The organism is Altererythrobacter chaiwopuensis (assembly GCF_054957755.1).
Window position 1 is genome coordinate 1,037,501 of record NZ_JBTXJG010000001.1, and the last position, 227,781, is coordinate 1,265,281.

A 227,781-nucleotide genomic window follows, 5' to 3' on the forward strand; every position below is an offset into this window, starting at 1 on the left:
AGCAACGCGGCAAAATCCGGCACCCGGTCAAGCATCGGCGCGGTCTCGGCCAGCCCGTCGCCTTGGGCAGCGGCAAGCAGCGCGCGCGTGCTTGACCAGGGCCAATCCTGAGTCCGCTCGACAAGCCTGGCGCGAAATCGATTGAGTGCGACATAGCGCAGCGCCGCAAGCAAGTGCAGCTCGTCCATCGCTTCCTTCGTAGGAGTTGGTGGCGGTGGAGGAGCCTTGGTAGTTCGTCACTGCGACGATCGAGCCGCGCGGATCGGCGTGCGCTCAAGCAGCGAAGCGATAGCGCAGACAAGAACGCGGATAGCGTGGCGTAATTGGGGCTACACCCCGTCCAGCTTATCCCTCGCGAACCTTCGCCAGGAATTCGTGCACCTGCGCGCGCAAGGTAGAGGCCTGTTGCTCGAGGTCGGTCGCGGAAGAAAGCACCTGCGTTGCGGCGGCACCAGTCGACAGCGAGAGCTCGCGCACCTCATCGACATGGCTTGAGACGGCATCCGTGGCGCGGGCGGCCATATCGATGCTGCGTGCAAGATCCTGCCCAGCAACCGATTGCTGGTCCACTGCCGATGCGATCGAAACAGCGGTCGCCTCGAGCTGTTCGACCTGGCTGGCGATTGAGCGCAAGGCAGTTACGCTGGCCCCGGTTGTATCCTGCATCGCCCGGATTTGTTCGGCAACCTGCTCGGTCGCGCGGCTGGTTTGCATCGCCAACTCCTTGACCTCCGACGCGACGACGGCAAAGCCGCGCCCCGCCTCGCCGCCGCGCGCCGCCTCGATCGAGGCGTTGAGCGCCAGCAGGTTGGTGCGCTGGGCAATGGTTTGGATCAGTTCGACGATCTGGCCCACCTGATCAGCCGATAGCGACAGGGCAGAGATAGTGGCATCGGCTTCGCTGGCCGAGGCGCTGGCCTCACGGGCGAGCTCTGCCGAAGATGCCGCCTGGCGGCTGATCTCGCCGATGGACATGGCAAATTCATCGCTTGCGGCCGCCGCGGCCGTTGCGCCGGAATTGGCTTCGTCCATCGATTTGGAGACAAGTGTGGTCTGGCGGCTGGCTTCCTCGGCTGATTTGGCCATAACGGATGCGGTGCTTTGGAGCTGGCTGGAAGCTGCGGCAACACCGCCGACCACGTCACCAACAGTACGTTCGAACTGATTAGCGAATTCGCTCAGCACCTGCGTTTTTTCGTTTCTGATCCGCTCCTGCTCTTCAAGCTCGGCTTTGGCGCGCTCTCCACGTTCCTTGGCCCACTGTTCCAGCTTGACATTGGCACGTTTGAATAGTGCCAGCGCGCGCAGCATTTCGCCGATCTCGTCCTTGCGCTCGATCCCTTCGATCTCGAAGTGACGGTCACCCTTGGCCAGTTTGGTCATGCCGCCGGTCACTTCAGCCACCTTCATGGCGAAATCCTGTGTGAGATAACGCAAGCCGGCCAACATTACGGCGGCTGCGAGCGCGATGACCACGGCGATTACAATAATCAGGTTGAAGAAATAATCGATCACTGACTGTTCGATGCGATCCGCGACAAGCTGAAGATCGGAACCGAAGTTATCCGCTTGTGCGAAAAGCGCATCACCCTGGGCTGAAAGTTCATAGGCAAGCGCAACCGATTTGGTGCTGCGGCCTTCGCGGGCCAGGTTGGCGCGCATTTCGTCGAATTTGGCGTCATAGGCGGCCAGGCTGGTGCCTAGTTCTTCAAGCTGATCGCCGAGTTCCGGCACCCGCTGATCAACCACTGCTCCAATTTGTTCGAGCTGCTTGCCTGCATCAGCGTAGCTCTGCTGCTGGCGTTCAAGCGCGGATTCTTCTCCACCGAAGATATAACGCACCGCGTTGTAGCGAAATTCACCAGTGGTGCCGTGCAGCTCTGCAGAAACCTGGACCGCTCCCTGCACCTCCGCCTGAATCGAATCCCGTTCGTAAAGCTGGCTGAGGCCAACCCCCAGCACCAATGATATGACAATGGCCACGCCCAGAAAAGTGCCGAATAACATACGGATCTTGCTCGCCAGCGGAAGATCATGAAACCACACTTTGAGGCGAAAGCGCGAAACCGGACGGGCAAAGCCGCCTTCCACGATATCCGAAGCCACTTCGGCGCGGAGCTGTTTGGCAACGTCTTCAATAGCACTCATGCGACACCTTTGGAGATTTGTAGACCGGGCCCGTTTGCAGCCGCGGCAGAAGGGATGTGATCGTCAATCAAGTTGGCGGGCATGGCCTTGTAGTAAAGCCAGCCCTGGATCTGGTCGCAGCCGGCCAAGCGAACCATATCGGCCTGTTCCTGCGTTTCGACGCCTTCGGCTGTTACGCCCATCTTGAGCGCGCGGGCCACGGTAATGCTGGACAGCATCATAGCCCGCGAGCCTTCATCCTTGCCGGCGTTAACCACCAGCGAGCGATCAAGCTTGAGCTTTTCGAAGCGGAACTGGCGCAGGAAGCCGATCGACGCATAGCCGGTGCCGAAATCGTCAAGCGAGATGTTCACCCCGAAGCCGCGGATAACATCAAGATTGCGTTCGGCCACAACAGGGTCGAGAACGAGGCAGGTTTCAGTGATTTCGAGCTCAAGCCGTTCCGCCGGAAAGCCGGTTTCCTCGAGGATATGACCGAGCTGAATCGGGAATTCCGAGTTGCGCAATTGTGCTGCAGAGATATTGACCGACAGCATAATGCCATCCCAGCGCAGCGCATCGGTGCAGGCTTTGCGTAACACCCACAGCCCGATTTCGTTGATGAAGCCCGATTCTTCGGCCACCGGAATGAAGATATGCGGCCCCACCTGTTGGCCATCCGGACGGTTCCAGCGAATCAGCGCTTCGATCGCCACGATCGCGCGCGTTTCAGCATCGACCAGCGGCTGATAGTGCAGCACGAATTCCTCGTTGGCGAGGGCGCGGCGCAGGTCCTCGTCGAGCTCGCGTTGGGCTTCGCGATTGCGGTCGAGGGCTGTCGTGAACCATGTGCAGCGCATCTTTCCGGCGCGCTTCGAGGCATACATGGAGACATCCGCACGGCGCAGCAGTTCCGATGAGCCGAGCCCGTCCTTGCCAGTCGAACGTGCCAGCCCGATGCTTGCCCCGACTGTGATTGAACGATCCTCGATAGCAAGCGGCTTGGCCAGCCGGGTCAGGATCTTGCGGCAGATCCCCTCCAGAATATTGCCAGCGACAGGGCCGAACATGGTAATCGCGAATTCATCACCCCCGAGGCGATAGCAACGCGCTTCAGTGGCGCAGGTTTCGCGGATGATCTCGGCGCATTTGCGGATCAACTGGTCGCCGACAAAGTGGCCGTAATGGTCATTGACCTGCTTGAAGCCGTCAAGATCAATCAGTGCCATGGCGATTTCTTCACCAGCGACACGATGTTCGTCGATATCGCGGTGCAGCGCACGCCGATTGGGCAGACGGCTGAGCGTATCAGTCTCGCTGTGCTCGTGTGGCAGGCGGGCCTGCGCACGCGAAACGTGGGCGAGGTACAGGACCGACGCCGCATAAAGTGCAGCGCCGCCAGCCGCGATCAACGCGAGCGGAGCAAGCGCGAGCGAACCACTGGCTTGGAGCGCAACCAATGCTGTGCCCAGCAAGACAGAGAGCGGCACAAGTGGCGCTGCCATCAGGGGCACTTTCGCGCTCAGCATTTGGTTCACTTTCAGCTTCAACACGTCCCCCATGTCGCAATTTTCGCGCCGTAGAATTCCGGATTAGCCGCCATTCGCTAAGGAAGCGTAAACCATGAATTTACCTTGATAAGCGCACCATTCCGCTGCTTTCGCGATCATCCGGCAAGCGCGATGGAGGGCGCAGCATTTGCCACATGTGGCGTATAGATGCTGGCAACTCCGCGAGCAGGAACAAACGCATCGGTTTGCCCGACAACCGTTTCGCCCGCGCCCAGCATCAGAAAGCCATCGTCGGCCACTGATTGTCGCAGGCGTGCAAATGCCTGGCGGCGGGTATCGGGATCGAAATAGAGCAGCACATTGCGGCACAGTACAAGGTCGAATGGCTGGCGGCTGGGCGACGGATCGAGCACATTGTGACGCTCGAACCGAACGATTGCTCGCGTATCTGCGTGCATTTGCCAGCCTGACGCGGTCTCGTCGAAATGGGCCAGCATCTGCTGCACGCTGAGCCCGCGCTGCACTTCAAACTGGCTGTAGTGCCCACAGCGTGCGGCCCGGATAGCCGTACCGGAAATATCAGTGCCCAGTATATCGATTGACCAGCCATCCCAGGAACGCGCCTGTTCCGCGAACTGAATTGCCAGCGAATGCACTTCCTGGCCGGTGGAACAGCCGGCGCACCAGATCTGCAAGCGCCGCCGGTGGGCGCGCCGTTCAGCCAGCTGAGGCAGGATCTCTGTTGGCAGCTGGTCGAATGTCGGTTTGTCGCGAAAGAAATAGGTCTCATTGTTGAGCAGAGCCTCGACCACTTCATTGACAAGGCCCGGATCGGCAGGCCCAGCCAACAGGCAAGCCAGTTGGTCAACATTGGAAATGCCGCGTTCGCGGAACACGCGCGAAAGTGCGGTTGCCACGCGCCAACGGCGGTGTTCGGTAAGCTGTTGCCCGGTATGCTCGGATAAGAGATCGGCAATTAGCTCGAGCGATGGACTGCTCACTTCCATGCCACCGCCCCCGCGAACTCTAGGATTTCCCTGGCGAGCGCTTCGGGCGGGTGGCATGCATGCACCGCGCCCTGTTTCACGGCGGCGCCAGGCATGCCCCAGACGGCGGAGCTTTCCTGGTCCTGTGCCAAAACGGTGCCGCCTGCTGCGGCGAGCCTGGCCGCGCCTTCGGCACCGTCGCGGCCCATCCCGGACAGGATCACAGCAAGGGCATGGCCGTCAAAGGTTTCGGCCACGCTGGTGAGCATCGGATCGACCGAGGGCAGGCAGCCGCTTCGTGATGGCACGTTGGATACCCGGGCGACGAGGCGGCTACGCGCACGTTCCACCATCATGTGCCCATGGCCGGTTGCAATCGCGATTTCGCCGCGCGCAATCTCCACTCCGTCTTCGGCGATCACTGTGCGCCGCGCCGCGACCACTTCCACTTGCCTGGCAAACACGGAAATGAAACTGGCGGGCAAATGCTGAGTGACCAGAATCGGCAGGTCAAAGCTGAGCGGCAGGCTGCGCAGGATTGTGTTGAGGCCCTGGATCGCGCCGGTCGATCCGCCGATCGCCAGCACCTCGGGCTGTTTCGCATTGCTCCTGGAGATTGCAGTTGCAGCGCCGTGATCGATTGTGCCTTCGCGCGGTTGGCCGGGCACATCGTCCGCTTCGACCCCGCCCAAGGCATGGATCTTGGCCAGTAAAGCGCGGCGATAGGATTCGTCAAATTGGCCGGGCCGCGGCTTGGGCATGGTATCGGCAGCGCCCATCGACAGCGCCGTCAGAGTGTGTTCGGCCCCATCTTCGGTGAGCGACGACACTACCAGCACTTGCGCGCCCGATGCGATTTCCAGAATTCGCGGCAGCGCCTCGAGCCCGCCCATTCCGGGCATTTCGAGATCGAGCAGGATCACATCGACCGGCCGGTCACGCAGGATCGCGATTGCGCGTTCGGCGTTGCTGGCAGTGGTGGTAAGCTCCAGCTTCGGGTCGTTACCGATCATGCGCGAAAAGACCGTGCGCACCGTAAGCGAATCGTCGACGATCATTACCCGCACCCGCCCTTGAGCGGCACCCGGCGACGAGTTAATCTGGAAAGCGCGAGGCCCCATCGAACCGGTCCTCAGTTAAAGCCGACCAACTGCAGTTTGATCTGGAGCGTTTCGTGGTCGAACGGTTTCATCACATATTCGTCGGCGCCGGCGCTGATCGCTTCGCGGATGTGGGCGACGTCGTTTTCGGTGGTGCAGAACACCACTTTGGGACGCTCGCCCCCAGGGCGCTGGCGCAGCTTGGTGATGAACTCAATCCCGCTCATTACTGGCATGTTCCAGTCGAGCAAGACCGCGTCAGGCATGAATTCCTCGCAGCGCTCAAGACCTTGCTGGCCGTCTTCAGCCTCACTCACAGTAAACCCCAAGGTCTCCAGGATATGCCTGGAAACCTTGCGGATAACCCGCGAATCATCAACGATTAGACACGTTTTCATGCGATCCTCTGTTTTCTGTTTTTTTCCTGATAGAACGAACGCGTAACCATTAGCTTAAACCGCTAGGCCCGGTTTCTCGCGGCCCTTCGATCAGCGATGCGACGTCGATCAGCAGCACAGCGCCGCGATCGGTTTCAACCATGCCGCAGGCAACGTGGTTCCATTTTTTACCGAAGCCGCCGGCGATCTCGCCCGCTGCGCTGCGAGCTGTGGCGACATCGTCAATCATGTCGAGCTTGAGGGCGTAGGAATGACCTTCAACCCGAACAACTGCGCCGCGCTGGTCAGTAGGGAATGCGTCGGCATCCTCGCCGATCGCAGTGCGGCAATCGATCACTGTCAAGGCCTGGCTGCGCATTGCAGCGAGGCCGAGCACGAATTCGGGCGCGCGCGGAACGGGTGTGATCTCAGAGATGTCGATAACCGATTGCACATCATTCGCGCGAAACGCGCAGCGCCGACCGGCTATCTCTGCCAAGACGAGCAGCTCGCTCATGCCGCTCCTCCCCTGCCTGCAGCGCGCAGCGCCCTGAGCACGGCTTCACGATCATAGCGATAGATCGAATTCTTCATCTCATCCGGCGAAGCCTGGCTGTCGGGCAAACTGCGCAGGCGGATGGTTTCCCTTGCGCCATCGGGCGTATCGTCCCGGTCAAGCAGAATCGCGACGTCGGCGCTGGCGGGGTCATCCGCCTGTTGATAGCCGGCAGCCCTGATCAGCGGAGCGAGAATGGTCTGCGCCCAGGCACTGTCGGGAAGGGAGCAGGTCAGGCCAGCCACACTTTGCGGCACCGCGCCATGGCGCGCGAACAGCGCATGTCCATCCAGCAACACGACCGGCTCGCCATCCACCAGCGTTACAGCCTCGACCAGCGGATCATCTTCGACCGGCGCAAGTTTGTCCTTGAGCGTTACCGCATCTTCGATTGCCGCCACCGCATAAAGCAGCTCACTGCTGCCGTCGGACAGCCGCAGCAAGCGGATGTGCGTGTCAGTTTGCTGGCCTGCTTCGAGCCCGATCAGAGGCAGGATTTCGCCATCGACAACGGCACGCGGGGTGGCAGTCGATTGGTCTAGCGCAGCGACGGTAATTGTTTCAATGCGCTGCACCAGTTCCAGCCGCACCGCCCGGCGCGCACCACCAAAAGTGCGAAACAGCATGGCCTGATCGGCCCGTTGAATGGCATTGTCTGCCTGATCCTGCTCAGGGAATCTTGCCGCTCGCTCGCTCGCGTCCGCAATCAGATTGTGTTCATCGGCGATGTTGGGAATGTCCAGCAGCAGGATCGGGCGACCATTATCGAGCAGTGTCGATCCGGCAAATGTCCGGCTGCGCATCACCGACGGGGCCAGCGGTTTCACAACCAGGTCGCCATGGTTGAGGATCGCGTCGACTTCCAGCGCGAACAGATTGCCGCGGGCCAGTTTGAGAATCACGATCACGCCGCCGCCGAGATCGTCATTCCGGCCAAGTTCGAGCACGTCGGCGAGGGTAAGGCATGGGATGCGATCACCGCGGAATGTGATCATCGCCGCCTTGCCCAGCTGCGCCCGGTCGAGCTCTGCTGAATCGCCGTGCAGGATTTCCTCGACAAAGCCTTGCGGGAGGGCGAATTGTTGCCCGGCGGCTTCCACGGTGAGCCCGGCTATGATGCTGAGCGTAAGCGGGATGCGGAGAGTGAAAGTGGCGCCTGCGCCCGGCGAGCTTGACACTTCGATCAATCCACCGACCTTTTCGAGATTGGCGCGCACGACATCAAGCCCGACCCCACGCCCGGAGACGGCACTAACCTGTTCAGCGGTCGAAAGTCCCGGTGCGAATACCAGCTGCAGGATTTCGCTATGCGACATCGCTTTCAGCTCATCATCAGTGATCAGGCCGGTTGCCACTGCCTTGGCGCCGATACGATCCTGGTTCAGCCCCTTGCCGTCATCCGAAACAATGATTGAAATGGTATTGCCGGATTGGCGCGCGGAGATCGACAGCAAGCCGATCTCGCGCTTGCCCGCCTTGATCCGCTGCGCCGGAGTTTCGAACCCATGGTCGATCGCATTGCGGATGATGTGCGTCATCGGATCGCGGATCATCTCGATCATTTCACGATCGAGTTCGACATCGCCCCCATCAATGTCGATCATCACCTGCTTGCCCAGCTCTTTCGACAGATCTCGCACCATCCGCGGGAAGGCGCCGAACAGATGGTCGATCCGCTGCATGCGCATCCGGGTCACGGCGTCGCGCACGTCGGCCAGGATCGAGGTGAGGCGTTCGAAGGGCCCGTCAATGGTTGGCTGCGTGCCCGCTTCGCGCAGGCGATGGGCCAAATCATTGCGTGCCAGCACCATGTCGGAAACGCCGCTCATCACCCGGTCGAGCAAGTCTACCGGAAGGCGAATTGATCGCGGAGTGGATGAAGCGGCTGTCCCGCCAGCCGGTGCGGCGGGATCGGCTGCTTCGACGATTGCGGCGATTTCGTTCGAGGTGGTGATATCATCGCCCATCTGATCGTCTAGCGCAGCGATCAGATCTTCGTCGCCACCGGCGGGAAAATCCTCGCCGGTGTCAAGCGCGTCGATCATTTGCGAAATACGATCTATGATGGCAAGCACCGCGGTAACAAGCGCGGCGTCGGGTTCGCGGCGGCCATTGCGCACATCGGCCAGCGCGTCTTCGGCGGCATGGCTTAGTTGTTCCAGCCGCGGCAGGTCGAAGAAGCCGCAATTGCCCTTGACTGTGTGAACGAAACGAAAAATCGTGTCGAGCCGCGCGCGATCACGAGGATCGGCTTCCCAGGCGATGACTTCGCCTTCGCTCGCTTCAAGCAATTCGCGGGTTTCCTCAATGAAATCCGCTAGCAGGTCGTCCATTATTCCAGCCCCCGGTTCCGGCGCGTCAGCCGAACTCTATGGGCGAAGATGGTTAACGAAGTGTCACCTGGCCGATTTCAGCGGCGCATTGCGCGCCAGACCACCAGGACAGCTACGGTACCGCCCACCAGATTGGCGGCCAGTTCGGCTGCATAAATCGCGCTTGAACCGTAAAATTCGCGTGCGAGCCAGCCCAGCGGCAACATCACCAGGAACACGCGGACCGAAGACTGCATCAATGCGGAATTGGCCTTGTCGAGCGCGTTGAGCGCACCATTGGCCACGATCAGCAAACCGAACCCGGCGTAACCCCAGGCCGCGATCCGCAGGTAGCTCGCGAATTCATCAATGATTGCCGGGTCTTCGGTAAAGAAATCGGCGAACCAGCGCCCGCCCCATGAAAGCATGGCCGCGGTGATCAAACCGTATCCTACGCAGAACAGGCCCGCGAGCCACATCGCTTCGCGCGCCCGGGCATATTGTCTTGCCCCCCAGTTCTGGCCGATGATTGCGCCGATCGCGCCCGACAGGCCCAGCAAAGGCACCACGGCGAAGCTTTGCACGCGCCCCGCCGCCCCGAAACCTGCCACCGCCGCAGCGCTTTCCGATGCAATCAGTGCGGTCAGGACCGACAGGCCGATAGGATTGATCGCGTTGGAAAATGCCGCTGGTCCGGCCACGCCAAGGATCGCGGTGGTGGACTCCCCGATGCGGCACTGGCCAAGCAATTTGAAGCTGATGGGAATGGCAGCCTGCCTGATCAGCCATATGCCCATCGCTATGCCGAACCCCCAGCCTATCAGCGTGGCATAGGCAGCACCGACCATGCCCAGGCCTTCATAGCCGAAGGCGCCGGTTATCAGGATCGGATCGAGTACCCAATTGGCGGCGGCATAGGTGATCGAAACATAGGAGGTCTTGCGCGCTTCGCCCTGGCCGCGCAGCACGCCGTTGATTCCCATGATCGCCATCATCAGCGGAAAGCCGAGCGCGAAGGGCTGCATGTAACTGCGTATCAACGGCAATTGTTCGCTTGATGCCGCCATCAGGCTGAACAGCGGGTCGAGCAACAAATAAAGCAAACTGCCGATCAGCACGCCGAAGGCGACCGACAGCACAATGCCAAAATTGGCGCGGCGTGCGGCACGGTCGCTGTCACCTTCGCCCAGCGCGCGCGAGATCACCGAATTGATCCCCACCATCATGCCCACGCCCAGGCTGGCGACGGCAACGCTGATCGGGAAAATGAAGGAAATGGCGGCAAGTGCCTCGCTGCCCAGCTGGCCAATGAAATAGGCATCGACGAGGCCGATCGACATCACTGCCGCGACGCCGACGATCATGGGCAGGGTCTGCGTCACGAGATGCCCGCGGATCGATCCGCGCGTCAATTTGGCATTCCCGCTCATCAACAGCGTGCGTAGCGGGGGGCGGCGGGCTGGCAAAGTGAAATGTGGCGATTGATCGGCCACGGCTTGTGCGGCTTGCGGGGCCATGCGATAGGCGCGGGCCAGCCTATCGCGCCAAGGGAGACTTCGCGCAGATGTCGCGCATGACCGTCAATGACCGTCCGCTCGAGTTTGAAATGGATCCGCAAACCCCGCTGCTGTGGGCGCTGCGCGATGCGGCCAATCTTACCGGTACCAAATATGGCTGCGGCAATGGCGATTGCGGGGCCTGCATGGTGCTGATCGACGGGGCAGCGCTCAGATCCTGCCTGGTCACAATTGGTGAGGCCGAAGGGCGCTTCATCACCACGATCGAAGGGCTTTCGCGAGATCGCTCGCATCCGGTGCAACAGGCACTGGTGGCAGAGCAGGCGATCCAGTGCGGTTTCTGTACACCGGGCATTGCGATCGCGGCGGCAGCTTTGCTGCGCAGCAACCCCAATCCCAGCGAGGCAGAAATCAAGGCAGCGATTCCGAACCTGTGCCGCTGCGGGGTCTATCCGCGGCTGGTCCGCGCGATACAGCGCGCAGGCCGGGTCGCAAGGCGGCTGGAGACGATCAGCGCTGCACCTGCGCCCGGCATCCGTGCCGAGGATGCCGCGCGCGAGGTGCCCGCTATTCGGTCGCTCGCCCCGCGCGAGGCGGAATGAGCATCGCTTTAAATTAAAGCTTCAGCCGTACTCCCAGCCTTGCGCTGAACGCATCGCCCGGCTGGATATTGTTGTCGCCGTGGGCGCTGGCGAAATAGTGCTCGTCGAAGAGGTTGTCGATATTGAACTGGAAGGCGAGCCGTTCACTCACCGTGTAATAGGCCGCAGCGTCGACACGCACATAGTTGGGCAGTGTCACGGCGTTGCTAAAGCTGGCGAACTGCTCGTCCTGGTAGATCACGCCGAGGCCCAAACCCAACTGCTTGGAAATGTCATAGCGTGTCCAGGCGCTGATCTGGTGTTCGGGCAACTGTTGCAGGCGGCGGCCAGCCGGGCCTTCATTGCTTGTGCTGGTGATTTTGCCGCCGAGATAAGTATAGCCAATATTGGCTTGCCAGCCGGGCATGATCTCGCCGACCAGATTGAGCTCAACCCCTTGGGTCCGGCTTTCTCCGACAAGGGTAGTGATCGAAGGGTCAAGCGGATCGGGACCTTTGACGTTGGTCCGTTCGAGCTGGAACAGAGCTGCGGTAAGGAACAGCTTGTCACTCGGCGCCCATTTTAGGCCCAATTCGTAATTGGTGAATTTCTCGGGCTCGAATGCGGTATCGCCAGGCGTCAGCAAGAAGAACTGATCGCCCGCTTGCGGCAGGAAGCTCGTGGCATAGCTCGCATAAAGCGACAATTGCTCAATCGGCTTAACGATCAGGCCCAGACGCGGGCTGACCTTTTCGTCCACGCGATCGCCGCGCACTCCGGTGAGCTGCTCGACCGTCTTGAGGTCGAACCGGTCCCAGCGCAGCCCCGCAATCAGCTGGATATGCTCGCCGATGTCGATCTGGTCCTGGAGATAGGCCGAGAGCACTTCGAGCTGACTGTCGCGATCACGCACGGGGGCGCCGAGCGTGATGTCCGGAAAGGTGAAGATATCGGACAGCGGGGCGGTGAAGCGGTTGGTCGTGCCACCTGCGCCATCAGCAAAGAACGCGTTGGCGCGGCCATTGTTTGAATCCTGCCAACTGGCCTCGACCCCGGTCAGGACCTTGTGGTCGATACCGCTGGTGGTGATTTCCCACACCAGGTTTGCCTGCGCGATCCAGTTCTGGCGTGTCTGCGTATCGCGATAGCCCGAAAACTGCACATCGGCTCCGCCATTGCGCAGGCCATCGGGCAGGATATTGCTGTAGGCCTTGTCATAATCGGCAAACTGCAGGGTGGCATTGCCCGAGAGATTGCCCGAGAACTCGTGATCGATCCGCGCGCGGGCAATGTGCACTTGCGAACTGGTATCGTTGAAGTCCGGGGCGCCGAACAAGGTGTCGCGGAAGCCGCGCAGCGGCCCATCGCCATCGGACGGATTGCCGCGATCGACCAGGCGCTGGTCTTCGTCATAGGAATAGGTTGCCGTCAGGCGGGTCGCTTCGCCAAGATCGAGGGTCGCTGTCGGTGAAATGCCGATGAAGTGACCGTCATAAAAATCGCGATTGCTGTTGAATTCCTCATAGGCGGTGTTGAAGCGCACGGCTGCCACATCCGACAGTGTGGCGTTGACGTCGCCCGTCAGCGCGAAAGCACCAAAACTATCGGCTGAAGCGTCGAATTCCGCTGCAAAGCCATTGATCCGCGCAGTCTTGCTGACACGATTGATCACGCCGCCGCCGCCGCCCCTGCCAAAGATCAGCGCATTGGCTCCCTTGAGCACCTCGATCCGCTCGACGTTGTAAAGCGAACGATAATATTGCGCGTCATCGCGCAGCCCATCGAGATAGAAATCGGCGGTTGTTTCCTGGCCGCGAATAAAGATTTCGTCGCGGTGGCCTTCGCCGGTTTCGAGGCTGATCCCCGGCACATAACGCAGCGCTTCGCCCAATTGGCGCACCGACTGGTCCTCAAGCTGGTCGCGTGTGATGAAGGTAATCGTCTGCGGCACATCGATGACCGGGGTGGGGGTCTTGGTGCCCGATGAACCGTCCTCCTCGGCATAGCCTTCGCGCTCACCTGTCACGATAATCCCCTCGGGCAGGTATTGGCGTGCCTGTTCTTCCGCGCTCGCTGCCGTGGCGCTTTCCGCAGCCGACGCCGCCATTGGCGCAATCAGCGTTGCCCCTGCGAGCCAGAATGCCTTGCCAAATTTGCTCATGTAAATCGTCCAATCTTTCGAGTCGTGATCCGTGAGCGAGTCGCTATTGAGAATTATTCGCAAATGCAAGAGTGAGAGTGGACTTGCCCGGGAAAAACTGCCTCGCTAGGTCGCCAACGCGGCCAAAGCCGCTGTGCAAGCAGTATTCCTGCAGGAGATCGAAGGCATGAAGGCAACCATCTGGCACAACCCCAATTGCGGAACCTCGCGCAAGACGCTGGCGATCCTCGAAGAAGCCGGCATCGACCTGACAGTGGTCGAATATCTCAAGGATCCACCCTCGCGCGAAAAGCTGGCGCAGCTCTATGCCGACGCTGGTATAGCCCCGCACCAGGGACTGCGCGTGCGCGGCACCGACGCCGAAGAGCGCGGCCTGCGCAATGCCGATGCTGACACCGTACTCGATGCGATGGCTGAAGATCCGATCCTGATCGAGCGCCCGCTGGTGGAGACTGAGAAAGGCGTGCGGCTGTGCCGTCCTCAGGATGTCGTGCGCGAAATCCTTTGACGCGATTTCAGGCGAGGTCGCGCGTCAAGACTTCATCCGGGGTGAGCCAGCGCCAGCCGAGCACATAGACCATCGCGCACAGGCCGCAGATGACGGAGAAGCCGATTGCCGGGTGATGGCCGTATAGCCACACTCCGACCGCTGGTGCCAAGATATAGGCGGCCCCGTTCACCGAAGCGACGGTGCCGCCTACCTGGCCCTGTTCGCGCCTGCTGACGGCGAGCGAAGCCCCGGCGGTAAATCCTGGACGGAACAGGCCGAAACCAAGCGATGCGATGGCAAAACCCAGCGAGATCGAGTGAAGATCGTGTGATACGGCGAAGGTCACTGTTCCCAGCGCTGCCAGCGCCATACCCCACATGATCGAAGCGCGCGGACCAAGCTTGAGCATCGGGATCAGACCCCACTGCGCCAGCAAGGTTGAAATCGCACCCGCCATCAACACCATTCCGATCGGCCCTGTTCCTGCCATCGGATCGGCGCGCAGCCCCATCCGGTCGAGTATGAAGAAGCCGATGATCCCCAGAGTGGCGGCCTGGGCATGGCCGCCCAGAAGGCCTGCAACAAGCCACGGGCGCACGCGCGGATCGTTCCATCTCAGGCGGGGAATATCTTCTTCCTCCGCTCTTTGCTCCGAAACTGCGCCGGCCGGCGTATCGTCGCTGTCATCATCGCCTGAAAGCGAGGAATTGGCGCCGGCGCTAAAGGGGGCGGTTACCACCCTTCCGCGCGCGGCATAGCTGGGTGCGTCATTGGGCAGGCGCAGCCGCAGCGCCACCAGCACAACCGCAGCGATCAGCGCAAAGGCGATAAACGGGCCGACCAATCCGCTTTTGGGAAAGATCAGCATCGGTGCCAGGGCGGGGCCTATCACCGTGCCCAGCCCGAAGCTGGAGGCGATCAGCGCCAGCGCCTGTGTCCGCTCGGAACGGGGCGTGCGACTGGCAACATAGGCCTGCACCGCGGGCGGCGCGGCCGATCCGAATCCGCCGTAGAGGCTGCGTGCCAGGGCGAACAGTATCAGCGTCCACACAGCCGGAATCAGTCCGATAAGGCCGAACCACAGCACGATCCCGCACAATCCCATCGAGGCGATGAATCCCACCAGCCCCACTGCCATCATCGACTTGCGCCCGCGCCGGTCTGACCGGCGGGCCCAGATCGGTGCACAGATGACCCACAACAGGGCAGACCAGGTGTAGGCCAGGCTGATCCAGAAGTCCGCCACGCCCAGCTCGGTGCCGATGGACGGCATTACCGATTGCATCGCCGTGTTCCCGGCCGCTGTCACCAGCATGACCGAGAAAAGCAGCACCATCCGCTCGCGTGAGATATGCGGCACCGTCTTGCCTGGTGCGAGCGGGGGCGGGGGGGGCGGTTCCATGTCAGCCATGACAAATCCACCGCTAGGCGAGCCAGCTCAAGCTTGCAATGTACCGCAGCATCTGCGAACTCGCGCAACTGGCGTTTCGAAAGGGGTCTGCGGAAGTCTAATGAACTCCAAGGGAGTTGCTATCGAATTGCGGCGGCGCTTGCGTGACCGGCTTGCAACCCAAACCGGCCAATTGGCGGTTTTCTTGCGCGGTTTTCTCGAGCACCCGCGGATGGTCGGCTCGATCATCCCGTCCTCGCGCTTTACCGTGCGCAAGATGCTGGAACCGGTCGACTGGCGCAATTGCCGCCTGTTTGTGGAGTATGGCCCCGGTATCGGTACTTTCTGCCGCCCGGTGCTTGACCGTCTGAGCGGGGATGCCACGCTGATCGTGATCGATACCAACCCGCTTTATATCGACTATCTGAAACGCACGATCCGCGACAAACGCTTCCACGCGGTGTTGGGATCGGCGGTTGATGTCGAGCAGATCATCCGCGATCACGGCTTCGAACATGCCGATTACATCCTGTCAGGACTGCCGTTCTCGACCCTGCCGGCCGGTGTAGCCCCGGCGATTGGGGCAGCGACCTTCCGCGCGCTGCGCCCCGGCGGCGGTTTCCTGGTCTATCAGTTCACTGCGGCATGCCTTGACTATATGCGCCCACATTATGCGCGGATCGACCAGGGCTTCGAATGGCTCAACATCCTGCCATGCAAGATGTTCTGGGGCTGGAAGGCAGACGTGGTAGGCGAGGCAGGCGCCGAATAGGCCCTAGTCGAAAGTCTCGCTCAGTTCTTCCGGCCGCTCGCCCGCCAGTTGGCGGTGGACCCCGGCAAGAACGGCGAGGAAGATCACCACGAAACCCGCATTGACCAGACTGGTAACGATGCCATTGCCGATCAGCTCCACTTCTCCGCCTATGGCCGCGAACACAACGCCCAGCACCAGCGTCGCCAGCAGGATCACCACCGTGATGGCGATCAGCAGCAGGAAATAGAACAGGAACAGGCGCAAGCTATTGCCCTTGGTCAGACGCCACGAACGCGCCAGCGCCTGGACCGGATTGAGGATTCCATCGACCGCGATTGCGGGCATGATCAGCGAGAACTTGACCATCAGGTAGAAAACCAGCGGTATCGCCAGCAATACGGCCAGCACCATGATGGCGGCGACGCCAGTGGCGAAGCCAAGTCCAACGGGCAGCATGATTGCGACGGCAGCAACAAGCACGACAAGGATATTGGCGGCAAAATAAGAGGGGAAGGACACCGCCCCGCGCTTGAGCGCATCGCCCAGCGTGGGTCGGGCGCGATCAGTCAGCAGCACCAGCAGGGCGAGCGTACCTATGCCCTGACTGACGAAGATGATCAGCATGACCCACCAGTAATCGATGTAGGTTTGCTGCATCACCGCCAGCATGGCTTGCATATCTTCCGGGTTGGCGACCGGAGGGTTCATCGCCTGCGGCATCAGCAGAGTGGTGGCGAGATAAGGCAGGAAGAAGAACACGCCAGCTACAACCACGATCATGTCGCGGTTCTTGCCGATCAATCCGGTGGCCGTGTTCCAGGCGGCACCCATGTCGAACTTCATCTCACCCTCCCCGAATTCGCTCGCAAGCTGATTGCCCCTTGATAAGCGCAGCGAATGCTCCCACGCAATTGGCGATGGAGCTCAAAGCCACAGATACGATTGAATGGCGGCGCGAAGCCGGACAAGTGCCCTATCGCGAAGCACTGGCCGAGATGGAGCGCCGCAATGCCGCGATTGCGGCGGGTGACGAGCGCGAGTTTGTATGGATGCTCGAACATCCGCCGGTTTACACCGCGGGAACCAGCGCGGCGGCAGACGAACTGCTCGATCCGCGCTTCGAAGTGGTCGAGGCGGGGCGCGGCGGGCGCTACACCTATCACGGGCCGGGCCAGCGAGTTGGTTATGTGCTTCTTGATCTCACCAAGCGCGGCAAGGATGTGCGCTGTTTCGTGCACGGACTCGAGCAATGGGTGATCGCCACGCTGGCGCGCTTCGGGGTTGAAAGCTGGGCGGTGGACGGCCGCGTGGGTATCTGGACTACGGATATTGACGGACGCGAAGCCAAGATCGGTGCCATTGGCGTACGCGTACGCCGCTGGGTGACAATGCACGGCTTTTCGGTCAATCTCGAGCCTGACCTTGCCCACTTCACAGGAATCGTGCCGTGCGGGATAGAGGAATATGGCGTCACCAGCCTGAAGCGGCTGGGGCTCGACATTTCGCCGCAACAATGGGACGAGGCGCTGATTGCCGCAGCGCCCGGCTTTCTTGAACATCTGGCAAAGGTGAGTGGAAAGAATTCATGCGAAGCTTGAACCTTGCAATCCTTCCGGCATTGCTGGCGGCGGCGGCCTGCGGCGGGCAAGCGCCCGAACGCGGCGAGGATGCGCGCGAAGCCGAAGGTGAAGTGCTGGGCGGCACGATCAGCGACGAGATGCTGCCGCTCGACCAGCTGCAATCGCAGTCGCCAGTGCTGCGGCAAAAGCCAGTCGGTGAGGGGGATGATGCGGCGGCAGCAGAGGGTGACGAAGCTACCGACGAAGCCGATGGCGGGGCTCCGCCGGACGCACCGGCAGAGCCCGACGATACGCTGCAATAGCGCTCAGGCTGCGGCCTGTTCCTCGGCCAGGGTCGGATAATCGGTGTAGCCCTGCGGAATCGGGAAATACCAGCTCTTGGGTACATCCTTGTTGGGGTTCCAATGCGCACCCACCCGAATGCGCTCGGCAAGGTCGGGGTTCGAGATATAGGGCCGCCCAAAGCTCACCGCATCGCATTTGCCGCTTTCGATGTCGGCCACGGCCTGCTCGGCGGTGTAATCGCTGTTGAGGATCAGCGGGCCCGAATAGATCTCGCGGATCAGCGGGCTCTGTTTGGGCACCTCGGTTGCGCCAAAGGTGCCATCGGGGCCCGGCTCGCGCAGTTCGACAAATGCCAGGCCCAGCTCTTGGCAGACCTTTGCTGCCGCACCGAAGGTGGCGGGCGGATTGCTGTCATCGCAGCCCTGAGTCTCGCCATTGGGTGAAAGACGTATGCCGACGCGGTCTGCGCCCCACACATCAATCAGCGCTTCGAGCACTTTGCGCATGAAGCGGGTGCGATTTTCGGGTGAACCGCCATACTCGTCGGTGCGCAGGTTGGTCTTGTCGCGCAGGAACTGGTCGATGAGATAGCCGTTCGCGCCGTGCAATTGCACCCCGTCAAAGCCCGCCTTCTTGGCGTTCTCCGCGGCGCGGCGGTAATCGCCGATGGTGCGCTTGATATCTTCATGCGTCATCGCGCGCGCTTCGGCATAGGGCTGCTTGCCCGTCGGAGTATGCGCTTCGCCGGGCGCGGTGGTGGCGCTGGCCGAAAACGGCGGTTCACCATCTAGGAACACGGGGTGGACGATCCGCCCCATGTGCCACAGCTGCATCACGATCAGCCCGCCTTCTTCATGAACAGCCTTGGTCGAGGCTTTCCACGCTTCGGCTTGCTCGTCGCTCCATATGCCCGGCGCAGAGGGCCAGCCGAGACCCTCGCGGCTGATCCCGGTCGCTTCGGTCAGGATCATCCCCGCCCCGGCGCGCTGGCGGTAATAGGTCGCCATCAGTTCGTTGGGGGTGAACATCGGTTCGGCGGCGCGTCCACGCGTGAGCGGGGCCATGAAAATGCGGTTCTTTGCTTCAAGTGCGCCCATGGTGAGCGGCTGGAACAGAGTGTCGTGCAAGGTGATTGTCCTTTCCATGCGAACTATTCGGCTTCGCACTTGGGGAATTCGCAGCTAGTGCGCAACCCGTGGAAAAAGTGGGGGCAATGGAAAAAGAGCGGGGCATGCAAGCAGAACTTGCCCAGCCACGCGGCTGGTTGCTGCTGCTTGCCCTGCTAGCGGGCAATGTTGCGCTTGCACTCGGCCCGTGGCTGGTGCGGCTGGCCGATACCGGGCCGGTATCCGCCGGGTTCTGGCGCCTGTTTCTGGCGCTGCCCTTTCTGGTGCTGCTGGCGCGGGTGAGCGGGCAGGCGCTGACCGGCATCCCTCGCCGGACGTTGATATTCGTCGCTCTGGGCTCGCTGGCGTTCGGGCTCGACCTTGCCACCTGGCATGTCGGGATCGAGCTGACCCGGCTCGGCAATGCGACATTGTTCGGCAATGCGGGCAGCATCGTGCTGCTGTTCTGGGGCTTCATCATCGCGCGCTGCCTGCCGCGCGGGCTCGAATGGGTTGCGATTGTCTGCGCGCTGGCGGGTGCAGGCATATTGATGGGGCGCAGCGCCGAGATTTCCACCAGCACGCTGATCGGCGATTTGTTCTGCCTCACTGCAGGATTGCTCTACGCGGTCTATCTGATCAATCTGCAAGGCGCGCGGCAGACCATCGGCGGGTGGAGCCTGCTGGTGTGGGTGAGCATATTTGCCTGCCCGATGCTGCTCGCCATAGCGCTGGTGAAAGGCGAGCCGGTATGGCCGACCGACTGGACGCCGATCCTGATCCTGTTCGTCTCCAGCCAGCTGGTGGGGCAGGGGCTGCTGGTGTTTTCCATGCGCCATTTCCCGCCGCTGGTGATCGGGCTGGCGCTGCTGACCCAGCCGGCGGTGGCGGCGCTGGTGGGCTACAGCGTGTTCGGCGAAATGCTGACGCCGCTCGACATCATGGGCATGGTGCTTCTCGGAAGTGCGCTGGTGATTGCGCGGGGTAGCAAGGCCAATCCCGCCAATCTGGTGGCTGATGAATAGCGGGAATTCAGCCCGGCGGATCAGCCCGCCATTGCCCTGCTGAAACTGACAAAGCGTGCCTCCACATCTTCCAGATCGGGGCCGGTCAGTTGTTGGCGGACTTGCTGGATCAGACGCTCGCCTTCCTGATGCAGCGCGGCCTTGCGGGTTTCATTACTGATTGGTGCGGCGCAGTTCCTCAGCGTATCGAACATCACCAGCGCGGCGGGCGGGCTGGTGGCGGCAGCGCTGCGGAAATTGCCGAAACCACGTTTGACATAATGATTGAAATCATCGGGAAGGGGCACCACCAGATCTTTTAACACAGCGTGGTCTTCGTCCCCGATGTCCTTGTTCAAATCGCGCGTTCCCAGCAATGCTGTTCCCGCGCCGAGCCAATGCAGCGCGGTGATCGCGGTAAATGGATCGTTGATTCCCGGGGAAAGCGCCCTCAGGCCGATCTCCACCAGTTCGTCGATCAGGAATTGCAGGTCCTGATCCGGTGTGCGGGTTGCGCCAAGGGTGAATTTATCGCGCAGATCCTCAGCCAGGTCATCGGTCAGATCGACATCGCACAATTCGGCAATGGTCATGCCCGGATGCACAAAATCGCCAGTGCGCACGCTGAGCGAGACGCGCCCTTCCGATTTCCTGGCCAGGCGCGCCAAAGAATCGAAGGCAATCAGTTGAACATAGCCTGCGCGGTCCGCCAGAACCGGAATGCCCTTGGGTGATTTGGTGATTGGCAGACCCTTGTCCTGTTCCGGATAGGTTTCTTCGATCCCTTTCAGCAGCCGCTTGCCAATCCCTTCCAGCACAGTGTTAATCCGGATGCTGGCAGGGATGTGATTGAGGAAAAACACCAGCACGCCGATCGATACAGCCATCAGACCCATCCCGACCAACAGTGAGAGTTGGGGAACGAAGCCGGGTAAACTGGTTGCGGCAGCGTCTGCAGCGGTAGCGGCGATTTCATCCTCGCTGCGGACTGCGCGCAATACCACCAGCGCATAGACGAAGGTGCCGATAAAGGTCGCCAGACTGAACTGGTTGCCCTTGTCTTCCATGAAATTGGTTAGCAAGCGCGGGCCATAGGCGCCGCTGGCATAAGCGACCGCAGCGATAGTGATCGAGAATACCGTGGAGGCGACCCCGATCATGGATCCGGCAATCACGGTGAGCATATTGCTCGCACCTTGCGGCCGGGCAGGGATGATCCAATCCACACCATTGAGGAATTCGGCAAACCCGTTGCGGTCGACCCAGACCAGCCCCAGCGCCAGCAGCGCCGCGATTACGGAAAACAGCGCCGGATAGAACCAGTAGTTCGAATTGAGCTCGGCCCACAGCCGGCGCGGATATTCGGTCATGGCGTCCTAACGCTGGAGATGGGCAGAAGGTTCAAGCGCGCCCCAGATCGCCCTTGCCAACGGTGCTGCCCGCCATTTCCAGCATCTTGTCGAGGCTCTTCTTGGCGGCGAGGCGCAGCCCTTCCTCGATCTCGATACGCGGCTCGAGGTCGCGCAGTGCGACATAGAGCTTCTCCATCGTGTTGAGCGCCATATAGGGGCAGATGTTGCAGCTGCAGTTGCCGTCAGCCCCCGGCGCGCCGATAAAATGCTTTTCCGGCAGCGCCTTTTCCATCTGGTGGATGATGTGCGGCTCGGTTGCGACGATCAGCGTGTCACCCGGGAAAGTCTTGGCAAAATTCAGGATGCCGCTGGTCGAGCCGACATAATCGGCGTGGTCGATGATCGAGGGCGGGCATTCGGGGTGCGCGGCCACCGGGGCGCCCGGATATTGCTCTTTCAGTTTCATCAGCTCGGTTTCGCTGAAGGCCTCGTGCACGATGCACACGCCCGGCCACAGCAGCATTTCGCGGTTGAACTTGCGGCTGAGATAGCCGCCCAGGTGCCGATCAGGCCCGAAGATGATCTTCTGATCCTTGGGGATCTGCTGCAGGATCGTTTCGGCGGACGAGCTGGTGACGATCACGTCGCTGAGCGCCTTCACCTCGGTCGAGCAATTGATATAGGTCAGCGCGATGTGATCGGGATGCGCCTCGCGGAAAGCCTTGAATTTTTCGGGCGGGCAACTGTCTTCAAGGCTGCAGCCGGCATCCATGTCGGGCAGGATCACGATCTTTTCAGGGCTCAGGATCTTGGCCGTTTCGGCCATGAACTTGACCCCGCAGAAGGCGATCACATCGGCATCGGTTTCAGCTGCCTTTTTGCTCAACTCCAGAGAATCGCCCACGAAGTCGGCGATGTCCTGGATATCGGCAGTCTGGTAATAATGCGCCAGGATCACCGCGTTGCGCTCTTTGCGCAGCCGGTCAATCTCGGCCAGCAGATCCTTGCCGGTGGGGACTTTGGTCAGGACGCTCATCAATCAATCCAGTCAGTTGCCTCTGGCATTCATATAGGACGCCAGCGGCGATTTGCGAGCGCGTTTCGGCCGCTACATCGCGAAGCCGGGCGGCAGATAGGCCGCCATCGGCCGTTCGGCGCCGGGCGAACCGGCGAGCAGGAGTTCGGTCAACGAAACGCCCAGCGAGGTATAGGCGATGAAACTACCCAGAATCTGCGCACCCAGGATCAAACCCGCACCCCACAGCCACGCCGGGTGCACCTTACCGCTGCGGCGCCAATCGGCGATCATCCCGATCATCGGGAAGATCAGTGTCGCCGCGATGGTGATCCGCCATGCATAGGGCATCATCAGCGGCAGCGGGAGCAAGCGACCGAGGCCGGGCCCGGTAAGGATCGCCATGGCACCGAACATCAGCCGCCGGTGCCAGCCCGAATATCGCCGTGCTCTGAGCGACGCGAAGGCGAGGCCGCCGAACGCCAGCAACTGCAACGAATTGCTGACCAGGAATTCGTTCTGGTCGAAAAAGAACGGCCCGCCGGTGCGGCGCATGGAAACGAACATGATGGTGAAGCCCAGCACCACCATCAGCGGAATATAGAAGTAGGCGACCTGACCGAGCCGCTTGTGGAGCGCGATGTTGCCTCCCGCGATCAAGGTATTCTGCGCAAGAAATAGCCCGATCCAGCCCATGAAGGCCACCCCGTGCAGGTGATATTGCCAGGGCGCATCAAAGCTTGACCGGCCCATGGCCAGATTGAGCGAAAACCCTGCCACTATGACCAGCGACATGACCCATGCCATGATCAGGAAGAATCGTTGCTCTCTTCCCGCTGCGGAATTGCCTGTTACCGTTGCCATCGCCTCTCCCCTCAGAAAGCGACCCATCCGAACCATCACTTAAATACAATTTGCCGTCCGTCGCCGTCAATCGACCCGCCAGATCTCCCCGTCGCGCCCAGCCAGCCCCCGTTTCTCGAGGTCAAGCAGGTGCGCCAGCACGCTCATCTGCGCGGCCTTGACCAGTCGCTCGTCGAGCCCTTTGTACATTTCAGGAATGAATTCGGGGATTGGTCGCGCTCGCTCGCCCAGCAGGCGCAGGATCTGGTTCTCGCGCTGGCGGCGATGCCCCATCATCCCGCGTACCAATTGGCGGGGCTTCTCGATCGGTTCGCCATGGGCAGAGTAATAGATCCGATCATCGCGCGATTGCAGCCTTTCCAGGCTTTTCATGTAATCGCCCATGTCGCCATCGGGCGGGATCACCACGCTGGTTGACCAGCCCATCACGTGATCTCCCGTGAACAATGCGCCTGATTCCTCAAGCGCGAAGCACAGGTGGTTGGAGGTGTGGCCGGGGGTATGAAGCGCGCGCAGGGTCCAACCTTCGCCCGCCATCGCTTCGCCATCTAGCAGCACCCGGTCAGGATCATAGGTCGTGTCAAAAGCCTCGTCCGAACGCGGCCCCCATTCCTTCAAGACAGTGCTGTCGATCACCAAAGGTGCGCAGCCAACCACCGGCGCGCCGGTGCGCTGAGCCAGAGGTGCGGCAGCCGGTGAATGGTCACGGTGCGTATGCGTGCACATGATCGCAATCACCCGCTTATCACCGATTGCATCGATAACAGCGCCAAGATGCGCGTCATCCGCCGGGCCAGGGTCGATCACCGCCACGTCGCCGGCATTGCCGACGATATATGTCTGCGTGCCGGTGTAGGTATAGGGTGACGGATTGGGGGCGAGCACACGCCGCACCAACGGTTCACATTGCTCGGCCACGCCGGTTGGCCAGGGCTTGGGTGGAAATGCCATGGCTTGCATATGGCAATTGAGCGTGCACATGTCACGCCAACGAATTTGAGGAGAGTTGCATGAGTGAATTCATCCTGGTGCTGGACGAAGGAACCACATCGACCCGTGCGATGCTGTTCGGCCGGGACGGGAAGCTGCATGGCCAGTCGCAGCAGGAACTCGAGCAGCGCTACCCGAAATCGGGTTGGGTTGAACATGATGCCGCCGAGATTTGGGACAAGACGCTGGCCTGCGCGCGAGAGGTTGCCAGCAAAGCTGGCGGGGCAGAACGGATCGCCTGTATCGGTATCACCAACCAGCGCGAAACGGTTGTCGCCTGGGACAAGCATAGCGGAGAGCCGCTGACGCGGGCGATCGTGTGGCAGGACCGGCGCACGGCGGAATTTTGCGAAACCCTGCGTGCCGCCGGAAATGAAGCCGAAGTCCAGCGGCGCACCGGGCTGCTGCTCGATCCCTATTTTTCCGGTACCAAGATGCGCTGGATGCTCGAGAATGCCCCTGCCGTGCGCGGCGCGGCGGAACAAGGCAGGCTCGCCTTCGGTACGGTCGAGAGCTGGCTGGTATGGAAGCTCACCGGCGGAGAACATCTGACCGATGCCAGCAATGCCAGCCGCACATTGTTGATGGCGCTGGACGGGGCAGGTTTTGACGAGGGCCTTTGTGACCTTTTCGGCGTGCCCCTTCGCGCTTTGCCGCAAGTGGTCGACAATGCGGGCGAATTTGGCATTGCTCAAGCCGAATGGCTAGGTCGCAAGATTCCCATCACCGGGCTCGCGGGTGACCAGCAGGCGGCCACGATCGGCCAGGCATGCCTGGCCTTTGGCGAAACCAAGGCGACCTTTGGCACCGGTGCTTTCGTCCTCACCAACAAAGGCAAAGACATTCCCGTGTCGAGCCATCGCCTGCTGGGCACAGTGCTCTACCAGCTTGGCGGCGAGCGGACCTATGCGCTCGAAGGTTCGGTATTCGTGGCCGGCAGCCTCGTGAAGTGGCTGCGTGATTCCCTTGGCATCGTTGATGTGGCTGGGCAGACCGAAGCGCTGGCGCGTTCAATTCCCGACAGCGGAGGCGTCACCATCGTACCCGCACTCACCGGGTTGGGCGCGCCGCATTGGCGGGCCGAGGCACGCGGGGTGATCACCGGGCTCAGCTTTGCCAGCGGCAAGGCGCAGCTGGCACGCGCCGCGCTGGAGGCGATGGCGCACCAGACGTATGATTTGGCTGAAGCTTTTGCTGCCGATGGTGCGCCTTGGGGCACCTTGCGGATCGATGGCGGAATGAGCGCCAATAACTGGATGGCGCAGGATCTTGCCAATATGCTCGATCTCACCGTCGAGCGGCCTGATTTCGTGGAAACGACCGCGCTTGGCGCGGCGATGCTGGCTACAGCAGGGGCAGGGATATATCCGGATTTTCCAGCTGCAGCGGCGGCAATGCGTGGCCATTCGAGCAGCTTTACACCCGATATGGCTGATGCGGTCAGGTCAGAGCGGCTGGCGCGCTGGCACGAGGCGCTGGCAGCGGCCTGAACCTCGCAACTGCTTCAGTAAAGCGGATCAGCGCTGGCCAAGCGCGCGGCCCAGCCGCTCGTGCATGTTGTGCACCATCGGCCGCGCGGCAAAATGCTCGCTCCAGGCTTCATCGAGCCGGGAGATGCGGCGATGCAAATGGATCGTATCTTGGATCAGGGCGCGGGTCGCCGGCTCGAGCAATTCCATATCTTCGGGGCACGAATCCCGATCCTCGGGCAACCGCCCGTGGCGCCGCAACTGCATTTCGTTGAGCTCGCCGGAGAAAAACGCCCGCTGGTTGAGCAGCCAGGCGAGCACATGCATCATCCGTGTCGTCGCCTTCAAGCCCTCGCTCGACAGTACCAGGCGCAGCTCGTCGCTGCCGCCTGCGGCCTGATCCCCCATGCGCAGGGCGAACACAGCGCGTACTTCATCGGCCAGGAGCAAGGCTTCGCTGTAAAGCGATTCAATGATCGGGCGTGAAAGGCTGCTGGTTCGAAACATGTTCGCATCGCTAAAACGCTTGCGCGGCAAAGGTCCAGAGCGGCAACCATATTGTCCGCTACTTCTCCACCTACTGTCCCAAAGCGGAACGGATCGTAAGCCCGTATTAACCAAGAAATCATTGAAAATAAATTATAATATTCAAGGAGGCGGTTTGCCGCAGCAGGTCTGGCTAAACGTCGTTAACGACAATTTTCGACCAGCGGCTGCCGCGCCCTGACCGGCGCAATCACGCGATAATGTCAGGCAACAAGTTGTCCTCGATCAGGGAGATCTGGTCCTTGAGCTTCAGCTTGCGCTTTTTGAGGCGCGCTATCTGCAGCTGGTCCTGCGAACCTGCCTCGGTCAACGCAGCAATGGCTGCATCGAGATCGCGATGCTCCGTGCGCAGCAGTTCCAGCCGCTTGCGAAGCTCTTGTTCGGACACTCGATTGCCTCCTGAAACCGGCGGCTTGCTGCGCGCCGGATGTTTCGAGCCGAATAGTGGCTCAGCCAGTCTTTTCAAGTTAAGCATTATATGGTTTGATGACAATTCGTGGCTCGTCCGCGTTCGGACGAGTCGCCCCTGCGGTCCCAACGTAAAGGAGAACCTTGATGGAATCGTCTCACGTCCAAGCGCTGCAATCCAAACATGCCGGTCTTGAAGCGCGGTTGCGCGATGAAATGAACCGACCCGCGCCTGACAATGCGACGATCCAACAACTCAAGAAGCGCAAGCTGAGGATCAAGGAAGCGCTCGCCGAAGCCTGATTTTCGGAAGTCTGCCCCCGGCGGCGCTGCAACGCGTGCATGCGCGTTGATGCGGCGTTCCGTATTGCGTTGAAGCTGCTATAGGCTCGGGCATGTCTGCCACTGCATCTGCTCGTTTGATCCTCACCCGCCTGCACGAGGTGATGGCTTCGCGCTTGCATGCGCAGGGCAAGCTTGACCAGGTGGTCGATATCATCGGGCAGAGCCTCGATAGCGAAGTATGCTCGATCTATCTCCTGCGCGAGGGCATGCTCGAACTGTTTGCTACGCGCGGGCTCAATGCCAGTGCAGTCCACGTTACCCGCATGGCGATTGGCGAAGGGCTCACCGGCACAATTGCCGCCAATATCGAAACGCTCAACCTGGCTGAGGCCAAGGCGCATCCTGACTTCCTGTATCGCCCGGAAACAGGGGAGGACAAGTTCCACAGTTTTGCCGGCGTACCGATCGTCTATCGCGAACGGGCGGTGGGTGTGTTGTGTGTGCAGCATGTCGATCCGCGCCGTTATGAGGATGTAGAGATCGAGGCACTGCAGACCACCGCCATGGTCCTGTCCGAACTGATTGCCAATGCCGAGCTGGTCGACGAAGAAACACGCGGTCTTTCCGACGCACAAACGGGGATGCAGACCATCACCGGGCTTGCATTGGTAAAGGGGCTGGCCCTCGGCCAGGCGGTCTATCACCAGCCGCGCGTCACGATAGACCAGGTTATGGCCGATGACATCGAGGCCGAACGCCAGCGGGTTTACCGCGCCTTTGACAAGATGCGCGAACAGATCGACAATATGGCGAACCAGGCCGAATTCGGCATCGGTGGCGAGCACGAGGAGGTCCTCCAGACCTACAAGATGTTCGCCTATGACGAAGGGTGGAGCCGCCGCATTAACGAGGCGATCGATAGCGGCCTGACTGCCGAGGCCGCAATCGAGCGGGTCCAGCAGCGCACCCGCATGCGCATGCGGGAAATTGATGATCCGTTGCTGGCAGACCGCATGCATGACCTTGAGGATCTGGCGAACCGCCTGCTGCGGATCGTTTCGGGCCAGCTTGGCACCGCAGCGCAGCAAGGCTTGCCGCGCGATTCGATTCTGATTGCGCGCAACCTCGGGCCGGCCGAATTGCTCGAATATGATCGGCGGCGGCTCAAGGGCGTTGTCCTTGAGGAGGGGTCGCTCACAGCGCATGTGGTAATCGTTGCCCGCGCAATGGGCCTTCCGGTGCTTGGCCGCGCGCGCGGGATCCGCGGGATCGTGCGCAGTGGCGATGAAATCCTGCTTGATGCCGATACCGCGAAAGCCCATGTCCGCCCTTCTCCGCAGATATCCGATGCCTTCGCTGTACGTTTTGCCAAGTCGCGCAAGAAACAGGCGGCCTACGCCAAATTACGCGACGTGGAGCCCTTCACCCGCTGCGGCACACGCATTCAGGTGATGATAAATGCCGGCCTGCGTGACGATATCTCGGCGCTGGCGATGACCGGGGCGGATGGAGTCGGTCTGTTCCGTACCGAGTTTCAATTTCTGGTTTCGGCCACCTTGCCGCAGCGCGAGCGGCAGACCAGGCTTTATCGCGATGTGCTTGATGCCGCCGGTGACAAGCCGGTGATTTTCCGCACGGTCGACATTGGCGGTGACAAGGCGGTGCCCTATCTGCAATCCGAGCAGGCCGAGCATGATGAAAACCCGGCGATGGGCTGGCGCGCCTTGCGCCTGGCGCTCGAGCGCGAAGGCTTGCTCAAGGTCCAGGCGCGTTCGCTGCTGGAGGCGGCCGCCGGGCGCGAGCTCTATGTGATGTTCCCAATGGTGTCGGAACCGTGGGAGTTTGACGCTGCGAAGCAGGTTTTTGACAGCCAGCTCAACTATCTGCGCAGGCAGAAGAAGTTGATCCCTGATGCGATCCGTTATGGCGCGATGCTGGAGGTGCCCGCGCTGGCCGAAGTGCTTGATCTGATGTTGCCCAAAATCAACTTCCTTTCAGTGGGCACCAACGACCTTACCCAGTTCCTGTTCGCCGCCGATCGCGCCAATCCCAAGCTGGCTGAGCGTTACGACTGGATCAGCCATTCGATCCTGCGGTTCCTGCGCAGGGTTTCCAACCAGATGGTGGGCTCGGATGTTGACCTGGGCGTGTGCGGCGAAATGGGCGGCCGACGGCTCGAGGCGCTGGCATTGATGGGTATCGGCTTTCGCCGCCTTTCGATCACGCCAGCTGCGGTTGGCCCGATCAAGGAATTGATTCGCAAGGTTGATCTGGAGGAGATAACCGAATCAATGAGCGGCTGGCTCGCTGATCCACAAGTCAATTTGCGGCAGGAAGTGCAAAACTGGGCCGAAGCGCGCGGGATCGAGACCGATTGATGAATTTCACCGGTTTGGCGTTGATTTACCGGTCTGCTGGCCATCTCGTCCCGATCCGATCTCGTCCCGACGCCAGCTCGCTTGACAGGAAGGCCGTTCTTGCGGCTTCTTGCAGCAAATAAAAAAGGTCGCGGATATCATGGTTGAGGAAGAAACTGGCGAAACGGGCGAAGAACTGCCCCTTGAAGGGGTGGGCCAGAGGTTGCGCCGCGCGCGAGAAGAGCAAGGCCTTACGCTTGAGCAAGTGGCGCAAAGGACACGTATCTCATTGCGCTATCTGGACATGATGGAGCAGGGCCAATTCTCTGAACTTCCCGCCCGCACATATGCCTTCGGTTTTACCCGAACCTACGCCCGAGAGGTCGGGCTTGATGACCAGAAGTTGATCAATGCCCTGCGCAGCGAATTTGCCGAAGGCGGCGATCGCCGCTCTGCCTATACACCTGCATTCGAACCTGGTGATCCGGCCAAGGTGCCGCCGGCCGGAGTTATCTGGGCGGCAGCGATTGCAGCGTTGGTGTTGGCGGTGGGAAGTTATGCATTTTACGCAAGCCATTCTGCGCCGGGCGCTGATCCGGCTCCGCTAGTGGCCGAGAAGCAACCCGGCCCCACTGCCGCAGCGGTTGCTGCGGGTGCAAGCAATACCGAGCGGGCCGGTTCCCCGGTTCTTCCGCCCGACCAGGTTGTATTCACTGCACTCGAAGAGGGTGTGTGGGTAAGCTTCTATGAAGCTGGCGGGCGCCGGCTGGAACAGAAGCTGATGAGCGAGGGAGAGCGGTTTGTCGTCCCCAGCGAAGCGCGCGACCCCCGTATCTGGACCGGGCGGCCTGATGCGTTTGCGATCACCGTCGGCGGGCAGCGGGTTCCCAAACTGTCAGAGGAGGAAGTGGTAATCCGCGATGTTGCCATCACGGCCGAAGCGCTTCGCACTCGCGGTCAACCCGGCGAAGCCAGCCCCGCCGCGATGATTGAAGCCAACTCTGCGCCTGCGATGGTTATCGGCTGAGGATTACCCACCATTTTGGCATCTGCGCCGCTCGACTTGAGGGGCGGGATTGAGGCAGGATTCCTTTAAGGTTCAGGCGCAATGCGCTAAAGGCTGCCGCGAGCGCGCGCAGCCGCGCGTAATTTGATCGAGGAGTTTTCGCAGTGAAATTGCCTTCCCTCACACCGATTGCAGCGGCGGCGCTTGCCCTGTCTGTTGTTGCGACCTCGCCAGTGCCCGCGGTTGCGCAGGATGAGGTTTCTGCAGCTCGCGTGCGCAAGATCGAGGCCGAGATTCGCGCGCTCCAGCGCAAGGTATTTCCCGGCGGAGATGCTCGCTTTTTCGAGCCCGAGATCAGCACGGCCCAGCCGCAAGGCACCGCTGCCATCGACACGCCGTCAACGACTGCTGTAACCGATATCCTCGCCCGGCTCGATGCGATCGAGGCGCAGCTTCAGCAGTTAACTGCTGCGGGAGAGGAAAACCGCAACGCTGTTGCCCTGATGGAAGAGCGGGTGGCTGCACTTGAAGCAGGGAAAGCTGCTTTTTCTGCCCCTGCGGTGTTACCCGTGAGCGAGCCAGCGCCGAGCGAGCCAGAGGCACCTGCTACTCAAAGTAACCTTTCCGCGATGACTGGCGGAGCCTCAACCGGTAGCGCCGAGCTTCCGCCAGCCGCTGCTGCGAAAGGGCCCAGCGCAGATCGGCTCGCGGGTGTGCAGGCGATCACCAAACCGCAGACCGACGATGCCGGCGACGATGAATATACCTATGGCTTCCGCCTGTGGGATGCCGGTTTCTATCCCGAAGCGCAGCAGCAGCTTTCGCTTTTTGTCGAGAAATATCCGGAGCATTGGCGCGCCACCTATGGCCGCAACCTGCTTGGCCGCGCTTATCTTGACGATGGCAAGGCACGCGAAGCAGCCCCGTGGTTCCTGCGCAATTACCAGGTCGAAAAGCAGGCCGCACGCGCTGGCGACAGCCTGCTTTACCTTGCCGAAACGATGATCTCGCTTGGAGACACCAATCGCGCATGTATTGCATTGGCGGAATTTGGCGAGACTTATCCGGCGCTTGCGGCTGGCCGCCTCAAGGACCAGTATGAGGCGAACCGCCAGAAAGTGACCTGTAATTGATACGGCGCTCACACCTCAACTGATCGCCCGGTTCCGGACGGAGCTTGACCGCCTGGGAGCAGGTTCGGCGCGGCTTGGCGTGGCGGTGTCAGGCGGGCCGGACAGCCTGGCGCTGTTGCTGATCGCGCAGGCAGCCTGTCCGGGGCGGATCGAAGCGGCCACCGTCAATCACGGACTTCGGCCGGAAAGCGCTGCGGAAGCTGAAATGGTGGCTGGCCTGTGCGGGCGGCTCGCCGTTCCGCACGCCACGCTCAATGTGGAGGTCGCCGCTGGAAATCTTCAGCAGCAGGCGCGGCTTGCGCGGTATCGGGCGCTGGGCGATTGGGCCGAAACTCGCGGGCTTGCCGCTTTGCTGACTGCTCATCACGCAGATGACCAGACGGAAACCTTGCTGATGCGGCTCAATCGCGCAAGCGGGCTGAGCGGGCTGGCAGGGGTGCGCGAACGCGGTACTAACCCGGCAGGCGCAGGGCCGGTACTGCGGCCCTTGCTTGGCTGGCGCAAGGCAGCGCTTGAGGCAATCGTGCGAGCAGCAGGTATCGAACCGGCGCGCGACCCCTCCAACGAGGATGAGCGGTTTGACCGGGCGCTAATCCGCAAGGCGCTGGAAGATGCGGACTGGCTTGATCCCGTTGCGATTGCGCAAAGCGCAGCCTGGCTAGGCCAGGCCGAGGCGGCTCTGGCTCATTTTGCAGCGCGAGAATGGGACACCTGCGTTCTTCTGCGTGATGGCGTCTTGCGCTATGCGCCCGGCCAAGAAACCCCGCGCGAGATCAGGCTGCGGGTGTTGGCGCGCGCAATTGCCACACTTGGCAGCACTCCGCGCCTGTCGCAGGTTGCCGAGCTGCTGGACGCGCTTGAACAAGGCGAGGGCGGCAATCTTGGCGGGGTGCTGGCACGGGTGGAACAGGGCGCATGGGTGCTGCGCCCGGAACCGCCGCGCCGCTGAGCGCGGTTAGCCGTGCGCGCCGAACTCGTTCGCGATTGCCGCAGATAGCCGCAGGCACAGCGCATAGGACCGCTCGATCCGGTCAATATAATCGCGTGCGATCGCGGTATAGCCTTCATCGTTGGTATCCGGATAATCGCTCGGCTCGTCCACGGCGAAGTCGGTTATCTGCGGAAAGTGCGTGGGATAGGCGCGCCGCAATTGCGCCAATGCGTCATCGATCCGCAGCGTGAATACCATTTCCAGCACATCGTCGCGGCTAATGTCATTGGCGCGGCTGAAAGCCGGGATAGAAACAGCGCGCAGAAACATGTGCTGCAGCAAAGTCAGCCGAATGGCCTGTGCCGCACCGATCAGGCGGCGGGTATGTTCGCGATCTTCAAGCGGGTTTTCGTCAGGTATCAGCGCCAGCAGCCGGTGTAGTTTGAGCGCATCGACCCGCAGGCGCGAGGCCAGACGACGAAACACGCCCGCGCGGTCATCCTTGGTGAGATATTCGGCCAACGCTTCGCAAGCGTCGGACAAATGGCTTTCCGTGCCGCGATAGGGGCGGCTTGCCCAATAGGCGCTGTTGAACAATTCGCCGTGCGCCGCCACCGTCTTGATGCTGGCCAGCGCATTGGAACTGCGCACGAGACGGATCAACTGCCGCCCGCGTTCGCTTTCGGTGAGAAGCTGCGCAAGCTCTTCATATGTTCCGTCGGCCGCGCTGCCGATCCCGGCGATCACATTCACCGGATAGCCAAGTTGTTGCAGGACCGCGTTGTGCGGGATCGCGCGGATCTGGCGCAAGCTCATTTCGCGATCGGCGGAAAGATCGCCCTGGCGGCGCGAAACGCGGCTGCCAGTGGAATTGAGCAAGCCCAGGCCGAAGGCGGTGAGCGCGCGCGAATAGGTCTGGCTTTCCAGATGTTCGCGCTGATGGCTGCGGATCGCGCGGTAAAAATCCAGGCTCAGATCGGTGCGGCGATAGAACGGATCGACCGGCGCATCGGCGCTGGTTTCGGCGGGGCGCAGCTCGGCAATGCGGGTGAGCGTGGCGCGCGCCAGTTCGGGCGTGGCGAAGAACAGATAGCCATCGCCGCCCTGAAAGCTGACCTCGGGCTCGAGCCGGATCCCGGCGCGCTGGAAACGGCGTTTGGCCCAAGGGCTGAGCGGCCAGGTCAAACGGTCTGCAAAGCTGTCTGGGTGGGCCCCGCGACCCATGCTTTCGCCATGTGTGTTGAAGATGAGTGCGGCGACATCGGTCAGGCCGCTTGCCGCCATGGCCTCGCACAGCCGACCCTGGAGCCGCTCGATCGCAAGGCTTGCGGGGATTTGCCCGACAAAACGCCCGGCATCGGAAAAGCCCGTCTGGATTGCCAGCCGTCCGCGTTTTCGCACATACTGCTGGTAGCTTTCTTCGGCACACAGCGCGTCGAGAAAACGCCCGCCATGCTCAAGCGCACTCTCGGTTTCGAACAAGGGCGATACATCGACCTTGTCCTCGATCCCGAACAGTTTGGCAAAATATAGCGCCGCAAGGATGGTTGAAGGCTGCTCGCATTCGGCAATCAGCATTCGGATCGGCGTGTCTGCATCAACATGCGCCAGAATCTGCGCCATCGCCAGGAATTGGCGGATTGCGGTCGAACTTTCGATCGCCAGCGCGGCAAAGTTACTGCGCAGCGGCTTAACTTCAGCCAGGATATCGCGCAGTGCCGCAACCGCCCCCTGGCTGGCCAGGTCCAGCGTATTGTCCGGGTCAATCCGGCGGCGGATGGCATTGTGGAGCTGACTCGAATTTACGCGGAAATGGATCCAGCCCATGCCCAGCCCGTCGGCGCGCATCGCAGCAGCCAGTGTCTTGAGCTGTACTGCACGCGCCGTCTCGGCCTCGCGTGCGTCCGCTTCCAGCGCTTCGATCAACGGCGTCAGGCTGAGCAGCTTGTGCGGATCGTCGCTAGTCAGCCGGTTGGCGGCGGCAGACAGCGTTTCGGGCTGGCTGAGGTCTGCCGCAAAATCTGTCATGCGTGCTTGCGCATGGGCAAGGGCAGGCCGCAGCGTGCCTAGCAACCGATGCTGCGGGTCGATCGCCTCAAGCGAGGCGGTGTAGCGCTCCAGCCGCTCGGCCTTTTCGGACAGCCTGAAGCCGATGGAATCGAACCACTTGATGTCGGTCCGGCCATCCATGTCATAGCCGACCCAGCTAGCGAAGCGGAACGGCAGCGGCGCCAGATCATGCCATTGCTGGGGCCATTTGGCGGCGGCATGTTCCAGCGCCTCGCGAACAATTATGTCGCGCGCGTCCTGCGCGTGGGAAATCGCGCGCATCGCCCGGCCATGTTCGTAGCCAAGCGTGATTGCAGGCCGCACGGCGCCGGTTACGCACACGCGGGCGTCGATCTCGGCGCTGCTGCTGGCGGCCTCTGCCACCGCTTCAGACTGCTGCGGTGTGAGCAGGAAAGTAGGGTGGGCAGTGAACACGGCATTGAGCTGCGGCCGTTCCCAGCGAGCGCGGAAGGTATCGAAATCGGACTCTGTAAATGCATCTGCCAGCGCCTGACTGTTCTGGTCCGGCGCGACCGGCGCAACCAGTCGGCGCAGGCGCGCAGCGCGGCTCTGCATGCTTTCGCACTCAAGCTCTGCCACCAGCGCCTCGATCGCATCAAGATCAAGTTCTCCGCTTTCCAGCTGGCGCGACAGGTCAAGGCCCAGTTGGAATACAGGATTGAATAACGGGGTTTCCCGCGTCCGGTTGTGGAGCTGGCCAAGCCGCTCGATCAGGCCTGGAATACCGTTCATGAACCCAGTTTCATTGCCTCGCGGGCCATCGCCTCGATTTTCGCCTTGTCAGGCGCACCCCTGGGCGAAACCCAGCTTCCGCCTACGCAAAGCACGAAATCATGTGCCAGCCATTCAGCGGCATTGTCAGGTCCGATGCCTCCGGTGGGGCAGAAGCGCACCTGGCCAAACGGTGCCGCGAGCGCCTTTAGCGCGGGCAGGCCGCCTGCGGCCATGGCGGGAAAGAACTTGAAATGCCTGAGGCCCAGATCAAGCCCGCGCATGATGTCGCTGGCATTGGCTGTGCCGGGCAGGAACGGCACTTGCGCAGCAATCGCTGCACGGCTGAGCGGCTCGGTCAGGCCGGGCGAGACAATGAATTCGGCCCCTGCATTGAGCGCATCTTCAAGCTCTTCAGGGTTGGTTACTGTGCCCGCGCCGACAACCGCACCGGGCACTTGCTTCATCGCCGTAATCGCAGGCAGGGCGGCTGGCGTGCGCAACGTCACTTCGAGCGCGCGCAATCCCCCTGCAACCAGCGCTTCGGCCAGCGGTACGGCATGCTCGACTTCGTCGATCACAATCACCGGCACAACCGGCGCCAGGCGCATGACGCTTTCTATATCCATCATCAAAAATGTTCTCTGGCAAATGCAGCGGCCGCGCCGAACAGGCCGGGCTGCGGATGAGTAATAAGCTTGACCGGAATGCGCGACATCAACCCGGCAAAGCGGCCCTTGGCGCGGAAGCGTTCCGCAAAGCCTGAACTGGGAAGATGGTCGCGCAAGCGATATCCCAGTCCGCCCGCGATCACGACCCCGCCGAAGCCGCCCTGCGCCAGTGCGATATCGCCCGCGACGCTGCCCAATGACAGGCAGAACCGGTCCACCGCCGCAGCCGCGAGCGAATCCTGGTCACTCATCCCGCGGGTCCAGATGGTGACATCGTCTTCATCGCGTGTCTTGCGGTTCTCCATCGCGGCGAGTGTCTGGTAAATGTCCACGATTGCGGGGCCGGCGACCACCCGCTCCACTGAAACACGGTTATGCCGCTTGCGCAGACGCGCCAGCACCGCGTCTTCGATCTGGTCGAGCGGGGCAAAATCGATGTGCCCGCCTTCGGTGGCTGTCACGCGATATTCGCTGCCCGAACGCCAAAGATGGGCAACGCCCAGCCCTGTGCCCGGGCCGAGCACGCTGATCGTGCCTTCGCTGGCAAGTGGTTCGTCTGGGCCGGCAAGGTGCAGGAACTGGTCATCCGGTGCGCGCGCCACTGCATGGGCAACCGCTTCGAAATCATTGACGATGGTGAACTGCTTCACGCCCAGCTTCTGCGGCACCATTGCCGGGCGGATAATCCAGGGATTGTTGGTGAAACGGATCACTTCCTGATTGACGGGACCGGCAATCGCCATGCTGACGCGGGGCGGGATCGAGCCGCCCTTGCGGGACCGGTAATCCTCCCATGCGGTCTGGAAGCTGGCGTGATCTTCGGTGTGCAGCGTTTCCGGCTCGTCGAGCGTGATCGTGCCGTCCTGCGCGACAGTGGCGATGGCGAACCGCGCGTGGGTGCCGCCAATATCGACGCTGACCAGCTCGGTCACAACCCTGCCGCAGCGAGCATGGCGCTGCCTCCCTGCTCGGCGCCATCGGCTCCCATGCGGAACATGGCGAACAGCTCGCGGCCCACACCCATCGCCTGGCGCGGATCGGGGGCCGCGACGCGCGCATCGAGTGCGGCACTGGTTGAGAGTTCTCCGGTGACCGCGCAAACCTTCACCACATCGCCGTCGCGCAATTTTGCCAGCGGGCCGCCGCCCAAAGCTTCCGGCGTTACATGGATTGCCGCCGGAACCTTGCCCGAAGCGCCCGACATCCGGCCATCGGTGACCAGCGCCACGCGGTAGCCGCGATCCTGCAGCACGCCCAGCGGCGGAGTGAGCTTGTGCAGTTCGGGCATGCCATTGGCGCGCGGCCCCTGGAAACGCACAACAACCACAACATCCTTGTCGAGTTCGCCCGCCTTGAAGGCAGCAGCGACCGATGGCTGGTCTTCGAACACGCGGCACGGGGCCTCGACCGTATAGCGTTCGGGGTCCACGGCGGAGCTTTTGAAGCACCCACGCCCCAGATTGCCCTGCACAAGCCGCATCCCGCCATCGGGATGAAACGGGGCGCTTGCGGGGCGCAGCATGGTGTCATCGCCGCTTGCGCCGATTTCGCGCCAGACAAGCGCTTCGCCGTCGAGCCCCGGTTCCTTTGCGTAATCCGACAAATCGCCTTCCCACACAGTCAGAATATCGCGGTGCGCCAGCCCTTCGCTCAGCAGTTCGCCGATGACATAGCCCATGCCGCCTGCGTCTTGGAAATGGTTCACGTCGCCTGCGCCATTGGGATAGACCCGCGCCACCAGCGGCACCGCGCTGGAAAGCTCGCTCAAATCGTCCCAGTCGAACTGCACGCCTGCCGCGCGCGCCATGGCGGGGATATGAATCGCGTGGTTGGTCGACCCGCCGGTCGCGAGCAGGCCGATCGCGGCATTGATGATCGCCTTTTCGTCGACGCATTTCGCCATGGTGCGTTCGCGCGTGCCCGCCAGTGCTGCCAGGCGATGCACCGCCGCGCGGTCGAGCGCCTGGCGCAGCTTGGTGCCCGGCTGGATAAAGGCAGCGCCGGGGATATGCAGCCCCATCATCTCCATCATCATCTGGTTCGAATTGGCGGTGCCATAGAAGGTGCAGGTGCCGGGGGAATGATAGCTGCCCATCTCGCTGGCGAGCAGTTCGTCGCGCCCGACCTTGCCCTCGGCATAGAGCTGGCGCACGCGCTGCTTTTCCTTGTTGGCGACGCCGCTGGGCATCGGCCCGGATGGCACGAACACCGCCGGCAGATGGCCGAAGCGCAGCGCGCCGATCATCAAACCCGGCACGATCTTGTCGCAAATACCAAGGCAAGCCACACCGTCATACATCGCATGGCTCAGCGCCACCCCGGTCGACAGCGCAATCACATCACGGCTGAAAAGAGACAGCTCCATCCCGTCTTCGCCCTGCGTCACCCCGTCGCACATGGCGGGAGTTCCGCCGGCAACCTGCGCCGTTGCGCCCACTTCGCGGGCGTAAATTTTCATCCGTTCAGGATAACGGCCATAGGGCTGATGCGCGCTCAGCATATCATTATAGGCGGTGACGATACCGATATTTGGCGCGCCGCCCGCCTTCATCGTGGCCTGGTCATCCAGTGCCCCGGCATAGGCATGGGCAAGGTTTGAGCAAGAAACCTGGCTGCGGTCTGGGGCGCGGTCAGCCTCGCGTTCCATCAGGTCAAGATAGGCCTGCCGGCTGCCGCGCGATTTTTCGATCACCCGCTCGGTCACCCGCGCGATGGTGGGGTTGAGATCACTCATGCCAGCTTACTCCGTCACGTTCGGCCAGCGCGATCGCGGCGCTCGGCCCCCAGCTTCCGGCAGTATATGTCTTCGGGGTCAGGCCATCGGCCTGCCATCCGGCGCGGATTGCGTCGATCCACTGCCATTGGGCTTCCACTTCGTCACGCCGCACGAACAGCGTCTGGTCGCCTTCGATCAGGTCGAGCAGCAGGCGTTCATAGGCGATGCGGCGCACCGCACCGGAAAAAGCATCGGGCATGGCAATATTGAGCGGCACCTGGCGCAACCGGATCCCTTCACGGTCAAGCCCGGGCACCTTGGTCATCAGCGAAAGCGTGATGTTCTCTTCCGGCTGAATCCCGATCACCAGCCGGTTCGGCTGCATGGTTGCGCCTTTTCCGGCGAAGATCGAATGCGGCACGCAGCGGAACTGGACCACGATCTCCGTCACGCGTTCGGGCAGCCGTTTGCCGGTACGGAGGTAGAAGGGCACGCCCTTCCAGCGCCAATTGTCGACATGGGACTTGATAGCAACAAAGGTCTCGGTGTTCGATTCCTTGCCCAGTTCGTCATCATAGCCGGGCACGGCCTTACCGTTGATCGCCCCGGCGCGGTACTGGCCCGTCACCGTCTCGCCCGATTCGACCTGGCGCAGCGCGCGCAGTACCTTGACCTTCTCGTCGCGCACGGCGGTGGCATCGAAGCTGCCGGGCGGCTCCATCGCCACCAATGCCAGCAGCTGCAGCATGTGGTTCTGCACCATATCGCGCAGCGCGCCGGCATCGTCGTAGAAGCCGATACGGCCTTCAAGCCCGACGGTTTCAGCCACAGTGATCTGGACATGGTCGATATGCGCCGCGTTCCAGATCGGTTCGAACATCAGATTGGCAAAGCGCAGTGCCAGAAGGTTCTGCACGGTTTCCTTGCCCAGATAATGGTCGATCCGGAATATCCGCTCCTCGGGGAATGCCGAAGCCACAGCATCGTTGATTTCGCGGCTGGTGGCCAGATCGGTGCCAAGCGGCTTTTCCAGGCACATGCGCACGTTTGCGCCATCTAGCCCGGCATGTTGCAGGCCCTTGATAGTGGGTTCGAACAAGCTCGGCGCGGTCGACAGAAATATCGCGAGCCCCTGCCCTGGTTGGCCAACCTTCTCCGCCAGCGCGTTGAAGCCATCAAGCGTAGTGGCATCGAGCGGCTGATAGCTCAGGCGGTTGAGGAAATCGGCCATCCCGCCGCGCCGGTCTGCGGGCAGGTATTTCTCCAATGCCGCGCGCGCGAAGTTGCGATATTCATGGTTCGTCAGCTCCGAGCGCGCCGTCGCCACGATCTTCAGCTCGGGATCGATCAGCTCGTCAGCGTGGAGCGCGCAGAGCGAGGGCAGCAACATGCGCTGCGCCAGATCGCCTGTCGCGCCGAACAGCAACAACCGGTCGGCAGTGAAGCCGCCACTGTGCATCGAAGGCATGTTCATCTGCTCGCTTCTCCCGCGCATCGTATCACAGACATCTAGCGTGTCGGCCAAATGTGGGCCATAGCATCGCATAGCTATTCACGCGCCGAAAATTCGCTCGTTCAAGGGTGGGGGTGGAAGCAAGGGATGAGGACGATGGATGCCCAGCGCAAGCCCGTGCGGGTTACCAGTTTCGATGTTGCCGAAAAGGCCGGTGTGAGCCAGTCAACGGTGTCGCGCGCACTGTCCGGTTCGGCGGTGATCACCGAGGGAACGCGAACGCGCGTGCTCGAGGCGGCACGTGAGCTGGGCTATTTCGTGGATGAACGCGCCGCCCGGCTGCGGCGCGGGCATACCGGCACTCTGGCCGCCGTTGTGATCTGCAAGCCGGGTTATAGCGCGAAAGACGTCAATCCGTTCTCCTATGCGCTGCTGGGCGGGATATGCACGGCGGCGTCCGCGCGCGGGCTGGAAGTGCTGGTGTCGCTTCAGGCAGAGGAGGACCAGCTTTTCGGCCATTATGTCGAACGCGGCCAGGCCGAAGGACTGATCGTGATCGGCACCACGGCCAACCGGGCAGCGTGGGAATTTTTCCGCAAGATCGGCGAAGCCAGCCAGCCTGTGGCCTATTGGGGATCTCCGATGGGTGATCTCGATTGGGTCAGCTCTGACAATCATGCTGGTGCGAGGCTGGCGGCAGAGCATTTGGCCGGGCAGGGCTGCAAAGGGCTGGTTTGCATCGGTTCGCATGGTTCGGTGCAGCGCCAGTTTGCCGAACGGACAGACAGTTTCATGGCGCGCGCGACCGAATTGGGCGTGAAGGTTGATCTTATCGCGATCGAACAGGGCAAGGATCGGCGCGAGCAAGGCCGACTTGCGGCGCAGGCCTTGATCAAGCGCGGCGAACCCTTCGACGGCGTGTTTGCGGTATGCGACGCAATCGCCTTTGGCGTGCTCGAGGCCTTCCATGCAGCAGGGGTAAGGATTCCCGGTGACGTAAAACTTGTGGGCTTTGACGGGCTTCCAGCGGGGGAGCTCAGCAACCCGCCGCTGACCACGATAGAGCCCGACCTTGATCTTGCCGGAAGGCTGCTGGTCGAAGCGGTCAGCGGTGAGGGCGTAAGGCACCCTAGCGTGCAGCGGGTGCCAGTGCGCCTGTTGGTGCGCGCCAGCAGCTGATTGCAGGCGTTGGATTACCCCCCGTGTGGATCATGCGCATCGGCGTGTTCCGCCGCGACATTGACAATATCGCCTGAGCTCAGCGTTACGGGCACATTGCGCCGATAGACCGCGCCGTCGATCTCTGGCTCATCGGCCTGCAAATCTGCCTGTCACTGCGGCGAAATGCGATCTGATTATTCTGGCTGCGAGAAGCTGGTTGCGGCCGGCCCAGCCCGGACAGCAGCATAATCGGCCTCTGAACGCTGCATCTTGATCGTGCCGTCAGCGATCATTTGCCGCGCCTTGGCCTGATCGGCTTCGGCCTTGGCGAGCTTTTTGCGGGCGTTGGTAATCTGGCTGGTACTTCTGGCGATCAGTTTCTCGCCATCGCGAACTTCCTTATTTCCGGATGTCCAGTCATCGCCATATTGCGCGATCTCGCCGCCGCGTTCGGTGATCCGGTCACCCGCGCTCATTTGTGAAGTGTCCGGTCCGGCGCAGGCGGCAAGGCCCAAAGTGAGGAGGACGAACGCTGAAAACCCGGTAAATTTATTCATCTCATTTTCCTTTGTTTCCGATCAGATCAAAATCTGTCGGTTGCCATTCAATCAACAAAGGGAAAATACCGATGAATATTGTAATAGCCTAAGCTTCGTTTCTATATGGGAATAATCTCTTTTATTACAACCATTGCTTACGTCAGCAAAGGAGGCGGGCAGGTTTTATTAAAATACTATTGTATTATTTTGGAGAAATCACCCCGAACAGGTCATGCGCGTCGGCATCTTCGATCTGCGTGTCGACAATATCGCCCGAACGCAGCGTTTCAGGCACATTGCGTAGATAGACCGCGCCGTCGATTTCGGGAGCATCGGCCTGCGAGCGCCCGGTTGCACCGATATCGCCGTCCTCGTCGGGCTCGCCGACCTCGTCGATGATGACGGGGAGCGTGAGGCCCACTTTCGATGCAAGCTTGGCCGCGCTGATCCGTTCGCTCACTTCCATGATCCGGGCGTAGCGTTCTTCCTTGACCGCTTCGGGCACCGGATCGGGCAGGGCATTGGCCGCCGCGCCGGCCACCGGCTCGAACCGGAAGGCGCCGACCCGGTCAAGCTGCGCCTCTTCCAGCCAGTCTAGCAGATAGCGGAAATCATCCTCGGTTTCGCCGGGAAAGCCGACCACGAAGCTGCTGCGGATGGCAATATCGGGGCAGATTTCACGCCAGCTTTTCAGCCGTTCGAGCACCTTGGCCTCGTTCGCCGGGCGCTTCATCAGCTTGAGCACCTTAGGCGCAGCGTGCTGGAAGGGAATGTCGAGATAGGGCGTCAACAGCCCCTCGGCCATCAGCGGAACCACCGCATCGACATGCGGATAGGGATAGACATAGTGCAGCCGCACCCATGGCGGGGCGCCGTCTGCCGTGCGCAACTGCCCCAGTTCGCGCGCCAGATCGGTCATGTGCGCGCGGACCGGGTGGCCCTTCCACTCCCGCTCCTCGTGGCGGATATCGACACCATAAGCGCTGGTATCCTGGCTGATGACGAGCAGTTCCCTGGTTCCCGCCGCGACCAGCTTTTCCGCCTCGCGCAGCACCGCATCGACGCGGCGGCTGGCAAGCTTGCCGCGCAGTTGCGGGATGATGCAGAATGCGCAGGAATGATTGCAACCCTCTGAAATCTTGAGATAGCTGTAGTGGCGGGGGGTGAGCTTGATACCCGCCTCGTCAGGCTGCGGAATCAAATCCACAAACGGCCCCTGGCTGGGCGGAGCATGGGTGTGCACCGCTTCAACCACCTGCTCGTATTGATGCGCGCCGGTGATCGCGAGCACCTGCGGATGGGCGGCGCGGATCGCATCGGCCTCCTCGCCCATGCAGCCGGTCACGATCACGCGGCCGTTTTCGGCAATCGCTTCCCCGATCGCCGCCAGGCTTTCTTCCTTGGCACTGTCGAGGAAGCCGCATGTGTTGACCAGAACCACATCCGCTCCGGCATAGTCGGGCGACATGGCATAGCCATCGGCGCGCAGCCGGGTAAGGATGCGTTCGGAATCGACCAGCGCCTTGGGGCAGCCGAGGGAAACCATGCCGACCTTCTTCTGGTCGGGGAGACGGGTTGTGGTGGTGTCCATAAGTGGCGGCGCCCCTACACCAGCGCGGCAAAATACGCTACTGTTTCGCGCGGGTCGATTGGAGGGGAGGGCAATTCGATGGATATGTTTGCAGTAAACTGGCTGGGCGTAGTGCTGGCGGCGTTGGCCGGTTTTGTAGTGGGCGGCATCTGGTACGGCCCGGTCATGGGCAAGAAATGGATGGGCGCGGTCGGCCTGACCGAAGAAGATGTGAAATCGGTCAACATGGGTATGGTGTATGGCGGCGCTTTCGCGTTTTCATTGCTGGCGAGCTGGGTGCTGGCGCATACGTTCCAGAGTTATGCCGAACTGGGCGCTGAATTCTCGGTTGGGGTCAAGGTGCTCACAGCGTTTGGCGTGGCTCTGGGCTTTATCGTCCCGGCGATCGGCACCAATTACCTGTTCTCGCAGAAGTCGAAGGCGTTATTCTTTATCGATGCGGGATATTGGTTGCTGTTCTACATCGCCATGGGGCTGGTGCACGCCTACTTGCCTTAATGCCTTGGGCATGTGCGTGAAGATCAGTGACCGTCACCTCTGCCGCCGCCGTTCTCGGTTGGAACGATCTCGACGATAATATCGCCTGCCTGCAGGTTCTTGCACTCATCTTCCCAGAAACCGAACGTTTGGCCGTCACGATAGACGCGCAGGCCGCGTCCGCCGCCCGGCAATTGGTCGATTGAACTGCCGCATTCCTCTTGCGTGATCATGCGCTCGACCAGCTGCACCCGGCCACTGACGGAGGCGAGGTCTGCCAAGTAATCAGCGATGTGGGCGCCGCGCGCGCTTCCTGCCAGCAAAAGGCCGGTGAAGCGGACCGGATTGATAACGGTGTTTGCGCCCGCCTGGCGCGCGAGCGCTTCATTGTCATCCGCGCGCACTACTACGCTGATCGGTACGTCGCCCGCCAGCGCGCGCACGGTCAGCACGATCAGGATCGAAGTGTCATCGCGCCCTGCCGATACCAGCACGCGCTGGGCCTTCCTGATCCGCACTGCCTCCAGCGTCGAATCGCGCGTCGCGTCGGCTGCCATCACATTGCAGCCCAGCTTTTCGGCTTCCACCAATCGTTCTTCGCTGGGGTCGACCACCACGATATGGCTTGGGTTGATCCCGCGCTCGATCAGCTCGTGCACGCTTTCGGAGCCGGAAATACCGAACCCCAGGACAACGATGTGATCGGCGAGGTTTTCCTGGATACGCTCCATGCGCCACTTCTCCCAGCTGCGCTTGATGATGAAATTATAGGCCGTGCCCACAAAAATGAAAAACACGGCAAAACGGATCGGAGTTACGATGATCGCCTCCACCATCCGCGCGCGGTCGGTCACCGGGGCAATGTCGCCAAATCCCGTGGTGGTGATCGAGATCATGGTGAAATAGACGATATCCGAAAAGCTGACTTCACCATCGACACTGTCGACCAGTCCTCCCCGGTCTAACCAGTGGATTATCACCACGAAGAACACCAGGGCGAGGGCCAAGCCGATGCGAATGAAGAAATCGCCCCAAACGGGCACCTTTACGGCGCGCCTGAGCGGCTTGAATTGCGGCCCGCGATAGTGGCGCGTGTCCTTGGCAATAACGACCCGGTCGAGCTGTTTTTCCGTCACGCTGTCGACTCTATCGCCCGTTGAACCGCTGCGCCAGCGGTTCCAGCGAAGCGCGGTGAGTGAGATCGAGCTGCAGAGGGGTGACCGAGACATAGCCTGCGGCGACGGCTTCAAGGTCAGTGCCATGATCGGGGGTATGTTCGATCGCGTCGAGCCCGAACCAGTAATAACGCTGGCCGCGCGGATCGCGGCCTTCGACCACCGACGCGCGGGCATAATCGTGGAAACCCTGGCGCGCCACGCGTATTCCCATGACTTCTTCTGGTGCGAGGCAGGGGAAATTGACGCTCACCAGCGTGCGCGGCTGGAACGGTGTACCAAGCAGCGGCTGGATCACCTTCGGCCCCCATTCCCGTGCTGCAGCAAAGCGGTCACCCCACGCCGGGCGATCCTGTTTCATTACCTGGCTCATGGCGATTGACCGCACGCCGGCCAGCGCCCCTTCCATGGCTGCCGACACCGTTCCCGAATAGGTGATGTCGTCACCCAGATTGGCACCTGCATTGATACCCGACAGGATCAGGTCAGGTTCGCCCTGCATCACCTGCTTGAGCCCGATCGAAACCGCATCGGTAGGCGTTCCGGTAACGGAAAAGCGCCGCTCGGCATGCTTGCGCAGGCGCACCGGCATCGCCAGCGTCAGCGAATGGCCCGCGCCGGTCTGGTTGTCGGACGGGGCACAGACCCACACGTCATCAGACAGCGCATGGGCAATCTCTTCCAGCGCCGCAATGCCAGGGGCGTGGATGCCGTCATCATTGGTGACCAGAATACGCATCAGGACCCCGGCTCCAACTTGGTTGCGCCGCCCATATAGGGGTGCAGCACTTCGGGCACATTCACGCTGCCATCGGCCTGCTGGTAGTTCTCGATCACTGCCACGAGCGTGCGCCCGACCGCCAGGCCTGATCCGTTGAGCGTATGGACGAAGGCGGTCTTTTTGTCACCGTCAGGGCGATAGCGCGTGTTCATTCGTCGTGCCTGGAAATCCCCCGTGTTGGAGCAGGAGCTGATCTCGCGATACGCGCCTTGCCCCGGCAGCCACACTTCGAGATCATAGGTCTTGCGCGCGCCAAAGCCCATGTCGCCCGTGCAAAGCAGCATCTTGCGATAGGGCAGTTCAAGTGCGCGCAGGATCGCTTCGGCGGCTTCGGTCATGCGTTCGTGTTCTGCCTCGCTATCTTCGGGGCGCGTGATGCTGACCAGTTCGCATTTCTCGAACTGGTGCTGGCGGATGAAGCCGCGTGTGTCCTTGCCCGCTGCGCCAGCCTCGCTGCGGAAGCATAGCGTCAGCGCGGTGAGCCGGATGGGAAGCACCGCATCGTCAAGGATCTGGCCCATAACCGAACTGGTGAGGCTGACTTCGGACGTGGGGATGAGCCAGCGGTCGTCGGTTGTCCGAAATGAATCATCTGCAAACTTCGGGAGCTTGTCCGTGCCATACATGGCCTCATCACGCACCAGCACCGGCGGATTGCATTCGGTATAGCCATGCTCGCGGGTCTGAACGTCGAGCATGAATTGGCCCAGCGCGCGGTGGAGGCGCGCCATGTCGCCGCGCAGGAAGGTGAAACGGGCGCCGCTGATGCTGGCGCCGGTCTCGAAGTCCATGCCCAGCGCGGGCGCTATATCGGCGTGTTCCCTGGGCTCGAATTCGAACTCCCGCTTGGTGCCCCAGCTCGCAACCTCGACATTGTCGTTCTCGTCCGCGCCCACAGGCACATCGTCGGCGGGCAGATTGGGAATAATTGCGAGCAAGTCATCAAGCTGTTGGTCGGCCGCGCGCGCGGTTTCCTCGAGCGCTGGCAGGACTTCCTTAAGTTCGGACACTTCGGCCTTGAGCGTTTCGGCCGTTTCCTTGTCACCCTTGGCCATGGCCTGGCCGATCAGCTTCGAGGCTTCGTTGCGGCGGCCGAGTGCTTCCTGCAGGCGCGTGGTGGCGGCGCGGCGCACCTCGTCAGCCTCAAGCAGTTGGGCGGCCACAGGCTGCGCGCCGCGCTTAGCCAGCGCGGCATCGAACGCCTCGGGGTTCTCACGGATAAAACGGATATCGTGCATGGGCAGCGCCTATGCCCTTTGCGCCGCGCAAATGCCAGATGGGAATGGACGAAAATTCCCGCCTCTCAGCGCATCAGCCAGCGATCGCCCGGAAAGCCGCAGCCATGCGTGCCTTGTTCGGCTTAAAGCTTTGTCATGCAAGCCGCCAGGCAAGCGTGGCCCTATCTTTCCGCATCCTTCAGGTAGGCAATCAGATCCGCACGCTCCTGATCGTTTCTGACTCCCGCAAAGGCCATCCGGTTGCCAGGCACAACCCGGCGGGGATTTTCAAGAAACTCATACAGCTTCTCCGGCGTCCAGGTGATTTCGCTTTCAGCCATCGCTGGCGAATAGTTGAAACCGTCCACGGTGCCCGCCTTGCGGCCTATGATACCGGCCAGCGATGGCCCCATGCGGTTTACGCCGGGGTCCGTGACATGGCATGTGCGGCATTGCATGAAAGCCCTCTCGCCAGCAGCTGCATCTCCGGTGAAGTCTGCCAGCACGGTGGCGCCAACCGCTGAAATGTCGTCTGCTTCCGGGGTTGCGGGGGCTGATTGTGCTGCCACCTGCTGGCTAGCTGGGGCAGTATCTTCGCTTGCGACGGAGGTGCTTTCGCTGCCGCCGCAAGCCGCAAGGAAAAGAGAGACGGCAATGGCGCCAATGCGGATCACTGATTGTTGCACGATGCTCTCTTTCTTTGCTGGTTTGGCAAAACGACACGGGGCTTAGAAGAACAAAGGGGCAAGGTCCATATGGCAGGCTCACTGGCCACGACGTTTTCAAACCAGCCTGATTCAACCTTCCTCTACTTCCAGTACCGCGGCCATTGGTGTGGTACGCGGCAAGCTCTGGAATGCCTGCTGCTCGAGTGGTGGCACTGAACCGCGAGCCAGGGTGCGAAGCATACCGAAAATGGCACCCATTGCAGCGATCCCGCCGATAACCACAAATAGCCCCTCAGGGCCCAGCAATCCCATGCCCGTAGAACCGATTATCGGCCCGGCCATGGCACCAGCCGAGTAGGCCAGCACCAAACCGCTACTTGCACCAACGCGTTCATCCTCGCCGAGATGGTCGTTCGAGTGCGCAACGCACAAGGGATAGAGAGCAAAGGCAAACCCGCCGAACAGGCTACCCAGCGCAATGGTGCCGACTGGAGGCAGCGGGAAAAAGGCGAGCGCAGCGCTGATTGCAGCGACGACCAGGAAGCAGGCGATTATTACGCGCCGTCTGTCAAACCGATCCGACAACATGCCCAGCGGATACTGCATTGCTACACCTCCAGCGATCACACTGGAGGTGAATAGCGCCACTTGCGACAGTTCCATCCCGATACGCTGCACGTAGACCGCCCCCATCGCGTAGAACGCGCCCAGCATTGCGCCCGTTGCCAGGGTTCCGAAGATTCCGAGGGGCGAGGCGTCATAGAGACGCCGCAGCGAAAATGGCACGAAATGCTCAAGCTGGGGTTGCTCCATGCGGGTCAGCAGCACCGGCAGCAATGCGATCGAAAGGAGTACCGCAGAGATCATGAAGGGCAGGTCGGGTGCGTTCTCGCCAAGGTTGAGCAGAAACTGTCCTGCCGCTTGACCGAGATACAGAGCGATCATGTAGGACGCGAGGATCGCGCTGCGGTTTGTTGGAGTTGCCTGCCGGTTCAGCCAGCTTTCGAGGCAAACAAACACTCCGGCCATGGTAAACCCATCGACAAATCGGAGGACAATCCAGATCGAGATGTGATCGATGATCGCATATGTCAGGCTGCTCGCCGAATAGACGGTAACAAAGGCAGCAAAGGCACGAATATGGCCGATCCTTGCGATCAGGCTTTCCACTCGCAGCGATCCCAAAGTGAGGCCGGAAAAATAGCTGGTCGCCGCCAGGCCGATCAGCAACGCTGCCACACCTGCCTGTTCCAGTCGAACGGCGATCAAGGTCGACAGAAAGCCACTGCCAATCATCAAGATGAAGATCGCTATCAGTAGAGCACGGACAGAGATGGCAGAAGCGAACATGCGCCATGCCTAGCAGCAATGCAGTGAGCATCAAACTCGGGACGGCTGGTTCGACAATTCCTGCTTCGCTGTCTAATTGGGGTGGCATGGACAAGATCGAATTCGCCGACTTCCTGAAGGTGGACATACGTTGCGGCACGGTGACGAGGGCCGAACCATTTCCAGAGGCGCGCAAACCTGCGATCAAGCTTTGGGTCGATTTCGGCCCTGGGATTGGTGAAAAGAAGAGCTCGGCCCAGATCACCGATCTCTACACGCCTGAAGGCCTGGTGGGCCGCAAAGTCATGGCAGTGGTGAATTTCCCGCCGCGCCAGATCGGCCCGCTCATGTCCGAAGTGCTGGTGCTGGGCTTTCCCGATGAACATGGCCGGATCGTTCTTGCCGACCCTGGCGAGGCAACACCAGACGGCGCGCGGCTGGCCTAACTGGCCAGCGAACCGAGCGCTTCCTTGAGCGGACCCAGCCAGGGTTCATAGGGTTTCCATGCGCCTTGCCCGGCGCGGTTGAGGGGCTGGCGCACCTGCTCGGAACTGGCGGTGCGCACTGCACGGTCGGTCTTGTGGAACTCGAGGCACGCCTGTTCGAACGGCAGGCCGAGAAATTCGAGCATGCGGCGGGTCTGCCCTTCCAGATCGTCCAGCACATCCTCATGCTGGACGCGCAATATCTTGCCAGGCAGCACGCGGTCCCAATGTTCCATCAGTTCGACATAGTCGGCGTAATAGCGACCTATTTCGTGCAGGCCGTAGGTAAATTCCTGCCCCTCGGCGAAAAGCTGCTTGAAGCCCGAAAAACAGCAGTCGAGCGGCGCGCGGCGCGCATCGATGATCCTGGCATTGGGCAGGATCAGGTGGATCAGCCCGATGTGGCGGAAATTGTTGGGCATCTTGTCGATGAAGAACGGCGCGCCCTGGCGGTGAATGCCGGTCTCTTCGACAAATTGCGCGCCAAATTGTTCGAGCTGCTCGGCTGTCAGATCATGCAGAATTTCGGGATAGCGAGATTGGCCGGTTTGCTTGCCTCGCAAACGGTGTGCCAGCGCAAGGATATTGGGCAGTTCCAGCGTGCCGTCGATTTGCGAATGGCTGGCGAGAATCTGTTCCAGCAGGGTAGAGCCTGCGCGCGGCAGGCCGAGGATGAAGATCGGATCGGGCGCTGTATGCCCCCTATCGCGGTGTTTTGCGAACAGTTCGGGCGTGCAGACCTCGCGCTGGCTGGCCAGCTCGCGGCTCATCGTCTCCGCGCTATAGCGGCTTTGTGCCCGTTTCAGAGCATTGCCTGCGTCATAGAAACGGAAGCTCTGTTCATATTCGCCGCGGTCTTCCAGCGCCTTGCCCAGTGCAAAGGACAGATGAACCCGGTCCATGAAGGCAAGATCGGGGCGAGCAGCTTGCCGGCGCATCGCATCGATCTCATCAGCGTCAAACCGATATGTCTTGAGATTGGCGAGCGCATAATAGGCATCGCCATGATCGGGCTTGGCCGCGATCGCCGCGTGATAGCTGGCCACCGCATCTTCGGCCTGGCCCACGGTCTTGAGCGCGTGCCCCCGGCTGGTGAGGGTGGCCGGATCGCCGGGCAATTTCTCAAGCACCGCTTCGAACAGGGCGAAGGCGCGATCATAGGCGCCGGTCTGCATGCTCTCGATTGCCAGCCTTGACTGGAACACAGGATTATCCGGATCGCGTGCGTGCAGCGCCTCGGCCTCGGTACAGGCCTTGTCGAACTTTTGCCGGCGGCGAAGAGCATCGATATAGTCCAGCCGCAGCTGGATATTGTCAGGCTCGAACGCGACCGCGCTCTCCAGCAGGAATTCGGCATCGTCGAGTATTCCCAGCTCGATCCCGATCCGCGCCAGCAACCGCATACCTTCGACATTGCGCGGGTTCTGGCGCAGGAAGTGGCGGCAGATCTCCTCTGCCCGCAGCAGGCGCCCCTCATGCAGATGATTGGTAACGGCGACTAGCTCGCGCGGAAGCGAGCCGAGCCGTTCGAACTGTGCCGCAGCGCTGGCCGCTTCGGCGCGCCTGCCGAGCTTTCCCAGCAGGTTCGCCTGTTCGCGCCAGCTGGCCGCCAGCGCCGGGTTGAAACGGGTTGCCCGCACAAAGGCGTTTAGCGCGGCCGGTTCGTCCTGGCGGGCAAGCGCCAGATGCCCTTCTTCCTGCCACGCGCGGCCATACTCCGGCATCGCCTGGTGAAGTTCGCGAAGGTATCCGGCAGCCTTATCGTGCTGATTGAGGTACCGGCAGGCAACCGCCGCCATATACAGCGCTTCGGGATGCGCAGCATCACCGTCCAGAACCGCTTGAGCGTGAGCGAGCCCGCGTTCGAACTCGCCGGCTTGCAGAGCGGATTGTGCGGCTTTGAGTTGATCGTCGCGTTCGGCCATTGCCTATCCCTACAAAGCAAAACGGTGGAGGTGAACCGCCAAGGCTCACCCCCACCGCTTCAAGCGCGTTTACGCAGAGTTCAATAGTCGAACGACACGCGCATGCCCACGGTGAGCGGACGGTTGGTGGTGATGCGTGCCCGGTCGAACACGAAGTTACCGGAAATCTCGGCCCGTGTGTCGAACAGGTTCTCGCCAAACACTTCGAATTTCCACTGATCGGCGGCGATACCGGCGGAAAGATCGAATACAGTGTAGCTATCGAGTTCGAGCTTGTTGATCTCGATGATGTCGGTGAACTTCGAAGCGGAATAGGAAAGTTGCGGCTGGATATAGGCGCCCAGCGTGCTGCTGAGATCCCATTCATAACGCACCCGCATATTGCCCTGGAACGATGGGGCAAATGCCAGATCCGAACCTTCAACCACATCGTCGGTTGGGGTCAGCACCTCGGTGATCTTGGTGTCGAGCACCGAGAATGCGCCCGCCACTGTCAGGCCCGGCGCGGCATAGGGGGCAAAGGTGAAGTCGGCTTCGACACCAAGGATTTCAGCATTCGCCGCATTGTCGGAAAAGAACAGATTGGTGATGCTGGGATCGAAGATGGTCGTCTGCAACCGGCTGATATCGACGAAAAACGCGCTGCCGTTGAAGCGCAATTGGCCATCGGCCATTTCCGTCTTCCAGCCCAGTTCGTAATTCTTCACCTCATCGGTGTCGAGTTCGAACGGCACCGTAAATCCAGATGCATTGGTTGCCCCGCCCGGGCGGTTTAGCAGGCCAGGGCGGAAACCCTCTGAATAGGTGGCGTAGAACAGAATATCTTCGCTGGGAGTGAGTGTGACGGTGCCCTTGTAAATCACACCGTCGGTCTTGGCCTTGTCGGGCGCGCGCACGGCGTTGAACACCTGCTGGGCTTGCGTCGCCGAAAGGCCAGCGGCCTGGATGTCGGCCAATGTATCGTCAAGCGTGAAGGTCTGGCGCAATGCCGGATCGCACGACCCTATAAAGGTGAATTCGCCATCGCCATCATACAGATCCGAGATATTGGTCCCGAACGCGTTCTGATCGGTAGCGCTGAAGCTGTTGCAGAACGAACCGTTGGCGCTGCCCTCAAGATCGACCTTGATGTCATAATAGCGTGCACCAAAGGTCACCGTCAGCAGGTCAGGCACAATGTCCAGGCTCGCTTCACCAAACAGGCCGAGCTGCTTGTCCGTGCGGCGAATGTCGTTGCGGAAAATGACATCGGCCGGGAACGGCCCCGGATCGGTGTTGAAACCGGGGAAGGGGAAGTTCGGCTTGAACGGACCGAACGGATCGGCAAGCACATTGCCTGGATATGCAAAGTCATTGCGCTCCTTGAGCGTAAGATCGCTGTAGAAGCCGCCGGCTGTCACGCGCCAGCGGTTTTCCACCGGCGTGCTGAAGCGCAGTTCCTGGGTGAACACGGTGGTCTTGCTGTCCGAGGACACATAGAGATTGGGGGCCTGGCATGTGCCGCTGGGATCGGCCGCGCCGGGATAGGTCACAGCGCCATCGCAAATGTAATAGGGCAGATACTGCCCGGCGAAGAGATAGTCGGAATAATCGACCCGCTGCTGCGTATCACGGTCGGTATAGGCACCGGTATAGACAACATCGAGCATGGCCAGGCGACCTTCGACGGTCCAGCTCGTGTTCGAGAAATCATCTTCCAGGCGGTCGTCTTCGAAACGCTGGATTTCAAGATCGCCGAGCCCGTCAAGTTCTGGATCGGCGAAAAATACGCCGTCGCTTTCCACGCTCTGGCGCGTGTGCGCGAGAGTGACGGTCCAGTCCGGCGTTACTTCCCATAGCGCGGTGGCGCGGAAGCCCGAATATTGCGTATCGTTGAAGTCATCTTCAACCAGGCTACTATTGTCCGCGTCGATGAAATTGACTGCCGAAAGGTCTGATCCGGCCTGAAAGCCCGCCCGGCCAGCGCTGACCGGCACACCATTGGCACGCACGGTGCCGGCGCTGCGGAAACGCGCGCTTTCGCTGGCGTTGCGCGTGCCTGCGACATTGTCGATGTAGCCGCCCTGGTCATCCAGATAGACGACCCCGCGCAGGGCCAGCGTGTCGCTGACCGGCACATTGACCATGGCTTCCGCCTTGTAGCTGGCTTCCCCGCCCTTGGTGAACGAGACTCCTGCGGTGGCGCTTGCATCGAAGCCCGAAAGGCTGGGCTTGTTGGTGATCAGGCGCACAACACCTGCCTGCGAACTCGCCCCGAACAGCGTGCCTTGCGGCCCGGACAACACCTCGATCCGCGCCATGTCGGCGGCGTAGACATCGAGATTGCGGCCTGGCTGTGCAAGCGGCTGCTCGTCGAGATAGAGAGCGACATTGGGCGCAAGCCCGGCCACGCCGGCGGTGGTCAGATTGGGCGTGGTTGATGCCAGGCCGCGGATATAGATCGTGCTCTGGCCAGGGCCGCTGCCACCGGCCGTAACGGTGGGAAGCTGATCGAGATAGTCTTCGAATGTATTGATATTGAGCTGTTGAAGCTCTTCCTCGCCGATTGCCTGCACGGAAACCGGCACATCCTGCAGGTCTTCGCTGCGCTTCTGCGCAGTCACGACAATCGTCGGCACCCCTCCAGTGCGCTTCGGCTTGGCACCAGCAGGGCCCTGATCCTGGGCCGCAACCGGTGAAGCCATGGCGATGGCAATGGCGCTGATTGATGCGCCGGTGACGAACTGTTTCATTCTTTTGTCCTCTCAAGGCAAACTGTGCGGTCTTGATGGGCGCAGCGTGCGGAACTCACGCCGCCAATATTCACATGAGAATTTTGTGAATTTGAATCGATAGCGATCCAATGGATGCGCGAGTTAACAATCCAATGGAGGGATAACCACAGCTTGAGGAGACAAAGTTTCAGAAAGAGTTGGGATGTTGTAAAATAACCACAACATGAAGTATATATTGATTTTCTCTATGTAGTTTTAATGTAAAAACCACTATATATAGAAAGAGACGTTTTTTGATTGATCAGTCGAAAGAAAACGATAAAATACATTCATGTATACTCAAATATCAAAAAGTTGTTATTTGATTTTAGCAAGTTTTCCGCGGAATCAATCGGGTGTTCTTATTTTGCCGGTTGCCAGTCCTGACAAGCTTCGGCTGTAGTTGGCACGCCATGGTGTTTGCGTATCAGGTCGAAAATGATCGCCTTGACGATCGCAATCGCCATCAGGGCCAGCACAAATGAAAATGGCAACGCGCCGATTATCATCGTGATTCTGATTGCCTCAATGCCGCCCAGCACCAGCATACTGCCCACCATAAATGCCAGTGCTGCGCCCCAGAACATGATGTGATGACGCCTTTGGCCCTCGTCTTCACCGGCACCGTTGATCGTGTTGACGATCAGGATCGCACTATCCGCTGAAGTCACAAGATAAGTCATCAGCAAAACCACCACGATGATCGAGACGGCAAAGGCCATCGCCGGATCGAGCAGTACTGCCAATGTTGCATAGAGCTGGTCCGAGATACCCGTGCCCAAGATTGCACCTTGCGCCGCGCCGCTCAGCTCCAGGTCAATCGCCGTTCCGCCAACAATCGCCATCCAGGCAAAGCACATCAGCGAAGGGATGAGTATCACTCCAAGTACATACTCCCTGACCGTGCGGCCGCGCGAAACCCGGGCAATGAACATTCCTACAAAGGGTGCAAAGGCGATCCACCAGGCCCAATAGAACACCGTCCAGTCAAGCTGCCACTGCTGCAATTGTTCACCGATTGCAGAGCCATCGCTGGTGAAGATGGTCAGCGCCGTAGCTGGCAATGTTCGTAGATAGTCGAACAATCCGGTCACCAGCAGTTCCATGCCAAACAAACCTGAACCAACAAACAGGAACAGTGCCAGAAGAAGGAACGAAAGGCCCATGTTGAGGTTCGACAACCATTTGATGCCGCGGCCAACCCCGGACAACGCACTCAGGGTAGAGGCACCGACGAGCACCAACAGCGCAAGCACTATCGCGGTTACGCTGGCCCGTCCGTCTTCATTTAGCAGCCACTCGCCCATGCCTACCCGGTAGAGCCCCGCTACAAATTGTTCGACCCCAAGCCCCATGGTCACGGCCACACCCAGAATAGTCGCGACGACCGCCACGACATCGACGACATGTCCAGCCAGGCCTGACATCCGCTGCCCGAACAGAGGAACCAGGGCAGATCGGATGGTCAGAGGCAGATTGCGCCGATAGGCCACATATCCGATTGCAAGCCCGACCAGCGCATAAGTTGCCCAGGCGGCAAATCCCCAATGCAGGAATGTGTAGACATAGGCAGGCCGCACTGCTTCGGCCGAGCGTGCATCGATCGCGCCACGAATAATCTCTGGACTATTGGCAAAATGGGACATCGGCTCGCCAACCGAATAGGTCAGCATGCCGATCCCGATGCCGGCGCCGAACAGCATGGCAAACCACGAAAAGCGCGAGAATTCGGGTTTCTCTCCGGGAGTTCCGATCCGCAAGCTGCCCGATTGCGGCAGGATCGCCAAAACCAGCGCCAGAACCATCAGCAGCGCGACGAGGTAGACATACCAGCTGCGGAAGCTCGAAATGATGTTGGCATTGGCGGCGGTCAGGGCTTCGCTCGCGCTGACAGGGAAAAAGATCGCCCACATGATGAGCAGGGACACGATGATCTTTCCGGGTATCGTCACCTCACGGCTGAAACCGTCGTAAAATCCCCGATTATGGGTCTCGATCGGCAGTTCAATGATGGGTGGTTCAATCGGACGATCCTGGTTTTCCGCCATGTGCTGATCTGATGTTCCTGCTAGCTGAATGGCAAATGCCTAATCGGCTCTGGAAGCAAGCCAATCAGCGTTTACCAATGAAAGATGGGGAACCAGCATAGAAGCCGTTCGGTACAATGCAAACCGGGTGCAGATTCAGAAGCAACGGCCAATGGCATCAAATTGATGGAAAGCCTTCATTTTGGCAGCTGAGCCATTCGGCACCTGGCCGAGATGGCGGCCATGCGCTCCCGGCAGTCTGCTGTCTTAGAGAAGAGCGAGCAATGGAGCTGACCGAGGCACAGGTTCCCCTCGCCGAGGTGGGGGCAACTGCCCAGCTAAGGATCTGAAAAAAATGGTGGGCGCGGCAAGGATTGAACTTGCGACCCCACCCGTGTGAAGGGTGTGCTCTACCACTGAGCTACGCGCCCGTCCGCCTGGACAGGCGCGCGCCATTGCCATGCAGCGCGCCGATTGGCAAGCGCTCTGTTGCCGCTGTGCGGGCGTTAGCGCGCGATCAGCCGCCCTAGCGTGGCGAGCCAGCCATTGATCCCGGTTTCAGGAGCTGCGCGCACTTCGCGCGGGCATTCAAGGCAATAGGCCTGAAGACCTTGGACCTTTGTCAGTCGGTCAAGGTCGGTGGCGATCTGTGCGAATGTGGCGCTGCGCTGCCGCGCCATCAGGCCGAACAGATCGGCCTGGCCGCCGCTATCCTCGGCATTGTCGACCAGTAGTTGGCGGATCAGTGAATCATAGCTCGAAGGCGGCGTGCCCAACCGCTTGGCGTGCCATTTGCCCTTGTCGAGCTTGGCTTGTTTGGCCGCCCATTCGAGAGCGTCATCGAGCCCGCCGAACTGGTCGACCAGGCCCAGCTGGCGCGCGCTGCCGCCATCCCACACCCGGCCTTGCGCGATCCGGTCGACTTCCTGGGTCGAGATTCCGCGTCCGTCCGAAACATGGCGCAGGAAATCCGCATAGCTGTCTTCGACCGAGGCTTGCAGGATCGCGTCGACTTCAGGGGTGAAGCCGGCGATGAGATCGGGCTGGCCCGAAAGCGGCGTGGTGCGCACGCCATCGGCATTGATGCCAAAGCGTGCTGCCGTGTCCTCGAAGGTAGGGATAACCGCGAAGACACCAATCGAGCCGGTAATGGTTTCGGGCTGGGCGAAGATGCGGTCGCCAGTGGTGGCAATCGAATAGCCCGCGCTGGCCGCGACATTGCCCATCGATACGGCGATCGGGATGCCCTTGGCCTTGTGGCGCAGGATTGCGCGCCTGATTTGCTCCGACGCGGTAACAGAGCCGCCGGGCGTATCGATCCGCACCACCAGCGCGGCGAGATCAGCATTCAGCGCATCGTCGAGCAGATCGGCGATCCGGTCGCCGCCTGCGGTGCCGGGGCCAGCCTCGCCGTCAACCACTTCGCCGGCCACGGTAATGATGCCAATTGCCTTGCCGCTGCGATCACTCCCGATGTCGGCCAGATAGGGCTTGAGCTCGGTTGAGGCGAAAGCGCCGGGCGCATCGCTCCAGCTGTCTTCCCCTGCCAATTCCGCTACGCGGGCGCCCCACTGGGTGCGGTCGCCCAGCTTGTCGACCAGCCCGGCGTTAAGCGCCGCCTGGGCCAGGTCGCCCCTTGCGGACTGGACCCAGGCCACCGGATCGCCGGTCACAAGGTCAAGCTGGGCGGCAGCGCGCGCTTTCTTGACATTGGCTTGCCACTCTTCCCACAGCGCGCCGTAAAGCGCGGCTATGTTTTCGCGCGCCGGTTCGGAGAAGTTGCTGCGCGTATAGGGCTCGGTCGCGGCCTTGAAAGTGCCCACGCGATAGACCCGGGCGTTGACGCCATATTCCTTGAGCAAATCACCATAGAACAGATAGGATCCGCCCGGGCCGGCCACGATGGCTCCGCCAATGGGATCGACCCATACCTCGCTGGCGTGTGCGGCCAGATGCAAACCGTCGTCGGCATAGGCGAAGGAATAGGTCAGCACCGGCTTGCCGGCATCACGCACCCGCGCCATCGCCTCGCCCACTTCCTGCAGGTGGACCTGGCCGCCGCCAAGAAAGCGCGACAGATCGATGGCGACCGCCTTGATCCGATCGTCACCAGCCGCAGCGTCAAGTGCACTGACCAGCTCGCCTACCTCGTATTCGGCCACCGGCGCTTGCTGTGACAACAGCGCCTGTAGCGGGTCGAACGTGGCACGTTCTTCCACCACATAACCGTCAAGCTCGATCAGCAACGCGCCATCGCGCACCGTGCCGGGGCTGGGCCGCGCTGAAAGCACTGCAAACAGCAGCGCAAAGAACAGCAGCATGAACAGCAGGACCAGGCCGTCCTTGATCCCGACCAGCAACCGCCAAACCTTGCCTGCAAAGCTCATAATTCGTGCATTCCCTTGCTTCTGCCCGCCAAGTTAGGCGCGATTGCGCAAACTTCCACTCAATTCGCGCCAGGGAATGGTTGAGCGAACGAAATGTCTCGTCGAACAACTTCCGGAGTGGAAAAGGTGGAAAGGCACTGGACGGTTGGTTAAATCCAACTTAGAGACCGATGCCATGCAAGACCTGCTCCACGAAATTGAAGCATTTTGCCTTCGCCATGAATTGTCCGAGACCCGCTTTGGCGAGTTGGCGCTCAATGACAAGCCGTTCGTGTCACAGCTCAAGGCGGGGCGTGATCTGCGCAGCAGCACCGCAGTCCGGTTGCGTGAATTCATGGCCGAATATGAACAGAACCAGGCCGCGAGCTGCAGGAATTCCAGCCGCTATCCTGCGGGTAGGCTGGCCTTTCCGCATCGCGACCTGCTCGGCATCGCCCAGCTTGAGCGGCACGAAATCCTTTATGTGCTCGATCAGGCCGAACCCTGGATCGAACTCAACCGCCGCAGTTCGAAGCATGATGATCTGCTTTCCGGCCTTACCATCATCAACGCCTTCTTCGAGAATTCGACCCGTACGCTGCTGAGCTTCGAGATAGCGGGCAAGCGGTTGGGGGCAGACGTGGTCAACATGCATGCCGCGCAGTCCAGCGTGAAGAAGGGCGAAACGCTGATCGACACCGCCATCACGCTCAATGCCATGCGCGCCGATGCGATCGTGATCCGCCATGGATCGAGCGGGGCCACGCAGCTGATCGCGAGCAAGGTCGATTGCCCGGTCCTCAATGCAGGCGACGGGCAGCATGAACATCCTACGCAGGCGTTGCTCGATGCGCTTGCGCTGCGGCGCGCCTTGCGGGCGAGGGGCGAGAAGGCAGAGGATTTCACCGGCCTGACGGTCACAATCTGCGGCGATATATTGCACAGCCGCGTCGCGCGCTCGAACCTGCTGTGCCTGCAGGCGCTGGGTGCCTCAGTGCGGCTGTGCGCGCCCCCGGCGCTGATGCCTGCGGGCGTCGAGGCGTTGGGGGCAGAGCCGTTCCATGATTTCGATGCCGCGCTGGTCGGCAGTGACGTGGTGATGATGCTGCGCCTCCAGACCGAACGGATGCAGGGCCAGTTCATTCCCTCCGCGCGCGAATACCATCACCTCTACGGCCTCACCAAAGAGCGTCTGTCACGCGCCGCGCCCGATGCGCTGGTGATGCATCCCGGGCCGATGAACCGCGGGGTGGAGATCGACAGCGATGTAGCCGACATGCTCGATCGCTCGATCATCACCCGCCAGGTGGAAATGGGCGTGGCGGTGCGCATGGCCTGCCTCGACATACTCACCCGGCGCGCGCGGCAGGTGGAGGGCTGGGCATGAAGCAGCAGGCCCCCCTCACGATCCGGAACGGCCGCCTGGTCACGCCCGCGGGCGTTAGCCAAGGCGCCATTCGCCTGGTCGAAGGGCAGATCGCGGCGGTTGGTGAAGTCGCGGCGCAGGAAGGCGACGTGGTGATCGACGCGAAGGGCCAACTGGTCACGCCCGGCCTGGTCGATCTGGGCGTGTTCGCGGTCGACAAGCCGGCCTTCCATTTTGGCGGGATCACGCGTGCAGCGTTGATGCCTGACCAGTCTCCCACGCTCGACCTGCCCAGCCGGGTCAGCTACATCGCCAAGAGCGGCAAGCCCGATCTGTGGGTGCATCCTCTGGCGGCGGCGACGCGGGCGCTGGAGGGACGCGAGCTGGCCGAAATCGGCCTGATGAAGGAGGCGGGTGCGCGCGGGGTTGCAACCGGGCGGCGCTGGATCGCCGATAGCGGCGTGATGCTGCGGCTGCTGCAATATGCCGCCATGCTCGATCTGGTGGTGGTGAGCCATGCCGAGGATGCCGGTTTGGTTGGTGATGCGGCCGCAACTGCCGGTGAAATGGCGACACGGCTCGGTTTGCCGAGCGCGCCATCCGGGGCTGAGGCGCTGGCGGTGGCGCGCGATATCGCGCTGGCCGAGATGAGCGGGGCGCGGCTGCATTTCCGCCAGATCACGACTGCCGCCGCGCTTGAACTGGTGCGTGCGGCCAAGGCTCGCGGCGTACCTGTGACTGCGGGTGTCACCCCGGCGCATTTCATGCTTTCGGATCTCGCGACCGGCGATTTCCGTACCTTCGCCCGGCTTTCACCCCCGCTCCGCAGCGAGGCCGATCGGCAGGCGGTGATCGCAGCGATTGGCGATGGCACGATCGACGTTATCGCCTCTGGCCACGATCCGCGCGGGCCGGAAGACAAGCGGCTGCCCTTTGCCGATGCCGAACCGGGCATGGCCGGGGCCGAGACGCTGCTGGCTATGGTGCTCACGCTGGTGCGCGACGGGGTGATCGACATGAGCCGCGCATTTGCGCTGATGGCGGGTAACCCGGCCGCGCTGCTCGGTGTCGAGGCGGGCCTGCTGGTGCAGGGATATGAAGGCGATGTTGCGCTGGTCGATCCCGACAAGCCATGGATCGTCGACAGCGGCAAGATGGCCGCGAGCGCGGGCAATACGCCGTTCGACGGTCAGCCCGCGCAGGGACGAGCCACCGCGCTGTGGAAGGGCGGGGTGCGCGTGGGCGACTGAGAGCGCTTTCCATCGCCCGCCAAATTGCGCTATGCTCATAACCAAGGTCGCGTCCTTTTGGGGGAGGGGATATGGCGACCCAAGTAGAAGCGGCCTATGCCAACGCCAGCGCTGTCCAGGCAAGCTCGCTGATATCGTTCGTTGATCGCTGGATTTACGTTTTCATGGCCGCAATGTTGATTGCGGTCGTACTTGTAGGCTTTGTGCCTGATTCCTTGGCAAAGATCGCTGCAGTAGAAGCCGGCCAACGACCACCTTTCCCGCTTGCCTTGCATGCTCACGCTGTCCTGATGGGCAGTTGGATGCTTCTGCTTCTGGCTCAGACTACCTTGATGGCTACGGGGCGCAGGCAATGGCATATGCAGCTTGGCGTGGCGGGTATGGTGCTCGCGCCGGCGCTGGTCATCGCCGGGGTCGTGCTGGTGCCAACCAATATCCGCTCGTTCCTGGCATTTACCGCTGACGCGCCAGCCGAGGTGCAGCTGCAAGTGCAGGGTTTCCTTGATTTCATGACGGACATAGCCTTGTTGCAGCTCAGGGCTGGAGTATGCTTCCTGCTGCTGGTGTATCTGGCCTTGAGGGCACGCAAGCGGGACTCAGGGTTACACAAGCGGTTGATAATACTGGCAACGATCGTGCCCATGCCCGCCGCTCTCGATCGCATGCCGTTTCTTTACCACTCCTTGCCGGAATCGCCGCTCACGGCTGACATCTGGCCGCTGTTCTGCATCGCGCCGATGTTCCTGTGGGATCTCTACCGCCAGCGTTCGATCCACAAAGCCTACTGGATTTACGCCGCCGTGATGATTCCGACCGGTATTGCGCTCAATCTTCTGTGGGGGTCACAGTGGTGGCACTCGGTCGCCCCGCAATATCTCTACGGTTGACAAGAAAAGCCCCCGAAACCTTGCGGTGCCGGGGGCGATCTTGCTGAAGTGTCGGGAGGAGATCCGTCAGCGAGAAGAAGCAACGCGGATGCCGCGATCCACGGCGCCGGGCAGCGGGCGGCTTTCGGCATAGGCAATACAGCCCTTGCCACCGGCCTTGACCGTACCGCACATCGCGCTGGCGCTGCGCGCACCGAATCCGGCGGCGGCAACGCGGAAGTAGGTCTTGCCCATCACCACCGCTTCGGTGATCACAACGTCGCGGCCAGACAATTCGGGATAGCGCTTCTGATAAATGGTCCAGGCGCGATCGGCATGCTCGCGGCTTGAGAAACTGCCGAGCTGGACAAGGTGCGTGCCTTTGCCGCTGTCAGCCGTGGCGGCCATGCGGCGCTGTGACGAACTGGGTGCAAGGGGCGACTTCGCAGCAGGCTTGCTGGTTTCAGCCGACTTATAGTTCGCCGGAAGCGGTTGCACGACCGGCCCCTTGGCCGCGTGCGCGCGGGTGGCAACGGCGGCGGGTTCGGACGGAGCAAAGCTCTGATTCTGGGCGAATGCCACCGCTACGCTTTGCGCCGGGGCGGGTTCGCGCTGCGGTGCAGGGCCGGGCTCGGGTGAGGGCTGAACGGCCGGTTCGATGGAAGCGAGTTCGCCCCCGGCACTTGTACCAACAACCGGCGTTTCGACACTGGAAGCAGCATCAGCCACCATCGCGCCGTGGCTAGGGAAATTGGCCAGAGCCAGTTGCGCCGGCTGCCCGCCATCATAGGTCGGTTCGACCTGGAGCAGCCCGGCAACGCGGGACTGGAATTGTTCAGGCGCGGCAGTTTGCGCCCACTCGGCGATCCGGTCGGAAACCATATCGGCGGGCACATCTTCGGCCACCATGATGCGCGCGGCGCGCCAATTACCCTGAAGGGCATAGGCATAGGCGAGGTTCTGGCGCACCTTCGGGGTGGACTGGCCGGCTCGCAGCGCGTCTGAAAGCACCGCAACGCCGCGATTTGGGTTGCCCGCCAGCGCAAGCGCCAGGCCCATATCAGCCGGATCGATATCGGCTTCCGCCCGGTCGAGCGCGGCGACAGCTTCGTGGCTGTTGCCCAGCGCGATCTGTGCCAGGGCATAGCTCAACGCGGTGCGGGGATTGTTGTCGCCCAGTTCGATCGCGTCGGAGAAGCTGGTGGCGGCGGCCTGGAATCGACCGGCTTCAAGATAGGCGGCGCCAAGCAGGGCGCGCATCTGTGCATTGCGCGGATCGGCCAGAACGGCACTTTCTGCATGTGCCACAGCCTTGCTGGCATGGCCCTTTTCCAGTGCGACCTGTGCCTTGGCCATCGAAGCCTGTGCAGGCGGAGCAGTCGAAGTGGCGCAGCCTGACAGCGCGATGCTGACGAGTGCAGTGCTGAGCGCAAGTGCGATCTTGGGCTTGTTGGTAGCGGTGTGGCTCATTGGGTTATCCCCTCAGTCAACGCATTTCCGGTCACTTGCGCGTCATTTTTGCGGCAAGCGCATCCAGGTCTTCGAATTCTGCAAGCAGGCTATCGAGCGCATCGGTTACGATTTGCTGCGCGCTTTCACCTTTGATCGTGGCGGCGAGGCGAAGCTTCAGGTGGCGCTCTGCATCAAGCCGCAATGTAAACGCCGCGCGCTTGCCGCGTTTCAGTGCCGAACCGCGCCTTGCAGCCGGCCTGGCTTTCTTCGTCGCGAGTGTGACCATCGGCGCTTCGTCATTTGAAGCGACATTGATCGGCACGACATTGGTGCCGTCATCCTGCCCCATATCGTTCCAGCCCAGATCTTCCAGATTGGCAGCCTCGCCGGCTGGAATTGGCCCAAGCTGCGGGCGCATCGCGGGCTTGGCGCCACCTTTGCGGGCCAGCAGCGCTGGATTGAGGGAAGCAAAGCTGGCTTCGGTCATCTTGCGCGCTCCTTATTGAGCGACGCGGCGGCCAAAGCCGCCAGCTGGACGGTTCACACCTGGCATTTGTGATTGCGACCCCGGGGCCGCAAAGACGGTGCGGCGGAAATTCTTTTCGAGCCGGTCGGAGATGTATTTCCACAGCGCGGTCACTTCAGCTGCGCTGCGGCCTTCGGGATCGACTTCCATCACCGTGCGGCCATCGATCATCGAGGCGGCAAAGTCGGTGCGATGGTGAAGCGTGATCGGGGCTACGGTGCCATGCTGTGACAGCGCAACGGCAGCTTCCGAGGTGATCTTTGCCTTGGGCGTGGCTGCGTTGACCACGAACACCAGTGGCTTGCCGGCCCGTTCACACAGGTCAACCGTCGCACCCACGGCGCGCAGATCGTGCGGGCTGGGGCGGGTCGGCACAACAATCAGCTCAGCCACTGAAATGACTGACTGGATCGCCATGGTGATTGCCGGCGGCGTATCGATTACTGCCAGCTTGAAGCCCTGCTGGCGCAGTACCTGCAGGTCGTTGGCAAGGCGAGCGACGGTGGTCTGGGCGAAAGCAGGGTATTCTGCTTCGCGCTCGTTCCACCAATCGGCAAGCGAGCCTTGCGGATCGATATCGATCAACACGACAGGTCCGGCGCCAGCACGCTGGGCCTGGACTGCCAGATGTCCGGACAGGGTCGTCTTGCCCGATCCGCCTTTCTGCGATGCCAATGCTAGTACACGCAACGCTGGTCCCCCTATAAGGCCAAATTCACCCGCAAGCGGGCACTTCCGTTCCACCGGGATCGCAGGATACCCCTAATTTTGGGTTAACGTCGGCGCTCAAATCCGCTTTGCGGTTAAGATCGGAGCATCAAGAAAAGCAACAGAGCCTTGCCTCCTTCTTGTGACGGGCTAGCTGTGATACGGGGCTCTATCGGGATGCTTCGCAGGGGGAACGGGTGGGCGATCTGGACAGTCTGGAAAATGGGCAGGCGGCGGCACCGCTGCAACCTGCCACTTCGAACGAGCGGATCGCCAGCCTGGATTTCATCCGCGGCATCGCCGTGATGGGAATCCTGGCGGCGAATATCGTGGCTTTCGGCCAGCCTTTCGGCGCCTATATGTATCCGGCGGGCTTCCTCACCGAACATGGCGTCACTTCGGACTGGCTGTGGGCGGCGCAATTTGTGCTTGTCGATGGCAAGATGCGGGGGCTGTTCACGCTGCTGTTCGGGGCCGGGATGATGCTGTTCATGGAGCGGGCCTGGGCGCGCGGCGCCACGCGCTGGCTGCAGGCGCGGCGATTGTTCTGGCTGGGCGTCTTCGGCCTGGTCCACTTTTTCTTCATCTGGCGCGGGGACATACTGTTTTACTACGCGGCAATCGGCCTGGCGGTGCTGCTAATGGTCGGCTGGCGGGCGCAAACCCAGCTCAAGGTCGGAATATGGGGCTATCTCGCCGGCGCTTTCATGTACGCGGTGATGATGGCGCCGCTGCCGCTGGTGGCGGACACGGACCTGGGCGAGCAGGCAAACTTCAGCGAGATGCGCGCGGAGCTGGAGGTTGCCAAGCAGGAGGCACTGTCCGATGACGTGATTGAAACAGAAATCGTGCAATCGGGCGATTACGCGGGATATGTCGTGCATCGGTTCAAGGAGCATGGCTCTGAGCCGTTGGCCAATATCACGCTGTTCTTCATGGAAACCTTGCCGCTGATGCTGATTGGCATGGCGCTTTACCGCATGGGTCTGTTCAGCGGCGAGTTCGATCCCGGGAAGCAGCGCCGCTGGGGCTGGGCAGGGGTTATCGTGGGCGGCGCGCTTCACCTGATCATTGCGCTGTGGGCCATGGCAGGCGGTTTGACCTATTACGGGACCCTTGCGGCCTTCGTCGGGATCAGTCCGGTGCCGCGGCTGGTGATGGTGTTGGGATTGGCCGCGCTGCTATCGCTCTATGCGCCGCGTGCGACCGGCTGGTTGGGGCAGCGGATTTCGGCTGCGGGCCGGGCGGCCTTCAGCAATTACCTGGGCACGTCGATCGTGATGCTGTTCGTCTTTCACGGCTGGGCGCTGGGCCTGTTCGGCAGGCTCGATCGCCCGCAGCTCTACCTGGTGGTGGCGGTGACCTGGGTGTTGATGCTGTTGTGGTCGAAGCCATGGCTGGACCGGTTCCGTTATGGCCCGCTCGAATGGCTGTGGCGTTGCCTGACCTATGGCAGGATTTTTGCCATGCGGCGCTGACAGCCCTTGCTATTGCGAATAATTCGCATAAATTGGTGTTTGCGAATCGCTCGCAGGAGAACACAGCTGATGTATGTCTGCATCTGCAATGCCATCAGGGAAGCAGAGCTGCGCCGCGTCGCGCAGCACGTGGTCGGCGATGCCGAAGCGGCCTATGCGGCGCTGGGAAAACAGCCCAATTGCCGCCAGTGCCTGGTCGAAGCCGAAGACATCCTGCTTGAAGAGCGCGCATGCGGTCTGCGATCCGTCGCGGCCTGAGCCTGAATTTCTCACAAGGCGCGGAATACCGGCGGCTGGCGGACTGCATGGCTTGCCAATCCTGCCTGCGCCCCGCATAATTGTGCCCGACCCGCTTCAGCTATAGGAGATGCGCCGTGAAGGGCGATGCCACAGTCATAAAGTTCCTCAACAAGGCACTGACAAACGAGCTGACCGCGATCAACCAGTATTGGCTGCACTACCGCGTGCTGCATGATTGGGGTGTGACCCGCCTGGCCGAATATGAGCGGCACGAATCGATTGACGAGATGAAGCATGCCGATCAGCTTGCCGAGCGGATCCTGTTTCTGGGCGCTCTGCCCAATTTCCAGGCGATCCACAAACTCAAGGTGGGCGAGACGGTGGAGGAGATCCTCAAGGCCGATCTCGCTGTCGAGCTGGAAGCGATCCCGCTGCTCAAGGATGCGATCGCGCATTGCGAGAAGGTGCGTGACTATGTCAGCCGCGACTTGTTTGCGGGCATCCTCCAAAGTGAAGAGGAGCATGTCGATTTCCTTGAAACCCAGTTCGACATGATCGAACGCATGGGCCTGGAAAACTATGTTCAGCTGCAGAGCAAGCCAGCTGAAGGTTAAACCCCGCTTAAACCGCGCGGTGTTCTGGCAGCGGCGAGCCCCGGCGGCAGCTACTTCGTTGAGTTATCAGTTTGACTCTGCAACGAATCAGGCCCAGCTACGGCTTTGGGTGCGTGCAAATGCAAAACGGGGTCGTACACCATCCAGCTTTCGGGTCGCAGTCACCTGAAACGAATGGGGTACAAAATGAAATTTCTGAAATCAATCGGATTTGGGGCCGTGGCTGCTACGGCAATGGCTCTCGCAACGCCTGCCGCAGCCCAGCTGCAGGAATGGGAAGACTACACGCCGCAAAAGGAAGTGATCGAACTGACATATGTCAAGGTCGACGAAGGGCAGCTCAACACCTATCTTGAAGGTTTGAGGCAAACCTGGGTCAGGGCCAATGAAGCGGCCAAGTCGATCGGCCAGGTTTCGTCCTACGGCATCTATGTGGTGCCCTATGGCAGCAACGAAGTGAACCTGGTGCTGCGGATAACTTATCCCAGCATGGCTTCGCTCGATGCCGATAAGGCGGAATATGACAAGTTCATGGATGCGTGGGGCAAAGCGAACCAGGCATCCAGTAACAAGACCGTGCTCGAGCTTTACAACAAGATCCGCGAGATCAAGGGCACTTATGTGCTGCGCGAATTGAAGATGAAATAAGCGGAGCGGTCTTTGAGGTCGGAATTTTGGGGCGGGGCGCCGTGCGCTTCGCCCCTTATTCTTGCCCTTGATCAGCCGCGCCGGTCGTGGGCTCGCATTCTTGAGCGGCTTCGGCCTCTGCCCGCGCATCGTGGCCGCGCGCCGCGACCAGCGTTTCGAGCACGAAATGCACCAGTGCGGTGATCAGCAGAGCCATGGTCATGATCCAGGACACTGCAGTCAGCGTTCCGATCTGCGGCTTGATGAAAGCACTGATGAACAGCAGCGCTATCACCACGCAGATAATCAGCGCTGCCGAGGTCGAGAATACCACTGCACGCTGGGCCAGCTGGCGGCGTCGCTCGAGCCAGGCGAGTTCGCGCGTGGCGCGCGGGTTCCGTTTTCCCTTTGTGCGAGCCTCAAGCCGCTCGATCCGTTCCGCCACCCAGATCAGTCGGCTCATCATCACGTTCATGATCGCGCCGATACCTGCGAGCAGGAAGGCTGGGGCGAGGCTGAGGCGCACGATTTCCTGCACGCGCACAGTGCTGGATGTGCGTTCGAGCAGTTCCACGGCAAGGTTAACGTTACTGGCGAGAAAATCGAACAACATCACCCATTACCCGCTGAAATTTCCGCCACCGCCCTTGTTGGCATTGAAAGGGTTCTTGGGGCTTCGCAGCAGCAACCGCACCGGCACAGCATCAAAGCCCAGCTTTGCGCGGATCGAATTCACCAGATAGCGTTCATAGCTTGTGGGAAGGGATTCCAGCCGCGTGCCGAAAATAACGAACCGCGGCGGCCGGGTGCCGGCCTGGGTGATATAGCGCAGCTTGATCCGGCGGCCACCGGGCGCGGGCGGCGGATTGGCCTCCAGCGCATCGTCAAACCAGCGGTTGAGCGCTGCGGTCGGCACGCGTTTGCTCCAGCTGTCGCGGATTTCAAAGGCTGCGCGCAGCATATCGTCCAGGCCCTTGCCGGTCTTGGCGGATACGGCGAACAGCGGCAGGCCGCGCACCTGCGCCAATCCGTCGTCAAGTGCACCGCGAATGCCGTTGAACAGCTTTGAGGCGTCTTCGTGCCCAGTCTGACCAGCAACATCCCACTTGTTGATCGCCACCATCAGCGCGCGCCCTTCTTGCAACACCATGTCGGCGATCTTGAGGTCCTGATGCTCCAGCCCCTGCGTCGCATCGAGCAGCAGTACCACCACTTCGGCAAAATCGACCGCGCGGCGGGCATCGGCGACGCTGAGCTTCTCCAGCTTTTCGACGACATTGCGCTTCTTGCGCATACCGGCAGTGTCGATCAGGCGGACGTCGCGCGTCTCGCCGCTCTTCGGATCGGTCCATTGCCAGTCAACCGCAATCGAATCGCGGGTAATCCCGGCTTCCGGGCCGGTCAGCAACCGCTCTTGACCCAGCAGGCGATTGATCAGCGTGGACTTGCCCGCATTGGGCCTGCCGACGATGGCTAGTTTGAGCGGACCAAGCGGTGCATCCTCATCTTCGCTAGCAGCAAACTCCGCTTCCGCCTCGGCAGCGTCTGCCTTCTCGCCGATAATCGGCCACAGCGCGCCAAACAGGTCCGCCACCCCTTCGCCGTGCTCGGCGGAAAGCGCAACCGGTTCGCCCAGGCCAAGCGAATAGCTTTCATATACGCCTGCTTCGCCCGCCCTGCCTTCGGCCTTGTTGGCCACCAGCACCACGGGAATATCCTGTTCGCGCAGCCAACGTGCGATTTCCTCGTCAAGCGGTGTGATGCCAGCGCGCGCATCGATCACGAACAGCGCCGCATCCGCGCCTTCCAGGCTTACCTCCGTCTGCGCGCGCATGCGGCCGGGCAGCGTGTCCGCATCCTCGTCTTCCCAACCCGCCGTATCGACCACGGTGAATGCCATGCCGGCCACTTCGGCATTGCCCATACGGCGGTCGCGCGTCACCCCCGGCTGGTCATCGACCAGCGCAAGCTTCTTGCCCACCAGCCGGTTGAACAGCGTGGACTTGCCGACATTTGGGCGGCCGATAATGATGACCTGTGGTTTCATGTGCGCCTGCAAGTGGCCCTTAACCTGCCACTTGGCAAGCCAAGTGCAAGATCAGCCCTTTTTTGCGACCGGCGGGCTCTCGCCCAGGTCTTCGTACCAGGCTTCGACCGGACCATTGAGCCTGATCGTCAGCGGGTTGCCCTTGCGGTCCATCGTCTTGCCGGCCTGAACGCGCACCCAGCCCTCGGAAATGCAATATTCCTCGATGTCGGTCCGCACCCGGTCCTTGAAGCAAATGCCGATGCCGCGCTGCAGCTTGTCGGCATCAAAATATTCGCTGCGCGGGTTGACCGACAGGCGGTTGGGCGGGGTGTCTTGTGCGGGTTTCTCAGTCATGCGCGGCCCTTAGTCGCGTCGAGACGACCAAACAAGCGGCTTCCGCTTGCCCTTTCGCGCCTGCACGACTAATGGCGCTCCCCTACACGCGTTGCGGGCTGTTTCTGCGCGCGCGGCTTCGTTCGGGCTAGCGGGCGTGGCGGAATTGGTAGACGCGCTGGTTTTAGGTACCAGTATCGCAAGATGTGGGGGTTCGAGTCCCTTCGCCCGCACCAGTTCGCCCGGACGTAGCTATGTTATAGCGAAATTGTTGAAAAGGCTTCAGTTTAAATCCCATGAAGATCAAGGAAACCACCAACAACGGGCTCAAGCGCGCCTACCAGCTCACCATCGTGGCGGGCGATATCGCCGCCAAGATCGATGCCGAGATCAAGAAGATCGCGCCGCAAGTGAAAATGCCGGGCTTTCGCCCAGGCAAGGTCCCGGCGAATCTCGTCAGGAAGATGCATGGGGAACAGCTGCACGCGCAGACTGTGAACGATGTGATCCGCGAATCGGTTGACAAGCTGATGAAAGACAAGGCGCTGCGGCCTGCCATGCAGCCCAGAATCGAGCTTGGCGAAGGTTACGAAGAAGGCAAGGATGCGGAAATCCTGGTCGAGCTTGAAGTGCTGCCCACTGTCGAGGCACCTTCGCTCGATGGCCTGAAGCTTGAGCGCCTGATCGTGCCAGTGGCCGATGAAGCGGTGGACGAAGCGCTGCAGGGCATTGCCGGGCAGAACAAGAGCTACAAGGATGCCGCCAAGAACAAGAAAGCGGCTGAAGGCGACCAGCTTATCATCGATTTCGTCGGCAAGCTGAACGGCGAGGAATTCGAAGGCGGCAAGGCTGAGGACGCAGCACTGGTGATCGGTTCGGGCCAGTTCATTCCCGGCTTCGAAGATCAACTGGTGGGTGTGAAAACGGGCGATACCAGAACCATCAAGGTCACCTTCCCTGACGATTACCCGGCGGAAAACCTCAAGGGCCAGGAAGCCGAATTCGATATTACTGTGAAACAGGTGAAGGTCGAAACCGAAACCAAGGTGGATCAAGATTTCGCCACTTCACTGGGCCTCGACAGCCTCGACAAGCTCAAGGAACTGGTCCGCGGCCAGCTGGAACAGCAAACCGCCGGGCTCACCCGTACGCAAATGAAACGTCAGCTGCTTGACGCGCTGGCCGCAGGCCATGACTTCGAAGTGCCTCAGGGCATGGTCAACGCCGAATTCGAACAGATTTGGGCGCAGCTGCAGCAGGAAGCCTCGCGCGAGGAAAATCCGCAGGATGCGCTCAAGGAAATCCAGAACGAACGCGATGAATATCGCTCGATTGCCGAACGCCGCGTGCGTTTGGGCCTGTTGCTGAGTGAAATCGGCCAGGCCAATGGCGTCGAAGTGACGGCGCAGGAAATGAGCATGCTGATCCAGCAGGCGGCGCAGCAGTACCGCCCCGAAGATCGCGATCGTTTCGTGCAATATGTCCAGCAGGAGCCGATGGCTGCTGCTCAATTGCGCGCGCCGCTCTATGAAGACAAGGTGGTCGATTTCCTGTTCGACAAGGCCGAGATCACCGAGCGTGAAGTGACGCAGGAAGAACTGGAAGCGGCCATCGAAGCCGAGGAAACTGCCGAACCGAAGCCAGCTGCGAAGAAGAAGGTTGCAGCCAAGAAGAAGGCCCCGGCCAAGAAAGCCGACGACAAGGCGCCAGCTGAAAAGAAAGCGCCAGCCAAAAAGGCTGCGGAAGCAAAGCCTGCCGCCAAGAAGGCTCCGGCCAAGGCGGCAGCTGACAAGAAGGCGGCTGACAAGACGCCCGCTGCCAAGACGGCCCCGGCTAAGAAGCCTGCCGCTGAAAAGGCTGCACCCAAGAAAGCGGCGCCCAAGAAGGCTCCTGCCAAAAAGGCCGCCAAGAAGTAATCAGCTGCGCGGCTGGCGGGGGATCACTCTGCCGGTTGCCAAGGTCTGAATGAGGGCGCGGGCAGCGGTGCTGTTCGCGCCCTTTCATATGCCGCACCGGCTTTCAGCACGGCATGATCCTGCCACTTGCCGGCAAAGATGCTGAGCCCCACAGGCAGGCGCTCAACCGCCCCCATCGGCACGGTCAGATGCGGATAGCCCGCGATCGCAGGAAGCGATCCCGCACCGATACCGCCACCGTAATTGTCGCCATTGACGAGATCGGTCGACCACGCCGGGCCGGTGGTCGGCGCGATCAGGAACTGCACATCGTGCTCGGCCATCAGGCGGTCGATCCCGTTTTCGCGGGTTGCCTTGAGGATTGCCTCAAGCGCTTCCCGATAGGCTACTTCATCCGTCGTTTCGAGCGCTTGTTCAAACAGGTCCTGCCCGAACCAGCGCATTTCCGCTTCGGCATTGGCCCTGTTGAAGGTGACCAGATCGGCGAGTGTGTCTGGCATAGCCGGATCGGTAAGAGTGCCGAGATAGGCGTTCATATCGCGCTGCAATTCGTAAAGCAGCACCGTGAGCGAGCGCTCCCAGAATCCCTCGGGCCAATCATACTCGATCGGGACCAGCTCTGCGCCAGCACGTTCCAGATCCGCTTTCGCCTGCTCGAACAGTGCCGTGACGCCCGGATGCGAACCGACCTGGCTGGTCATCACACCTATCCGCACGCCTTCAAGCGAATAGTCAGCCAGCCCGGCGGTAAAATCGGTGGCATGTCGATCCGCTTCGGCCGTTGCCGGATCGGCCGGATCGCTGCCTGCCATCGCGCCGAGCAGTTGCGCCGCAGCCTCGACGCTGCGCGCCATCGGCCCGGCAGTGTCCTGAGTCGCGCTGATCGGCACCACATGAGTGCGGCTGACCATGCCAACCGTGGGCTTGAATCCGACGATGCCGTTGACGCTGGCCGGGCAGGTAATCGAGCCATTGGTTTCGGTGCCGATCGCCGTCCAGGCAAAGCCCGCCGCCACCGCGGCCCCGCTTCCTGAAGAGGAGCCGCAGGTATTTCGGTCTGTCGCATGCGGATTGCGGGTGAGGCCGCCAATCGCGCTCCACCCGCTGGTCGAATTGTTGCTGCGGATATTGGCCCATTCGGAAAGGTTGGTCTTGCCCAGTATCACGCCACCCGCTGTGCGCAGGCGGGCGATCAGTGGCGCGTCGCGGCCGGTTGCATTGTCCCTGAGCGCCAGCGAACCGGCGGTGGTGGGCCATTCGCGCGTTTCGATATTGTCCTTGACCAGCACCGTTCGCCCGGCGAGCGGCAGCCCCGCCTGCTTGGCCTTGAATGCTTCGCCCATCGCATCGGGATTCATGGCAATGACCGCATTGATGGCCGGGCCCGTGTCATCCACAGCCTCGATCCGCTTGAGATAGAGTTCCGCACCCGCGGCGCCGTCAAATTCCCCGGTGAATTCGAGTTCGACTGTCTGCGGGTCGTTGCTGGAGTGGGCAGGCGCGGCGAATGCGATGGCAGCGGCAGCCGCAAATTGTGCGTATTTCTTCATACCGCCTACACTGCCACGCGCGGCCAAACTTGCAAGTTCCACATGCATTTTGGCGAGCAAGGGTTAATGCCCTTGAACATATGCGCTGCGCATCCGAAATAGGCGCTCAACCAAATGCACAAGGAATGTTCCATGATCGATCTGTTCGGCACCGGCGGTTACGCCAGCCAAGACCAATTCACCCGTGACCCGGTAACCGGGGCGCTGGTGCCGGTGGTTGTCGAGCAGACCAGCCGCGGCGAACGCAGCTTCGACATCTTCAGCCGGTTGCTGCGCGAGCGCATCGTGTTTGTCACCGGTCAGGTCGAAGACAATATGGCATCGCTGATAGTGGCGCAGTTGCTGTTTCTCGAAAGCGAGAATCCATCCAAGCCGATCAGCATGTATATCAACTCGCCCGGCGGAGTGGTGACGGCCGGCATGGCAATCCATGACACCATGCAATACATCAAGCCGCGCGTGTCGACCGTGTGCATCGGCCAGGCCGCCAGCATGGGCAGCTTCCTGCTTGCAGCGGGCGAGCCGGGCATGCGAATCGCGCTGCCCAATGCGCGGATCATGGTGCACCAGCCATCGGGCGGTGCGCGCGGCATGGCGTCCGATATCGAGATCCAGGCCAAGGAAATCCTGCGCATCAAGGCGCGCATGAACGATCTTTACGTCAATTACACTGGCCGGAGCCTCGAAGATATCGAGAAGGCGATGGATCGCGACACCTTCCTTGAAGCAGACGAAGCGCTGAAATTCGGGATCGTCGATAAAGTGTTCGAAACCCGCCCGGAAGGCGATTCCGATAGCGATGCAGAGGGTTCGGGCGGCGCGCCCGAGTAAGGATATCCGGTATTTTTTGCCCCTTCACGGGACATCAAGGGCCAGAAAGCCACTTATTTGCGCGGATTTGTCAGGCCACCCGGTGAAATGTGCGCGCTATAGGTTGATTCACGATTATGCGGCTATAGAGTCGCCGAATCCCCTCGGTTTCGGGGTTCAGGAAGCTTAGGAAATGACCAAATTGAGCGGAACTGATAGTAAGAGTACCCTGTATTGCAGCTTCTGCGGCAAGTCGCAGCATGAAGTGCGCAAGCTGATTGCGGGCCCCACCGTGTTCATCTGCGATGAATGCGTCGAGCTGTGCAATGACATCATCCGCGAGGAAACCAAGGCAGGTGTCGCTGGCCGCAAGGAAGGCGATGTTCCCACCCCTTCAGAGATTTTCGGCACGCTCAACGATTATGTTATCGGGCAGGACCGCGCCAAGCGCGTGCTTTCGGTGGCGGTGCACAATCACTACAAACGGCTCAAGCACAGCGGCAAGGGCAATGATGTAGAGCTGGCCAAATCGAACATCCTGCTGGTCGGCCCGACCGGATCGGGCAAGACGCTGCTGGCACAGACGCTGGCGCGCACCTTCGATGTGCCTTTCACCATGGCCGATGCCACCACGCTGACCGAAGCTGGCTATGTTGGCGAGGACGTGGAGAACATCATTCTCAAGCTGCTCCAGGCATCGGATTACAACGTCGAAAAGGCGCAGCAAGGGATCGTCTATATCGACGAGATCGACAAGATCACCCGCAAGGCCGAAAACCCTTCGATCACGCGCGACGTTTCGGGCGAGGGCGTGCAGCAGGCGCTGCTCAAGCTGATGGAAGGCACCACCGCCTCTGTGCCGCCGCAGGGCGGGCGCAAGCATCCGCAGCAAGAATTCCTGCAGGTCGACACCACCAATATCCTGTTTATCTGCGGCGGGGCGTTTGCCGGGCTCGACAAGATCATCGCCGACCGCTTGCAGAAGCGCTCTATCGGGTTCGGCGCGCACGTCGCCGATCCTGACAAGCGCCGCGTGGGCGAGCTGCTGGAAAAGAGCGAGCCGGAAGATCTGCTCAAGTTCGGCCTGATTCCCGAATTCGTCGGCCGTCTGCCGGTTATCGCCACGCTGCATGATCTTGATGTCGATGCGCTGGTCACCATCCTGCAAGAGCCGAAGAACGCGCTGGTCAAGCAGTATCACAAGCTGTTCGAGCTTGAGGATGTCGAGCTGACTTTCACCGCCGAAGCGCTGCAGGCAATTGCCGAGAAAGCCATCCTGCGCAAGACCGGTGCGCGCGGCCTGCGCTCGATCGTGGAGGGCATATTGCTCGACACCATGTTTGACTTGCCCGACATGGAGAACGTCAGCGAGATTGTGATCGACAAGGACGTGGTCGAGGGCCGCAAGGATCCGATCCACGTTGTCAACGGCGATGCCAAGAAAGGCGGAAAGGAAGCGGCGGCCTAGGTCACCGACTTGGGTGCCTGACCCCAAGGCACCTGTTGCCCCGGCTTCAAACGAATAGCCGCGCCAATATCGGGCAATCCGGCGATCCGCCACCTTCGCAGCTTTGCGACAGCGCCTTGAGCGAGGCTTCCATCCGTTTGAGGTCGGACAGGCGCGAGCGCACCGATGCTAGATGTGCCTCGGTCAAATCCTTGACCTCCTGACAGGTGCGATCATTCGAGCCTGCAAGATCGAGCAGCGAGCGTATGTCGTCGAGCGAGAAACCCAGTTCGCGGCAGCGACGGATAAAGCTCAATCGCTGCCTGTCCTGGGGGTCATAGATGCGCCTGCCACTGTTGCTGCGCTGTTGCCGGGGTATCAATCCAATCCGTTCATAATAGCGGATCGTTTCGATATGCACGCCGCTCTCACGCGAAACTGATCCGATAGTATGTTGAATTTCCGTCATAAGACTGCCTCGATTTATCGCTTGATCCTGTAGCTACTACAGCATGTATATGCCCTGCAGGCGCTGCAAGACAGGAGAATCGGATTGCCAGCACAAACCGGATTGCACCGTGCCCGATCTTGCGTGGCGGTGACATTGCTCATGGTGCTGGTGCCCACGCAGGCCGATGCGGCGCCGGCCACGTTCAATACTGCCCTTCCGGTGAGCGAGGGCCATGTCGTGGTGCGCCAGCAGATTATCGTGGCAGAGGCCGATCGGGGCAGCGACCGGTTGGAAGAGCGCACCATCGAAACCGTGGGGGGATATGGTTTAACCCCCGATCTGGCGCTGTTTGTGGCAGTGCCGTGGGCCGATCGGGAGTTGCACGCTGCTTTCGCAGACAAAAGGTCAGTCGCGGGTTTTGGCGATGTGCGCGCCTTTGCCCGCTATACCCTGATTCAACGTGACCGAAATGGCCAGACCTTGCGCCTGGCTCCGTTTGTGGGAGTGGAACTGCCGACGGGCAAGGATTCGGCCGCTGACGAATTCGGGCAATTGCCGCCCGGTTTGCAGCCGGGCTCAGGTTCGCTCGATCTGGTGGGCGGGGTGGTCGGATCGATTGCTTCGATCGACTGGAACCTCGACGCGCAACTGGCCTGGCAGGAAAACCGCGAAGCCGGATTGCAGGCGCAGGGTGATGTATTTCGCGCCGATCTTTCAGTGCAGAGAAGGCTGCTGCCGGCCGCGATCAATGCCGGAACGCGCGGGTTCCTGTTTGGTGGGGTGGAGCTAAACTATCTTGATCAGCGCCGCAGCCGCGTGGCGGGCGCTCCGATACCCGGGACCGCTGGCGAGCGGCTCTTTATATCCCCTGTGCTGCAATATTCGCAGCGCCGCTGGATGGCCGAGGCGGCCTTGCAAATTCCCGTAACCCAAAGCCTCGATCAATCGAACTTCAGTCAGGACTTCGTGCTGCGGTTTGGTGTGCGAGCCAATATCTGAAGGAGATCGCCGACATGAGACCGAAATTCGCTCTGCCGATTGTAGTGCTTGCCCTGGCGCTGCCCGCTGCCCCCGCATTGGCGCAGGAAGCGCAATATGTCCTGCGGATCGATGGCATCACCTGCCCGTTTTGCGTCGCAACATCGGAAAAAGCGCTGAAAAAAAACAAGGGTGTAAGCGCGGTGTCTGCCAATCTTGACGAGGGCACAATCACGCTATGCGCCGATGAGAGCAAGGCGGACATTTCCGATGCCACTCTTGCCAAACTGTTCAAGGGCAAGGGCTTTACCTATCGCGGCAAGGCGAAGCGCGGATCCTGCCCGGCGTGACCGTGCTGCATTCGACCATCACCTGCCCGCAATGCGGCCATACCCGCGGCGAGACCATGCCGACCGATGCCTGCCGCTTCTTCTATGAATGCGAGGGCTGCCACGCCCGGCTCAAGCCACTGGCGGGTGATTGCTGCGTGTTCTGCTCTTTTGGCGACGTGCCGTGCCCGCCGATCCAGGCCGAAAAGGGCTGCAGTGATGCCCGCGCCTGATGCGATGCCCACGCCGCGCAGATGGGGCTGGCTGGTATTGCTGACCAGCACCACCACGCTGATATGCTGCGTCATCCCCATCGTTCTGGTTTTCCTGGGCCTGGGCGGGGCGGTGGCGTCGCTCTATGGCAATTTTCCATTCCTCACCTTCCTTGGCCTGCACAAGGAATGGACCTTTGCGATCACTGCGCTGATCATGCTGGCGGCGGCCTGGGCACTATTCAGGCCGGGGCGCACCTGCCCCGCCGATCCCGAACTGGCGCATGCCTGCAACACTGCCGATCGCTGGAACCGGCGGCTTTTAACAATTGCCTTTGCAATCTGGCTGATCAGCCTGTTTGCGGCTTATGCCCTGTTGCCGCTGGCGCAATGGCTGGGCTATCTCTGAATCGCTTCCAATCGCGCTTTCAACAGCAGCCGGGCATGGCGCATTCGCGTGAATTCTCGATCTGCACGGTCACGTGACCGATGCCGAAATTGCACGCAAGACCGTGTGCGACATCGTTGAGAAAGTCATCGCCCGGATGGCCGCCGGGCATCACCAGATGCACGGTCAGCGCGGTCTCCGTTGTGCTCATTGGCCAGATGTGGAGATCGTGGATCGTTTCGACGCCGTCCTGACTGGCGAGGTGCAGGCGCACTGCGGTCTCGTCGATATTCTCAGGCACAGCATGCAGGCCCAGCTTGATGCTGTCTCTCGCCAGGCCCCAGGTGCCCCAGCCAATTACCGCCACGATCACCAGGCTGGTGACGGGGTCGATCCACATTTCACCGGTAAAGAGGATCGCCAGGCCCGCCAGCACTACGCCCAGCGATACCAGCGCGTCAGCGGCCATATGCAGGAAGGCACCGCGAATGTTGAGGTCGCTCTTACGGCCGCGCATGAACATCAGCGCGGTGGCAGTGTTGATCGCGATTCCGATCCCGGCCACCACCACCAAGGTCATGCCTTCCACCGGGGCCGGGTCGACCAGCCGGTTGATCGTTTCGAACAGGATCGCGCCGATTGCCAGAGCCAGCAGCATGGCATTGGCGAGCGCGGCCATGATGGTCGAGCTCTTGAAGCCATAGGTATAGCGCGGGGAAGCTGGCTTTTTCGCGGCCACGCTCGCGCCCCAGGCCAGCATCAGCGCCAGAACGTCAGACAGGTTGTGGCCCGCATCGGCCACCAGCGCCATCGATCCTGACAGGATGCCATAGGTCGCTTCGATGATGACAAATGCCGTGTTGAGCACCACGCCCACCGCAAATGCCCGCCCGAAATCGGGCGGAGCATGGCCGTGGCCATGCGCGTTGGCGTGATCATGCTGGTGTCCCGGCCCCATCGCGGTCACTCATAGACGCAGGCGTCGAGCCCGTCACGCCGCACTGCACCCATACGGGCAGCGATCGTATTGCCGTAACGGCGGGTAAAGCCCGAAGGGGCGATCACCGCGCGCTTCTTCGGCTGGGGCAGGACGGCCGCCATGCGCGCGGCCTCGTCGCGGGTCAGGCGGGCAGCGGAATGCCCGAAATAGCGCTGCGCCCCGGCTTCGGCACCGTAAGTGCCAATGCCCGTTTCGGCGACGTTGAGATAGACCTCCATGATCCGCCGCTTGCCCCACACCTGCTCGATCAGGAAGGCAAACCAGGCCTCAAGTCCCTTGCGGAAATAGCCGCCACCTTGCCACAGGAACACGTTCTTGGCGGTTTGTTGGGTGATGGTGGAGCCGCCGCGGATACGCCCGCCCTGCAAATTGCGGGCAGCGGCCGTGGCAATTGCTTCGGCATCGAAACCGTTATGGCTGCAGAATTTTCCGTCCTCGCCAGCGATCACCGCGCTCACCAGATTGCGGTCGATGTTTGAAAGCGACTCCCAATCCTTGCTCAGCCCGTTTTCCCACACCTTGTCGTCGAGCAGCATGGTCGCGGTGATCGGCACCGGCACCCATTTGTAAAGCAGCACCAGCGCCAGGCTGATCCCGATGAACCACACGATAGTCTTGGCCAGCCAGCGCGCGAGCGTGCGGCCGGGCGCGCGCCGAAGGTTGGCGAAGCCATCGCGGACAGCGGGGAAGAAAGCGAAACGCATAGAGCCCTGCCGATTAATGCGCCTGCACGACTTGCGCAATCGGTGATGCGCGCTTGCACGGCCAGTGCGAAGCTGCTTGGATTGGGCAAGTGGGGATCACAGGAGGGATTCGATGATTTCGATGCGCAAATTGATGCTGGCCGCAAGTGTGGGTGCAATGCTGGCGGCAAGCCCGGCCCTGGCGAATACAGACGAGGTCGCGGCTGCGGTCGACGCTGATTACGAGGCCTATCTTGACGAGCTGTTCGTGCATTTTCACATGAACCCGGAGCTCTCCTTCCTTGAGACGAACACCTCTGCGCGCATGGCGGCGGAGCTGCGCGCGGCGGGGCTGGAAGTGACCGAGGGCGTGGGCGGCACCGGCGTTGTCGGCATGCTCAGGAACGGCGAGGGGCCGCGGATCCTGCTGCGCGCCGATATGGACGGGCTGCCGGTGGTGGAGAAATCGGGCCTCGAATATGCCTCGACCGCAACCCAGGTGGGCCAGGACGGGCAGGAATATCCGGTCATGCACGCCTGCGGGCACGATGTGCACATCACCTCGATGGTGGGAACCGCGCGCCGCCTGATGGCGATGAAGGACCAGTGGAGCGGCACGCTGATGTTCGTGGTCCAGCCGGCCGAAGAGCGCGTTGGCGGGGCGCGTGCGATGATCGCGGACGGGCTCTATCAGCGGTTCGGCAAGCCGGATTATGCGCTTGCCTTCCATGTCGCCTCCGTGCTGCCCACCGGAATGGTCACGGCATCCGAAGGCATCCAGTATTCGAGTGCGGATTCGGTCGACATCATGGTGCCGGGGATCGGCGCACATGGCGCCAGCCCGCATTCGGGGCGTGATCCGGTCTATATCGGCGCGCAGATCGTGAATGCGCTGCAATCGATCGTGAGCCGCGAAACCATGCCGCTCGATCCGGTGGTGATCACCGTGGGGGCGTTCCATGCGGGCACCAAGCACAACATCATCTCCGACCGGGCTGACCTGCAGCTGACGGTGCGCGCCAATGACGAGAAGGTGCGCGCCAAAACGCTGGCGGCGATCGAGCGCATCGCGGTCAATGTCGGGCGTGCGCACGGCCTGCCCGAGGATATGCTGCCGCAAGTCAAGGTGACTGAAGGCACGCCGGTGACCTATAATGATCCGGCGCTGGCACGGCGGCTCAACGCGGTGATGAAGGAAACCTTCGGCGAGGCGGCGGTGCCGCCCTTTGCGCAGCAGAACATGGGCGCTGAAGATTTTGCCTTCTTCGTGACACAGGAGCTGGGCGTGCCGGGTTATTACTTCGCGGTTGGCGGAACCCCGCAATCCGCGTTTGATGCGGCGGCCAATGGCGGCCCGCCGGTGCCCAGCCATCACTCGCCGCTGTTCAAGATCGCGCCGAAGGAATCGGTTACCATCGGCACCCGTGCGATGATCGCGGCAGTGCTGGATCTGGCCGGGGCGGAGTAGTGCAGATCAGATCCTCCCCGTTGCAGGGCAATGGGGAGGGGGACCGCTCGTGAAACGAGTGGTGGAGGGGCTAATTCAGCCTTTCCCTGCAAACTGCCAGAATAGCTTCAGCGCTAGATGTCGGGGATGAAAGTATTTCGTTCGCCGAGATACGAACAGTTTTTATTCCGCGGCTTTGGATTGCTTCATCACGCGCTGCGTCCTTGCAGGGCATCGCGCCCATATCATGAACAATACCGTCTACTTCGATAGCAAGCTTCGCGGCCGCGCAATAGAAGTCCACTACATATGGGCCAATGGGATGTTGTCTGCGAAATTTCAGGTCAGACTGCCTTAGCTCGCGCCACATCAGGACTTCAGGCAAAGTCATGTTGCGCCGCAACGCCTTGGCTTGGCGGACTTTTCGCTTTGTCGTCTGTCGAGCCACAGCCCCTCCGTCAGCAACTGCGTTGCTGCCACCTCCCCATGAGCAAGCTCACGGGGAGGATCGCTCGATCACGCAACTCCCGGCAGCAGCCTTTCGCCCGCGATGCGCTGCATCGCCTTTTGCAGCTTCTCGAACGCGCGCACTTCGATCTGGCGGATGCGTTCGCGGCTGACATCGTAAACCTGCGACAGTTCTTCGAGCGTCTGCGGGTTTTCGGTCAGGCGGCGTTCGGTCAGGATATGCTTCTCACGCTCGTTGAGCGCATCCATCGCGTCGGCCAGCATTTCATGGCGCATCTGCGCCTCTTCGGCATCGGCCACCGTCTCGTCCTGCAGCGGACGGTCATCGGTAAGCCAGTCCTGCCATTCGCCCGAGCCTTCCTCGCCGCCGCGCATCGGCACGTTGAGCGAACCATCACCGCCCATCATCATCCGGCGGTTCATATTGATCACTTCCTGCTCAGGCACGCCCAGATCGGTGGCGATCTTGGTCACGTCTTCCGGAGAAAGATCGGTATCCTCGTAAGCTTCGAGCTGTTTCTTCATCCGGCGCAGGTTGAAAAACAGCTTCTTCTGAGCGGCGGTGGTGCCCATTTTGACAAGCGACCAGCTGCGCAGGATGAATTCCTGGATACTCGCCTTGATCCACCACATGGCATAAGTGGCCAGGCGGAAGCCGCGATCGGGCTCGAATTTCTTCACGCCCTGCATCAGCCCTACATTGCCTTCGGAAATGAGATCGCTGACCGGCAGGCCATAGCCGCGATAGCCCATCGCGATCTTGGCAACGAGCCGCAAATGGCTGGTCACCAGCTGGGCAGCCGCCTCGGGATCGTCATGTTCGGCATAGCGCTTGGCCAGCATGTATTCCTGCTCGGCCGTAAGCACGGGAAACTTCTTGATCTCGGCGAGATAGCGGTTGAGGCTTTGCTCACCGCTGAGCGCCGGGACCGACGGGGTAGTCTTGTTGCTCACTTCTTCCCTAACCTTTCTTGCGTCAACCCGTCGTTACCGGACCCCTGATGGGCATCCGCTGGTGCGGGCTACTCAGTTACATATAAACGCTTTTGCAGCGATTTGCAGTGCGTTTCATCGATTTCAACGAGCGGTTCGGCCGATTAGTTCCTGCATATCGGCGGGCAATTCCGACCGGAATTCGAGCCATTCGCCGCTCACCGGATGCTCGAATCCCAGCACTGCCGCATGCAGTGCCTGCCGTTCAAAGCCCAATTCCTTGAGAACAGGCCGTAAATCGTTTGGAGTGCGTCCATATAACGGGTCTCCTAATAGCGCATGACCGATTGACGCGCAGTGAACGCGCACCTGGTGGGTTCGCCCGGTTTCAAGCCGGCATTCGATCAGCGCGGCGGAATGCAGCTTTCTGATGGTTTTATAGTGCGTCACCGCGTGTTTGCCGCGCGAGGAATTCTTGTCGAGCACGGTCATTTTCTTGCGGTTTGCATCCGATCTGCCGATTCGGGTGGCAATCGTGCCTTCGGGCGGGCTGGGATGGCCCGCGCAGACCGCCAGATAGCGCCGCTCGATCGAATGGTCCTTGAACTGGCGCGCCAGCCCTTCATGCGCCTTGTCGTTTTTGGCCACGACCAGCAGGCCCGATGTGTCCTTGTCGATGCGGTGGACGATGCCGGCGCGCGCCACCCCGCCGATACCCGAGAGCTGCCCCTGACAGTGATGGAGCAAGGCATTGACCAGCGTGCGGTCCGGGTTACCTGCTGCCGGATGGACCACCATGCCCGCAGGCTTGTCGATCACGATCAGGTGCTCATCCTCGTAAACGATATTGAGCGGGATATCCTGCGGCTGTGCCTCTGCTGCCACAGCGGGCGGGACATGGATCGCGAACCGTGCGCCAGCGGCCACCTTGATCTTGGCGCTGGTGGCGGGCTGGCCCTCCACTTCGACCTGGCCTGCGGCAATCAGCGCCTGGATGCGCGCGCGCGAAAGCTCGGTTGCCTCGGCCAGCGCCTTGTCGAGGCGATCGGAGGTCGTGATAGTGCCGGTGATGATGGCGTGTCCGTCCACTATGCTCGCTCAGCCCCGTTCGTTCGTCATCCCCGCAAAGGCGGGGGTCCAGATAAATTGCGCGCGATCCATGGATTCCCGCTTTCGCGGGAATGACGAAAAAGGCAAGGTAAGACCATGGTTTCGACAAGCTCAGGGCGAACGGTTAAAGGGACCGAACGATGCTGATTGTCGCAAAATCAATTATTTCGCTGCTCATCGATGAAGCCCGCGCCGCCCATCCGCGCGAATGCTGCGGTATCCTGCTGGGCGCAGGCAGCCGGATAAGCGAAGCCAGACCCACTGCCAATGTCCACTCTTCGCCCGAGACCCATTTCGAGATCGACCCGCAGGCGCTGATCGATGCCCACCGCAGCGCGCGCGGCGGCGGCCCGCAAGTGATCGGATATTACCATTCGCATCCCTCCGGTCCGCCTGAGCCATCCGCCACTGACCGCGCAATGGCAGCGGGCGATGGATTGGTCTGGGCGATCATCGGGCATGACAGCGTGATGTTCTGGCAGGATGCGTCCGATGGGTTTCTCGCGCTTTCCTACCAGGTCGTTCGGGCATAGTTTGCCCCAATGCAGCGGGTTCAAGCGCAATCTTTGGCAGCTTTTCGGGGCAATCGGTCGATCCGTGACTGGCGAGCCGGGTTTTTTATCCTTAGGACTGTGTTCCAAGTGTTCCATCCTGCAGGAATTGAAGCCGTTCCATGAATTCCACATCCGCTACAGAACTCGCCGCGCTGATGTGCTCGCGCCTGTGCCATGACATGCTTTCGCCCGTCGGTGCGCTTTCGAACGGGCTTGAGCTGCTGGCCGACGAAAAGGATCCGCAGATGCGGGCGCGCTGCATCGAATTGCTCGAACAGAGCGCGCGGATCAGCACCGGCAAGCTCAAGTTCTTCCGCCTTGCATTTGGTGCGGCGGGCGGATTCGGCGATGCGGTGCCGGTTGAAGAGGCGCAGAGCGTGATTGACACGTTGGTGAGCGAAGCACGCGGGGTGACGGTCAACTGGGCGATCTCCGATACCAGCCTGCCCAAACCCGCGGTGAAGGTGATGCTCAACCTGGCGCAGATCGGGCTCGACGCCCTGATCCGCGGCGGCACGCTTGATATCGGGGCCGAACTGCATGACGGCAATTACGAGATCGTGGTGCGCGCAAGCGGTGACCGCATCGCCTTTGACGAAACCATCGGGCGCGCGCTGCAAGGCGATTTGGCGCCGGGCGAGCTTTCCAGCCGCACTGCCGCTGCTCATATGATCGCAACCCTGGCCGAAGAGATTGGCGGCGGGCTGCAATACAAGCGCAGCGAGGATGCGCTGGTGATGGGGGCGGTGTTGCCGCAGCCGCACGGGATGATTGGCTGAGATGGATAGCGAGCTGGTCCACCGCGAACAGCTGTCGCCCAATTTCAACGAGCGCAGCCTGCCGGTGAGCATGGTGGTGTTGCATTATACCGAGATGAAGCCGGTCGAGACCGCGCTGCAAAGGCTGTGCGATCCCACCGCCCAGGTCAGCGCACACTATCTCATCAGCGAGGAAGGGCAGGTGACCCGCCTGGTGCCGGAAGAGAAGCGCGCCTGGCATGCCGGCGCATCATATTGGCGCGGGCACAAGGATGTGAATTCGGCCAGCATCGGGATCGAGCTTGACCATCCGGGCCACGCCTTGGGCTATCGCGAATTTGCCGATGCCCAGATCGAGGCGCTGGTTCCGCTGCTGCACTGGATCGTGAAACATTACGATATCCCGCGCGCCAATGTTGTTGGCCATTCGGATGTCGCGCCCGCGCGCAAGACCGACCCGGGCGAGCTGTTCCCGTGGGACCGGTTGGCCGGATACGGCCTATGCCTGCCCAAGCCGGAAAAGCTCGAACTGGGCGATCCGTTCGACAATGACGGGGCGTTCTATCTCGCGCTCGAACGGTTCGGTTATGACATTACCGACGGGCACAAGGCGGTCGAGGCTTTTCAGCGCCGCTGGCGGCCTGGGAGGATCGACGGCCAGATCGACGGCCAGGTGCGGGCGATTCTGTTTCAATTGCTCTTGGATCGCGACCGCGGAGCGACTAGATAGGCCGTGCCAGGGGGCCGGGCAGCCGCGTCCTTCGACAAGCTCAGGATGAGCGGGAAGAAGGCCGAGGAAAGTCCGGGCTCCACGAAACAAGGGTGGCGGGTAACGCCCGCCCGGCGAGTGTCTTCGGGCGCGAAGCCGAGGGAAAGTGCCACAGAGAGTATACCGCCGATGGAGGGAAACCTCACAGGCAAGGGTGAAAGGGTGCGGCAAGAGCGCACCGGGGTTCTGGCAACAGCGCCCGCATGGCAAACCCCACCCGGAGCAAGGCCAAATAGGGGCCTCGCGCTGTAACGCAGCAGGGGCGTTTCGCCCCGAGAGGCCCGGGTTGGCTGCTTGAGCCATGGAGCGATCCATGGCCTAGACGAATGGCTGCCCCTGCGGGGCTGGTGTTCCCGAGATAATCGAGGGGCATACCGCCTGCAGGACAGAACCCGGCTTACAGGCCCCCTGGCATTTCTTTCCGCGAACGTTGTTATCTTTCGACAAACGAAGTTGCCAGGCACTGGCATTTCCTTGCCGGGACGGGCAATGTGCAGCTAAGAAACAGGGAGATAACTATGACCATTCGCTGGTTTGCCGCCGCACTGCTGGCCGGCAGCATCATGTCCACCCAGGCCCATGCAGAGACGCGGTTGTTGCGCGATCCGGCAGTGTCGGACAACGCCCTTGCCTTCGCCTATGCGGGCGATATCTGGATCGCCAATCGCGACGGCAGCAACCCGCGCCGGCTCACATCGCATCCGGCGGACGAGCGCGATCCGATCTTCTCGCCCGACGGCAGCATGATCGCCTTCACCGCCAATATCGATGGCAATGACGATGTGTTCGTGATCAGCGCGAATGGCGGCCCGCCCAAGCGGCTGACTTGGCATCCGGGCAATGACCTGGCGGTGGACTGGGCGCCCGGCGGCAAGGCGGTGGCGATGGTTTCTGCGCGCGAGCGCCGCGCGGGCCGCGCCGGCCAGCTTTACCACGTCGCGCTTGATGGCGGCCTGCCGAAGAAGATTTCCGAAGCGCGCGTTGCATCAGGCAGTTATGACGAAACCGGGCGGATCTTTGCCAATGTTCCCGGCTGGATGGCCTATAACGGGCTGGCTGGCGGCAGTTCTGGCTGGCGCGGCTATCGCGGCGGAAGCAGCCCTTCGATCCAGCTGATCGATTTCGCGGGCGGCACAGCCACCACCATTCCCGGCGATCGAACCACCGAATTCGATCCGGAATGGATGGATGGAAAGCTCTATTTCCTTTCCGATCGTGACGGCAAGGTGTTCAACATATTCCGCTTCGATCCGGCAGATGGCACGCTGGTGCGCGTTTCGAACGAAACGGTGTGGGATATTCGCCAGTTCGGCGCACATGGCGGCGAAATCGTCTATGAGGCGGGCGGCGAGCTCAAGCGGCTCGATCCGGCCAGCGGTGCGGTGACGCAGCTCAAGATCACGCTCAACGCCGATTTGCCGCAGCGCCAGCCCGGCTGGAAAGACGTTAGCGGCAATGTGACCAGCGTTGCTCTTTCACCTTCGGCCAAACGTGTCGCAGTGACTGCGCGTGGTGAGCTGTTCACTGTGCCGACCGACAAGGGATCGACCCGCAATATCTCGAACAGCGCAGCGGTGCGCGATTATACCGGCATCTGGTCGAATGACGGGCAGAAGCTGGCCTATATCACCGACAATGGCAGCGGGCAGGCGCTGGTGATCGAGGATCAGAGCGGCATCGAAGCGCCGCGCCGGATTGAGCTGGGCGGAGATTTCTATCAGCTGGTCGAATGGGGCGGGGATGGCAAGCACATCGTTTATGCTTCCAACAGGCTGACGCTTCACGCGCTTGACTTGGCCAGCGGCAATTCATGGCAGATCGCCACAAGCGACCGCCGCAACGGCGATTTCGATGCGGCGATCTCGCCCAAGGGCCGCTGGGTGGCCTATACCACTCGCGGGGCGGCGAATAATGCTTCGCTGGAGCTTTATGATCTGGCCGAGCGGCGCAGATATCCGGTGACCGGCGATTTCGCCGATATTTCCTCGCCCACCTTCTCGAAGGACGGCAAATTGCTGTTCTTCGCAGCCTCCACCAATGCCGGATCGCAATTCGCGGGTCTCGACATGACGACGCAGGAGCGGCCCTATCGCGCGGGCATCTATGCCGCCGTGCTGGAAGCAGACGGCAAGAACCCGCTGGGGCCGGTGCTCGCCAATGAGGAAGCTCCCGAAAAGGACGAGGGCAACGGCAAGGACAAGAAAGACAAGGGCGACAAGGGCGAGAAGGGCGAGAAGGGCGACAAGGGCGACAAGGGCGATGACAAGGCTGTCGCAGTAGCCCCCGCCGGGATCGCTGACCGCATTGTTGCACTGCCGGTTCGTGAAGCGGCCTATTCGGGCATCGCGACGGGTAAGGATGGTGCGCTCTATCTGGTTGAATCGGTGCAACCCGGCATCACCGCTGGCCCGGAAAGCGGGCAGGAAGATTCCACCCTGTTGCGCTTCGATTTCGAAGAACGGGAAACGAATAATCTGCTGAGCGGCGTGGTCGCGGTATCCACCGATGCGGCGGGCGAGAATCTGCTGATCCAGAAGCACGACGAGACTCTGCTCACCGCCAAAGCTGGCGAAAAGCTCGAGCCGGAGCCGGTCGATCTGTCCGGCTTGCGGATGCTGGTCGATCCCGCTGCTGAATGGAAGCAGATCTTCGGCGACGTGTGGCGCATGGAAAAGGCATATTTCTATGCCGAGAACATGCATGGGCTCGATTGGGACGCAGTGCGCGCCCGCTACGAACCGCTGTTGGCGCATGTCGGGCGGCGCGAGGATCTGAACGAGCTGCTGGTCGAGATGATTGCCGAAATGCAGGTCGGGCACAACCGTGTGGGCGGCGGCGATGTTTATGACAATTCCTCTGCCCGGCCGGGCCTGCTCGGCGCAGACCTTGCAATCGAGAACGGGCGATACCGGATCAAGCGGATCTTTGCCGGCGGGCGCTGGAACCCGTTCCAGGCGGCTCCGCTAGCCGCGCCGGGTGTCGATGTGAAGGAAGGGGACTATATCCTCGCGATCAATGGGCGCGAGCTTGGCCCGGATGACAATATTTATGCTGCCTTGTCCGGCTCTGCCGGTGGGCAGGTGGCGCTGACCGTTTCAGCGACACCTGGCGGCACCGGGCGAACTTCGGTGGTTGAACCGATCCGTGATGAGGGACAGCTGCGGTTGTGGGCCTGGATCGATGGCAATCGCGAGCGTGTCGAACAGGCAACCGGCGGCAAGGTGGCCTATGTCTACATGCCCAATACCGCCGATGCCGGTTACACCTTCTTCAACCGGATGTATTTCGCCCAGACCGACAAGCAGGCGCTGATCCTGGATGAGCGGGCAAATGGCGGCGGGCAGGCGGCGAATTACGTGATCGACGTTTTGAATCGCAAGTTTCTGTCAGGCTGGAAGGATCGCGAAGGGCTGACCTGGTCCACGCCGGGTGGCGGAATTTGGGGCCCTAAGGTGATGCTGATCGATCAGGACGCGGGTTCGGGCGGTGACTGGATGCCCTATGCCTTCCGGCAATCGGGCATCGGCACGCTGATCGGTACTCGCACCTGGGGCGGGCTGATCGGGATCAGCGCCAATCCTGACCTGATTGACGGCGGTTTCCTGACCGTGCCGTTCTTCCGGTTCTATGATCCGAACGGACGTTTCTCCATCGAGAACGAAGGCGTTGCACCGGATATCAGGGTTGAGCTTGACCAGATCGCGCTGGAGCAGGGGCGCGATACCCAGCTCGAGGCGGCGATTGCGGTGGTGTTGCAGCAGCTCGCAGAAAATCCCCCGGCGCAGCACCCTGCGCCCCCGGATCCGGTCGAACTGGGGCAGTGAGGCGGGCTGTGGCGCGGGGCCGCGTTATGCGGCCTGCGTTGCCCGCTCAAGTTCACGCGGCGATCGGCGGATAAAGCTCGTCCAGCGGGCGGCTGCGCCCATCAGCGCAGACCAAGCGCACATGGTAACGGCGCAGCCCGCGAGGGCCGGGCACGCCGCAGCTATGTGCAATAGTGCCGACTTCCTTGCGCATGTCCTCGACGAAATGCGCCACCCGCACGGCCTTGTCGGCTGGATCGAGTCCATGTTGCAGGCGCGGATCGTGCGTGGTGATGCCGGTGGGGCAGGTGTTCCTGTTGCAGCGCATCGCCTGAATGCAGCCGAGCGCAAACATGAAGCCGCGCGCTGAAACGATAAAGTCGGCCCCCGCGCATAGCGCCCAGGCGACTTCGCTGGGCGTCACCAGCTTGCCCGAGGCGACGATCCGGATCCGTTCCTGCAATCCGTGCTCGTTGCGCAGATCGACCAGCATAGGCAGCGCTTCACGCAGCGTTAGCCCGACATTGTCGATCAGCGGCATTGGCGCGGCGCCTGTTCCGCCATCGCCCCCGTCAACCGTTATGAAATCAGGCGCGCTATCGATTCCGCGCGCATTGATCGCCTCGAACAGTTCCTCGAGCCAGCCATAGGCGCCGATGACAGCCTTGAAGCCCACCGGCTTTCCGGTGACCTCGCGAATATGTCCGATCATGTCGAGCAGACCGTCCACGCTGTCGACTTCGGGATGGCGATTGGGAGAAATCGAATCTTCATATGGGCGAATCCCGCGAATCCCGGCGATCTCCTCGGTCACCTTGCTGGCAGGCAATATCCCACCTTTGCCCGGCTTGGCGCCTTGCGACAGCTTCAGCTCGATCATGCGCACCTGTTCGTGTGCTGCGACATCGCGCAGCATCTCGTCCGAGAGTCCACCATGCTCGTCGCGCACACCATATCTGGCGGTGCCGATCTGGAACACCACGTCGCAGCCGCCCTCGAGATGGTATGGCGAGAGCCCCCCTTCGCCGGTGTTCATCCAGCAGCCCGCCAGCTTTGCGCCCTTTGACAATGCGCGCACGGCGGGCTTCGACAGCGCGCCATAGCTCATGCCCGAGATATTGAAGACGGACGGTGCCTCGTACGGCTTTCGGCAGTTGGCACCGATCATCATGGGAGGGGCGGTGACCGCATCTTCATCCAGTGTCGGCCATGGGCAATTGATGAAGATTGGCGTTCCGACCGGCTCGAGATTGCGGGTCGAACCGAACGCTACAGTGTTCGATTCGCCATTCGCGGCGCGATAAACCCAGTCGCGCTGGGCACGGTTGAAGGGCATTTCCTCGCGGTCCATGGCAAAGAAATACTGGCGAAAAAATTCGCCAAGCCCGGAAAAAACATAGCGCAATCGACCGATCACCGGATAGTTTCGGCGCACCGCATCATGTGTCTGCAGCCGGTCGATGATGAACAGAACCACCAGACCCGCCGCGGCCAGCCCGATGGTGAACACGAATAGCGACGCCAACCAATCGAGCAGGTCAATCATGATTTATCTCCGAATGCGCTAACCAGTCTGCTTACGGGATTCGCGGGCGCACTCGAACAGGTTACTCCTAATCTAGGGAGGGGCTTTCGCTAGCCGCGGCCAATGCTTTCATATGTAAAGCCTGCAGCGCGCATATCTTCAGGTTTGTAGATATTCCGCAGATCCACGAGCAACGGCGTTTTGGCGAGCGATTTGACCCGTTCAAGGTCAAGCGCCCGGAAGGCGTCCCACTCGGTTACGATCACCACCGCATCGGCGCCTTCGATCGCGGCATAGGGGCTGTCGCACATGGAGACATCGGGCATTAGCGGGCGCGCCTGTTCCATGCCCTCTGGATCGTAGGCTGCAACGCTGACCCCGGCATCGGCCAGCGTCTGTGCGATCGCGATTGCGGGCGAATCGCGCATGTCGTCAGTGTTCGGCTTGAAGGTGAGGCCAAGCAGGGCAACCTTCTTGCCGCGCGCGGCATTGGCACCGCCCAGCGCGTCAATCACCTTGCGGCCCATCGCCCGCTTGCGGCTTTCATTGGCCTTGACCACCGCCTCGACGATGCGCACCGGGCTGTCATAGTCTTCAGCGGTCTTGAGCAGGGCGAGCGTGTCCTTGGGAAAGCACGAACCGCCATAACCCGGGCCAGCATTGAGAAACTTGGCGCCGATGCGCCCATCCATCCCGATTCCGCGGGCAACATCCTGCACATTGCCGCCGACCTTTTCGCACAGGTCGGCCATTTCATTGATGAAGGTGATCTTGGTCGCGAGGAACGCGTTGGCCGCATACTTGATCAGTTCGCTCGAACGCCGGTTCACGAACAGGATCGGCGATTCGTTGAGGAACAACGGGCGATAGACTTCACGCATCACATCGCGCCCGAAATCTTCCTCCGCGCCGATCACGATCCGGTCGGGCCGCTTGAAATCGCCGATTGCCGCGCCTTCGCGCAGGAATTCGGGATTGGAGACGACCGCGACCTTGTGGCTCGTCCCGCTGGCCCGGATGATGCGCTCCACTTCGTCGCCGGTGCCCACGGGCACGGTCGACTTGGTGACCACCACTGCGTCATTGGCAAGGCTGGCGCCCACTTCCTCGGCGACGGCATAAACGAAGGAAAGGTCGGCATGGCCATCGCCCCGGCGGCTCGGCGTGCCCACGGCGATGAAGATCGCGCTGGCGCCCTTGATCCCTTCGGCGAGATCGGTGGTGAAGCTGAGCCGTCCTGCCTTCACATTGCTTTCGACCAGCGCATCGAGCCCCGGCTCGTATATCGGCATCACGCCCTGATGCAGGCGATCGATCTTGCCCTGATCCTTGTCGATGCAAACGACGTCATGGCCGAAATCGGCGAAACATGCGCCTGAGACCAGGCCGACATAGCCCGATCCCACCATTGCGATCTTCATGAAGTGAGTTCCTTGTGCTTGATCTTTATGCAGCTTTCCTTTTCGACCGCCTGGATGGTGCGCCGCTGGCTGCCTTCGAGCACCAGCGCGGTCAGAATGCCGCTGCGAAACGCACCGGTGTCGATACCGATACGTTGGCGTTTGTATTCGACTTCGTCGAAGATGGTGTGTCCGTGGACTATCACCTTGGGCAATGGCCCCTTGTGGCGCAGGAAGCGTTCGCGAATCCACAAGAGGTCGCTGCGGCGCTGCTCGTCGAGCGGCAAGTGCGGATCGATGCCGGCGTGCACGAAGGCATAGTCGCCAGCCACAATCATGTTTTCGAATGCGGCCACGAAATCGCGATCCTTGCCAGGAACCAGGCCCTGCAGGCGCTCGAACAATTCTTCGAGCGACAACTGGCGATATTCCTTGCGCGGCAGGCCATAGCTCAGGATCGTCTCGCGCCCGCCGTGCTTGAGGAAATGGCGCAGAACTTCCGGATCGGCAAAGGATTCGAGAAACATCTCTTCGTGGTTGCCAGCCAGGATGCGCACTTCGCGGGCCTTTTGCCACTTGCGCGCGCGTTTGATTACGCCGGCGCTGTCAGGCCCGCGGTCAATCAGATCACCCAGCAGCACGATGCGGGTGGTGGCAGGCGGATTGGCCGAATCATCTTCTTCGATTGCGGTGATCAGCCTGTCGAACAGGTCGAGCCGCCCATGGATATCGCCGACCACATAATATCGTTCTCCACCCGGCACGCGCGGGTTCGATGCACGCTCCTGGCTGCGGCGGAAGAATTTGTCGAAGGGGGCTAGAATCATGGTCCAGTTGCAATCTTGTCGCGCTTCAGCGCCTTAGGCGAGGCGCGCGTGATCGGCAACCGAGTGGTGGGAAGAGGCACAGCATGCCCGCACTGGTGCATAAAATCCACACTTGCCCAGCTTCGGGGGAACTTGCGCAATTTGTCTTGTGCAATGCAGCAAAAACATGCACGATTATTGCGTTTCCGGATGAGATTGCCCGTTTGAAGAGGCAGCCGGCGGATACGCAGGTGGGACGAAGCAAAAACACAACACAAGGAAGTTGTCATGCTCACGTCCATTCGCGGCCTTACTGCTGCAAGCTTTGCTACCGGTCTTGCTCTTTCAGCAGCGCCGGCTCTGGCCGAAACCATCGATATCGAATCTTATGATCCGGTCGCGGCCAATTCCAATATTTCCTTCGAAATCGTTGACTCCGAGTCCGCTATCGATCTTGATCGCGCCTTGGCCGAGATCGATGTTGAAGCAGCCAGCAAGATCGGCGCGGAAAGCGACATCACACTGTCGGCTAACGTCGCCCTGGTGACCGATTACCGCTTCCGCGGTGTCTCGCTTTCTGGCGGTGATCCGGCGATCCAGGGTGGTTTCGATATTTCGCATTCGAGCGGGTTTTATGTTGGCACCTGGGGGTCGTCGATCGACGGCGGCAGCGCATTTGGCCAGCTGGAGCTCGATCTCTACGCCGGTTGGGGTGGTAACCTGGCCGAAGGCGTCTCTTTCGATATCGGCCTGCTTTACTACATGTACCCGACCGATGGTGATGCCCTGGTCGACGATTTTAACGTCAACTACTGGGAGCCTTATGCTTCGCTTGGTTTCTCGATCGGTCCGGCATCTGCCACGGTTGGCGTCGCCTATGCGTGGGACCAGTCATCGCTTGGCGATGAGGACAATCTGTATGTCTATACCGACCTTGAGGCAGGCCTGCCCGGCACTCCGCTGACGCTGGCCGCGCATCTCGGTTACACCGATGGCGTGCTGGCGCCCCCGCTGCTGGCTGGCGCGCTTGATGATACCGGGTTTGACTGGTCAATTGGCGCTTCGGCGGAAGTAGGCGCCTTCTCGATCGGCGTATCGTATATCGGTGTCGAAGGGCCAAGCATTGACGGCTTTACCGATGACACGGTGGTGGCAACGCTTTCGGCGAGCTTCTAATCGGTCAATTCCAGCGCGGCTTGGCTGTCGCGGCTGATTGCCAGAGAAGGGCGCAGGCGATTTACGCTTGTGCCCTTTCTCTTTCCTGGGGGCGCAATCAATCGAGCGCGAAGTTCACAGTGGTGACCACGCGCACCTTTTTATACGGTGTGTCGCTGACGCCCCAGCCGCCGCTGTCGCCGTCGCGCGCCTCAATTGAGAAATAACCCTGCGTGGCGTTCTTGATCTCGCCCACGCCCGCGCCGCTATCCTGCGCGAATTGTTCAGCAGATGCGCGCGCATCGCGGGTTGCCTCGGCCACCATCTCGGGCTTGATGTCGTTGAGCCTGGTAAAGCTGTAAGCCATGCTTGACCCTTCCTCCAGGAACACGCCCCGGTTGACCAGATCGAACTGCTGCGCCACCGCCTTTTGCGCGCGCTCGATATCATCGCTGCGCAGCGCCATGCGCTGGCGTACGGTAAACTGAGTGATGCCCTCATTAGTGTAGCTCGAGACATTGGCCCCGGTTGGCTGCAGGGCGTCTTGCGGGAAGCCTAGCTCGCTGAAGAAGTCCCTGATCGCTTGCGTATCGCTGCGCATCTTGGCCTGTGCCTGGGTGAGACTGGGGGAGGTTGCGGAATAGGATATCGTCCAGGTGGCAAGGTTTGCCACAACGTCGCGTTCGGCCAGCCCGCGCACGGTAACCGATCGGTCGGCTTCCTTGGCCCGGAGCAGCCCGTCACCCAGCAGATAGCCGCCGACGATGAGCCCCAGCGAGCCGATCAGCGCGGTGCCGAACCAGCGCAGTGTGACGGGATCGCCCAAGAATGCGCCAGCTTTTGTGTCGCTTGCGGGTTGCACGGCAGGCTCGTTCATCGCATCTTCCTTCCAAATCGATTGGCACGACAAGCCGTGCATTATCATCGATGAACTGATTTTGAATGAAAGGTGGCGAGCATGGTCAAATATCTTCACAGCATGATCCGGGTGACCGATCCCGATGCCACGGTGGCGTTTTTCAACCTGATCGGGCTGGAAGAGGTGCGCCGCTTTGATGTGGAGGCGGGGCGGTTCACGCTGATCTTCCTAGCCGCGCCGGGGCAGGAGGGTGTGGCCGAAGTCGAGCTGACCTATAACTGGCCGAACGAGGATGGCAGCAAAGCTGAACAATATGGCGGTGGCCGCAATTTCGGCCACCTCGCGTACCGTGTCGATAATATCTATGAAACCTGCCAGCGACTGATGGATGCAGGGCACACGATCCATCGCCCCCCGCGTGACGGGCACATGGCCTTCGTCAAATCACCCGACGGAATATCGGTCGAGCTGTTGCAGGAAGGCCACCTGCCGCCGCAGGAACCCTGGGCGAGCATGGAAAACACCGGAAGCTGGTAGTTGCAGGGGCGCCGCGCCTTGGATGCGTCCCTACGCGCCTTGGTGATCCCAGGGGGTCATCCCCGGGCTGGCTGGTTGCCCTGATCCGAGCAATCCTCTTCGGGATGGGTGGTGGTCATCCGCAGCACGATATAGCCGAGCACCGCCGAAATGGCGGATCCGCACAGGATGCCCAGCTTGGCCTCGTCGATCAGCAACTGGTTGCCGGGGAAGGCGAGGCCGCCGATGAAAAGCGACATAGTGAAGCCGATACCGCACAAGATCGAGATGCCATAAATTTCCGCCCAACTCGCCCGGTCGGGCTTCTGCGCGAAGCCGGATTTGACCGCCAGCCACACCGCCCCAAAGATACCCAGCTGCTTGCCCACGACAAGCCCGGCAGCAATGGCATAGGGCAGCGGATCAAACAGCGCCTCAACGCCCAGCCCCTGCAGTGCGACACCCGCATTGGCAAAGCCGAATACCGGCACGATCAGATAGGCGCTCCACGGGGCGAGGTTGTGCTCCAGCTTCTCAAGCATCGAATTGCCGTCTTTGCGCATCATCGGGATCGTAAGCGCTGCAACCACCCCGGCGATAGTGGCGTGGACACCGGTATTAAGCACGCAATACCACAGCACCAAAGCCAACAGGAGATAGGGCCACAGGACGCTCACGCGCGCTTTGCCAAGGCCAACCATCACGCCCACCACCACTACAGACGCGACCAGCCACATCACCTTGATTGTGGGTGTGTAGAACAGGGCGATGACGAGCACCGCCCCTATGTCATCCACGATCGCTACGGTCAGCAGGAACAGCCGCAGCGATGCCGGCACACGGTTGCCCAGCAGGCCCAGCACGCCCATCGCAAAGGCAATGTCTGTTGCAGCGGGGATTGCCCAGCCGCTGGTGTATTGTCCGCCGCCCGATACCAGCATGTAGACCAGAGCCGGGACAAACATCCCCGCTCCTGCGGCAACCACGGGCAGGCGGCGTTTCATCGGATCGGCCAATTGTCCGGCGATGACCTCGCGCTTGACTTCCAGCCCGACGACAAAGAAGAAAATCGCCATCAATCCATCATTGATCCACAGGTGTAGATCATCGAGCTTGGCAATCGGGGTCCAGCGAAGATCCCCGTAGAACAGCTCTCGATACTCTTCCGAAAATGGCGAATTGGCCGCCAGCATGGCTGCCGCAGCGACCAGAATTAGCAGCACGCCAGCCGATGCATCGCTGACGAACAGCGCGCGCACCGGGGCAAAAAAAGAACGAAGCGGGTTGTAGCTGGAATTCATGACAGGGTGGGCTCTCACGGATTTTCTTCGCCGTTGCAAGGGGAGAATGTTCGAGTTAGTCTGCTAACTCAAGCGAGGGGGTCGCCTTGCCATTACTGGAACTGTCTACGTGGCAACTGCTGGTATTGTTCCAGCATGAGCTGCTGTTATTTGCTGGAATATTCTTTCTTATCGGCGCGCTTGACGATGTTGCCGTGGATTTGTGCTGGCTGTGGCTGCGGTTGACGGGCCGCGCGCGCAGCGGCAAAATTGACAGTGCGCCGCTCGCAACTGCCGAGCTTGAGGGATTGGCGGCGGTCTTCATTCCGGCGTGGCAGGAAGCCAGCGTCATTGGTGACACGATCGCGCATGCATTGAACGCCTGGCCCCAGGCGGAACTGCGGCTTTATGTCGGATGCTACCGTAACGATCCGGCTACAATCGAGGCAGTGACGATGGCGGCTTCAGGCGATCCGCGGCTGCGGTTGGTTATTCATGACCGCGCCGGTCCAACCACCAAGGCCGATTGCCTGAACCGGCTTTATCGTGCGCTGCTGGAGGATGAAGTGCGCACTGGCCTGCGAGCGCGCATGGTGGTGTTTCACGATGCCGAGGATATGGTTGATCCAGCCGCGCTCAAGCTGCTCGACATGGCGGTTTCGCAGGCGGATTTCGTGCAATTGCCGGTGTTGGCGCTGCCGCAGGCAGGCAGCCGCTGGATCGGCAGCCATTATTGCGAGGAATTTGCCGAGGCGCATGGCAAGGCGCTGGTGGTGCGCGATGCGCTGGGCGCGGCTCTGCCGGCAGCGGGAGTAGGCTGTGCAGTTGCGCGAGACGCGCTGAAGCGGCTTGCGCGGGAGCGCGGCGGGGAAGGGCCGTTCGAGGCCGAATCTCTGACCGAAGATTACGAGCTGGGCCTGCGGATTGCAGAACTGGGCGGGCGCTGCCGCTTTATTCGTATGCGGCATCTCGATGGCGGGCTGATTGCCACGCGCGCCTATTTCCCCGCTCGGCTTGACCTGGTGGTTCGCCAGAAGACGCGCTGGATTCATGGCATCGCTTTTCAGGGGTGGGACCGGATGGGCTGGCATTCGGGCGCGGGCAAAGCGGGCCTTGCCGAACACTGGATGCGGATGCGCGATCGGCGCGGGCCGCTTACCGCGCTGGTGCTATTTGCCGGTTATCTGCTTTTGGCGCTTTCGGCGCTCGGCTGGGTGGTTGCGGCACTGGGCCATGGCGAAGCGGTTGCGCTATCGCCAGTGCTCAAACTGTTGCTGGCAGCCAATTTCGCTGCGTTCTTGTGGCGGGTGATCTTTCGCTTCGGTTTCTCCGCACGCGAATTCGGGGTTAAAGAAGGGCTGCGCGCCGTGCTGCGTATCCCGATCACCAATATCATCGCGATCATGGCCGGCCGCAGGGCCCTGGTGGCTTATGTCCGCTCGCTGGTGGGGCATGGCGTGGTATGGGACAAGACCCCGCATTTCGATCATCCCAGCCGCGCAGGAGACCCGGCGATGGCACGGGCACGGGCGCGCGGCCTGGCATGAGCATGCGTAGGAAGAATGCGGCGCGCACGCGGCGCGGACAGCCTCTGATCATGCTCGCGGTGGTTCTGTCGGTCTGGACTGGTGCCCGCATTGCCATGTGGGAAACACCATGGTCGACCATTGGAGGGTTGAGCGAGCTTGCCGCGCCGAAGCTGGCAGCCCGTGAAATTCCGCCGCCGCCCACCATCATTGCAGCGGAATTTCCGCAGCAAGCCGATGCAGGTTTAGTCGGGCAAGATGCATCGCCCAGGGCCGGTGACACGATACGCGGCCCGCGGGCAACGCCGCCGCTGCAATGGAGCCAACTTGCCGCACCGCCGCCCCAGGGCAGCGACAGGGTTGAAGCGGGCCACCAATCGCCGTGGTTGGCGGCGATGGCTCGTCTGCACTTGCCGAGCGAGTTCGAACCGCAACTGGAGCAGGTCGCCCGCCCCGGAGAGACCGCAACATTGGCGCGGAATCGCGACTATCCCCACACTGGCCGCTGGTCGCTCGATAGCTGGGCGCTGTGGCGTGAAGGATCGGGCAGTGCGCTGGTCTCGCAAGGCCGTGTGCCAACCTATGGCGCGAGCCAGGCAGGGGCGGTCTTGCGCTATAGCCTGGTTCCGGGAAGCAGCCGCGATCCGCAAGCATATGCCAGGGCCTATCGCGCATTGATCAGCGGCGGCGAGAGCGAGATTGCGACGGGGCTTTCTGCACGGCCGCTTGCACCAGTGCCGCTGCGTGTTCACGCAGAATTGCGGGTAACCGAATTCTCCCAAAGCACCGAACTGCGCCCGGCAGCCTTTGTCACCACCGAACTGCCGGTGATCCGCTTGCCCGCAGGCCTGCGGGCCGAGGCCTATCTTCAGGCCGGCTATGTGGCTGGAGAAGCAGCCACCCCCTTCGTCGACGGGCAAGCGCATGTGTTGCGTGGTGTTTACCGTTTTGACCTTGGTCAGCTGAGCCTTGGCGCGGCGGCCTGGGGCGGGGCACAGGAAGGCGCTGGGCGGCTCGATCTTGGCCCCAGCGTGCGGCTGGACATGACTATTGGCGAGGCCCTGGCGCGTATCTCGCTCGATTACCGCGGACGCATAGCCGGTGATGCAGAGCCGCCTTCGGGTATGGCGCTGACGGTTTCGACACGCTTTTAAGCCGATACCGGCCTTCAGCGGCTTTAATCCGTAACCCTGCTGGGCTACGCGGGTTTCATGGATGTTTACCTGCCCATTGCGAATCTTTCCGTGAACGGTCTGCTGATCGTCGCGCTGGGCGGGTTGACCGGCGTCCTGTCCGGCCTGTTCGGGGTGGGTGGGGGCTTTCTCACCACGCCACTGCTGATATTCTACGGGATCCCTCCAACGGTGGCCGCCGCTTCGGCTGCCACGCAGGTCACAGGCGCCAGCGTTTCCGGCGTGCTGGCACATAGCAGGCGCGGCGGTGTCGATTATCGCATGGGGGCGGTGACAGTTGGCGGCGGTATTTTCGGCGCGTTGATCGGTGCCTTGCTGTTCCGCTTTTTCCAGGCGATCGGACAGATCGATGTGATCATCAACGTGCTATACGTGATCTTGCTGGGTTCGATCGGCTCGCTTATGCTGCAAGAGGCGCTTGCGGTGCTCCGCCCAAGCGAGGGCAAGGCCCCGCAAGTACGCAAGCGCCGTCACCACCCACTGGTGGCAGCGCTGCCGATGCGCTGGCGGTTCTATCGTTCGGGGCTTTATATTTCGCCCCTCGCGCCGGCCATACTGGGCTTTCTGATTGGCATATTGACCATGTTGATGGGGGTGGGCGGCGGGTTCCTGCTGGTGCCCGCCATGCTCTATATCCTGGGAATGAGCGGCAATGTGGTGGTCGGCACTTCGCTGTTCCAGATCCTGTTCGTGACCATGGCGACCACCATGGTGCACGCGCTTACAACGCAGGCGGTCGACATTGTGCTCGCCGGATTGCTGCTATTGGGGTCGGTCCTCGGTGCGCAGTTCGGCACGCAGATTGCGCTCAAGGCGCGGCCCGAAATCCTGCGACTGGTGCTGGCCGTGATTGTGTTGGCGGTAGCACTGCGAATGTTGTTCGGGCTTGGTGTGCAGCCTGACGAGATTTACACTGTGGCGCCGCTATGAGGGCGCTGTTGTTGATCTTTGCTGCGCTGATGCTGATGGGACAGCGCGACGCGATCCTGGTGCCAGCGGTATCGCAGAGCGAGGTGCAGGTGCGCCAGGGTTTCACCGGTACAGAACTGCTGCTCTATGGCGCCATCCTTGATCCGCGCGGCGGACGTGCAGGTTCGGATTACGATATCGTGGTGGTGCTCAAGGGTCCGAGCGAGCCGATCCGGATCCGCGAAAAGGATCGCATCCTTGGCATGTGGATGAACGCGGAGAGTTCGGACTTCCGCTCTGCACCCGCGTTCTTCGCAGTCGCCGCTTCGCGCCCTGTCGACCAGATCGTTGATGAGCGCACGGCCGCGATCTACGAGCTTGGCACCCAGTTCATCCAGCTTTCGCCAACCGGGCAGATAGAGCCTGACAAGCAGGCTCGCTTTGCCGCCGGCTTGGTTGATTTGCGCCAGCGCAAGGGCCTGTATAAGGAAGATATGGGCGGCGTCACGATCAGTGAACAAGTCCTCTATCAGGCCCGGATCGGCTTGCCATCGAATGTCACGACTGGCCAATATACCGCTGAAACCTTTGCCATTCGCGATGGCCTGGTGATTGCCTCTGCGATTGCGGAAGTCGAGGTGCGCAAGGTCGGCTTCGAGCGCTTTGTCGAGCTTTTCTCGCAAGCCTATGCGCTGTGGTACGGGATGGCGGCAGTATTCCTTTCGGTCTCGATGGGCTGGATCGCGGGACGATTGTTTGCGTTCATATAACCTTGGCCGCAGTGCCATCGTTGACACGATTTTAACCTCGTCACGCTAGTCCACGCCCATTGTGAATCCACGCGATTTGGGGCCATTGCATGACCGATATGGGCAATCAGAATTTCGACCAGTTCAATCCGGCAGGCGGGCAGCAACCGCATGCCGCGCCGCCGCCCGCATCGCCGCCCGCATCGTCGCCTGCTGGGTCCGCCCAGAATGCTCCAGCAGAACCCAGCGACAACGCCCGCATGCCGATTGGCGTAGTGCTTGAAATTGCCGGTTCGGGCTCGCAGATCGCGCTCGATATCGAGCGGCTCAACGAATGCATGGATGACGAGGATCCGTCTATCGCGCTGGCCGGCCAGGTTGGTAGCCAGATCAAGATTCGCGTGGGTGACAGCTGGCTGCTCGCCAGCGTGCGCAACCAGCGCAAGGATCGCCGCGCCAATGGCGGGATTCTGGCCAATATCGATTTCCTGGGCGAGGGGGTTGAAGAAAGGCTGACCGGGCGCTTGCGCGGGTTCCGCCGCGGTGTGACGCGCTATCCGGTTCCCGGAGCGATGATTTACCCGGCCACCACTTCCGACCTCAAGCAGGTCTATGCCAGCGATGGCCGCGCCAATATCGAAATCGGCACGGTATTCCCCACCCGTGATATCCGCGCGGGGCTTTATATCGACGCCATGCTGGGCAAGCACTTCGCGCTGCTCGGATCGACCGGCACCGGTAAATCGACCAGTGCCGCGCTGATCCTGCACCGGATATGCCAGGCTGCCCCCGATGGTCACATCGTGATGATCGACCCGCACGGCGAATATTCGGCCGCGTTCCGCCAAACCGGGATGATCCTCGACGTTTCCAACCTGCAGATGCCCTATTGGCTGATGAACTTTGAGGAACACTGCGAAGTGTTGCTGACCAGCGGCGGCAACGAACGCCAGGTTGACGCCGATATTCTGGCCAAGTGTCTGCTGCATGCGCGGCAAAAGAACCGGCTTGCCGAACGTCTCGGCAAGATTACCGTCGATTCGCCTATCCCCTACCTGCTGTCGGATCTTTCGACCAAGCTGCAAGACGAAATGGGCAAGCTCGACAAGGCTACTTCTTCCGCGCCCTTCATGCGGATCAAGAGCAAGCTTGACGAGATCAAGGCTGACCCGCGCTACCAGTTCATGTTCTCCGGTATGCTGGTGGGTGACACCATGTCCGAATTCATCGGCAAGGTGTTCCGTATGCCGGGCAACGGCAAGCCGATTTCGATCATCGACGTGTCTGGCGTACCGTCTGACATCACCTCTACGGTGGTGGCTGTGCTCAGCCGCCTGGTGTTCGACTTCGCCATCTGGGGCCGCGATGATCGCACCCGCCCGATCCTGCTGGTGTGCGAAGAGGCGCACCGTTATGTGCCAAACGAGAAGAATGCCGATGGCTCTTCGGTCGGCCGCATTCTTTCGCGGATCGCCAAGGAGGGCCGTAAATACGGCATCTCGCTGGGACTGATTACACAGCGTCCGTCCGACCTTGCCGAAGGCGTGCTGTCGCAGTGCGGCACGATCATCTCGATGCGCCTCAACAATGATCGCGACCAGGCTTTCGTGCGCGCAGCCATGCCTGAAGGTGCGCGCGGCTTCCTCGACTCGATCCCGGCGCTGCGCAACCGCGAATGCATCGTCTGCGGCGAAGGTGTGGCTATCCCGATCCGCGTGGCCTTTGACAATCTCGAGGAAAACAAGCGGCCTGCCTCTGAAGACCCGAGCTTTGTCGATCTGTGGAACGAAAGCGGCGGCGAAGAAGAGACTGTCCAGCGCGTTGTTCAGCGCTGGCGTTCGCAGGGGTGATTTTCATTCCAGGCACCGTCATTGCGAGAAGGCTCGCAGAGCCGACGCGGCAATCCATCGTCGAACGCTGAGAGTGGTGCAAAGGCAGATGCTGGATTGCTTCGCCTTCGGCTCGCAATGACGATTTGGCTCACGTTCCGCGCGTATCCCCGTACAAATGGATATGCAGCCGGTCGCTCATGCGGAAGCCGTGCTCAAGGCATAGCTGGCTGAGCCATGCTTCGCGCGCGCGCAGTGTGGCGCTGTCGGTGCCTTCCGCCATCAGGAAGACATGGCCCGGGCGGAAGCGATAGCGGCGCTGCAATTCCAGCACCTCTGCCACATCCTCAGGCGCGGCGATCACAAACTTGAAAAAGGCTCTTGGATCGGCGGCGTAAGCGTCGAGCCGTTCGGGGATCAGCGCCAGCGCCGCGTCGTTGCCTGAATGCGAAAGCTTGGGGCTGACGTTGTATTGATCGACACGGATATCGAGCCGTACGGGCGCGGCAATCGTGCCATTGGTTTCGATTTCGACCGCAATATCGGGCAGATTTTCCAGCATTTGCGCCAGCGCCCCCGCCTGAAGCAAAGGTTCGCCGCCCGTGATGACAAGGCGCGACTGCCCCAGCGCGGCAATCCGCGCCGCGACATCGGTCACCTCCAGCGCCAACTGATTGGCCTTGCGCGCGTAGGTTTCGCCGCCGCGATGCGGGCGGTTATCGCCTTCGAAATGCCAGGTATAGGCCGTGTCGCACCAGGTACAGGCAAGGTTGCAGCGCGACAGGCGCACAAAGGCGACCGGCATGCCCGCGCTCGGCCCTTCGCCTTGCAGGCTGGCGAAAATCTCCGGTTCGCCGGGAGACTGGGTGGCGAGCGTCAGCATGAAATCCTCCCCGTAGCGGGGAGGGGGACCGCCCGAAGGGGGGTGGAGGGGCACATTGTGGGCGCGCGCCCCTCCACCATGCTGCGCATGGTCCCCCTCCCCAATTTGGGGAGGATCATCATCCCAGCCTTGCCAGCGCCGCGCGCAGCCGCTCGGCCTCGGCAGCATGGTGCGCGTGATCGGCGCGGGCCTTCTCGACCGCCTCAGACTTGGCCTTTTCGACGAATGCGGGGTTGCTTAGCCTGCCTTCGAGCGATTTGGCTTCCTTTTCGGACGCTTCGAGCGCCTTGGTCAGCCGTGCCTTTTCGGCATCGATATCGATAACGCCGCGCAAAGGCATCACGTAGAGTACGCCATCAACAGCAATCTGCGCCGAGCCGGAAATTCCCTCGACATCGACCGCTTCAGTGACCCTAGTCTGTCGGACCCTTGCAAGCTTTGCTAAGGTTTCTGCATGCTTCATCAGCGAGGATTCAGCCTGCTGGTCTTGGTCTGGTTGATAGATCGAGACATAGGCACCTGGTGGCACATTCAATTCGGCACGAGCGCCCCTGATGGTGCTGACCATCTTGATCAGCCATTCGATCTCCGCCTTCGCTTCTGCATCGACGCTGGCCTCCGGCTGCGGCCACTTCGCGAGGATCAACTCGTAAGGCCGCTGCCCCTGCGCGTGCCACAATTCCTCGGTGATGAAGGGCATGAAGGGGTGCAGCATCACCAGGATCTGGTCGAGCACCCATCCGGCCACAGCCCGGGTTTCGTCCCGATCGTCATTCCGGCGCAGGCCGGAATCCATTTCGCCCTCAGCGCTGTCCTCTCCATGGACCCCGGCCTTCGCCGGGGTGACGAGCGGCTTGATCAGTTCCAGATACCAGTCGCAGAAGGTGTCCCACGCGAAGTGGTAGATCGCGTTCGCGGCCGCATCGAAGCGCAGATCGGCCATCGCCTTGTCGATAGCGCCAAGCGTTTCGACTACCTCGCCCACGATCCACTTGTTCACCGCCAATGTCGCGGGCGGCGCGGCGATGCTGGTCGAGGCACCGATGCCGTTGGCCTGGCAGAAACGCGCCGCGTTCCAGAGCTTGGTGGCGAAATTGCGATACCCCTCGACCCGCTTTTCATCCATCTTGATGTCGCGGCCCTGGCTTTCCATCGCTGCCATGAAGAAGCGCAGCGCATCGGCGCCATAATTGTCGATCAGGCCCAAGGGATCGACCACGTTACCCTTCGATTTGGACATTTTCTGCCCGTCCGGCGCGCGCACCAGCCCGTGCAGATAGAGCCGCGGCCACGGGTTCTGCCCGGTCATCGCCTGCCCCATCATCATCATCCGCGCATCCCAGAAGAACAGGATGTCGAAGCCGGAGATGAGCAGGGAGTTGGGGTAGTGGCGGGACAATAAATCCTCCCCATTCTGGGGAGGATTGGGCCAGCCGAGCGTAGCGAAGGGCCACAGCGCCGATGAGAACCAGGTGTCGAGGACGTCGTCATCGCGGGTGAGGGTGACGCCTGCGCCTGCCTGCGCCTGTGCTTCTTCCTCACTCTCGGCGACGAAAACCGCCCCATCCGGCCCATACCACGCTGGGATCCGGTGCCCCCACCACAGCTGGCGCGAAACGCACCATGGCTGGATGTTCTCCATCCAGTTGAAGAAGGTCTTCTCCCAGCTTTTGGGTACGATCTCGATTTCGCCCGACTTCACGGCTTCGATCGGCTTTTTCGCCAGTTTCTCGGCGTTGACATACCACTGATCGGTCAGCCACGGCTCGATCACCACCCCGCCGCGATCGCCGAATGGCGTGGCAATCGTGCGCGGTTCGGCATCGTGTTCCACACCATCCTTGTCGACATAGGAGATCAGGAAGCCTTCGGCCTTGAGCCGCTCGACCACGGCCTTGCGCGCGTCAAAACGGTCGAGCGACAGCAATTCGCCGGGGATCAGCCCATCAGATGTCTGGCACACGCGCGCCTCGGCATCGAGCATGTTGAGCATGTCCGCGGGCGCAATTCCCGCGCGCTTGCCCACCTCGAAATCGTTGAAATCATGCCCCGGGGTGATCTTGACGCAGCCCGAACCCAGCTCGGGATCGGCGTGCTCGTCGGCCACCACGGGGATGCGGCGCCCGGTGATCGGCAGGACGACATGCTTGCCCACGACCGATTTGTAGCGCGCATCCTCGGGATGCACCGCCACCGCCATATCCGCCAGCATGGTTTCGGGCCGCGTGGTGGCAACCACGAGGTGATCCGCGCCGTCTGCCGTGGTCACGCCGCCCGCCAACGGGTACTTGAAGTGCCAGAAGTGCCCCTGCACATCATGCGTTTCCACCTCGAGGTCCGAAATCGCGGTTTTCAGTTTGGGGTCCCAGTTGACCAGCCGCTTGTCGCGATAGATCAGGCCACGATTGTAGAGATCGACGAACACCTTGGTCACCGCGCGGGTGAAATGTGGGTCCATGGTGAACTGTTCGCGGCTCCAGTCCATCGAACAGCCCAGGCGGCGCAGCTGGCGGGTGATGGTGCCGCCAGATTCCTCTTTCCACTCCCACACCTTGGCGATGAATTCCTCGCGCGTGTAATTGGTGCGCTTGTCCTGGCGTTCTTCCAGCTGGCGTTCGACCACCATCTGCGTCGCGATGCCCGCGTGATCGGTGCCCACCACCCACAGCGCATCCTTGCCTCGCAGCCGCTCGTAACGGATCACCACGTCTTGCAGCGTATTGTCGAGCGCGTGGCCGATATGCAGGCTGCCCGTTACGTTCGGCGGCGGGTTGACGATGGTGAAGGGCTGCGCATCCGGACGCGCGGGCCGGAACAGGCCGCTATCCTCCCAATGGGAATACCATTTCGCCTCAATCGCGGTGGGGTCGAAAGTCTTGGGCAGTTGCATAATCGTTCTTTGCTCGCTGACGCTCGTCGGCGGTGCCGGCCCACTCCCCCTCCCAGCCACCCGATAGCTTCTATGCATCATATCGGGTGGCTGGGAGGGGGAGTGGGCTGGAGCCGTTCAAATTTCAATATGCCCTTGCCAATGTTGCGCCTGCGAAGCAACGGCTGATACGCGGCATCGCAACTGCACGCTTGTTATGGCCCGATTTTCCTAGCATAGCTTGGCACCATGAGCGGCGGAGCCGAATTTTCCATCGAGCAGGATGAAGGCGGCAAGGCGAGGCTGGTCCTCTCCGGGCCCTATCTCGTCTCGACAATCGGCGCGATTGACCAGGATCTGCACGCAATCGAAGGTGAGTTCGGCACTATTGACCTGTCGGCGGTGTCGGAGATCGATACAGTCGGTGCCTGGGTGGCGTGCCGGTTGGCGGCACGGCACAGGGCGAAAATCACCGGCGAGAGCGGGCGTGCCAAGCGCCTGCTGGCCGCAGTCGAAACCGCGCGCAGCGAGGCTGACCTCACTCCGCCACGCGTGCCACTGTGGGAATTGATCCCGGAATTGACCGGAGATCTTGTGAGCAAGGGCGGCCAAGGCGTGGTCAATGTGATCGGCTTTCTCGGCCAGGTTCTGATCGCCTGCGGCAGCCTGCTGATCCATCCGCGGCGATTCCGCGTCAAGGCGCTGGTGCGCCAGATGGAACTGGTGGGCGTTTCCTCGCTCCCGATCATCGGGTTGATGAGCTTTCTGATCGGCATCGTGATTGCGCAGCAAGGCTCTGTGCAGCTCCAGCAATTCGGCGCCGAGGCGCTCACCGTGAACCTTGTCGGGCGGATTACACTGCGCGAGCTTGGTGTGCTGATGACGGCGATCATGGTCGCGGGCCGGTCAGGCTCGGCCTTCGCCGCGCAAATCGGAACGATGAAGCTTACCGAAGAGGTCGATGCGATGCGGACGATCGGCATTTCCCCGGTCGAGGCGCTGGTGATCCCGCGCATCCTTGCCGCGATCATCATGATGCCGCTGCTGGGTTTCTACAGTTCCGTGGTGGCAATCATCGGCGGTGCGGTGGTGGGCGAACTGATGCTGGGGATACCATTCTGGACCTTCCTTATCAGGATCGAGGAAGTGGTGCCGACCTATGATTTGTGGGTCGGGCTGATCAAGGCGCTGCCCTTCGGGCTGATCATTGCGCTGGCGGGCTGCTATCACGGCATGCAGGTGCGCGGAAATTCGGAAGAGGTCGGCCTCAGGACGACCATGGCGGTAGTCTCGGCAATCTTCACGGTGATCGTGCTCGACGCCTTCTTCGCGGTGTTCTTCACCGAGATCGGGTGGGGATGAACATGCCGGGACAGAACGCGCCGGACGCACACAAGCGCTTTCGCGGCGAACACCCGATCGTGGTCGAAGGGCTGAAGACAGCCTTTGGCGAGCATGTGGTGCATGACAACCTCTCGCTCACGGTCAATCGGGGCGAGATCCTGGGCGTGGTGGGCGGATCAGGCTCCGGCAAATCGGTGCTGATGCGCGCGATTATCGGGCTGCAGGCCGCCGCAGAGGGCGAGATTGAGGTGTTTGGCCGTTCGATCATCAATGCCGAGCCTGACGCCTATCTTGGCGTGCGCAGCCGCTGGGGCGTGCTGTTCCAGGGCGGGGCGCTGTTCTCCACCCTGACCGTGGGGGAGAATGTCGAAGTTCCCTTGAAGCAGTTTTATCCCGATATCGAGGATGAGCTGCGCCACGATATCGCGCGCTACAAGGTCATGCTTTCCGGCCTGCCCGAAGATGCAGTGAGCAAGTTTCCGGCGGAACTTTCGGGCGGAATGAAGAAGCGCGCCGGGCTGGCGCGCGCGCTGGCGCTTGATCCTGAACTGTTGTTTCTTGACGAGCCGACTGCGGGGCTTGACCCGATCGGTGCTGCCAAATTTGATCGGTTGACCAAGGAATTGCAGGAAACGCTGGGCCTCACCGTGTTCCTGATCACGCATGATCTCGATACGCTTTACGAGATCTGCGACCGGGTGGCGGTGATCGCTGACAAGCGGATCATCGCGGTTGGCACGATCCCCGAACTGATCGAAAGCAAGCATCCCTGGATTGACGAATATTTCAACGGGCCACGTGGGCGGGCCGCGCGTGCCAGCAAGCAGCGCGCCGATGGCGCAGCTTAAGCCGATGGACATTTGCGAGACGGGAAGGCCATAAGGGAAGCGTATGGAAACACGGGCCAATCATATCTGGGTCGGCGCAGTCACGCTGCTGCTGCTGGCGGCGCTGGCTGCCTTCATCGTGTGGATCGCGCGGCTGGGCGAGGGGGCGAGCAACGAGTACGATATCCTGTTCCAGCAATCGGTCTCCGGCCTTGCCAAGGGTTCGCAAGTATCCTTCGCCGGTGTGCCGGTAGGGCAGGTGAGCGAAATCGCCTTGTGGCGCAGGGATCCGCAGTACGTTCGCGTGCGGATCAAGGTGAAGGATGATGTACCGGTGCTGGTGGGCATAACCGCCACCATCCAGGCCAGCTTCACCGGGGTTTCCACCGTCATGCTTGATGGCGCGCGCAAGAACGCACCGCCCATCACCTGCGAGACCACCGCTTGCCCGGAAGGTGTTCCGCTGATTCCGCCCGCGCGCGGCGGTTTCAACGAAATTCTAGCCAATGCGCCCCTGCTGCTCGAACGGCTGGCGACCTTGACCGAGCGCCTGAACCAGGTCCTTTCCGACGAGAATCAGGCCGAGATTGCCGCGATTTTGCGCAATACCAATGCGATGACCAAGAGCTTTGCCGACACTGCGCCGCAAGTGAATGCGACGCTGGGCGAGCTGCAGGTCACGCTGACCGAGGCCGCCGAAGCGCTCGATTCCTTCGAGAAGGTGATGGATTCGACCGACCGGGTGATCAATAGTGAGGGGCAATCGCTCGCCAAGGAACTGCGCGGCACGCTCGAATCGCTCAATGTCGCCTCTGCCTCGCTGGCAAGAACGCTGGATGCGGCAGAGCCGGCCGCGCAGCAATTGTCGCAAACCACGATTCCGGCCGCAGAGGCTGCCATGCGCGATCTTGAGGCGACCAGCCGGGCGCTGCGCAAGGTTACCGAAAAGCTCGAAAGCCAGGGCGTAGGGTCTCTGCTGAAGGGCGAGACGCTACCGGATTACAAGCCATGAGGAATGCCATGACAAAAGCGCGTGCGATGCCTGTCTGCGCCAACCGATCCGCTGTGTGGCTGCGTGCAGGGCTTGCGGCATCGCTGCTCGCCCTGGGCGGCTGTGTCAGCCTGGGCGGGGCGGAACCGCCCGCCACTCTGCTTACGCTGACGCCTGAGCTGTCGGCGCCTGCGGGGAGTTCGCTGGATGTGGCGCGCGGTGATACGATCGCGCTTCATGAGCCAACCGTTCCTGCCGAGATCGATGTGCTGCGCGTGCCGGTGCAGATCAGCGATTCGAGTCTCGCCTATCTCACGAATGCGGTGTGGGTCGAGCGTCCCGCGCAGTTGTTCCGCAGCCTTCTGGCCGAAACGATCCGGGTGCGCAGCGAAAAGGTGGTGCTGCCCGGCGGCGACCCGGCGGCGCGGGGAGGCGTGCAGCTGCGCGGCCATCTCGACACTTTCGGCTATGATTCATCGCGCTCGGCTGTGGTGGTGCGCTTTGATGCGACCCTGCTGGGTGCCGACGGCAGCGTTCGCCAGCAGCGTTTCGAAGCGGTGGAGGAAGGTATCCTTGCCGAAGCCGGGCCGGTTGGCGCTGCGCTCAACCGCGCCGCCAACGACGTTGCCCGCCAGGTGGCCGACTGGGTCAGCTGAACCGGGTCAGGCGCGCGCCAGGCGCGCAAATTCCGCCGCGGCGAGGAACGCTTCCTGCCGCTGGGCACGGCGCTCTTCAGCCTCGTGATCGCGCCCCCACAGATCGGCCTGCCACTCTTCCTCCAGGCTCGCCGCGCGCCACAGGCTGGCCGGATCGGCCCCGTCCTCCAGCGCCAGCAGCGCGATGCACAGCGATGCGGAGAGCGAGGCCATGGTCTGAAGCGCGGCCAGTGTGAAATGGTCATGGCTGGCCAGCCGTTGGCGCAGCCGCGCCAGCGTTTGGCCCGGCTGGGCGCGGTGAATGATCCCGCTGACGCGCGTAAAGCTGATCCCATCGCGCGATTCGATAGCCGCGAGCAGCGGTTCCCATACTTCCTGCTGGCGGGAAAACAGCGCTTCGTCAGGGTCGGCGCGATAGCACAACGTATCGCTCTCGGCGAAACGGAGCAGCGTGGCGATGCTTGCGGTGGGATCGGGCTGCACCAGGTCGATCGCGAAATCGGCCATGTCCCGCATCACGAAGCGTGCGGGATCGATTTCCTCACCCTGATCGGCCCATTCGCACGCCAGCGCCTCGGTCAGCGCGCGCGTGGGCACGACTTGTGGGCTGCCCATTATGGTCTTGATGCCGCGACCGTCCAGCCGGACCTGCCAGCCGTGATCGATATCGCCAACATCCACCGTGTCGTAAAAGCGCTTCATCGATCTCCACTGCGCCAGTTCTTGGCGAGCATCGGAGGCAGGAAGAAGAATTCGGCCGTGCCGATGATCGCCAGCACCCATCCGACCGGCGCGGGCAGGGCGATTGTTCCGCTCGCAATGGCAATCCCCAACAGCACCAGCGCCAGCCCGCCCAGCCGCGCGAGGTTGAGCAGCATGAAGCGCCGCTTCGCCTGCGTTTCATCCGCCTGGTTCACAAAAGCGCCTCCAGATCCGCCGGGTGCTCGGCGATATTCTCTGCGCCGGCCTCGCGCAATTCCTCTGGCGTGTGATAGCCCCAGGCCACGCCCAGCGCCCGCACGCCGGCATCGCGCGCCATTACAATGTCGAAACTGGTATCGCCGATCATCACCGCCGCTTCGGGCACCACGCCAGCCTCAAGCAGGGCAGCGTCGAGCATATCGGTATGCGGCTTGGAAGGGTGCCGGTCGGATGTCTGGAGCGATGAGAACAGGCCGGTGAGCCCGTGCTGCGCAAGGCAGGCCTGGAGCCCGCGTTCGCTCTTGCCGGTGGCCACGGCCAGCATCCAGCCCGAATCGGCCAGGCGGTGCAGCAGTTCGCGGATCCCGTCATACAGCGGCTCGTGGATCATTCCCTCCTGCCGGCGTGCGAAGAAACCTTGCTTGTAGGCCTGCACCAGATGCGCATTGAGCGCGTCGTCCAGATCAGGGGCTAGCCTGCGGATCGCGACTGGCAGGCTGAGGCCGACCGAGCGGCGTACTTCGTTGCGGTCGGGCGCGGGCAGGCCAGCTTCGATAAAGGCCTGCTCCATCGTGTCGCAGACATGCGCCTGCCCGTCGACCAGCGTGCCGTCGCAATCGAACACGGCGAGCTTCATTGCTGCACCTCGCGCATCATGGCGGCAAGTGCTTGGTTGCCGGTGGCGGCAAGCTGCGCGGCAATCCGTTCGCGTTCGGGGACGCTCTTCTTCTGCGAAAGCTTGAGTGTGGGGCGCCATTGCTCGATGGCGAGCTCGAAGCCGACGATCGCTGTGGCGAGCTTGTCCCACAACGGCTGCGTGGTTTCATCGGCGGACCACTGGTCGCCGCCGAGCCGGGTCTCATGTTCGGTGATCGAGCGGTAGAGCAGCTCTTCCAGCTCTTCGTAGGCCAGCTGCCTGCTAGTGCCCTCCATCTCGATGGCGACGTAATCCCATGTCGGCACCGTGGCGCGGTCATCATACCAGCGCGGGCTGATGTAGCCGTCCGGCCCGTTGACCACCACCAGTGTTTTTGCTCCGTCAAGATGCCGGGCGAGGGCGTTGCCACGCGCGAGATGGAAGCGCAGCGTGCCGGATTCGGTCCGCAGCAACGGCGCATGGGCAACGCGCGGCCCGTCGGGAGTGGTCAGGAACACCATGCCGAAACCGATCCGGTCAACCAGCGCAGCGAGCCATTCCTTGTCGTCGCTTCGGAACAGTGGGTTCGGGTGCATCAGTGCTTACCCCTGGGCTTTGCGCCCTTGTCGCCCAGCTTTTTCCGTGGCGCGGCAGCCCCGCGTTCGCGGCGGGGGGAACGCTGCGCCTTGCGATATTGCTTGGCATGGGCGCGGGCGGCCTGCTTCTTCTCGGCGCGGGTCTTTTCCGTGATGTCCGCGCGCAGCGAGGCGGCATCGCTTAGCCGTTGATCGAAGCCGAGCTGTTCCATGCTTGCAGCGAAATGTTCAGGCAGATCGGCGGTAACGTCGAGCGTCCCCCCACCGGGCTCGCCGATCACCAGCCGCCGCGCGTGCAGGTGCATCTTGCGGCTGATGCTGCCGGTGAGGAAGGCCTCCTGCCCGCCGTATTTGCCATCGCCCACGATCGGATGGCCGATCGCCTCCAGATGCACGCGCAGCTGGTGGGTGCGCCCGGTCAGCGGTTCCAGCTCGACCCACGCAGCGCGCTTGCCCGCGGTGTCGACCACGCGGTAGCGGGTCTTGGCCGTTTGGCCGTTTTCCTGGTCGACATGCATCTTCTCGCCGCCGGTGCCCGGCTGCTTGGCCAGCGGCGCATCGATCGTGCCTTCCTTCACATCGGGCACACCAACCACCAGCGCCCAGTAAATCTTGCGCGCGCTGCGGCCAGAAAAGCGCTTGGAGAAACTCGCTGCACTGCCTGGCGTGCGCGCGATCAGCAGGACGCCGGATGTATCCTTGTCGAGCCGGTGGACGAGGCGGGGTCGAGGGGCATCCCCCTCAACGAAGGCATCGAGCAGCCCGTCGACATGCTTGTGGGTCTTGCTGCCGCCCTGGGTTGCAAGGCCCGGCGGCTTGTTGAGCACGATCGCGCTCTTCGTTTCCGCGATCACCATCGCCGTTGCCTCGGCGATCTCCTCGGGTGACAATTCGCGCTTTGGCCTGGGCTTGCGGCCGGTTTCCTCGCCGCCCGGCGGAACGCGCAGCACTTGCCCGGCGCTGAGCCGGTCATCGGGCTTGACCCTTTTGCCATCGACGCGCAGCTGCCCGGTACGCGCCCATTTCGATACCGTGCCAAAGCCGATCTGCGGCAAATTGCGCTTGAACCAGCGATCAAGCCGCACGCCGTCGTCATCGGCCTCGACGGTAAACTGGCGGACTTCGGCCGAGGTGCCTTGCTCGCTCATCCCGCCACCCGCATCACGATAAGGCCGAGATACAGCCCGACGAGCCCAGCCAGCACCGAAACGCCGGCATAGGTGAGGGCGGTTGCAGACTGTCCGCGTTCGATGAGCAGCATCAGCTCGAGGCTGAAGGCGCTGAAAGTGGTGAACCCGCCCAGCAGGCCCACGCCCAGTAACAGCCGCATCTGCTCGCTGCTCATCAAGCTGCCACTGGCATTGCCGTGCCGCGCCAGCCACCCGGCGAGCAGGCCCATTGCCATGCTGCCGATCACATTGGCCGCCAGCGTAGCCCAGGGAAAGGCGGTGATGACGTTATGGCCGAGACAATAGGTCATCCCGCGCCCCAGCTGGTAGCGCAGCAGGGCACCGATTCCGCCGCCGATGGCAACGTTGAGGCTGGCGCTAAGTGGAGAGAGGCTTGCAGACATTGCGGCCCTCCTTAACGGGCCTTGCGCGCGCTGCATAGCGGGGCTTTTTCTGCGCTGGGCATCCGGCAAAGCCTTGCCAAAAGCGAATGATTTGGCTAGTGCGCGCCTCGATAGAGCCGACCGCCGTGCGGATTCGGCAGTTTTTCGTTGAATTTCAAGTGGGGCAACCCGCGCGCATGCGGGCTTTGTTTCATTGCTGTGAGGTGTAGGAATTTATGCAAATCATCGTTCGCGATAACAATGTCGACCAGGCCCTGCGCGCGCTCAAGAAGAAGCTGCAGCGCGAGGGGGTGTATCGCGAAATGAAACTGCGCCGCCACTATGAAAAGCCAAGCGAAAAGCGCGCCCGTGAAAAGGCCGCTGCCGTGCGCCGTGCACGCAAGCTTGAGCGCAAGCGGATGGAGCGCGACGGCGTCAAGTAAGCCGCGTGTTCAAGCTTTCACGCTTGAACAGATACATGCGATAAGCCATCAGGGCGCGGAAACCGATTCCGCGCCCTTTTGCATTCCGGCGCACAGACAGGACCCTATCCATGAGCGAAGTCACCCGCGTTCCCATCCAGCCGATCGAAAAAGGCTCGCTCACCAAGCTGTGGCTGGGGGTGATCGTCGCCATCCTGCTCGGCGCGGGGATCGCGTGGTCTGCAGCCCCGGCGGGAATAACGCTGAAAGAACTGGCGGCTGGCACGGGGGAGAGCCCGGCCGATGGCGATGTTGCCTTCGTCAAATACAAGGGCATGCTGGATGACGGCACGGTATTTGACCAGGCCGATTCGTCTCCCTTCCCTCCGGGCGTATTCCCTGACGGCATTCCCATGCTGATCCAGCCGGGCCAGATGGTGGAAGGCTTTTACCAGGGGCTCAAGCAGATGGAAAAGGGCGGCAAGTATCGCCTGAATATCCCGGCCAAGCTCGCCTATGGCGATGCACCCCCGCCACAATCGGAAATCCCGCCGGGCGCCGACCTGACATTCGAAGTCGAACTGGTCGATTTCATGAGCCAGGAAGATGCCGAACGACGTTTCATGATCATGCAGCAGATGATGCAGGGTCCCGGTGCTGGAAATGGCGAGCCGGGTGCGGAAGGCCCGCCGCAACCCTGATCCGCCTGCAAGGTCGCTGAAGGAGAGATCAGCATGACCGCGCATAGCGATAGCGAGAACGACAGCACGCTGCATGATTGGCCGCAGCGGCCCTGGGTGCTGGCGGCGCTGCTGGGCCTGGCCGCGCTGCTGGTCTATTTCGCGAGTGACGGGGGCGAGCATGTGCCATGGCGCATGGCGCTGGCGGCGGCCCTGGTTTTCGGCCCGCTCGCCCTTGCTTTCACGCTTGCGGAAGATCGCTGGAAGGCGCCGTTGGTGTTTTCAGGCGGCGTGGCACTGGTGATGGCCGGGATCGCCTGGCGCGCGACTGCGGCTGGCGATAGCTATGCTGATGAAGAATTCTGGATCGCTGCGGGCATTCTGGCGGTGACGCTTTCCGTGCCCTTGTTCCAGGCCGGTTTTCACCGGCTGCGCTGGCAGACCTCTTACAAGGCGACCCATTTCCACGTCTGGACCGATGCGATCAGCGCCGCCGGCGCCTTGGCCTTTGTTGGCCTGGCCTGGGCCTTGCTGCTGCTGCTCAGCGAGTTGTTCCGGGTCATCAAGATCGATCTGCTGCGCGATCTGATCGACGAGGGCTGGTTCGGCTGGCTGTTTTCCGGCGCGGCAGTTGGCGCGGCGTTGGGCGTGCTGCGCAACCAGCTCAAGATCATCGGCACCTTGCAGAATGTGGTGCTGCTGGTGCTGTCAATCCTGGCGGTGCCGCTGGCGGCGGCGCTGGTGGTGTTCCTTGGCGCAGTCGCGCTCTCCGGGCTCGACGTGCTGTGGGAAGCGACCAAGAGCGCTACTCCCTTGCTGCTGGCGATTGCGGTGGGCTGCTTCGTGCTCACCAATGCAGTGGTGCGCGACGAGGACGAGCAGGCCAGCAATTCGCGCATCTTGCGCATTGCGGGCTTCGTGCTGGCGCTCGGCATATTGCCGCTGGCAGTGATGGCGGCAATTTCGATGGGCACACGCATTGGCCAGCACGGACTCAGCCCTGAACGGCTGTGGGCGCTTGTCGCGATTGCTGTCGCGGTAGCCTATGGCGTGGGTTATTTCGTCTCCGCCATTCGCGGGCGGCGAGAGGGCTGGCGCGATCTGCTGCGGCAGGCCAACCTGCATCTGGCAGTGCTGACCTGCGTGATCGCTTTCATCCTCGCGCTGCCGATCTTCAATTTCGGGGCGATTTCGGCCAGCAACCAGCTCGCGCGGCTCGAATCGGGCGACGTGAGTGCACAGGATTTCGATTATGCCGCGCTGCGCTGGGATTTTGGCGACGCCGGGCGAACGGCGCTGGCCAAGCTGGCCAAAAGCGAGAATTCCGAGATCGCCAGGCTCGCGGTTGATGCGCAGACTATGAAAGAGCGTCCGTACAGCTGGATCGACACGAGGGAGCAGCGTGAAAAAGCGCAGAACATGCCGATTGAAGTGAGCGATGAGGCGATCGAGCAGGCCGTGCGCGACTATATCCGCCGCGGGGATTATTACTGCAACGGTGAATGCCGTGCGGTCGAAATCGGAGAGATCGATGGCAAGCCGATCATTGCGTTGATTTCGAAATTCGACGCGCGGATCCTCGTTTATGACCGCGAGGCCGGTGAACTGGCGCAATATTGGCAGCAGAAGGGGCAGCTGGTGCCTGTGACTGCCACCGAAGTAAACGAGTTCGATCTCGAGGGTCCAGTCGAATTGCGCCGCTACGAGGGTCGCCAGCTCTATGTTAATGGCGAACCGGTGGGCCAACCCTTCAAATAAGGCGCGCGCTACATCAACTCGCGCTTGAAGGGCGGTCCGCGCGCGGCTAACGCGCAAGCCATGTCCGTAGATAAAGCAATTGTGGCCAAGATTGCATCTTTGGCCCGCATCAAGATGGGTGACGAAGAGCTTGAGCGCATGGTGCCCGAGCTCAACGGCATTCTCACCTGGGTTGAGCAGCTCGGCGAGGTCGATGTGACCGGGGTTGAGCCGATGACCGCAGTGATCCCCAATCACCTGCGCCTGCGCGACGATGTGATCGATGCCGATCCGCTGACCGGCGGGGGCAAGCGCGACGATGTGCTGGCCAATGCGCCCGCGCCGGAGCATGGCTTTTTCGGCGTGCCCAAGGTGATCGAGTGATGGTCCAGTATTCAATCGTCATCCCGGACAGCGGGACGAACTCGCTTCGGACCGCGCGTGATCCGGGAACCACAATCAAAGGGAATATGGATTCCCGCCTTCGCGGGAATGACGAAGTATGAGTAGCGAGATTACCTCTCTTGGCGTCAAGGCCATTCGCGACGGGGTTGCCAAGGGCGATTTCACCGCACGCGAAGTGGCGGAAAGCTTCAACTCTGCTGTGGCCGAAGCTGCCGCGCTCAACGCCTTTATCGTCACCACGCCCGATCATGCACTGGCGGCGGCGGACAAGGCCGATGCCGCGCGCGCCGCAGGCCAGCCGCTGGGCAAGATGGCGGGCGTGCCGATCGGCATGAAGGACCTGTTCGCCACCCGCGGCGTGCAGACCACCGCAGCGAGCCACATCCTTGAAGGGTTCAAGCCCGAATATGAAAGCACCGTCTCGCAGAATTTGTGGGATGCGGGCGCGGGCATGCTGGGTAAGCTCAACCTTGACCAGTTCGCCATGGGCTCCTCGAACGAGACCTCCTATTTCGGCAATGTTTCCTCACCCTGGCGCAAGGCGGGCAGCAATGCCGCAATGAGCCCGGGCGGTTCCTCGGGTGGCTCGTCCGCAGCCGTTTCGTCGCGGATCGCCCCTGCGGCCACCGGCACCGACACCGGCGGCTCGATTCGCCAGCCCGCTGCCTTCACCGGCATTTGCGGGATCAAGCCCACCTATGGCCGTTGCAGCCGCTGGGGCGTCGTCGCCTTTGCCAGCAGCCTCGATCAGGCCGGGCCGATGGCGCGCAGCGTCGAGGATTGCGCGATCATGCTCGAGGCGATGGCGGGCTTCGATCCCAAGGATGCGACCAGCCTGGACCTGCCGGTGCCCGCATGGGAAGCCGGACTCAATGCCGATCTCAGGGGCAAGAAAGTGGGCATTCCGCGCGAATACCGCATGGACGGCACCGACGAGGCGATCCTGAAAAGCTGGGACCAGGGCAAGGAATGGCTGCGCGATGCGGGGGCGGAGATCGTCGACATCAGCCTGCCGCACACGAAGTACGCACTGCCCGCCTATTACATCATTGCCCCCGCCGAAGCCTCCAGCAACCTCGCGCGCTATGACGGGGTGCGTTACGGCCTGCGCGAACTTCCCGAAGGCGCCGGCCTGCAGGACATGTATGCCGCCACCCGCGCTGCCGGCTTTGGTGACGAGGTCAAGCGCCGCATCCTCATCGGCACCTATGTGCTTTCGGCAGGCTTCTATGACGCCTATTACAACCAGGCGCAGAAGGTGCGGGCGCTGGTCGCGCGCGATTTCGAGCGGGCCTGGGCGGAATGCGACGTGATCCTGGCGCCGACCACGCCGACGGCTTCCTTCCCGCTGAACTCGCTCAATGACGATCCGCTGACGATGTATTTGAACGATGTGTTTGCGGTGCCTGCTTCGCTCGCGGGGCTTCCGGCGATGAGCGTTCCCGCCATGCTGACCGATGACGGGCTGCCGCTGGGCTTGCAGATCGTGGGCAAGCCGTTTGACGAGCAGGGCGTGCTCAATGCGGGCCTCGCGATTCAGCAGCGCGCGGGCTTCAGCGCGAAGCCGGAGAAGTGGTGGTGAGTGCTATAGAACTCATTGTAATAGCTGGTTTTTTGGGCGTTCTGTTCGGCTTGGATGGGATCCAAAAAACATTACGAAAGAACAATGAATCTGACAACTCCGACGCTGTTGAAGCGATTCGTGAGGAACTTAATTGGATACGCAAATCACTTGAGAGAATTGAGGAGCACACTGGGCGTGTGGCAGAGCCGCTTTACGATCAGGATAAATTTGAGCGGGAACATTTGATTGGCAAATATGACCCTGACAACTTACGCTAAGTTTGAATAATGCTCTACGCCGTCATCTTCCTGATCTGCTTCGTGCTGCTGGGGCTGTTGACCTTGTGGCTGAGCAAGAATGTCGAGCATGGCGAAGCAAGGTTCGGGCCTGATGGCAAAGTGATCGAGGATGATAAAAGCGAGGGCTGACGGACCTTTAATCGTCATCCCGGCGCAGGCCGGGATCCAGAATGGCAAAGCGCGACCGTCGGAACTGGATTCCGGCCTTCGCCGGAATGACGAGATAACATGATGACCAACTATCGCATCCAGGGCGCAACCGGCGAATGGGAGGTCGTGATCGGCCTTGAGGTCCATGCGCAGGTGACATCGCACTCCAAGCTGTTCAGCGGGGCCTCGACCGAATTCGGGGCGGAGCCGAACAGCCAGGTGAGCCTGGTCGATGCGGCCATGCCCGGCATGCTGCCCGTTCCCAACCGCGAGTGCATCCGCCAGGCGGTGCGCACCGGCATGGCGATCGAGGCGCAGATCAACAAGTGGAGCCGGTTCGACCGCAAGAACTACTTCTATGCCGATCTGCCGCAGGGCTACCAGATCAGCCAGCTCTATCACCCGCTGGTGGGCGAAGGGCAGCTGCTGATCGAGGCGGACGAGAAGGCGGGGATCGCCACTGACAAGGTGATCGGGATCGAGCGTATCCATGTGGAGCAGGATGCGGGCAAGCTGATGCACGATCAGCACCCGACCATGTCTTACGTCGATCTCAATCGCTGCGGCGTGGCGCTGATGGAAATCGTCTCCAAGCCCGACATGCGCAGCCCCGCCGAAGCAGGCGCCTATGTGCGCAAGCTGCGTTCGATCCTGCGCTATGTCGGTTCGTGCGACGGCAATATGGAAGAAGGCTCGATGCGCGCCGATGTTAACGTCAGCGTGCGCCGCCCGGGCGAAGAATTCGGCACGCGGACCGAGACGAAGAACGTCAACTCGGTGCGTTTCGTGATGCAGGTGATCGAATATGAGGCGAACCGCCAGGTCGATTTGATCGAGAGCGGCGGCAAGGTGGAACAGGAAACCCGCCTGTTCGACGTCGCGAGCGGCACCACGCGGACCATGCGCAGCAAGGAAGACGCGCATGATTACCGCTATTTCCCCGATCCGGACCTGCTGCCGCTCGAACTCGAGGAGGGTTTTCTTGAGGAATGCCGTGCCTCGCTGCCTGAACTGCCCGATGCCAAGCGCCGCCGCTATGTCAACGAACTGGGGCTTACCCCCTATAATGCGCATGAGCTCACCGCCGAAGTTGAAACGTTTGCCCGCTTCGAAACGCTGTTGGCAGCCACTGCACAGGCAATTGGCAAGTCCGAAGCCGATGTCGCCACTCAGGTCGCCAATTGGGCGCTCTCGGTCGCGCCGGGCGTGATCAATGCGCTGGGCGACGAGGCTGATCTGGCCCATGCTACCGCCGCGCGCCAGGCCGAAATCCTCAAGCTGCAGGATGCGGGCGAGATTTCGGGCGGCCAGGCCAAGGAAATCTTCGAGATCGTGCTAAGGGAAGGGCGCGATCCGGCCGAAATCGCCGATACCGAAGGCCTGAAGCAGGTCAGCGATACCGGCGCGATCGAAGCCGCGATTGACGGCATCATCGCCGCCAACATGGACAAGGTCGAGGAATACCGATCGGGCAAGGACAAGCTGTTCGGCTTCTTCGTCGGCCAGACGATGAAGGCGATGCAGGGCAAGGCCAATCCGGGCGTCGTCAACCAGATCCTGAAGGACAAGCTCGGCTGATCCAGCCGTGACCTCCATCGTCCTGATCCAGCCGGAAATCCCCGGCAACACCGGGGCAATCGGGCGCACATGCGTGGCGCTGGATATGGAGCTGGTGCTGATCCACCCGCTCGGTTTCGATATTTCGGACAAGCGGGTGAAGCGTTCGGGCCTCGATTACTGGCCGCACATAAGGCTGGTGGAGTTCGCCAGCTGGGATGCGTTCATCGCGGAACGAAAGCCACGCGAAAACCAGCTGTTCCTGTTCGAGGAATATGCCCCGCGCACATTCTACGAACCCGAATATCCGGCGGACGCCTATCTGGTGTTCGGGCGCGAGACCAAGGGCATCCCGCCAGAGATCGTGGAGGTACACCGCGCGCAGATGGTGAGCCTGCCAATGCGCTCTGACAAGGTGCGCTCGCTCAATTTGGCCAATACTGTGGCGGCGGCGGCCTATCAGGCGCTGCGCAATCATTTACCCCATTAGGAACAGGGCGGGCCGGACCCGGATACGAAAAGCCGCCGGAGCGCTAACCCCGGCGGCCTTTGCTTGCTCCGAATATGATCGAGTTTAAGCGCGCGTGCCCGTGAGGGGCATCGCGCCGAATGCGCCGGCATTGACGCTGCCGGTCAGCGCATCGCCATCGATCGTTGCGGTGCAGTCAAGCGTCATCGGCATGGGTACCACCATCTGCATCTTCCAGGAGATGGTGTTGCCATCGACCGTGCCATTCTCAATGTCCATGCTGCCCATTGCGCCGGCCATATTGCCGCTGAAAGTGCCATCGCCATTGTCATTGACGGTCAGCGTTCCGCTCTGGTCGCCCATCGGGCTTTTGACGGTGGTATTGTAAGTTCCGGCTACGGACATGGGGTTCTCCTATAAACTGGTTGCCCGGCAAACGCCTCCGGGCGGGGCATATGATATTGTTTACACGCGTGTCAGTTGGACTCAACCACATATCGCTGTTTGGCATTGGCCAGCGCGTCCTCGCGCCAGAAATGCACCGGTTTGAGCTTGTGCTGCACGAATAGTTCCATCTGGTCGGTGTGGTGCGGGCTGCCGGGCCGCGAGATCGCCGCGCCAAACGGCTGGACCGATTGTGAACGCACACGCTCGCCGGATCGCCATTCGACCCACTGGATGAAGCTGTCGCCATGGACCAGCCTCAACCGCCCGTCATCATCCACCTGCCAGGTGGTGGAGGCTCGCAAAGTGTCCGAACCCCCATCCAGCGGCAGATCGACTTTCCCCTGCCGCAGCCTGAGCAATTCGCCCATCGGCGGATCGATCCGGCCAAAATGCGTATTCAGATGGTCGACCTTGTCGCGCAGGTGCTGCTTCACGTCAGGGTAGGGCTTGTTCTGGTATTCGGCCGACATGAAATCCTTGATCATCAGCAGGGCCAGGCTGTCAGCCGCGCCTTGCCCGTCTGCATTGAAGTCCCATCCCAGCAGCAGGTCGCGCGCCTTCGCCAGCCCGGCATCACCTGACAGGTCGAGCTGTTCCAGCGCGTCCCACAATTCGGCGACATAGCCCTCGCGCTCATAGACGGTGTCATATTTGATCCGCCGCAGGGCTTCGCGGTCAAGCGTGCCTGCTTCGCTCAGCAATTTCCATGCCCGGCGCGAACGGTTGGTCTGCTTGAGTTCAACCCCCAGCACAGGCGAGACATCCGCCGGATCAAGATCGTCCGCCTCGCCCGCGGCTGTATAGGGCTCGTTGTTCGAATTGTAGAGCCAGCCGGAGGACGGATTGATCAGCTTGGGAATCTCGGCATAGTCGACCGCGCCAGGCCAGATCAGATCGCTGCGGTCGCCGGGCAGGATGCCGCGCCAGTTGGCCTCTACATCCCTGGGCCGGTCAGGGATCGCGGCGTTATAGACATAGGCGATGTTGCCATCCTTGTCGGCATAGATGAAGTTGGTGCTGGGGATTGCCATCCGTGCGATTTGCGCCTGCCACTCCTCCAGGCTGGTTGCCTTGTTGAGCCGGTAATAGGCGTCAAGCTGGTCAATCCGGTCAATCCCGCCGTACCGGACTGCATAAACCCCGGTGTGGTTGAAGATCACCGGGCCGTGGACGCTGCGATGCACCGTGCGGCGGATCGGCAGCACAATCGGGCCGAACTTGACCGGCAAGGTTACCGTTTCGCTTTCCAGCTCGCGCCATTCGCCGTCGAGCCTGTAGCGCGTGCCGCTCTCGTCCATTTCCAGCTTGTAGATATCAACCATATCGGGCCGGTTGACGGTGTTGGTCCAGCCAAGATGTTCGTTATGGCCCAGAAACGGGAAGGGTGAACCGGGGAAATTCGCGCCCGCATAATGCCAGCCTTCCTCGCTCTCGACCACGAGTTCGTACCAGGCGACACCGCCACGCAGCGGCTGGTGACTGTTCGAAATCAGCGTGGTTGGCCCGCCCGATTTCTCAGGTGCGACGGCAAAGGCGTTGGAGCCTGACAGCGCCGCCTCCTTGCCCCAGGGCAGCGGGAATGCGGCGGCTGTTTGCTGTGCCTCGCCATCCATGATCGCTGGCGCGTCAGGTGTGCTGTCGCCGCGCGGAAAGCCGGGAATGTCCGGCCCGAATTCACGCCGCAAAGGGCCACCGCTCACCAAGGGTTCGATCACATTGCCCAACCCGAAGAAGAACGGCTGGCGCAGCGCGAAACCGGCGGCAATGTCTTCACCGTTCACGGGGAACAGATTGGCCAGTTTCAGTTCGCCCGGATGCGCGCGCGCATATTGGTTGAGGCCAGCGGCATAGGCTTCGAACAGCGCGCGGGTATCTGCGGGCAGGCTGCCATAATGGCGCTGCGCGGTGCCGCGCGCATCGAGCAGGTGGTAGGCATAGTCAATCGCTGCGCCATCTTCGCCCGCGATCGCGCCATAGCGCCCGCGCGCCATCGCTACGACATCCTGCAATGTAGAGAAATCGTCCTCTGCCTGGGCCACGGCTACGCCAAAGGCGACGTCTGCATCGGTTTTGCCGTAGATATGAGGCACACCATATTGGTCGCGGATGATTTCGGCGCGGTATTGGCGGCCTGTGTCCGGTGCTTCGCCCCGCTGCGCGAAGAACGGTTCCCAGCTTGCCAGGACGACAAAAGTCACAACCAGCAGGACAAGCAGCGCCCAGCCGCCACGCGCGATCCATCTCCGCATTCGCTCTCTCCTTGGCTGCCATCTCTAGCCGCTCTGGTGATGCGGGTGAAGCTGTTGATTTCCCGGTGAGATGCAAAAATTTGCGCGTGGCCCCTTACTCGCAATCGAAGTGGTCCTATATTTGAATAATACACCCGCGAAGAATTCCGACACGGGTACTTGTGTTGCTATAATGCAACACTACATCAATAGGGTCTTGAAATGAGGGCCAAGGGGTAATCCGCTCATGAACCTGGAAAAATTCACTGATCGCGCCAAGGGCTTCCTCCAGAGCGCGCAGACCGTTGCCATCCGCATGAATCATCAGCGGATCACGCCGACGCACCTGCTGAAGGCGCTGCTGGAAGATAATGAGGGCATGGCCGCCGGGCTGATCCAGCGTGCGGGCGGCAATCCCGGTGTCGCGATTACCGAGATCGATACCGAATTGGGCAAGATCCCGGCGGTTTCGGGCGGCGGAGCACAGGCTACGCCCGGGCTCGACAATGATGCGGTGCGCGTGCTCGACCAGGCTGAGCAGATCGCGGAAAAGTCAGGCGACAGCTATGTCACGGTAGAGCGGCTGCTGGTCGCGCTGGCGCTGGCAAGCACCACCAAGGCGGGGCAGGCGCTCAAGGCGGCCGGGATCGACCCCAAGGTGCTTGAGGCGGCTATTTCCGAACTGCGCAAGGGCAAGACGGCGGACAGCGCCAATGCCGAAAGCGCCTATGATGCGATGAAGAAATTCGCCCGCGACCTGACCCAGGCAGCGCGCGACGGCAAGCTCGACCCGGTGATCGGCCGCGACGAGGAAATCCGCCGCACGATCCAGATCCTTGCCCGCCGCACCAAGAACAATCCGGCGCTGATCGGCGAACCCGGCACCGGCAAGACCGCGATCGCCGAGGGCCTGGCGCTGCGCATTGCCAATGGCGATGTGCCTGACAGCCTGAAAGGGCGCACGCTGATGAGCCTCGACATGGGTTCGCTGATCGCGGGCGCAAAGTATCGCGGCGAATTCGAGGAACGGCTCAAGACCGTGCTCGACGAGGTAAAGGGCTCTGACGGGCAGATTATCCTGTTCATTGACGAGATGCACACGCTGATCGGGGCGGGCGCCAGCGAGGGATCGATGGACGCCTCGAACCTGCTCAAGCCTGCGCTGAGCCGCGGAGAGCTGCACTGTATCGGTGCAACCACGCTCGACGAATACCAGAAATATGTCGAGAAGGATCCCGCGTTGCAGCGGCGTTTCCAGCCCGTTTATATCGACGAGCCGAGCGTGGAGGACACGATCAGCATCCTGCGCGGGCTCAAGGAAAAATACGAGCTGCACCACGGGGTGAACATCACCGACAGCGCGCTGGTTGCGGCCGCGCAGCTTTCCAACCGTTATATCCAGAACCGCTTCCTGCCTGACAAGGCGATCGACCTGATGGACGAGGCCGCCAGCCGCATCCGCATGGAAGTGGAATCGAAGCCCGAAGAGATCGAGAACCTCGACCGCCGCATCATCCAGCTCAAGATCGAGGAATCGGCGCTGGCCAAGGAAAGCGATGACGCCTCGAAAGAGCGCCTGAAGGCGCTGCGCGAGGAGCTGGCAGGCCTGGAAGAGCAATCGGCAGCGCTGACCACCCGTTGGCAGAACGAGCGCGACAAGATCCACGCCGAAAGCCGGATCAAGGAGCAGCTTGATGCCGCCCGGCTGGAACTGGAACAGGCGCAGCGCGAAGGCGACCTCGCCCGGGCGGGCGAGCTTTCCTATGGCAAGATTCCCGAGCTGGAGAACCAACTTGAAGGCGCGCGCGCCCAGTCCGAAAACGCCCTTCTGCGCGAGGAAGTGACCGAGGAAGATATTGCCACGGTCGTGAGCAAATGGACCGGCATCCCGGTCGACAAGATGATGGAGGGTGAGCGCGACAAGCTGCTGCAGATGGAGCAGCTTCTGGGCAAGCGCGTGATCGGGCAGGATCAGGCGATCACAGCCGTTTCAAAGGCCGTGCGCCGCGCACGTGCGGGCCTGCAGGATCCGGGCCGCCCGCTTGGCAGTTTCCTCTTTCTCGGCCCGACCGGGGTCGGCAAGACCGAGCTGACCAAGGCGCTGGCCGAATTCCTGTTCGATGACGACACCGCCATGGTGCGTATCGACATGAGCGAATTCATGGAGAAGCATGCGGTCGCCCGCCTGATCGGCGCGCCTCCGGGCTATGTCGGCTATGAAGAAGGCGGAGCGCTGACCGAGGCGGTGCGCCGCCGCCCCTATCAGGTGGTTCTGTTCGATGAGGTTGAGAAGGCGCACAGCGATGTGTTCAACGTGCTGCTGCAGGTGCTCGATGATGGCAGGCTCACGGATGGGCAGGGGCGTGTGGTCGATTTCTCCAACACGCTGATCATTCTCACTTCGAACCTTGGCAGTCAGTACCTCAGCCAGATGACCGATGATCAGAAGGTCACCGATGTCGAGCCGCAGGTGATGGACGTGGTGCGCGCGCACTTCCGCCCCGAATTCCTCAACCGGCTGGACGAGATCATCCTGTTCCACCGGCTGGGCCAGGAGCACATGGCGCCGATCGTGGAGATCCAGGTGGGGCGCGTGCAGAAACTGCTCAAGGATCGCAAGATCACGCTCGAGCTGACCGATGCGGCGCTGCGCTGGCTGGGGCGGGTTGGTTACGATCCGGTCTATGGCGCGCGGCCGCTGAAGCGCGCGGTGCAGCGCTATCTGCAGGATCCGCTGGCGGAAATGCTGCTGGAAGGCAAAGTGCCCGACGGGAGCAAGGTGACCATCGACGAAGGTGACGGTCAGCTGGAGATGTTGGTGGGGTGATCTGCCGCAAGAGGGTGCTCCGGCCCACGCTATCGGCATGATTCGTCGTCCAACAAACAAGGGCCCTGGTTTCCCGGGGCCCTTTCTGTTCGAGGCTCCAGTTGCCTTACTGGGTGGATAATTGAATTCGATGCCTCGGAATTGTGCCGACCCAAATTACTGCTTGCCGTATTCGGTCGAATGAATGACCTTGAGTTAATCGACCCCGGCTTCGGTGCGCGGATCGCCATAGCCGAATTTTTTAGCCCATGGTGCAAGTCGGCTGAAAACGGGCTCCAGATGGGCGCGATATCGCAGCCAGCGCCCTGAGGCCCGCCGATAGATCGGTTCGGTAACCTGCGAATAACTGGCTGTAGTTATCAGGCCGCGAGATTTTGCGGTTGCAGTGTGATCGAGCAGGCCGTCGTCCCACTCCAGCTCCAGCCATTCGATAAGAGGCCTCACCTCACTGGCAACGTTTTCGACCAGTCTTTCGTAGATAATCGTATGCACATTGGCGGCGAACAGGCCGCGTGACGTTTCCCAATGCTTGAAGCACAGGTCGTAAAAATCCGCCGCGTCTTCCAACCTCAGGAAATTGGCCATGGCAGAATTGAGCCGAAAATTGCTCATGAAACAGCTAAGCACGACGTCACAAGGATGACGTAGCGCAAGGATAATTCTCGCATCGGGAAAGATGCGCTTGATCAGGGGTAACCGATAGAGGAACAGCGGAGACTTATCGATCAGCAGCTGGCCTGGAACGAGCGGCTGGATCTTGTCGACCTCAGCAAAATACCGATCCCGAGCGCTGCTTATCGCTTCACGGTCGAGGCCGGGGATAGCCTTCATTCCGCCAAGCTCTTCCTCGACAAGGTTGAGCGGAGGTTGTTCTTCCATCACTACCGTATCGGGATGGCCCATCAGGATGGTATCGAGCAAGGTCGTGCCTGATCGGGGGAAGCCAACCAGGAATACTGGGTCAGGACGTGGATCAGATATTTCGACGTCGATCCAATTGTCGCGCCATTGCGGCGTCAGCGATGCAATTTCCTGCCTCAGCTGGTCTCGCAATTGTTTCGCGCGATCGAGTGGCTCGGTCGGGTTGTCCTGCAACAGCGAGTTGGCGCGGCTGTATTCGGCGAAGGCTTGATCGGTGCGTTTGAGGCGTTCAAGCACGGTAGCTCGCGCATGGACCGTGCGAATGGGTTCGACATCAGCTGGAACGGCATCAAGTTTGGCCAGGGCCTCTTCAAATTTTCCTAATCGGCGCAATTCCAAGGCTTCGATAAACGACAGTGGCTCTGGCGCAATAGCGTTGCCACGCGCCAGTTCGATCAGGGGGCCGAATTGATCTTCGCGGTTGGTGTGTTCGAACTGGATGGCGAGGCCCAGATAGGCGTCGAGTTCGGACGGATCGAGCTCGATCGTCCGGCGATAGGCGTGCTCGGAATCTTCCGTCCGGCGCAGGACGCCATATTCGATACCCAGCTTGAGCTGTAAATCGGCCGCCTCGGGGTCGCGCCTGGCCGCCTCGACCAAGGCTTCAACTGCTTCGTCCTGTCTTTGTGCGGACTTGTAATGGACATAGAGCTGAAAGGGTGCACGTGAGTCGTTGGGAAAATCCTCACTGGCCTTGACGAGTTCGGCTTCCGCTTCATCAATCTTTCCAAGCGCTTGAAGCGTGGTTGCCAGGTTAAGGCGGGTCGGTGCAACATTGGGATCAAGCTGAATTGCGCGGCGCAGTGCGTCCAGGGCACCCTCATCGTCAGCCAGTCCGGAACGGGCGTTACCAAGATTGTTCCAGCACTCGAAATCGTCCGGGTTCCGGTCAAGTATCAGCTCATAGGCCTCGATTGCTGCATCATATTGCTCAAGTTTCTGGGCGATGAATCCCCGGTAGCGAGCGACGCGCAGCGATTGATCTGACTTGGCCAGGTCCTTGCTGGCAATTGCCAACGCTTCGGCATCCCGCTCCTGATCGATCAACAGTGAAATGAGGTTGCACGCGATCGTTACATCGTCCGGCTTGAGTCTGTGTGCCTGCTCGAGGTGGGTGGTTGCAGCTGCATCATCACCCAATCGGGCACAAACCATGCCGAGAAAGGCATGGAAGGCGGATACTTCGCCAGCCCCACTCTCAACTGCGTCTTCAGCGATGGTTCTGGCGCGTGCCAGATCGCCGCTGCGCGCCGCCGCGACCGCCCGGTTCAACGGTGAGCTGTCGTTGGTGGTTGTAGGTGACAGTTCGGCCATCGTTTGCCTTCGATCAAGATGATAGTAGGTCGGCGCTGATCATGTCAGCCTGAAACGAATATGGAGGGCTCCCTTGCGGGAACCCTCCATTATCTTTGACAGTCCCGGCTTTAGAAGTCGAGCGTCACACCCAGGAACACATAACGTCCAAGTGCGTCATAAGTGGCCGGATAGGTGTTGCCGTTACACGGACCGGTCGGGCACAGGTTCGAACCCGGGCGAATGGCACTCCCGGACGTAACCAGCGGCGGCTCCTTGTCGAAGACGTTGTTCACGCCAAGGCGGAACTTGTACTTCTCCTGAAGGTCGAAGCTGAACACAGCGTCGAGGTAATTGAACGCCGGAATACGCAGGCCAGGGTCGAAGTTGTTGGCACCCTGAAGAGCCGAGAACGAAGAAAGCGTTTCAGCCTTCACCTTGCCGACATAGCGCCACTGGGCCGAGAAGCCGAGACCGGAGTCCATGTTGACCGATACGCGGGCCTTGTGCCGCCATTCAGGCAACGGAGCACCGGGTTCAGTGGATCCGCCAACACTACAAGTGGGTCCGAAGAGCCCCGCGCAATCATATGGATCGGCAAGACCGTTGTTGACCCTGTACTTGTCGAGATAGGTGCCATTCATCTGCACCGCAATCGTGCCGAAGCTGACCGGCATCGAATAATTGCCGGAAACATCGACGCCAGCGGTCTTCACCTGACCGACATTGTTCGGAAGATCCTCGGTAAAGCCTCCTGGCGTCAGCCAGAGCGACCCGGCTGCGTCGCGATTGACGAGTCCGCATGAAATGGGCGTGAAAGACGCAGTTGCCTTGTCGACGCAGTCATTGAGGATCGTATCAGGCCCAAACGAGCGGATCGCGTCGTTGATCCTGATATTGAAGTAATCGATGGTGAGTGACAGACGAGGGATGAAGCTCGGCTGCAGCACAACACCGGCAGTCCAGGTCGTGGCCGTTTCCGGCTCGAGATCGGGATTGCCGCCAAGCAGGCCGTTGTACTGGCCCGCCGGGTTTGGAGTCACGCCCTGGCCAACCTGAAGACCTTGAGCGATACAGCCAAAGTCAGTCGCCGTGATCGTGAAGCCGGCGCAGGGATCAACCGATCCGCTGAGACCAACTGCCGGAGTACGGAACAGCTCCTGAATGTTGGGAGCACGCACGGCCCGGTTGTACATCGCGCGGAAGCGGACGTCGCTTGTCGGGGCAAGTTCCGCACCGATCTTGTAGGTGTCGGTGTTGTAGGAACGGTCGGCGCTCGTCTCGTAATGCGAATTGCGATAGCCCGCGCTGATCTGGAACAGTTCGACAAAGCCGTCCTGAATGACCGGTATCTCCGTTTCGGCGAAGAATTCCAGCACGTCGAAGCTGCCCGAAATCGGCAACGTCGCGCCGCCCTGACCGGTAAGATCGCCGGTCTGGAACGCCTGGTCGGTCCGAAGATCAAGCGTTTCCTTGCGCCATTCCGTACCGAAGTTGACCCTTACGCCGTCATCGGCCCAGGGGAGCTTGACGCCTGCAGAGGTGAGATCTCCGGTGAACGAGACGTTGGCGACCTGTTCGGTCGTCTCGCCGTCCTGGAACCCGACTGCCGAGAGATAGTCGACTGCAGCCTGGCTGGCACCGCCGATGCCCGCGAAGACGTCATAGGGGACGCAGTTCGGATCCGCGCCGGTAATGACCGAACGGCAGACGACCTGTCCGTTAGTGGCGCTGCCGACGCGATTGTCGATGACGGCATCAAGCGCATTGGCGAGGCGCGCAACCGAGAATTCGTTCTCGTAAACCTGCGAATATTTCACCTTGCCGTACTGATAGTAGGCGTCGTAGCTCCAATCGCTTGAAATGTCGCCGTTCGCGCCCAAAACACCGCGGAAGGTGGTGTGATCGAGCTGAGCGCGGCGCGGACCGCCTTCAACGTTGCGGCGAAGCAGCAGAGCATAACCCTGATTGTAGGTTCCGCCCTGGCCATCGGCGAAGTCAATCGGCGGCGCACCCGGATTCTGGTTGAAAGGTGCCGTTACAGCAGTCGGGAACGTTCCGATGAAGCCGTTGATCAGATTGTCTGCGTCGCAGATCACTGCAAATTGCGCAGCCGACATCAGCGGGTTGTCGCAATTCAGCGTAAGCGTGTTGCCGAAGTCACCCGATGGGGCGATCTGGGCTGTCGTATGGTCATCCATAAACTGGAATTCCATGTACGGACGGAACGAATCGTTGACTTCGTAATTCACAAAGGCGCCGGCGGTGAAACGCTCGTCATTGCGCTGGAAGAAATTGAGGGGGGCAAAGTTGAACAGCGTCGGTGCGCCGCCCACAAACCCGCCGCCAGGCGTGAAGGTGTAGAAGGTCGAAGTGCCGGTTGTAACCGCGGTATCGAACACCAGGACGTTGCCGTCCGGCGAAGTGGCCGAACCGCCGCAACGGTTGGCACCGCTGCCAGTGTTCTGAATGACGCAAGCGCTGAAATCGCGCTGGCCCTGCGTTACCGGATCGATCTTGCGATAACCGCCATACATCATGAAATGACCGCGATCATCGGCAAATTTCGAACCAAATGCAACGGTGGCATCGATGCTGCCGCCATCGGTGGTGCTGCCGTCGGGGAACGGAAAACCGCGCGCGTCGAGCAGTGGGCGGATGAACGAGTTGTTGTTGTTGTGCTGGTAGAACCCGTACTGCGCGTCAACCCGGAAGCCTTCGAAATCGGTATCCATGATGAAGTTGACGACGCCGGCCACAGCATCGGCACCGTAAACCGATGAAGCGCCGCCGGTCAGCACTTCCACCCGCTTGAGCATTGCGGAAGGAATAATGTTGATGTCCGCTGCCGAACCGCTCGCCGGAGACGGATCGCCCGGAACGATACGGCGGCCATTGATCAGCGCGAGAGTACGTGTGCTGCCAAGCGCGCGCAGGTCGACCGTAGCGGTTCCGTCTGCGCCGTTGGCCAGCGAAGATGCCTGGCTTGCCGCGATGGAAGGCAGCGAATTGAGCACGTCTTCAATACGTGTCGTGCCCTGAAGCTTGATGTCATCGCTGCTTACGATACTGATAGGTGAGGCCGACTCGATATCCGGCCGCGCCAGACGCGAACCGGTAACGATGATGCCTGCGTCATCCTCGGACTCCGAAACCTCGGCGCCGCCGCCGATGTCCTGCCCGCCATCCTGCGCGAATGCGGGAGTGGCGAGAGCGGAGGCGGCAACCATTGCCGTCGTCGCGCAAAGCGCTCTTGTGAATGTCATTTTCATAGCAGAAGCAATCCCCATGCTTGTGTGTAGTCCCTGACGGCCGAGTGGCTGGCAGGCACAGGCACAGAATTGCGTTCAACCGCAGCTCTCATTCCCATACAGCAACACCCGTCATCCCTGCCGCAATGGCTGGCAGCTACGCTTGTGTCATAGAACTGTAAAGCACCTGAAAGCGATGTCTGTCGATTGAATCCCAGGCTGTTGCATTGTTGATACAGGGTCACCCGCAAACGGAACCCGGTCACCACGGTTATCTCTAAGAACTCCTACAATACAGAAGTTTATGGAATGATCGGCGCGCGTATCAGCACGAATATCAACCCCAGACTCCGGTTCGCACTCGCCGGTGACCCGGCCCCATTTTCGACGAACTGTACCCCGGAACGGACAAACGGCAATCTGGCGACATGCTAAATCGACGAGCGCAGGATCGGCCAACCAAACAGAGCAAGTCTGCCTGTAAACAAAAAAGGCCCCGGTTTCCCGGGGCCTTTCCTTTTGCCGTTTCGCTCTGCTTTAAAGAGCGATCAGGCTCCTGCGAGTCCTTCCTCAGAAGTCTGCTGTGAAGCCTGCATAGAAGAATGTGCCAAAGGTATCGAAGGGATCGCCACCGGCGGTGCCCAGCTGGCCAAACGGCGGCTTGTTGTCGAACACGTTATCAGCACCGACGTAGAAGCTGAAATCAGTCTCCGGAATATCCCAGTTCACGCGCACATTATGGTAGGTCTGGCGCTTGAAGAACGGATCGTCGAACTGGTCATTGTTGAGCGGATCGAGCGTGGTGAGTTCGCCCGGGGTGCAGGTGCCCTGGGTGAAGCCCGTCAGGCCCGAAGCCGGGCAACGACCAATGAACGGATTGCCGTTCTCGAAAGTCGAGCGCGACATCCGGCCAAGGTAGCGCACGTTCCAGGTGAAATCGAACGCACCCAAATCATAGTTGAGGTTGACCGAAGCCGCCCACTTAGGATCGCCAAGTTCTGACAGCTGCCGATTGGGCACTTCTGCATCCGCCGGGTTGGTGAAGTTGTTCAGCGTAAGCACATGCGTTGCGATGCCGCGCAGCCGCAAGCGGTGCCCGTTTTCGAATGTGTGGCTGTACTGCAGGTCGAAGTCGATGCCTTCGGTTTTCTGACGGGCGAAGTTGACGCCGCCCGAAATCACCGCTTCGCTTGTGAACAGGCCGGTGGCCGGATCGCGCTGAACGGTTCCGCAGAACGGGTTGTTGATGCCGGTCTGATCGTCAAAGCAGGAATTGATGATCGTCTGCGCTGTCAATGTGGCGATCAGATCGTTCACTTCGATGCTGTAATAATCGACGGTGAAGTTGAGGCCGGGAATGAATTGCGGTTCAACCACCACGCCCAGCGTCAGGCTCTTGCCCTTTTCCTGGACCAGCGTCGGGTTACCGCCCGAAAGGAAGCTGGTCGAGAATGTCCGCGCCGTACAGTTGAGGAACGGATCTCCCAGTGCAACCGGGAACGGTGTGCTTATGCATGCATCAACCAGAGCCTGGTTGGCCACTGCCGGCACGCCGAAGGCGGCGCAGTTGGCCGCGCGGTTCTGGTTGTTTGTGATGTTCTGCACGTCGCACGGGTCGGCGATGAAGGCAAAGTTCTGGCCCAGGGGCGAGAACAGATCATCCTGGGTAGGTGCCCGCACTGAAGTGGCATAGGCCGCACGGAAGCGGACATCACGGATCGGGGCATAGATCCCCTGGACGTTGTAAGCCCACACCGTGCCAGTTGCGCTGTTGTAATCCGATACGCGCGCCGCTGCACCAATACTCAGTTCCTCTGCCAGCGGCATGTTGGCCAGCAGTGGAACGTTGACCTCGCCAAACAGTTCCTTGACCGTCAATTTCGGCGGAGCGAACGGCTGGATCGCATTGAGGAAGGTTCCGCCGCTGGCAGTCAACTCGTCAAACGCGCTGAACGCCGTTTCGCTGCGGTATTCGCCGCCGAACGCGAAGCCGACAGGCCCGCCGGGCAATTCGAACAGCTGCGAAAGATCGCCGCTTACCGAGGCGAGAATGACGAATTCCTCTGCCTGTTGTTCGCGGGTCGCAGTGGTGTTGACGAAATTGAGCGCCGCCTGACTGGGTGCGCCGAAGCCGAACAGATTGATTGGAACGCAATCGGGCCGATCATTGGTGGGATCGGCATCATTGTTCACGGCGCAGACGATCTCGCCTGCTCCATTGCGCTGTGCATCAAGCGCCAGCAGGAACCCGTCAGGATTGCCGTCAAGGTCGAACAGCACAAGGTTGTTGAGCGAGCGCATGTCGGTTTCAAGTCGACCGTAGTTGAGCGACAGCTCATAGTTCCAATCTTCGTTGAACGTGCCCTCTACGCCGCCGACGATACGGAATGTATCGCGGTTGTGCTGTTCGCCGCGACCACCGAAATCGATGTTAAAGCGCGCAATAGCAAACGGCTCTGAATCGGGCGTGGCATTACAGATGCCGAACGCCGCAAGCTGGCCGAATGCCTGCTGGTTCAGAAACGGGTTGTCGCAGCGCAGGTTGTTGCCGCCGCCGAAGAAGCCCGGAATGCTGCCGACCATGAAGCTCGGTTGCCCTTCTTGCAGCGCATCAACATGCACGAACTTCGCCTCGACGAACGGGCGGAATGCCTCGCTGATGTCGAAATGCGACAGCACGTTAACGGTAAAGCGTTCAAGGCCAGCAGCGAGCTGGCCGGTATTGCGCAGCGTCGAGCCTTGGCCCCCAATCACGTTGCCGGTGAACGTGCCGATGAACTGGTCAGGAACGTCTGTAATGACATCGCCGTTCGGGGCGAAACGCAAAAATACGCCGTTGCCAAGGCCGCCCAGCGTGCCGCCATCGGAAATTCCGCCGTTGCGCACGCCGCAAAGCGGAGCGTTGTCGGTAATGCCGTCAGTGCCGAAGGGCTCGCCCGCAGTCGGCTCGACCAGGTTGAACTGGCAGCGACCGCTGAAAGCGCCGGTGATGCCGTCACGATCCCTGAAAAACAGCGGATCCTGCTTGGCGTATTCGACCGCAACCGCGATATTGCCGCGCCCATCGGCGAAATTCTTGCCATAAACGCCCGAGGCAAAGGCCGAGAAGCGATCATTGCGTGACGAAATGCCGCTTTGTCCGCGAACCGAGATGCCTTCGAAGTCGCGCTTGAGGATGAAGTTGACCACGCCGGCTACCGCGTCGGATCCGTAAATGGCGGAATTGCCGCCCGTTACGATGTCCACCCGCTCGAGCAGATCGGTCGGGATCGTGTTTACGTCGACCAGATAATTACCCGGATCGGCTGTAATATGTCGCTTGCCATTGACCAGCACCAGTGTGCGAACTGTACCCAGGCCGCGCAAGTCAAGCAGGTTGAGGCCGGCGGTGCCGATGAAGCGGGTCGAGTTGCCCTGGCTGAAGGTGCTACGCAACGAAGGCAGATCGTTCAGCGCATCACCCAGCGACACATCGCCCTGCGAAGTAAGTTCTTCGGCTGTCAGAGCTGTCAGCGGGATTGGCGAAGAAAGAGTCGGCCGCGCGATGCGCGAGCCCGACACGATAATATTGGTGCGAGGAGCGTCTTCGCCCTGCTCGGTCGTGACTTCATCGCCACCTTCGTTAGCTTGCCCGGCGTCCTGTGCGAAAGCCGTAGTCGCCGCAAGAGCAAGGCCTACCGCGAGTGACCCTGCGCTTAGCCTGAGTTGAGTAGATTTCTTCATGTGATTTCGTACCCTTATGAAATTAGGCAATCGACCAGGTCGATCACTTTGTTGTCAACCGGGAAGCAAGAGAACCCTTGCGAGCAATGCCCATCACCCCCAGTCGAATCCATCAGGCAAAGATGTCTGGAAGGCCGTGCAGGCGCACGCCGCAAGCCAGATACCTAGTCCCTGATAGTGGAATTAGTCGCAACCCTATGCACATGGGAAGATTATGCCTTGTTCGCAGCGAAATTGCTTTCATCGGTGTAACTCCATTGCAACACTACTATTTGGTCGCATTTTCGATAGTCCGCGCCGCCGAGCCCAATCGCTCGGTTGCAATTCGCCATGAATTGCTCGAATGGCGGGGAGAAATATCTCAATTAGAGCGTTGGCTTGCGAGTATATCAAGCGGCTGCCAAGCCGGTCTGTGCGAACCAGCGCGCGCGAATGTAGAGCAGTGAAACCCGCATGAGGACAGAGAGATGCCCGCAGCCTATATCGTAGAAGCCGTGAGAACCGCCGGTGGCCGCCGGGGCGGGCGCCTGGCAGGCGTTCATCCGGTCGATCTTGCCGCCAGATCGCTCGATGCCATCATCGAGCGCAGCGGGATCGATCCCAATGCAGTCGACGATGTGATCATGGGCTGCGTCACCCAGGCGGGCGAGCAGGCGATGCAGGTGGGCCGCAACGCGGTGCTCGCCTCCAGGCACCTGCCGCAATCGACCCCGGCGGTGACAATCGATCGCCAGTGCGGTTCCAGCCAGCAGGCGATCCAGTTCGCCGCGCAGGCGGTGATGAGCGGCACGCAGGACGTGGTGATCGCCAGCGGCGTCGAAAGCATGAGCCGCGTGCCGATGGGAACCAGTGCCACCTTCCACATGAAGGAAGGCATGGGGCATTATAAATCGCCCGGCCTCGAAGCGAAATATCCCGGCATCCAGTGGAGCCAGTTCATGGGCGCCGAGATGATCGTCAAGAAGCACGGCCTGACCAAGGACGATCTCGACCGTTTCGCGCTCTCCAGCCACGAAAAGGCGATCGCCGCGACCCAGGCTGGTGCCTTTGACAAGGAAATCGTGCCGGTCGAAATCGAAACTCCGGAAGGCACTCAGATGCATACCGTGGACGAAGGCATCCGCTTCGATGCCTCGCTTGAAGGTATTGCGAGCGTGAAGCTGCTGAGCCCCGATGGCGCGATCACCGCCGCAAGCTCCAGCCAGATCTGCGACGGATCAAGCGCGGTGCTGGTGGTAAGCGAGGCAGCGCTCAAGGCTCATGGCCTGACCCCCATCGCCCGCATCCACAATTTGACCGTAACCGCGGGCGATCCGGTGATCATGCTGGAAGAGCCGCTGTTCGCAACCGATCGCGCGCTCCAGCGGGCCGGCCTGAAGATCGAAGATATCGATCTCTATGAAGTCAACGAAGCTTTCGCCTCTGTGCCGCTTGCATGGCTCAAGCATACCGGCGCCGATCCTCAGCGGCTCAACGTGCATGGCGGCGCAATCGCGCTGGGCCACCCGCTAGGTGCATCGGGCGCCAAGCTGATGGCAACGCTGGTCCATGCGCTGCACCGCCACGGCAAGAAATATGGCTTGCAAACGATGTGCGAAGGCGGCGGGGTCGCCAATGTGACCATCGTAGAGGCACTCTAACTCATTCCAATATCGAGAGGAAAATACTGATGGAAGTTTCAGCCAACACCCCCGCAGTTGTAACCGGCGGTGCATCGGGCCTGGGCGCGGCCACCGCCCGCGCGCTGGCCGCCAAGGGCGCCAAGGTCGCAATCTTCGACATGAACGAGGAAAAGGGCAACGCCATGGCGGCCGAGATCGGCGGCGTGTTCTGCAAGGTCAATGTGACCAGCGACGACGATGTGGATGCCGGTTTCGCCAAGGCGCGCGAAGCGCATGGGCAGGAACGCATCCTGGTCAATTGCGCCGGTATCGGCAATGCCATCAAGACCGCCAGCCGCAGCAAGGAAGACGGTTCGATCAAGCACTTCCCGATTTCGGCCTTCGATTTCGTGATCCAGGTGAACCTGATCGGCACCTTCCGCTGCATTGCCAAGTCAGCCGCGGGTATGCTGACACTTGAACCGCTGAGCGATGAGGGCGATCGCGGCGCGATCGTCAATACCGCTTCGGTTGCGGGCGAAGATGGCCAGATCGGCCAGGCGGCCTATTCGGCTTCCAAGGCCGGCGTCATCGGCATGACCCTGCCGATCGCGCGCGATCTGATGAACGAGGGCATCCGCGTCAACACCATCCTGCCGGGCATTTTCGATACCCCGCTGCTGGCAGCTGCACCGCAGAACGTGCGCGATGCGCTGGCCGCGTCAGTGCCGTTCCCCAAGCGTCTCGGCATTCCAGAGGAATATGCCAAGCTCGCCATGTGCATGATCGAAACCGGCTATTTCAATGGCGAGGACGTGCGGCTCGACGGCGGCATTAGAATGGCCCCTCGCTAACAGGCGAATTCGTTATTGCGAGCCGCAGGCGAAGCAATCCATTTCCAGCCGATTCCTTGATCGGGAATGCGGCATTATGGATTGCCGCGTCGCCGCCGTCGCGGCTCCTCGCAATGACGGGCCAGCAATTTGAACCCCCGCCACAGCTGGCGGGGGTTTTTGTTTGGCGGCCCCAGTGTCACCGGCGCTCCAACAGGCGCTTGATGCTTTCATGTCGCCGCCGCCCCGGCTTCTGCGTGGCGACTTCCACCTCCAGGGCGGTACGGATCTTTCCGATCTCGCTGTCGGTAAGGTGCTCGATCCCGACGAATTCATTGCGCGCGGCCCGCGCGGAGCGAATGAGTTCATCAAGCTTCGCCTGGATCGCGGCCGCATCGCGGTTCTGCGAGTTCTGGATCAGGAAAACCATCAGGAATGTCGCGATCGTCGTACCCGTATTGACCACAAGCTGCCATGTATCCGACCATCCGAAGACTGGCCCGCTCAAGACCCATACCGTGATCACGATAAGGGCAAGCGCAAAGGAAGTCGGCTTGCCTGCGGCCAAAGCGGTTCGGGAAGCGAGTACCGTAAACAACCGTTCCATTACCGAACCTCCATTAGCGCGAAGCAGGATCATATTATGTCCGGCCATATGCCGGTTGGGAATGCGCACAAGCGGAAGAATTGCGCACAGCTCGCGAATCCACCACCGCTTGCTTCATCGCTTTCCTATTCGAAGGCCAACGACTATCCAAATCGCACCATGACAATGCACGACTTCTCCCGCCAAGGTGAATTCACAATCCCGGCCTTTCAGCGGGCGGCTTTTTCATTATCAGGACAGTGTTCCATGTGTTCCATCCTGTAGGGTTTGAGGGAGAGAAAACGAGATGAGCAAATACACCCAGATCATGGTGGACAAGGCGGATGGCATCGCCACCATCACGCTCAATCGCCCGGAAAAGATGAACGCCTATACGCGGATCATGGGCCAGGAGATCATGGCCGCGATGGACGATATCGATGCCGATGACTCTGTTCGCGCGGTTATCTTTACCGGAGCGGGTGAGCGCGCGTTCTGCGCAGGCGCCGATTTGACGCCCGAAGGTGGCGGGCACGTGTTTTCCGATCCGACGCAGGTCGACGACCTTTCCGATGAGCGCGTGCGCGACGGCGGAGGGCGGCTGACCCTGCGACTGTTCGATTCGAAGAAGCCGCTGATTTCGGCCTGCAACGGCGTGGCCGTGGGCGTGGGCGCGACGATGCAGTTGGCGATGGATATTCGCCTGGCGAGCGAGACTGCGCGCTATGGTTTTGTCTTTGCGCGGCGCGGGATCGTGCCAGAAGCGTGCTCAAGCTGGTTCCTGCCGCGGATCGTGGGAATCAGCCAGGCACTCGAATGGTGTTATAGCGGGCGGGTGTTCGATGCGCGCGAAGCGCTGGCTGGCCGGCTGGTCCGTTCGGTCCATCCGCAGAGCGAGCTGATGGATACGGCAAGGGCGCTGGCGCGCGAGATCGCCGACAATACCTCGGCCGTGTCGGTGGCGATGACCCGCGCGATGATGTGGCGCCTGCCTTCGGGCGATCATCCGATGGACGCGCACAGGGTCGACAGCCGCGCGATCTATCGCTTGTCGCGCGGGGCCGACGCCAGGGAAGGGATCGCCAGCTTCCTCGAGAAGCGAGCGCCGCAATATCCGGGCAAGGTGAGCGAGGATATGCCTGACTTCTATCCCTGGTGGGACGAGCCGGAATATCGCTGAAATGGCTCCACCCTCTTGCCAGCGCCGATGGTTACATTAGTAACCTTGCCTGATGGGTGAACGGGCACAATCAAACGCGCATCCGGCGAACGGGCGGCTGGCGGATTTTCTGCCATACCAGCTGTCGGTCACGTCGAATGCGGTCAGCAGCTGGATCGCCGGCGCATACCGCGCCAGGTTCGGGCTGAAGATCGCCGAATGGCGGGTGATGGCAGTGCTGGGAGATTGCGGCGCGGCGACCCAGCGCGAACTGACCGATGCGACCTTGATGGACAAGGTGGCCGTCAATCGCGCTTGCAAGGTGCTGGAGGATCGCAATCTCGCCGCGCGCCGCCCCAATGCCGGGGATGGCCGTTCGCACCTGCTCGAACTGACCGGTGAGGGCAGGGCGGTGCACGCCGAAGTCATGCCCATGGCCCGCGCGATGGAAGCGGAGATCTTCTCCACTCTGGCCGATGCCGAACGTGAACAGTTGCGCGGTTTGCTGCGCCGACTGTTCGAACAGACCGAAAGCATGCGGCCCACCTCGCGTTCCTGACGCGAAGCGGGCCGGCTAGCCGTTAAGCCGGTGGGTTTAGCTCCCCGGCGGGCCGTCCGCGAATGCGTCGGCGATCGAACAGGCCGCCGGGCCAAGGATCACGACGAACAGCACCGGCAGGATGAACAGGATCAGCGGCACGGTCATGATCGCGGGCAGCCGGGCCGCCTTTTCTTCCGCGCGCATCATGCGCTCGTTGCGGAATTCTGCTGACAGCACGCGCAGGGCCGAGGCCAGCGGCGTACCGTAGCGTTCGGTCTGGATCATGGTGGTAACAACCCCGCGGATCGCATCAAGGTTTACGCGATAAGCAAGATTGCTGAAGGCTTTCTTGCGTTCGTTGAGGAAGGAAAGCTCGATCGCGGTCAGCGCGAATTCGTCACCCAGTTCGGGATAGGCACGGCCCAGTTCCTTGGCCACCCGGTTGAACGCCGCATCGACCGTCAGGCCGGCCTCGGCGCAGATCACCAGCAAGTCGAGCGCATCGGGCAGGCCCTTGCGAATCTCGTCGGTGCGCTTGCTGGCCTTGTTCTTGAGGAAAATTTCAGGCCCTTTGTAGCCAATGAAAATCGCGGCTGCCATCGCCATGACCTTCTTCATCTCCCATTCGGGATAGATCTGGACCACATAGAGCAGCACGAATGCGGTAAGGCCAAGCACCACCGGCAGGATCATGCGTGCGCCGATGACGTAGACCGCCAGTTCCTTGTTGCGATAGCCGGCATGGGCCAGCTTTTGCTGGATCGCCAGGATCTGGCTCTGCTGGAGGACCTTCATTCCTTCCAGCTGCTGCTTCATCCTATCGGTCGCGTCGGTCCTGCGCACCAGGCTGGTGCGCTTCTTGGCGCTCGAGGTGACGATGCCCGCCTTTAGTTCTTCGCGGCGATCGTTGAGCGATTTGACACGTTTGGCCATCGGATCCTTCACGGTGATCGCGGCATAGACCGCCATCAACACGGCAAAGGCGGCGATTCCGGCAAGGATCGTTCCGACGAGGATGACGTCGAAGCCGAGAAGCGTGGGTCCGGACGGGGTATTGAACATGATTTCCGTTTCCCTCGCTTAGATCTCGAAGCTGACCATTTTGGCCATGATGAATGCGCCGATGGACATCCAGACGCCGCCGCCGAGCCCGGCAACGATCAGGCGGTCATCGCTGAAGAAGCCACCAAGATAATCGGGATTGATCCAGTAGATCAGGCCGAAGACGATGAATGGCAGAGAACCAACGATGTAGGCGGAGGCTTTCGATTCCGAGCTCATCGCGCGGATCTTGAGCTTCATCTGCGCTCGTTTGCGAAGCACGTCAGACAGGTTCGAAAGTGTTTCTGCCAGATTGCCGCCGGTCTCGCGCTGGATCGCCAGCGTGATGGTGAAGAAGTTGAATTCGGGGATGCCCAGCCTGTCGGCCGTTTCCTGCAGCGATTCCTCCATTGTCCGGCCGATCTTGATCCGCTCGACGATGGACTTGAATTCCTCCCCAACCGGCCCGGGAACTTCCTGTGCCACCACGGCTAGTGTTTCGGTGACGGGCAAGCCCGAACGCAGGCCACGGACCAGCAATTCGATCCCGTCGGAAAATTTGGTGATGAAGCCATTGGTGCGGCGGTTGATGAAATGTCTCACCACGAGGTGGGGGATACCCGCCCCGATAAGCACGCCGATGCCCAGCGACAGCAGCAGGGCGCCCGAACGCAGGTAGATGATCACGGCGACGAACAGTGCAAGGCCGGCTGATGCATAGAGATATTGCGGCAGGGTCCATTTCTTGCCGGTGCGGTGGAGACGCGTCTCGAGCGCTTCGATCCGCGAGCCCGATCCAGCAACCTTGTGCACTTTCGGCTTGCGCGCCGCGATCGCCTTTTTCAGCTGCGATTCAACTTTGGTATCTGTGCTTTCGGAATGACGATAGCGCACCGCCTCCAGTCGGCGATGACCGGCCTTGCCGGCCGAGGTGCCGGTTGCGAGCATATAGCCAACAACCAGAACCGCCATGACTACACCGCTCAGAAGCAGGAGCTGGAGAATGTCCATGCGAATTTCCCGCCTTTCCTTCTCTTCAAGACATCATTCACCGGTCACGGGGCGGCCTGGCCCGCGCAAAACGCGCGCAAGACCGGCCCCGCTTCAGGTTATCCGGCTTCCGCCGGCACGACTTCGGACTTGTCCTTCTTCGCCAACAGCGATTTCAGGTCAAAATTGCCCAGCAGTGACTTCTTCGCTCCCTTGCCGGTCGTGAAATCTTCACTGCTTGCGCCCATCACCCGCTCGCCAATCTGCTTGATCGTGGCAGTTGCGCGGCTTGACCGATTGGCTTGAACGAAGGTCTGGCCAAGCTTGGCCGCATTGGCCGCAGCCTTGGCATCAAACGGGATCGAGAAGTCGATCTCGCGCTCGATCGAGGCCTCGAAATCGGCCTTGCTGATTTCGGCAGCGCCCGATTGGACCTTGTTGGCTACCACCATTGTGTGGGTATGTGCCGCATTGGTCTTCAGCCAGGAGAGGATGCGAATGGTGTCGCGTGCCGAAGCGAGCGTCATTTCCGCCATCAGGATCACCAGGTTCACATCCGACAGAACATGCGGGAAGTTGATCAGCATGTTGCGCGGCAGGTCGACCACCGTCATTTCGAACGCCTGGCGGAACTCTTCCTCCAGCTGCACGAATGCGGCGCCATCGGTCATCAGCGGTGAATTGATCGGAGCCTCTGCCGAAAGGATCGACAGATTGTCATTGGCGCGGATCATGGCACGTTCGATGAACAGCCCGTCGATGCGGCTCGGATTGTCAATCGCATCGGTCAACCCGCGGCCTGGCTCCAGGTCGAGAGTCAGGGCACCGGTGCCGAAGTGAACATCCAGATCCAGCAGCGCTGTGGGCGATTTGTGCTCGTCGCTGAACAGCCATGCGAGCGAGGTCGCGAGAGTGGAGGCACCCACACCGCCGCGTGTTCCGATGATGGCTGTTGAAATGTGGTGCTTGACCACTTCACCATCCTGGTTGCGCGGAGCAGAGAACACCGCCTGCGCCTGGTTCAGCGCATCGCGTACCTGGCCCGCCGAAAGGGGCTTGAGCAGGTAGTCGTGAATGCCGCTCGCGAGCAGATCGCGATAGAGCCGCACATCATTGACCTGCCCGATCGCGATCACCACCGTTCCGGGCTCGCAAACTTCGGCCAGGCCGTTGATGTCATTGAGCGGATCGCCGCTTTCCGACAGGTCGACCAGCAAGATGTTGGGGCTGGCGCTGACGCTCAGCGATTGCACCGCATTGCGCAAGCCGCCCTTGTTGCACTTCTCCGGCTGCCAGCCCATTTCGATAACCACCGGGCGCAGCACGTCCAGTGCGGCGTCATCGCAGATATAGGCGGCGAATGGGTCGCGGTTGCCGGACATCCCGGATTTCCAAGGCGCATTCATGGCTTAATTCCCTCCGGTTTCGTTATTGGTGAGGCCGTCAGCCCCGGTAGGAGCCTGCTCGCGATAAGTTGCAATCGCCTTGGTCGAGCTCATGATCACGGTTTCACCGGTCCCCTTCTGACCTTCGATCAGGTCTTCGGGATTGGCGACCATTGCGGCCAGATTGCTGTTGACGGCACAGCCGTAACCCGGGCTGGTCGCATTGTTGTAGTTCATGTCCGACTTGGCTGACCAATCGGGGCAGCCGGGCACGGAAGCCGTCGAACGGGTCAGGACCACGCGGGCATAACCCGGTTGCAACGCGCCAGATGTCAGTGGCGCGCCGCTATCGACCAGGATCCCGCGACGACCGGCGAGTTCAGACACCGCTTCGCGTGTTGCATCGCTTGCCAGCGGGTCATCTATCGACACGCGGTCGCCATATCCCAGCTCCATTGCGTCGAACCAGCTGTCAAGTCGTTGCTGTTCGGGAATGGTCAGCCCGCTCTGGCTGGTGCGGACATCAAATGTATAGCTGGAGCGTTCAACCACTGGCTGTTTGACGCTGTAGAGGCTCTTGTTTGTGGCCACGCCACCGCAGCCACCCAGCACCAAGCCGAGCGAGAGGGCAAGGGCAAATGCCGGGGCCTTGGCCAGCTTGCTGTGTTTTGCAAAGGGCATTGTTCTTACCTTTCCCGATTAGAGGCTGAAACCAGGGGTCGCAGCGTCAGCGCGGCGATCCTTGTTCGCTTCGTCATTGCTTGTCCGGCGCGGTGCATCCGCATCCGGGTTTACTTCGCCTATGGTGGGCGCCGGAGCCTGTTTGTTGACTGCCGAGGGGCCAGGGCGCTGCGCACCGCTGACACCGTCGTTTTCGCGATACCCAAGCAGCTGTTGCAGCTCGCTTGAGGCACGGAAGCCGTCGGTCGGCAGCCTGATGTCGCCATCGTTGACCGGCTTCACGAGATAGGGCGTTACGACAATGACCAATTCGGTTTCGCCACGGCGGAACGAGCGCGAGCGGAACAGATTGCCGAGGATCGGCAGATCGCCAACTCCAGGTGCCTTGTCGATCGTGTTCTGGGCATTGTTGTTCATCAGCCCGGCAATCATGAAACTCTGGCCAGAGCCGAGTTCAACGGTCGTTTCCGCACGCCGAATGGTCAGGGCGGGGATCTGGAAGCCGTTAACGGTCACCGCGCCCTGGCTCGAAAGCTCGGACACTTCGGGGCGCACGCGGATCGAAATCCGCCCGTTCGCCAGCACAGTCGGAGTATAGGACAGGCTTACCCCAAATTTACGATATTCGATCGAAGTCGCGCCCAGCCCCTGGCTGGTCGGGATCGGGAATTCGCCGCCGGCGAGGAAATCCGCCGTTTCGCCTGAAAGCGCAGTCAAATTGGGCTGCGAAATCGTGGTTACCAGGCCATTACGTTCAGCCAGGTCAAGCGCACCAGCCAGATCAAGGCCAAGGAACTTGCCAAGGCCGGCCACGGTGGTGCCGCCTGGGTTCTGGGTTACCAGCGACGAACCATCGGTTGCTTCGGTTCCGCCGGTGAATACACCAGCACCAGGGGTCCATTGCGGCATGACGCCTTCGCGGCCGGTGGCAACACCGAACTGGAAGCCATCGGTGCCGTCGAACGTGCTCAGATTGCCGCCCAGCGTGCGCACCAGCGAACGGCTCACTTCGGCAAAGCGAACTTGCAGGTTGACCTGCAGCGGCGTTGCCATCTTGAAGCGGCTGATCACATTGGTTTCGTCACCGACGAAGGCCTGCACCAGGCGCTCGGCCTCGGCAGCATCTTCCGGCGCCTTGACGGTGCCGGTCAGCAGCACTGTGTTGGTGCCCATGGTGGCGACGCCGATCTTGGCTTCGGGCATCGCCAGCGCCAGCATCTGGTCGATGCTGTCGATGTTGGAGCCGACGCGAATATTGGCTGACCAGATCACATCGCCGCGGCTGTTGCTGGCATAGATGGTGGTTTCGCCACCGGCCTTGCCGAAAACATACAGTTGGCGCTGCGATTTGACCTGGACATCGGCCACCGAATCGTTGGCGATGAAGACATCGGACATGGCGCCGGGGATGGTGATCAGTTCACCACGGCCGATCGAAATCACGATATCGGCGGCCGGGCTGGATACCGACTGCGCTGTAGCAGTGGTGGCCGGCACCGCAGCGAGCGGCGCAATGGCCAGGCTCGCAAGCAGCAATTTGGCAGTCAGGCGGCGTTTCATGGTTGTGCCCCTCGTTTGAATTCGATGCTCCGTGTTGGCGGAGTTGGCGTATGTGTGGCTGGTCATGTCCGGTCTCCTCAATTGACCAGCAGCGAACCGGCGACCGGCACGGTGCGGCCACCTTCGGCCATTGCGGCGGATTGGCGGTTCACAAGCGCTCTGGACCCGCCGGCAACCGGCTCGACCGTGGTCTGCTTGCCGCGGGAGACGCGGACGACCGGGCCCGAGTAGACCGGGGCGCTCGTACCGCCGCCACCGCGCGAGGAGTTCGTCGCGGGCATCGAATGACGCTGGAAGCGCGACACATCACCACCGGTGCTGAAGGTCGAGCCCTTGTCGTTCGGGCGGCCCATAGCGGTACGGATCAGGCGGGCTTCCTCTTCCGGAGTCGCGCTTTCGGGGATCACTACGTCGCCCGAAGCGATCGCCATTTCGAGTTCGGCCTGGTTGTCCGCGATCGAACGCAGCGCCAGGCTGAGCGTGCCGATGGTCTGCGCCACGGCAACCTTCTCGGCGATCTTCGGGGTCACTTCCAGCGTAACGGTGCGGAAGGCGCGAACAATTGTCTTGCCGTTTTCATCGGAAGTCTGTTCAGTCGACTGGTCGGTTGCGAGCACGCGCAGGTTGCGCAGCACGGTTTCGGCAGCCTTGAGGTCCTGGCCATCTTCACCCTTGACCGTCTGGGTCAGTACCAGGTCAACACGGTCGCCCGGGAATACAAAGCCGGCGACACCGGTCTTTGCGGACACGGGAACCGTTACGGCACGCATGCCCGGGCCAAGCGCTGCAGCCAGGAATCCGCGGTCTCCAGGGGCGACAAGCGAGCCCTGGGTCACCGGCTCACCGGCTGTGATTGAATGGCGCACAACGGTGCCGAGCAACTGGTTTATGTCGGACTCGCCATCGATGAAATAGGCATCCTGCACCAGCTCTTCCGGCCATTGCTGGAAGCTCATTGCATCTGCAGTAATGATGGTGCCGGTTGGCAGTGCGCGCTGCGCGACCAGCACCTTGGGCCCTTTGGGGACCGGTGCGGCCACCGCTTCGGGTGCCGAATTTCCGGTAAACATGCTCCGCGCCGCCAGTGCCGTGCCGATCGCGATGACCAGCGCTACGAGCAGCAAAACCAGCTTCTTCCTATCCATGGCTATTCTAGCCCCCTAGTTCGGCCCGATCTCATGCGGGCGGGAATGGTTCATTCGTTTATGCGTGAACTGGTTAAAATCAGGTTCATCGCAATCCGGCGGCCTGGCTCGCCCCCGGCAGATATTGTGTTCCCAGCACCCACAAGCCGCCGATTGCGATGGCGACCCCGTAAGGCACTTTGATGCGATCTCGCTGGCGCCGCATGACATGCCAGCTGCCCACGACGATGGTCAGAAGGCCACCGGCCAGCGCCATCACGATGAGCAGTTTCAGAAACCAGCTTGGCTCGATCCACAGCGCCAGTGCGGTCAGCAGCTTCACATCGCCGCCGCCCATCATCTTGAGCGCGAAGAGCCCGGCCAGAACAGCAAAGGCCGCCATGGCCACACCCAGCTGGATCGCCACGTCAGGCCACAGCGAAAGCCCGCTCGACCACCAGAACAGTGGCGCAGCCAGCGCAACGCCAGCGTTCAACCAATTGTCGATCTGGCGGCGGCGCAGGTCAGTGAATGCGGCAATCAGCAGCGCGATTGCCAAGCCGACCAGCAGTCCGTAGTGGAAATATTCGCCCAGCATGTGGCCCCCATTGGTTCCCCGTGGAGACTCTTGCTAGAGGATAGCACTTACCAAAAAGTAACCACGCCCGGAGGGTTGAAATTAGCCACGTGAGCCAAGCTGCTTTCCCAGCCATCGATCGGCGGGCAATTCCCGCCTCTGCCCAAGAGAGCCGGTGGACCGCATCCGACGGCCACGAACTGCGCCGGATTGACTGGCCGGGAGCAAATTCCGGCACCAACCCGCGCGGTTCGATCCTGTTTTTTCCTGGGCGCGGCGACAATTACGAGAAATATCTCGAGACGCTTGAACAGTGGCATCGCGCCGGATGGCGGGTAACCGCCGCCGACTGGCGCGGGCAAGCGGGATCGGGCCGATTGGGCAATGATACGGTGACCGGCCATATCGGCGATTTTTCAACCTGGGTTGCCGATCTGGGGAATTTCTGGAGCCAATGGAAGGCCAGCACCCCCGCACCGCATATATTGGCCGGGCATTCGATGGGCGGCCACCTTGTCTTGCGCGGGGTGATTGACGGCAAGGTTGATCCCGATGCGCTGGTGCTCTCTGCTCCGATGCTGGGATTCACTGGCGCCATACCGGCGGCGATCGGCCACGCTGCTGCCAAGCTGATGGCGAAGCTGGGCGACCCCGCCCGACCGGCCTGGAAATGGAGCGAAAAGCCCGGCGAAGTCCCGGCCTCGCGCCAGGCGCTGCTGAGCCATGACGATGACCGCTATGCTGACGAATTGTGGTGGCGTGAGCATCGCCCGGAACTGGTGATGGGGCCGGGCAGCTGGGGCTGGGTTGAGCGGGCCTATGCCTCGATGCGCGCGATTTTCGCGCCTGGCAGGCTGGAGCAGGTCGATATCCCGGTTCTGCTTATCGGCACATCGAATGACAAGCTGGTTTCAATGGCTGCGATCGAGCGCGCAGCGCTGCGTCTGCCCCACGCCGAACTGGTGCGTTTCGGCAATGAGTCGCACCATGAAATCCTGCGCGAGGTTGATCCGGTGCGCGACCGCGCGATGACGGCAATCGACGATTTTCTGGCCAGGGTGACGCCGCGCAAGTGACGAATCGGTTCGATATTGCCATCGTGGGTGCGGGAATGGCGGGAGCCAGCCTGGCAGCCGAGATCGGCGCATCCGCCAGTGTGCTGATGCTCGAGGCCGAGGATATGCCGGGCTACCATTCGACCGGGCGCTCGGCGGCGTTCTGGGAGGAATGTTATGGCGGGCCGGAAATCGTGCCGCTAACGATCGCGTCCGGGGAATATCTCGACCGGCACGGTTTTCTCTCCAATCGCGGCGCGCTCTATCTCGCGCGCGAGGCAGACGATGCGAAAATTGACGATTTCTTCGCCCGCTTCGCCAGCACCGGCGCACAGTTCGAACGGATCGGTCGGGGCGAGCTAAACCGCCTCGTTCCGGGCCTGCGCCCGCAGTGGGACCGCGCGATCTGGCAGAAGCGCTGCGCCGACATCGATGTTGCGGGCTTGCATGCACATTATCTCAAACAGGCGAAAGCGAGCGCCGCCGTGCTGCAGTGCCGAGCGCGCGTCACCTCGCTTTCCTTTGCGGACAATTGCTGGCGCATCGCGCTCGAGGACGGAGGGCAGTTTTCGGCCGGCACGCTGGTCAATGCCGCCGGGGCCTGGGCAGACCAGATTGCCAGCCTGGCCGGGGTGCAGCCGCTGGGCATCACGCCCTATCGCCGCACGGTCGTGCAATTGCGGGTCGATCCATCTCTGCGCGACGATACACCGCTCTGCCTCGATATTTCGGGAGGGTTCTATTTCAAGCCTGAGAGCGGGCGTGTGTGGTTGAGCCCGCATGACGAAACACCTTCACCGGCAATCGATGTGGCACCCGAGGAAATCGATGTTGCGACAGCAATTGACCGGCTGGAGCGGGCGACCGAGTGGCGCGTATTGGGGCTGGAACGCAAGTGGGCGGGGCTGCGCAGCTTCGCGCCCGATCGCAAGCCCGTTTACGGCGCCGATCCTGCCAATCCGGCGTTCTTCTGGTTCGCCGGTCAGGGCGGATATGGCATCCAGACTGCGCCTGCCGCCGCCCGCCTTGGCGCGCAATTGCTGCTCGAATGCCCGCTGGACGATATGACCGCGCGGCTCGATCCTTCAGCCTATGCGCCGGCCCGCTTTGCCAGAGCCTAGAGCCTAGCTTTTTGGAATTGCGACGTTAGGTTGCTTTGCAGTTGCAAAGCCAGCCGAGGGAGAATGCTCATGGCGCACCGTTTCGAAATTCGTAAGAACAAGAAGGGCGAGTTCGTGTCCTATTTCGTCTATAATTCGGAAACGATCTGGTGGACTGAAGGCTACAGTTCCAAGGCCAGCGCCAAGAACGCAATCGAATCGGTCCTGAAGAACGGGCCGAATGCTGAAGTGGTCGACTCTACGGCCGGCTGAGCCGGCATATCGAAGGACACCGGAGGTGATCGCTCGGGCCAAATGGCCTGGGGCGGTCAGCCCTTCTTTCCGTTTCGGGCGTCGGCTTCATCGCTCGCCAGCCGGTCGGCCCGCTCGTTCTCTGGGTGCCCGTTGTGCGCCTTGATCCAGTGCCAGGTAACATCGTGGCGGGCAGCCGCTTCGATCAGTTCGCGCCACAAATCTTCGTTCAGCACGGACTTTTTTGCAGCGGTTTTCCAACCGCGCTTTTGCCAGCCGCCGACCCATTTCGTGATCCCTTCGACCACATATTTGCTGTCCGAATAGAGCGCCACCTTGCACGGTTCGTTAAGCGCACCGAGTGCCTTGATGACTGCCGTCATTTCCATACGGTTGTTGGTCGTCTCGGCCTCGCCGCCCGACATTTCCTTCTCGTGCCGCCCCATGCGCAGGATCGCGCCCCAGCCGCCCGGCCCGGGATTGCCCTTGCAGGCACCGTCGGTGAATATCACGACCTGTTTCATGGTTTGTCTGTAAAAGCGCCGGCGCCGGCTGCGGCGTAAAAGTCCAGTCGGCGGACGAAATCCATCGGGTCCTTGCGGGTGACCAATGCGTTTTGCGGAGTGTTGAGCCAGTCTTCCGCCCGGCTGGCAATGAAGCGCAGGCAAGCTCCTTGTGCCAGCAGCGGCAGTGCTTCGCGCTCTCGCAAGGACAGCGGGCGAACCGATTCGTATCCGGCCACCAGCGCGCGCCCGATTCCTGCGCTGAATTCTCGCCCCTGGTGCCCGAAACACCATGAGGCGTGAGTGACCGCCAGATCGTAAGCCATGGCGTCTTCGCAGGCGAAATAGAAATCGATCAGGGCACTGACCTTGTCGCCCAGCATCAGCACGTTATCCGGGAATAGATCGGTATGGCAGATCGCGCGTGGCAGTTCCCATGGCCAGGCTTCCCGCAGCGCAGCAGCCTTTGCAACACAGGCCGCCAGTTCTGGGCCGATTGCCGCAAGCGCCCCGTCACCGCAATTTTCAAGCGTCTGCTGTGACATGGTGATGTCGAGCGTATTGGGGCGGCTTATCCCGAAATCCTGCGATGCGAGATGCACCTGAGCCAGAGCCTGCCCGACCGAGCGCGCCTGCGCGGGCGTGGGATGGTCAACCGAAACGCCCGGCAGAAACTCTATCAGCGCCACCGCCTTGCCTTCGATCATGCGGAAGCTCGCGCCCTCGCGGTCGTGGATAGTGCGCGGGACGGGGCAATTACGCTCTGCCAGATGATCAAGCAGGTTGAGAAAGAACGGCAGGTCGGCGATCTCGATCCGCCGTTCATACATGGTCAGGATAAAGCGCGAACCGGCGGCCTTGCTGCCGCCCGTTTCAACCACCCAATTGCTGTTCGAAACGCCTTCGGCAATGCCCTTTGCCGAGACCAGCGGCCCCACGTCGTAAGCGTCGATCAGCTCTGCGAGCTGTTCCGCGGCGAGATGGGTATAGACAGCCACCGGCCAGCTTTCTGCTATTCGGCCAGCTCGCGCGGCAGCTTGAACACGATCTTTTCTACCGCAGCGGTGACCGTTTCCTCTTCAATCTGCCGCCATTCGCTGAGCCGTGCGACCACTTCGCGCACCAGCATCTCGGGCGCGGAAGCGCCGGCAGTAAGGCCTAATGTCCCAACTCCTTCCAGCCATGCCGGATCGATATCGCCGGCGCGCTGGATCAGGTATGCGGTGGTGCCCAGCCGCTCGGCCACTTCGACCAACCGCAAGGAGTTCGAGCTATTGGGCGCTCCGATAACCAGCACCAGATCGCTTTGGGGGGCAATCTGCTTTACTGCCGCTTGCCGGTTTGATGTCGCATAGCAGATATCTTCCGCCTTTGGCCCGACGATGTGCGGATAGCGCCGTTCCAGCGCCTCCACGATCTGGGCGGTGTCCTCGACCGACAGGGTGGTTTGTGTCAGAAACGAGAGTTCATCCTTGTCGGTGAAATCCAGCCGTTCCACATCTTCAAGCGTTTCGACCAGCGTCATCTGGCCTGGCTCGACCTGGCCCATGGTGCCAACCACTTCAGGATGCCCGGCATGGCCGATAAAGATGATATGGCGGCCCTTGTCGATCTGGCGTTCGGCTTGCCGGTGAACCTTGCTTACCAGCGGGCAGGTGGCATCAACATATCGCAGTTTGCGCCGCTGCGCTTCGGCAGGAACCGACTTGGGCACGCCATGCGCACTGAACACCACCGGCGCATCATCAGGCACTTCGTCCAGTTCCTCGACGAACACGGCCCCTTTGGCCTTGAGCTCGTCGACAACATATTTGTTGTGCACGATTTCGTGCCGCACAAAAACCGGCGCACCGTGGCGTTCAAGCGCCTTCTCGACGATTTCGATCGCGCGATCGACTCCCGCGCAAAAACCGCGCGGCGCCGCAATCAGCAATTTGAGGACGGGGAGCTTGTCCCCCGATTCTGATGAGTGAAAGGGAGCGTTCATGTCCCGCCCTCTAGCGCTTTGCTGCGCGCACCGCTAGGGCGTGACAACCTATTCGAATTCGGGGCCGCTTGGCTCGCTTCTTGGAACATGGCCACCAACTGTGGCCGGTAATGAGGACCGCAGACTGATGATTCGTCGCAGCCGCATAGCTTTGACATTCGCATTTGCCGCCGCACTGGCTGGCTGTTCCAAGAAGGGTGAACTGGTCATTGACCAGGGCGTGGGGATTACCTCGGCGCTCACCTCCTGCCCCGCAGTCGGGATTCCCGATTACACCGGCGACGTCACACTGTTCCGCAGTGCCGGTGATCTCACTGCCGATAATATGGATGTGAGCGCAGCCATCACCAATCTGCGCCATACCTGCGACGAAGGGGCGCAGCGGGTCTATACCAATGCCACCTTCGATGTAGTGGCACGCCGCACCGATGTGCGCGGGGCGCGCACCGTGGAGCTGCCCTATTTCACCACCGTAGTGCGCGGCGGCAGCGCCGTGGTGACCAAGCGGGTGGGCACCGTGACGCTCAACTTCGCCGATGGGCAGGAACGCGCCAGCGCTTCGGCACAGGCGGGCGCATTCGTGGACCGCGCCGAAGCGACACTTCCGGCGGAAATTCGCGAGCAGATCACCCGCAAACGCAAGCCGGGGGACATCGATGCCGCGCTCGATCCGCTGGCCGATCCGCAGGTTCGCGCGGCGTTGCAGCGCGCAAGCTTCGAGCTGCTGATCGGCTTTCAGCTGACGCAGGACCAGCTGGCCTATAACGTCACGCGTTGATCGGGCGCAGGCTCGCCGCGCTTGCGATTCTGGCGAATTCGGCTAGGCGCACGAGCCATGTCCGACAGCCCAACGCTCTACAAACTATTCGAAGCCAAGATCGACGCGGCATTGTCTGCGCTCGAAGCCGAAGGCGTGCTGCCTGCAAGCTGCGCGCGCGGCAATGTGGCGGTCGAGCCGCCGCGCGATCCAAGCCACGGTGACCTTGCCACCAACGCTGCGATGGTGCTGGCCGGGCAGGCCAAGGCCAACCCGCGCGTGCTGGCTGAAGCGATCGCGGGCAAGCTATCAGCCGATCCGGCGATTGCCAGCGCCGAGATAGCCGGTCCAGGCTTCATCAATTTACGGCTTGATCCTGCCGTTTGGATTGCAGAGCTCAGCGCGATTGGAAAGCTGGGAAGCGACTACGGCCGTTCTGACACAGGCAAGGGACGGCGGGTGAATGTCGAATATGTTTCGGCCAACCCGACCGGGCCGATGCACATGGGCCATTGCCGCGGGGCGGTGGTGGGCGATGCCCTTGCGAGCCTGCTCGAATTTGCCGGGCATGAGGTCACCCGCGAATATTACATCAACGATGCCGGCGGGCAGGTGGATGTGCTCGCGCGCTCTGCCCACCTGCGTTATCGCGAGGCACTGGGTGAGGATATCGGCGAGATCCCGGAAGGGCTTTATCCGGGCGACTATCTGATCCCGGTGGGCGAATATCTCGCCAGCGAGCTGGGCGAGCGGTTCAAGGACGTGGCCGAAGGGGAATGGCTGCCGATCTTCCGCGCCGAGGCAGTCGAGCAGATGATGGGCCTCATCAAGGCTGACCTTGCGCTGCTCGGCATCCACCACGATGTGTTCTCGTCCGAGGCCGCCTTGCAGGCCGCAGGCAAGCCCGAAGCCGCCGAAGCCTGGCTGCGCGCGCATGACCTGGTTTACGACGGCGTTCTCGAAGCGCCCAAGGGCAAGGCTCCGCCAGAAGACTGGGAGCCGGTGGAACTGCCGCTGTTCCGCAGCACCAAATACGGCGACGATCAGGATCGACCGATCAGAAAGTCGGACGGCAGCTGGACCTATTTCGGCGCCGATCTGGCCTATCACATGCAGAAGGCGGATACTGCTGATGCGCTGATCGACATCTGGGGCGCGGATCATGCGGGCACGGTCAAGCGGATCAAGGCCGCTGTCGTAGCGCTGTCCGAAGGGCAGGGAAAAGCCATCTCCTTCGACGTCAAGCTGGTGCAGATGGTGCAATTGCTGCGTGGCGGCGAGCCGATCAAGATGTCGAAGCGTTCGGGCACTTTCGTAACGGTAGCCGACATGGTGCGCGAAGTAGGCAAGGATGTGGTGCGTTTCACCATGCTGACGCGCAAGCCCGAGGCGCAGATGGAATTCGATTTCGCCAAGGTGGTCGAAGCTTCGAAGGACAACCCGGTTTTCTACGTCCAGTATGCCCATGCGCGGATCCGTTCGACTTTGCGCAAGGCGGCTGCGGCAGGGCTTGCCCCGTCAGGCGTTTCCCTCTCGCTGCTGGGCGAGGAGGAGCTTGAACTGATCAAGCAGGCGGCACAGTTTCCGCGCGAGGTGGAGGCTGCAGCCAAGGCGCGTGAGCCGCACCGGATCGCCTTCTATCTTTACGAGCTGGCAGGGGCCTTCCACGCCTATTGGAATCTGGGCAATGACCGGCCTGAGAAGCGCTTTATCCTCACCGATGATCCAGCGCTGACCGGTGCAAGGCTTTACCTTGCCGACCAGTTGGGTCAGGTTATCCGTAACGGCTTGCGCATTCTGGGGGTCGATGCGGTCGAGGAGATGTGAGCATGATCTCGCCGAGTGAGGGATATCGGGGTGACAGGGCAGATGAGGCGGAGCTTGCGCTAAACGGCGATGACAGCCTGCCGTGGCTCGAATCCGATGAATATGACCCCGAAGAGGGCGCGGTCGATACTAAGCGTATCGTGGGCTTTGCTGCGGTGCTGCTGGTGTTGCTTGCAGCCGCGATCGGCGGGGTCTGGTGGTATTCGAACCATGTTCTGGGTCCAAGTATCGTGGCCGATGGCAGCACGATCGAGGCCCCTCCTGGTCCCTATAAAGAGCGGCCAGAGGATGCCGGTGGCAAGACCTTTGCTGGCACAGGCAATGTGGCGCCCAAGGTAGGCGAAGGAATCGCCCGCGCAGGGCAATTGGCCGAGGATCCCACGCCGCCGGCCCCGCCTGAGGCCGGCAGCGTGCCGCGACCTGTTATCGCGACCCGTAGCAGTGATGAAGCCGCGATCGAACAGGACGGGGTGGGCGTGCAGGTGGGTGCCTATGGTTCGCAGGGCGCGGCGGAAACCGGCTGGGCCACACTGCAGCGCCAGACCACTTTGCTCAACGGCGTGCGCCACCGCGTTGTGAAGGGGCAGGCGGATATCGGTACTGTCTACCGCCTGCAGGCTGTGGCGCCCGATCTGTCGGCAGCGCGAACGCTGTGTGAAGCGCTCAAGGCCGATGGGCTCGCTTGCCAGGTGAAACGCTGAAATAGTGTAGCCAATTCGCATGAGCGGGGCAGAAACGCGCCGTTTTCCCCCGCACTAACCATGTCCGAACTTGCCGTTTTCAGGCTTTGCTGCGAATCTTTTGCTTATGACGCCTGCCATTTTCGGGATTGCCGGGGCTGAGCTGACCGCCGACGAGCGCGCCTTTTTCGCAGAGGCCGATCCGGCGGGCTATATCCTGTTCGCCCGCAACTGCATCGATCCTGTGCAATTGCGCTGCCTGACAGATGATTTGCGCAGCATTCACGGGCGCGAAAATCTGCTGGTTTCGATCGACCAGGAAGGCGGGCGGGTTGCACGGATGCGCCCGCCGCATTGGGCCGCCTATCCCGCTGGCGAGATATTCGACAGGCTTTACCGGATCGCCCCCGCCAGCGCGATCGAGGCAGCGCGGGCCAATGCGCAGGCGATGGCGCTGGAACTGGCGGCGATGGGGATCACGGTCGATTTCCAGGCTCCGCTCGACCTGCGCCGACCCGAAACCGATAATGTCATCGGTGATCGCGCGCTGGGAAGCGAGCCCATGCAGGTGGCGGCGCTGGGGCGGGCGGTGTTTGACGGGCTGGCGCTTGGCGGGGTTGCGGGCTGCCTCAAACATATGCCGGGCCATGGCCGCGCCACTTGCGACAGCCACCATCAGCTGCCGGTGGTGGATGCCAGCGCTGACGAGCTTGAAGCCGATATTGCGCCTTTTGCCGCGTTGAGCGACCGTGCGCATATCGGGATGACCGCGCATATCCGCTTCACCGTCTGGGATGCGGAACAGCCCGCCACGCTCTCGCCAGTCGTGATCGCAGAGATCATCCGGGGGCGGATCGGTTTCGACGGGCTTTTGCTGAGCGATGACATCGACATGGAAGCGCTTGAAGGCATCGTGCCAGAACGCGCCGCGCGCGCCCATGCCGCAGGTTGCGACCTGGTGCTCAATTGCTGGGCCAGGATGCCTGACATGGCGGCGATAGCGGAAATTCTTCCCCCGATGGGTGAAGTGACCGGGACGCGGCTTGCCCGCGCGCTTGCTGGAACCCGGCTGCGTGAGGATCACGGCGAGGCCGCCGAATTGCTGGCTCAGCGCGATGCGCTGTTGGGTACTGTGGGGGAAGCCGCATGAGCGAGGACGGCCTGTTGTTCGCAGCCCCGCAAGCCGAAGAAGGCGATGACTGGGAAGGCGTTGCCGCACCGGCCAAGCCAGACGATGACAGCGCGCTCTATCTCGAGCTGGAAGGCTGGGAGGGGCCGCTTGACCTGCTTTTGGACCTGGCGCGGCGGCAAAAGGTCGATCTGCGACAAATTTCGATCCTCGCGCTGGTTGACCAATATCTGACCTTTATCGATCGGGCGGGGGCATTGCGGCTTGAGCTGGCCGCTGACTATCTGGTGATGGCAGCCTGGCTGGCCTATCTCAAATCAGCGCTGCTTCTGCCGAGGGAAGAGCAGGAAGACCCAAGCCCTGAAGATCTGGCGCTGCGGCTGCAATTGCGGCTCCAGCGGCTGGGCGCGATGCGCGAGGCGGCGGCCCGGCTGATGGGGCGTGACCGGATCGGACGCGATATCTTCCTGCGCGGCTCCCCGGAAGGCCTCAGGATCGATCGCAAGACGCAGTGGAAGTGCGACAATTATGCCCTGATCCAGGCCTATGGTCAGGTCAAGGCACGCACCGCACCAAGAATATACCATGTCTTCGACAGGCCGGTGATGACGCTTGAAAGCGCGCTGGACCGGGTTTCCGCCATGCTGGGCGTGACACTTGACTGGATGGACCTGCGCGACTTCCTGCCGCCGCATGCGGAGCCGCGGCTGCGCAAGTCCGCGCTTGCATCCAGCTTTGTTGCCGCGCTGGAACTGGCGCGGCTGGGCAGGGCGGAAATCGCGCAAGAGGAGATTTTCGGTGCGATGCGGCTCAGAAGGATCGTCAAGTGAGCAGCGAAACCCCGGGTGAAGTCTTGCGTGCGCTCGAGGCGACACTGTTTGCAAGCGAGGAGCCGATGAGCATTGAAGCGCTGGCCGGGCATCTCGGCGGGCTCGAGAATGCGATCGTGCGCGAGGCCGTGGTTGAGTTGCAGAACCATTATTCGGATCGCGGCGTCCACTTGGTCGAACGCGGCAAGCGCTGGCATTTCGAGACCGCGCCCGATCTTGCGCATCTGCTGCGGCGTGAACGCGAGCAGGTTCGGCGCCTGAGCCGGGCGGCTACCGAAGTGCTGGCGATTGTCGCCTATCATGAGCCCGTCAGCCGTGCCGAAATTGAATCGATCCGCGGCGTGCAGACCGCCAAGGGCACGCTTGACGTGCTGATGGAGGCGGGCTGGATCAAACTGGCGGGGCGGCGCGAAGTGCCCGGACGCCCGGTGATCTACGCGACAACGCAGGAATTCCTCGACCATTTCGGCCTTTCCAGTCGCCGCGACTTGCCGGGAATTGACGAACTGCGCGCGGCGGGCTTGCTCGATCCGGTCGACGATGCTTTCGAAGCCTTGCATGAAGAGGCTGACGCTGCCGAGGCAGATGGCGGTGAGCCAGCCGATGAAATCGGCGAATCCAGCGAAGCAGGTGAATCGCGGGCCTGACCAAACGTTACTGGCGCCTGCGGCTCCGGTACCCTATATTGGCCCTGCAACGCATTCAGAGAGAATTCCCATGGGTCTTAGTATTTGGCAGCTCCTAATCATCGCGCTGGTCGTGCTCGTCCTGTTCGGGCGCGGGCGAATTTCCGAGATGATGGGGGATTTCGGCAAGGGAATCAGCAGTTTCAAAAAGGGTATGAGCGAAGAGGACAGCCCCTCAACAAAACCCACTGCACAAATCGAAGGGCAAGCGCAGAAGCCACACAGCGACGCGCAGCAGAAAGCAGACCCTCAGCCTGCACCGCGCTCTGACACGCCCGATCTCAAGGGCTAGGAGGCCCACGGCATGTTCGATATCGGCGCCAGCGAACTGCTGGTGATCGTGATTGTGGCGGTGCTTGTCATCGGCCCCAAGGACATGCCGCTTGCCTTGCGCACCGCAGGCCGCTGGATAGGCAAGGTGCGCCGCGTGTCTTCCCACTTTCGCAGCGGGATCGACACCATGATCCGCGAAGCCGAGCTGGAAGAGCTGGAAAAGAAGTGGAAGGCGCAAAACGAAGCGATCATGGCCCGCACGGGTGATGCCGAGTCCTATGCCGACGGGACGATAACCGGTCCCGCGGCAGCTTCGGCTGAAGCGGCAGAGCCTGATTTCCCGACCGCGGACGATCCTGCGCCCGGTTCTCCAGTTGGTGAACCGCAATTGCCGCTGGGCAAGCCAGACCAGCGGGATTGAAGGCGGCAGCATGGCAATCAAGATCCGCGATATCGATGAGACCGAAGCGCCGTTACTCGATCATTTGATCGAACTGCGCACGCGCCTGGTCCGCAGCGTGCTGGCTTTGGGCGCCGGTTTCGCGATTTGCCTCTATTTCGCCGATCCGATTCTGGGGTTCCTGATACAGCCGCTCAAGAACGCCTTTCCTGACGGCGAGGGGCAGCTGATCTTCACCAAGCTCTACGAAGTTTTTTTCGTCGAGCTTAAGGTGGCACTGTTCGCGGGATTCTTTGTCAGCTTCCCGATCATCGCCAACCAGCTGTGGGCCTTCGTCGCGCCGGGGCTCTATGCGCGCGAGAAGAAAGCTTTCCTGCCGTTTCTGATCGCGACACCGATCCTGTTTACCGCTGGCGCCGCGCTCGCCTATTTCGTCGTAATGCCTACCGCTTTCGAGTGGTTTCTCGGCTTCGGAGGGGAGGCCGGCGGGCTCAAGATAGAGGCCTTGCCTTCGGCAGGCGATTATCTTGGTCTGGTGATGCAGTTCATCCTGGCCTTCGGGATAAGCTTCCTGCTGCCCGTTTTGCTGTTGTTGCTCAATCGTGCGGGGATTGTCTCGCGCGCGCAACTCGCCGGGGCGCGGCGTTATGTCATCGTGGGGATAGTGGCATTGGCCGCAGTTGTGACGCCGCCTGATCCCGGCTCGCAGGTCATTCTGGCGATCCCGCTGCTGTTGCTGTTCGAAGGCTCGCTACTTGTGATGCGCTTGCAGGAGAAAAAGAAGCCCGAAGGCTCTGACAGCGACAGCGAGGAAGTGGGCGACATTGCCACTGAGGTTAAGACTGAACCAAGTTCAGATTGAGCTACGCTGTAAACTTATAGCCAGGATGCATGAGGCACCGGAATGGCGAACTGATTGGGCCAAATCATTGGGCCAAAAAAACGGGGCCCCGAAGGACCCCGCTTTCTATTCGTTCGGAATAGCCTCTTACGGGCTGACCGGCTCGTCACTGCCATCAGCAGCGATGATAATGCCGCCAATCACTGCAGCAGCTGCAATAATGGCGATCAGCAGGCCCGAGCCACCACCCAGTTCGCTTTCGCCTTCAGCCGGAGCAGGAGCGCGAGCAAGCGAAACTTCGGCGATTGCCGGAGCGGTTGCCAGAGAGAGAACTGCAGCGGCTGCTGCGAGAGTACGCAATTTCATCAAGGATCTCCTATCGGCTTGTCTTGATTGTTTTTTATATTACGGAACCTTGCGCCTGGGCACAAGCCCCAATTCTAAATATTTGTTCGTCAAACTGTTTGAATTCATCGCCGAATTGAATGTTTCAGTGCAGACTGTTGCATTCTTGCCGCCAATAAAAAGACTCTGCGGCCTATGCCGCGCCCGTGAATACGTATGATGGCGGATCAAGGCTTAACACCGGGTAAACGCGAGTCTGCGGCATGACACGTGCCAAACACCGACCTGATCATTTGGCGACGAACAGCCTTTCCCCGTTGATCCAGGTCTCTAATACACGTGTGTCGCGAATGTCCTGCGGGGACGATACGAACGGATCGCGATCGACCAGGATGAAATCGGCCCGTTCACCCGGCACCAACCGCCCAAACCGCCCGTCAGCGAATCCGGCATAGGCCGCGCCGGAAGTAAACGCAGCCAGCGCGGCCTCGCGCGTAACGCTTTCCTGCGGCAGCCAGCCACCAAACGGTTCGCCCTTCGCATCGGTGCGGCTGATCGCGGCCGCGATGCCGGCAAAACTGTCTGCCGGTTCGACCGGCGCATCCGAGCCAAAGGCTAGCGGCGTGCCCGCTGCGGCGATGCTGCGCCAGGCATAAGCCCCACCCAGCCGGTCAGGCCCCAGCCGCGCTTCCGCCATCAAGCGGTCGCTGGTCTGGTGGAGCGGCTGCATCGAAGCGATGATACTGTGCTTGCCGAACAGTGCGATCTCCGCTGGATCGACAATCTGCGCGTGTTCGATGCGCCAACGCCTGTCGCCGGAATAGGATGAGCTCAGTTCTTCGATCGCGCTCAAGACATCGGAATTGGCGGCATCACCGATTGCGTGGACGGCAAGCTGGAAGCCATCCATCGCTGCGCGGCTCATCAAATTGCGCAATTGCGCAGACGTAAGCCGCGGTAGCCCGCGATGGCTCGGCTCGTCATGGTAGGGCTGTTTGAGTGCCGCGCCGCGCGAACCGAGCGCGCCATCGAGGTAGAGCTTGAGCCCGCCCATGCGCAGCCGGTCCTGATAAAGCCAGGGTGTGGGGCCGGGGCCGCCGATTAGTTCCATCGCCTGGACGCTGCCAGCATAGGCCATGATCCGCAGCTTCAGTACGCCGCTGTCGCCGGCCCGGCGGTAAGTCTGCCAATCCTCGAGTGTGGTGCCCATGTCGGCAACTGCAGTTATCCCGCTGGCAATCAGCAAATCCTGCGCCTTGCGCAGTGCGATGTCGCGATCGCTCGGGCGCGGAGTGGGGACCACCGCATTGACCAGAGCTTCAGCGGCATCGACAAACACGCCCGCCGGTTCGCGCGAGCCGGGCTTGCGGATGATCCGGCCGCCGCTGGGGTCATGCGAGGCCGCAGTGACTGCCGCCTTTTCCATCGCAATGCTGTTGGCCCAGCTGGCATGGCCATCAACCCGGCTCAGCCACACCGGCCGGTCAGGCACCACGGCGTCCAGATCAGCAGCGGTCGGGAACCTGCCGAGGCCCCATTTCTCCTGGTTCCAGCCACGCCCAAGGATCCATGGGCGGCTGGGATTGGCGCGCGCAAATTCAGCGATCTCCTGCAGCGCTTCCTCAAGCGAAGCGGTCTGCGACAGGTCGAGTGTCAATTCCCCAAAGCCGACCCCCATGACGTGGAGATGGGCGTCGATCATGCCGGGGAGCATGACCCGCCCTTCGCCATCGACGCGGTAATCGATCCGCTTGGGGCGCGGATCGCCTTGCTTGAGCACTGCGCTGATGCGGCCGTCATCGGCAATTACCAGTGCTTCGAACCGGTCCAGCTTGCCATCGGTTCCGATGGTGATGCCCTGGACATTGTCGACCAGCGTATCGGCCAGCGCAGGCGCGGCCGGGATCGTCAGGAGGATTGCGGCCAGGCTGACGAAAAGTGTCTTCATGTCAATTTCCCTTGGGTAGCCGCGTGATCAGCGCGCTGGTATCGCGCCTGCCGCCTCCTGCGGCCTGTACTTCGGCATAGAACTGGTCGACCAGCGCGGAGATCGGCGAGGAAAGGGCCAGCCGGCGCGCCTCATCAAGCGCATAGCCCATGTCCTTGCGCATCCAGTCAATCGCGAAGCCAAAATCGAATTCGTCCTTCACCATGGTGTGCCAGCGGTTTTCCATCTGCCAGCTTTGCGCCGCCCCGCCAGAGATCGCTTCAAAGGTCCTGTCCATGTCAAGCCCGGCCGCGCTGGCCAGCCTGATCGCTTCGGATAGTCCGCCAAGCACGCCGGCAATGCACATCTGGTTGGCCATTTTGGCCGTTTGACCGGCGCCAGCCGTGCCGACATGGACGATGCGGGCGGCATAGCTGTCCATTACCGGCGTGGCGCGCGCCACGGCCCCTGCGCTGCCGCCGCACATGATTGCGAGCTTGCCGTTTTCGGCGCCCGCCTGCCCGCCGGAAACGGGCGCATCCACTGCTTCAAGCCCCAGCTCGCGCGTTGTCACGTCAATCCGCCGCGCCATATCGGCCGATACGGTGGTGTGATCGACCAGCAGCGCGCCTTGCTGCATCGCGCCAAGCACGCCGTCCGCGCCGAGCACGACTTCTGTCAGGTCTTCGTCATTGCCGACACAGGTGAATACCATGTCTGCTCCGGCGGCGGCTTCGGCCGGGGTGGGGGCAGTCAATACCTCAAGGCCATGGTCGGCGCACGCTAGCCGCCACGCCTCTGCCCGCGCGGGGGTGCGATTGTATCCGGTGACATCATATCCGGCGGCGGCAAGATGGCGCGCCATTGGCCCGCCCATCACGCCCAGCCCGATGAAAGCGACTTTCTGTTTCTGGCTCATAAGGGAGGCGGGGTAATGCCAAATTGTGTGACTGCAACCGCTTTTATCGCTCGCAAAAGCCCAAATAGCGTTGCGGCCAGCCGTTATAGCCCTTAAGCCGCCGCGCCATGACCAGCCAACCGGCCTTTGCCAGTGTAGATGCAGCGCGCGCCGCGCTGACGATCGAAGATGTCCGCGCCGCTGCCGCGCGGATCGAAGGCGCCGTTGTGCGCACGCCGATGATGCATTCGATCACGCTGTCGAAGATCGCAGGTTGCGAAATCTGGCTCAAATTCGAAAACCTCCAGTTCACCGCCGCCTATAAGGAGCGCGGCGCGCTCAACGCGCTGCTGCACCTGAGCGAGGAGCAGCGCCAGCGCGGCGTGATCGCCGCTTCGGCGGGCAATCACAGCCAGGGGCTGAGCTATCATGGCACGCGGCTGGGTGTTCCCGTCACCATCGTGATGCCGCGCACCACACCCACCGTTAAGGTGATGCAGACCGAAAGCGTGGGCGGCCGGGTGGTGCTGGAGGGTGAGACTTTTGACGATGCCTATGCCCAGGCCCGAAGCATGGAAAAGCAGCTTGGGCTGACCTTCATCCATCCATTCGACGATCCGCTGGTAGCGGCAGGGCAGGGCACGGTCGGGCTCGAAATGCTTGAGGAAGTGCCCGATCTGGATTGCATGGTGGTGCCGATCGGCGGTGGCGGGCTGATGTCGGGAATTGCAACCGTTGCCGATGCGATCAATCCCGCGATCGAGCTGATCGGGGTCCAGGCTGAACTGTTTCCCTCGATGTATGCCCGGATCAAGGGCGAGGTGATGGATTGCGGCGGCGACACGCTGGCGGAGGGCATTGCGGTCAAGGCGCCGGGCGAATTTACTTCGCGGATTATCGCCAGCCTGGTTGACGACATCGTGCTGGTTGACGAGCGAGCGCTGGAGGAAGCGGTTTCGCTATTACTGCAGATCGAAAAGACTGTGGTTGAAGGGGCTGGTGCGGCTGGCCTGGCGGCGGTGCTGGCCAATCGCGAACGATTTGCCGGCAAGAAGGTGGGCCTGGTGCTGTGCGGCGGCAATATCGATCCCCGCCTGCTTGCCAATGTGCTGCTGCGCGATCTTGCCCGTCAAGGGCGGCTGGCGCGGTTACGCATCACCTTGCAGGACCGTCCGGGCGCGCTGTTCAAAGTGATGCGCGAATTCAACGAACACAACGTCAATATCATCGAAATCTACCACCAACGCATTTTCACCTCTTTGCCGGCGAAGGGGTTGATCACCGATATCGAATGCGAGGCGCGCGACCGCGAACAGCTGGATGCCTTGGTTAAGTCATTGCGCGACAAGGGCTATACGGTGAGCCCGGTCGAGCTCAACTGACCCGCGAAAAGACCGTTTCATCGCGGGTTCGACCATCGGATTGCCGATATTAACCATACCTCATGGTTAAAGCCCTTTTACCGGGGCGCCTGAACAGGCATAACAGGGCCTTAACGCGCACCAGATGCGATTCCGTTGGTTGGACGAGGACCCGAGTAGACCCGTGACGGCGCCCATACGCTTTCCCCGCTTTTTTGTGACGAGCCCGGCGCCGTGCCCCTATTTGCCGGGGCGCAGCGAGCGCAAGGTATTCACCGAGCTCAAGGGCCCGCACGCAGAACAGCTCAACGAAGCGCTAGGGCGGATCGGCTTCCGCCGCAGCCAGACGGTCGCCTATCGTCCCAGCTGCCTCGATTGCCAGGCTTGTGTGTCCGTGCGCGTGTCCGCGCTCGATTTCGACGAATCCGCATCGCAACGCCGGGCGCTGCGCCGCAATGGTGATCTGATCGCGACCGAGTGCCGCCCCTGGGCCACAGAAGAGCAGTTTGAGCTGTTGCGGCATTATCTCGGTGATCGCCACCCCGATGGCGGCATGACGTCGATGGACGAGATGGATTTTGCCGATATGGTCGAGCACACGCCAGTCTCCAGCACCATGATCGAATATCGCGAACCACTGCCCAATGGCCAGCCTGGCCGGTTGATCGGCGCATGCCTGACGGATCGGCAGAACGACGGGCTATCGATGATCTACAGCTTCTATGATGCCCAGCACCCGATGCGCACCGGGCTGGGCAATTACATCATCCTCGATCATATCCGGCGCGCAGCTGCCGAAGGGCTGCCCTATGTCTACCTTGGTTATTGGGTGGAAGGTTCGCCCCGTATGCAATATAAGGTGCGCTATCGCCCGCTTGAGAAGCTGACCCGTGATGGCTGGGTGCGTTTCAGCCGCGAGGAACAGGAAATGTTGATCGCAGATGCCACCAAGCGCCGCAATCCGGTTCCGGTTTCGAGTGGGAAGGATGGCCGGCAACCACGTATTTCCACGGGTTGACTTTATAGCACCTCGCCCCGCAGCCTTGATCCTTGGTGCGCTTCTAATTGCATCGCCGCTTGCAGCACAGGATACGGCTGCGCCAACCAGGCTGGAAGAGCTGATCCCTGATCGCGCGATCGAACAGCCGGGGGATTGGGCTAGCGAAGGGACCGATCAGGCAACCGCCGGTCAGCCACCAGTCGAACAGAGCGAAGCCCCGTTCGAAACTCTCGACATCCCCGATCCGGGATCGGGCGAGCTCGATCTTGCGCCCGCGCCAGCGGATAATGGCGAGCCCGAAGCGGCAGATGACGAACCCTTTGCCAGTGTGGCCGAACTGGATTTACCACCGGTGCCGGCGCTTGAGACGGTCAGGATCGATCGCGGGCTGGAGCTGGCTTTCCCGGCGGATCGCGAGTTGTTTCCTGATCGCGACGCCTTTGTTGATCGGTTCAGGCAATTGCGTGAAGCCGAAGGGATCGGAAATGGGCAAGACAATGTTGCCCTGCGCGCATCGCGGATCAGGGCCGATCGCGAATTGCTGGAACAACAACTAAGGGTTTACGGATATTACGATGCGCGTGTGTCGCGCAGCCTGGATGAAGCGGATGTGGCGGAGAATGATGCCGCTAACGTGCGGGCGGTGCGTTTCGCCATTTTCCCGGGCGAACGCTATCGCTTTGGCGCGATCGAACTTGGCCGGCTCGATCTTGCGCCAGATTACCCTGCCTTGCGCGAAACCTTCGCGATTGCGAGCGGCGATCCGCTGTTGGCGGACCGGATCGTCGAACGGCGCGATGCGCTCGCCGTGGCGCTTGGCGAAACCGGTTATCCCTTTGCCGAAATTGCACCGCCTGAATTGCTGATCGATCACGCGCGCAGCGAAGGCGATCTCACGCTGGAGGTCACGCCGGACGGAAAATATGTGTTCGGCGATGTGACCAGCAATCTGCCGGAATTTCTGCCCGCCAAACATCTTGCCCGGATCGCCCGTTTCAAGCCGGGCGAGATCTATCAACGCAGCCTTGAGCAGGATCTGCGCCGCGCCATCCTTGCCACTGGCCTGGTATCTTCAGTCAACATCACTCCGCGCGTAGAGGCAGAACCGCAGGCCGGTGAACCAGGCGAGCTGGCGATGGATGTCGCGCTCACCAAGGGGCGGCTGCGCACGATCGCAGGGGCGATCGGATATGGTTCGGAAGATGGGGCGAAGATCGAAGCCAGCTGGGAACATCGCAACTTTTTCCCGCCTGAAGGCGCTCTCAAGATACGCGGTATCCTGGGCACGCGCGAAAAGCTGGCGGGGATCGGCTTCAAACGCAACAATTTCCTAGGCCGGGATCAGATACTGACGCTCGATGCCTATGCCAGCGATATCCGGACCCAAGCGGTCGAAGCCAGGACGGTTGGGCTGCGCGCCGCGTTCGGGCGGCATTCGAACCTGTTGTTCCAGAAATCGTTCAGTTGGCAGATGGGCGCGGAGGTGTTGCTAACTGACGAGCGCAACCGTGTGATTGACGGGGTTCCCCGGCCGCGTGAGGAGTATCTTGTCGGCTCGCTGTTCGGGCGCGGCACGATTGACGAGAGCGACTCCTTGCTCGATCCCACACGCGGTTACCGCGTCAGCCTGCAAGTGGCACCGGAAATCTCGCGCACATTGGGCGACGACACCATCTATGGCCGGGCCCAGCTCGATGCGAGCTATTACCTGCCCGCCAGCGATGGCGTGACATTGGCCGCGCGCGGCCGCTTTGCCACGATCCAGGGCGCGCAATTATTCGAAGTCGCACCGTCGCGCCGGATCTATGCCGGCGGCGGTTCTTCGGTGCGCGGCTTTGGCTATCAGGCGGTTGGCCCACGCAACGATTTTGGCGAGCCGACCGGCGGGCGTTCGCTGGTCGAATTCAGTGCCGAGGCGCGGATCGATACCGGCCTGTTCGATGGCGCGGTGCAAATTGTGCCCTTCTTCGACATGGGTACGGTCTCGATCGATACTGTGCCGGATTTCCGCTTTGTCAAATACGGTGCCGGTGTGGGGATCCGCTACAAAACCGGCTTCGGGCCGATCCGTGTCGACGTGGGCGTGCCGCTCAACCGCGATCCGATGTTCGATAGCCCGGTGGCGGTCTATGTCTCGCTTGGGCAGGCCTTCTGATGGCGGAGGGCGAAATCGAGGAATCGGCGGAAGCCGATGCGCCTGAGGTGTCGCGGCGGCGGCGCTGGGCCAAACGCATAGGTTGGGCCCTTGCGGCGATCCTTGCGCCGCTGGTGCTGGCGTTCATGGTGCTCAATTCCCCCTTCGGCAAGCGCTTCATTGCAGACCAGATTGCCTCCTATGCGCCAGCTTCCGGCCTGCGCGTCGAAGTGGGGCGGATCCAGGGCGATATTTACCGTGAGGCGGTGCTGCACGATGTGATCTTGTCCGATCCCAAGGGGCGCTTCCTGGTCATTCCGGTGGTCGAACTTGATTGGCGGCCGCTCAGCTGGATTACGAGTGGGCTCGACGTCCGCCATCTTGTTGCGCGGCGCGGGCGGCTGGAACGCCTGCCTGAACTGCTGCCGGGCGATCCCGACGCGCCCATCCTGCCCGATTTCGATATCCGCATCGACCGGTTCGAGATCGACAATCTGACCATCGCCCCGGGCGTGGCGACGGATCAGGCCGAGCGGGTCGATTTGCAGGCCAGCGCTGATATACGCGATGGACTGGTCGCGCTTGAGCTTGAGGGCAACCTGGGCAAGGCGGACCGGATCGCCCTGTCGCTGCATGCCGAACCTGACGGAGACCGCTTCGATCTCGATCTCGACTATAGCGCACCCGCAGGCGGGGTGGTTGCCGGGCTGACCGGGGCCAAGACCGGTTATAGTGCGCGCGTGCTGGGTGACGGGACCTGGCGTACCTGGCTGGGGCACGCGCTGGTCAAGCGCGGCGACGAGCGTTTCGCCGCCTTCCGGCTGACCAATCGCGCGGGCCGATACGGCATGGTGGGTGAGGTCTATGCTGCGTCGGCGAGCGACGGCCTCGTCCGCCGACTGGTCGGCGCGCGCACCGGCGTGATGATCGACGGGACTTTAAAGGAAAGCACATTCGACGGGCGCACAGTACTGCGCAGCGATGCGCTGACCTTGCGCGGCGAAGGCGCGGTGGACCTGGCGGACAATCGCTTTGACGGTGTTGCGCTTGAGGCAGTGCTGCATGATGCCGGTGTTTTCGGCGAGGGCATCGCGCTGCGCAGCGCCAGCCTGCGCGCCACTCTGGAGGGGCCGTTCCGCAGCGCCACCATCGCGCATGACATCACCGCGTCCGAATTCGCTCTAGGCGAGATCACGGCGCTGGGCTTGCGGCAGGAAGGCACAGGCCGGATCGAGGAGGGTGCGCTCATCGTTCCACTCGCGCTCAGGATCGGGCAGATCGAAAGCGGCAGCGAGATTGCCGATGCCGAGCTGGTGTCGGGCCGTATTGGCGGCGAGTTGACTTATCGCCAGGGGGTAATCCGCGCCGCTCCGCTGCAAGTGGCCTTCCCGCGCCTTTCGGGCCGCCTCGCATTCGATGCGAATCTGGCAGCGGGCAGTCTGCGCCTGACGGGGCCGGCCAGCCTGCGCTCCGCACCGATCGAAGGCATTGGCACCGCTTCAGCCGATGCGCGGATAGATTTCGGGCTCAACGCTGGCCGCCCATGGACACTGCGCATGGATATCAAGGGAACCCTGGGCGATCTTGCCAATCCCACCGTGCGCCGCGTGGCAGGAAATGAGCTGGCGATCCGCAGCAGCCTGACCACAGCAGCGGGCGGACCGGTCACGTTCAGCGCGCTGGAGGTGAATTCTCCGCAGCTCAAGTTCACGGGAGGCGGCAGCTGGAACGATGGGCGCTTCGCCTTTGAGGGAGCAGGCAGCCACGTCACCTACGGCCCGTTCACCGTCGACGCGGCGATCGAGGACGGCTCGCCCAGGGCCACGCTGGTGCTCGCCTCGCCGCTTCCCGCCGCAGGCCTCGAAGATGTACGGCTGGCGATTGCTCCAGTCGATATGGGCTTCCGTATCGAAACCACCGGAACTTCGCTGCTGGGTGATTTCGTGGGCGTGTTGGGCTTGGAATTGCCAGAAAACGCGCCTGCCACGCTGGAGGTGGAACGCCTGCGTATCTGGCAGACTGCGATCGAAGGGCGGTTGGCATTTGAAGAAGGCGGCGCGAGAGGGCGGCTCACGCTGGCCGGCGGGGGGCTGAACGGTTCGGTCGATCTTGCACCGGCGCAAGGCGGGCAAGGCTTTACCGCATCGCTCGAAGCCAAAGATGCCGTGTTCGGCGGCGCGACTATGATCGAGCTGGGGCAGGCCCGTATCTCGGCCACGGGCACTTTTGGTGAAGGTGCGAGCCGGATCCAGGGTGATCTGAGCGGTCGCGGGATCCGCTATGGCACCCTGTTCCTGGGCCGCGTGGCCGCGCGGGCCAATATCGAGAACGGAGCGGGCAAGCTCACCGCTTCGGTGGTCGGGCGCCAGGGCGGGCGCTTCAACCTTCAGCTTGACAGCAATTTCGCGCCAGGCCGGATTGCGGCGATCGTGCGCGGCAATTACGCCGGTACGCCAATTACCATGCCCCAGCGCGCGGTGCTGACCCGCAGCGGCGAGGCAGGTTGGCGGCTCGCCCCGACCCGCATCAATCTGGGCAAGGGGAGCGCCGCCATCTCCGGCGAGTTTGGCGGTGGGCGCACCTTGTTCGATCTCAAGCTGGTGCAGGCGCCGCTGAGCCTGGCTGACCTGACCATGCGCGATCTTGGCCTGGGCGGAACCGCGTCGGGGATAGTGACCTATCGCGGTACACGCGGTGCTGCGCCCACCGGCGAAGCCAGGATCAAGGTTGAAGGGCTGACCCGTTCGGGCCTGTTACTGGCCTCGCGCCCGATCGACCTGGCACTGGTGGCATCGCTGGGGCAGGATGATTTCGGCGCGCGTGCATTGATCGAGGCAGGCGGGGAACGGCTCGGCTGGATGGATGCACGCATCACCGGCCTGCCAGCGCGGGGGGCGATCTATGAGCGGCTTCAGAGCGGCAGGCTGCAAGCCGATCTGCGCTATGATGGGAGCGCGGAGGCATTGTGGCGGCTGGCCGTGATCGATGAATTCGACATCGCTGGCCCGGTCGCGATCAGCGCGAAGGCCAGCGGCACGCTGGCCGATCCCGTGGTGCGCGGAAACCTGTCGGGTAGCGATCTGCGCCTGCGCAGTGTGATTTCGGGCACCGATATCAGCGGGGCCAGCGTGACGGGCGATTTCGTTGGCTCGCGGCTCAACCTGCGCCGCTTCTCCGGCAGCGTGGCGGGCGGCGGCTCGATCACGGGCAGCGGTACGATCGACCTGGCGGAGATGGGGCCGGGGCGCGGCCCGCGCATGGACCTGCGCGTGGCAGCCACGAAGGCGCGGCTGGTTGATGCGCGGGGGTTAAGCGCGACAGTAACGGGGCCGCTGCGGATCATTTCGTCCGGGGTTGGCGGAACGATCGCCGGGCGGCTCGAAGTTGACAGCGCGAGCTGGCGGCTCGGCACTGCAGGAGAGGAAGTTTCTCTGCCTGAAATTTCCACCCGCGAGGTCAATCTGCCGGCTGACCGGGCACCCGCCGCGCGCCCCGGCGCGCCCTGGCGCTATCTGATTGACGCGCGCGCCCGCAACCGGATCAATGTCGACGGTATGGGGCTCGACAGCGAATGGCGTGGAAACATCATCCTGCGCGGTACCACCGCCGACCCGCGCATCGGCGGCGCGGCACAGGTGATCCGGGGCAGCTACAGTTTTGCCGGCACGCGCTTCGAGCTTACCCGCGGCCGCATCACCTTCGACGAGAACGTGCCGATCGATCCGCGGCTCGACATCGAGGCCGAAACCCGGCGCGACGGGCTGGAAGTGACGGTGAGCGTTCGGGGCAATGCGTTGACGCCCGAGATATCCTTCACGTCGGAGCCGCCACTGCCCGAAGAGGAAATCCTTGCCCGGCTGCTGTTCGGCGGGCCGGTTACTGAGCTTTCGCCAACTGACGCACTGCAATTGGGCGCGGCGCTGGCCAGCCTGCGCGGCGGCGGCGGGATGGATCCGATCAACCAGCTGCGCAGCGCGATCGGGCTTGATCGATTGCGCATCGTAGGGGCCGATCCTGCGCTGGGGCGTGAAACCGGCGTGGCGCTGGGCAAGAATATCGGACGGCGTTTCTATATCGAGCTGATTACCGACGGGCAGGCTTATAGCGCTACCGAGGTTGAGTTCCGCATCACTTCATGGCTGTCATTGCTGGCCTCTGTTTCAACTCTGGGCCGTGAAAGCGTGCTGCTGGAAATCAGCCGTGATTACTGACCGGCGGTTTCAGCCATTGGCATAGACATGTGCTTCGGCCTGCCGCCGCCGCACCAACCCCTTGAGCACCCGGCCTCCGGCGCGGTTCCAGCGTGCGAACTGTGCCGCAGCACCAGCGGTATCACCGGCGCGATGTTTCGAGGTCAGCGTCGCGCGTGAAATCGCGCCCGTGTTGTAATGGAAACTCACCAGCGCATCGAACTGCGCCTGCGTGGTAGGGGCATCGTCCAGCGCGCTGGCAACCTCGGCTGCATGGCGTGCCAGATCCTGTTCCAGCCGCGCATCGCACTGTTCCTGCGTCCATACCGTGCCGGGGCCGATGTCGGGGCCGGTCGCGCCCCAGCCGATGGTCCACGGCGCGCCGCCGGTGGCGGGATCGGGATAGGCTTCGTAAAGTCCGTCACCCCGCAGCGAGGCGCAGCCTTCGAAGCGCTTGATCAACTCGATCCCGGTCGAAGAAACGCGCAGGCGCACACCGCCTGCAACGCTGTCTGCGGAAAGATTCTCCGCTCCATCGAGCGCATTATCGAGAGCGTCAACTTCGGACTGGCGAAAGCCGCGCCCCAGAATACCGCGAAAAGTGTCGAAGATTGCCTTGCGTACCATGCCTTAGATGCCTCTGACGTTGATTTGGAGGCGCGGGAATTAGGCAGGAAGCGGGCGAGTAGGAAAATGGTTTTTCACGGGGTCCGCCCAATCACATGTGCTGCGCGGAAGCGCTTGCGGCAGTGCAAAGTCCTGGGGCCCTAACCCTCGTGCAAACACCTCGCCGACGCTGACCGGGGATTCGCGATGGAAGCGGCGCCATTCACAGGGCCTACCGGCGATCGAGCACCTCGAAATCAGGTTCGATTACGGCAATCCGGGTGTTGTCGCGATAGATCCCGATGGTTTTGGCGGCGCCGCTGGCCGCTGCCCTTATCGTCGGTTGATAAGGCGAATTGCGTGGCGTTGTCGGATCGTCCGGCAATAGAACCTCTGATCGCCCTGTCGACCTGTTGAAGCGCCATACCGTGCGCACGTCTCCGGTTCGCCAATTGCGGGCCAGCCCGTCATCGCCCTTCTGGTATGCCAGATCATTGCCCATGATCCAGGCATACTCGTCGAACCGGTCGAGCAGGGTCCAGTTTGCGCCCGGATCTCTCCGCCAAATCTCGCGAATGTCGCCGCGAGTGGCACCGACCAGCATCGTCCCGTTAGCGTCGACTACATGAGTACCGAACCCCTTTGCCCCGAGATCGAGCCCACGAGCATCGAGTTCGCGGCGCAGGTCGAAGCGGGCAATCTCACGTCCGTTCAGGTCGATCCGATAAGTATCGCTAAGCCAGACTGTCGGCCAGCTAGTCGTCAACTGTCCGCTTCGCTCGACATAAAGGTGGCCAGGGTCGGCTTTGAACCAGCGCACTTGAATGGAGCCCTGTCCGGGAAGCTCCTTGTTATCATAGCGCGCGATTTCGCGCGTGCGGCCATTCGGATCGACCAGTGCCACCAGAACCTGGTCGTGCTGAACCAGACTGATTCCGCCATCCGGCCATTCGGCAAGGCCAGTAGGACGGCGCGTAACCCTTTGCGAATAGCTGATCGCCACCCGCCCATCGCCGAGCAATGCTGCGGACTGCAGCTCCCCCTTATAAACCGGCGGCTCATATGTGCAGCCGGCCAGCATGAGCGCGGCAAGCAGCTTGATCGGCGTTATTCGCAGGAGACTCGAAAGCAGCAAGATTTGGTCCGTTCGGCTTGATTGTGTTCCAAGAGCAGGCTGGGCGTGTCGCGAGACAAAGATAGACTCCGATTTGGGGCCAGGATCAAGGCATACTCCGTGCGTGTTCGAATGCCCTACCAGCTGCTGATAAGCCGACATTCGTTAAAAAAGGGCGCCCGGATCGCTCCGGACGCCCTTTCTTTGAACTTTGATCCAAAGATCGATTACATGCTGTAATACATGTCGAATTCGACCGGGCAGGGGGTCGTTTCCGTGCGGATGACCTCCTCCCACTTGAGCTCGGCATAGGCTTCGATCTGGTCCTTGGTGAACACGTCGCCTTTCAGCAGGAACTCGTGATCGGCCTCGAGCGCTTCCAGTGCTTCGCGAAGCGAGCCGCACACCGTCGGAACCTCGGCCAGCTCTGCCGGAGGCAGATCGTAGAGGTTCTTGTCCATCGCTTCGCCCGGGTGGATCTTGTTGGTGATCCCGTCGAGACCCGCCATCAGCAGCGCCGAATAGGCGAGATAGGGGTTGGCCATCGCATCGGGGAAGCGGAACTCGACGCGCTTCGCCTTGTCGCCCGCGCCATAGGGGATGCGGCACGAAGCCGAGCGGTTGCGCGCCGAATAGGCCAGCAGCACGGGAGCTTCGAAGCCAGGCACCAGGCGCTTGTAGCTGTTGGTGGTCGGGTTGGTGAAGGCATTCAGCGCCTTGGCGTGCTTGATCACGCCGCCGATGTAGTAAAGGCAGGTTTCCGACAGGCCGGCGTATTCATTGCCCGCGAAAGTCGGCTTGCCGTCGGTCCAGATCGACATGTGGGTGTGCATGCCTGAACCATTGTCGGCCTTGATCGGCTTGGGCATGAAGGTCGCGGTCTTGCCATAGGCATGGGCGACCTGGTGCACGACATACTTGTACACCTGCATCCGGTCGGCGGTTTCAACCAGCGTGCCGAAGGTCAGGCCCAGCTCGTGCTGGGCGGCGGCCACTTCGTGGTGGTGCTTGTCACACGGCAGGCCCATTTCGAGCATGGTCGAAACCATCTCGCCGCGAATGTCCACGGCGCTGTCAACCGGGGCGACGGGGAAATAGCCGCCCTTGGCGCGCGGGCGGTGGGCAAGGTTGCCGCTCTCATATTCCTTGCCGGTATTGGTCGGCAGTTCGATGTCATCGATGGCGAAGCCCGAGCCGGCATAACCGTCTTCGAAGCGGACATCGTCGAACATGAAGAATTCGGCTTCAGGGCCGACATAGATTGTGTCACCGATGCCGGTTGACTTGAGATAGGCTTCGGCGCGCTTGGCGGTGGTGCGCGGGTCGCGCGAATACCAGTCGCCAGTCGAAGGCTCGACGATGTCGCAATTGACGATCAGCATCGGGGTGGCGCTGAACGGATCGATCCAGGTCGCATCCAGATCGGGCTTCAGGATCATGTCGGATTCGTTGATGACCTTCCAGCCGGCGATCGAAGAACCGTCGAACATCAGCCCGTCTTCGAATTCGTCCTCGCCCATCACACCGGCACACATGGTGAGGTGCTGCCACTTGCCCTTGGGGTCGGTAAAGCGGAGGTCGACCCACTCGATCTCATTGTCCTTGATCTGTTTGAGGACGTCTTTCACCTTGCTCATTGGTAGTCTTGCCTCCAGCTAGTCTGTACGTTTCCACCCGGTATCTTGCGGGCGGGTTGGTGGGAAATATCCAGTTTGTCTATCGTCCGCGCGACCCGATCAGATCGCGTCATCGTCCTTCTCGCCAGTGCGGATGCGCAGCGCGCTATCGATCGTCGAGACGAAAATCTTGCCGTCGCCGATGCGGCCGGTTTGCGCGGCCGCGGCGATCGCTTCGACCACGGCTTCGGCCATCGCGTCGCTCACCACGACTTCAAGTTTAACCTTGGGCAGAAAATCGACCACATATTCGGCGCCGCGATAAAGCTCGGTGTGGCCTTTCTGGCGGCCAAAGCCCTTGGCTTCGGTGACGGTGATGCCCGAAACCCCGATTTCGTGTAGCGATTCCTTCACCTCGTCGAGCTTGAAGGGTTTGATAATCGCTTCGATCTTCTTCACGTTGCTACGCTCCCCCTGTGAGCCGGGCGGATCGCAACGGGTTGCGCTCGCTGGCCGACGGTTCAATTTCTCACACTAGCACATCCAAGAATCGTGCCAAACGCCCAAACGCGGAGCGGGAGGCCTTATTTCAAGGGAATCGAGGCATGATCCGGCTTTTGCGGCAGGATTGCCGGGCTATGTCGCCGCGCCGCCGTTGCGCTGTCGCTGCACAATGCCCAAAAGCCAGACCATCACTGCCTAAAATTTAGGCAGGGGCCGGAGCTTCAGAGCGCAAGACCGGTCGTTTCCGGCAAACCGCACATGATGTTGAGGTTCTGGATGGCTGCGCCGGACGCGCCCTTTCCAAGGTTGTCGAGCCGGGCGACAAGGCGGGCGTGCCAGCCACCTTCATTGCCGAACGCAAACAGTTCCATCGTATCGGTTGGCGGTGCGTGCTTTTCGAGCAGAAGTTCGCTGACATCGCTCTTGTCGACAACCGATATTACAGCCGAGCTGGCGTAGAATTCGCGCAAAGCGGCGCGAAGACCATCGGCAGTTAGCTCGCCCGGCATGGCGCCCAGATGGAGCGGCACTTCAACAATCATGCCGCGATAGGCCGGCACGACTGCAGGGGCGAAAATCACCCCGTGGGCCAGCCCGGCGTGCAGCTTCATCTCGGGACGGTGCTTGTGCGCCAGGCCCAGGCCATAGGCGCGGAATGCCGGGGCGCCTTCGGCCTCGAACCGTTCGATCAGCGCCTTGCCGCCGCCCGAATATCCGCTGACGGCATTGACCGTGTAGGGCCAGTCTGCGGGCAGCAGCCCGGCGCGCACCAGCGGCGCGACGAGCGCCAGAAAGCCGGTGGGGTAGCATCCGGGGTTGGAGACAAATTGCGCGTTCGCGATTTTGTCGCGTCCGACGAGCTCGGGAAAGCCGTAGGTCCAGCCCTCGGCCACCCGGTGCGCGGAGGAGGCATCGATGATGCGCGTGTCAGACCCTTCGGCCAATTTCACCGCGTCCTTCGCCGCGTCATCGGGCAGGCACAGGATTGCGAAATCGGCGGCGTGGAGCGCGTCCTTGCGCGCGGCTTCGCTCTTGCGCTCGGCATCGTCCAACACCAGCAGCTCGAAATCGCTGCGGCCAGCTAGCCGTTCGCGGATTTCAAGCCCCGTCGTCCCGGCGGCACCATCGATGAAGATACGGGCGGACATCGCTGGGCCGCCTAGCCCGCTGCGGCGGCGAGCGCGGGAAGCGGCACATATCCGCTCGGCCCGTCCGGCCCCAATGAGGCCCAGGCCCATGCCCCTGCAACATCGAGCACTTCAATCGTCGAGCCGCCAGCAAGTTCGCTCACCACAGCACTGTCCGCCCGCGCGGCCAGGAACATCTGTGCCCCGGAAGCGCCGACTGCGCGCAGTTGGGGGATCACGTAATGCGCGGCAAGATAGCGCCCCGCCAGGGCGATATGCGCCAGGTCACCCCGCAGCGGCAGCGTGCCCGGCGCCGGACGCGCGACAGGGCCTGCCAGCCGCAGCGAGCCTTCAGGAACCACATATGCCTGGGCGCCACTCATTCCGCACCGAATCCCCGTTTGATCGCACCCGCCGGATGCGGGCTGCGCGGGCGCTTATACATTGCGCGCCTTTCGGGCAAGTTAGCCGCCGCCCGGTTATTTGCCAGCGTAGCGCGCGCGCAACATGTGGAAAGTGGCGCGCAGGCCATAGGCAGCGCCGCCCGCGGGGCGGCCCGGCTTCGCCGAGGGGCGCCAGGCGAAGGTGTCAAAATGCGCCCAGTCGATCCCTTCTCCCACGAACTTGTCGAGGAACAGGCCCGCCACGCTCGCCCCGGCAAAGCCGTTGAAATGGGTGTTGTTGGTATCGGCAATGTCGGACTTGAGCCATTCGGCATAGGCGGCGGGCAGGGGCAGGCGCCAGGGCTCGTCATCGCAGGCCTTGCCCGCATCGATCAGCGCCTGCGCGGTTTCATCCGTGCGCGTCATCAACGCCGGGAAATCGGGGCCGAGCGCCACGCGGGCAGCGCCGGTGAGCGTAGCGAAATCCACGATCAGGTCGGGCTTTTCCTCGCTCGCGCGGGTCAGCGCATCGCCCAGGATCAATCGCCCTTCGGCATCGGTATTGCCGATCTCCACCGTCAACCCCTTGCGCGAGCCCAGAATATCGCCGGGGCGGAAGGCATTGCCCGCAATGGCATTCTCGACTGCCGGCACCAGCAGGTGCAGCCGCACCGGCAGATGCGCGTTCATCACAAGCCGCGCCAGCGCGATGGCATGTGCGGCGCCGCCCATATCCTTCTTCATCAGCTTCATGCCGCTCGCCGGCTTGATGTCGAGCCCGCCCGAATCGAAGCACACGCCCTTGCCGACGATCGCCAGCACCGGGTGTTTTTCCTTGCCCCAGCTCAAATGCAGCATGCGCGGGGCGTGGTGCCGCGCCGCCGCCCGGCCAACCGCATGGACCATCGGGTATTCGCTTTCCAGCGTATCGCCCTTGGTCACTTTCAGCCTGGCATCGAAAGCCTTGGCAAGTTTTTCGAACTCGGCTTCGAGCGCGGCAGGCCCCATGTCCTCGGCCGGGGTGTTGACGAGATCGCGCACGAGGTTTTCCGCCTCCGCCTCGGCAATGGCAGCGTCGAGATGCCTGGCCTGGTTACTCAGCAGCACGCGCGGCCCGGTGGGCAATTCTTCCGGTTTGAGATAGCGCGCGAATTTATATTGCGCGGTCTGCCAGCCGTGGAGCGCCGCACCCGGATCGCCAGCGGCAAGGCGATAGGTGCCGCCGGGCAAGTCCTCAGCCAGCTTGGCAAGGCACCAGCTGGTGAGCTTTTCCGGATCGGCCACCCCGCCCGCCGCAAACCAGCCATCACCATCGGGCACGATGGCGACCTGCGCGGGCTTGCCTTCGAACTTCTGCGCCTTCAGCGCAGAGCGCTGGCCTGCCGAAAGCGGCTTCAGCCATGCTTCGAAGCCGTCCTTGGTGACAAGGTGGATCGTAGTTGCAGTTTGCCCGCGATCAGGCTGGATCAGCGCGTCTTTCTTGCTCATGGGGGTTACTTAGTGACGCTGCGCTTGTTGTCACTCGCAATTTTGTACGCGGATCGCTAAATGGACATTCATGCACCAGTACCAAACCATCGAAGGTAACGAGACCGTCTATCGCGACGGCACGATCAAGCTGCACGGGCCGGAAGGGTTCGAGGGGATGCGCAAGGCCGGGCGCCTCGCCGCCGAAATCCTCGACGAGCTGACGACTTTCGTGAAACCGGGCGTGACCACGGCACAGATTGACGATTTTGCCCGCGGCATGATGCTGGATGCGGGCGCAGTGCCCGCAACGCTGGGTTATCGCGGCTATGCGCACAGCTGCTGCACCTCGATCAACCATGTGATCTGCCACGGCATTCCGGGCGACAAGGCACTGAAGGATGGCGACATCGTCAATATCGATGTCACGCCGCTCCTGGACGGCTGGCACGGCGATACCAGCCGTATGTATTATGCGGGCGATCCGCCGCTGAAGGCGACGCGGCTGGTCGATGTGACCTATGAATGCCTGATGCTGGGGATCGAGGCGGCATCGAAGCCCGGCGCGCGGCTGGGCGATATTGGCGCCGCGATCGAGGCGCATGCGCATCAGTATCGCTACGGCGTGGTGCGCGAATTCTGCGGGCACGGGCTGGGGCGCCTGTTCCATGATGCGCCCGAGGTTGTGCATGCGGGGCGGGCAGGCACCGGGCCGGAGCTGAGGCCGGGCATGTTCTTCACCATCGAGCCGATGATCAACGCGGGCAAGCCCTGGGCCAAGGTGCTGAGCGACGGTTGGACCGCAGTGACCCGCGACAAATCATTGAGCGCGCAGTTCGAACACTCGATCGGCATTACCGAGAACGGGGTGGAGATCTTCACCAAAAGCCCCAAGGGGCTGGATAAGCCGCCTTATTCCTGATCGTCATTGCGAGGAGGCGTAGCCGACGCGGCAATCCAGCTTCTGACCTCGCAAGTGCATGAAACGGCTGGTCGATGGATTGCCGCGTCGTCCCGAAGCGAGTTCGGGGCTCCTCGCAATGACGAAGGTAATTACCCCTCTCGTCCCGCCCGGATCGCAGCGCCCGCAGCGAAGGGCGTGATCGCCGCCAGCAGCAGGCTGATCGCGGCGGCAAAGCCCAGCGTGGCGGGATCGCCGCGTTCGAGTGCGCCCGCGCCGAAGATCAGGATCGGCAGCGCGAGCGGGATCAGCAGCAGGCCCGAGAGCGCCGCGCCCGCGCGCAGCCCCGCCGTCAGCGCGGCGATCATGAGGCCGACCGCCGCCAGCCCCGGCGTGCCCGCGAGCAGGCCCAGCAGCAGCAGGCGCAGCGTCTCGCCCTCCAGCTTGAGCAGCGCCGCGGCCGGAAAGCATGCCAGCATCAGCAGCGGCCCGAAGCTGAGCCAATGCGCGAGCAGGCGCACCGCCATCACCAGCTCCTCGGTAACGCCGCGCAGTTTCAGCTGATCGAACAGGCCCAGCTCGATATCGGGCAGCACCAGCCGGTCGAGCGGCAGGATCGCCGCGAGCAGCGCCGCGATCCACAGCACGCCGCCGCCGGTGCGCGCGAGCAGCGGCGCGTCCGGGCCCACCGCGAAGGGATAGAGCATGGCGATGGCGAGGAAGAACAGTAGCGGCAATGCAGCGCCGCCGCCGCCCGCAAAGGGCATCAACCGCGCCAGATCGCGCTTGAGCAGCGGCCAGATCACGGGATGAACTCCGCTAGCGCAAACATGGTCAGTCGCTCGACCATTAGCGGCTGGTGCGAAGCGAGCACCACGATCCCGCCCGCTGCGGCATGCGCGCTGACGGTTTCGGCAATGCGCGCCTGCGAGGAAACATCAAGCCCGCTCAGCGGCTCGTCAAGCAGCCAGATCGGCGCATTCTGGCCTATCAGCCGCGCCATCGCCGCGCGCTTGCGCTGACCGGTCGAGAGATAACGCACCGGCACTTCGAGCAGCGCATCAAGCTCCATCGCCGATAACGCTGCTGACGCATCATCGCAGCCATCGACCTGCTGCCAGAAGCGCAGCGCCTTACCCAGCGGCTGGTCCGGATCGAGCGCGGGCCGCTCATCCAGCATGCCGATGCCGCCTTCATGCGACACATCGCCTGCAAAGGGGCTGAGCAATCCCGCCAGAATACGCAGCAGGCTGGTTTTCCCGGTGCCGTTTTCGCCTGTGACATGCAGCACTTCCCCCGACCCCAGCGACAGCGAAAGCCCGCGGAACAGCAGGCGCTCGCCCCTTCGGCAGGCAAGGTCAGTTGCGGCGAGGTGTGCTTGCATCACTTGCAGCGTTAGGCGAAAGGATGTGCACGAACAAGCAGATGCGCCAAGAGGAGAAGCCGCATGTCAGTTCCCCAACTCACCGATGCCGAATGCGATACGCTGCTCGCCGCGCATCCCCACTGGTCGATCGCGCGCGGCGGCAAGGCGATCGAGCGGAGCTTCAAGTTCGCGAATTTCAGCGAGGCCTGGGGCTTCATGAACCGGGTGGCGCTGCTGGCCGAGGCGCATGACCACCACCCCGAATGGTTCAACGTCTACAACCGGGTCGAGATCACGCTCACCACGCATGACGCGGATGGCTTGTCGGAACGCGATGCAGTGATGGCTGCGGCGATCGACGCGCTGATCTGACTTTGGGGCTTTAGAGTTCCGCGCCCACGCCCTGATTGCGCATTTCCTTGCGCACCTTGCCGGGCAGGAAGCGTGAGAGGAACTGCAAACGGCTGGCCATCTTGCCCACGGTATAATCAAGCCTGTCGCCATGCACTGCGTCCCACACCACTTTGGGCACGGCGGATACGGGCGAAACTTCCACCCCGGCCTCGATCAGGCCTTCCTTCACGGTGCGGTTCGATTCCTTCGCGGTCTGCTCGATGATCGGTGTGTCGATAAAGCCGGGGCACAGCGCCGCGACCTTGATCCCGTCACCTGCCCATTCCGCATCGAGGCTGCGCGTCAGGCCGCGCACCGCCCATTTGCTGGCGCAATAGACCGACATGTTGGGCGCGCCGATGATGCCCGCCAGGCTGGCAGTGTTGATCAGCGCCGATCCCGGCGCGGTTTTCTTCAGATGCGGATAGGCTGCCTGCGCGCCATAGAGCACGCCCTTCACATTGATATCGAGCACCCGCTCGATCTCCTCGTCCGGTTGCTGCGCGAGCGGCCCGCCGTGTCCCACGCCTGCATTGTTGAACACCACATCGATCCGCCCGCCTGCTGCGGTTGAGAAGGCCGCGAGCGCCGCGTCCCATGCCGCGCGGTCACGCACGTCGAGCTTGTGGGCATATTTGAAGCCGCCTTCGATCAGGCCAAGTGTATCCTGCATCCCCTGCTCGTTGATGTCGGCCACGCCGACGAACCAGCCGCGCTCGGCGAAATAGACCGCTACCGCCCGCCCGATGCCCGATCCACCGCCGGTGATGAAGATTGACCTGCGTTCGCTCACGTTGCGCTCTCCCAAAAACAAACCGCGTGAGGAGGTAACCTCACGCGGCGTGTTTGTCAGCTATTTACATTGATGTCAGCTGCCGATTGCAGCTTCCAGCCCCTTCACATGCTCGGCGCCTTCGAGAATTTGAGTGGTCGAAGGCTTCAGCACATCGCCCAGCGGCTCTGCCCGCCCGCCCAGGCATTCGCTCAGGAAGTTCTCGGCGATACCGAAAAAGGCGATGTTGTTGGTCGGCTTGGCAAAGCCGTGGCCTTCATCGGGATAGAGCACATAAGTGACCGGGATCCCGGCCGCCTTCATCGCGCCCACGATCTGGTCGCTTTCGGCCTGCTTCACGCGCGGGTCATTGGCGCCCTGCGCGATCAGCAGCGGCTTGGTGATCTGGTCAGCCTTGTAGAGCGGGCTTGCCGCCTTGAGCAGTGCCAGCCCCTCTTCGGTATTGGGGTCACCCATGCGGGTGTGGAACACCTTCACCAGCGGCGCCCAATAGGGCGGGATGGTGGAAAGCAGGGTCTCGAGGTTGGACGGGCCGACGATGTCGACCCCGCAGGCGAATGTCTCGGGCGTGAAGGCAAGCCCCGCCAGCGTGGCATAGCCGCCATAGGAACCGCCCATGATCGCGACCTGGTCCTTGCCGGTGATGCCCTGGTCGATCGCCCAGTTGGTGGCGTCGATCAGATCGTCATGCATCTTCAGGCCCCATTGCAGATTGGCGGCGTTGAGGAAGTCCTTCCCGAACCCGGTCGATCCGCGATAGTTGACCGAGAGCACGGCATAGCCGCGATTGGCCAGCAACTGGTGAACCGTGTTGAAGCCGTAGGAATCGCGCGCCCAGGGGCCGCCATGGACGAACAGCACCATCGGCACCGCTTTATCGGGCCTGCCATTGCCATCGGCATCGCTGCCCGGCGGCAGGGTGAGATAGGAAGGCAGGGTCAGCCCGTCGCGGCTGGCAATCTCGACCGGCTGCATCGGCTGCAATGGCGCGCCTTCAAGCTCGGGCCTGGTGGTATAGAAATGCTCGAGCGTGCCCTTGGTGCGGTCATAGATATAGGTCGCGCTGGGAGCGGTCAGCGGATCGTTCCACACGATCCATGTGCTGTCATCGTCGGTGCGCGACTGGACTCCGAATTCGCCCTCGAGCTTGCTGTCCAGGAATTCGAGCGCGGCAGCGATGTCGGGGGCGATCGCGGTCCATTCGGTGGTGAGATATTCGGCCGAATAGGCCTCGATCACGCCGGTCTTGGGATCGCGCATGGTGCCGCCGATATCGGCCTTGTCATTCTGGGCGACCAGCGTGCGTTCGCCGCTGGCGACATCCTCGGCATAGAGCGCCGCCGTGTTGCGACCGCGGCTGTCGAGCCAGTAAAGGATCGATCCGTCATTGGTATAGCCGGCCGGGTTGGTGGTGAGCGAGTCTTCCATCCCGGTGGAGGAAAAGGGCTCTGCTGCCACGGCATTGTCGACCACGCGGAAATAATCGGTCCCGCCTTCGGCGTTCTGGCGCATGGCCATGCGCACGGTCAGCGTGTCATCGGCCATGAAACCGGCATAGCTTTCATTCTGCAGCACCATGGTGAGCGTGCCGGTGTTGAGATCAAGCAAATGCACGTCATGGAATTGCGGGTTGCGATTATTCAGCCCGACCAGGATCTTGTCGCGGATACTCTCCGAACCACCAATCACCTGCACACGGGTGTTCTCGAACGGGGTGAGGGTGGTTTCCGTGCCGCTGGCAATATTGACGCCGTAGAGCAGGAAATTCTCATCGCCGCCCTTGTCCTGGATATAGAGCAGGCTTTGCGAATCGGGTGACCAGAAATACTGCCGGATCGGGCGATCCTTGGCATCGGTCATGACCTTGGCATCATCGGGATTGCCGACCGGGGCCATCCACACGTTGAGCACGCCGTCCTTGGGGGCCAGCCAGCTCAGCCACTTGCCGTCGGGGCTGATCTGGCCCGAAGCGCGGGTGGGGTTGCCGAACAGGGCATCGCGCGGGATCAATGGGGCGGCTTCGTGGTGGTGGTGCATCGTGGCTCCGTTGGTTGCGTGATGATCTGCGCTGGCCGCGGTGGGCATGGCAAAAGCTGCCCCTGCCAAAGCGGTGGTCACAAGGCAGCGTGTCAGGTTTCGCTTAGTCATGGGAAAACATCTCCGGCTCAAAGAGTGTATTGCGCGAACAATACACACTGGATTTCACTTGGCAATAGTCCTCTACAACGCCGGATTGGCGTAAAAGTGCCAGGTGAATATCGCCATCGCGCCGCGATGCGGGCGCCACGCTTCGGCCAGCTCGCGGGTCGGCTTTTCGGCCGGGCGCTCGGGCAGATCGAGCAGCCGCCTGACCCCTTCCTGCACCGCCAGATCGCCAGCGGGCCAGATGTCGGTGCGGCCTTCTGCGAACAACAGGTAAATCTCGGCTGACCAGCGCCCGATGCCCTTGATCCGCGTGAGTTCGGCGATCGCCGCTTCATCGTCAGCGGGCAAGGCATCGAAATCCAGCTCGCCAGCCGCCACCAGCTCGCACAAGGACCGGGCATAACCCTGTTTCTGGCGCGAGAGGCCGCAGGCGCGCAAGCTGTCGAAATCGCGGCTCAGCAGGCAGGCCGCGGTAAAATCCGGGCCCAGCTCGGCTTCCAGCTTGTTCCACATACTGCTTGCCGCAGCGACCGAGACCTGCTGGCCCACGATGGTGCGCAGCAGGGTCTTGTAGCCGGTTTCGCGGATGCGCGGCTCGGGATAGCCGACCCGCTCAAGCGCGCGCGCGATGCGTGCGTCGCGCCCGGCCAGTTCGTCGAGTCCGTTCCGGATGGCGCTGGCGCCCAGTCCCACTACCTTTTCTCCTGCTTGCAAATTGGTGCGCCACCGCTTAGCAGCCCGCCCGAAAGACTGATAGGGCGCTGCGGCGCCAAACTGGCTAGAGAGAAAGTTGAACATGCCCAAGCTCACAGTCGTCAACCGTGAAGGTGAAGAATCAACCATCGATGTTGAAGATGGCCTGACCGTGATGGAGGCGATCCGCGACAATGGCTTTGACGAACTGCTGGCACTGTGCGGCGGGTGCTGTTCCTGTGCGACCTGCCATGTGCTGGTCGATCCTGCTTTCGTAGCCAAGCTGCCAGAGATGAGCGAGGATGAAGATGACCTGCTCGAAAGCTCGGATCATCGCGCCGAAAATTCGCGCCTGTCGTGCCAGATCGCATTCACCGATGCGCTTGACGGGCTGAAGGTTACTATCGCGCCTGAAGATTGATCTTGATTGCGGGAAGGGGTGGGACGCCCTAGATCGCATTTCATGAACATTACCAAGCCTTATGCTTCGACGCTCGACCTGATCGGGCACACCCCGCTCGTGCTGCTCAAGGGGCCAAGCCAGGTGGCCGGCTGCGAAATCTGGGGCAAGTGCGAATTCGCCAATCCGGGCTCTTCGGTCAAAGACCGTGCGGCGCTCTATATCATCCGCGACGCCGAGGCGCGCGGCGAGATCGAGCCGGGCGGCACGGTGGTTGAAGGCACGGCGGGCAATACCGGCATCGGCATTGCGCTGGTCGCCAATGCGCGCGGTTACAAGACCGTGATCGTGATGCCGGACAACCAGTCGAAGGAAAAGATGGACACGCTGCGTGCGCTTGGCGCGGAGCTTGTGCTGGTGCCGCCGACCAAGTTCGCCGATCCCAGCCATTTCGTGCACACTTCGCGCCGCTTGGCCGAGGAAACGCCCGGCGCGGTGTGGGCCAACCAGTTTGACAATATCGCCAACCGCAAGGCGCATATCGAAGGCACCGCGCCCGAGCTCTGGGAGCAGCTCGAAGGCCGGATTGATGGCTTCACCTGCGCGGCTGGCACAGGCGGCACGATCGCGGGCGTCGGCATGGGGCTGAAGGCGTTCGACGAAAATGTCCGTATCGCGCTGACCGATCCACATGGCGCCGCGCTCTACAATTACTACGCCACTGGCGAGCTCAAGGCGGAAGGTTCTTCGGTTGCCGAAGGGATCGGGCAGGGCCGGATCACCGCCAATCTTGAAGGCGCGCCGATCGATGACCAGTACCGCATCTCTGACGAGGAGGGGTTGCACTGGGTTGGCAGGTTGCTGCGCGAGGAAGGGCTGTGTCTCGGCCTCTCCTCGGGCATCAATGTCGCGGGCGCGGTCGAGCTGGGCAGGAAGCTGGTGGCAGAGGGGCGCAAGGATGCGCGGGTCGCCACCATCCTGTGCGACACGGGCTTCCGCTATCTTTCCACGCTCTACAATGCTGAATGGCTGCGCTCGAAGAATCTGCCGGTGTTCGAATGGCTGTAATCGGGCGGTCCCGGCCATGCGGCGATTGAACCGGCGATTGACTGGGCGCCGCATTCCCCTAGCGTGATATTCATGGCTACGCGTGACCTTATCAAATTGCCCAAACTGCGCGGCGACGAACCGGAAACGGACGCGAGCGATGGTGATGCGGCTGACGCCTTGACGGCGGCGAACCGGAAACAGACGGTCCAGCGCCTGCAGGTTGGGCTGTCGGGCTTGGCCGCCATGGTCCTGTTGGTGGGGCTGGCCAATATCATCCAGGATCGTGCGCGCGTGACTGAAGAGCGCTCCGTACCCGAAGCGGCGCCCACGGTGCAGCCGTCCGGGCCGACGCCGCTCAGCGATCCGCTTGCCGATGCGGGGGTGGTGCCTGATCTTCCGGCGGAACCAACCCCTACCCAGAAGCCCGCAATCGTGCCCGAGCAAGGCAATGGCCCGGCCGGCACATCGTCTTAGCTTCGCACTGGCAGGTCTTCTGCTAGTGCTGGCAGCGGCTGGTGCGATGTGGGCGTGGCAGCAATCGACGCGGCCCACCGACAGGCCGACCGTGGGGCTGATGACCAGTCTGCCGATTTATTGGCCCGAAGGCGCGGACATGGTCACCATGATCGATGGCAGCGGCGAATTGCCGTGGGTGCGGCGCACTCTGGAGCAGAACTACAAGATTATGCCGCTCGATGCGCTGGCCGCTGATGGCGGACAGGGCGGGAAGCCGCCACTGGCGGGGCTTCGGCGGCTGCTGATCGTCCAGCCACGCGGGCTCAGCCCGCAAGACAATGCCGCGCTTGATGCATGGGTGCGCGGCGGCGGGCATTTGCTGTTCGCGCTCGATCCGATGCTGACCGGCCAATATGCGGTGCCGCTGGGTGATCCGCGCCATCCGGTGACAGTGGGGCTGATCCCGCCCGTGATCGGCCGCTGGGGGCTGGCGATGCAATATCGCGAATTGCAGCCGCTGACCGTGCAGATGGTGGACTATGGTTCGGGCACTCTGCCGGTAGCGCTGGCGGGAGAACTGATTGCGCGGGACCCGCCGTACGGTGCAACACCAGATGATCTGGCAGCGCGCGGTGACTGCCGCGTTCTGGGCAATGGCATTGCCGCCCAGTGCCGGTTGGGTGCGGGCCGGGTGACCATCGTGGCCGATGCCGCGCTGTTTGAATTGGCCAGGCCAATCGGCGATGCGGAGCAGCAAATGAACGATCTGGTCGCTTTCGGGCTGGAGTAGGCTTGCTGTCGGCAGACAGCGGAGCTGTGCGTTCCTCTGTCGCTTTAGGTACCTGTTCTCTCCCGATGGGGAAATTGCGGGAAAGCATGGCTGCAAACGACTCGAAGCGGCCGAATCTGGCTGGAAAACAGGGAATTGCGTGCCGGACCTGGGGCAAAAGGCGAAATGCCCTGGTAAGACGATGAAGAATTTTTGTATCGTAAATCAATTGTTTACCATCTTTTCCCGTGAAATCCCGTAAAAATCCCTTCCATCCCCGCATCACCCGCGATATGTCCAAGGACCATCAGACATGATGTTTCGTTGTGCGCTCCCTCTCAGGTGAGCGTGCCGCCCACGGTTACGCGCTGGCGGCGGCGGGGAAGCTGTGTCTGTCGGGGCGAAGGGGTTTGGGGAACAGGGCGGAGAGGGAAAGTGTCTTTCGGAGGTTACAGTGGACAGGCTTATTCGCCCGCTGGCGACAAGGGCCGCTTTGTCCTTCCTCCATCCTTCCGCAAGGCGGTCAAGGAAAGCTCGGGCGGGCGCGTGCTCTGCCTTGACAAGCATGACCGCTGGAACTGCCTCGTCGGCTTCGGCCTTTCGCGCAATGACGAACTGGAAACCCAGCTTGACCGCGAGGAAGAACGCGCGCTGCGCCTCGGCCGGGATTTTGACCGCGATCTGCGCGCCAACCAGTTGTTCGGCTTCGCCCAGGTTCCCTTCGATGACAGTGGCCGCTTCATCATGCCCGAGCACTTGCGCAATCTCGGCCGGGTCGATGACGGGCTTTATTTCCAGGGTGCTGGCCGCTTCTTCACCATCTGGAACCCTGCCGAACTGGCGCAGATGGACGGGCAATGGGAAGCTGCGCAAGCCGCCTGCGCCAATCTAGTTGCCGAGGCTGAGGCCAAGGGCAAGGGGGCGCGGAAATGAGATCCGCCGCCCCAGAAAACGACGCCCCGCATATCCCCGTTCTCCTTGATGAAGTCATCGCCGCGCTCGATCCGCAGCCCGGCGATGTGATCGTCGATGCTACTTTCGGTGCGGGTGGCTACACCCGCGCGCTGCTTGATCGCGGCGCAACCGTCCATGCCTTTGACCGCGATCCGGATGCGATCGCGCAGGGCCGCGGATGGGCCGAGGCGCGAATTACCCCTCCGCGTCTCGTGCTCCATCCGCGGCGCTTTTCCGAAATGGCAGTCGCGCTGGCGGAGGCCGGAATCGCGCAAGTTGACGGGGTGGCGATGGATATCGGCGTCTCCTCGATGCAGCTCGACCAGGCAGAGCGCGGCTTTGCCTTTTCGTCTGATGGCCCGCTCGACATGCGGATGAGCCAGGAAGGAGAAAGCGCGGCCGATTTCCTCAACACCGCTGAAGCCGAAACCATCGCCGACGTGCTTTATGAATATGGTGAAGAGCGCCAGTCACGCCGGGTCGCCCGTGCAATTGTGGCGGCGCGCCCGCTTGAAACGACCGGCGATCTCGCCCGGGTGGTGCGCAAGGCGCTGGGTTACAAACCGAGCGACAAGAAGGATCCTGCCACCCGCAGTTTCCAGGCGGTCCGCATCCATGTGAACGGCGAGCTGGACGAATTGCGCGAAGGGCTCCACGCTGCCGAATGCATACTGCGCGCAGGCGGCAGGCTGGCGGTAGTAAGCTTCCACAGCCTGGAAGATCGCATCGTCAAGCACTTCCTGCGCGATGCCGCCGGCGGCAGGGGCGGATCACGCTACCTGCCCGAAGCGAATGCGGAACCCGCAATCTTTACCCATATCTCCAAGGCGATCCGCCCCTCGGACGCCGAGATCGCGCGCAATCCGCGCGCCCGCTCCTCCACGCTGCGCCACGCCGTTCGCAGCGCGATTCCAGCGCGAAAGGAAGCCGCATGAACATGACCGGATCCCGCTTGCGCCAGATTGGCTGGCTTATCGTGCTCGCCGCGTGTTGTGGCGCGTTCCTCGCGCTCAGTTTCCAGGTCCACGCGGTCAAAAGTGAAGTCTCGCTCGCCGAGCGCGAACTGATCGCGCTTGAGCGGGAAACCATGATGCTCGAAACCGAGTTCGAAGCCCGCGCCAACCAGCGGCAGCTGGCCGAATGGAACGCGGTCGATTTCGGCTATCTCGCCCCGCGCGCCGATCAATTCCTTGAAGGCGAACTGCAACTTGCATCGCTTGGCGCTGCGCGTGGGCCAGATGCTCCGAGCCCGATCCGCTTTGCGAGTGCCGAAGCCGCGGCCGATGGCGCAACAGCACGCGAACCGCGCCCGATGGTGTCCCCGGTTTCAGGGCGCCCGGTAACCTTGGCAGCCGCAGACATGCCCGATGCCACAGACAGCCTTGCGGAAGCGGTGGGCGAATTGCTGGCCGATGCCTCACCGGTGCGCAGCGCCAATGCGCGCACCTTGCTGAGCGCCGAGGCTATTGAATGAATACACTTTCGGCCAGCGCGGCCATATCCAGCGGCAGGGTCCAGCTCGTTACGTTCCGGCGCCAATCACTGGCGCAGGCGCGCTGGCGCGTGCTGTGGATCGCACTGGTTTTTGCGCTGGTGGCGTTTGCAGCGCTGGTCCGCATCGCTTACCTGGGCCTGGCCGATCACGGCCCGGTGCGCACCTCGCTGGAAGAAGCGCTGCTGCCGCCGCGCGGTGAAATCACCGATCGCAATGGGGTGCCCCTGGCGCGTGCGTTCCCCGCTTATGCGCTGTGGTATAATCCAAGCGCCATGGGTGAGGGCGGATCGCCGCTGGTCAAGTCGCCGCAGGAAGTAGCCCGGCAGCTGAATGCGATCTTCCCCGAGATTGATGAAATCGACATTGCCGAGCGGCTGGCTTCGGGCAAGGCAGGCTATTTGCGCCGCCGCGTGCTGCCCGAAGATGCCAATCGCGTGCAGGCGATCGGCGAACTGGCGCTGGAAATGCCGCGCGAAAATGACCGGCACTATCCGCAAGGCATGTTGGCGGCGCATGTGCTGGGTTATGTGAATTCGGACGGCCAGGGCAAGATCGGCATGGAGCAGGTGCTCGACGAGCAATTGCGCGATCCGGCGTTGCGCGGCAATTCAGCGCCGCTTTCGATCGATATTCGCGTGCAGGGCGCGCTTGAGGATGAACTGCGGCGCGGGATGCTGGCGGTCAACGCGATGGGGGCTGCCGGGATCGTGCTTGATGTCGATAGCGGAGAGGTGCTGGCGCTGGCATCGCTGCCCGAATTCGATCCCAATGCTGTCCAGAGCAATGACCTGGTGCTGCCCAAGGAAGCCACGGAACGCGGCGAAACCCCGCGCGCTTTCAATCGGGTGACCAATCAGGTCTATGAACTCGGCTCGACTTTCAAACCATTGACTATCGCAGCTGCGATCGATGCCGGGGTGGTGCGCGACCTCGCCAAGCCGTGGAACGCTGAGCCGTTCAAGGTCGGGCGATTTACCATCAAGGATCTCAAGCCCAAGGGCGCGACGCTGAACGTACCCCAAGCGCTGATCCATTCCTCCAATACCGTTACCGCACGGGTGGCCGATGAACTTGGCCCCGAACGCCTGCGCCGCACCATGATCGACCTGGGTATGAACGAGCGGCCCTATATCGAGCTACCGGCGCGCGGTTTCCCGCTGTGGCCGGGCAAGGATTGGGCGCGGCTTACCAATATGACGGTAAGTTACGGCCATGGCATCGCGGTGACCCCGCTGCACCTGGCCAGCGCATATGCAGCAATGGTCAATGGCGGGATCTGGCGTCCGGCGACCCTGCACAAGCTTGAAGCGCATGAGATTCCGCGCGGCCGGCGGGTGTTCAAGGCTTCCACCTCCTCGCGCATGCGCCAGCTGCTGCGCATGATCTCGCTCTATGGGACTGGCAGGAATGCCGATGCACCAGGGTTTCGCGTTGGTGGCAAAACCGGTTCCGCCGAAAAGCCTGGCGCTGGCGGATACAGGCGCTCCTCGCTTGTTTCGACCTTTGCCGCAGTCTTTCCGATGGATCATCCGCGCTATGTGGTGATTGCGATGCTTGATGAGCCACACGGCACTGTTGCCAGCTCCTATCAGCGCACCGCCGCGTTTAATGCGGCCCCGATCGTGGGAAAGCTGGTGCCGCGGATCGGCCCGCTTCTGGGCGTGCGGCCGGACAATACCCGCGACGTCGACCTGACCGATCTTCAATCGCTCGTACCGGAGAAAGAGTGATGCGGCTGGGGGCGCTGGCAGAAAAGGCGGGGATTGCAATCGCAGGCGCGGGTGACGCCGAGGTGACGGGCTTTGCGATCGACCACCGCAAGGTTGCGCCGGGCACAGTGTTTGGCGCCTTCAAGGGTGCGCGCTTCAACGGCGAGGATTTCATTCCGGCGGCGATAAAGGCTGGCGCAATTGCCGTGGTCGCGCGCGCCGAAGCAAAAGTGGAAGGCGCGGTGCATCTTGCAGACGCCGAACCGCGCCGCGCCTTTGCCCGGTTGGCGTCGGCTTTCTTCACCCCGGTTCCGCATACCATCGTCGCGGTCACCGGCACCAATGGCAAAACCTCGACAGTAGAGATGGCCCGCCAGCTGTGGCTGATGGGCGGCGAGCGGGCAGCAAGCATTGGCACATTGGGCGTGACGACCCCGGACGGCAGCGTTTCAACCGGGCTGACAACGCCCGATATCGTTACCTTCCTGAGCAATATGAGCGGCCTCGCGCGCGAAGGTGTGACGCATGTCGCCTATGAGGCATCGAGCCACGGGCTCGACCAGTATCGCAACGAAGGCGTGCCGGTTGCCGCTGGTGCTTTCACCAATTTCAGCCGCGATCATCTGGACTATCACGGCTCGATGGAAGCCTATTTTGCCGCCAAGATGCGGCTGTTTGACGACGTGATGCAGCCCGGCGCAGCGGCGGTGATCTGGCATGGCGAGGACGATAGCGAGTGGACCCGCCAGGCCATTGGGCACGCGAAATCGCATAAGCTGCGCGTGCTGACGGTGGGCGAACGGGGCGATTTCATCCGCCTGCTTGCCCGCAAGCCAACCCAGTTGGGACAGACGCTGGAGATTGAACACGATGGCCAGCCGCGCTCGATCAATCTGCCGCTGATCGGGGCCTATCAGGCTGCCAATGCGCTGACCGCCTGCGGGCTGGCGATTGCGACTGGCAGCGCGCCAGGCCAGGTGCTTGACGCGGCAAATCGCCTCCAGCCCGTGCGCGGGCGGTTGGAGCGCGCAGCCATCTCTGCGCAAGGTGCGCCGGTCTATGTCGACTATGCGCACACGCCGGATGCGCTGGTCGCGGCGATCGATGCCTTGCGCCCGCATGTCGAGGGCAGGCTGATCACTGTGTTCGGCGCAGGCGGCGACCGGGATCAGGGCAAGCGTGTGGAAATGGGCGAGGCGGCGAGCAAGGGCAGCGAAGTGGTGATCGTGACCGATGACAATCCGCGCGGTGAAGACCCCGCAGCCATCCGTGCAGCGGTGCTGGCGGGCGCGCCGGATGCAATCGAGATCAGCGACCGGCGCGAAGCCATCGCCGAGGCCATTCGCAGGGCCGGCGCAAAGGATATCGTGCTTGTTGCAGGCAAGGGGCACGAACAGGGACAAATAATCGGGTCGGGAGAGAATATGCGGGTATTGCCGTTCGATGACGTGCAGGTAGCGCGCGAGGTGTCGCAATGAATGCACTGGGGGCCCTGCGCAGATGGCCTGTGGACCGGCGCGACGCACTGCCACTTGCGCTGTGGAATTCAGCCGAGATCGCGGCTGCAACCGGCGGCGCTGCAAGCCATGATTTCCAGGTTTCCGGCGTCGAGATGGATTCGCGCGATGTGCGCCGCGGCGATCTGTTCATTGCACTCAAGGGTGAGGCGATGGACGGGCACAATTTTCTGCCGCAAGCCTTTGCCAATGGCGCGGTGGCAGCGATCGTAGCTCACCCGGTGGAATTTCCGCATGTGCTGGTCGAAGATACCACGGCGGCACTGCATGCGCTGGCCCATGCCGCACGCGAGCGCACACAAGCGGTGCGGATCGCGGTAACGGGTTCGGTGGGCAAGACCGGGGTCAAGGAAAGCCTCTTCCTCGCGCTCGACCGCGCCAGCCGCGGGGCGGCGCATCGCAGTGTGCGCAGCTACAACAACCATGTCGGCGTGCCCTTGAGCCTGGCGCGCATGTCCGCGCGCAGCCGTTATGGCGTGTTCGAAATGGGGATGAACCATGCGGGCGAGATTGCCCCGCTTGCCGCTCATGTGCGCCCACATGTCGCGCTGATCACCACAATTGCCCCTGCGCATATTGAAAATCTCGGCAGCATGGAGGCGATAGCCGACGAGAAAGCCTCGATTTTCTCAGGGCTTGTGCCCGGCGGTACGGCAGTGATCCCGGCGGACAGCCCACACTGCGCGCAAATGGTCGCGATCGCGCGGCAATATGGCGCGAAAGTGGTGACTTTCGGTGCCGCGGCAGATGCAGACGTGCGGCTGCTTGATGCGATCCCCAGCGCCAATGGCGGCTCGCTGGTGACGGCGGACCTGGGCGATACGCGGCTGTGCTATTCGGTGGCAGAGCCGGGCGAACACTGGATCGCCAACTCATTGGGCGTGATGGCTGCGGTCAAGGCCGCAGGGGGCGATCTGGGTGCAGCGGGGCTGGCGCTGGCGGAAATGGGCGGGCTGAAAGGGCGCGGCGCGCGCCACCAGCTGGCCGTGCCGGGCGGCAAGGCGCTGCTGATCGATGAAAGCTACAATGCCAATCCTGCTTCGATGCGGGCAACGCTGCGGCAATTGGGCCAAACGCCTGCCACCCGCCGCATTGCAGTGCTGGGCAGCATGAAGGAGCTGGGGGACTTCGGACCGAAGTTTCACGCCCAGCTGATCGAGCCGCTGACCGAGGCAAAGATCGACTATGCGGTGCTGGTGGGTGAGGAGATGCGCGTGTTGGCGCGTGAATTGGGGAAAGCGGGCGTGCAATCGCTTGGCATTCCCGGTGGCTTCGCGCATTGCGATACACCAGCCGAGGCGATTGCGGCGCTCAAGGAGTTCGGGCTCACCCATGGTGACGCGATCCTTGTCAAAGGTTCCAATTCGGTCGGCCTCGGTGCGCTGGTGTCACATTTTACAGGTCTATCCGGGTCGAAGGGCCCGGGCGGAACCTAGGATTATCGCATGCTATACCTGATCGCCGAATGGCTGGGTTTCGAAGGCGTTCTCAACCTCGTACGCTACCAGACCTTTCGTGCCGGTGCGACGCTGATTACCGCGCTGTTCTTTGGCCTGCTGATCGGCCCGCGTTTCATCAACCTGCTGCGCGTGCGGCAGGGCAAGGGGCAGCCGATCCGTGAGGACGGCCCGCAATCGCACCTTGCCAAGCGCGGCACGCCCACCATGGGCGGCCTGATGATCATGGTTTCGCTCACTTTTGCGCTGCTGCTTTGGATGGACCTGAGCAATCCGCTGGTTTGCGCCTGTTTCGCTGTGACGATCGGTTTCGGCCTGATCGGTTTCCTCGACGATTATGACAAGGTTTCCAAGGCCAGCCATCGGGGTGTGTCGGGCCGCGTGCGGCTGTTGCTGGAATTCATCGTAGCGGGTGTCGCCTCCTACATCATCGTCAGCCAGGTCAGCACCAATCTCTATGTCCCCTTTCTCAGCGGCGTTTCGATCCCGCTCGGGCCATTCTATTTCCTCTTCGCCGCCACTCTGATCGTGGGCTTCGGCAATGCGGTAAATCTGACCGACGGGCTTGACGGTCTGGCGATTATGCCTGTGATAATTGCGGCGGGCACCTTCGCGCTGATCGCCTATCTGGTCGGGCGCGTCGACTATTCCGCCTATCTCGGTATCCCCTATGTCGAGGGCGCAGGCGAACTGGCAATCTTCTGCGCCGCCATCATGGGTGCGGGCCTCGCTTTTCTGTGGTTCAACGCGCCGCCGGCCGCAGTGTTCATGGGCGACACGGGATCGCTGGCACTGGGGGGCGCGCTGGGTACGATCGCGGTGGCGAGCCACCACGAGATCGTGCTGCTGATCGTGGGCGGATTGTTCGTGGCTGAAACCGCCAGCGTGATCATCCAGGTGTTCTGGTTCAAGCGCACGGGCAAGCGGGTGTTCCGCATGGCGCCGATACACCACCATTTCGAACAGTTGGGCTGGAGCGAAAGCAAGGTGGTGATCCGTTTCTGGATCATTGCAATCGTGCTGGCGATGGCGGGCCTTGCCACACTGAAGGTGAGGTGACCGGGCCGTGATAACAGCGCAGGCCTTTTCCGGAAAAAGTTACGCGGTGCTCGGCCTCGCGCGTTCCGGCGCGGCGACCGTCGAGGCTTTGCTGGCCAGCGGGGCGCGGGTGCTGGCGTGGGATCGGCAGGACAATGCGCGTACGCCGTTTGAGGGGCGCTGCGAGCTGGCCGATCCGCTGGAAAAGGATCTGACCGGGTTCGATGGTGTAGTCGTTTCGCCCGGCGTGCCGCTCAACACCCATCCGATTGTGCCGCATGCGGCCAGGTTCGCCGTGCCGGTGATCGGCGATATAGAACTGTTCGCTCAGGCCCGCGCCGAGCTGCCGCCGCACAAGGTTGTTGGGATTACCGGCACCAATGGCAAATCGACCACCACCGCGCTGGTGCACCATATCCTGAAGGCCGCTGGCGTACCGGCCGCGATGGGCGGCAATATCGGCCTACCGATCCTGGCGCAGGATCCGCTGCCGGAAGGCGGCGTGTATGTGCTGGAGTTGTCCAGTTACCAGATCGACCTGACCTTCTCGCTCGATTGCGATGCAGCATCGCTCAGCAATATCACACCCGATCATCTTGACCGTTACGACGGATTCTCCGCCTATGCCGCGGCGAAAGCGCGCCTGTTTGAAATGCAGCAATCGCAGCAGTTCGCGGTGTTCGGCTGCGGTGACGCGCCGACCTGTGCGATCCGTGAACGCGAGGCCGCGCGGCGAGGCCAGGCGCGGGCAGTATGTGCCGATCTAAAGGCCTTGGCCGCTGAGCAGATCGGCTGGCCGGCGCTTGCCGGGCCGCACAATCTCGAGAACGCAGCGGTTGCGGTGGCGCTGGTGGAGGAACTGGGCCTGAAGCGCGAGCAGTGGCAGCGCGGAATGGCGAGCTTTCACGGTCTGCCGCACCGCATGGAGCTTGTGACCAAGCACGAAGGCGTGCTGTTCATCAATGATAGCAAGGCAACCAATCCAGACAGTGCAGCCCCCGCGCTGGCCGCCTGGCCGCCTGATCCCAAGATCAATGGCGGTGCGCCGCGCATCCACTGGATCGTCGGCGGGTTGCCCAAGGAAGACGGGCTGGGGCCTTGCGCCGATCATCTTGGCAACATCGCGGCGGCCTATACCATTGGTGAGGCAGGCCCGCGCTTTGCCGAGCTGCTCGAGCCGCAAATCCACGTCGAGCGGGCCGAAATGCTCAATGATGCGGTCGGGCGGGCGATGGCGCGCGCACGGTCAGGCGAAGTGATCCTGCTGTCCCCGGCCTGTGCCAGTTTCGACCAGTTCCGCGATTATGAAGCGCGCGGGGCGCATTTTCGCCAGGTGGTGGCTGCCCTGACCGGCGCGAACGACGAGATCCAGTCTGCGCTTGAATCAGGGGAATCGGCATGAGCAGCGCCAAACCCTATATCCCGCACCATCGCGGCAAAGGCGCGTCTGGCGCGGCGAACCTGCGCATTGACTGGCGTGCCGAACTGCGCATCTGGTGGCGCGAGATCGACAAGGTCGTGCTTGGCCTTGTGCTGCTGCTGATGCTGATTGGCACTGGTGCAGTCGCGGCCGCCTCGCCCGCCAGCTCAGATCGGCTTTCGACAGTCGATGTGCAGCTGAGCGAGTTCTATTTCTTCAAGCAGCACCTGGTGTGGCAGGCGTTGGGGCTGAGCGTGATGCTGGGCACTTCGCTGTTGTCGCGTGAGCGCGCGCGGCAGGCCGGCATCCTTCTGGCATCCGCGATGCTGGTGTTGCTGGCACTGGTCCCGATGATCGGTTTCGAAGTCAATGGCGCGCGGCGCTGGATCAATTTCGGCTTTTCACTGCAGCCCTCAGAGTTTCTCAAGCCCGGATTTGCCGTTCTGCTGGCGTGGATACTCAGCCTCAGATTGCGCGATCCAGGCCTGCCGGTGCTTGCCTTTGCCTCAGCGATCATGGCGCTGATAGCCATTTTGCTGATGCTTCAGCCCAATCTGGGCGACACCATGCTGTTCGCCGGGATATGGTTCGTGCTGGTATTGCTTTCAGGCGTCAGCGTGCAGCGGCTGAGCGTGCTGGTAGGGGCAGGTATCGTGGGCGTCACCGCAGCCTATTTCCTGTATGACAATGCGCGCCATCGGATCGATTCCTTCATCGGCGGCGGCACTGCCTTCGATCAGGTCGACCTGGCGCAACGCACGCTTCTGGCTGGCGGCTGGACCGGGACGGGGCTATGGTTGGGGGTACGCAAGATGAACCTGCCTGAAGCCCATACCGACTATATCTTCTCCGTCATCGGCGAGGAATTCGGCCTGCTCATCTGCGCCTTTGTGGTGGTGCTTTACATAGCGCTGCTGTGGCGCGTGTTGATACGGTTGGTGGATGATGACAATCTTTTCACCGTGCTCGGCGGTGCGGGACTGGTCGCGGCGATCGGCGGCCAGGCGTTCATCAATATACTGGTCAATCTGCAGATGTTCCCTTCCAAGGGCATGACCTTGCCACTGGTAAGCTATGGCGGCTCGTCGACTATCGCAATGTGCCTGACCATCGGCCTGCTGCTGGCGATCACCCGCCGCAACCCCTTCCTGAGGCGGCAATCACCGGGCCTAAAGGCATTGTTCGAACGCAAGGAGGAGCCGACATGAGCGGCGACATCCGCACCGGCGCCAGCCGCCATTATGTGCTCGCCGCAGGCGGCACCGGCGGCCATCTGATTCCTGCCTTTGCACTGGCGCAGGAGCTTGATCGACGCGGGCACCATGTCGCGCTGATCACCGACGAGCGCGGGGCGGCAATCCCTGGCAAGCCCGATTTCCTCACCGCGCATGTTATCCCCGCCGGGCGTTTCGGCAAGAACCCGCTGCGCTGGCTTGGCGGGATCAAGGCAGTGCTTGAAGGCCGCGCCATGGCGCACCGCCTGTTCGACAGTTTTGCACCCAGCGCGGTGGTGGGCTTTGGCGGCTATCCTGCTTTGCCCGCCATGCTGGCCGCTGGGGGATCGGGCATTCCGACGGTGATCCATGAACAGAACGCGGTGCTGGGCCGCGTCAACCGCCTGCTCGCCGGGCGGGTCGATGCGATCGCCACCGCCTATCTCGAGGTCGAGCGGCTCAAGCACAAGCACATGGACAACGTGCATGTCGTAGGCAATCCGGTGCGACCCGAAGTGCTCGCCTTGCGGGATGAAGATTACCCGCCCTTCACAGAAGACGGGCTGCTCAAGGTGCTGGTTACAGGCGGAAGCCAGGGTGCGCGGGTGCTGTCCGAAGTGGTGCCCGATGGCCTGGCAATGTTGCCGCCCGCCCTGCGTCAGCGCTTGCAGGTGACGCAGCAATGCCGGGCGGAAGATCTGGAGCGGGTGCGCGAGCGCTATCGCACGCATGATATCCCGGCAGAGCTGGGCACCTATTTCGAGGATATGGAGGTGCGCCTTGCCGAATGCCACCTGTTCATCGGGCGCGCGGGCGCATCGACCATTGCCGAGCTGACCGCAGTGGGACGCCCGGCGATCCTGATCCCGCTACCGATCGCGACTGACGATCACCAGGCCGCCAACACCCGCGAAATGGTGAAGGCGGGCGGGGCGCGTATGATCCGCCAGCCAGCCGTAACGGTTAAGGAAGTCACCGGCTGGGATCACAAGGACAACCGTGAGCGTGTGGCGCAATCCGACGCCTTGCAGAAGCTTTCGAAGGATATCTCGCTACAGATCCAGGCGATGGCGATGGCGCCGCAAACACTCTCCAATGCCGCCCATGCGGCCTGGAATTGCGGGCGACCGCACGCCGCGCGCGACCTCGCCGACCTGGTTGAGAGTTTCGGACGGATCGATCTGATGGATGTGATCCGCGTTGGTTCCAGTGGGCACAATCGGGCGGGCGAAGGTGCGCGCACGGCGGGTACGGCCAACCGGGACCGCGCAGAATGAAGGGTGTCGGCACCGATATCGGGGTGATCCACTTTGTCGGCATCGGCGGGATCGGCATGTCGGGCATCGCTGAAGTGATGCACAATCTCGGCTATCAGGTGCAGGGATCGGACCTGTCGGACAGCCCCAGTGTCGAGCGGCTCCGCGCCCGCGGGATCGCGATCAGCATAGGCCATGCGCGCGAGAATGTGGACGGGGTGGCGGTGGTCGTCACTTCGACTGCGGTCAAGCGCAGCAATCCCGAAGTCGCCGCTGCGCTTGAAGCGCGCATTCCCGTGGTGCGCCGCGCGGAGATGCTGGCCGAGCTGATGCGGCTCAAGTCCACCGTCGCAGTGGCAGGCACGCATGGCAAGACCACCACCACCAGCATGATCGCCGCACTGCTTGATCGTGGAGGCATCGATCCCACCGTCATCAATGGCGGGATCATCGAGCAATATGGCTCGAACGCCCGGCTCGGCGCGTCAGACTGGATGGTGGTTGAAGCGGACGAGAGCGATGGCAGCTTCCTGCGGCTCGACGGGACGATCGCAGTGGTCACCAATATCGATCCCGAACATCTCGATCACTACGGCGACTTCGAGGGCGTAAAGCGCGCCTTCGTCGAGTTCATTCACAATGTGCCTTTCTATGGCGCGGCGGTGCTGTGCATCGATCATCCCGAAGTGCAGGCGGTGATCGGCCAGGTGCGCGACCGCAAGGTTGTGACCTATGGCTTCTCGCTCCAGGCCGATATTTGCGGCGTGAACATCCGGCCGGATGCGGGCGGGAACCTGTTTGACGTAATCGTGCGCCAGCGCGGTGAGGAAGACCGCCGGATCGAAGGCGTGCGCCTGCCAATGCCGGGGAGGCACAACGTGCAGAACGCGCTCGCCGCGATTGCCGTGGCGATCGAGATGGGCTGCGATGAAAGTGTGATCCGTGAAGGCTTTGAAGCATTCAGCGGGGTACGGCGGCGCTTTACTCGCGTGGGCGAAGTTGCGCGCAAGGGCGGCACGGTGTCGATCATTGACGATTACGCGCACCACCCGGTCGAAATCCAGGCGGTGCTGGCCGCGGCGCGTGAAGCCGTGGGCGGTATCAATGGCGGGCGGGTAATCGCGGTGGCCCAGCCGCATCGCTTTACGCGGCTGCGTGACCTGATGGACGAGTTTCAGAGCTGCTTCAACGATGCCGATCAGGTGTTCGTGACCCCCGTCTATACGGCGGGCGAGGAACCGATCGAGGGCATTGATGCGGAAGCGCTGGTGGCGGGGCTGAAGTCACGCGGGCACCGCGCCGCCTCCACGGTCGCCGACCAGAGCGAGTTGGCGCGAGTGCTCGGGCAAGAGCTTGAGGCGGGCGATATTGTAGTGTGCCTGGGGGCAGGCGACATCACCAGATGGGCAGCGGGGCTGGCGCCGGCGATCGATGCAGCGGCGGGGAAATCCGCATGACTACTGCCACCTTGCCAGGCGTTCGCGGCAGGCTGACGCCGCAGGCGCCGCTTGCCAGGCTGGTCTGGTTCAAGACAGGAGGCAATGCCGACTGGCTGTTCGAACCTGCCGATCTTGACGATCTGCGGCAGTTCCTGGCGGGGCTGGACGGCAGCATGCCGGTGATGGCCCTGGGCCTGGGCTCGAACATGATCGTGCGCGACGGCGGGGTGCCCGGTGTGGTGGTGCGGCTGGGCAAGGCGTTTGCCGGCGTAAAGGTGCTAGGCGGCCACCGGCTCGAATGCGGCGGCGGGGCGAGCGGTATACTGGTCAGCTCGACCGCACGCGATGCGGGGATTGCGGGCCTCGAATTTCTGCGCGGGATACCGGGCACCGTAGGCGGCTTCGTCAAGATGAATGGCGGCGCCTATGGCCGCGAAGTGGCCGACATATTGATCGATTGCGAGGTGGTGATGCCTGATGGCAGGCTGGCCACGCTCTCGGCGTCTGATCTGACCTATACCTATCGCCATTCCAGCCTGCCCGATGGGGCGGTGGTGGTTTCGGCGCGCTTTCAGGGATTGCCGAGCGATCCGGCAGTCATCGGAGCGGAGATGGACCGCATCGCCGCCGCACGCGAGGAATCGCAGCCGCTGCGGACCAAGACGGGCGGCTCGACCTTCAAGAACCCCGCAGGGCACAAGGCCTGGCAGCTGGTTGACGCAGCGGGCTGCCGCGGGCTCAGGCTGGGCGGCGCGCAGGTTTCGGAAAAGCACACCAATTTCCTCATCAATACCGGCGACGCGACCAGCAGCGATATCGAGGCGCTGGGCGAGGAAGTGCGCCGCCGCGTGCGAGAGAATTGCGGGATTGAGCTGGAATGGGAAATCCAGCGGGTGGGGCAGAAGTGAGAAAGGTGCTGTCAGATCACGAGCAGAAGATCATGGACTTTGTCGAGAGCGACGGCTGTTTCATTAATGCTGTTTTCGATCCGGATGGGGCGGAGCCAGATTTTGCCTACTCGATCGGTTTCCCAGAATCCCTAGGACAACCGGACGTTTTGATTTCGGGTTTGGACCTGAACATGATGAAGGTACTCATCAACGATACACTCGCATTGTGCCGCAATGGCCTGGTCATGGAAGACTTTGGCAGGACCGATCAGCTTTTGAACGGCTATGATTGTATGTTCAGAGAAGTCGCCTCTGAGCATCTCACTGCAAAGTATTGGGGGTCGGCAATTTGGTTCCAAGAAAGCCAATGTGGCATGGTTTTTGAGCGGGCTTTCCAGATAATTTGGCCAGATAGGCGAGGCAGATTCCCTTGGGAGGTCGACTTTGACGAAGGCACGGGCGGGGGCCAATTGACGCTTTGGGAAGAACGGGTGTTACAGTGAGCCTTCCCAAACTCCACATCGCCGTCCTGATGGGCGGCTGGGCCAATGAGCGCGAAGTTTCGCTGATGAGCGGCAAGGGCGTGGCCGAGGCGCTCGAAAGTCGTGGCCACCGCGTCACCCGCATCGATATGGACCGGCAGGTTGCCGCGCGCATCGCCGAGGCGGCGCCCGATGTGGTGTTCAACGCGCTCCACGGCGTGCCGGGCGAAGATGGCAGCGTGCAGGGCATGCTCGATCTGATGGGCATTCCCTATACCCATTCGGGCCTCGCCACTTCGGTGATCGCAATCGACAAGCAGCTGACCAAGCAGGCGCTGGTGCCGCACGGCATCCCCATGCCCGGCGGGCGGATCGTCAAGAGCAAGGAGCTGTTCGAAAAAGACCCGTTGCCGCGGCCCTATGTGCTCAAGCCGGTCAACGAAGGATCGTCGGTTGGTGTCGCGATCGTGACGGCTGAAGGCAATTACGGCGATCCGATCGGGCGCGACACGCCCGGCCCGTGGCAGGATTTTGCCGAACTGCTGGCAGAACCCTTCATCCGCGGGCGCGAGCTCACATCCGCTGTGATCGATATGGAGGACGGCCCGCGCGCGCTGGGCGTGACCGAGCTGGTGATCGACAGCGGCTTCTACGATTACGAGCACAAATATACCGAGGGCCGTACCCAGCACGTCTGCCCGGCGCAGATTCCGCCCGAAATCGCGGCGCTGTGCGAAGACTATGCGCTACGCGCGCACCGCGTGCTGGGCTGTGCGGGCACCAGCCGCACCGATTTCCGCTGGGATGACGAGCAGGGTGAACAGGGGTTGTTCGTGCTCGAGACCAATACCCAGCCCGGTATGACCCCGCTCAGCCTGGTGCCCGAACAGGCGCGCCATGCCGGCATGGACTATGCCGATCTGGTCGAAGCGATCATTGCCGCGGCCTTGCGCAAGCATGCAATTGAAAAGCTGGCCGGAGGCGGCGATGGCGACGATTAAGCGCTCTGCCAGAGGGGTGCGCCGGGTCGCCAGGGCGAACGACCGGGCAAGCAAGGCGCGCAAGGCGCGCAGCATCACCGGCCGCATAGTCGATTGGCTGATGGGGCTGCTCCCCTTCACCGAAGACCAGCTACAGCGCATTTTCCTCTACCTCATCATCGCCGCTGCCCTGGCGCTGGCCTGGCTGGTCGCGAGTATCGCGGGCGTTCCCGCGCTGGTGCAGGCGCAGATCTCGCAAATGGCGTCCAAGGCGGGCTTCGAAGTGCGCCATGTCCGCGTGAGCGGGATCGAACGGATGAACGATGATCGCGTCTATGAGCGCGTGCTGGGCGAGCGGGACCGGCCCATGCCGCAGGTTGATCTCGAGGCAATCCGCGAGGATCTGCTCCAGCTTGCCTGGGTCAAGGATGCGCGCGTCTCGCGCCAGCTGCCGGGGACGCTGGCAATCGATATTGTCGAGCGCGTGCCGCATGCAGTGCTGCAAAAGCCGGATCGTTTCATGCTGGTCGATGTTGAGGGAACCGAACTTGAACCGATCAGCCGCGCCGCGATTGGTGACAGGCTGTTGATTTCCGGGCCGGGTGCTGCGCGCCAGGTGGCAGCGCTCGAACGGCTGCTTGAGGCTGCGCCGGCGCTGCGCCCGCAGGTGCAAGGGGCGGAATGGGTCGGCAATCGCCGCTGGAACCTGACCTTTCAGACCAAGCAGGTGCTGGCGCTGCCGCAGGGCGAGGACGGCGCTGCTGCCGCGCTGGTATCCTTTGCACGGCTCGACGGGCAGAATCGCCTGCTGGGCGGGGAAGTGACGACTTTTGACATGCGTGCGCCGCCGCGCATCTACATGCGCATTCCGGGCCGCGCGGACGCGCTGTTGAACGCGCCCAAACAGGCAGAAGAGACAGAGACACTCTGATGGCCGCGACCCGCTTCACCCGCTATTTCGGTGCAGTCAACACCGGTTCGTTCCGCATCTCCGCGATGATTATGGGGCAGACCGAGAATGGCGAGCTGCAAGTGCTCGGATCGGGCCATCGCGCTTCGAACGGGATCAAGCGCGGTTATGTCACCGATATGGCGGCGGCAACCTATGCCATCCGCGATGCGGTGGAGCGGGCGGAAAAGAACGCCGGCACCAGCGTGCAAAGCGTGTGGGTGGGTTGCGCCGGGGCGGGCCTAGCGAGCAAGGTCGCCAGGGTCGAGATCGACATTGGCGGACGGCGCATCGAGGAAGAAGATATCGAGCACTTGCTGATTTCGGCGCACGAGACAGTCCAGCCCGATGGCCGCATGGTGCTGCATGCCCAGCCGGCGCATTACACGCTTGACGGGGCGCATGGGGTGGCCAATCCCAAGGGCTTGCATGCCGAGCGGCTTGGGGTCGATGTGCATGTGATTTTGGCTGATGGCGCCCCGGTGAGGAACCTCACTGAGGCAGTGCAGAACGCGCATCTGGATGTCGAGGCGATTGTCGCTGCGCCGCTGGCGGCGGGTTATGCCTGCCTTAGCGAGGAAGAGCGCGAACTGGGCGTGGCGCTGATCGAGATCGGCGGTGAAGTAACCAATGTCGCGGTTTATGCGGCGGGTATGCTGCTGGGGCTCAAGGCGCTGCCATTCGGATCGGGCGACATTACCGATGCCGTCGCTTCTGCTTTCGGCATCCGCCGCTTTCAGGCGGAACGGCTCAAATGCGTTTCGGGTTCTGCCATTGCCAGCCCGACCGACCACCGCGAAATGATCCCCGTCAACGGGCCGGGCGATGATCAGGCAGGCCCTGTCGCGCGCGGGGCGGATGACAAGAACCGCATCGCGCGTGCCGAACTGGTATCGATCGTTACCCAGCATCTTTCCGGGCTGACCGATGAGATCGGGCGCGCACTCAAGGCAATGGGCTTTACCGGGGTGCGCGGCGGGCAGGTGGTGATGACGGGCGGAGGGGCCGAACTGGCCGGGCTGGCAGAGTTTGCCCAAGGCGCGCTGGGCATGCCGGTACGGATCGGCCGCCCGCCAGCACTTACCGGACTGCCCGAGGCGCATGCGACGCCGGGGTTTGCTACACTGGCGGGGCTGTGCCTCTATGCGGCAGACGATCCGATCGACATACGTTCGGTGGGCGCGGCGAGCGCGCCGATTACCCGTTTGGGCGGCGCTTTCGGGATTCAACGGCTGTGGCGGGCGCTGAGAGAGAACTTTTGATGGAACAAGGACGCACGATGGCCGCTTTAACCACTGTGGATAAGGGTTATTACGCTATCAAAGGTGTAGCGGCTTTGTGCCAAATACAGGGTAATGGTTAATGGGCGCGCTTTGCGCTCGGAGGGCGAAGAGATGAGTATCAATATCGGACCGGCTTCAAGCGAGGACCTGCGCCCCCGGATTACCGTGGTGGGAATCGGCGGGGCCGGCGGCAATGCGATTGCCAATATGATTGAGGCCGAGATCGAAGGTGTGGACTTCATCTGTGCCAATACCGACGCACAGGCGCTCAGCATGTCGCGGGCGAACACCAAGATCCAGCTTGGCCCCGAAATCACCGGCGGCCTGGGCGCGGGCGCGCGGCCTGAAGTGGGCAAGGCAGCAGCGGAAGAAACCGTGGCCGAGATCGAGGATGCACTCGACGGGGTCAACATGGTGTTTATCGCCGCAGGCATGGGCGGCGGCACGGGCACCGGCGCTGCGCCGGTGATCGCCGAAGCTGCCCGCCGCAAGGGTGTGCTCACCGTGGGCGTAGTGACCAAGCCGTTCCTGTTCGAAGGCACCCGCCGCATGCGTGCGGCAGAAGCGGGCATCGACGAGCTGCAGAAGCATGTCGATACGCTGATCGTGATCCCGAACCAGAACCTGTTTCTGATCGCCAAGGCGGAAACCACCTTCAAGGAAGCATTTATGCTGGCCGATGAGGTGTTGCAGCAAGGCGTTCGTTCGATCACCGATCTGATGGTAATGCCAGGGCTGATCAATCTCGATTTTGCCGATGTCCGCTCTGTCATGAGCGAGATGGGCAAGGCGATGATGGGCACCGGCGAGGGCGAGGGTGAGAACCGCGCGCTTGAAGCCGCCGAACGCGCCATCGCCAATCCGCTGCTCGACGGGGTCAGCATGGCCGGGGCCAAGGGGGTGATTATCTCGATCATTGGCGGCGAGGACATGAAGCTGCTCGAAGTCGACGAGGCAGCCAACCACATCCGCGAACTGGTGGATGAAGACGCAAATATCATCTGGGGTTCGGCCTTCAATCCCGATCTGGAAGGCAAGATTCGCGTTTCAGTGGTAGCCACGGGCATTGACCAGCACGCCGTCCAGCGCGCGCCCGATGCGACGCCGATTTCGCTCGGTGGCGCTCGCCCACCCAAACGGCCAGTACTTGAAATCGGCGATAACAATGCGTCGCCTGCGCCGTTTGCGGAGCCGATGGATGAGGAGCCGCTTGAGCTGGCCATGGAAGCAGAAGGCGAGACCGCGTCTGAACGCGCGGACCAGCCGGAATATGATCTGGAAGAGGACTACGAGGAATCGGCGGCTGAGCCATTCGATCTCACCGGCATGCAATTCGGCGATGAAATGGGCGATGACGAGGATGATGACGTGGATGGGATCGTCGATCCGCTCGCCGGACTGCGCAACGAGGAAAACGATCCCTATGGCGATATCGCCGGTGATGGCAGTGAAGCGGCCAACCACGGTGATGCTGCACCTCAATTCGATCAGGAGCCGTTCGATCTGACAGCCGAAGCGCCGGCCGCATCAGTCGATCCCGCCGATGCGAACGAAGCAGGCCATCAAGGCGGCCGCCGCGCTTCGATACTGGGAGGTCGCAGTGCGAGTGACTCCAGTTCTGGCGATGACTCCGTTTCCAGCGGCGGTGACGGCGATAGTGCAGCGGGCAGCGATGCAGGCAAATCTGCCGCAGGACGCGGTGCGGGGGCCGGTGGAGCAGCCGGCGGTGCCGCAGCAACCGGTAGCACGCTGTTCGAACGCATGGCCAATCTGTCACGCGGCGCGGGGCGCTCTGAAGATGAGGATGACGATGAAGACGAGGAAGACGATGGCGGTTCCTCTCTCAGCATCCCGCGCTTCCTTGGCAGGCAGAACAATCAATAACACGCGCGCTCAGCGCAGTTCGTCGCGCGTTTACCTGCAGTTCGGCTCAGCTGCACTAGCGGTAGATAGCGGCTTGCTGTCTTGAAGGCGGCATGAAGGTCAGCTTCCGAATCGCGGCAACTGCTGTGTGCTTTGCGCTTGCTTTGCCAGCTACGTTGAGCGCGCAGCAGCCAAACAGCCTGTCGACATCGCGCGAAGTGGTGCAGTCGCTGCCGACGCCAGAAGTCGAAAGGCTGCGTGATGCACTGCAACGCCTGGCCAGCAACCCGCAAGACCTTGGGGCGCTGGTTGAGGCAGGTGGCGCATCGCTTGGAGTGGGAGATCTCGACGCTGCGCTGGGCTTTTTTGGCCGTGCCTTGTCGCTCTCACCCGAGCATGCCCAAGCCAAGCTGGGCATGGCATCAGTCTACCTCCGTTCGCAGCGGCCGGTGGAAGCACTGCAGATGTTCGCCGAAGCCGAGCAGGCCGGAGCCAACACCGACGCAATCCTGAGCGACTGGGGCCTGGCTCAGGACCTGGTTGGAAACAATGCCCTGGCGCAGCAGAGCTATCGCACCGTGCTGGCGACGGAGCCCGATGACGAGACCCGGCGGCGGCTGGCGATCAGCCTTGCCATTACGGGTGAGCGTGCCGGGTTTGAGGCTGCCTTGCGGCCGCTGCTCGATCGGCGCGATCTGGCGGCGTTTCGCGCTCGTGCCTTTGGGCTGGCGATATTGGGAGATAGCGATGATGCGGCGGCACTCGCCGGTCAGCTGATGCCGACCGACCTTGCCAGCCGGATGGCGCCCTATCTTGCCTTTATGCCTCGTCTCACGCCATCGCAGCAGGCTGCCGCCGCCAATCTGGGAATTTTTCCGCGGGCCGCGGAAATCGGGCGGGACGATCAGCGGATCGCACGCAAGGCTGGTTCAGGTGCCGGTGCTGCCGCCGCCAAGGCCGACAATAGACTTGCCCCGCGCGGTACGCCGCTCGGCCAGCCTAGCACCCGCGCCGCCCCGGCTTCTTCTCCGCCGCGCAATGAGAGCCGGCTGGCGCAGGTTAGCCGCGCCCAGGTCGTTGAACCGCAGGCCAGTGTTGCGGAGGCATTTAACGGACTTGCCGGTCCATCGGCTGCGCCCGCTCAGGCGCGTGATGGGGCGGTCGATGTTACCGCAATCGAAATTCCGCGCGAATCGCGCGTGCAGGCGGAACCCGCGCCACCTGCAAATCCCAGCCGACATTGGGTCCAGATGGCTACCGGGCGGGACCGTGATGCGCTCAAGTTTGATTGGCGCAGGATGGTGCGCAAGGCGCCCGATCTGCTTGATGACAGCGGCGCCTATGTCACTCGCTGGGGCCAGGCCAACCGCTTGCTGACCGGCCCCTTCGAAAGCCGTGACGATGCGCGCGAAATGGTGCAGTCACTGCGTGCGCAGGGGTTTGACAGCTTCGCCTATACCAGCCCGGATGGCGAGGAAGTCATTGAATTAAAATAATTAAAATCAAACTCACAGGTTTCTTTGCACAGGCTTTGAACAAGCCAGTTGGGTTCTCCCCAGCCCGGTGTTGCATGGCCATTGCCTTACCCCCTGCGTCCGAGGCAATCAGCATGGCGATGCAAAGCAAGACCCACTTTGAGAGCGCCCCGGCATGAGACCGCGCGAAATCGAATACGTCGGATCAGACGATGCCGCACCGGTGGAAATGCTGGCTGCGCTGTTCGAAGCGCGTGGCTGGGCCTTTGAGGTAACCAGCGATGACGAGCTGGCTGGCGAGGTGCAGGGCAGTTGGGCCAAGTACCAGCTCAAGGCGATCTGGCGCGGTGAGGATAATGTGCTGCAATTGCTTTGCCTGCCCGACATTCGCGTGTCGGATGACAAGCAAAAGCAGGCCTATGAATTGCTGGCACTTGTCAACGAGCAGATGTGGTTGGGGCATTTCGATATCTGGTCGAAGGGGAATGTGCTGCTCTATCGGCACGGGGCATTGATGGGCGATGATGGCTTGCTCAGCATTGATCAGGCTCAGGCGCTGGTGGAGATCGCGATTGACGAGTGCGATCGATTCTATCCAGCTTTCCAGTTTGTACTATGGGGTGACAAGAGCCCGCGCAGCGCGCTCGAAGCGGCGCTTGTCGATGCCGCAGGTGAGGCTTAGGGTCAGGACTCATTAAGCCCGTGGCTGTGGATCCCCGGCCCAAGGGGAGTTTGAATGGCTGAATTCAATAAATTGCTGATTATCGGTTGTGGCAACATGGGCGGCGCCATGCTGGCCGGTTGGCTGGCTTCCGGCGAGGATCCGGCGCGTTTCGAAGTGCTCGACCCTGCGATACCCGAGGTGCCGCCGGGCGTGAACCTGTATCGTGAGCCGCCTTCGCAGCCGGGTCATGATGCGGTTTTGCTGGGCTTCAAGCCGCAGCAACTGGGCGCTTTCGGCCCGGGCCTGCAAGCGCTGGCCGGCGAAGGAGTGACCGTTTTCTCGCTGCTGGCGGGGATCGACCTTGCCATGCTGCGCCAGTCCTTTCCCTCTGCCGCTGCGCATGTGCGGGTGATGCCCAACCTCGCTGCGCGGATCGGCAAGTCGCCTGTGATCCTGGCGGAAACTGGCCTGGGCAGCGCACAGCGCGATGCGGCACAGGCACTTTTCGGCAAGCTTGGCACGGCAATGTGGCTTGATGACGAGGCTCGTTTCGATCTGGTTACGGCATTGGCGGGATCCGGGCCGGGGTTCGTCTATCGCTTCATCGACGCCCTTTCCGCTGCCGCGCAGGAGCTGGGCATTGACGAGGAAATGGCCGATAGTCTGGCATTGGCAACCGTCGAAGGAGCGTCCAGCCTTGCCGCATCGGCAGGTGTACCATCCGGGGAGCTGGCCGATCGCGTGGCCAGCCCCGGCGGCATGACGCGCGAGGGCTTGAATGTGCTCGATGCCGATAACGCATTGAAATCACTTCTGATCGAGACATTGCGGGCGACTGCCGCCAAGGGAAGCGAGCTGGCTGGGCGGGGCCGGGAGCAAGGTTAAGTAGTTGCACGCTTTGCAAGCCGGTTTTGCTTGAAAATCGCTCGCAAAATCCCGATATTCGCGGAGATGGCGCTAAATCCGCGCCCGTTATTATCGGAGTAGGTATTACAATGGCTGATTGGAACGAAACCCAGCGCATGCAACAGCAGGAGCAGGGCTTCGCCGGCGCTTCAGTGCCGCGCACCGCCACGGTGTTCGATGCCGGGCTGCGCAAGCACATGCTCTCGATTTACAACTACATGACATCAGGCGTGCTTCTAACCGGCATCGTGGCGCTGCTCACCGCACGGTCGGGGCTGGCGCTGCAGTTCGCGCAAGGTCCGATGATGTGGCTGGTGGCACTTTCGCCGCTGGCGATCGTCTTTGCGATGAGCTTCGGCGCAAACCGGTTCAGCAAGGGCACGCTGCAGATGATGTTCTGGGGCTTTGCCACGCTGATGGGCCTGTCGCTCTCGACTATCTTCCTGGTCTATACCGGCGGTTCGATCGCGGCGACATTCTTTGCCACTTCGGCGGCTTTCGCGGGGCTTAGCCTGTGGGGTTACACCACCAAGAAAGACATCTCTGGTTGGGGCAGCTTCCTGATCATGGGCGTGATCGGCCTGCTCGTGGCCACCCTGCTCAACTGGTGGCTTCAGTCGCCGGCTCTCAACTATGCGGTTGGTGCGATCGGTGTGCTGATCTTTGCCGGCCTCACCGCCTATGACACGCAGCGGCTGAAGAAAGAGTACAGCTATTATCGGGGCACCGAATGGGCCGGCAAGGCGATTATCCTTGGCGCGCTCAGCCTGTACCTCGATTTCATCAACATGTTCCTGTTCCTGCTGCGCTTCATGGGGTCGCGCGAGTGATCCAGCGCAGATGGTCGCAAGCATGAGTCATTTCATCGTGCCCGGGGCGCTACACGCGCCTCGGGCATTTTCTTTGCCTGCAAGACGGTATACTCCTGTTGCATTAACCCTCGGGGTTCAGCCGGTGTTAGGGACACTCTGACTAGCTTCCCCCAGGATCACAACAGATGGGCAAGGCAAACCATGGGTCGAGGAACGATTTCAAAAACCAGAATGGCGGTTGTGGCCGCCACTGTCGCAGCTCTGGCAGCGTGCGCCGCACCACCACCGCCTCCGGCGCCGGTGGCGGTCGCGCCACCCCCGCCACCGATGGTGGTGATCCCCCCGCGGCCCACGCCGCCGGCCGGTGCATTTGCCACCATGGCGATCCCGCAACTGTCCACAGCTGGCATTCGCGAGACCGTGAATGTGGGTATCAGCGAGCAACAGACACTGTGGAATTTGCGCTCAGGCCTTAATGTCGCGGCCCTGAATTGCACACGCCTCGAGCATACCGGGCTGGTCGATAACTATCGCACCTTTCTCAAGCGTCACTCGCGCGAACTGGCTGCGGCCAACAATGCCCTGGCGGCCGAATATCGCAACAAGCACGGGCGTTCATTCCGCGAGTATCAAGACGCCTATATGACGCGCGTTTACAACTACTTCGCGCTGCCACCCGTGCTGCCCGATTTTTGTAATGTGGCATTGCAGCTGAGCGGCGAGGTCAATCAGGTTCCCGGTGGCCAGCTGCGCGAATTCGCCCAGAATGCGCTGCCGCGCATGGAGCAGGTGTTCGAGAATTTCTTCAGTGCTTACGAGAAATACCGGGTCGATCTGGCTGCCTGGGATGCTCGTTATGGCAGTGGCGGTTCGCGCACGCTTGAAGCGACCTATCGCCAGGCTACAAGTGTAGCGGCGGGTTCTAATTAGGCTCGGATAAGTTCAACGCAGAATCAGGCGATGTCCCCTCCACAGGGGTGTCGCCTGACCTGTATCGGGCGCAGGAAAGCAATTTTTCTTTGCAGGGCGCGCAGCCATTCGCTATTTGCCGCCTCCCGATGCGAAGGTATGCCCTCGCCTGGAACACCTGAACGGGGCCGTAGCTCAGTTGGGAGAGCGCGTCGTTCGCAATGACGAGGTCAGCGGTTCGATCCCGCTCGGCTCCACCAGGTGGATATTTCCCCATTTCTGACTCTTGATCCGGCCTATCGGCTTACCTAAAGCCATGCACGTGAACGGGCGGCTGCAAGGCGGCTCCTTCACGACTTGCGTGCCGGTAACGGGAACGCGGTGCGGGCGGCAAGCGCCCAATTCTGCGGCTGTCCCTGCAACTGTAAGCGGCGAGCGTTTCATTCACGCGCCATGGATCATGGTGCACTCACTGGGCCTTTGCTGGCCTGGGAAGGGGAGTGAGGCGCGGTGACCCGCAAGCCAGGAGACCGACCGGATGCGCAGTCGCTCTTGCCTGGTCCAGGGATTGGCCCGGCGCGAAACCTTTTCGTCTGAGCGACGAAGCGCGGCCGGGGCCGCTACGATGCCGTGGGCGGGGCAGGCGCTGGCCCTGCGCACGGCGCCGCTTCCCGCAACGGGAGGAGATCCCGGCCCTGACATCGCTCAGGCGCGAGAAGGTAGTGATTCTACATGCGACATAATGTCATTGCGGCGGGCGTGATCGCGCTTGCGCTCCCGTCGTCCGCACAGGGCCAGACGGCACCACACTCCGAAGACGAGATCCTGGTCAGTTCCAGCCGTTCGGGCGATCCCCAGCTTGCCGGTGATTACCCCGGCTCTGCCAGGATCCTGACCGCCGACGATCTCGAGCGGCGCCAGGTGCGCGACGTGGCCGATGTGCTGCGCGATGTTCCCGGCGTGGCGGTGAGCGGTGTGGCCGGGCAAACCCAGCTGCGCCTGCGCGGCAGCGAAGCCAACCATGTGCTGGTGCTGGTTGACGGGATCGAAGTGTCCGATCCCTTCGCTGGCGAGTTCGATGTCGGGACATTGCAAGCCGATCTGGGCTCCAGCGTAGAGGTGCTGCGCGGTCCGCAATCCGCGCTATACGGGTCGGATGCGATCGGAGGCGTCATTGCCTATCGCAGCGCGTCTGGGCGCGAGGCTCCGGGGATTTCCGCAAGGATCGAAGCGGGCAGCTTTGGCACCGTCAACGCCGCTGCACGGGCTGGATTGGCAGGCGAGGGGCATGATCTTGCCCTGAGCGCGACGCTGGTTTCCACCGATGGCACGCCCAATGCGCGGGGCGGCAGCCGCAAGATCGGGCGCGATGGCTATACGCTTGCGGCCAAGGGCTCGGTCGAAGCGGCCCCCGGCTTCGCGCTGCGAGCGGCGGCGCGCTATACATTGAGCGAAGGGCAGTTCAACGATCAGGATTTCGACCCGGCCAGCCCGACATTCGGCATGGTCGTCGATTCGCCTCAGGCCCGCTTCGAACAGGATGCGCTCTATGCTCTGGTCGGAGCGCGGGCAGAGACGCTGGGCGGGCGCTGGGTGCACGATCTTTCCGGGCAGATGGCGGATATCAGCCGCGACAGTTTCGGCCCCATCGGGCGCACATTCGGGCACAAGGGGCAGCGGCTCAAGGGTTCCTATGTCTCCACTCTGTCGATGGGCGGCCCGGTATTCGCGCATGGCCTGACCTTCGCTGCCGATATCGAACGCGAAACATTCCGCAATACCGATCCGTTCGGCTTTGCCTTCACCGGGCGCCGCAGCACGCGCAACATCGGGTTGGTGGGCGAATATCGCGCGGCAGGAGAAGGCTTCGATCTTTCGGCGGCGCTTCGTAAGGACATCAATAATCGCTTTGCCGATCCAGTGACCTTCCGCGTCGCAGGCGCTGTGGATGCCGCACCGGGCACCCGTATCCGCGCGGCCTATGGCAGCGGGATCAAGAATCCGGGCTTTTTCGAACTTTACGGCTTCGTGGACGGGCGCTTCATCGGCAATGCGGGGCTTCAGCCGGAGAAGTCGACCGGTTGGGAAGTGGGGTTCGATCAGTCGCTTGCAGGTGGCGCAATCCGGTTTTCCGCAACCTGGTTCGACAGCGAGCTTAAGGATGAGATCTTTACCGATTTCCCACCGCCGGATTTTATCGCGATGCCCGCCAATCGCGATACGCTGTCAAAGCAACAAGGCATTGAACTGAGCGCACGCGCGCAGCTTAGCCCGCAAGTCACGCTCGATGCGGCCTACAGCTGGCTTGACGCCAAGGAGAACGGGGTCAAGGAAGTGCGCCGCCCCGCCAATATCGCCTCGGCCGTGCTGACGTGGACTGCGCCGGGCGATACAGCTTCAGCCACGCTGATCGTACGGCACAATGGCGCAAGCGATGATCTGGCCTTTACCGATCCCAGCTTCATTCCGGTTACGGTCCGGCTGGACAGTTTTACGCTGGTCAATCTGGCGGCGGAGACGCGCGTGTCCGATTCCATCAAGTTGTTCGCGCGGATCGAAAATCTCCTCGATGAGACTTACGAACAGGTGTTCAGCTTCATCTCGCCGGGCCGTTCGGTAATCGGCGGTTTACGCATCGCGCTCTGAACTTCACCAGGGGCGCTCGCCAAATCGCTCGCAATCTGGCCGGGAAATGCATAGGGGGAGCCCATGCATTTCCTCGACCAAGCCAAGATCTACCTAAAATCCGGCGCCGGCGGCCCCGGTGCCGTCAGTTTCCGGCGCGAGAAATATATCGAATATGGCGGGCCTGACGGCGGCAATGGCGGCAAGGGCGGCGATATCGTGTTCGAAGCCGTGGCCGGCCTCAATACGCTGATCGATTTCCGTTACAGCCAGCATTTCAAGGCCAGCCGCGGCGCGCATGGCATGGGCAAGGATCGCACCGGCGCTTCTGCGAGCGATCTGGTGATCAAGGTTCCGGTGGGCACGCAGGTGCTTTCCGAAGACAAGGAAGAGGTGCTGGCGGACTTTACCGAAGTCGGCCAGCGCGAAGTGTTCCTGCAAGGCGGGATGGGCGGGCGCGGCAACGCCAGCTACAAGACCGCAACCAACCGCGCGCCGCGCCAGCATCAGCCGGGAATGCCAGGCGAAGAAATGTGGGTGTGGCTGCGCCTCAAACTGCTTGCCGATGTCGGGCTCGTGGGTCTGCCCAATGCCGGAAAGTCCACCTTCATCAACGCGGTGTCCAATGCCAAGGCGAAGGTGGGCGATTATGCCTTCACCACGCTGATCCCCAAGCTGGGCGTGGTGCGGCACAAGGGGCGCGAATTCGTGCTGGCCGACATTCCCGGCCTGATCGAAGGAGCCGCAGACGGGGCGGGGATCGGCGACCGGTTCCTGGGCCATATCGAGCGATGCCGCGTGCTGATCCACCTGATCGACATTACCGGCACCGGAGATGCCGACCCGGTAGAGGCCATGCGCGTGATCGAAGAGGAACTCGCCGCCTATGGTGCCGGGCTGGAGGACAAGCCGCGGCTTGTCGCGCTGAACAAGATCGACCAGGCCGATGCCGAACTGGCAGAGGGGTTCGCCAGCGAACTGAAGGCAGCCGGCGCGGATGACGTGTTCGCCGTGTCCGGTGCGACCGGCCAGGGGATCGATGCCTTGCTGGACGCAGTGCTGGGCTATCTGCCCGAGCACACGATGACCGAGCAGCCGGGCGAATTGCCTGAAGAAGGCGCACCCGCGCTGGAAGAGGAAAAGCCGTGGTCGCCGCTGTGATTTTGCGCGAAGCCGCACTGGCCGGCAGCGCCGCGATCCTTTAACGAAGCAGGCATCATGCCCATCCAGACCCTGCCCGATTTCCGCGATCCCGCCATTTGCAAACGCCTGGTCATCAAGATCGGCAGCGCGCTGCTGGTGGATGCCAGCGGGCGGGTGAATGCCGAATGGCTGCGCACGGTGGTCGATGATATCTGGACCGCGCGCGAATTGGGCATGGAAGTAGTGGTGGTCAGTTCGGGGTCGATCGCCATCGGCGCCAAGAAGCTGAACCTTAGCCACGGCGGACGGCGCACGCTGTCTGAAGCGCAGGCATCGGCATCGGTCGGACAGATCGATCTGGCGGCGGCGTGGTCCGCGCTGCTCGCTGAACGCGGGCTGGTCGCCGCGCAGATGCTGCTGACGCTGGATGATTTCGAGAGCCGACGGCGCTATCTCAACATTTCCGCCACCCTGCGCCGCCTGCTCAAAAGCGGCGTGGTGCCGGTGGTCAACGAAAATGACACCATCGCCACGGGCGAAATCCGTTTCGGCGACAATGACCGGCTGGCCGCGCGTGTGGCGCAGGCCTGCGCGGCTGACGGCGTGTTGTTGCTGACCGATGTCGACGGGCTGTATGACCGGCATCCCGAGCACCCGGAGGCCGAGCGGCTGGACCAGGTTGACGGGGTGACGGAGGAAATCCACGCGATGGCGGATTCGGGCTCGGGCTCGGGCCTGGGATCGGGCGGGATGACTGCCAAGCTGTTGGCCGCAGAGATCGCAGAAAGGGCCGGTATCGCGCTCGCCATCATCGATGGGCGGCCGGAAATGCCGATCGCCCACGCGATAGCGTCGCAGGCGGGCACGCTGTTCCTGCCGCAGCGCGAGGAAAGCGGGCGGCGGGCATGGATCGGCGGTCGCATGCGCTTCAACGGCGCGATTACGGTTGACGATGGCTGCGTTGCCGCGCTGCGCGATGGCAACAAGAGCGTGCTGGCTGCAGGCATCACCGGCGTTGAAGGCGATTTTTCGCGCGGCGACATTATCGAAGTCAAGGATGTGACCGGACGGGTGATCGCCAAGGGGCTGGTGGAATATGACGCCGACGATGTGGAGGCGGTCATGGGTCGGCAGAGCGCCGAACTGGAAGCGATCCTGGGCCATTCGCCGCGATCCTCTGTGATTCACCGTGATCATCTGGTGCTGATGTGAGCGGCGAAGTGCCGCTTGCCCTCACCGGCGGATCCGGTTTCGTGGGGCAGGCGGTGCTTGATGTGCTGGGAGAGCGCAATCTGCCTGCCGAAGCGCTGGTGCGGCGCGTAACCGAGCACGAACACAGCCGCGTCGAATGGGTGATGGGCGAGCTGGCTGACAAGCCTGCGCTCGACCATCTTGTGGCTGGCACGCGCGGCGTGATCCATATTGCCGGGCTCACCAACGCGCCCGACCCGGCCCGGTTTGCCGCTGCCAATGTGGAAGGAACGGCAAATCTTATTGCGGCGAGCAAACAGGCTGGCGTGAAACGGTTCGTGTTCGTTTCGTCGCTTGCGGCGCGCGAACCTGCATTGTCGGCCTATGGTGCGTCCAAGGCCGAGGCGGAAAAGCTGGTCGAGCAAAGCGGGCTTGACTGGACCATCGTGCGCCCCCCGGCGGTCTATGGCCCGCGCGATGCTGACATGTTCGAACTGTTTCGCAGTGCGCGCTTCGGCTTTGTCCCCCTGCCGCCGGGCGGAGCGACTTCGATCATCCATGTCGCCGATCTTGCCAGGCTGCTGGTCGACCTGATCGATGCGCAGCCCGCCCTGGTGCGCAAGCGTGTGTTCGAGCCAGACGATGCGCGTGAAGGTGGGTGGAGCCATAAGGAACTGGCGGCCGCGATCGGGCAGGCGGTTGGCAAGCGCGTGTTCGCGCCGCATCTGCCGCGCGCAGTGTTGCAGGGCGCAGCAGGGGTCGATCGGCTATTTCGCGGCCACGGGGCCAGGCTGACGCATGACCGCGTTGGCTATATGTGCCACCCCAATTGGGTTGTCCGCTCAGATCGCAAGGTGCCTGAAAGCGTCTGGCTGCCGCAGATCGGCGGCCCGGAAGGCCTGAAATCGACGGCAGACTGGTATCGCCGCGAAGGCTGGCTTTGAGATTACAATTTCAGCTTTGGCCGGTTTCGTCCTAGATTCCCCTCTGCGGTCGCGAGTCGCAAACACGGCATGAGTCGGTTTGCGGGTCACGAAAAGGGGAAATCATGAAAAAGATCATAGCTATAGCTGCTGTCGCGGCACTCGCTGCCTGTTCCCAGGCTGAGGAGGCGCCCGAGGCTGAACCGACCGAGGAAGTGGCTGAGGCCGCGCCTGCAAATATTGCCGCTGACGGTCTGCCGACCGTCGGGACGTATAAGATAACCAATGCCGATGGCACCACTTTCACATCTGACGTTCGAGCCGATGGGACTTGGGTGGACACTGCTGCCGACGGTACGCAGACTACGGGGAGATGGGAGCAACCGTCGCCCGATCGCTATTGTTCAACGCCTGATGAAGAAGGCGCTGTGCAGAAGTGCTACGAAGAGTACATCGATGAAAACGGGGTGTATATCTCGAAGGATCCGGAAACCGGAGAGACTTCGAAGGTGGAGCGCGTCGAATCCTGACGCCAGTTTGCCAAGCCAAATGACGAATGCCCCGAAGTGCATGCTGCGCTTCGGGGCTTTCGCATTTCTAAAGGAAGGGTTCGTAGCCCGGCGGCAATTCGCCATCTTCCGTCAGCGGGGTATGGATGCCGCACTCGGTCTTGTCCCAGCCCTTCCAGCGGCCCGAGCGCGGGTCTTCTCCCGGCATAACCTTGTGCGTGCAGGGGCTGCACCCGATTGAAGGGAAGCCCTGCGCCACCAGCGGATGCTGAGGCAGATCGTGCATCACGAAATAGGCGGCAATCTGGCTTGCGTCCCAATCTATCAGCGGGTTGATCTTGAGCCGCCCTTGCGCGTCGGAATTGTCGATCTCGAAGCGCGGCAGATTGGCGCGGGTCGATGACTGGAACGCCTTGCGCCCGGTGAAGCTGGCATCGAACTGCTCAAGCGCGCTGGCAAGCGGTTTGACCTTGCGGATCTCGCAGCAGCCATCGGGGTCATAGGACCAGCGCAGCCCGCTTTCATCCCTGGCCTTGAGTTCTTCGAGGTCGGGATAGAGATTGATGAGGTTGGTCAGGCCGAGCCGGTCGACCAGATCATCGCGATAGGCGAGCGTTTCGGGAAAATGCTTGCCCGTTTCGAGGAACAGCACCGGCACATCGGGGTCGATGCTGGCGATGAGGTGCAGCAATACCGCGCTCTCGGCACCGAAACTCGATACCGCCGCCAGATTGCCCACAAGACCGTCCTTGATCACCGCCTCGAGCATTTCCTCGGTCGAAGACCCGCGAAACATCCGGTTGAGCCGGATGACATCTGCCCCGTCGAAACGCGGCGTGGTGTTTATCCGGTTGACGTTCCGCGTTACTATGGGCAGGTCGGCTTCAGCCATGGCGCAGTTTCCAGATCGGTTCTGCGCCGTCTGCCGCGTGTTGATAGACATTGTCCCAACGCGCGAAGGCAGCTTCGGCATCAGCCATATCGAGCGGCGTGTCGGGTGCAAAGGCATCGAAGCCGCAGCGGCGCATATAGGCGAGCTGGTCGATCAGAACCTCGCCTACGGCGCGCAGTTCACCCACATAGCCTGCCTCGCGCAGGATGCGCGCAGCGGAATAGCCGCGCCCGTCTCCGAACACCGGGAAATTCATTTCGACCAGAGCGATGCGATCAAGGTGCGGCAGCAATTCGCGGGCATCGTCGCCCGGCTCGATCCGCACTGCAGTGGCGTTGGACTGATCGACGAAGCTGTCGACCGTGACTGTGCCGTGATCCACCACGTCGTCGTCGCGGAAGCGGAACTGCACCTCGTCCGGGCTGGTGCCCAGTACCGTTCCTGGTGTGTCAGCCATAAAGCGCCTCCTTGAACGGTTCCATTCCGATGCGGCGATAGGTGTCGAGGAAACGCTCACCTTCAGTGCGGTTGGAGAGATAGACTTCGGTGGCAGTCTCGACTGCATCGACGATCCCCGCTTCGTCGAAGCCGGGGCCGGTGATCTTCGCCAGCGAAGTGTCCTGTGCCTCGCTGCCGCCAAGCAGCAGCTGGTAGTTTTCGACGCCCTTCTTGTCGACGCCAAGGATGCCGATGTGGCCCGCGTGATGGTGCCCGCAGGCGTTGATGCAGCCGGAAATCTTGAGCTTGAGTTCGCCCAGTTCCCTGGTCCGGCCCTTGGCCGCGAAGCGCTCGGAAATTCTCTGCGCAACCGGGATCGATCGCGCATTGGCAAGGCTGCAATAATCGAGGCCGGGGCAGGCAATGATATCCTCGATCGTGTCGAGATTGGGTGCGCCGAGGCCTGCCGCTTCGAGCTGGCTCCACAGTGCGTGGAGATCGGCGATCCTTACATGCGGCAGAACGATATTCTGCGTGTGCATCACCCGCAGCTCGTCGAACGAATATTGCTTCGCCAGCTCGGCCATCAGGTGCATCTGCTTGGCGCTGGCGTCACCGGGAATGCCGCCAACCGGCTTGAGGCTGATGATGGCAGAGACATAGCCCGGCGTCTTGTGCGGATGCGTGTTGCTGTCAGCCCAAAGCGCGAATTCCGGGTCCGAACGATCAAGCTCGCTCGGCAGCCCGGTCTCGAACGCCGGATTGGCAAAATAGGGTCTGATCCGCTCCAGCTCTGCCAGCGGCGGTTCAACGCCCTGCTCAAGCAGGTGGGCGAATTCCTCCTCTACCTGGCGAGCATATTCCTCTGCGCCCATCTCGTGCACCAGGATCTTGATCCGTGCCTTGTACTTGTTGTCGCGGCGGCCATGGCGGTTGTAGACCCGCAGGCAGGCTTCGGCATAGGTCACCAGCTGATCCAGCGGCACGAAGTCGCGGATGCAGGGCGCGATCATGGGCGTGCGGCCCATCCCGCCGCCAACATTGAATGCCGCGCCCAATTCGCCCGCGTCGTTCCTGACGATCTGGATTCCGATATCGTGCAGCTTCATCGCCGCGCGGTCGCTATCGCTCGCAATCACCGCGATCTTGAACTTGCGGGGAAGATAGCTGAACTCGGGGTGGAAGCTCGACCATTGGCGCAGCAATTCGGCATAGGGCCGCGGGTCGACCAACTCGTCGGCCGCAGCGCCCGCAAAATGATCAGAGCTGATATTGCGGATGCAATTGCCGCTGGTCTGGATCGCGTGCATCTCAACCCTGGCGAGCTCGGCCAGGATATCGGGTGCATCCTCCAGCCTGATCCAGTTGTACTGGATATTCTGCCGCGTGGTGAAATGGCCATAACCGCGGTCATATTTGTCGGCGATATCCGCCAGCGCGTGCATCTGGCGCGAATCCAGCGTGCCATAGGGGATGGCAACGCGCAGCATATAGGCATGGAGCTGCAGGTAGAGCCCGTTCATCAGCCGCAGCGGCTTGAACTGATCCTCGCTCAATTTGCCTTCAAGCCGGCGGCGGGTCTGGTCGCGGAATTCCTCAACGCGCGTATCGACCATAGCCTGGTCGTATGAATCATACTGGTACATCAGATTACCCAGTCCATCGCTGCGGGGTCTTTGGGTTTCAATGTCAGGTCAGGGCGCACGGTAGGACCCAGCGCCCGGACGCGCTCCTTGATATGCGCGGGACGGACCCCTTTATCGTCACGGTTTGCGCTGACGGCATAGGCTGCGTTGACCCGCCGCGCGGATTGTTCGCGGGCGAGGATTTCCTCGGCGCGGTCACCCACATCGACAGCGTCATCGACGTAGAGCGACCATCCGGTGCCGTCCCACCACACAACTGCGCCGCTTTTCAGATCATTTCCGGTTAGGATATTCATTGCGCGGCCTCCTGTGCAATCTGCACCAGCGAAATGTCATCGCGCGCGGTTACTTCGCCGATCACGATCAGCGCGGGGCTCTTTACCCGATACCTGGCAACCAGATCGGGCAGCCCCGCAAGCATTCCGCGCAGCACGCGCATTTCGGGCCGTGCGGCATTCTCGATCACCGCCACCGGCATGCCGGGCGCAAGCCCGTCTTCCATCAACTTCTCGGCGATCTGCGGCGCAGTTTTGACGCCCATATAGATTACCAGCGTGCGACCCTTGCCGGCGAGCCCGGTCCAGTCCTGTTCGCTAAGCCCTTTGCATTGACCGGCCACGAAGCTGACAATGCTTGAAGCCTCGCGATGCGTCAGCGCGATCTGCGCTGCGGCAGCCGCGCCATTGGCGGCGCTGATACCCGGGACGATCTCGACTGGAACGCCGGCTGCGTGGGCGGCCTCTGCCTCTTCACCCCCGCGCCCGAAAATAAGCGGATCGCCGCCCTTGAGGCGCACCACGTCGCGGCCGTTCAATGCTTCGCGCACCAGCAGCGCATTGATCTGCTCTTGCGGCAGGGTGTGCTTGCTGCGCTGCTTGGCGACCGAGATCAACTCGGCCCCTTCTTGTGCCAGCGCCAGTATGGCGGGATCGACCAGACCGTCATGGACGATGATCTCGGCGCGCGCGATCAGCCGCGCAGCGCGCAGCGTCAACAGCTCCGGATCACCGGGGCCCGCGCCGACAAGATAGATAGTTCCTCGGTTTGCCATTTCTGCGAAATGGAAGATTGACGGCCATGTCGCCAGCGAGAATGGTTTTCGGGCGGCGTAGCTAAGCTTGGGGCAAAGCAATGGTCACAGCCGGGGCAGTGTTACACCGCTATGATTCCGAACGGGAATCCTCTCGCCGGGAAAGCGCTTCGATCAGCCGGTCGAACTGCTTGTTGGTGCGCAGGTTGATATCGCGCTGGGGGAACGGGATCTCGATTTCATTCTCGTGGAACAGCGCCCAGACCCGCTTGAGCACGTCGGATCGAACGTTGCCCAACCCCTCTTCGGGATCGTCGATCCACATCCGAATCTCGAAGTTCACCGAGCTGTCGCCAAAGCCGACCATGAACGCGCGCGGTTCGGGATTGGTGAGAACACGCGGTGTATCCTTGGCTGCCTGGAGCAGCAGTTTCTCCACCAGGTCCATGTCCATGCCATAGGAAACGCCGACGGGCACTTTCACCCGCACATCGCGCGAACTGTAGGACCAGTTGACCACCTGGTTGATCATCAGGTTTTCGTTTGGGATCAGATATTCGGTGCGATCGCGGGTGATAACAGAGATCGCGCGAATGCCGATCTTGCGGATCTGGCCAAAGCTTTCCTGCCCGGCCTGGTCCGTCACGGAAATGACGTCCCCCGGCTTGATCGACTTGTCCATCAACAGGATGATCCCCGCGATCAGATTGCCAAAGGTTTTCTGTAAGCCGAAACCGATGGCGAGGCCGAAGGCGCCGGAGAACACGGCAAAGGCGGTGAGATCGATCCCCAGCATGTCGATCCCGATGAAGAAGGCGATCGCCCAGATGAAGATGCTCGTAATCTTCTGCGTCAAAAGCCGCTGCGTATCGTCGAGCCGTTTCGCGCGGCGCACCAATCGCCCGCTGATCCGGGTGAGCATCCACGCGCCGATGATAACCAGCAGGATCACGCCGATGATCAACAATCCGTTGAGCACCGAAAATTCCGTATTGCCGAGGATTATGCTCCACGAATCGAGCGTTTCCAGGATTGCCCCGGCCGTCTCGCTCTTGGACGCAACCGATTCCTTGATTCCGCCGGTTGCGATGGCATCTTGCGCGGGCGGAGGTGCCTGTTCGGCAAGGCTCCAGGCCTGGCCGGGGGGCGGCGGTGTGTCAGTGGCCAAGGGTGAGGGTGAGGGTGAGGTAGGTGTCGTCATGATGCTTTCATTGCGGCAAAGCCCCGTTCAAGATCGGTGATCAGATCCTGCGGGTCTTCCAGTCCTATCGATAGCCTAACGCCCAGCCGGTCATCCGGGTCCCAACCTGTCGGGGGCCAAGGCATCAAGGCGCGGATCGTGTCCGGGTCGAACGGCAGTGCAAGGCTTTCAAAGCCGCCCCAGCTATAGCCGATCCCGAACAGATCCAGCGTGTCGACCAGCCGGGCGCGTGCAGACTCGTCAGTCCCCTTGAGCACAAAACTGAACAAGCCGCAGCCGCCGGTAAAGTCGCGGAGCCACAACTCATGGCTCCTGTCGCCTGGAAGCATCGGGCACAACACATGCGCGACTTCGGGCCGGGCCTGGAGCCATTCCGCCACTTCGATCGCACTGGCCGTCGATTGTTTCAGCCGCACGCCCATGGTCCTGAGGCCGCGCAGCGCCAGCGCCGCATCGTCGGGCGAGGCCACCTGGCCCAATTGCTGGCTGGTCCGGCGCAGCGCGTTATACCACCGCTCGCCCGCGCTGGCAGAGCCCATCATCAGATCGGAATGCCCGCCTACATGCTTGGTCAGGCTCATCACGCTGATGTCACACCCATGTTGAAGTGCGGGAAAGCCCAGCGCCGTGGCCCAGGTATTGTCGATCAGGCTGACGGCGTCCCTTTCGCGCGCGATCGCTGCCATTGCGGGTACATCGCACACTTCCATGGTCAGGCTGCCCGGGCTTTCAAGCCACACGGCACGTGTCTTTTCGCAGAAGGCGTGTTGGTAGGCTTCGAGGTCGAGCGGATCGAAAAAACGGTGCTCGACGCCCCAGCGCTTGAGCAGGCCGCGGGCCAAATTGCGGCTGGGTTCGTAGGAATTGTCGCTCACCAGCAATACATCGCCGGGCCGCAGCACCGCCATCAGCGCACTGGCGATCGCAGCAACTCCGCTGGGATAGAGCACAGTGCCATGCGCTCCCGGCTCAAGCTCGGTCAACGCCTCCGCCAGCGCCCACTGTGTCGGTGCACCGCGCCGCCCATAGTAAAATGTGCCATCGGTATTTTCGCCCAGCGCCGCCTGACGATCGGCCTCGCTGGCAAAAAGATGCGTGCTTGCACGCCATACCGGCGGGTTCACCACCGCGCCGGTCCATTCCTTGCGGCGCCCGGCTTCTACAAGCCTGGTGGCGGGTTTGCGGGGCGGGGGCTTGCCGCTCACAGCGATACTGTTGCTTTGGGCGTGCGCGGATCGCTGCCCCAGTCGAGCCAGCTTCCATCGTAAAGCGCAGTGTCATCATATCCAGCCAGGTGCAGCGCGAACAGCAGTACGCAGGCCGTAACGCCGCTGCCACAGGTGGTCACCACAGGCTGGCTGGGATCGATTCCAGCGTCGATGAAGGCAGTGCGCAGTTCGTCGGCCGGTTTGAAGGTGCCATCCTCGCGGAAGAGCTGGCCGAACGGCAGGTTGCACGAGCCGGGAATATGCCCGGTCGGTTGGCCATGAACCTCGTCAATCGTCGTGCCTGAAAACCGGCCCTTGTCGCGCGCGTCGAGCACCTGTTCGCTGCAACTGTCGAGGTTGGCGAGCATATCTGCCTTGAAACGGACGCGGCTGGGCGCTGGCAGGGAAAAGCTCTGCGCGCGCAAGGGGGCGGCAACGCCGCTTTCGAGCGGGAGCCCGTCTGCCTTCCATTTTCCGAGGCCACCATCAAGGATCGCGACATTGGCAAGGCCATGCGCGCGGCACAGGAACCAGGCGCGCGCGGCGGTTTTAACTGCCGAATCGTCATAGAAGACAATCCGGCTTTGCGGGCCGGCGCCGCAGCGCGCTAGTTCCATCGCCAGCTGTTCGGGGCGGGGTAGCGCCTGCGGCACTTCCGACGTGTCATCTACCAGCGCGGTGAGATCGAAAAAGCGCGCGCCGGGGATATGCGCACTGGTGAATTCCGCCTTCGCATCGCGTTCTGCGGCAGGAAGGTGACGCGAAGCGTCGAGCACGATGAGATCGGCCTCGCCAAGCCGCTCTACAAGCCATTGGGTGGAAACGAGACTGTCCATGGCCAATGGATTAGCGCTGCATTCGTGCCGCGTCGAGGGGGATGGCTTGACTGCTTCAATCGAGCGGGCGGACCTGTGCGCCTTCATAGCCGCCCGGCGGCCCATTCAGGGGCAGCGGGTGGAGCTTGCCGCCAATCGCGCCGGATTCAAGCCCGACCAGGAAACTGCGCAAATGCGGTTCGCTGCCCGCGCATTCGATCCGCAAGCGCGCCAGAGGGACACACAGCGGCACCTGACCCTGCTGAAAAATCTCGATTTCGTTGAGCGGCAACCGAAGCTCACCGCTGACAGTGGTGCTCTGGTGCGGCCCGACCCGTTCGATGCTGGAATTGGCAGGCAGTTCGATCAAGCCAGCGGCCAGTTGCTGCTCCACCGGCAAATGGCGGCGCGCGCTTACCAGGTCGGCGCAGATGGACAGGTTGCGCAGCGCCCGGTCGGAACGATTGGCGATGGTCAGCCGGTATTTCAGCGTCAGCACCATCATGCTGCGCGTCAACCGTTCGACCTCGAATGTTGTGCTGATGCGCACCGGGGCGTCGGTAACTTCAGCCTCGGATTGGGCATTTATGCCCGAACGAACCACCGGCGGTTCGATTCTGGGCGCGAACCGCGCAGACCGCCGCCGCGCGATCCACCAACCTCCCAGCGTGCCCAAGCCAAGTGCCGCCATTATGCCAGCCACCCAGGGCCACCATTCAGGCAAGGCTGGCTGCGGACTGGATGCAGCTTCGCCTTCGTCTGCTGCTGCGGCCTCTCCAGTCGCCGCCTGCTCGGGTGTGAATGCCGGCAAGTTGTCGAGCGGGGAAGGGCCCGATTCCGGGATGGCTTCAGAATTGGTTTGCGCCGGGCCTGGTGCAGGCGTGGGAGTAGCGGTCTGGCGGGGGCTCGGCTGCGCCGTTGGCGTAATGCGCTGGGTTGGCGCCGCCGCAGGTGTCTGCGCGGGCCGGACCGTTTGCATTGGTGCCGGGGTTGGCAGAGGTGTCGGCGTCGCA

General features: G+C 61.9%; 209 protein-coding genes, 3 tRNA genes, 1 other RNA gene and 1 riboswitch (2 of these 214 only partly in view). Of the genes, 111 read left to right on the top strand and 102 right to left on the bottom strand.

Annotation, left to right across the window (positions count from 1 at the left end; genetic code table 11):
• The 9 genes from ACX2DJ_RS05125 to ACX2DJ_RS05165 all read right to left on the bottom strand — a co-directional run.
• On the bottom strand, nt 1-188 hold the 5' portion of the coding sequence (locus tag ACX2DJ_RS05125; RefSeq protein WP_462571353.1) for a hypothetical protein. It extends 157 nt beyond the left edge of the window; the window shows 188 of its 345 coding nt (coding positions 1-188); its start codon is at nt 186-188; its stop codon lies beyond the left edge, outside the window.
• A 157-nt stretch (nt 189-345) separates the two neighbouring features.
• Nucleotides 346-2,148: a methyl-accepting chemotaxis protein gene (locus tag ACX2DJ_RS05130; protein WP_462571354.1), complete on the bottom strand. Its 1,803-nt coding sequence runs from the start codon at nt 2,146-2,148 to the stop codon at nt 346-348.
• Nucleotides 2,145-3,632, bottom strand: a complete 1,488-nt coding sequence (locus tag ACX2DJ_RS05135; protein WP_462571355.1) for a putative bifunctional diguanylate cyclase/phosphodiesterase — start codon at nt 3,630-3,632, stop codon at nt 2,145-2,147. Before ACX2DJ_RS05135 ends, ACX2DJ_RS05130 begins: the two co-directional genes overlap by 4 nt.
• A 161-nt stretch (nt 3,633-3,793) precedes the next feature.
• Complete coding sequence (locus ACX2DJ_RS05140) at nt 3,794-4,645, bottom strand: CheR family methyltransferase (RefSeq protein ID WP_462571356.1); 852 nt, start codon at nt 4,643-4,645, stop codon at nt 3,794-3,796.
• Entirely contained in the window at nt 4,636-5,682 is a 1,047-nt protein-coding gene (gene cheB / locus ACX2DJ_RS05145; protein WP_462571357.1) for a chemotaxis-specific protein-glutamate methyltransferase CheB, read from the bottom strand. Before cheB ends, ACX2DJ_RS05140 begins: the two co-directional genes overlap by 10 nt.
• Nucleotides 5,683-5,756: 74 nt before the next feature.
• Nucleotides 5,757-6,122, bottom strand: a complete 366-nt coding sequence (locus tag ACX2DJ_RS05150; RefSeq protein ID WP_462571359.1) for a response regulator — start codon at nt 6,120-6,122, stop codon at nt 5,757-5,759.
• A gap of 49 nt (nt 6,123-6,171) precedes the next feature.
• Nucleotides 6,172-6,618, bottom strand: a complete 447-nt coding sequence (locus ACX2DJ_RS05155; protein WP_462571360.1) for a chemotaxis protein CheW — start codon at nt 6,616-6,618, stop codon at nt 6,172-6,174.
• A complete protein-coding gene (locus tag ACX2DJ_RS05160; protein ID WP_462571361.1) occupies nt 6,615-8,990 on the bottom strand; it encodes a chemotaxis protein CheA in 2,376 nt (791 codons plus the stop codon). The genes ACX2DJ_RS05155 and ACX2DJ_RS05160 overlap by 4 nt, the downstream gene beginning before the upstream one ends.
• 77 nt (nt 8,991-9,067) lie before the next feature.
• Entirely contained in the window at nt 9,068-10,399 is a 1,332-nt protein-coding gene (locus ACX2DJ_RS05165) for an MATE family efflux transporter (RefSeq protein ID WP_462571363.1), read from the bottom strand.
• A gap of 134 nt (nt 10,400-10,533) precedes the next feature.
• On the opposite strand from ACX2DJ_RS05165, the gene ACX2DJ_RS05170 reads away from it, so the two are divergent.
• Nucleotides 10,534-11,088, top strand: coding sequence for a (2Fe-2S)-binding protein (locus ACX2DJ_RS05170; protein ID WP_462571364.1), 555 nt, complete (start codon nt 10,534-10,536; stop codon nt 11,086-11,088).
• 13 nt (nt 11,089-11,101) lie between these two features.
• On the opposite strand, the gene ACX2DJ_RS05175 is transcribed toward ACX2DJ_RS05170, so the two are convergent.
• Nucleotides 11,102-13,228: a TonB-dependent receptor gene (locus ACX2DJ_RS05175; RefSeq protein WP_462571365.1), complete on the bottom strand. Its 2,127-nt coding sequence runs from the start codon at nt 13,226-13,228 to the stop codon at nt 11,102-11,104.
• A 166-nt stretch (nt 13,229-13,394) separates the two neighbouring features.
• On the opposite strand from ACX2DJ_RS05175, the gene arsC reads away from it, so the two are divergent.
• Entirely contained in the window at nt 13,395-13,736 is a 342-nt protein-coding gene (gene arsC, locus ACX2DJ_RS05180) for an arsenate reductase (glutaredoxin) (RefSeq protein ID WP_462571366.1), read from the top strand.
• Nucleotides 13,737-13,743: 7 nt separating this feature from the next.
• On the opposite strand, the gene ACX2DJ_RS05185 is transcribed toward arsC, so the two are convergent.
• On the bottom strand, nt 13,744-15,129 hold the full coding sequence (locus ACX2DJ_RS05185; RefSeq protein ID WP_462571367.1) for an MFS transporter: 1,386 nt from the start codon (nt 15,127-15,129) through the stop codon (nt 13,744-13,746).
• A 100-nt stretch (nt 15,130-15,229) separates the two neighbouring features.
• On the opposite strand from ACX2DJ_RS05185, the gene ACX2DJ_RS05190 reads away from it, so the two are divergent.
• Nucleotides 15,230-15,880 (top strand): class I SAM-dependent methyltransferase, encoded by a 651-nt coding sequence (locus ACX2DJ_RS05190; protein WP_462571368.1) that lies wholly within the window; start codon nt 15,230-15,232, stop codon nt 15,878-15,880.
• Nucleotides 15,881-15,883: 3 nt separating this feature from the next.
• On the opposite strand, the gene ACX2DJ_RS05195 is transcribed toward ACX2DJ_RS05190, so the two are convergent.
• Nucleotides 15,884-16,705, bottom strand: a complete 822-nt coding sequence (locus ACX2DJ_RS05195; protein ID WP_462571369.1) for a DUF7847 domain-containing protein — start codon at nt 16,703-16,705, stop codon at nt 15,884-15,886.
• A 74-nt stretch (nt 16,706-16,779) separates the two neighbouring features.
• On the opposite strand from ACX2DJ_RS05195, the gene lipB reads away from it, so the two are divergent.
• Complete coding sequence (gene lipB / locus ACX2DJ_RS05200; RefSeq protein WP_462571370.1) at nt 16,780-17,460, top strand: lipoyl(octanoyl) transferase LipB; 681 nt, start codon at nt 16,780-16,782, stop codon at nt 17,458-17,460.
• Complete coding sequence (locus ACX2DJ_RS05205; protein ID WP_462571372.1) at nt 17,448-17,744, top strand: hypothetical protein; 297 nt, start codon at nt 17,448-17,450, stop codon at nt 17,742-17,744. The genes lipB and ACX2DJ_RS05205 overlap by 13 nt, the downstream gene beginning before the upstream one ends.
• A 3-nt stretch (nt 17,745-17,747) precedes the next feature.
• Here ACX2DJ_RS05205 and ACX2DJ_RS05210 read toward each other — a convergent pair whose 3' ends face one another.
• Complete coding sequence (locus ACX2DJ_RS05210; RefSeq protein ID WP_462571373.1) at nt 17,748-18,872, bottom strand: alkene reductase; 1,125 nt, start codon at nt 18,870-18,872, stop codon at nt 17,748-17,750.
• Between the two features lie 86 nt (nt 18,873-18,958).
• On the opposite strand from ACX2DJ_RS05210, the gene ACX2DJ_RS05215 reads away from it, so the two are divergent.
• A complete protein-coding gene (locus ACX2DJ_RS05215; RefSeq protein WP_462571374.1) occupies nt 18,959-19,858 on the top strand; it encodes a DMT family transporter in 900 nt (299 codons plus the stop codon).
• Nucleotides 19,859-19,878: 20 nt separating this feature from the next.
• Here the strand turns inward: ACX2DJ_RS05215 and ACX2DJ_RS05220 are convergent, their stop codons facing one another.
• The 4 genes from ACX2DJ_RS05220 to ACX2DJ_RS05235 all read right to left on the bottom strand — a co-directional run bounded on the left by ACX2DJ_RS05220 (nt 19,879) and on the right by ACX2DJ_RS05235 (nt 24,028).
• Complete coding sequence (locus tag ACX2DJ_RS05220; protein ID WP_462571375.1) at nt 19,879-21,207, bottom strand: DUF2254 domain-containing protein; 1,329 nt, start codon at nt 21,205-21,207, stop codon at nt 19,879-19,881.
• A gap of 31 nt (nt 21,208-21,238) precedes the next feature.
• The gene (nadA, locus tag ACX2DJ_RS05225; RefSeq protein WP_462571376.1) at nt 21,239-22,225 is read right to left on the bottom strand and encodes a quinolinate synthase NadA; all 987 of its coding nucleotides are present in this window, start codon (nt 22,223-22,225) and stop codon (nt 21,239-21,241) included.
• 72 nt (nt 22,226-22,297) lie between these two features.
• Nucleotides 22,298-23,068: a hypothetical protein gene (locus ACX2DJ_RS05230; protein WP_462571377.1), complete on the bottom strand. Its 771-nt coding sequence runs from the start codon at nt 23,066-23,068 to the stop codon at nt 22,298-22,300.
• 66 nt (nt 23,069-23,134) lie between these two features.
• On the bottom strand, nt 23,135-24,028 hold the full coding sequence (locus tag ACX2DJ_RS05235; RefSeq protein WP_462571378.1) for an MBL fold metallo-hydrolase: 894 nt from the start codon (nt 24,026-24,028) through the stop codon (nt 23,135-23,137).
• A 50-nt stretch (nt 24,029-24,078) separates the two neighbouring features.
• Between ACX2DJ_RS05235 and glpK the strand changes: the two genes are divergently transcribed.
• On the top strand, nt 24,079-25,548 hold the full coding sequence (gene glpK, locus ACX2DJ_RS05240; protein WP_462571379.1) for a glycerol kinase GlpK: 1,470 nt from the start codon (nt 24,079-24,081) through the stop codon (nt 25,546-25,548).
• A gap of 27 nt (nt 25,549-25,575) precedes the next feature.
• Here the strand turns inward: glpK and ACX2DJ_RS05245 are convergent, their stop codons facing one another.
• Together ACX2DJ_RS05245 and ACX2DJ_RS05250 are read right to left on the bottom strand one after the other, a co-directional pair.
• Nucleotides 25,576-26,034 carry a DUF1465 family protein gene (locus ACX2DJ_RS05245; RefSeq protein WP_462571380.1) on the bottom strand — a complete coding sequence of 153 codons (459 nt, stop codon included), beginning with the start codon at nt 26,032-26,034 and terminating at the stop codon, nt 25,576-25,578.
• A 229-nt stretch (nt 26,035-26,263) separates the two neighbouring features.
• Nucleotides 26,264-26,461: a YdcH family protein gene (locus tag ACX2DJ_RS05250; protein WP_462571381.1), complete on the bottom strand. Its 198-nt coding sequence runs from the start codon at nt 26,459-26,461 to the stop codon at nt 26,264-26,266.
• Between the two features lie 167 nt (nt 26,462-26,628).
• On the opposite strand from ACX2DJ_RS05250, the gene ACX2DJ_RS05255 reads away from it, so the two are divergent.
• The 5 genes from ACX2DJ_RS05255 to tilS all read left to right on the top strand — a co-directional run bounded on the left by ACX2DJ_RS05255 (nt 26,629) and on the right by tilS (nt 32,211).
• Complete coding sequence (locus ACX2DJ_RS05255) at nt 26,629-26,784, top strand: YdcH family protein (protein ID WP_462571383.1); 156 nt, start codon at nt 26,629-26,631, stop codon at nt 26,782-26,784.
• A gap of 92 nt (nt 26,785-26,876) precedes the next feature.
• Nucleotides 26,877-29,144 (top strand): phosphoenolpyruvate--protein phosphotransferase, encoded by a 2,268-nt coding sequence (ptsP, locus tag ACX2DJ_RS05260; protein WP_462571384.1) that lies wholly within the window; start codon nt 26,877-26,879, stop codon nt 29,142-29,144.
• A 139-nt stretch (nt 29,145-29,283) separates the two neighbouring features.
• Entirely contained in the window at nt 29,284-30,150 is an 867-nt protein-coding gene (locus ACX2DJ_RS05265; protein ID WP_462571385.1) for a helix-turn-helix domain-containing protein, read from the top strand.
• A gap of 143 nt (nt 30,151-30,293) precedes the next feature.
• Entirely contained in the window at nt 30,294-31,262 is a 969-nt protein-coding gene (locus ACX2DJ_RS05270; protein WP_462571386.1) for a tetratricopeptide repeat protein, read from the top strand.
• Nucleotides 31,263-31,341: 79 nt separating this feature from the next.
• The gene (gene tilS / locus ACX2DJ_RS05275; RefSeq protein ID WP_462571387.1) at nt 31,342-32,211 is read left to right on the top strand and encodes a tRNA lysidine(34) synthetase TilS; all 870 of its coding nucleotides are present in this window, start codon (nt 31,342-31,344) and stop codon (nt 32,209-32,211) included.
• 6 nt (nt 32,212-32,217) lie between these two features.
• Here the strand turns inward: tilS and ACX2DJ_RS05280 are convergent, their stop codons facing one another.
• The 5 genes from ACX2DJ_RS05280 to zwf are packed head-to-tail and all read right to left on the bottom strand — an operon-like array spanning nt 32,218 to nt 39,835.
• Nucleotides 32,218-34,995 carry a phosphoenolpyruvate carboxylase gene (locus ACX2DJ_RS05280; protein WP_462571388.1) on the bottom strand — a complete coding sequence of 926 codons (2,778 nt, stop codon included), beginning with the start codon at nt 34,993-34,995 and terminating at the stop codon, nt 32,218-32,220.
• A complete protein-coding gene (eda, locus tag ACX2DJ_RS05285) occupies nt 34,992-35,606 on the bottom strand; it encodes a bifunctional 4-hydroxy-2-oxoglutarate aldolase/2-dehydro-3-deoxy-phosphogluconate aldolase (RefSeq protein ID WP_462571389.1) in 615 nt (204 codons plus the stop codon). Before eda ends, ACX2DJ_RS05280 begins: the two co-directional genes overlap by 4 nt.
• Nucleotides 35,606-36,577 carry a glucokinase gene (gene glk, locus ACX2DJ_RS05290; RefSeq protein WP_462571390.1) on the bottom strand — a complete coding sequence of 324 codons (972 nt, stop codon included), beginning with the start codon at nt 36,575-36,577 and terminating at the stop codon, nt 35,606-35,608. Before glk ends, eda begins: the two co-directional genes overlap by 1 nt.
• Entirely contained in the window at nt 36,574-38,379 is a 1,806-nt protein-coding gene (edd, locus tag ACX2DJ_RS05295; RefSeq protein ID WP_462571391.1) for a phosphogluconate dehydratase, read from the bottom strand. Before edd ends, glk begins: the two co-directional genes overlap by 4 nt.
• Nucleotides 38,372-39,835, bottom strand: coding sequence for a glucose-6-phosphate dehydrogenase (gene zwf, locus ACX2DJ_RS05300; protein ID WP_462571392.1), 1,464 nt, complete (start codon nt 39,833-39,835; stop codon nt 38,372-38,374). The genes edd and zwf overlap by 8 nt, the downstream gene beginning before the upstream one ends.
• 126 nt (nt 39,836-39,961) lie before the next feature.
• On the opposite strand from zwf, the gene ACX2DJ_RS05305 reads away from it, so the two are divergent.
• Nucleotides 39,962-40,993: a LacI family DNA-binding transcriptional regulator gene (locus tag ACX2DJ_RS05305; RefSeq protein ID WP_462571393.1), complete on the top strand. Its 1,032-nt coding sequence runs from the start codon at nt 39,962-39,964 to the stop codon at nt 40,991-40,993.
• 176 nt (nt 40,994-41,169) lie between these two features.
• Here ACX2DJ_RS05305 and ACX2DJ_RS05310 read toward each other — a convergent pair whose 3' ends face one another.
• Both ACX2DJ_RS05310 and rimO read right to left on the bottom strand, forming a co-directional pair.
• Complete coding sequence (locus ACX2DJ_RS05310) at nt 41,170-41,532, bottom strand: hypothetical protein (RefSeq protein WP_462571394.1); 363 nt, start codon at nt 41,530-41,532, stop codon at nt 41,170-41,172.
• Between the two features lie 184 nt (nt 41,533-41,716).
• Nucleotides 41,717-43,105, bottom strand: coding sequence for a 30S ribosomal protein S12 methylthiotransferase RimO (gene rimO, locus ACX2DJ_RS05315; RefSeq protein WP_462571395.1), 1,389 nt, complete (start codon nt 43,103-43,105; stop codon nt 41,717-41,719).
• 78 nt (nt 43,106-43,183) lie between these two features.
• Here rimO and ACX2DJ_RS05320 point away from each other — a divergent pair, with 78 nt between their 5' ends.
• On the top strand, nt 43,184-43,603 hold the full coding sequence (locus ACX2DJ_RS05320; protein ID WP_462571396.1) for a DUF1761 domain-containing protein: 420 nt from the start codon (nt 43,184-43,186) through the stop codon (nt 43,601-43,603).
• 23 nt (nt 43,604-43,626) lie between these two features.
• Here the strand turns inward: ACX2DJ_RS05320 and ACX2DJ_RS05325 are convergent, their stop codons facing one another.
• The 5 genes from ACX2DJ_RS05325 to ACX2DJ_RS05345 form a co-directional block, all read right to left on the bottom strand.
• Nucleotides 43,627-44,688, bottom strand: a complete 1,062-nt coding sequence (locus ACX2DJ_RS05325; RefSeq protein ID WP_462572556.1) for a potassium channel family protein — start codon at nt 44,686-44,688, stop codon at nt 43,627-43,629.
• A 40-nt stretch (nt 44,689-44,728) separates the two neighbouring features.
• Nucleotides 44,729-45,496, bottom strand: coding sequence for a 5'/3'-nucleotidase SurE (gene surE, locus ACX2DJ_RS05330; protein WP_462571397.1), 768 nt, complete (start codon nt 45,494-45,496; stop codon nt 44,729-44,731).
• Nucleotides 45,496-46,776 (bottom strand): serine--tRNA ligase, encoded by a 1,281-nt coding sequence (gene serS / locus ACX2DJ_RS05335; protein WP_462571398.1) that lies wholly within the window; start codon nt 46,774-46,776, stop codon nt 45,496-45,498. Before serS ends, surE begins: the two co-directional genes overlap by 1 nt.
• A gap of 161 nt (nt 46,777-46,937) precedes the next feature.
• Nucleotides 46,938-47,441, bottom strand: coding sequence for a c-type cytochrome (locus ACX2DJ_RS05340; protein WP_462571399.1), 504 nt, complete (start codon nt 47,439-47,441; stop codon nt 46,938-46,940).
• A 111-nt stretch (nt 47,442-47,552) separates the two neighbouring features.
• Nucleotides 47,553-48,773 carry an MFS transporter gene (locus tag ACX2DJ_RS05345; RefSeq protein ID WP_462571400.1) on the bottom strand — a complete coding sequence of 407 codons (1,221 nt, stop codon included), beginning with the start codon at nt 48,771-48,773 and terminating at the stop codon, nt 47,553-47,555.
• 86 nt (nt 48,774-48,859) lie between these two features.
• On the opposite strand from ACX2DJ_RS05345, the gene ACX2DJ_RS05350 reads away from it, so the two are divergent.
• Nucleotides 48,860-49,198 carry a tRNA-binding protein gene (locus ACX2DJ_RS05350; protein WP_462571401.1) on the top strand — a complete coding sequence of 113 codons (339 nt, stop codon included), beginning with the start codon at nt 48,860-48,862 and terminating at the stop codon, nt 49,196-49,198.
• Here ACX2DJ_RS05350 and ACX2DJ_RS05355 read toward each other — a convergent pair.
• From ACX2DJ_RS05355 to sppA, 5 genes are all read right to left on the bottom strand, one after another.
• Nucleotides 49,195-51,162 (bottom strand): sulfotransferase, encoded by a 1,968-nt coding sequence (locus tag ACX2DJ_RS05355; protein WP_462571402.1) that lies wholly within the window; start codon nt 51,160-51,162, stop codon nt 49,195-49,197. The two genes, ACX2DJ_RS05350 and ACX2DJ_RS05355, sit on opposite strands and share 4 nt — an antisense overlap.
• An 80-nt stretch (nt 51,163-51,242) precedes the next feature.
• Nucleotides 51,243-53,894 carry a TonB-dependent receptor gene (locus ACX2DJ_RS05360; RefSeq protein ID WP_462571403.1) on the bottom strand — a complete coding sequence of 884 codons (2,652 nt, stop codon included), beginning with the start codon at nt 53,892-53,894 and terminating at the stop codon, nt 51,243-51,245.
• 383 nt (nt 53,895-54,277) lie between these two features.
• Nucleotides 54,278-55,963 (bottom strand): BCCT family transporter, encoded by a 1,686-nt coding sequence (locus ACX2DJ_RS05365; RefSeq protein WP_462571404.1) that lies wholly within the window; start codon nt 55,961-55,963, stop codon nt 54,278-54,280.
• A gap of 335 nt (nt 55,964-56,298) precedes the next feature.
• Nucleotides 56,299-56,373: transfer RNA gene (locus ACX2DJ_RS05370), tRNA-Val, on the bottom strand.
• 75 nt (nt 56,374-56,448) lie between these two features.
• Nucleotides 56,449-58,329: a signal peptide peptidase SppA gene (gene sppA, locus ACX2DJ_RS05375; RefSeq protein WP_462571405.1), complete on the bottom strand. Its 1,881-nt coding sequence runs from the start codon at nt 58,327-58,329 to the stop codon at nt 56,449-56,451.
• 334 nt (nt 58,330-58,663) lie between these two features.
• Between sppA and ACX2DJ_RS05380 the strand changes: the two genes are divergently transcribed.
• From ACX2DJ_RS05380 to ACX2DJ_RS05390, 3 genes are all read left to right on the top strand, one after another.
• Complete coding sequence (locus ACX2DJ_RS05380) at nt 58,664-59,695, top strand: aspartate carbamoyltransferase catalytic subunit (RefSeq protein ID WP_462572558.1); 1,032 nt, start codon at nt 58,664-58,666, stop codon at nt 59,693-59,695.
• The gene (locus ACX2DJ_RS05385) at nt 59,692-60,924 is read left to right on the top strand and encodes a dihydroorotase (protein WP_462571406.1); all 1,233 of its coding nucleotides are present in this window, start codon (nt 59,692-59,694) and stop codon (nt 60,922-60,924) included. The genes ACX2DJ_RS05380 and ACX2DJ_RS05385 overlap by 4 nt, the downstream gene beginning before the upstream one ends.
• A 71-nt stretch (nt 60,925-60,995) precedes the next feature.
• The gene (locus ACX2DJ_RS05390; protein ID WP_462571407.1) at nt 60,996-61,811 is read left to right on the top strand and encodes a hypothetical protein; all 816 of its coding nucleotides are present in this window, start codon (nt 60,996-60,998) and stop codon (nt 61,809-61,811) included.
• Between the two features lie 66 nt (nt 61,812-61,877).
• Here the strand turns inward: ACX2DJ_RS05390 and ACX2DJ_RS05395 are convergent, their stop codons facing one another.
• From ACX2DJ_RS05395 to ACX2DJ_RS05405, 3 genes are read right to left on the bottom strand one after another with little or no spacing between them, the layout of a single operon-like run.
• On the bottom strand, nt 61,878-63,260 hold the full coding sequence (locus ACX2DJ_RS05395; protein WP_462571408.1) for an SPOR domain-containing protein: 1,383 nt from the start codon (nt 63,258-63,260) through the stop codon (nt 61,878-61,880).
• A 31-nt stretch (nt 63,261-63,291) separates the two neighbouring features.
• Nucleotides 63,292-63,729, bottom strand: a complete 438-nt coding sequence (locus ACX2DJ_RS05400) for a hypothetical protein (protein ID WP_462571409.1) — start codon at nt 63,727-63,729, stop codon at nt 63,292-63,294.
• 12 nt (nt 63,730-63,741) lie between these two features.
• A complete protein-coding gene (locus tag ACX2DJ_RS05405) occupies nt 63,742-64,458 on the bottom strand; it encodes an AAA family ATPase (RefSeq protein WP_462571410.1) in 717 nt (238 codons plus the stop codon).
• A gap of 215 nt (nt 64,459-64,673) precedes the next feature.
• On the opposite strand from ACX2DJ_RS05405, the gene ACX2DJ_RS05410 reads away from it, so the two are divergent.
• The 4 genes from ACX2DJ_RS05410 to ACX2DJ_RS05425 all read left to right on the top strand — a co-directional run bounded on the left by ACX2DJ_RS05410 (nt 64,674) and on the right by ACX2DJ_RS05425 (nt 67,456).
• Nucleotides 64,674-65,954 (top strand): DUF418 domain-containing protein, encoded by a 1,281-nt coding sequence (locus tag ACX2DJ_RS05410; RefSeq protein ID WP_462571411.1) that lies wholly within the window; start codon nt 64,674-64,676, stop codon nt 65,952-65,954.
• A 69-nt stretch (nt 65,955-66,023) separates the two neighbouring features.
• Nucleotides 66,024-66,212, top strand: a complete 189-nt coding sequence (locus ACX2DJ_RS05415) for a (2Fe-2S)-binding protein (RefSeq protein WP_462571414.1) — start codon at nt 66,024-66,026, stop codon at nt 66,210-66,212.
• A 116-nt stretch (nt 66,213-66,328) separates the two neighbouring features.
• Nucleotides 66,329-66,808 (top strand): bacterioferritin, encoded by a 480-nt coding sequence (gene bfr / locus ACX2DJ_RS05420; RefSeq protein WP_462571415.1) that lies wholly within the window; start codon nt 66,329-66,331, stop codon nt 66,806-66,808.
• 186 nt (nt 66,809-66,994) lie between these two features.
• Nucleotides 66,995-67,456, top strand: coding sequence for a hypothetical protein (locus tag ACX2DJ_RS05425; protein WP_462571416.1), 462 nt, complete (start codon nt 66,995-66,997; stop codon nt 67,454-67,456).
• 55 nt (nt 67,457-67,511) lie between these two features.
• On the opposite strand, the gene ACX2DJ_RS05430 is transcribed toward ACX2DJ_RS05425, so the two are convergent.
• Genes ACX2DJ_RS05430 through ACX2DJ_RS05440 form a run of 3 tightly spaced genes read right to left on the bottom strand, consistent with a single transcriptional unit; the run spans nt 67,512 to nt 69,818 of the window.
• On the bottom strand, nt 67,512-68,048 hold the full coding sequence (locus ACX2DJ_RS05430) for a DUF2721 domain-containing protein (protein WP_462571418.1): 537 nt from the start codon (nt 68,046-68,048) through the stop codon (nt 67,512-67,514).
• A gap of 6 nt (nt 68,049-68,054) precedes the next feature.
• Entirely contained in the window at nt 68,055-69,482 is a 1,428-nt protein-coding gene (der, locus tag ACX2DJ_RS05435) for a ribosome biogenesis GTPase Der (protein ID WP_462571419.1), read from the bottom strand.
• A gap of 51 nt (nt 69,483-69,533) precedes the next feature.
• Nucleotides 69,534-69,818 carry a DUF3297 family protein gene (locus ACX2DJ_RS05440; RefSeq protein WP_462571420.1) on the bottom strand — a complete coding sequence of 95 codons (285 nt, stop codon included), beginning with the start codon at nt 69,816-69,818 and terminating at the stop codon, nt 69,534-69,536.
• A gap of 130 nt (nt 69,819-69,948) precedes the next feature.
• On the opposite strand from ACX2DJ_RS05440, the gene ACX2DJ_RS05445 reads away from it, so the two are divergent.
• Nucleotides 69,949-70,033: transfer RNA gene (locus ACX2DJ_RS05445), tRNA-Leu, on the top strand.
• Nucleotides 70,034-70,093: 60 nt separating this feature from the next.
• Nucleotides 70,094-71,713 carry a trigger factor gene (gene tig / locus ACX2DJ_RS05450; protein ID WP_462571421.1) on the top strand — a complete coding sequence of 540 codons (1,620 nt, stop codon included), beginning with the start codon at nt 70,094-70,096 and terminating at the stop codon, nt 71,711-71,713.
• Nucleotides 71,714-71,736: 23 nt separating this feature from the next.
• Here the strand turns inward: tig and ACX2DJ_RS05455 are convergent, their stop codons facing one another.
• On the bottom strand, nt 71,737-73,263 hold the full coding sequence (locus tag ACX2DJ_RS05455; RefSeq protein ID WP_462571423.1) for an amidase: 1,527 nt from the start codon (nt 73,261-73,263) through the stop codon (nt 71,737-71,739).
• Nucleotides 73,264-73,395: 132 nt separating this feature from the next.
• Here ACX2DJ_RS05455 and ACX2DJ_RS05460 point away from each other — a divergent pair, with 132 nt between their 5' ends.
• Nucleotides 73,396-74,094, top strand: a complete 699-nt coding sequence (locus ACX2DJ_RS05460) for an ATP-dependent Clp protease proteolytic subunit (RefSeq protein WP_462571424.1) — start codon at nt 73,396-73,398, stop codon at nt 74,092-74,094.
• Between the two features lie 172 nt (nt 74,095-74,266).
• Complete coding sequence (clpX, locus tag ACX2DJ_RS05465) at nt 74,267-75,541, top strand: ATP-dependent Clp protease ATP-binding subunit ClpX (protein ID WP_462571425.1); 1,275 nt, start codon at nt 74,267-74,269, stop codon at nt 75,539-75,541.
• Between the two features lie 46 nt (nt 75,542-75,587).
• Here the strand turns inward: clpX and ACX2DJ_RS05470 are convergent, their stop codons facing one another.
• On the bottom strand, nt 75,588-75,989 hold the full coding sequence (locus ACX2DJ_RS05470; RefSeq protein WP_462571426.1) for a MerR family transcriptional regulator: 402 nt from the start codon (nt 75,987-75,989) through the stop codon (nt 75,588-75,590).
• 123 nt (nt 75,990-76,112) lie between these two features.
• Here ACX2DJ_RS05470 and ACX2DJ_RS05475 point away from each other — a divergent pair, with 123 nt between their 5' ends.
• The 4 genes from ACX2DJ_RS05475 to ACX2DJ_RS05490 are packed head-to-tail and all read left to right on the top strand — an operon-like array spanning nt 76,113 to nt 77,899.
• Nucleotides 76,113-76,970: a transporter gene (locus ACX2DJ_RS05475; RefSeq protein ID WP_462571427.1), complete on the top strand. Its 858-nt coding sequence runs from the start codon at nt 76,113-76,115 to the stop codon at nt 76,968-76,970.
• 14 nt (nt 76,971-76,984) lie between these two features.
• The gene (locus ACX2DJ_RS05480; RefSeq protein ID WP_462571428.1) at nt 76,985-77,299 is read left to right on the top strand and encodes a heavy-metal-associated domain-containing protein; all 315 of its coding nucleotides are present in this window, start codon (nt 76,985-76,987) and stop codon (nt 77,297-77,299) included.
• A complete protein-coding gene (locus tag ACX2DJ_RS05485; RefSeq protein WP_462571429.1) occupies nt 77,296-77,511 on the top strand; it encodes a GDCCVxC domain-containing (seleno)protein in 216 nt (71 codons plus the stop codon). Before ACX2DJ_RS05480 ends, ACX2DJ_RS05485 begins: the two co-directional genes overlap by 4 nt.
• Entirely contained in the window at nt 77,498-77,899 is a 402-nt protein-coding gene (locus tag ACX2DJ_RS05490; protein WP_462571430.1) for a hypothetical protein, read from the top strand. Before ACX2DJ_RS05485 ends, ACX2DJ_RS05490 begins: the two co-directional genes overlap by 14 nt.
• Nucleotides 77,900-77,918: 19 nt before the next feature.
• Here the strand turns inward: ACX2DJ_RS05490 and ACX2DJ_RS05495 are convergent, their stop codons facing one another.
• A complete protein-coding gene (locus tag ACX2DJ_RS05495; protein WP_462571431.1) occupies nt 77,919-78,836 on the bottom strand; it encodes a cation diffusion facilitator family transporter in 918 nt (305 codons plus the stop codon).
• A gap of 5 nt (nt 78,837-78,841) precedes the next feature.
• Entirely contained in the window at nt 78,842-79,582 is a 741-nt protein-coding gene (gene mtgA, locus ACX2DJ_RS05500) for a monofunctional biosynthetic peptidoglycan transglycosylase (protein ID WP_462571432.1), read from the bottom strand.
• 112 nt (nt 79,583-79,694) lie between these two features.
• Between mtgA and ACX2DJ_RS05505 the strand changes: the two genes are divergently transcribed.
• Complete coding sequence (locus tag ACX2DJ_RS05505; RefSeq protein WP_462571433.1) at nt 79,695-81,029, top strand: amidohydrolase; 1,335 nt, start codon at nt 79,695-79,697, stop codon at nt 81,027-81,029.
• Between the two features lie 70 nt (nt 81,030-81,099).
• On the opposite strand, the gene ACX2DJ_RS05510 is transcribed toward ACX2DJ_RS05505, so the two are convergent.
• The 3 genes from ACX2DJ_RS05510 to ACX2DJ_RS05520 all read right to left on the bottom strand — a co-directional run bounded on the left by ACX2DJ_RS05510 (nt 81,100) and on the right by ACX2DJ_RS05520 (nt 83,498).
• A complete protein-coding gene (locus ACX2DJ_RS05510; protein WP_462571434.1) occupies nt 81,100-81,456 on the bottom strand; it encodes an endonuclease domain-containing protein in 357 nt (118 codons plus the stop codon).
• Between the two features lie 68 nt (nt 81,457-81,524).
• Complete coding sequence (rpoH, locus tag ACX2DJ_RS05515; protein WP_462571435.1) at nt 81,525-82,430, bottom strand: RNA polymerase sigma factor RpoH; 906 nt, start codon at nt 82,428-82,430, stop codon at nt 81,525-81,527.
• 123 nt (nt 82,431-82,553) lie between these two features.
• Complete coding sequence (locus ACX2DJ_RS05520) at nt 82,554-83,498, bottom strand: RluA family pseudouridine synthase (protein WP_462571436.1); 945 nt, start codon at nt 83,496-83,498, stop codon at nt 82,554-82,556.
• Nucleotides 83,499-83,659: 161 nt separating this feature from the next.
• Here ACX2DJ_RS05520 and ACX2DJ_RS05525 point away from each other — a divergent pair, with 161 nt between their 5' ends.
• The 5 genes from ACX2DJ_RS05525 (at nt 83,660) to ACX2DJ_RS05545 (ending at nt 89,424) form a co-directional block, all read left to right on the top strand.
• A complete protein-coding gene (locus ACX2DJ_RS05525) occupies nt 83,660-84,052 on the top strand; it encodes a M67 family metallopeptidase (RefSeq protein WP_462571438.1) in 393 nt (130 codons plus the stop codon).
• 140 nt (nt 84,053-84,192) lie between these two features.
• Nucleotides 84,193-84,852 (top strand): histidine phosphotransferase family protein, encoded by a 660-nt coding sequence (locus tag ACX2DJ_RS05530; RefSeq protein WP_462571439.1) that lies wholly within the window; start codon nt 84,193-84,195, stop codon nt 84,850-84,852.
• Nucleotide 84,853: 1 nt separating this feature from the next.
• Nucleotides 84,854-85,561, top strand: a complete 708-nt coding sequence (locus ACX2DJ_RS05535) for an N-acetylmuramoyl-L-alanine amidase (protein ID WP_462571440.1) — start codon at nt 84,854-84,856, stop codon at nt 85,559-85,561.
• A 6-nt stretch (nt 85,562-85,567) separates the two neighbouring features.
• An RNA gene (gene rnpB, locus ACX2DJ_RS05540) (RNase P RNA component class A) lies at nt 85,568-86,016 on the top strand.
• A gap of 102 nt (nt 86,017-86,118) precedes the next feature.
• Entirely contained in the window at nt 86,119-89,424 is a 3,306-nt protein-coding gene (locus ACX2DJ_RS05545) for a S41 family peptidase (RefSeq protein WP_462571441.1), read from the top strand.
• Between the two features lie 52 nt (nt 89,425-89,476).
• Here ACX2DJ_RS05545 and ACX2DJ_RS05550 read toward each other — a convergent pair whose 3' ends face one another.
• The 3 genes from ACX2DJ_RS05550 to ACX2DJ_RS05560 all read right to left on the bottom strand — a co-directional run bounded on the left by ACX2DJ_RS05550 (nt 89,477) and on the right by ACX2DJ_RS05560 (nt 93,155).
• Nucleotides 89,477-90,949 (bottom strand): FMN-binding glutamate synthase family protein, encoded by a 1,473-nt coding sequence (locus tag ACX2DJ_RS05550; RefSeq protein ID WP_462571442.1) that lies wholly within the window; start codon nt 90,947-90,949, stop codon nt 89,477-89,479.
• A gap of 89 nt (nt 90,950-91,038) precedes the next feature.
• On the bottom strand, nt 91,039-92,349 hold the full coding sequence (locus tag ACX2DJ_RS05555; RefSeq protein WP_462571443.1) for a UDP-glucose dehydrogenase family protein: 1,311 nt from the start codon (nt 92,347-92,349) through the stop codon (nt 91,039-91,041).
• Complete coding sequence (locus ACX2DJ_RS05560) at nt 92,346-93,155, bottom strand: metallophosphoesterase family protein (protein ID WP_462571445.1); 810 nt, start codon at nt 93,153-93,155, stop codon at nt 92,346-92,348. Before ACX2DJ_RS05560 ends, ACX2DJ_RS05555 begins: the two co-directional genes overlap by 4 nt.
• A 267-nt stretch (nt 93,156-93,422) precedes the next feature.
• Here ACX2DJ_RS05560 and ACX2DJ_RS05565 point away from each other — a divergent pair, with 267 nt between their 5' ends.
• The gene (locus tag ACX2DJ_RS05565) at nt 93,423-94,310 is read left to right on the top strand and encodes a TorF family putative porin (protein WP_462571447.1); all 888 of its coding nucleotides are present in this window, start codon (nt 93,423-93,425) and stop codon (nt 94,308-94,310) included.
• Between the two features lie 97 nt (nt 94,311-94,407).
• Here ACX2DJ_RS05565 and ACX2DJ_RS05570 read toward each other — a convergent pair whose 3' ends face one another.
• Nucleotides 94,408-95,166, bottom strand: coding sequence for an SIMPL domain-containing protein (locus ACX2DJ_RS05570; protein WP_462571448.1), 759 nt, complete (start codon nt 95,164-95,166; stop codon nt 94,408-94,410).
• An 81-nt stretch (nt 95,167-95,247) separates the two neighbouring features.
• On the opposite strand from ACX2DJ_RS05570, the gene ACX2DJ_RS05575 reads away from it, so the two are divergent.
• Entirely contained in the window at nt 95,248-95,685 is a 438-nt protein-coding gene (locus tag ACX2DJ_RS05575; RefSeq protein WP_462571449.1) for a VOC family protein, read from the top strand.
• A gap of 56 nt (nt 95,686-95,741) precedes the next feature.
• On the opposite strand, the gene nhaA is transcribed toward ACX2DJ_RS05575, so the two are convergent.
• Nucleotides 95,742-96,965: a Na+/H+ antiporter NhaA gene (nhaA, locus tag ACX2DJ_RS05580; protein ID WP_462571450.1), complete on the bottom strand. Its 1,224-nt coding sequence runs from the start codon at nt 96,963-96,965 to the stop codon at nt 95,742-95,744.
• 86 nt (nt 96,966-97,051) lie between these two features.
• Between nhaA and ACX2DJ_RS05585 the strand changes: the two genes are divergently transcribed.
• The 5 genes from ACX2DJ_RS05585 (at nt 97,052) to ACX2DJ_RS05605 (ending at nt 103,171) form a co-directional block, all read left to right on the top strand.
• Nucleotides 97,052-98,491 carry a glycosyl transferase family protein gene (locus ACX2DJ_RS05585; RefSeq protein WP_462571451.1) on the top strand — a complete coding sequence of 480 codons (1,440 nt, stop codon included), beginning with the start codon at nt 97,052-97,054 and terminating at the stop codon, nt 98,489-98,491.
• Complete coding sequence (locus tag ACX2DJ_RS05590; protein ID WP_462571452.1) at nt 98,488-99,624, top strand: hypothetical protein; 1,137 nt, start codon at nt 98,488-98,490, stop codon at nt 99,622-99,624. Before ACX2DJ_RS05585 ends, ACX2DJ_RS05590 begins: the two co-directional genes overlap by 4 nt.
• Nucleotides 99,625-99,681: 57 nt before the next feature.
• The gene (locus ACX2DJ_RS05595; protein ID WP_462571453.1) at nt 99,682-100,593 is read left to right on the top strand and encodes a sulfite exporter TauE/SafE family protein; all 912 of its coding nucleotides are present in this window, start codon (nt 99,682-99,684) and stop codon (nt 100,591-100,593) included.
• Entirely contained in the window at nt 100,590-101,342 is a 753-nt protein-coding gene (locus tag ACX2DJ_RS05600) for a TIGR02186 family protein (RefSeq protein WP_462571454.1), read from the top strand. The genes ACX2DJ_RS05595 and ACX2DJ_RS05600 overlap by 4 nt, the downstream gene beginning before the upstream one ends.
• An 89-nt stretch (nt 101,343-101,431) precedes the next feature.
• Complete coding sequence (locus ACX2DJ_RS05605; RefSeq protein ID WP_462571455.1) at nt 101,432-103,171, top strand: ATP-binding protein; 1,740 nt, start codon at nt 101,432-101,434, stop codon at nt 103,169-103,171.
• 130 nt (nt 103,172-103,301) lie between these two features.
• On the opposite strand, the gene ACX2DJ_RS05610 is transcribed toward ACX2DJ_RS05605, so the two are convergent.
• Together ACX2DJ_RS05610 and ACX2DJ_RS05615 are read right to left on the bottom strand one after the other, a co-directional pair.
• Entirely contained in the window at nt 103,302-104,033 is a 732-nt protein-coding gene (locus tag ACX2DJ_RS05610) for a 7-carboxy-7-deazaguanine synthase QueE (RefSeq protein WP_462571456.1), read from the bottom strand.
• 118 nt (nt 104,034-104,151) lie between these two features.
• Complete coding sequence (locus ACX2DJ_RS05615; RefSeq protein ID WP_462571457.1) at nt 104,152-106,923, bottom strand: valine--tRNA ligase; 2,772 nt, start codon at nt 106,921-106,923, stop codon at nt 104,152-104,154.
• 228 nt (nt 106,924-107,151) lie between these two features.
• Here ACX2DJ_RS05615 and ACX2DJ_RS05620 point away from each other — a divergent pair, with 228 nt between their 5' ends.
• Genes ACX2DJ_RS05620 through ACX2DJ_RS05635 form a run of 4 tightly spaced genes read left to right on the top strand, consistent with a single transcriptional unit; the run spans nt 107,152 to nt 110,720 of the window.
• On the top strand, nt 107,152-108,264 hold the full coding sequence (locus ACX2DJ_RS05620; protein WP_462571458.1) for an MlaE family ABC transporter permease: 1,113 nt from the start codon (nt 107,152-107,154) through the stop codon (nt 108,262-108,264).
• Between the two features lie 2 nt (nt 108,265-108,266).
• Complete coding sequence (locus ACX2DJ_RS05625) at nt 108,267-109,094, top strand: ABC transporter ATP-binding protein (RefSeq protein WP_462571459.1); 828 nt, start codon at nt 108,267-108,269, stop codon at nt 109,092-109,094.
• Between the two features lie 43 nt (nt 109,095-109,137).
• Nucleotides 109,138-110,085, top strand: coding sequence for an MlaD family protein (locus tag ACX2DJ_RS05630; protein ID WP_462571461.1), 948 nt, complete (start codon nt 109,138-109,140; stop codon nt 110,083-110,085).
• Nucleotides 110,086-110,093: 8 nt separating this feature from the next.
• Nucleotides 110,094-110,720, top strand: a complete 627-nt coding sequence (locus tag ACX2DJ_RS05635; protein WP_462571462.1) for an ABC-type transport auxiliary lipoprotein family protein — start codon at nt 110,094-110,096, stop codon at nt 110,718-110,720.
• 6 nt (nt 110,721-110,726) lie between these two features.
• On the opposite strand, the gene ACX2DJ_RS05640 is transcribed toward ACX2DJ_RS05635, so the two are convergent.
• The 6 genes from ACX2DJ_RS05640 to crcB are packed head-to-tail and all read right to left on the bottom strand — an operon-like array spanning nt 110,727 to nt 114,447.
• Nucleotides 110,727-111,422, bottom strand: coding sequence for an ATP12 family chaperone protein (locus ACX2DJ_RS05640; RefSeq protein ID WP_462571463.1), 696 nt, complete (start codon nt 111,420-111,422; stop codon nt 110,727-110,729).
• Nucleotides 111,419-111,637, bottom strand: coding sequence for a hypothetical protein (locus tag ACX2DJ_RS05645; RefSeq protein ID WP_462571464.1), 219 nt, complete (start codon nt 111,635-111,637; stop codon nt 111,419-111,421). The genes ACX2DJ_RS05640 and ACX2DJ_RS05645 overlap by 4 nt, the downstream gene beginning before the upstream one ends.
• Nucleotides 111,634-112,278: an HAD-IA family hydrolase gene (locus ACX2DJ_RS05650; protein WP_462571465.1), complete on the bottom strand. Its 645-nt coding sequence runs from the start codon at nt 112,276-112,278 to the stop codon at nt 111,634-111,636. Before ACX2DJ_RS05650 ends, ACX2DJ_RS05645 begins: the two co-directional genes overlap by 4 nt.
• Complete coding sequence (locus ACX2DJ_RS05655; RefSeq protein ID WP_462571466.1) at nt 112,275-112,874, bottom strand: FMN-binding negative transcriptional regulator; 600 nt, start codon at nt 112,872-112,874, stop codon at nt 112,275-112,277. Before ACX2DJ_RS05655 ends, ACX2DJ_RS05650 begins: the two co-directional genes overlap by 4 nt.
• Entirely contained in the window at nt 112,874-114,022 is a 1,149-nt protein-coding gene (locus ACX2DJ_RS05660; protein WP_462571467.1) for an RluA family pseudouridine synthase, read from the bottom strand. Before ACX2DJ_RS05660 ends, ACX2DJ_RS05655 begins: the two co-directional genes overlap by 1 nt.
• On the bottom strand, nt 114,019-114,447 hold the full coding sequence (gene crcB / locus ACX2DJ_RS05665) for a fluoride efflux transporter CrcB (protein ID WP_462571468.1): 429 nt from the start codon (nt 114,445-114,447) through the stop codon (nt 114,019-114,021). Before crcB ends, ACX2DJ_RS05660 begins: the two co-directional genes overlap by 4 nt.
• 215 nt (nt 114,448-114,662) lie before the next feature.
• Here crcB and rpsU point away from each other — a divergent pair, with 215 nt between their 5' ends.
• The 9 genes from rpsU (at nt 114,663) to ACX2DJ_RS05710 (ending at nt 121,730) form a co-directional block, all read left to right on the top strand.
• A complete protein-coding gene (gene rpsU / locus ACX2DJ_RS05670) occupies nt 114,663-114,869 on the top strand; it encodes a 30S ribosomal protein S21 (RefSeq protein ID WP_066772550.1) in 207 nt (68 codons plus the stop codon).
• A gap of 110 nt (nt 114,870-114,979) precedes the next feature.
• On the top strand, nt 114,980-115,549 hold the full coding sequence (locus ACX2DJ_RS05675) for an FKBP-type peptidyl-prolyl cis-trans isomerase (protein WP_462571469.1): 570 nt from the start codon (nt 114,980-114,982) through the stop codon (nt 115,547-115,549).
• A 33-nt stretch (nt 115,550-115,582) separates the two neighbouring features.
• On the top strand, nt 115,583-117,286 hold the full coding sequence (locus tag ACX2DJ_RS05680) for a DUF4153 domain-containing protein (RefSeq protein WP_462571470.1): 1,704 nt from the start codon (nt 115,583-115,585) through the stop codon (nt 117,284-117,286).
• A gap of 60 nt (nt 117,287-117,346) precedes the next feature.
• Nucleotides 117,347-117,649 (top strand): Asp-tRNA(Asn)/Glu-tRNA(Gln) amidotransferase subunit GatC, encoded by a 303-nt coding sequence (gatC, locus tag ACX2DJ_RS05685; protein WP_462571472.1) that lies wholly within the window; start codon nt 117,347-117,349, stop codon nt 117,647-117,649.
• Nucleotides 117,650-117,767: 118 nt separating this feature from the next.
• Complete coding sequence (gene gatA / locus ACX2DJ_RS05690; protein ID WP_462571473.1) at nt 117,768-119,252, top strand: Asp-tRNA(Asn)/Glu-tRNA(Gln) amidotransferase subunit GatA; 1,485 nt, start codon at nt 117,768-117,770, stop codon at nt 119,250-119,252.
• Nucleotides 119,249-119,512 (top strand): hypothetical protein, encoded by a 264-nt coding sequence (locus ACX2DJ_RS05695; RefSeq protein WP_462571474.1) that lies wholly within the window; start codon nt 119,249-119,251, stop codon nt 119,510-119,512. The genes gatA and ACX2DJ_RS05695 overlap by 4 nt, the downstream gene beginning before the upstream one ends.
• A gap of 9 nt (nt 119,513-119,521) precedes the next feature.
• Nucleotides 119,522-119,662, top strand: a complete 141-nt coding sequence (locus tag ACX2DJ_RS05700; protein ID WP_462571475.1) for a glutamyl-tRNA amidotransferase — start codon at nt 119,522-119,524, stop codon at nt 119,660-119,662.
• Between the two features lie 102 nt (nt 119,663-119,764).
• Nucleotides 119,765-121,261, top strand: a complete 1,497-nt coding sequence (gene gatB / locus ACX2DJ_RS05705) for an Asp-tRNA(Asn)/Glu-tRNA(Gln) amidotransferase subunit GatB (protein WP_462572559.1) — start codon at nt 119,765-119,767, stop codon at nt 121,259-121,261.
• Nucleotides 121,262-121,268: 7 nt separating this feature from the next.
• A complete protein-coding gene (locus ACX2DJ_RS05710) occupies nt 121,269-121,730 on the top strand; it encodes a tRNA (cytidine(34)-2'-O)-methyltransferase (RefSeq protein ID WP_462571476.1) in 462 nt (153 codons plus the stop codon).
• Between the two features lie 84 nt (nt 121,731-121,814).
• Here the strand turns inward: ACX2DJ_RS05710 and ACX2DJ_RS05715 are convergent, their stop codons facing one another.
• Nucleotides 121,815-122,114, bottom strand: a complete 300-nt coding sequence (locus tag ACX2DJ_RS05715; protein WP_462571477.1) for a lipocalin/fatty acid-binding family protein — start codon at nt 122,112-122,114, stop codon at nt 121,815-121,817.
• 71 nt (nt 122,115-122,185) lie between these two features.
• Nucleotides 122,186-124,405 (bottom strand): acylase, encoded by a 2,220-nt coding sequence (locus tag ACX2DJ_RS05720; protein ID WP_462571478.1) that lies wholly within the window; start codon nt 124,403-124,405, stop codon nt 122,186-122,188.
• 226 nt (nt 124,406-124,631) lie between these two features.
• Between ACX2DJ_RS05720 and clpB the strand changes: the two genes are divergently transcribed.
• Nucleotides 124,632-127,211 carry an ATP-dependent chaperone ClpB gene (clpB, locus tag ACX2DJ_RS05725; RefSeq protein WP_462571479.1) on the top strand — a complete coding sequence of 860 codons (2,580 nt, stop codon included), beginning with the start codon at nt 124,632-124,634 and terminating at the stop codon, nt 127,209-127,211.
• A 195-nt stretch (nt 127,212-127,406) separates the two neighbouring features.
• Here the strand turns inward: clpB and ACX2DJ_RS05730 are convergent, their stop codons facing one another.
• The 3 genes from ACX2DJ_RS05730 to ACX2DJ_RS05740 all read right to left on the bottom strand — a co-directional run bounded on the left by ACX2DJ_RS05730 (nt 127,407) and on the right by ACX2DJ_RS05740 (nt 136,399).
• Nucleotides 127,407-129,446, bottom strand: coding sequence for a tetratricopeptide repeat-containing sulfotransferase family protein (locus ACX2DJ_RS05730; RefSeq protein WP_462571480.1), 2,040 nt, complete (start codon nt 129,444-129,446; stop codon nt 127,407-127,409).
• A 110-nt stretch (nt 129,447-129,556) separates the two neighbouring features.
• On the bottom strand, nt 129,557-132,655 hold the full coding sequence (locus ACX2DJ_RS05735) for a TonB-dependent receptor domain-containing protein (protein WP_462571481.1): 3,099 nt from the start codon (nt 132,653-132,655) through the stop codon (nt 129,557-129,559).
• A gap of 591 nt (nt 132,656-133,246) precedes the next feature.
• Nucleotides 133,247-136,399 (bottom strand): TonB-dependent receptor domain-containing protein, encoded by a 3,153-nt coding sequence (locus tag ACX2DJ_RS05740; protein WP_462571482.1) that lies wholly within the window; start codon nt 136,397-136,399, stop codon nt 133,247-133,249.
• 467 nt (nt 136,400-136,866) lie between these two features.
• Here ACX2DJ_RS05740 and ACX2DJ_RS05745 point away from each other — a divergent pair, with 467 nt between their 5' ends.
• The gene (locus ACX2DJ_RS05745; RefSeq protein ID WP_462571484.1) at nt 136,867-138,039 is read left to right on the top strand and encodes an acetyl-CoA C-acetyltransferase; all 1,173 of its coding nucleotides are present in this window, start codon (nt 136,867-136,869) and stop codon (nt 138,037-138,039) included.
• Between the two features lie 29 nt (nt 138,040-138,068).
• The gene (locus ACX2DJ_RS05750; protein ID WP_462571485.1) at nt 138,069-138,854 is read left to right on the top strand and encodes an SDR family NAD(P)-dependent oxidoreductase; all 786 of its coding nucleotides are present in this window, start codon (nt 138,069-138,071) and stop codon (nt 138,852-138,854) included.
• A gap of 178 nt (nt 138,855-139,032) precedes the next feature.
• Here ACX2DJ_RS05750 and ACX2DJ_RS05755 read toward each other — a convergent pair whose 3' ends face one another.
• Complete coding sequence (locus ACX2DJ_RS05755; protein ID WP_462571486.1) at nt 139,033-139,440, bottom strand: low affinity iron permease family protein; 408 nt, start codon at nt 139,438-139,440, stop codon at nt 139,033-139,035.
• A gap of 286 nt (nt 139,441-139,726) precedes the next feature.
• Here ACX2DJ_RS05755 and ACX2DJ_RS05760 point away from each other — a divergent pair, with 286 nt between their 5' ends.
• Both ACX2DJ_RS05760 and ACX2DJ_RS05765 read left to right on the top strand, forming a co-directional pair.
• Nucleotides 139,727-140,599, top strand: coding sequence for a crotonase/enoyl-CoA hydratase family protein (locus ACX2DJ_RS05760; protein ID WP_462571487.1), 873 nt, complete (start codon nt 139,727-139,729; stop codon nt 140,597-140,599).
• A gap of 52 nt (nt 140,600-140,651) precedes the next feature.
• Entirely contained in the window at nt 140,652-141,137 is a 486-nt protein-coding gene (locus tag ACX2DJ_RS05765) for a MarR family winged helix-turn-helix transcriptional regulator (protein WP_462571488.1), read from the top strand.
• Between the two features lie 36 nt (nt 141,138-141,173).
• On the opposite strand, the gene ACX2DJ_RS05770 is transcribed toward ACX2DJ_RS05765, so the two are convergent.
• The 7 genes from ACX2DJ_RS05770 to ACX2DJ_RS05800 form a co-directional block, all read right to left on the bottom strand.
• Entirely contained in the window at nt 141,174-142,181 is a 1,008-nt protein-coding gene (locus ACX2DJ_RS05770; protein WP_462571489.1) for a type II secretion system F family protein, read from the bottom strand.
• Nucleotides 142,182-142,199: 18 nt separating this feature from the next.
• A complete protein-coding gene (locus ACX2DJ_RS05775) occupies nt 142,200-143,171 on the bottom strand; it encodes a type II secretion system F family protein (RefSeq protein WP_462571490.1) in 972 nt (323 codons plus the stop codon).
• Between the two features lie 98 nt (nt 143,172-143,269).
• Entirely contained in the window at nt 143,270-144,556 is a 1,287-nt protein-coding gene (locus ACX2DJ_RS05780; protein WP_462571491.1) for a pilus assembly protein CpaE, read from the bottom strand.
• A 3-nt stretch (nt 144,557-144,559) separates the two neighbouring features.
• Entirely contained in the window at nt 144,560-145,216 is a 657-nt protein-coding gene (locus ACX2DJ_RS05785) for a CpaD family pilus assembly protein (protein ID WP_462571492.1), read from the bottom strand.
• 18 nt (nt 145,217-145,234) lie between these two features.
• Complete coding sequence (locus ACX2DJ_RS05790) at nt 145,235-146,776, bottom strand: type II and III secretion system protein family protein (protein ID WP_462571493.1); 1,542 nt, start codon at nt 146,774-146,776, stop codon at nt 145,235-145,237.
• A gap of 77 nt (nt 146,777-146,853) precedes the next feature.
• Nucleotides 146,854-147,921 (bottom strand): Flp pilus assembly protein CpaB, encoded by a 1,068-nt coding sequence (cpaB, locus tag ACX2DJ_RS05795; RefSeq protein WP_462571495.1) that lies wholly within the window; start codon nt 147,919-147,921, stop codon nt 146,854-146,856.
• Nucleotides 147,922-148,006: 85 nt separating this feature from the next.
• Nucleotides 148,007-148,498, bottom strand: a complete 492-nt coding sequence (locus ACX2DJ_RS05800) for an A24 family peptidase (RefSeq protein ID WP_462571497.1) — start codon at nt 148,496-148,498, stop codon at nt 148,007-148,009.
• An 89-nt stretch (nt 148,499-148,587) separates the two neighbouring features.
• Here ACX2DJ_RS05800 and ACX2DJ_RS05805 point away from each other — a divergent pair, with 89 nt between their 5' ends.
• From ACX2DJ_RS05805 to ACX2DJ_RS05815, 3 genes are all read left to right on the top strand, one after another.
• Entirely contained in the window at nt 148,588-149,553 is a 966-nt protein-coding gene (locus ACX2DJ_RS05805; RefSeq protein ID WP_462571498.1) for an alpha/beta hydrolase, read from the top strand.
• Nucleotides 149,550-150,653: an NAD(P)/FAD-dependent oxidoreductase gene (locus ACX2DJ_RS05810; RefSeq protein ID WP_462571499.1), complete on the top strand. Its 1,104-nt coding sequence runs from the start codon at nt 149,550-149,552 to the stop codon at nt 150,651-150,653. Before ACX2DJ_RS05805 ends, ACX2DJ_RS05810 begins: the two co-directional genes overlap by 4 nt.
• 69 nt (nt 150,654-150,722) lie before the next feature.
• The gene (locus ACX2DJ_RS05815; protein ID WP_462571500.1) at nt 150,723-150,905 is read left to right on the top strand and encodes a YegP family protein; all 183 of its coding nucleotides are present in this window, start codon (nt 150,723-150,725) and stop codon (nt 150,903-150,905) included.
• A 56-nt stretch (nt 150,906-150,961) separates the two neighbouring features.
• Here ACX2DJ_RS05815 and rnhA read toward each other — a convergent pair whose 3' ends face one another.
• Genes rnhA through ispH form a run of 3 tightly spaced genes read right to left on the bottom strand, consistent with a single transcriptional unit; the run spans nt 150,962 to nt 153,374 of the window.
• Nucleotides 150,962-151,408 carry a ribonuclease HI gene (rnhA, locus tag ACX2DJ_RS05820; protein ID WP_462571501.1) on the bottom strand — a complete coding sequence of 149 codons (447 nt, stop codon included), beginning with the start codon at nt 151,406-151,408 and terminating at the stop codon, nt 150,962-150,964.
• Nucleotides 151,405-152,385 (bottom strand): homoserine kinase, encoded by a 981-nt coding sequence (gene thrB, locus ACX2DJ_RS05825; protein WP_462571502.1) that lies wholly within the window; start codon nt 152,383-152,385, stop codon nt 151,405-151,407. Before thrB ends, rnhA begins: the two co-directional genes overlap by 4 nt.
• A 14-nt stretch (nt 152,386-152,399) precedes the next feature.
• The gene (ispH, locus tag ACX2DJ_RS05830; RefSeq protein WP_462571503.1) at nt 152,400-153,374 is read right to left on the bottom strand and encodes a 4-hydroxy-3-methylbut-2-enyl diphosphate reductase; all 975 of its coding nucleotides are present in this window, start codon (nt 153,372-153,374) and stop codon (nt 152,400-152,402) included.
• A 127-nt stretch (nt 153,375-153,501) separates the two neighbouring features.
• Here ispH and ACX2DJ_RS05835 point away from each other — a divergent pair, with 127 nt between their 5' ends.
• From ACX2DJ_RS05835 to tatC, 9 genes are all read left to right on the top strand, one after another.
• Nucleotides 153,502-154,152, top strand: a complete 651-nt coding sequence (locus ACX2DJ_RS05835) for a hypothetical protein (protein ID WP_462571504.1) — start codon at nt 153,502-153,504, stop codon at nt 154,150-154,152.
• Nucleotides 154,153-154,209: 57 nt separating this feature from the next.
• Nucleotides 154,210-155,958, top strand: a complete 1,749-nt coding sequence (argS, locus tag ACX2DJ_RS05840; RefSeq protein WP_462571506.1) for an arginine--tRNA ligase — start codon at nt 154,210-154,212, stop codon at nt 155,956-155,958.
• 2 nt (nt 155,959-155,960) lie between these two features.
• Nucleotides 155,961-156,659 carry an SPOR domain-containing protein gene (locus ACX2DJ_RS05845; RefSeq protein ID WP_462571507.1) on the top strand — a complete coding sequence of 233 codons (699 nt, stop codon included), beginning with the start codon at nt 155,961-155,963 and terminating at the stop codon, nt 156,657-156,659.
• 106 nt (nt 156,660-156,765) lie between these two features.
• Nucleotides 156,766-157,788: a beta-N-acetylhexosaminidase gene (gene nagZ / locus ACX2DJ_RS05850; protein ID WP_462571508.1), complete on the top strand. Its 1,023-nt coding sequence runs from the start codon at nt 156,766-156,768 to the stop codon at nt 157,786-157,788.
• A complete protein-coding gene (locus ACX2DJ_RS05855; protein WP_462571509.1) occupies nt 157,785-158,597 on the top strand; it encodes a segregation and condensation protein A in 813 nt (270 codons plus the stop codon). The genes nagZ and ACX2DJ_RS05855 overlap by 4 nt, the downstream gene beginning before the upstream one ends.
• Entirely contained in the window at nt 158,594-159,244 is a 651-nt protein-coding gene (gene scpB / locus ACX2DJ_RS05860) for an SMC-Scp complex subunit ScpB (RefSeq protein WP_462571510.1), read from the top strand. The genes ACX2DJ_RS05855 and scpB overlap by 4 nt, the downstream gene beginning before the upstream one ends.
• A 70-nt stretch (nt 159,245-159,314) precedes the next feature.
• Entirely contained in the window at nt 159,315-159,575 is a 261-nt protein-coding gene (locus ACX2DJ_RS05865) for a twin-arginine translocase TatA/TatE family subunit (RefSeq protein ID WP_462571511.1), read from the top strand.
• A 12-nt stretch (nt 159,576-159,587) separates the two neighbouring features.
• Nucleotides 159,588-159,977, top strand: coding sequence for a Sec-independent protein translocase protein TatB (gene tatB / locus ACX2DJ_RS05870; protein ID WP_462571512.1), 390 nt, complete (start codon nt 159,588-159,590; stop codon nt 159,975-159,977).
• Between the two features lie 10 nt (nt 159,978-159,987).
• Entirely contained in the window at nt 159,988-160,818 is an 831-nt protein-coding gene (gene tatC / locus ACX2DJ_RS05875; RefSeq protein ID WP_462571513.1) for a twin-arginine translocase subunit TatC, read from the top strand.
• Between the two features lie 126 nt (nt 160,819-160,944).
• On the opposite strand, the gene ACX2DJ_RS05880 is transcribed toward tatC, so the two are convergent.
• The 3 genes from ACX2DJ_RS05880 to ACX2DJ_RS05890 all read right to left on the bottom strand — a co-directional run bounded on the left by ACX2DJ_RS05880 (nt 160,945) and on the right by ACX2DJ_RS05890 (nt 163,988).
• Nucleotides 160,945-161,163, bottom strand: coding sequence for a hypothetical protein (locus ACX2DJ_RS05880; protein ID WP_462571514.1), 219 nt, complete (start codon nt 161,161-161,163; stop codon nt 160,945-160,947).
• A 268-nt stretch (nt 161,164-161,431) separates the two neighbouring features.
• Entirely contained in the window at nt 161,432-163,090 is a 1,659-nt protein-coding gene (locus tag ACX2DJ_RS05885) for an amidohydrolase (protein WP_462571515.1), read from the bottom strand.
• Between the two features lies 1 nt (nt 163,091).
• Nucleotides 163,092-163,988, bottom strand: a complete 897-nt coding sequence (locus ACX2DJ_RS05890; RefSeq protein WP_462571516.1) for an NAD(P)-dependent oxidoreductase — start codon at nt 163,986-163,988, stop codon at nt 163,092-163,094.
• 107 nt (nt 163,989-164,095) lie between these two features.
• Here ACX2DJ_RS05890 and ACX2DJ_RS05895 point away from each other — a divergent pair, with 107 nt between their 5' ends.
• From ACX2DJ_RS05895 to ACX2DJ_RS05910, 4 genes are all read left to right on the top strand, one after another.
• Nucleotides 164,096-165,349 (top strand): threonine ammonia-lyase, encoded by a 1,254-nt coding sequence (locus ACX2DJ_RS05895; protein ID WP_462571517.1) that lies wholly within the window; start codon nt 164,096-164,098, stop codon nt 165,347-165,349.
• A gap of 163 nt (nt 165,350-165,512) precedes the next feature.
• Nucleotides 165,513-166,346, top strand: a complete 834-nt coding sequence (locus tag ACX2DJ_RS05900; RefSeq protein WP_462571518.1) for an arginyltransferase — start codon at nt 165,513-165,515, stop codon at nt 166,344-166,346.
• Nucleotides 166,347-166,371: 25 nt separating this feature from the next.
• A complete protein-coding gene (locus ACX2DJ_RS05905) occupies nt 166,372-168,483 on the top strand; it encodes an autotransporter assembly complex protein TamA (protein WP_462571519.1) in 2,112 nt (703 codons plus the stop codon).
• Nucleotides 168,483-172,673, top strand: coding sequence for a translocation/assembly module TamB domain-containing protein (locus tag ACX2DJ_RS05910; RefSeq protein WP_462571520.1), 4,191 nt, complete (start codon nt 168,483-168,485; stop codon nt 172,671-172,673). The genes ACX2DJ_RS05905 and ACX2DJ_RS05910 overlap by 1 nt, the downstream gene beginning before the upstream one ends.
• A 9-nt stretch (nt 172,674-172,682) precedes the next feature.
• Here ACX2DJ_RS05910 and ACX2DJ_RS05915 read toward each other — a convergent pair whose 3' ends face one another.
• The 7 genes from ACX2DJ_RS05915 to ACX2DJ_RS05945 all read right to left on the bottom strand — a co-directional run bounded on the left by ACX2DJ_RS05915 (nt 172,683) and on the right by ACX2DJ_RS05945 (nt 179,490).
• Entirely contained in the window at nt 172,683-173,279 is a 597-nt protein-coding gene (locus ACX2DJ_RS05915; RefSeq protein ID WP_462571521.1) for a lysozyme, read from the bottom strand.
• 211 nt (nt 173,280-173,490) lie between these two features.
• A complete protein-coding gene (locus ACX2DJ_RS05920) occupies nt 173,491-174,393 on the bottom strand; it encodes a hypothetical protein (protein WP_462571522.1) in 903 nt (300 codons plus the stop codon).
• Between the two features lie 206 nt (nt 174,394-174,599).
• Nucleotides 174,600-176,009: a type I glutamate--ammonia ligase gene (glnA, locus tag ACX2DJ_RS05925; protein WP_462571523.1), complete on the bottom strand. Its 1,410-nt coding sequence runs from the start codon at nt 176,007-176,009 to the stop codon at nt 174,600-174,602.
• Between the two features lie 99 nt (nt 176,010-176,108).
• Complete coding sequence (locus tag ACX2DJ_RS05930; protein WP_462571524.1) at nt 176,109-176,447, bottom strand: P-II family nitrogen regulator; 339 nt, start codon at nt 176,445-176,447, stop codon at nt 176,109-176,111.
• A gap of 266 nt (nt 176,448-176,713) precedes the next feature.
• The gene (argC, locus tag ACX2DJ_RS05935; RefSeq protein WP_462571525.1) at nt 176,714-177,640 is read right to left on the bottom strand and encodes an N-acetyl-gamma-glutamyl-phosphate reductase; all 927 of its coding nucleotides are present in this window, start codon (nt 177,638-177,640) and stop codon (nt 176,714-176,716) included.
• A gap of 11 nt (nt 177,641-177,651) precedes the next feature.
• Nucleotides 177,652-178,002 (bottom strand): hypothetical protein, encoded by a 351-nt coding sequence (locus tag ACX2DJ_RS05940; protein ID WP_462571526.1) that lies wholly within the window; start codon nt 178,000-178,002, stop codon nt 177,652-177,654.
• Nucleotides 178,003-178,098: 96 nt separating this feature from the next.
• The gene (locus ACX2DJ_RS05945; protein ID WP_462571527.1) at nt 178,099-179,490 is read right to left on the bottom strand and encodes a leucyl aminopeptidase family protein; all 1,392 of its coding nucleotides are present in this window, start codon (nt 179,488-179,490) and stop codon (nt 178,099-178,101) included.
• 70 nt (nt 179,491-179,560) lie between these two features.
• Here ACX2DJ_RS05945 and map point away from each other — a divergent pair, with 70 nt between their 5' ends.
• Entirely contained in the window at nt 179,561-180,391 is an 831-nt protein-coding gene (map, locus tag ACX2DJ_RS05950) for a type I methionyl aminopeptidase (RefSeq protein WP_462571528.1), read from the top strand.
• 131 nt (nt 180,392-180,522) lie between these two features.
• Here map and ACX2DJ_RS05955 read toward each other — a convergent pair whose 3' ends face one another.
• Entirely contained in the window at nt 180,523-181,176 is a 654-nt protein-coding gene (locus ACX2DJ_RS05955; RefSeq protein WP_462571529.1) for a heme exporter protein CcmB, read from the bottom strand.
• On the bottom strand, nt 181,173-181,754 hold the full coding sequence (ccmA, locus tag ACX2DJ_RS05960) for a heme ABC exporter ATP-binding protein CcmA (RefSeq protein ID WP_462571530.1): 582 nt from the start codon (nt 181,752-181,754) through the stop codon (nt 181,173-181,175). Before ccmA ends, ACX2DJ_RS05955 begins: the two co-directional genes overlap by 4 nt.
• A gap of 63 nt (nt 181,755-181,817) precedes the next feature.
• On the opposite strand from ccmA, the gene ACX2DJ_RS05965 reads away from it, so the two are divergent.
• Complete coding sequence (locus tag ACX2DJ_RS05965) at nt 181,818-182,108, top strand: 4a-hydroxytetrahydrobiopterin dehydratase (protein ID WP_462571531.1); 291 nt, start codon at nt 181,818-181,820, stop codon at nt 182,106-182,108.
• Between the two features lie 10 nt (nt 182,109-182,118).
• On the opposite strand, the gene ACX2DJ_RS05970 is transcribed toward ACX2DJ_RS05965, so the two are convergent.
• The 3 genes from ACX2DJ_RS05970 to ACX2DJ_RS05980 form a co-directional block, all read right to left on the bottom strand.
• Nucleotides 182,119-182,922, bottom strand: coding sequence for an SDR family oxidoreductase (locus ACX2DJ_RS05970; RefSeq protein WP_462571532.1), 804 nt, complete (start codon nt 182,920-182,922; stop codon nt 182,119-182,121).
• Nucleotides 182,923-182,997: 75 nt separating this feature from the next.
• Nucleotides 182,998-185,070, bottom strand: a complete 2,073-nt coding sequence (locus ACX2DJ_RS05975; RefSeq protein ID WP_462571533.1) for a S9 family peptidase — start codon at nt 185,068-185,070, stop codon at nt 182,998-183,000.
• Between the two features lie 72 nt (nt 185,071-185,142).
• Nucleotides 185,143-185,760: a DNA-3-methyladenine glycosylase family protein gene (locus tag ACX2DJ_RS05980; protein ID WP_462571534.1), complete on the bottom strand. Its 618-nt coding sequence runs from the start codon at nt 185,758-185,760 to the stop codon at nt 185,143-185,145.
• Between the two features lie 103 nt (nt 185,761-185,863).
• On the opposite strand from ACX2DJ_RS05980, the gene ACX2DJ_RS05985 reads away from it, so the two are divergent.
• The 32 genes from ACX2DJ_RS05985 to ACX2DJ_RS06140 all read left to right on the top strand — a co-directional run bounded on the left by ACX2DJ_RS05985 (nt 185,864) and on the right by ACX2DJ_RS06140 (nt 219,559).
• Complete coding sequence (locus ACX2DJ_RS05985; protein WP_462571535.1) at nt 185,864-186,181, top strand: 2Fe-2S iron-sulfur cluster-binding protein; 318 nt, start codon at nt 185,864-185,866, stop codon at nt 186,179-186,181.
• A gap of 42 nt (nt 186,182-186,223) precedes the next feature.
• The gene (locus ACX2DJ_RS05990; RefSeq protein WP_462571536.1) at nt 186,224-187,228 is read left to right on the top strand and encodes a cysteine synthase A; all 1,005 of its coding nucleotides are present in this window, start codon (nt 186,224-186,226) and stop codon (nt 187,226-187,228) included.
• A 72-nt stretch (nt 187,229-187,300) separates the two neighbouring features.
• Complete coding sequence (locus ACX2DJ_RS05995) at nt 187,301-187,684, top strand: hypothetical protein (protein WP_462571537.1); 384 nt, start codon at nt 187,301-187,303, stop codon at nt 187,682-187,684.
• Nucleotides 187,659-188,456, top strand: coding sequence for a Gldg family protein (locus ACX2DJ_RS06000; RefSeq protein WP_462571538.1), 798 nt, complete (start codon nt 187,659-187,661; stop codon nt 188,454-188,456). The genes ACX2DJ_RS05995 and ACX2DJ_RS06000 overlap by 26 nt, the downstream gene beginning before the upstream one ends.
• A gap of 414 nt (nt 188,457-188,870) precedes the next feature.
• Nucleotides 188,871-189,368: a division/cell wall cluster transcriptional repressor MraZ gene (locus tag ACX2DJ_RS06005; RefSeq protein WP_462571539.1), complete on the top strand. Its 498-nt coding sequence runs from the start codon at nt 188,871-188,873 to the stop codon at nt 189,366-189,368.
• Complete coding sequence (gene rsmH / locus ACX2DJ_RS06010) at nt 189,365-190,324, top strand: 16S rRNA (cytosine(1402)-N(4))-methyltransferase RsmH (protein ID WP_462571541.1); 960 nt, start codon at nt 189,365-189,367, stop codon at nt 190,322-190,324. Before ACX2DJ_RS06005 ends, rsmH begins: the two co-directional genes overlap by 4 nt.
• Nucleotides 190,325-190,326: 2 nt before the next feature.
• Nucleotides 190,327-190,863 carry a hypothetical protein gene (locus ACX2DJ_RS06015; protein WP_462571542.1) on the top strand — a complete coding sequence of 179 codons (537 nt, stop codon included), beginning with the start codon at nt 190,327-190,329 and terminating at the stop codon, nt 190,861-190,863.
• Nucleotides 190,860-192,614: a peptidoglycan D,D-transpeptidase FtsI family protein gene (locus tag ACX2DJ_RS06020; protein ID WP_462571543.1), complete on the top strand. Its 1,755-nt coding sequence runs from the start codon at nt 190,860-190,862 to the stop codon at nt 192,612-192,614. The genes ACX2DJ_RS06015 and ACX2DJ_RS06020 overlap by 4 nt, the downstream gene beginning before the upstream one ends.
• The gene (locus tag ACX2DJ_RS06025; protein WP_462571544.1) at nt 192,614-194,071 is read left to right on the top strand and encodes a UDP-N-acetylmuramoyl-L-alanyl-D-glutamate--2,6-diaminopimelate ligase; all 1,458 of its coding nucleotides are present in this window, start codon (nt 192,614-192,616) and stop codon (nt 194,069-194,071) included. The genes ACX2DJ_RS06020 and ACX2DJ_RS06025 overlap by 1 nt, the downstream gene beginning before the upstream one ends.
• Entirely contained in the window at nt 194,068-195,546 is a 1,479-nt protein-coding gene (locus ACX2DJ_RS06030; RefSeq protein WP_462571545.1) for a UDP-N-acetylmuramoyl-tripeptide--D-alanyl-D-alanine ligase, read from the top strand. Before ACX2DJ_RS06025 ends, ACX2DJ_RS06030 begins: the two co-directional genes overlap by 4 nt.
• A 9-nt stretch (nt 195,547-195,555) precedes the next feature.
• A complete protein-coding gene (gene mraY / locus ACX2DJ_RS06035) occupies nt 195,556-196,626 on the top strand; it encodes a phospho-N-acetylmuramoyl-pentapeptide-transferase (RefSeq protein WP_462571546.1) in 1,071 nt (356 codons plus the stop codon).
• Nucleotides 196,627-196,633: 7 nt separating this feature from the next.
• On the top strand, nt 196,634-198,007 hold the full coding sequence (gene murD, locus ACX2DJ_RS06040) for a UDP-N-acetylmuramoyl-L-alanine--D-glutamate ligase (protein ID WP_462571548.1): 1,374 nt from the start codon (nt 196,634-196,636) through the stop codon (nt 198,005-198,007).
• On the top strand, nt 198,004-199,233 hold the full coding sequence (locus ACX2DJ_RS06045) for an FtsW/RodA/SpoVE family cell cycle protein (RefSeq protein WP_462571549.1): 1,230 nt from the start codon (nt 198,004-198,006) through the stop codon (nt 199,231-199,233). Before murD ends, ACX2DJ_RS06045 begins: the two co-directional genes overlap by 4 nt.
• Entirely contained in the window at nt 199,230-200,516 is a 1,287-nt protein-coding gene (murG, locus tag ACX2DJ_RS06050; RefSeq protein WP_462571552.1) for an undecaprenyldiphospho-muramoylpentapeptide beta-N-acetylglucosaminyltransferase, read from the top strand. Before ACX2DJ_RS06045 ends, murG begins: the two co-directional genes overlap by 4 nt.
• Complete coding sequence (gene murC, locus ACX2DJ_RS06055; protein ID WP_462571553.1) at nt 200,513-201,952, top strand: UDP-N-acetylmuramate--L-alanine ligase; 1,440 nt, start codon at nt 200,513-200,515, stop codon at nt 201,950-201,952. The genes murG and murC overlap by 4 nt, the downstream gene beginning before the upstream one ends.
• Nucleotides 201,949-202,842, top strand: coding sequence for a UDP-N-acetylmuramate dehydrogenase (gene murB, locus ACX2DJ_RS06060; protein ID WP_462571554.1), 894 nt, complete (start codon nt 201,949-201,951; stop codon nt 202,840-202,842). The genes murC and murB overlap by 4 nt, the downstream gene beginning before the upstream one ends.
• Nucleotides 202,839-203,327, top strand: coding sequence for a DUF4262 domain-containing protein (locus ACX2DJ_RS06065; RefSeq protein ID WP_462571555.1), 489 nt, complete (start codon nt 202,839-202,841; stop codon nt 203,325-203,327). Before murB ends, ACX2DJ_RS06065 begins: the two co-directional genes overlap by 4 nt.
• On the top strand, nt 203,324-204,307 hold the full coding sequence (locus ACX2DJ_RS06070; protein ID WP_462571556.1) for a D-alanine--D-alanine ligase: 984 nt from the start codon (nt 203,324-203,326) through the stop codon (nt 204,305-204,307). Before ACX2DJ_RS06065 ends, ACX2DJ_RS06070 begins: the two co-directional genes overlap by 4 nt.
• A complete protein-coding gene (locus ACX2DJ_RS06075; RefSeq protein ID WP_462571557.1) occupies nt 204,294-205,217 on the top strand; it encodes a cell division protein FtsQ/DivIB in 924 nt (307 codons plus the stop codon). Before ACX2DJ_RS06070 ends, ACX2DJ_RS06075 begins: the two co-directional genes overlap by 14 nt.
• Nucleotides 205,217-206,497: a cell division protein FtsA gene (gene ftsA / locus ACX2DJ_RS06080; protein WP_462571558.1), complete on the top strand. Its 1,281-nt coding sequence runs from the start codon at nt 205,217-205,219 to the stop codon at nt 206,495-206,497. Before ACX2DJ_RS06075 ends, ftsA begins: the two co-directional genes overlap by 1 nt.
• Before the next feature lie 132 nt (nt 206,498-206,629).
• Nucleotides 206,630-208,402, top strand: coding sequence for a cell division protein FtsZ (gene ftsZ / locus ACX2DJ_RS06085; protein ID WP_462571559.1), 1,773 nt, complete (start codon nt 206,630-206,632; stop codon nt 208,400-208,402).
• Between the two features lie 155 nt (nt 208,403-208,557).
• Entirely contained in the window at nt 208,558-209,877 is a 1,320-nt protein-coding gene (locus tag ACX2DJ_RS06090) for an SPOR domain-containing protein (RefSeq protein WP_462571560.1), read from the top strand.
• A gap of 154 nt (nt 209,878-210,031) precedes the next feature.
• Entirely contained in the window at nt 210,032-210,538 is a 507-nt protein-coding gene (locus ACX2DJ_RS06095; RefSeq protein ID WP_462571561.1) for a type III secretion system chaperone family protein, read from the top strand.
• A 54-nt stretch (nt 210,539-210,592) separates the two neighbouring features.
• Entirely contained in the window at nt 210,593-211,405 is an 813-nt protein-coding gene (locus tag ACX2DJ_RS06100; protein WP_462571562.1) for a pyrroline-5-carboxylate reductase family protein, read from the top strand.
• Between the two features lie 110 nt (nt 211,406-211,515).
• Nucleotides 211,516-212,256 carry a Bax inhibitor-1/YccA family protein gene (locus ACX2DJ_RS06105; RefSeq protein ID WP_462571563.1) on the top strand — a complete coding sequence of 247 codons (741 nt, stop codon included), beginning with the start codon at nt 211,516-211,518 and terminating at the stop codon, nt 212,254-212,256.
• A 213-nt stretch (nt 212,257-212,469) separates the two neighbouring features.
• Nucleotides 212,470-213,168: a hypothetical protein gene (locus ACX2DJ_RS06110; RefSeq protein ID WP_462571565.1), complete on the top strand. Its 699-nt coding sequence runs from the start codon at nt 212,470-212,472 to the stop codon at nt 213,166-213,168.
• Between the two features lie 163 nt (nt 213,169-213,331).
• A tRNA-Ala gene (locus ACX2DJ_RS06115) sits at nt 213,332-213,407 on the top strand.
• Between the two features lie 89 nt (nt 213,408-213,496).
• A riboswitch (cobalamin riboswitch) is annotated at nt 213,497-213,700 on the top strand.
• Nucleotides 213,701-213,879: 179 nt separating this feature from the next.
• A complete protein-coding gene (locus ACX2DJ_RS06120; protein WP_462571566.1) occupies nt 213,880-215,793 on the top strand; it encodes a TonB-dependent receptor plug domain-containing protein in 1,914 nt (637 codons plus the stop codon).
• Between the two features lie 63 nt (nt 215,794-215,856).
• Entirely contained in the window at nt 215,857-216,933 is a 1,077-nt protein-coding gene (gene cgtA, locus ACX2DJ_RS06125) for an Obg family GTPase CgtA (RefSeq protein WP_462571567.1), read from the top strand.
• A gap of 57 nt (nt 216,934-216,990) precedes the next feature.
• On the top strand, nt 216,991-218,127 hold the full coding sequence (proB, locus tag ACX2DJ_RS06130) for a glutamate 5-kinase (protein ID WP_462571568.1): 1,137 nt from the start codon (nt 216,991-216,993) through the stop codon (nt 218,125-218,127).
• Nucleotides 218,124-219,050, top strand: a complete 927-nt coding sequence (locus ACX2DJ_RS06135) for an NAD-dependent epimerase/dehydratase family protein (protein WP_462571569.1) — start codon at nt 218,124-218,126, stop codon at nt 219,048-219,050. Before proB ends, ACX2DJ_RS06135 begins: the two co-directional genes overlap by 4 nt.
• A gap of 104 nt (nt 219,051-219,154) precedes the next feature.
• Entirely contained in the window at nt 219,155-219,559 is a 405-nt protein-coding gene (locus ACX2DJ_RS06140; RefSeq protein WP_462571570.1) for a hypothetical protein, read from the top strand.
• Nucleotides 219,560-219,626: 67 nt separating this feature from the next.
• Here the strand turns inward: ACX2DJ_RS06140 and ACX2DJ_RS06145 are convergent, their stop codons facing one another.
• The 9 genes from ACX2DJ_RS06145 to ACX2DJ_RS06185 all read right to left on the bottom strand — a co-directional run.
• Nucleotides 219,627-220,430 (bottom strand): phosphoadenylyl-sulfate reductase, encoded by an 804-nt coding sequence (locus ACX2DJ_RS06145; protein ID WP_462571572.1) that lies wholly within the window; start codon nt 220,428-220,430, stop codon nt 219,627-219,629.
• Nucleotides 220,423-220,887 (bottom strand): DUF934 domain-containing protein, encoded by a 465-nt coding sequence (locus ACX2DJ_RS06150; protein WP_462571574.1) that lies wholly within the window; start codon nt 220,885-220,887, stop codon nt 220,423-220,425. The genes ACX2DJ_RS06145 and ACX2DJ_RS06150 overlap by 8 nt, the downstream gene beginning before the upstream one ends.
• Nucleotides 220,880-222,514 (bottom strand): nitrite/sulfite reductase, encoded by a 1,635-nt coding sequence (locus ACX2DJ_RS06155; RefSeq protein WP_462571575.1) that lies wholly within the window; start codon nt 222,512-222,514, stop codon nt 220,880-220,882. Before ACX2DJ_RS06155 ends, ACX2DJ_RS06150 begins: the two co-directional genes overlap by 8 nt.
• Nucleotides 222,514-222,810: a DUF2849 domain-containing protein gene (locus ACX2DJ_RS06160; protein WP_462571576.1), complete on the bottom strand. Its 297-nt coding sequence runs from the start codon at nt 222,808-222,810 to the stop codon at nt 222,514-222,516. Before ACX2DJ_RS06160 ends, ACX2DJ_RS06155 begins: the two co-directional genes overlap by 1 nt.
• Nucleotides 222,807-223,565 carry a uroporphyrinogen-III C-methyltransferase gene (cobA, locus tag ACX2DJ_RS06165; protein WP_462571577.1) on the bottom strand — a complete coding sequence of 253 codons (759 nt, stop codon included), beginning with the start codon at nt 223,563-223,565 and terminating at the stop codon, nt 222,807-222,809. The genes ACX2DJ_RS06160 and cobA overlap by 4 nt, the downstream gene beginning before the upstream one ends.
• A 109-nt stretch (nt 223,566-223,674) precedes the next feature.
• The gene (locus ACX2DJ_RS06170; protein WP_462571578.1) at nt 223,675-224,745 is read right to left on the bottom strand and encodes a mechanosensitive ion channel family protein; all 1,071 of its coding nucleotides are present in this window, start codon (nt 224,743-224,745) and stop codon (nt 223,675-223,677) included.
• Complete coding sequence (gene metC / locus ACX2DJ_RS06175) at nt 224,742-225,950, bottom strand: cystathionine beta-lyase (protein WP_462571580.1); 1,209 nt, start codon at nt 225,948-225,950, stop codon at nt 224,742-224,744. Before metC ends, ACX2DJ_RS06170 begins: the two co-directional genes overlap by 4 nt.
• Nucleotides 225,947-226,789, bottom strand: coding sequence for a sulfurtransferase (locus tag ACX2DJ_RS06180; protein WP_462571581.1), 843 nt, complete (start codon nt 226,787-226,789; stop codon nt 225,947-225,949). Before ACX2DJ_RS06180 ends, metC begins: the two co-directional genes overlap by 4 nt.
• A 55-nt stretch (nt 226,790-226,844) precedes the next feature.
• Nucleotides 226,845-227,781 carry the 3' portion of a hypothetical protein gene (locus ACX2DJ_RS06185; protein ID WP_462571582.1) on the bottom strand. It continues 185 nt past the right edge of the window, so 937 of the gene's 1,122 nt are visible here — the last part of the coding sequence; its start codon lies off the right edge, out of view — the gene reads right to left on this strand; it ends in the stop codon at nt 226,845-226,847.

Bases quoted from the DNA above. Each gene is read 5' to 3' on its own strand.
- ACX2DJ_RS05130 (WP_462571354.1), bottom strand. From the start codon at position 2,148: ATGAGTGCTATTGAAGACGTTGCCAAACAGCTCCGCGCCGAAGTGGCT.
- ACX2DJ_RS05135 (WP_462571355.1), bottom strand. From the start codon at position 3,632: ATGGCAGCGCCACTTGTGCCGCTCTCTGTCTTGCTGGGCACAGCATTG.
- ACX2DJ_RS05140 (WP_462571356.1), bottom strand. From the start codon at position 4,645: ATGGAAGTGAGCAGTCCATCGCTCGAGCTAATTGCCGATCTCTTATCC.
- cheB (WP_462571357.1), bottom strand. From the start codon at position 5,682: ATGATCGTCGACGATTCGCTTACGGTGCGCACGGTCTTTTCGCGCATG.
- ACX2DJ_RS05150 (WP_462571359.1), bottom strand. From the start codon at position 6,122: ATGAAAACGTGTCTAATCGTTGATGATTCGCGGGTTATCCGCAAGGTT.
- ACX2DJ_RS05155 (WP_462571360.1), bottom strand. From the start codon at position 6,618: ATGAGCGAGCTGCTCGTCTTGGCAGAGATAGCCGGTCGGCGCTGCGCG.
- ACX2DJ_RS05160 (WP_462571361.1), bottom strand. From the start codon at position 8,990: ATGGACGACCTGCTAGCGGATTTCATTGAGGAAACCCGCGAATTGCTT.
- ACX2DJ_RS05165 (WP_462571363.1), bottom strand. From the start codon at position 10,399: ATGAGCGGGAATGCCAAATTGACGCGCGGATCGATCCGCGGGCATCTC.
- ACX2DJ_RS05170 (WP_462571364.1), top strand. From the start codon at position 10,534: ATGTCGCGCATGACCGTCAATGACCGTCCGCTCGAGTTTGAAATGGAT.
- ACX2DJ_RS05175 (WP_462571365.1), bottom strand. From the start codon at position 13,228: ATGAGCAAATTTGGCAAGGCATTCTGGCTCGCAGGGGCAACGCTGATT.
- arsC (WP_462571366.1), top strand. From the start codon at position 13,395: ATGAAGGCAACCATCTGGCACAACCCCAATTGCGGAACCTCGCGCAAG.
- ACX2DJ_RS05185 (WP_462571367.1), bottom strand. From the start codon at position 15,129: ATGGCTGACATGGAACCGCCCCCCCCGCCCCCGCTCGCACCAGGCAAG.
- ACX2DJ_RS05190 (WP_462571368.1), top strand. From the start codon at position 15,230: ATGAACTCCAAGGGAGTTGCTATCGAATTGCGGCGGCGCTTGCGTGAC.
- ACX2DJ_RS05195 (WP_462571369.1), bottom strand. From the start codon at position 16,705: ATGAAGTTCGACATGGGTGCCGCCTGGAACACGGCCACCGGATTGATC.
- lipB (WP_462571370.1), top strand. From the start codon at position 16,780: ATGGAGCTCAAAGCCACAGATACGATTGAATGGCGGCGCGAAGCCGGA.
- ACX2DJ_RS05205 (WP_462571372.1), top strand. From the start codon at position 17,448: ATGCGAAGCTTGAACCTTGCAATCCTTCCGGCATTGCTGGCGGCGGCG.
- ACX2DJ_RS05210 (WP_462571373.1), bottom strand. From the start codon at position 18,872: ATGGAAAGGACAATCACCTTGCACGACACTCTGTTCCAGCCGCTCACC.
- ACX2DJ_RS05215 (WP_462571374.1), top strand. From the start codon at position 18,959: ATGCAAGCAGAACTTGCCCAGCCACGCGGCTGGTTGCTGCTGCTTGCC.
- ACX2DJ_RS05220 (WP_462571375.1), bottom strand. From the start codon at position 21,207: ATGACCGAATATCCGCGCCGGCTGTGGGCCGAGCTCAATTCGAACTAC.
- nadA (WP_462571376.1), bottom strand. From the start codon at position 22,225: ATGAGCGTCCTGACCAAAGTCCCCACCGGCAAGGATCTGCTGGCCGAG.
- ACX2DJ_RS05230 (WP_462571377.1), bottom strand. From the start codon at position 23,068: ATGGCAACGGTAACAGGCAATTCCGCAGCGGGAAGAGAGCAACGATTC.
- ACX2DJ_RS05235 (WP_462571378.1), bottom strand. From the start codon at position 24,028: ATGCAAGCCATGGCATTTCCACCCAAGCCCTGGCCAACCGGCGTGGCC.
- glpK (WP_462571379.1), top strand. From the start codon at position 24,079: ATGAGTGAATTCATCCTGGTGCTGGACGAAGGAACCACATCGACCCGT.
- ACX2DJ_RS05245 (WP_462571380.1), bottom strand. From the start codon at position 26,034: ATGTTTCGAACCAGCAGCCTTTCACGCCCGATCATTGAATCGCTTTAC.
- ACX2DJ_RS05255 (WP_462571383.1), top strand. From the start codon at position 26,629: ATGGAATCGTCTCACGTCCAAGCGCTGCAATCCAAACATGCCGGTCTT.
- ptsP (WP_462571384.1), top strand. From the start codon at position 26,877: ATGTCTGCCACTGCATCTGCTCGTTTGATCCTCACCCGCCTGCACGAG.
- ACX2DJ_RS05265 (WP_462571385.1), top strand. From the start codon at position 29,284: ATGGTTGAGGAAGAAACTGGCGAAACGGGCGAAGAACTGCCCCTTGAA.
- ACX2DJ_RS05280 (WP_462571388.1), bottom strand. From the start codon at position 34,995: ATGAACGGTATTCCAGGCCTGATCGAGCGGCTTGGCCAGCTCCACAAC.
- eda (WP_462571389.1), bottom strand. From the start codon at position 35,606: ATGATGGATATAGAAAGCGTCATGCGCCTGGCGCCGGTTGTGCCGGTG.
- edd (WP_462571391.1), bottom strand. From the start codon at position 38,379: ATGAGTGATCTCAACCCCACCATCGCGCGGGTGACCGAGCGGGTGATC.
- zwf (WP_462571392.1), bottom strand. From the start codon at position 39,835: ATGAACATGCCTTCGATGCACAGTGGCGGCTTCACTGCCGACCGGTTG.
- ACX2DJ_RS05305 (WP_462571393.1), top strand. From the start codon at position 39,962: ATGAGGACGATGGATGCCCAGCGCAAGCCCGTGCGGGTTACCAGTTTC.
- ACX2DJ_RS05310 (WP_462571394.1), bottom strand. From the start codon at position 41,532: ATGAATAAATTTACCGGGTTTTCAGCGTTCGTCCTCCTCACTTTGGGC.
- rimO (WP_462571395.1), bottom strand. From the start codon at position 43,105: ATGGACACCACCACAACCCGTCTCCCCGACCAGAAGAAGGTCGGCATG.
- ACX2DJ_RS05320 (WP_462571396.1), top strand. From the start codon at position 43,184: ATGGATATGTTTGCAGTAAACTGGCTGGGCGTAGTGCTGGCGGCGTTG.
- surE (WP_462571397.1), bottom strand. From the start codon at position 45,496: ATGCGTATTCTGGTCACCAATGATGACGGCATCCACGCCCCTGGCATT.
- serS (WP_462571398.1), bottom strand. From the start codon at position 46,776: ATGCACGATATCCGTTTTATCCGTGAGAACCCCGAGGCGTTCGATGCC.
- ACX2DJ_RS05345 (WP_462571400.1), bottom strand. From the start codon at position 48,773: ATGTTCGCTTCTGCCATCTCTGTCCGTGCTCTACTGATAGCGATCTTC.
- ACX2DJ_RS05350 (WP_462571401.1), top strand. From the start codon at position 48,860: ATGGACAAGATCGAATTCGCCGACTTCCTGAAGGTGGACATACGTTGC.
- ACX2DJ_RS05355 (WP_462571402.1), bottom strand. From the start codon at position 51,162: ATGGCCGAACGCGACGATCAACTCAAAGCCGCACAATCCGCTCTGCAA.
- ACX2DJ_RS05360 (WP_462571403.1), bottom strand. From the start codon at position 53,894: ATGAAACAGTTCGTCACCGGCGCATCAATCAGCGCCATTGCCATCGCC.
- ACX2DJ_RS05365 (WP_462571404.1), bottom strand. From the start codon at position 55,963: ATGGCGGAAAACCAGGATCGTCCGATTGAACCACCCATCATTGAACTG.
- sppA (WP_462571405.1), bottom strand. From the start codon at position 58,329: ATGAGCTTTGCAGGCAAGGTTTGGCGGTTGCTGGTCGGGATCAAGGAC.
- ACX2DJ_RS05380 (WP_462572558.1), top strand. From the start codon at position 58,664: ATGGCCGAATATGAACAGAACCAGGCCGCGAGCTGCAGGAATTCCAGC.
- ACX2DJ_RS05385 (WP_462571406.1), top strand. From the start codon at position 59,692: ATGAAGCAGCAGGCCCCCCTCACGATCCGGAACGGCCGCCTGGTCACG.
- ACX2DJ_RS05390 (WP_462571407.1), top strand. From the start codon at position 60,996: ATGGCGACCCAAGTAGAAGCGGCCTATGCCAACGCCAGCGCTGTCCAG.
- ACX2DJ_RS05395 (WP_462571408.1), bottom strand. From the start codon at position 63,260: ATGAGCCACACCGCTACCAACAAGCCCAAGATCGCACTTGCGCTCAGC.
- ACX2DJ_RS05400 (WP_462571409.1), bottom strand. From the start codon at position 63,729: ATGACCGAAGCCAGCTTTGCTTCCCTCAATCCAGCGCTGCTGGCCCGC.
- ACX2DJ_RS05415 (WP_462571414.1), top strand. From the start codon at position 66,024: ATGTATGTCTGCATCTGCAATGCCATCAGGGAAGCAGAGCTGCGCCGC.
- ACX2DJ_RS05425 (WP_462571416.1), top strand. From the start codon at position 66,995: ATGAAATTTCTGAAATCAATCGGATTTGGGGCCGTGGCTGCTACGGCA.
- ACX2DJ_RS05430 (WP_462571418.1), bottom strand. From the start codon at position 68,048: ATGTTGTTCGATTTTCTCGCCAGTAACGTTAACCTTGCCGTGGAACTG.
- der (WP_462571419.1), bottom strand. From the start codon at position 69,482: ATGAAACCACAGGTCATCATTATCGGCCGCCCAAATGTCGGCAAGTCC.
- ACX2DJ_RS05440 (WP_462571420.1), bottom strand. From the start codon at position 69,818: ATGACTGAGAAACCCGCACAAGACACCCCGCCCAACCGCCTGTCGGTC.
- tig (WP_462571421.1), top strand. From the start codon at position 70,094: ATGAAGATCAAGGAAACCACCAACAACGGGCTCAAGCGCGCCTACCAG.
- ACX2DJ_RS05455 (WP_462571423.1), bottom strand. From the start codon at position 73,263: ATGAAGAAATACGCACAATTTGCGGCTGCCGCTGCCATCGCATTCGCC.
- ACX2DJ_RS05460 (WP_462571424.1), top strand. From the start codon at position 73,396: ATGATCGATCTGTTCGGCACCGGCGGTTACGCCAGCCAAGACCAATTC.
- clpX (WP_462571425.1), top strand. From the start codon at position 74,267: ATGACCAAATTGAGCGGAACTGATAGTAAGAGTACCCTGTATTGCAGC.
- ACX2DJ_RS05470 (WP_462571426.1), bottom strand. From the start codon at position 75,989: ATGACGGAAATTCAACATACTATCGGATCAGTTTCGCGTGAGAGCGGC.
- ACX2DJ_RS05480 (WP_462571428.1), top strand. From the start codon at position 76,985: ATGAGACCGAAATTCGCTCTGCCGATTGTAGTGCTTGCCCTGGCGCTG.
- ACX2DJ_RS05490 (WP_462571430.1), top strand. From the start codon at position 77,498: ATGCCCGCGCCTGATGCGATGCCCACGCCGCGCAGATGGGGCTGGCTG.
- ACX2DJ_RS05495 (WP_462571431.1), bottom strand. From the start codon at position 78,836: ATGGGGCCGGGACACCAGCATGATCACGCCAACGCGCATGGCCACGGC.
- mtgA (WP_462571432.1), bottom strand. From the start codon at position 79,582: ATGCGTTTCGCTTTCTTCCCCGCTGTCCGCGATGGCTTCGCCAACCTT.
- ACX2DJ_RS05505 (WP_462571433.1), top strand. From the start codon at position 79,695: ATGATTTCGATGCGCAAATTGATGCTGGCCGCAAGTGTGGGTGCAATG.
- ACX2DJ_RS05525 (WP_462571438.1), top strand. From the start codon at position 83,660: ATGCTGATTGTCGCAAAATCAATTATTTCGCTGCTCATCGATGAAGCC.
- ACX2DJ_RS05530 (WP_462571439.1), top strand. From the start codon at position 84,193: ATGAATTCCACATCCGCTACAGAACTCGCCGCGCTGATGTGCTCGCGC.
- ACX2DJ_RS05535 (WP_462571440.1), top strand. From the start codon at position 84,854: ATGGATAGCGAGCTGGTCCACCGCGAACAGCTGTCGCCCAATTTCAAC.
- ACX2DJ_RS05545 (WP_462571441.1), top strand. From the start codon at position 86,119: ATGACCATTCGCTGGTTTGCCGCCGCACTGCTGGCCGGCAGCATCATG.
- ACX2DJ_RS05550 (WP_462571442.1), bottom strand. From the start codon at position 90,949: ATGATTGACCTGCTCGATTGGTTGGCGTCGCTATTCGTGTTCACCATC.
- ACX2DJ_RS05555 (WP_462571443.1), bottom strand. From the start codon at position 92,349: ATGAAGATCGCAATGGTGGGATCGGGCTATGTCGGCCTGGTCTCAGGC.
- ACX2DJ_RS05560 (WP_462571445.1), bottom strand. From the start codon at position 93,155: ATGATTCTAGCCCCCTTCGACAAATTCTTCCGCCGCAGCCAGGAGCGT.
- ACX2DJ_RS05565 (WP_462571447.1), top strand. From the start codon at position 93,423: ATGCTCACGTCCATTCGCGGCCTTACTGCTGCAAGCTTTGCTACCGGT.
- ACX2DJ_RS05570 (WP_462571448.1), bottom strand. From the start codon at position 95,166: ATGAACGAGCCTGCCGTGCAACCCGCAAGCGACACAAAAGCTGGCGCA.
- ACX2DJ_RS05575 (WP_462571449.1), top strand. From the start codon at position 95,248: ATGGTCAAATATCTTCACAGCATGATCCGGGTGACCGATCCCGATGCC.
- nhaA (WP_462571450.1), bottom strand. From the start codon at position 96,965: ATGAATTCCAGCTACAACCCGCTTCGTTCTTTTTTTGCCCCGGTGCGC.
- ACX2DJ_RS05590 (WP_462571452.1), top strand. From the start codon at position 98,488: ATGAGCATGCGTAGGAAGAATGCGGCGCGCACGCGGCGCGGACAGCCT.
- ACX2DJ_RS05595 (WP_462571453.1), top strand. From the start codon at position 99,682: ATGGATGTTTACCTGCCCATTGCGAATCTTTCCGTGAACGGTCTGCTG.
- ACX2DJ_RS05600 (WP_462571454.1), top strand. From the start codon at position 100,590: ATGAGGGCGCTGTTGTTGATCTTTGCTGCGCTGATGCTGATGGGACAG.
- ACX2DJ_RS05605 (WP_462571455.1), top strand. From the start codon at position 101,432: ATGACCGATATGGGCAATCAGAATTTCGACCAGTTCAATCCGGCAGGC.
- ACX2DJ_RS05610 (WP_462571456.1), bottom strand. From the start codon at position 104,033: ATGCTGACGCTCGCCACCCAGTCTCCCGGCGAACCGGAGATTTTCGCC.
- ACX2DJ_RS05615 (WP_462571457.1), bottom strand. From the start codon at position 106,923: ATGCAACTGCCCAAGACTTTCGACCCCACCGCGATTGAGGCGAAATGG.
- ACX2DJ_RS05620 (WP_462571458.1), top strand. From the start codon at position 107,152: ATGAGCGGCGGAGCCGAATTTTCCATCGAGCAGGATGAAGGCGGCAAG.
- ACX2DJ_RS05625 (WP_462571459.1), top strand. From the start codon at position 108,267: ATGCCGGGACAGAACGCGCCGGACGCACACAAGCGCTTTCGCGGCGAA.
- ACX2DJ_RS05630 (WP_462571461.1), top strand. From the start codon at position 109,138: ATGGAAACACGGGCCAATCATATCTGGGTCGGCGCAGTCACGCTGCTG.
- ACX2DJ_RS05635 (WP_462571462.1), top strand. From the start codon at position 110,094: ATGACAAAAGCGCGTGCGATGCCTGTCTGCGCCAACCGATCCGCTGTG.
- ACX2DJ_RS05640 (WP_462571463.1), bottom strand. From the start codon at position 111,422: ATGAAGCGCTTTTACGACACGGTGGATGTTGGCGATATCGATCACGGC.
- ACX2DJ_RS05650 (WP_462571465.1), bottom strand. From the start codon at position 112,278: ATGAAGCTCGCCGTGTTCGATTGCGACGGCACGCTGGTCGACGGGCAG.
- ACX2DJ_RS05655 (WP_462571466.1), bottom strand. From the start codon at position 112,874: ATGCACCCGAACCCACTGTTCCGAAGCGACGACAAGGAATGGCTCGCT.
- ACX2DJ_RS05660 (WP_462571467.1), bottom strand. From the start codon at position 114,022: ATGAGCGAGCAAGGCACCTCGGCCGAAGTCCGCCAGTTTACCGTCGAG.
- crcB (WP_462571468.1), bottom strand. From the start codon at position 114,447: ATGTCTGCAAGCCTCTCTCCACTTAGCGCCAGCCTCAACGTTGCCATC.
- rpsU (WP_066772550.1), top strand. From the start codon at position 114,663: ATGCAAATCATCGTTCGCGATAACAATGTCGACCAGGCCCTGCGCGCG.
- ACX2DJ_RS05675 (WP_462571469.1), top strand. From the start codon at position 114,980: ATGAGCGAAGTCACCCGCGTTCCCATCCAGCCGATCGAAAAAGGCTCG.
- ACX2DJ_RS05680 (WP_462571470.1), top strand. From the start codon at position 115,583: ATGACCGCGCATAGCGATAGCGAGAACGACAGCACGCTGCATGATTGG.
- gatC (WP_462571472.1), top strand. From the start codon at position 117,347: ATGTCCGTAGATAAAGCAATTGTGGCCAAGATTGCATCTTTGGCCCGC.
- gatA (WP_462571473.1), top strand. From the start codon at position 117,768: ATGAGTAGCGAGATTACCTCTCTTGGCGTCAAGGCCATTCGCGACGGG.
- ACX2DJ_RS05700 (WP_462571475.1), top strand. From the start codon at position 119,522: ATGCTCTACGCCGTCATCTTCCTGATCTGCTTCGTGCTGCTGGGGCTG.
- gatB (WP_462572559.1), top strand. From the start codon at position 119,765: ATGACCAACTATCGCATCCAGGGCGCAACCGGCGAATGGGAGGTCGTG.
- ACX2DJ_RS05715 (WP_462571477.1), bottom strand. From the start codon at position 122,114: ATGTCCGTAGCCGGAACTTACAATACCACCGTCAAAAGCCCGATGGGC.
- ACX2DJ_RS05720 (WP_462571478.1), bottom strand. From the start codon at position 124,405: ATGCGGAGATGGATCGCGCGTGGCGGCTGGGCGCTGCTTGTCCTGCTG.
- clpB (WP_462571479.1), top strand. From the start codon at position 124,632: ATGAACCTGGAAAAATTCACTGATCGCGCCAAGGGCTTCCTCCAGAGC.
- ACX2DJ_RS05730 (WP_462571480.1), bottom strand. From the start codon at position 129,446: ATGGCCGAACTGTCACCTACAACCACCAACGACAGCTCACCGTTGAAC.
- ACX2DJ_RS05735 (WP_462571481.1), bottom strand. From the start codon at position 132,655: ATGGTTGCCGCCTCCGCTCTCGCCACTCCCGCATTCGCGCAGGATGGC.
- ACX2DJ_RS05740 (WP_462571482.1), bottom strand. From the start codon at position 136,399: ATGAAGAAATCTACTCAACTCAGGCTAAGCGCAGGGTCACTCGCGGTA.
- ACX2DJ_RS05745 (WP_462571484.1), top strand. From the start codon at position 136,867: ATGCCCGCAGCCTATATCGTAGAAGCCGTGAGAACCGCCGGTGGCCGC.
- ACX2DJ_RS05750 (WP_462571485.1), top strand. From the start codon at position 138,069: ATGGAAGTTTCAGCCAACACCCCCGCAGTTGTAACCGGCGGTGCATCG.
- ACX2DJ_RS05755 (WP_462571486.1), bottom strand. From the start codon at position 139,440: ATGGAACGGTTGTTTACGGTACTCGCTTCCCGAACCGCTTTGGCCGCA.
- ACX2DJ_RS05760 (WP_462571487.1), top strand. From the start codon at position 139,727: ATGAGCAAATACACCCAGATCATGGTGGACAAGGCGGATGGCATCGCC.
- ACX2DJ_RS05765 (WP_462571488.1), top strand. From the start codon at position 140,652: ATGGGTGAACGGGCACAATCAAACGCGCATCCGGCGAACGGGCGGCTG.
- ACX2DJ_RS05770 (WP_462571489.1), bottom strand. From the start codon at position 142,181: ATGTTCAATACCCCGTCCGGACCCACGCTTCTCGGCTTCGACGTCATC.
- ACX2DJ_RS05775 (WP_462571490.1), bottom strand. From the start codon at position 143,171: ATGGACATTCTCCAGCTCCTGCTTCTGAGCGGTGTAGTCATGGCGGTT.
- ACX2DJ_RS05780 (WP_462571491.1), bottom strand. From the start codon at position 144,556: ATGAATGCGCCTTGGAAATCCGGGATGTCCGGCAACCGCGACCCATTC.
- ACX2DJ_RS05785 (WP_462571492.1), bottom strand. From the start codon at position 145,216: ATGCCCTTTGCAAAACACAGCAAGCTGGCCAAGGCCCCGGCATTTGCC.
- ACX2DJ_RS05790 (WP_462571493.1), bottom strand. From the start codon at position 146,776: ATGAAACGCCGCCTGACTGCCAAATTGCTGCTTGCGAGCCTGGCCATT.
- cpaB (WP_462571495.1), bottom strand. From the start codon at position 147,921: ATGGATAGGAAGAAGCTGGTTTTGCTGCTCGTAGCGCTGGTCATCGCG.
- ACX2DJ_RS05800 (WP_462571497.1), bottom strand. From the start codon at position 148,498: ATGCTGGGCGAATATTTCCACTACGGACTGCTGGTCGGCTTGGCAATC.
- ACX2DJ_RS05815 (WP_462571500.1), top strand. From the start codon at position 150,723: ATGGCGCACCGTTTCGAAATTCGTAAGAACAAGAAGGGCGAGTTCGTG.
- rnhA (WP_462571501.1), bottom strand. From the start codon at position 151,408: ATGAAACAGGTCGTGATATTCACCGACGGTGCCTGCAAGGGCAATCCC.
- ispH (WP_462571503.1), bottom strand. From the start codon at position 153,374: ATGAACGCTCCCTTTCACTCATCAGAATCGGGGGACAAGCTCCCCGTC.
- ACX2DJ_RS05835 (WP_462571504.1), top strand. From the start codon at position 153,502: ATGATTCGTCGCAGCCGCATAGCTTTGACATTCGCATTTGCCGCCGCA.
- argS (WP_462571506.1), top strand. From the start codon at position 154,210: ATGTCCGACAGCCCAACGCTCTACAAACTATTCGAAGCCAAGATCGAC.
- ACX2DJ_RS05845 (WP_462571507.1), top strand. From the start codon at position 155,961: ATGATCTCGCCGAGTGAGGGATATCGGGGTGACAGGGCAGATGAGGCG.
- nagZ (WP_462571508.1), top strand. From the start codon at position 156,766: ATGACGCCTGCCATTTTCGGGATTGCCGGGGCTGAGCTGACCGCCGAC.
- ACX2DJ_RS05855 (WP_462571509.1), top strand. From the start codon at position 157,785: ATGAGCGAGGACGGCCTGTTGTTCGCAGCCCCGCAAGCCGAAGAAGGC.
- ACX2DJ_RS05865 (WP_462571511.1), top strand. From the start codon at position 159,315: ATGGGTCTTAGTATTTGGCAGCTCCTAATCATCGCGCTGGTCGTGCTC.
- tatB (WP_462571512.1), top strand. From the start codon at position 159,588: ATGTTCGATATCGGCGCCAGCGAACTGCTGGTGATCGTGATTGTGGCG.
- tatC (WP_462571513.1), top strand. From the start codon at position 159,988: ATGGCAATCAAGATCCGCGATATCGATGAGACCGAAGCGCCGTTACTC.
- ACX2DJ_RS05880 (WP_462571514.1), bottom strand. From the start codon at position 161,163: ATGAAATTGCGTACTCTCGCAGCAGCCGCTGCAGTTCTCTCTCTGGCA.
- ACX2DJ_RS05885 (WP_462571515.1), bottom strand. From the start codon at position 163,090: ATGAAGACACTTTTCGTCAGCCTGGCCGCAATCCTCCTGACGATCCCG.
- ACX2DJ_RS05890 (WP_462571516.1), bottom strand. From the start codon at position 163,988: ATGAGCCAGAAACAGAAAGTCGCTTTCATCGGGCTGGGCGTGATGGGC.
- ACX2DJ_RS05895 (WP_462571517.1), top strand. From the start codon at position 164,096: ATGACCAGCCAACCGGCCTTTGCCAGTGTAGATGCAGCGCGCGCCGCG.
- ACX2DJ_RS05910 (WP_462571520.1), top strand. From the start codon at position 168,483: ATGGCGGAGGGCGAAATCGAGGAATCGGCGGAAGCCGATGCGCCTGAG.
- ACX2DJ_RS05915 (WP_462571521.1), bottom strand. From the start codon at position 173,279: ATGGTACGCAAGGCAATCTTCGACACTTTTCGCGGTATTCTGGGGCGC.
- glnA (WP_462571523.1), bottom strand. From the start codon at position 176,009: ATGAGCAAGGTGAAAGACGTCCTCAAACAGATCAAGGACAATGAGATC.
- argC (WP_462571525.1), bottom strand. From the start codon at position 177,640: ATGTCCGCCCGTATCTTCATCGATGGTGCCGCCGGGACGACGGGGCTT.
- ACX2DJ_RS05940 (WP_462571526.1), bottom strand. From the start codon at position 178,002: ATGAGTGGCGCCCAGGCATATGTGGTTCCTGAAGGCTCGCTGCGGCTG.
- ACX2DJ_RS05945 (WP_462571527.1), bottom strand. From the start codon at position 179,490: ATGAGCAAGAAAGACGCGCTGATCCAGCCTGATCGCGGGCAAACTGCA.
- map (WP_462571528.1), top strand. From the start codon at position 179,561: ATGCACCAGTACCAAACCATCGAAGGTAACGAGACCGTCTATCGCGAC.
- ccmA (WP_462571530.1), bottom strand. From the start codon at position 181,754: ATGCAAGCACACCTCGCCGCAACTGACCTTGCCTGCCGAAGGGGCGAG.
- ACX2DJ_RS05965 (WP_462571531.1), top strand. From the start codon at position 181,818: ATGTCAGTTCCCCAACTCACCGATGCCGAATGCGATACGCTGCTCGCC.
- ACX2DJ_RS05975 (WP_462571533.1), bottom strand. From the start codon at position 185,070: ATGACTAAGCGAAACCTGACACGCTGCCTTGTGACCACCGCTTTGGCA.
- ACX2DJ_RS05985 (WP_462571535.1), top strand. From the start codon at position 185,864: ATGCCCAAGCTCACAGTCGTCAACCGTGAAGGTGAAGAATCAACCATC.
- ACX2DJ_RS05990 (WP_462571536.1), top strand. From the start codon at position 186,224: ATGAACATTACCAAGCCTTATGCTTCGACGCTCGACCTGATCGGGCAC.
- ACX2DJ_RS05995 (WP_462571537.1), top strand. From the start codon at position 187,301: ATGGCTACGCGTGACCTTATCAAATTGCCCAAACTGCGCGGCGACGAA.
- ACX2DJ_RS06000 (WP_462571538.1), top strand. From the start codon at position 187,659: ATGGCCCGGCCGGCACATCGTCTTAGCTTCGCACTGGCAGGTCTTCTG.
- rsmH (WP_462571541.1), top strand. From the start codon at position 189,365: ATGAGATCCGCCGCCCCAGAAAACGACGCCCCGCATATCCCCGTTCTC.
- ACX2DJ_RS06015 (WP_462571542.1), top strand. From the start codon at position 190,327: ATGACCGGATCCCGCTTGCGCCAGATTGGCTGGCTTATCGTGCTCGCC.
- ACX2DJ_RS06020 (WP_462571543.1), top strand. From the start codon at position 190,860: ATGAATACACTTTCGGCCAGCGCGGCCATATCCAGCGGCAGGGTCCAG.
- ACX2DJ_RS06025 (WP_462571544.1), top strand. From the start codon at position 192,614: ATGCGGCTGGGGGCGCTGGCAGAAAAGGCGGGGATTGCAATCGCAGGC.
- ACX2DJ_RS06030 (WP_462571545.1), top strand. From the start codon at position 194,068: ATGAATGCACTGGGGGCCCTGCGCAGATGGCCTGTGGACCGGCGCGAC.
- mraY (WP_462571546.1), top strand. From the start codon at position 195,556: ATGCTATACCTGATCGCCGAATGGCTGGGTTTCGAAGGCGTTCTCAAC.
- ACX2DJ_RS06045 (WP_462571549.1), top strand. From the start codon at position 198,004: ATGAGCAGCGCCAAACCCTATATCCCGCACCATCGCGGCAAAGGCGCG.
- murG (WP_462571552.1), top strand. From the start codon at position 199,230: ATGAGCGGCGACATCCGCACCGGCGCCAGCCGCCATTATGTGCTCGCC.
- murC (WP_462571553.1), top strand. From the start codon at position 200,513: ATGAAGGGTGTCGGCACCGATATCGGGGTGATCCACTTTGTCGGCATC.
- murB (WP_462571554.1), top strand. From the start codon at position 201,949: ATGACTACTGCCACCTTGCCAGGCGTTCGCGGCAGGCTGACGCCGCAG.
- ACX2DJ_RS06075 (WP_462571557.1), top strand. From the start codon at position 204,294: ATGGCGACGATTAAGCGCTCTGCCAGAGGGGTGCGCCGGGTCGCCAGG.
- ftsA (WP_462571558.1), top strand. From the start codon at position 205,217: ATGGCCGCGACCCGCTTCACCCGCTATTTCGGTGCAGTCAACACCGGT.
- ftsZ (WP_462571559.1), top strand. From the start codon at position 206,630: ATGAGTATCAATATCGGACCGGCTTCAAGCGAGGACCTGCGCCCCCGG.
- ACX2DJ_RS06095 (WP_462571561.1), top strand. From the start codon at position 210,032: ATGAGACCGCGCGAAATCGAATACGTCGGATCAGACGATGCCGCACCG.
- ACX2DJ_RS06100 (WP_462571562.1), top strand. From the start codon at position 210,593: ATGGCTGAATTCAATAAATTGCTGATTATCGGTTGTGGCAACATGGGC.
- ACX2DJ_RS06105 (WP_462571563.1), top strand. From the start codon at position 211,516: ATGGCTGATTGGAACGAAACCCAGCGCATGCAACAGCAGGAGCAGGGC.
- ACX2DJ_RS06110 (WP_462571565.1), top strand. From the start codon at position 212,470: ATGGCGGTTGTGGCCGCCACTGTCGCAGCTCTGGCAGCGTGCGCCGCA.
- ACX2DJ_RS06120 (WP_462571566.1), top strand. From the start codon at position 213,880: ATGCGACATAATGTCATTGCGGCGGGCGTGATCGCGCTTGCGCTCCCG.
- cgtA (WP_462571567.1), top strand. From the start codon at position 215,857: ATGCATTTCCTCGACCAAGCCAAGATCTACCTAAAATCCGGCGCCGGC.
- proB (WP_462571568.1), top strand. From the start codon at position 216,991: ATGCCCATCCAGACCCTGCCCGATTTCCGCGATCCCGCCATTTGCAAA.
- ACX2DJ_RS06140 (WP_462571570.1), top strand. From the start codon at position 219,155: ATGAAAAAGATCATAGCTATAGCTGCTGTCGCGGCACTCGCTGCCTGT.
- ACX2DJ_RS06145 (WP_462571572.1), bottom strand. From the start codon at position 220,430: ATGGCTGAAGCCGACCTGCCCATAGTAACGCGGAACGTCAACCGGATA.
- ACX2DJ_RS06150 (WP_462571574.1), bottom strand. From the start codon at position 220,887: ATGGCTGACACACCAGGAACGGTACTGGGCACCAGCCCGGACGAGGTG.
- ACX2DJ_RS06155 (WP_462571575.1), bottom strand. From the start codon at position 222,514: ATGTACCAGTATGATTCATACGACCAGGCTATGGTCGATACGCGCGTT.
- ACX2DJ_RS06160 (WP_462571576.1), bottom strand. From the start codon at position 222,810: ATGAATATCCTAACCGGAAATGATCTGAAAAGCGGCGCAGTTGTGTGG.
- cobA (WP_462571577.1), bottom strand. From the start codon at position 223,565: ATGGCAAACCGAGGAACTATCTATCTTGTCGGCGCGGGCCCCGGTGAT.
- ACX2DJ_RS06170 (WP_462571578.1), bottom strand. From the start codon at position 224,745: ATGACGACACCTACCTCACCCTCACCCTCACCCTTGGCCACTGACACA.
- ACX2DJ_RS06180 (WP_462571581.1), bottom strand. From the start codon at position 226,789: ATGGACAGTCTCGTTTCCACCCAATGGCTTGTAGAGCGGCTTGGCGAG.